Origin of the sequence: Chryseobacterium aahli, assembly GCF_022699665.1 — a bacterium.
Lineage (GTDB): Bacteria > Bacteroidota > Bacteroidia > Flavobacteriales > Weeksellaceae > Chryseobacterium > Chryseobacterium aahli.
This window is the reverse complement of sequence record NZ_JALDNB010000008.1, coordinates 57,672-254,378: the sequence shown is the minus strand read 5'-3', so window position 1 is coordinate 254,378 and position 196,707 is coordinate 57,672. Positions and strand designations below refer to the sequence as shown.

General features: G+C 34.4%; 184 protein-coding genes, 10 tRNA genes, 1 other RNA gene and 1 pseudogene (1 of these 196 cut by a window edge). 84 read left to right on the top strand and 112 right to left on the bottom strand.

From position 1 onward, the window contains the following. Positions 1–88: 88 nt before the first annotated feature. On the top strand, positions 89–235 hold the full coding sequence (locus MQX03_RS14210; RefSeq protein ID WP_242803852.1) for a hypothetical protein: 147 nt from the start codon (positions 89–91) through the stop codon (positions 233–235). Between the two features lie 460 nt (positions 236–695). Here the strand turns inward: MQX03_RS14210 and MQX03_RS14205 are convergent, their stop codons facing one another. Both MQX03_RS14205 and gcvH read right to left on the bottom strand, forming a co-directional pair. Next, positions 696–1,055 carry a VanZ family protein gene (locus tag MQX03_RS14205; protein ID WP_242803851.1) on the bottom strand — a complete coding sequence of 120 codons (360 nt, stop codon included), beginning with the start codon at positions 1,053–1,055 and terminating at the stop codon, positions 696–698. After that, positions 1,048–1,425 carry a glycine cleavage system protein GcvH gene (gene gcvH / locus MQX03_RS14200; RefSeq protein ID WP_129536042.1) on the bottom strand — a complete coding sequence of 126 codons (378 nt, stop codon included), beginning with the start codon at positions 1,423–1,425 and terminating at the stop codon, positions 1,048–1,050. The genes MQX03_RS14205 and gcvH overlap by 8 nt, the downstream gene beginning before the upstream one ends. Positions 1,426–1,645: 220 nt before the next feature. Here gcvH and MQX03_RS14195 point away from each other — a divergent pair, with 220 nt between their 5' ends. From MQX03_RS14195 to MQX03_RS14185, 3 genes are read left to right on the top strand one after another with little or no spacing between them, the layout of a single operon-like run. Next, the gene (locus MQX03_RS14195) at positions 1,646–2,317 is read left to right on the top strand and encodes a class I SAM-dependent DNA methyltransferase (protein WP_242803850.1); all 672 of its coding nucleotides are present in this window, start codon (positions 1,646–1,648) and stop codon (positions 2,315–2,317) included. Next, a complete protein-coding gene (locus MQX03_RS14190; protein WP_242803848.1) occupies positions 2,314–3,021 on the top strand; it encodes a VanW family protein in 708 nt (235 codons plus the stop codon). The genes MQX03_RS14195 and MQX03_RS14190 overlap by 4 nt, the downstream gene beginning before the upstream one ends. Beyond that, complete coding sequence (locus MQX03_RS14185; RefSeq protein ID WP_242803846.1) at positions 3,018–3,611, top strand: acyl carrier protein phosphodiesterase; 594 nt, start codon at positions 3,018–3,020, stop codon at positions 3,609–3,611. The genes MQX03_RS14190 and MQX03_RS14185 overlap by 4 nt, the downstream gene beginning before the upstream one ends. A 4-nt stretch (positions 3,612–3,615) precedes the next feature. Here MQX03_RS14185 and MQX03_RS14180 read toward each other — a convergent pair whose 3' ends face one another. The 3 genes from MQX03_RS14180 to MQX03_RS14170 are packed head-to-tail and all read right to left on the bottom strand — an operon-like array spanning position 3,616 to position 4,639. After that, a complete protein-coding gene (locus MQX03_RS14180) occupies positions 3,616–4,116 on the bottom strand; it encodes a DUF6702 family protein (RefSeq protein WP_242803844.1) in 501 nt (166 codons plus the stop codon). After that, positions 4,113–4,415 carry a hypothetical protein gene (locus MQX03_RS14175; RefSeq protein WP_242803843.1) on the bottom strand — a complete coding sequence of 101 codons (303 nt, stop codon included), beginning with the start codon at positions 4,413–4,415 and terminating at the stop codon, positions 4,113–4,115. Before MQX03_RS14175 ends, MQX03_RS14180 begins: the two co-directional genes overlap by 4 nt. Next, entirely contained in the window at positions 4,391–4,639 is a 249-nt protein-coding gene (locus MQX03_RS14170; protein WP_242803842.1) for a hypothetical protein, read from the bottom strand. The genes MQX03_RS14175 and MQX03_RS14170 overlap by 25 nt, the downstream gene beginning before the upstream one ends. 66 nt (positions 4,640–4,705) lie before the next feature. Between MQX03_RS14170 and MQX03_RS14165 the strand changes: the two genes are divergently transcribed. Then, the gene (locus MQX03_RS14165) at positions 4,706–5,284 is read left to right on the top strand and encodes a HupE/UreJ family protein (RefSeq protein WP_242803841.1); all 579 of its coding nucleotides are present in this window, start codon (positions 4,706–4,708) and stop codon (positions 5,282–5,284) included. Here MQX03_RS14165 and MQX03_RS14160 read toward each other — a convergent pair. Beyond that, positions 5,264–6,649, bottom strand: a complete 1,386-nt coding sequence (locus MQX03_RS14160; RefSeq protein WP_242803840.1) for an MFS transporter — start codon at positions 6,647–6,649, stop codon at positions 5,264–5,266. The two genes, MQX03_RS14165 and MQX03_RS14160, sit on opposite strands and share 21 nt — an antisense overlap. An 86-nt stretch (positions 6,650–6,735) precedes the next feature. Here MQX03_RS14160 and MQX03_RS14155 point away from each other — a divergent pair, with 86 nt between their 5' ends. The 7 genes from MQX03_RS14155 to MQX03_RS14125 all read left to right on the top strand — a co-directional run bounded on the left by MQX03_RS14155 (position 6,736) and on the right by MQX03_RS14125 (position 14,764). After that, positions 6,736–7,107 carry a winged helix-turn-helix transcriptional regulator gene (locus MQX03_RS14155; protein ID WP_242803839.1) on the top strand — a complete coding sequence of 124 codons (372 nt, stop codon included), beginning with the start codon at positions 6,736–6,738 and terminating at the stop codon, positions 7,105–7,107. A gap of 11 nt (positions 7,108–7,118) precedes the next feature. Further along, positions 7,119–9,497, top strand: coding sequence for a M1 family metallopeptidase (locus MQX03_RS14150; protein WP_242803838.1), 2,379 nt, complete (start codon positions 7,119–7,121; stop codon positions 9,495–9,497). Positions 9,498–9,547: 50 nt separating this feature from the next. After that, positions 9,548–10,438: a hypothetical protein gene (locus MQX03_RS14145; RefSeq protein ID WP_242803837.1), complete on the top strand. Its 891-nt coding sequence runs from the start codon at positions 9,548–9,550 to the stop codon at positions 10,436–10,438. 144 nt (positions 10,439–10,582) lie between these two features. Further along, positions 10,583–10,861: a co-chaperone GroES gene (locus tag MQX03_RS14140; protein ID WP_047444781.1), complete on the top strand. Its 279-nt coding sequence runs from the start codon at positions 10,583–10,585 to the stop codon at positions 10,859–10,861. A 108-nt stretch (positions 10,862–10,969) separates the two neighbouring features. Further along, positions 10,970–12,595: a chaperonin GroEL gene (gene groL / locus MQX03_RS14135; protein WP_056034555.1), complete on the top strand. Its 1,626-nt coding sequence runs from the start codon at positions 10,970–10,972 to the stop codon at positions 12,593–12,595. Between the two features lie 225 nt (positions 12,596–12,820). Then, positions 12,821–13,411 (top strand): DUF6624 domain-containing protein, encoded by a 591-nt coding sequence (locus MQX03_RS14130; protein WP_242803835.1) that lies wholly within the window; start codon positions 12,821–12,823, stop codon positions 13,409–13,411. 426 nt (positions 13,412–13,837) lie between these two features. Further along, a complete protein-coding gene (locus tag MQX03_RS14125; protein ID WP_242803833.1) occupies positions 13,838–14,764 on the top strand; it encodes a Kelch repeat-containing protein in 927 nt (308 codons plus the stop codon). 424 nt (positions 14,765–15,188) lie between these two features. On the opposite strand, the gene MQX03_RS14120 is transcribed toward MQX03_RS14125, so the two are convergent. Next, the gene (locus tag MQX03_RS14120) at positions 15,189–16,028 is read right to left on the bottom strand and encodes a winged helix-turn-helix domain-containing protein (RefSeq protein WP_242803832.1); all 840 of its coding nucleotides are present in this window, start codon (positions 16,026–16,028) and stop codon (positions 15,189–15,191) included. Between the two features lie 230 nt (positions 16,029–16,258). Here MQX03_RS14120 and MQX03_RS14115 point away from each other — a divergent pair, with 230 nt between their 5' ends. From MQX03_RS14115 to MQX03_RS14005, 23 genes are all read left to right on the top strand, one after another. Beyond that, the gene (locus MQX03_RS14115) at positions 16,259–16,798 is read left to right on the top strand and encodes a hypothetical protein (RefSeq protein WP_242803831.1); all 540 of its coding nucleotides are present in this window, start codon (positions 16,259–16,261) and stop codon (positions 16,796–16,798) included. Positions 16,799–16,972: 174 nt separating this feature from the next. Beyond that, positions 16,973–17,578, top strand: coding sequence for a Pr6Pr family membrane protein (locus MQX03_RS14110; protein ID WP_242803830.1), 606 nt, complete (start codon positions 16,973–16,975; stop codon positions 17,576–17,578). Positions 17,579–17,791: 213 nt separating this feature from the next. After that, positions 17,792–18,127 carry a hypothetical protein gene (locus MQX03_RS14105; protein ID WP_242803829.1) on the top strand — a complete coding sequence of 112 codons (336 nt, stop codon included), beginning with the start codon at positions 17,792–17,794 and terminating at the stop codon, positions 18,125–18,127. Further along, entirely contained in the window at positions 18,058–18,483 is a 426-nt protein-coding gene (arr, locus tag MQX03_RS14100) for an NAD(+)--rifampin ADP-ribosyltransferase (protein WP_242803828.1), read from the top strand. The genes MQX03_RS14105 and arr overlap by 70 nt, the downstream gene beginning before the upstream one ends. 326 nt (positions 18,484–18,809) lie before the next feature. Then, complete coding sequence (locus tag MQX03_RS14095) at positions 18,810–19,307, top strand: hypothetical protein (RefSeq protein ID WP_242803827.1); 498 nt, start codon at positions 18,810–18,812, stop codon at positions 19,305–19,307. Positions 19,308–19,751: 444 nt separating this feature from the next. Then, positions 19,752–20,882, top strand: coding sequence for a hypothetical protein (locus MQX03_RS14090; RefSeq protein ID WP_242803825.1), 1,131 nt, complete (start codon positions 19,752–19,754; stop codon positions 20,880–20,882). Positions 20,883–21,028: 146 nt separating this feature from the next. Continuing rightward, entirely contained in the window at positions 21,029–21,463 is a 435-nt protein-coding gene (locus MQX03_RS14085) for a hypothetical protein (protein WP_242803824.1), read from the top strand. A 101-nt stretch (positions 21,464–21,564) separates the two neighbouring features. Beyond that, positions 21,565–22,413, top strand: coding sequence for a metallophosphoesterase family protein (locus MQX03_RS14080; protein ID WP_242803823.1), 849 nt, complete (start codon positions 21,565–21,567; stop codon positions 22,411–22,413). A gap of 26 nt (positions 22,414–22,439) precedes the next feature. Continuing rightward, positions 22,440–22,787 (top strand): hypothetical protein, encoded by a 348-nt coding sequence (locus tag MQX03_RS14075; RefSeq protein WP_242803822.1) that lies wholly within the window; start codon positions 22,440–22,442, stop codon positions 22,785–22,787. A 40-nt stretch (positions 22,788–22,827) separates the two neighbouring features. After that, complete coding sequence (locus tag MQX03_RS14070; RefSeq protein WP_242803821.1) at positions 22,828–23,046, top strand: hypothetical protein; 219 nt, start codon at positions 22,828–22,830, stop codon at positions 23,044–23,046. A gap of 78 nt (positions 23,047–23,124) precedes the next feature. Continuing rightward, positions 23,125–23,340, top strand: a complete 216-nt coding sequence (locus tag MQX03_RS14065) for a hypothetical protein (protein WP_242803820.1) — start codon at positions 23,125–23,127, stop codon at positions 23,338–23,340. Between the two features lie 50 nt (positions 23,341–23,390). Next, positions 23,391–24,266 carry a hypothetical protein gene (locus MQX03_RS14060; RefSeq protein ID WP_242803819.1) on the top strand — a complete coding sequence of 292 codons (876 nt, stop codon included), beginning with the start codon at positions 23,391–23,393 and terminating at the stop codon, positions 24,264–24,266. Positions 24,267–24,293: 27 nt separating this feature from the next. Beyond that, on the top strand, positions 24,294–24,653 hold the full coding sequence (locus MQX03_RS14055; RefSeq protein WP_242803817.1) for a hypothetical protein: 360 nt from the start codon (positions 24,294–24,296) through the stop codon (positions 24,651–24,653). 78 nt (positions 24,654–24,731) lie between these two features. Next, on the top strand, positions 24,732–25,610 hold the full coding sequence (locus MQX03_RS14050; RefSeq protein WP_242803815.1) for a tetratricopeptide repeat protein: 879 nt from the start codon (positions 24,732–24,734) through the stop codon (positions 25,608–25,610). 75 nt (positions 25,611–25,685) lie between these two features. Continuing rightward, a complete protein-coding gene (locus tag MQX03_RS14045) occupies positions 25,686–26,237 on the top strand; it encodes a bifunctional (p)ppGpp synthetase/guanosine-3',5'-bis(diphosphate) 3'-pyrophosphohydrolase (protein WP_242803814.1) in 552 nt (183 codons plus the stop codon). Beyond that, entirely contained in the window at positions 26,234–26,641 is a 408-nt protein-coding gene (locus tag MQX03_RS14040) for a hypothetical protein (RefSeq protein ID WP_242803813.1), read from the top strand. Before MQX03_RS14045 ends, MQX03_RS14040 begins: the two co-directional genes overlap by 4 nt. 48 nt (positions 26,642–26,689) lie before the next feature. Further along, on the top strand, positions 26,690–27,244 hold the full coding sequence (locus MQX03_RS14035) for a hypothetical protein (protein ID WP_242803812.1): 555 nt from the start codon (positions 26,690–26,692) through the stop codon (positions 27,242–27,244). Positions 27,245–27,299: 55 nt separating this feature from the next. Further along, entirely contained in the window at positions 27,300–28,103 is an 804-nt protein-coding gene (locus tag MQX03_RS14030; RefSeq protein WP_242803811.1) for a DUF6892 domain-containing protein, read from the top strand. A gap of 203 nt (positions 28,104–28,306) precedes the next feature. Continuing rightward, the gene (locus MQX03_RS14025; RefSeq protein WP_242803810.1) at positions 28,307–29,020 is read left to right on the top strand and encodes a hypothetical protein; all 714 of its coding nucleotides are present in this window, start codon (positions 28,307–28,309) and stop codon (positions 29,018–29,020) included. A 30-nt stretch (positions 29,021–29,050) separates the two neighbouring features. Beyond that, the gene (locus MQX03_RS14020) at positions 29,051–30,088 is read left to right on the top strand and encodes an RNA ligase family protein (protein WP_242803809.1); all 1,038 of its coding nucleotides are present in this window, start codon (positions 29,051–29,053) and stop codon (positions 30,086–30,088) included. Between the two features lie 55 nt (positions 30,089–30,143). Continuing rightward, a complete protein-coding gene (locus MQX03_RS14015; protein WP_242803808.1) occupies positions 30,144–30,584 on the top strand; it encodes a DUF1801 domain-containing protein in 441 nt (146 codons plus the stop codon). Between the two features lie 227 nt (positions 30,585–30,811). Further along, positions 30,812–31,789: a T9SS type A sorting domain-containing protein gene (locus tag MQX03_RS14010; RefSeq protein WP_242803807.1), complete on the top strand. Its 978-nt coding sequence runs from the start codon at positions 30,812–30,814 to the stop codon at positions 31,787–31,789. A 144-nt stretch (positions 31,790–31,933) separates the two neighbouring features. Then, positions 31,934–32,698, top strand: a complete 765-nt coding sequence (locus MQX03_RS14005; protein WP_242803805.1) for a DUF3575 domain-containing protein — start codon at positions 31,934–31,936, stop codon at positions 32,696–32,698. Between the two features lie 49 nt (positions 32,699–32,747). Here MQX03_RS14005 and MQX03_RS14000 read toward each other — a convergent pair whose 3' ends face one another. Beyond that, entirely contained in the window at positions 32,748–32,960 is a 213-nt protein-coding gene (locus tag MQX03_RS14000) for a hypothetical protein (protein ID WP_129536016.1), read from the bottom strand. A 292-nt stretch (positions 32,961–33,252) separates the two neighbouring features. On the opposite strand from MQX03_RS14000, the gene MQX03_RS13995 reads away from it, so the two are divergent. Both MQX03_RS13995 and MQX03_RS13990 read left to right on the top strand, forming a co-directional pair. Then, positions 33,253–34,125 carry a CPBP family intramembrane glutamic endopeptidase gene (locus MQX03_RS13995; protein WP_242803804.1) on the top strand — a complete coding sequence of 291 codons (873 nt, stop codon included), beginning with the start codon at positions 33,253–33,255 and terminating at the stop codon, positions 34,123–34,125. Between the two features lie 109 nt (positions 34,126–34,234). Next, a complete protein-coding gene (locus MQX03_RS13990; protein ID WP_242803803.1) occupies positions 34,235–34,576 on the top strand; it encodes an FEKKY domain-containing protein in 342 nt (113 codons plus the stop codon). Positions 34,577–34,582: 6 nt separating this feature from the next. Here MQX03_RS13990 and MQX03_RS13985 read toward each other — a convergent pair whose 3' ends face one another. From MQX03_RS13985 to truA, 5 genes are all read right to left on the bottom strand, one after another. Continuing rightward, positions 34,583–36,334, bottom strand: coding sequence for an ABC transporter ATP-binding protein (locus MQX03_RS13985; RefSeq protein ID WP_242803802.1), 1,752 nt, complete (start codon positions 36,332–36,334; stop codon positions 34,583–34,585). Positions 36,335–36,465: 131 nt separating this feature from the next. Further along, entirely contained in the window at positions 36,466–37,236 is a 771-nt protein-coding gene (locus MQX03_RS13980; protein ID WP_242803801.1) for an alpha/beta hydrolase, read from the bottom strand. A gap of 376 nt (positions 37,237–37,612) precedes the next feature. Next, complete coding sequence (locus tag MQX03_RS13975) at positions 37,613–38,200, bottom strand: Crp/Fnr family transcriptional regulator (protein ID WP_242803800.1); 588 nt, start codon at positions 38,198–38,200, stop codon at positions 37,613–37,615. A gap of 17 nt (positions 38,201–38,217) precedes the next feature. Next, positions 38,218–38,544: a hypothetical protein gene (locus MQX03_RS13970; RefSeq protein WP_242803799.1), complete on the bottom strand. Its 327-nt coding sequence runs from the start codon at positions 38,542–38,544 to the stop codon at positions 38,218–38,220. Between the two features lies 1 nt (position 38,545). Next, complete coding sequence (truA, locus tag MQX03_RS13965) at positions 38,546–39,292, bottom strand: tRNA pseudouridine(38-40) synthase TruA (RefSeq protein WP_242803798.1); 747 nt, start codon at positions 39,290–39,292, stop codon at positions 38,546–38,548. Positions 39,293–39,495: 203 nt separating this feature from the next. Between truA and lpxK the strand changes: the two genes are divergently transcribed. The 4 genes from lpxK to MQX03_RS13945 all read left to right on the top strand — a co-directional run bounded on the left by lpxK (position 39,496) and on the right by MQX03_RS13945 (position 43,878). Then, on the top strand, positions 39,496–40,524 hold the full coding sequence (gene lpxK / locus MQX03_RS13960) for a tetraacyldisaccharide 4'-kinase (protein WP_242803797.1): 1,029 nt from the start codon (positions 39,496–39,498) through the stop codon (positions 40,522–40,524). Between the two features lie 142 nt (positions 40,525–40,666). After that, positions 40,667–41,182, top strand: a complete 516-nt coding sequence (locus tag MQX03_RS13955) for a TlpA family protein disulfide reductase (protein WP_242803795.1) — start codon at positions 40,667–40,669, stop codon at positions 41,180–41,182. An 86-nt stretch (positions 41,183–41,268) separates the two neighbouring features. After that, the gene (gene dinB / locus MQX03_RS13950; RefSeq protein WP_242803854.1) at positions 41,269–42,363 is read left to right on the top strand and encodes a DNA polymerase IV; all 1,095 of its coding nucleotides are present in this window, start codon (positions 41,269–41,271) and stop codon (positions 42,361–42,363) included. Between the two features lie 42 nt (positions 42,364–42,405). Next, positions 42,406–43,878, top strand: coding sequence for an alpha-amylase (locus MQX03_RS13945; protein WP_242803793.1), 1,473 nt, complete (start codon positions 42,406–42,408; stop codon positions 43,876–43,878). 98 nt (positions 43,879–43,976) lie between these two features. On the opposite strand, the gene MQX03_RS13940 is transcribed toward MQX03_RS13945, so the two are convergent. Continuing rightward, positions 43,977–45,299 (bottom strand): carboxylesterase family protein, encoded by a 1,323-nt coding sequence (locus MQX03_RS13940; protein WP_242803791.1) that lies wholly within the window; start codon positions 45,297–45,299, stop codon positions 43,977–43,979. A gap of 225 nt (positions 45,300–45,524) precedes the next feature. On the opposite strand from MQX03_RS13940, the gene MQX03_RS13935 reads away from it, so the two are divergent. Further along, a complete protein-coding gene (locus tag MQX03_RS13935) occupies positions 45,525–46,577 on the top strand; it encodes an NAD(P)-dependent alcohol dehydrogenase (protein WP_242803789.1) in 1,053 nt (350 codons plus the stop codon). 252 nt (positions 46,578–46,829) lie between these two features. On the opposite strand, the gene MQX03_RS13930 is transcribed toward MQX03_RS13935, so the two are convergent. After that, complete coding sequence (locus tag MQX03_RS13930; RefSeq protein WP_242803788.1) at positions 46,830–47,192, bottom strand: winged helix-turn-helix transcriptional regulator; 363 nt, start codon at positions 47,190–47,192, stop codon at positions 46,830–46,832. A gap of 93 nt (positions 47,193–47,285) precedes the next feature. Between MQX03_RS13930 and MQX03_RS13925 the strand changes: the two genes are divergently transcribed. After that, positions 47,286–48,170, top strand: a complete 885-nt coding sequence (locus MQX03_RS13925; RefSeq protein WP_242803787.1) for an SDR family oxidoreductase — start codon at positions 47,286–47,288, stop codon at positions 48,168–48,170. Positions 48,171–48,280: 110 nt separating this feature from the next. On the opposite strand, the gene MQX03_RS13920 is transcribed toward MQX03_RS13925, so the two are convergent. Further along, complete coding sequence (locus MQX03_RS13920; protein ID WP_242803786.1) at positions 48,281–49,558, bottom strand: alkaline phosphatase family protein; 1,278 nt, start codon at positions 49,556–49,558, stop codon at positions 48,281–48,283. Positions 49,559–49,643: 85 nt separating this feature from the next. Here MQX03_RS13920 and MQX03_RS13915 point away from each other — a divergent pair, with 85 nt between their 5' ends. After that, positions 49,644–50,066 carry a hypothetical protein gene (locus MQX03_RS13915; RefSeq protein ID WP_242803785.1) on the top strand — a complete coding sequence of 141 codons (423 nt, stop codon included), beginning with the start codon at positions 49,644–49,646 and terminating at the stop codon, positions 50,064–50,066. A 27-nt stretch (positions 50,067–50,093) separates the two neighbouring features. Here the strand turns inward: MQX03_RS13915 and MQX03_RS13910 are convergent, their stop codons facing one another. From MQX03_RS13910 to MQX03_RS20545, 7 genes and pseudogenes are all read right to left on the bottom strand, one after another. Continuing rightward, positions 50,094–50,882 carry a T9SS type A sorting domain-containing protein gene (locus tag MQX03_RS13910; RefSeq protein ID WP_242803784.1) on the bottom strand — a complete coding sequence of 263 codons (789 nt, stop codon included), beginning with the start codon at positions 50,880–50,882 and terminating at the stop codon, positions 50,094–50,096. A gap of 3 nt (positions 50,883–50,885) precedes the next feature. Further along, positions 50,886–51,413, bottom strand: coding sequence for an ankyrin repeat domain-containing protein (locus MQX03_RS13905; protein WP_242803783.1), 528 nt, complete (start codon positions 51,411–51,413; stop codon positions 50,886–50,888). Further along, the gene (locus MQX03_RS13900; protein ID WP_242803782.1) at positions 51,410–51,955 is read right to left on the bottom strand and encodes a YceI family protein; all 546 of its coding nucleotides are present in this window, start codon (positions 51,953–51,955) and stop codon (positions 51,410–51,412) included. The genes MQX03_RS13905 and MQX03_RS13900 overlap by 4 nt, the downstream gene beginning before the upstream one ends. Positions 51,956–51,968: 13 nt before the next feature. Next, positions 51,969–52,319, bottom strand: a complete 351-nt coding sequence (locus tag MQX03_RS13895) for a c-type cytochrome (RefSeq protein ID WP_242803780.1) — start codon at positions 52,317–52,319, stop codon at positions 51,969–51,971. Position 52,320: 1 nt separating this feature from the next. After that, positions 52,321–53,163, bottom strand: a complete 843-nt coding sequence (locus MQX03_RS13890; protein ID WP_242803778.1) for a DUF5777 family beta-barrel protein — start codon at positions 53,161–53,163, stop codon at positions 52,321–52,323. Between the two features lie 122 nt (positions 53,164–53,285). Next, entirely contained in the window at positions 53,286–53,936 is a 651-nt protein-coding gene (locus MQX03_RS13885) for a Crp/Fnr family transcriptional regulator (RefSeq protein ID WP_242803777.1), read from the bottom strand. Between the two features lie 316 nt (positions 53,937–54,252). After that, a pseudogene (locus tag MQX03_RS20545) lies at positions 54,253–54,360 on the bottom strand (DUF3467 domain-containing protein); the annotation flags it as partial. A 154-nt stretch (positions 54,361–54,514) separates the two neighbouring features. Between MQX03_RS20545 and MQX03_RS13880 the strand changes: the two are divergent. Continuing rightward, on the top strand, positions 54,515–55,342 hold the full coding sequence (locus tag MQX03_RS13880) for a hypothetical protein (protein ID WP_242803776.1): 828 nt from the start codon (positions 54,515–54,517) through the stop codon (positions 55,340–55,342). Positions 55,343–55,441: 99 nt separating this feature from the next. On the opposite strand, the gene MQX03_RS13875 is transcribed toward MQX03_RS13880, so the two are convergent. The 22 genes from MQX03_RS13875 to tuf form a co-directional block, all read right to left on the bottom strand. Further along, positions 55,442–55,750: a DUF3467 domain-containing protein gene (locus MQX03_RS13875; RefSeq protein WP_073291426.1), complete on the bottom strand. Its 309-nt coding sequence runs from the start codon at positions 55,748–55,750 to the stop codon at positions 55,442–55,444. Positions 55,751–55,833: 83 nt separating this feature from the next. Then, the gene (gene rpoC, locus MQX03_RS13870; protein WP_129535986.1) at positions 55,834–60,099 is read right to left on the bottom strand and encodes a DNA-directed RNA polymerase subunit beta'; all 4,266 of its coding nucleotides are present in this window, start codon (positions 60,097–60,099) and stop codon (positions 55,834–55,836) included. A gap of 112 nt (positions 60,100–60,211) precedes the next feature. Further along, complete coding sequence (gene rpoB, locus MQX03_RS13865) at positions 60,212–64,033, bottom strand: DNA-directed RNA polymerase subunit beta (protein WP_242803775.1); 3,822 nt, start codon at positions 64,031–64,033, stop codon at positions 60,212–60,214. Positions 64,034–64,767: 734 nt separating this feature from the next. Beyond that, positions 64,768–65,877: a fibrobacter succinogenes major paralogous domain-containing protein gene (locus MQX03_RS13860; RefSeq protein ID WP_242803774.1), complete on the bottom strand. Its 1,110-nt coding sequence runs from the start codon at positions 65,875–65,877 to the stop codon at positions 64,768–64,770. A 25-nt stretch (positions 65,878–65,902) separates the two neighbouring features. Then, positions 65,903–68,281: a DUF6923 family protein gene (locus MQX03_RS13855; protein ID WP_242803773.1), complete on the bottom strand. Its 2,379-nt coding sequence runs from the start codon at positions 68,279–68,281 to the stop codon at positions 65,903–65,905. Between the two features lie 66 nt (positions 68,282–68,347). After that, complete coding sequence (locus tag MQX03_RS13850; protein ID WP_242803772.1) at positions 68,348–68,998, bottom strand: hypothetical protein; 651 nt, start codon at positions 68,996–68,998, stop codon at positions 68,348–68,350. 706 nt (positions 68,999–69,704) lie between these two features. Further along, a complete protein-coding gene (locus tag MQX03_RS13845; protein ID WP_242803771.1) occupies positions 69,705–70,310 on the bottom strand; it encodes a hypothetical protein in 606 nt (201 codons plus the stop codon). A gap of 38 nt (positions 70,311–70,348) precedes the next feature. Beyond that, positions 70,349–73,525, bottom strand: a complete 3,177-nt coding sequence (locus tag MQX03_RS13840; RefSeq protein ID WP_242803770.1) for a thrombospondin type 3 repeat-containing protein — start codon at positions 73,523–73,525, stop codon at positions 70,349–70,351. A 93-nt stretch (positions 73,526–73,618) separates the two neighbouring features. After that, positions 73,619–74,302 (bottom strand): hypothetical protein, encoded by a 684-nt coding sequence (locus tag MQX03_RS13835; RefSeq protein WP_242803769.1) that lies wholly within the window; start codon positions 74,300–74,302, stop codon positions 73,619–73,621. Positions 74,303–74,496: 194 nt separating this feature from the next. After that, positions 74,497–75,258, bottom strand: a complete 762-nt coding sequence (locus tag MQX03_RS13830; RefSeq protein ID WP_242803768.1) for a hypothetical protein — start codon at positions 75,256–75,258, stop codon at positions 74,497–74,499. A 14-nt stretch (positions 75,259–75,272) separates the two neighbouring features. Beyond that, on the bottom strand, positions 75,273–76,055 hold the full coding sequence (locus MQX03_RS13825; protein WP_242803767.1) for a hypothetical protein: 783 nt from the start codon (positions 76,053–76,055) through the stop codon (positions 75,273–75,275). 56 nt (positions 76,056–76,111) lie between these two features. Next, positions 76,112–76,918: a hypothetical protein gene (locus MQX03_RS13820; protein WP_242803766.1), complete on the bottom strand. Its 807-nt coding sequence runs from the start codon at positions 76,916–76,918 to the stop codon at positions 76,112–76,114. 88 nt (positions 76,919–77,006) lie between these two features. Further along, positions 77,007–77,612: a hypothetical protein gene (locus tag MQX03_RS13815; protein WP_242803765.1), complete on the bottom strand. Its 606-nt coding sequence runs from the start codon at positions 77,610–77,612 to the stop codon at positions 77,007–77,009. Between the two features lie 440 nt (positions 77,613–78,052). Further along, on the bottom strand, positions 78,053–78,418 hold the full coding sequence (rplL, locus tag MQX03_RS13810) for a 50S ribosomal protein L7/L12 (protein ID WP_129535975.1): 366 nt from the start codon (positions 78,416–78,418) through the stop codon (positions 78,053–78,055). A gap of 46 nt (positions 78,419–78,464) precedes the next feature. Next, the gene (gene rplJ / locus MQX03_RS13805) at positions 78,465–79,079 is read right to left on the bottom strand and encodes a 50S ribosomal protein L10 (RefSeq protein WP_242803764.1); all 615 of its coding nucleotides are present in this window, start codon (positions 79,077–79,079) and stop codon (positions 78,465–78,467) included. 17 nt (positions 79,080–79,096) lie between these two features. Beyond that, a complete protein-coding gene (rplA, locus tag MQX03_RS13800) occupies positions 79,097–79,789 on the bottom strand; it encodes a 50S ribosomal protein L1 (protein WP_047444874.1) in 693 nt (230 codons plus the stop codon). Positions 79,790–79,800: 11 nt separating this feature from the next. Then, a complete protein-coding gene (gene rplK, locus MQX03_RS13795; protein WP_047444876.1) occupies positions 79,801–80,244 on the bottom strand; it encodes a 50S ribosomal protein L11 in 444 nt (147 codons plus the stop codon). Positions 80,245–80,467: 223 nt separating this feature from the next. Then, positions 80,468–81,604, bottom strand: coding sequence for a hypothetical protein (locus MQX03_RS13790; RefSeq protein WP_242803762.1), 1,137 nt, complete (start codon positions 81,602–81,604; stop codon positions 80,468–80,470). Positions 81,605–81,673: 69 nt separating this feature from the next. After that, positions 81,674–82,216 carry a transcription termination/antitermination protein NusG gene (gene nusG, locus MQX03_RS13785; RefSeq protein ID WP_242803760.1) on the bottom strand — a complete coding sequence of 181 codons (543 nt, stop codon included), beginning with the start codon at positions 82,214–82,216 and terminating at the stop codon, positions 81,674–81,676. 17 nt (positions 82,217–82,233) lie between these two features. Continuing rightward, on the bottom strand, positions 82,234–82,437 hold the full coding sequence (gene secE, locus MQX03_RS13780) for a preprotein translocase subunit SecE (protein WP_052187936.1): 204 nt from the start codon (positions 82,435–82,437) through the stop codon (positions 82,234–82,236). A gap of 13 nt (positions 82,438–82,450) precedes the next feature. Then, positions 82,451–82,521: transfer RNA gene (locus tag MQX03_RS13775), tRNA-Trp, on the bottom strand. A gap of 52 nt (positions 82,522–82,573) precedes the next feature. Then, positions 82,574–83,788 (bottom strand): elongation factor Tu, encoded by a 1,215-nt coding sequence (tuf, locus tag MQX03_RS13770; RefSeq protein ID WP_129535971.1) that lies wholly within the window; start codon positions 83,786–83,788, stop codon positions 82,574–82,576. 246 nt (positions 83,789–84,034) lie between these two features. On the opposite strand from tuf, the gene MQX03_RS13765 reads away from it, so the two are divergent. After that, complete coding sequence (locus tag MQX03_RS13765) at positions 84,035–85,540, top strand: DUF4394 domain-containing protein (protein ID WP_242803758.1); 1,506 nt, start codon at positions 84,035–84,037, stop codon at positions 85,538–85,540. 115 nt (positions 85,541–85,655) lie between these two features. On the opposite strand, the gene MQX03_RS13760 is transcribed toward MQX03_RS13765, so the two are convergent. From MQX03_RS13760 to MQX03_RS13720, 9 genes are all read right to left on the bottom strand, one after another. Continuing rightward, positions 85,656–88,754 (bottom strand): efflux RND transporter permease subunit, encoded by a 3,099-nt coding sequence (locus tag MQX03_RS13760; protein WP_242803756.1) that lies wholly within the window; start codon positions 88,752–88,754, stop codon positions 85,656–85,658. A gap of 232 nt (positions 88,755–88,986) precedes the next feature. Beyond that, the gene (locus MQX03_RS13755; RefSeq protein WP_242803754.1) at positions 88,987–90,069 is read right to left on the bottom strand and encodes an efflux RND transporter periplasmic adaptor subunit; all 1,083 of its coding nucleotides are present in this window, start codon (positions 90,067–90,069) and stop codon (positions 88,987–88,989) included. 106 nt (positions 90,070–90,175) lie between these two features. Beyond that, positions 90,176–91,417 (bottom strand): TolC family protein, encoded by a 1,242-nt coding sequence (locus MQX03_RS13750; protein WP_242803752.1) that lies wholly within the window; start codon positions 91,415–91,417, stop codon positions 90,176–90,178. Positions 91,418–91,739: 322 nt separating this feature from the next. Then, complete coding sequence (locus MQX03_RS13745; RefSeq protein ID WP_242803750.1) at positions 91,740–93,104, bottom strand: sensor histidine kinase; 1,365 nt, start codon at positions 93,102–93,104, stop codon at positions 91,740–91,742. Beyond that, complete coding sequence (locus MQX03_RS13740) at positions 93,105–93,785, bottom strand: response regulator transcription factor (RefSeq protein WP_242803748.1); 681 nt, start codon at positions 93,783–93,785, stop codon at positions 93,105–93,107. 651 nt (positions 93,786–94,436) lie between these two features. Continuing rightward, complete coding sequence (locus MQX03_RS13735; protein ID WP_242803746.1) at positions 94,437–95,834, bottom strand: McrC family protein; 1,398 nt, start codon at positions 95,832–95,834, stop codon at positions 94,437–94,439. Further along, positions 95,785–98,574, bottom strand: coding sequence for an AAA family ATPase (locus MQX03_RS13730; protein ID WP_242803744.1), 2,790 nt, complete (start codon positions 98,572–98,574; stop codon positions 95,785–95,787). Before MQX03_RS13730 ends, MQX03_RS13735 begins: the two co-directional genes overlap by 50 nt. 93 nt (positions 98,575–98,667) lie before the next feature. Beyond that, positions 98,668–101,526 carry a type I restriction endonuclease subunit R gene (locus MQX03_RS13725; RefSeq protein ID WP_242803742.1) on the bottom strand — a complete coding sequence of 953 codons (2,859 nt, stop codon included), beginning with the start codon at positions 101,524–101,526 and terminating at the stop codon, positions 98,668–98,670. Between the two features lie 105 nt (positions 101,527–101,631). Continuing rightward, a complete protein-coding gene (locus MQX03_RS13720) occupies positions 101,632–102,558 on the bottom strand; it encodes a tyrosine-type recombinase/integrase (protein WP_232706334.1) in 927 nt (308 codons plus the stop codon). A 117-nt stretch (positions 102,559–102,675) separates the two neighbouring features. Between MQX03_RS13720 and MQX03_RS13715 the strand changes: the two genes are divergently transcribed. Beyond that, entirely contained in the window at positions 102,676–103,884 is a 1,209-nt protein-coding gene (locus tag MQX03_RS13715) for a restriction endonuclease subunit S (protein WP_242803740.1), read from the top strand. 39 nt (positions 103,885–103,923) lie between these two features. Here MQX03_RS13715 and MQX03_RS13710 read toward each other — a convergent pair whose 3' ends face one another. The 6 genes from MQX03_RS13710 to MQX03_RS13685 all read right to left on the bottom strand — a co-directional run bounded on the left by MQX03_RS13710 (position 103,924) and on the right by MQX03_RS13685 (position 109,942). Next, positions 103,924–105,057 carry a restriction endonuclease subunit S gene (locus MQX03_RS13710; protein ID WP_242803739.1) on the bottom strand — a complete coding sequence of 378 codons (1,134 nt, stop codon included), beginning with the start codon at positions 105,055–105,057 and terminating at the stop codon, positions 103,924–103,926. Between the two features lie 58 nt (positions 105,058–105,115). Beyond that, the gene (locus MQX03_RS13705; RefSeq protein WP_242803738.1) at positions 105,116–106,684 is read right to left on the bottom strand and encodes a type I restriction-modification system subunit M; all 1,569 of its coding nucleotides are present in this window, start codon (positions 106,682–106,684) and stop codon (positions 105,116–105,118) included. A 178-nt stretch (positions 106,685–106,862) separates the two neighbouring features. Next, a complete protein-coding gene (locus MQX03_RS13700) occupies positions 106,863–107,195 on the bottom strand; it encodes a hypothetical protein (RefSeq protein WP_242803737.1) in 333 nt (110 codons plus the stop codon). 15 nt (positions 107,196–107,210) lie between these two features. Next, a complete protein-coding gene (locus tag MQX03_RS13695; RefSeq protein WP_242803736.1) occupies positions 107,211–107,471 on the bottom strand; it encodes a helix-turn-helix domain-containing protein in 261 nt (86 codons plus the stop codon). Between the two features lie 784 nt (positions 107,472–108,255). Beyond that, entirely contained in the window at positions 108,256–108,537 is a 282-nt protein-coding gene (locus MQX03_RS13690) for a helix-turn-helix domain-containing protein (RefSeq protein ID WP_242803735.1), read from the bottom strand. Between the two features lie 277 nt (positions 108,538–108,814). Beyond that, a complete protein-coding gene (locus MQX03_RS13685) occupies positions 108,815–109,942 on the bottom strand; it encodes a hypothetical protein (protein WP_242803734.1) in 1,128 nt (375 codons plus the stop codon). Between the two features lie 273 nt (positions 109,943–110,215). On the opposite strand from MQX03_RS13685, the gene MQX03_RS13680 reads away from it, so the two are divergent. Together MQX03_RS13680 and MQX03_RS13675 are read left to right on the top strand one after the other, a co-directional pair. Beyond that, positions 110,216–110,644: a MauE/DoxX family redox-associated membrane protein gene (locus tag MQX03_RS13680; RefSeq protein ID WP_242803731.1), complete on the top strand. Its 429-nt coding sequence runs from the start codon at positions 110,216–110,218 to the stop codon at positions 110,642–110,644. Positions 110,645–110,924: 280 nt separating this feature from the next. Then, on the top strand, positions 110,925–111,254 hold the full coding sequence (locus MQX03_RS13675; protein ID WP_242803729.1) for a hypothetical protein: 330 nt from the start codon (positions 110,925–110,927) through the stop codon (positions 111,252–111,254). Positions 111,255–111,313: 59 nt separating this feature from the next. On the opposite strand, the gene MQX03_RS13670 is transcribed toward MQX03_RS13675, so the two are convergent. The 12 genes from MQX03_RS13670 to rpsU form a co-directional block, all read right to left on the bottom strand. Continuing rightward, the gene (locus tag MQX03_RS13670) at positions 111,314–112,168 is read right to left on the bottom strand and encodes a RagB/SusD family nutrient uptake outer membrane protein (RefSeq protein WP_394801751.1); all 855 of its coding nucleotides are present in this window, start codon (positions 112,166–112,168) and stop codon (positions 111,314–111,316) included. A 296-nt stretch (positions 112,169–112,464) separates the two neighbouring features. Beyond that, positions 112,465–112,549 (bottom strand) — tRNA-Ser (locus MQX03_RS13665). 179 nt (positions 112,550–112,728) lie between these two features. Beyond that, positions 112,729–112,800: transfer RNA gene (locus MQX03_RS13660), tRNA-Thr, on the bottom strand. 40 nt (positions 112,801–112,840) lie between these two features. Beyond that, a tRNA-Gly gene (locus MQX03_RS13655) sits at positions 112,841–112,913 on the bottom strand. A gap of 85 nt (positions 112,914–112,998) precedes the next feature. Next, positions 112,999–113,079, bottom strand: a tRNA-Tyr gene (locus tag MQX03_RS13650). A gap of 19 nt (positions 113,080–113,098) precedes the next feature. Beyond that, positions 113,099–113,172, bottom strand: a tRNA-Thr gene (locus MQX03_RS13645). Between the two features lie 91 nt (positions 113,173–113,263). Further along, a tRNA-Gly gene (locus MQX03_RS13640) sits at positions 113,264–113,336 on the bottom strand. A gap of 86 nt (positions 113,337–113,422) precedes the next feature. Further along, positions 113,423–113,503: transfer RNA gene (locus tag MQX03_RS13635), tRNA-Tyr, on the bottom strand. A gap of 20 nt (positions 113,504–113,523) precedes the next feature. Further along, positions 113,524–113,597: transfer RNA gene (locus tag MQX03_RS13630), tRNA-Thr, on the bottom strand. Positions 113,598–113,705: 108 nt separating this feature from the next. Then, the gene (locus tag MQX03_RS13625) at positions 113,706–113,996 is read right to left on the bottom strand and encodes an HPF/RaiA family ribosome-associated protein (protein WP_129535964.1); all 291 of its coding nucleotides are present in this window, start codon (positions 113,994–113,996) and stop codon (positions 113,706–113,708) included. After that, positions 113,993–114,880: a tyrosine-type recombinase/integrase gene (locus MQX03_RS13620; protein ID WP_242803726.1), complete on the bottom strand. Its 888-nt coding sequence runs from the start codon at positions 114,878–114,880 to the stop codon at positions 113,993–113,995. The genes MQX03_RS13625 and MQX03_RS13620 overlap by 4 nt, the downstream gene beginning before the upstream one ends. A gap of 78 nt (positions 114,881–114,958) precedes the next feature. Next, on the bottom strand, positions 114,959–115,156 hold the full coding sequence (gene rpsU / locus MQX03_RS13615; protein WP_034723363.1) for a 30S ribosomal protein S21: 198 nt from the start codon (positions 115,154–115,156) through the stop codon (positions 114,959–114,961). Between the two features lie 159 nt (positions 115,157–115,315). On the opposite strand from rpsU, the gene ssrA reads away from it, so the two are divergent. The 7 genes from ssrA (at position 115,316) to pyk (ending at position 121,013) form a co-directional block, all read left to right on the top strand. Continuing rightward, positions 115,316–115,714, top strand: a transfer-messenger RNA (tmRNA) gene (gene ssrA / locus MQX03_RS13610). 127 nt (positions 115,715–115,841) lie between these two features. Further along, positions 115,842–116,012 carry a lmo0937 family membrane protein gene (locus tag MQX03_RS13605; RefSeq protein ID WP_129535961.1) on the top strand — a complete coding sequence of 57 codons (171 nt, stop codon included), beginning with the start codon at positions 115,842–115,844 and terminating at the stop codon, positions 116,010–116,012. An 821-nt stretch (positions 116,013–116,833) separates the two neighbouring features. Continuing rightward, on the top strand, positions 116,834–117,073 hold the full coding sequence (locus MQX03_RS13600) for an acyl carrier protein (protein WP_002976354.1): 240 nt from the start codon (positions 116,834–116,836) through the stop codon (positions 117,071–117,073). A gap of 31 nt (positions 117,074–117,104) precedes the next feature. Continuing rightward, positions 117,105–118,349, top strand: coding sequence for a beta-ketoacyl-ACP synthase II (gene fabF, locus MQX03_RS13595; RefSeq protein ID WP_129535960.1), 1,245 nt, complete (start codon positions 117,105–117,107; stop codon positions 118,347–118,349). Between the two features lie 10 nt (positions 118,350–118,359). Continuing rightward, positions 118,360–119,124 carry a ribonuclease III gene (gene rnc, locus MQX03_RS13590; RefSeq protein WP_129535959.1) on the top strand — a complete coding sequence of 255 codons (765 nt, stop codon included), beginning with the start codon at positions 118,360–118,362 and terminating at the stop codon, positions 119,122–119,124. Next, complete coding sequence (locus MQX03_RS13585; RefSeq protein ID WP_242803725.1) at positions 119,102–119,575, top strand: IPExxxVDY family protein; 474 nt, start codon at positions 119,102–119,104, stop codon at positions 119,573–119,575. Before rnc ends, MQX03_RS13585 begins: the two co-directional genes overlap by 23 nt. Next, positions 119,568–121,013: a pyruvate kinase gene (gene pyk, locus MQX03_RS13580; protein ID WP_129535957.1), complete on the top strand. Its 1,446-nt coding sequence runs from the start codon at positions 119,568–119,570 to the stop codon at positions 121,011–121,013. Before MQX03_RS13585 ends, pyk begins: the two co-directional genes overlap by 8 nt. A gap of 55 nt (positions 121,014–121,068) precedes the next feature. On the opposite strand, the gene MQX03_RS13575 is transcribed toward pyk, so the two are convergent. The 4 genes from MQX03_RS13575 to hutI form a co-directional block, all read right to left on the bottom strand. Further along, on the bottom strand, positions 121,069–122,361 hold the full coding sequence (locus MQX03_RS13575) for an aldehyde dehydrogenase family protein (RefSeq protein ID WP_242803724.1): 1,293 nt from the start codon (positions 122,359–122,361) through the stop codon (positions 121,069–121,071). A 128-nt stretch (positions 122,362–122,489) separates the two neighbouring features. Next, positions 122,490–123,404 (bottom strand): formimidoylglutamase, encoded by a 915-nt coding sequence (gene hutG, locus MQX03_RS13570; RefSeq protein ID WP_242803723.1) that lies wholly within the window; start codon positions 123,402–123,404, stop codon positions 122,490–122,492. Positions 123,405–123,418: 14 nt separating this feature from the next. After that, positions 123,419–124,519 carry a DUF695 domain-containing protein gene (locus tag MQX03_RS13565; protein WP_242803722.1) on the bottom strand — a complete coding sequence of 367 codons (1,101 nt, stop codon included), beginning with the start codon at positions 124,517–124,519 and terminating at the stop codon, positions 123,419–123,421. 1 nt (position 124,520) lies between these two features. Beyond that, a complete protein-coding gene (gene hutI / locus MQX03_RS13560) occupies positions 124,521–125,747 on the bottom strand; it encodes an imidazolonepropionase (protein WP_242803721.1) in 1,227 nt (408 codons plus the stop codon). A 209-nt stretch (positions 125,748–125,956) separates the two neighbouring features. On the opposite strand from hutI, the gene ruvB reads away from it, so the two are divergent. From ruvB to coaE, 4 genes are read left to right on the top strand one after another with little or no spacing between them, the layout of a single operon-like run. Continuing rightward, entirely contained in the window at positions 125,957–126,979 is a 1,023-nt protein-coding gene (gene ruvB / locus MQX03_RS13555) for a Holliday junction branch migration DNA helicase RuvB (protein ID WP_047444967.1), read from the top strand. Between the two features lies 1 nt (position 126,980). Then, on the top strand, positions 126,981–127,598 hold the full coding sequence (locus MQX03_RS13550) for an FMN-binding negative transcriptional regulator (protein ID WP_242803719.1): 618 nt from the start codon (positions 126,981–126,983) through the stop codon (positions 127,596–127,598). An 11-nt stretch (positions 127,599–127,609) separates the two neighbouring features. Beyond that, entirely contained in the window at positions 127,610–128,476 is an 867-nt protein-coding gene (locus MQX03_RS13545) for an MBL fold metallo-hydrolase (protein ID WP_242803718.1), read from the top strand. A gap of 2 nt (positions 128,477–128,478) precedes the next feature. Then, positions 128,479–129,108 (top strand): dephospho-CoA kinase, encoded by a 630-nt coding sequence (gene coaE / locus MQX03_RS13540; protein WP_242803716.1) that lies wholly within the window; start codon positions 128,479–128,481, stop codon positions 129,106–129,108. Between the two features lie 134 nt (positions 129,109–129,242). Here coaE and MQX03_RS13535 read toward each other — a convergent pair whose 3' ends face one another. The 12 genes from MQX03_RS13535 to lpxB all read right to left on the bottom strand — a co-directional run bounded on the left by MQX03_RS13535 (position 129,243) and on the right by lpxB (position 150,962). Beyond that, positions 129,243–133,907, bottom strand: a complete 4,665-nt coding sequence (locus MQX03_RS13535; RefSeq protein ID WP_242803714.1) for a fibronectin type III domain-containing protein — start codon at positions 133,905–133,907, stop codon at positions 129,243–129,245. 319 nt (positions 133,908–134,226) lie between these two features. Beyond that, a complete protein-coding gene (locus MQX03_RS13530; protein ID WP_242803712.1) occupies positions 134,227–137,250 on the bottom strand; it encodes a reprolysin-like metallopeptidase in 3,024 nt (1,007 codons plus the stop codon). Between the two features lie 172 nt (positions 137,251–137,422). Further along, positions 137,423–138,082: a DUF6048 family protein gene (locus tag MQX03_RS13525; protein ID WP_242803710.1), complete on the bottom strand. Its 660-nt coding sequence runs from the start codon at positions 138,080–138,082 to the stop codon at positions 137,423–137,425. Beyond that, positions 138,048–138,512, bottom strand: coding sequence for a hypothetical protein (locus MQX03_RS13520; protein ID WP_242803708.1), 465 nt, complete (start codon positions 138,510–138,512; stop codon positions 138,048–138,050). The genes MQX03_RS13525 and MQX03_RS13520 overlap by 35 nt, the downstream gene beginning before the upstream one ends. 5 nt (positions 138,513–138,517) lie before the next feature. After that, positions 138,518–140,992: a zinc-dependent metalloprotease gene (locus MQX03_RS13515; RefSeq protein ID WP_242803706.1), complete on the bottom strand. Its 2,475-nt coding sequence runs from the start codon at positions 140,990–140,992 to the stop codon at positions 138,518–138,520. Positions 140,993–141,029: 37 nt separating this feature from the next. Then, complete coding sequence (gene rlmD, locus MQX03_RS13510; protein ID WP_242803704.1) at positions 141,030–142,436, bottom strand: 23S rRNA (uracil(1939)-C(5))-methyltransferase RlmD; 1,407 nt, start codon at positions 142,434–142,436, stop codon at positions 141,030–141,032. A 235-nt stretch (positions 142,437–142,671) separates the two neighbouring features. Next, on the bottom strand, positions 142,672–144,216 hold the full coding sequence (locus MQX03_RS13505) for a TlpA family protein disulfide reductase (RefSeq protein WP_242803702.1): 1,545 nt from the start codon (positions 144,214–144,216) through the stop codon (positions 142,672–142,674). A 185-nt stretch (positions 144,217–144,401) separates the two neighbouring features. Beyond that, complete coding sequence (locus MQX03_RS13500; protein ID WP_229986082.1) at positions 144,402–145,169, bottom strand: succinate dehydrogenase/fumarate reductase iron-sulfur subunit; 768 nt, start codon at positions 145,167–145,169, stop codon at positions 144,402–144,404. A gap of 24 nt (positions 145,170–145,193) precedes the next feature. Then, positions 145,194–147,206 carry a fumarate reductase/succinate dehydrogenase flavoprotein subunit gene (locus MQX03_RS13495; protein ID WP_242803700.1) on the bottom strand — a complete coding sequence of 671 codons (2,013 nt, stop codon included), beginning with the start codon at positions 147,204–147,206 and terminating at the stop codon, positions 145,194–145,196. A 15-nt stretch (positions 147,207–147,221) separates the two neighbouring features. Beyond that, positions 147,222–147,884 (bottom strand): succinate dehydrogenase cytochrome b subunit, encoded by a 663-nt coding sequence (locus tag MQX03_RS13490; protein ID WP_129535942.1) that lies wholly within the window; start codon positions 147,882–147,884, stop codon positions 147,222–147,224. 144 nt (positions 147,885–148,028) lie between these two features. Beyond that, complete coding sequence (locus MQX03_RS13485; RefSeq protein WP_262916942.1) at positions 148,029–149,783, bottom strand: ComEC/Rec2 family competence protein; 1,755 nt, start codon at positions 149,781–149,783, stop codon at positions 148,029–148,031. A gap of 72 nt (positions 149,784–149,855) precedes the next feature. Further along, complete coding sequence (lpxB, locus tag MQX03_RS13480; RefSeq protein WP_242803698.1) at positions 149,856–150,962, bottom strand: lipid-A-disaccharide synthase; 1,107 nt, start codon at positions 150,960–150,962, stop codon at positions 149,856–149,858. Between the two features lie 102 nt (positions 150,963–151,064). On the opposite strand from lpxB, the gene MQX03_RS13475 reads away from it, so the two are divergent. Both MQX03_RS13475 and MQX03_RS13470 read left to right on the top strand, forming a co-directional pair. After that, complete coding sequence (locus MQX03_RS13475; RefSeq protein WP_242803697.1) at positions 151,065–151,574, top strand: DUF2480 family protein; 510 nt, start codon at positions 151,065–151,067, stop codon at positions 151,572–151,574. 121 nt (positions 151,575–151,695) lie between these two features. Further along, positions 151,696–152,355, top strand: a complete 660-nt coding sequence (locus MQX03_RS13470; protein WP_242803696.1) for a DUF937 domain-containing protein — start codon at positions 151,696–151,698, stop codon at positions 152,353–152,355. A gap of 54 nt (positions 152,356–152,409) precedes the next feature. On the opposite strand, the gene MQX03_RS13465 is transcribed toward MQX03_RS13470, so the two are convergent. Continuing rightward, on the bottom strand, positions 152,410–152,529 hold the full coding sequence (locus MQX03_RS13465) for a 30S ribosomal protein THX (protein WP_229986088.1): 120 nt from the start codon (positions 152,527–152,529) through the stop codon (positions 152,410–152,412). A gap of 88 nt (positions 152,530–152,617) precedes the next feature. Beyond that, positions 152,618–154,012 (bottom strand): MATE family efflux transporter, encoded by a 1,395-nt coding sequence (locus MQX03_RS13460; RefSeq protein ID WP_242803695.1) that lies wholly within the window; start codon positions 154,010–154,012, stop codon positions 152,618–152,620. 123 nt (positions 154,013–154,135) lie between these two features. On the opposite strand from MQX03_RS13460, the gene MQX03_RS13455 reads away from it, so the two are divergent. The 10 genes from MQX03_RS13455 (at position 154,136) to MQX03_RS13410 (ending at position 164,231) form a co-directional block, all read left to right on the top strand. Then, complete coding sequence (locus MQX03_RS13455; RefSeq protein ID WP_242803694.1) at positions 154,136–154,732, top strand: DUF2975 domain-containing protein; 597 nt, start codon at positions 154,136–154,138, stop codon at positions 154,730–154,732. Between the two features lie 3 nt (positions 154,733–154,735). After that, positions 154,736–154,942: a helix-turn-helix domain-containing protein gene (locus MQX03_RS13450; RefSeq protein WP_129535932.1), complete on the top strand. Its 207-nt coding sequence runs from the start codon at positions 154,736–154,738 to the stop codon at positions 154,940–154,942. A gap of 115 nt (positions 154,943–155,057) precedes the next feature. Then, positions 155,058–157,238 carry a S41 family peptidase gene (locus MQX03_RS13445; protein ID WP_242803693.1) on the top strand — a complete coding sequence of 727 codons (2,181 nt, stop codon included), beginning with the start codon at positions 155,058–155,060 and terminating at the stop codon, positions 157,236–157,238. Between the two features lie 51 nt (positions 157,239–157,289). Then, complete coding sequence (locus tag MQX03_RS13440) at positions 157,290–157,724, top strand: ankyrin repeat domain-containing protein (protein ID WP_242803691.1); 435 nt, start codon at positions 157,290–157,292, stop codon at positions 157,722–157,724. 168 nt (positions 157,725–157,892) lie between these two features. Continuing rightward, positions 157,893–159,647: an aspartate--tRNA ligase gene (gene aspS, locus MQX03_RS13435; protein WP_242803689.1), complete on the top strand. Its 1,755-nt coding sequence runs from the start codon at positions 157,893–157,895 to the stop codon at positions 159,645–159,647. Between the two features lie 48 nt (positions 159,648–159,695). Continuing rightward, a complete protein-coding gene (locus MQX03_RS13430; protein WP_242803688.1) occupies positions 159,696–160,241 on the top strand; it encodes a hypothetical protein in 546 nt (181 codons plus the stop codon). 69 nt (positions 160,242–160,310) lie between these two features. Further along, positions 160,311–161,096, top strand: coding sequence for a non-homologous end joining protein Ku (gene ku / locus MQX03_RS13425; RefSeq protein WP_242803686.1), 786 nt, complete (start codon positions 160,311–160,313; stop codon positions 161,094–161,096). A gap of 2 nt (positions 161,097–161,098) precedes the next feature. Next, positions 161,099–161,701 carry a DNA polymerase ligase N-terminal domain-containing protein gene (locus MQX03_RS13420; RefSeq protein ID WP_242803684.1) on the top strand — a complete coding sequence of 201 codons (603 nt, stop codon included), beginning with the start codon at positions 161,099–161,101 and terminating at the stop codon, positions 161,699–161,701. Positions 161,702–161,739: 38 nt separating this feature from the next. Then, positions 161,740–163,668 (top strand): DNA ligase D, encoded by a 1,929-nt coding sequence (ligD, locus tag MQX03_RS13415; protein WP_242803682.1) that lies wholly within the window; start codon positions 161,740–161,742, stop codon positions 163,666–163,668. Between the two features lie 29 nt (positions 163,669–163,697). After that, positions 163,698–164,231 carry a hypothetical protein gene (locus MQX03_RS13410; protein WP_242803680.1) on the top strand — a complete coding sequence of 178 codons (534 nt, stop codon included), beginning with the start codon at positions 163,698–163,700 and terminating at the stop codon, positions 164,229–164,231. On the opposite strand, the gene MQX03_RS13405 is transcribed toward MQX03_RS13410, so the two are convergent. The 4 genes from MQX03_RS13405 to nusB all read right to left on the bottom strand — a co-directional run bounded on the left by MQX03_RS13405 (position 164,232) and on the right by nusB (position 167,056). Then, positions 164,232–164,963, bottom strand: a complete 732-nt coding sequence (locus tag MQX03_RS13405; protein ID WP_242803679.1) for an SDR family NAD(P)-dependent oxidoreductase — start codon at positions 164,961–164,963, stop codon at positions 164,232–164,234. A 287-nt stretch (positions 164,964–165,250) separates the two neighbouring features. Next, positions 165,251–165,610 carry a preprotein translocase subunit YajC gene (gene yajC / locus MQX03_RS13400; RefSeq protein WP_242803678.1) on the bottom strand — a complete coding sequence of 120 codons (360 nt, stop codon included), beginning with the start codon at positions 165,608–165,610 and terminating at the stop codon, positions 165,251–165,253. 10 nt (positions 165,611–165,620) lie between these two features. Continuing rightward, positions 165,621–166,139: a DUF1573 domain-containing protein gene (locus MQX03_RS13395; protein WP_242803677.1), complete on the bottom strand. Its 519-nt coding sequence runs from the start codon at positions 166,137–166,139 to the stop codon at positions 165,621–165,623. Positions 166,140–166,150: 11 nt separating this feature from the next. Further along, complete coding sequence (gene nusB, locus MQX03_RS13390) at positions 166,151–167,056, bottom strand: transcription antitermination factor NusB (protein ID WP_129535919.1); 906 nt, start codon at positions 167,054–167,056, stop codon at positions 166,151–166,153. Between the two features lie 90 nt (positions 167,057–167,146). Here nusB and MQX03_RS13385 point away from each other — a divergent pair, with 90 nt between their 5' ends. Next, the gene (locus MQX03_RS13385) at positions 167,147–168,808 is read left to right on the top strand and encodes an ABC transporter ATP-binding protein (RefSeq protein ID WP_242803676.1); all 1,662 of its coding nucleotides are present in this window, start codon (positions 167,147–167,149) and stop codon (positions 168,806–168,808) included. A gap of 99 nt (positions 168,809–168,907) precedes the next feature. Then, positions 168,908–169,243 carry a DUF3276 family protein gene (locus MQX03_RS13380; RefSeq protein WP_029295477.1) on the top strand — a complete coding sequence of 112 codons (336 nt, stop codon included), beginning with the start codon at positions 168,908–168,910 and terminating at the stop codon, positions 169,241–169,243. Positions 169,244–169,342: 99 nt separating this feature from the next. Here MQX03_RS13380 and MQX03_RS13375 read toward each other — a convergent pair. The 10 genes from MQX03_RS13375 to MQX03_RS13330 all read right to left on the bottom strand — a co-directional run bounded on the left by MQX03_RS13375 (position 169,343) and on the right by MQX03_RS13330 (position 180,158). Continuing rightward, a tRNA-His gene (locus MQX03_RS13375) sits at positions 169,343–169,419 on the bottom strand. A gap of 37 nt (positions 169,420–169,456) precedes the next feature. Further along, positions 169,457–170,176 carry a bacillithiol biosynthesis deacetylase BshB1 gene (bshB1, locus tag MQX03_RS13370; RefSeq protein WP_242803675.1) on the bottom strand — a complete coding sequence of 240 codons (720 nt, stop codon included), beginning with the start codon at positions 170,174–170,176 and terminating at the stop codon, positions 169,457–169,459. A gap of 164 nt (positions 170,177–170,340) precedes the next feature. Next, positions 170,341–171,993, bottom strand: coding sequence for a tetratricopeptide repeat protein (locus MQX03_RS13365; protein ID WP_129535916.1), 1,653 nt, complete (start codon positions 171,991–171,993; stop codon positions 170,341–170,343). 91 nt (positions 171,994–172,084) lie between these two features. Further along, positions 172,085–172,957, bottom strand: coding sequence for a PstS family phosphate ABC transporter substrate-binding protein (locus MQX03_RS13360; protein WP_242803674.1), 873 nt, complete (start codon positions 172,955–172,957; stop codon positions 172,085–172,087). A gap of 260 nt (positions 172,958–173,217) precedes the next feature. After that, positions 173,218–174,060 (bottom strand): energy transducer TonB, encoded by an 843-nt coding sequence (locus tag MQX03_RS13355; protein WP_129535914.1) that lies wholly within the window; start codon positions 174,058–174,060, stop codon positions 173,218–173,220. 37 nt (positions 174,061–174,097) lie between these two features. Further along, positions 174,098–174,643: an ExbD/TolR family protein gene (locus tag MQX03_RS13350; RefSeq protein ID WP_129535913.1), complete on the bottom strand. Its 546-nt coding sequence runs from the start codon at positions 174,641–174,643 to the stop codon at positions 174,098–174,100. A 12-nt stretch (positions 174,644–174,655) separates the two neighbouring features. Further along, positions 174,656–175,264 (bottom strand): ExbD/TolR family protein, encoded by a 609-nt coding sequence (locus MQX03_RS13345; RefSeq protein WP_242803672.1) that lies wholly within the window; start codon positions 175,262–175,264, stop codon positions 174,656–174,658. A gap of 60 nt (positions 175,265–175,324) precedes the next feature. Continuing rightward, a complete protein-coding gene (locus MQX03_RS13340; RefSeq protein ID WP_129535911.1) occupies positions 175,325–176,188 on the bottom strand; it encodes a MotA/TolQ/ExbB proton channel family protein in 864 nt (287 codons plus the stop codon). A gap of 239 nt (positions 176,189–176,427) precedes the next feature. After that, positions 176,428–179,502, bottom strand: coding sequence for a leucine--tRNA ligase (locus tag MQX03_RS13335; RefSeq protein ID WP_242803671.1), 3,075 nt, complete (start codon positions 179,500–179,502; stop codon positions 176,428–176,430). Positions 179,503–179,684: 182 nt separating this feature from the next. After that, positions 179,685–180,158, bottom strand: a complete 474-nt coding sequence (locus MQX03_RS13330) for a lipocalin family protein (protein ID WP_242803670.1) — start codon at positions 180,156–180,158, stop codon at positions 179,685–179,687. A 146-nt stretch (positions 180,159–180,304) separates the two neighbouring features. Here MQX03_RS13330 and MQX03_RS13325 point away from each other — a divergent pair, with 146 nt between their 5' ends. Next, on the top strand, positions 180,305–181,057 hold the full coding sequence (locus MQX03_RS13325) for a glycosyltransferase family 2 protein (RefSeq protein WP_242803669.1): 753 nt from the start codon (positions 180,305–180,307) through the stop codon (positions 181,055–181,057). Next, complete coding sequence (locus MQX03_RS13320; protein WP_242803668.1) at positions 181,057–181,683, top strand: deoxyuridine 5'-triphosphate nucleotidohydrolase; 627 nt, start codon at positions 181,057–181,059, stop codon at positions 181,681–181,683. Before MQX03_RS13325 ends, MQX03_RS13320 begins: the two co-directional genes overlap by 1 nt. Here MQX03_RS13320 and MQX03_RS13315 read toward each other — a convergent pair. From MQX03_RS13315 to MQX03_RS13295, 5 genes are all read right to left on the bottom strand, one after another. Continuing rightward, positions 181,675–182,913: a 3-deoxy-D-manno-octulosonic acid transferase gene (locus MQX03_RS13315; protein ID WP_242803667.1), complete on the bottom strand. Its 1,239-nt coding sequence runs from the start codon at positions 182,911–182,913 to the stop codon at positions 181,675–181,677. The genes MQX03_RS13320 and MQX03_RS13315 overlap by 9 nt on opposite strands. Before the next feature lie 6 nt (positions 182,914–182,919). Beyond that, complete coding sequence (locus MQX03_RS13310) at positions 182,920–183,387, bottom strand: DUF1648 domain-containing protein (RefSeq protein ID WP_242803666.1); 468 nt, start codon at positions 183,385–183,387, stop codon at positions 182,920–182,922. 18 nt (positions 183,388–183,405) lie between these two features. Beyond that, on the bottom strand, positions 183,406–184,122 hold the full coding sequence (locus MQX03_RS13305; RefSeq protein WP_242803664.1) for a C40 family peptidase: 717 nt from the start codon (positions 184,120–184,122) through the stop codon (positions 183,406–183,408). Between the two features lie 59 nt (positions 184,123–184,181). Further along, positions 184,182–184,829 carry an O-methyltransferase gene (locus tag MQX03_RS13300; RefSeq protein ID WP_242803662.1) on the bottom strand — a complete coding sequence of 216 codons (648 nt, stop codon included), beginning with the start codon at positions 184,827–184,829 and terminating at the stop codon, positions 184,182–184,184. Positions 184,830–185,173: 344 nt separating this feature from the next. Beyond that, positions 185,174–186,007 (bottom strand): OmpA family protein, encoded by an 834-nt coding sequence (locus MQX03_RS13295; RefSeq protein ID WP_129535902.1) that lies wholly within the window; start codon positions 186,005–186,007, stop codon positions 185,174–185,176. Between the two features lie 86 nt (positions 186,008–186,093). Here MQX03_RS13295 and tilS point away from each other — a divergent pair, with 86 nt between their 5' ends. The 6 genes from tilS (at position 186,094) to MQX03_RS13265 (ending at position 192,374) form a co-directional block, all read left to right on the top strand. After that, the gene (gene tilS / locus MQX03_RS13290) at positions 186,094–187,410 is read left to right on the top strand and encodes a tRNA lysidine(34) synthetase TilS (RefSeq protein ID WP_242803661.1); all 1,317 of its coding nucleotides are present in this window, start codon (positions 186,094–186,096) and stop codon (positions 187,408–187,410) included. Position 187,411: 1 nt separating this feature from the next. Next, positions 187,412–189,475 carry a protein-disulfide reductase DsbD family protein gene (locus tag MQX03_RS13285; RefSeq protein ID WP_242803660.1) on the top strand — a complete coding sequence of 688 codons (2,064 nt, stop codon included), beginning with the start codon at positions 187,412–187,414 and terminating at the stop codon, positions 189,473–189,475. A 201-nt stretch (positions 189,476–189,676) separates the two neighbouring features. Beyond that, on the top strand, positions 189,677–190,192 hold the full coding sequence (locus MQX03_RS13280; RefSeq protein ID WP_242803659.1) for an ExbD/TolR family protein: 516 nt from the start codon (positions 189,677–189,679) through the stop codon (positions 190,190–190,192). Positions 190,193–190,256: 64 nt separating this feature from the next. Next, the gene (locus MQX03_RS13275) at positions 190,257–190,784 is read left to right on the top strand and encodes a hypothetical protein (RefSeq protein ID WP_242803658.1); all 528 of its coding nucleotides are present in this window, start codon (positions 190,257–190,259) and stop codon (positions 190,782–190,784) included. 9 nt (positions 190,785–190,793) lie between these two features. Then, the gene (locus tag MQX03_RS13270) at positions 190,794–191,576 is read left to right on the top strand and encodes an alpha/beta fold hydrolase (RefSeq protein WP_242803657.1); all 783 of its coding nucleotides are present in this window, start codon (positions 190,794–190,796) and stop codon (positions 191,574–191,576) included. After that, positions 191,577–192,374: a patatin-like phospholipase family protein gene (locus MQX03_RS13265; RefSeq protein ID WP_242803656.1), complete on the top strand. Its 798-nt coding sequence runs from the start codon at positions 191,577–191,579 to the stop codon at positions 192,372–192,374. A gap of 28 nt (positions 192,375–192,402) precedes the next feature. On the opposite strand, the gene MQX03_RS13260 is transcribed toward MQX03_RS13265, so the two are convergent. Further along, positions 192,403–193,407: a DHH family phosphoesterase gene (locus tag MQX03_RS13260; protein WP_242803655.1), complete on the bottom strand. Its 1,005-nt coding sequence runs from the start codon at positions 193,405–193,407 to the stop codon at positions 192,403–192,405. 199 nt (positions 193,408–193,606) lie between these two features. Between MQX03_RS13260 and rpmH the strand changes: the two genes are divergently transcribed. After that, entirely contained in the window at positions 193,607–193,765 is a 159-nt protein-coding gene (rpmH, locus tag MQX03_RS13255) for a 50S ribosomal protein L34 (RefSeq protein WP_034679005.1), read from the top strand. 156 nt (positions 193,766–193,921) lie between these two features. After that, positions 193,922–194,632 (top strand): cell division ATP-binding protein FtsE, encoded by a 711-nt coding sequence (locus MQX03_RS13250; RefSeq protein ID WP_229986139.1) that lies wholly within the window; start codon positions 193,922–193,924, stop codon positions 194,630–194,632. 1 nt (position 194,633) lies between these two features. On the opposite strand, the gene MQX03_RS13245 is transcribed toward MQX03_RS13250, so the two are convergent. Continuing rightward, positions 194,634–195,329: a tRNA1(Val) (adenine(37)-N6)-methyltransferase gene (locus MQX03_RS13245; protein ID WP_242803654.1), complete on the bottom strand. Its 696-nt coding sequence runs from the start codon at positions 195,327–195,329 to the stop codon at positions 194,634–194,636. Continuing rightward, positions 195,329–196,707, bottom strand: the 3' portion of a protein-coding gene (locus MQX03_RS13240) for a sensor histidine kinase (RefSeq protein WP_242803653.1). 76 nt of this gene lie beyond the right edge of the window; only the last 1,379 of its 1,455 coding nucleotides appear in the window; its start codon lies off the right edge, out of view — the gene reads right to left on this strand; the stop codon is at positions 195,329–195,331. Before MQX03_RS13240 ends, MQX03_RS13245 begins: the two co-directional genes overlap by 1 nt.

The following is a 196,707-nucleotide window of genomic DNA, read 5'->3' as shown; positions in this document are numbered from 1 at the left end:
GGATGGGGGGCGGGGTTTTGTGTTGGGAAGAGTTGATGTGTCGAGGGAGCGGAGCGGTCGGGAGGGGGTTGAAAGGTGGTGTGAATGTTTGAAAAAGACATGGGTTGAGCAGCAGGGAGGGATTATGGAAGGGAGGATCATTGGAGAAGGCAGGTTTGAGAGTGAATATGCTTTGGTTGATGTGGTTGTGGAATTTATATTAGGGTATCCGATTTTTGAAATGGCTTCCTATTAGCAATGTGATGTGCCGCTCCGATGGAGCTCATGATCTTTATTGTAAATTACACTACAAACAGGCCGCTCCTACGGAGCTCAAAATTTAATATTACTGAGCGTGATGTTGCAAACGTGACCCTCCTCCCTAAGGAGCTTATGATTGATTCGATATATTTACTCATTCGGTCTTATTGATAAAATCGTATCGGAATTTTTGTTGAGATATTGATCATGAGGTTTACTTGACAAAAAAAACATTTTACTTTAGAAATGCAATTTTTACTTTGGTGATTTTTGATACATGACCACTACCCTAGCCCCGATAAAAGCGACATCCTTTTTATGGGCTCCGCTGCTGTGCATCGGAGCCCATAAAAAGATACAGCGGTGAGCGGGAAAAAGCTACTAATGAAAATGAAGTATAACGGCGGTGTGATACATGAAAGATACCGAAGTCGTTGAAAGAATCTGTACTTTGATTAAAAATACCGTTTGATGAGTATCTTATATATATAGTATCCGATAAGGCAACCGATGGTGTCGGCAATGATGTCTAAAGTTTCCATGGATCTGCCGAAACCCATTTCTTCCTGAAGGATTTCTGTGAGGAAGGCGTAGATAAGGATGATCTGAAAAAAGTAAGAGAACTTGATTCTTGGGAAAGCCGCCATAAATGAGAAACCAAGCATTGCAAATATTCCTAAATGCAAAACTTTGTCAATTCCCTCGAACATAAAGAAATATTCGTGGTTTTCTACTCCCGGACGCAGGAGCATATAAGTAAGAAATGCCCAATAAATGGGCAGTATCTTTATAAATATGTTTGAAATCTTATCCAATTAGTGCCTGGTATTCTTCTGCAGAAAGCAATTCTGACTGATCTGCACCGTCAGCAATCTCCAATTTGATAATCCAACCGTTTCCGTAAGGTTCTGTGTTTAGTAATTCTGGCTGATCTTCTAACGCAGCATTGAACTCAATTACTTTACCAGAAATTGGCAAGAACAAATCTGAAACCGTTTTTACAGCTTCTACACTTCCGAAAACATCTCCTCCATTGATATCATCATCTACCGTATCTACATCTACATAAACGATATCGCCTAATTCTCCCTGCGCAAAGTCTGTAATACCAATTGTAGCAACATTACCTTCGATCTTTACCCATTCGTGATCTTTAGTGTACTTTAATTCTGATGGTGTGTTCATTTTAATTTTTTATTTAATATTGACAAATTTATTCAAAATACAGATATGCTCAAAGAAAATAAATAATTATTTAAAAAGCAGGCTAAAAGAGGGAGGTTTGGAACTTGAAAAGTTTTACATAGGCGACTTAAATTTAAGTTCTAATTATTTAAACACCGCTAATTTTAAATATTCTTTTTTACTAAATTCATCATTTAATACATAAAGGTAGAAGTTTAAAATGATCAAAAACCAAATCCATCAATATTATAACGACCTCGCAAAATCCTATGATGAAAACAGGTTTGAAAATTCTTATGGGAAGTATATTGATCAACAGGAAAGGTATTTTTTGAATTCATTTTTAAGAGATGATAAGTATTCAAACATTTTAGATTTAGGTTGTGGAACAGGAAGATTATTAAATTTCGCAACTCATGGTGTAGATTTCAGTCAGGAAATGCTGAATATTGCTCGGAAAAAATTTCCGAAGAAACAATTGAAGATCGGAGAGATTTCAAATATTCCTTTTGAAGAAAACTTTGACTGTATTTTCTGTTTTCATGTCATCATGCACCAGAACAAAACGGAAACGGAGAATTTTCTAAATGAATGTTATAAAAAAATAAATAATGATGGAATTTTGATTTTTGATTATCCAATTAAATCAAGAAGAAAAGCGACTTCTCCACAAGAAGATTGGCATGCGAATAATTCTTTTAAACCCAATGAAATTTTAGATTTAATAAAAACTAATTGGAAGATCATTGAAAGAAAAGGAGTTTTATTTTTTCCTATTCACAGAATTCCAAAGGCATTGAGGAAAATATTTCTACCTTTAGATATATTGATTTGTAAAACATTTCTAAAAAAGTGGGCATCGTATCAAATCGTAGTTCTGAAAAAACGATGAAACAGTTTATCAAAAACTCTCTTCCCTACTCATGGAAATTGCAGTATAGGTTATTGCAAAGGATTTTTCATGAACAGAAAAACGCTCACTTATATGCTAAAAATTATTTGAATGAAGATATTGGAGGTTATTCAGTAGAATTTAAGCAAGTAATCAGAAGAGGAGATTTCCACGAAAATAAAATTCATAACCTAAAAATCGTCTGTGAAAAAGTCAACAACTTAATCATTCAGCCGAATGAGGTTTTCTCTTTTTGGAAAGTAGTTGGCAAACCAAACAAAAAAAATAATTTCAAAGAAGGCAGAAATTTAATTAACAATGCTATTTCAGAGGATTTCGGTGGCGGAATCTGTCAGTTCTCATCGATTTTATATTATTCTGCGTTGCAATACGGATTGGAAATTATGGAAAGACATTCTCATTCGATTGACATTTACAAAGAAAACGAACGTTTTACCCCTTTAGGTTCAGATGCTACGGTCGTTTTTGGGTATAAAGATTTGCAGATAAAGAATAATTTCCTGTTTCCGGTACAATTCAAATGTTGGGTAAACGAAAATGAACTTCACCTCATCATTCGCTCTCAAAATGAAATCAAACTGAACACTATACATTTTAAATATCAGGAAATTGAAAACGGAGTTTGGGTAGAAACCTTAAATAATGACCAAACTTTATTTAAAAATTTCTATATTCGTTTATGAACTTTCTCGCCCACTCTTTTCTTACTTTCAATGACGGACAAATTGTCGGGCAGTTTCTCGAAGATTTCATCCGAAACAGAGACCGCTATTCTTTCCCGAAAGATATTCAGGATGGGATTACTCTCCATCGAGCAATTGATACATTTACAGATTCTCATCCGGCCATTCATGAAGCAAAAAAGGTTTTCAGTCCGCTTGTTAGGCTTTATGCAGGAGCTTTTGTCGATGTTTCTTTGGATTATTTTGTTGCCAATGATTTACAACTGAATTCCTTACAAGGCTGGAAAAACCATTCATTAAAAGTATATAGAGTTCTTCATGAGCATTACGAATTTTTACCGGATAATTTCAGGTACATGCTCACCAGAATGGAACAAGATAACTGGCTGTACAACTACCGCCACGATCAGAATATAAAATTCAGCATGAGAAATGTTTTGAATAAAGCTAAATATTTAGACAAAGATATTCCGGTATTTGAGGCTTTTTTAGACAATAAAGATATTCTGCAGAAATGCTATGATGATTTTTTTCCTGATCTTTTGGCTCATGCAAAAGCAGAAAATGATTTACTGCAACTTCGAAAATAAATTTTTAAAACTGTTGAAACAAATATCGATTCGGATACGTGAGTTTTTCACTTTTTCGGTTTCCATTGACGATGATGTGAACTAAATTAATTTGGTCATCAAATAAATTATACAAGAAGCTCACCGCAGCTTCTACTTTTTTAGGATTTTCCACTTTTTCAGATTCCAGATAAATATTGACTGATTCGCTGTCTTCTTCGTAACCGATGTAATTGATTTTTAAAAACTGATTATCTGTTTTGAGTTTAAAATATTCTGAGCTATAATTTTTTAAAGCCTCATTAATCTGAGCTTTGTATTTTGGATCATTAAAATGAAATGACTTTCCGTATTTCTTGCCAAGACCATTTTCTAAATCATCTAAGAAAAATCTTCCAGTAATCTCAAAAGTTTTTGATTTTGAATTATAATTTATTTCTACCGAACCGACGTGATAAGGATGTTTTGTTTCTGTAAAAGAGAAAAAAATAAATAGAATAGAGAAAAAGAAAAGTACTTTTTTCATTTTAGTAAATCGATAATTTTTTGTGGATTTTGTCTCATATCAAAGAATAGTAAGATGATAATTTTAGTTTCGTTTTCTTTTCTGAAAAACATTCTTACATGCTTTTTGCCTATTAAGACACTTCTTGTATTTCTTATTGATTTTTGAAACTGTTGATACTTTCCATCTCTCAATTGAGTCACAATATGTTCAACATCGTTGATGAAAACACCAATCTCTTTCTCAGTCCACACTTGCGAAAGAAACTCTAAAATACTTTCGTAAGAGCTATACGCTACTTTCGTAAATATAACTCGCATGCTTTTTTTCGGGCATTTTCAAAAAACTCTTCTGAAGAAATACAGTCTTCTTCTTTCACAGAGTCTGCATATTTCTCTATCTGTTCATAAACATGAGTAGGAACTCCCTCAATTATTTCGTACTCGCTTTCCACAGAAACCGATTTCACTCCTTTTATTTTTTCCAAAAGCTGTTTGATAAAAACAAAATCTTCAGAATTTTCCAACTCGATATTAACAATCATGATACTGAATTTTATACAAAGTTAAAATAAATTTTGTATCATCGCATTTCAAAAAATAATTGAATAATGCAGGACTTTTTATTTTATTTAAAACTCGGTTGGGAACATATTATTTCACTGGATGCGCTTGATCATCAGCTTTTTGTTTTAGCTTTAATTGCCGTATACACTTCAAAAGACTGGAAAAAAATCCTGATTCTTGTTACCGCATTTACCATCGGACATTCCATCACTTTGGCTTTAAGCATTCTCGATGTAGTAAGACTTCCTTCTAATTGGGTGGAATTTTTGATTCCGTTGACAATTGTTTTAACGGCTGCCGGAAATATTTTAATGAAAAACAAAAAACAATCGCAAAATAAAACCAATTATTACCTAGCTCTTTTCTTCGGACTCATTCACGGATTGGGATTTGCAAATACCGCAAGAGTGATGATTGCTAAAAGTCAGAGCATCGCCGTTCCGCTTTTAGGTTTTAATATTGGGTTGGAACTCGGACAAATTGTGATTGTGCTGGCCATTTTAATATTGCTTTTCATTCTTTTAAACCTTTTTAAAGTAAATAAAAAAGACTGGGTTTTATTTGTTTCTTCAGGCGTTTTTGCATTGGCCTTAAAAATGACCTTAGAGAGAATTCCTTTTTAATCTACTATCTGAAATTAAAAATATACTTATTGTAATCAACAGTAAAACAATCATTACTAAAGTTGCCATAAAATATCCGTCATCAAAACTAAAATAAATCCGTCCAACAAAACTCACTCCGAGTCCGATAGAAATCTGCTGAATTGTCAAATAAACTCCGCTCGCAAGCGAGGTAACTGAAACAGGCAATTTTCTCATTGCATTGGTAAACATAGACGGCAGCACGATTCCACATCCGATTCCGTAAAAGAATAGAACAACAGATATCATTAGTAAATTGATTGTTGGTGAATTGACCACATAAAGATGACCTACAAGTCCTAAAATCATTATGATTAGACCGAAGACAATAAATTTTTCCTGATATTTATTTAAAAATCTCACCGATAAAAGGGATGCTAAAACATAACCAATTCCCTGACACGCAAACAATAATCCTGTGGTTGTGGAACTCAGATAATGATGTTCTTCAAAAAAATTGGCATTGATGAAAAAATAAGAATCCTGAACCAAATAATAAGTAACCGCTGCTAAAAGCGCTACTTTAAAACTTGGATATAGAAAAGGTTTCATATTGATCAAAACCTCTTTTCCTTTTTTAAACTTTCTTTTCTGATTTAAGATAAAAAGAATCAAACCTGCAAAAGAAAAAAGGAGCAGCAAAATATTATTTGTCTTCCAACCTTCTTCGCCGCCGATTACAATTTCGTACATCAAAATAATAAGAAGAATAATCAATATCAATTGTGGGAAAATCTGTATGGATTCTTTTGCTTTAATTTCAACTTCCTTTAGAAATTTATTAGTCAAAATAATGACCAAAAGCGCAATCGGAATATTGATAAAGAAAACAAGCCGCCACGCATCAAAACTAAAATGAAGATCGGGAATGATACCGCCCAAAACCTGTCCTATGACCGAAGCGATTCCTGCAATCGCACCATAGATTCCCAAAGCTTTTACTCTTTCTTCTTCAACTTTAAAAACATTGGAAATCAAAGCAACCCCTTGCGGAACCATAAAAGCCGCCGAAATGCCCTGAAAAAGTCTGCTTATATTCAGTTCGAACGCTGAAGTCGATATTCCGCATAACAATGAGAACACCATAAAGCTAAACATGGAAGCTATAAAGGTCTTTTTATGACCAAATTTATTTCCAATTTTACTTCCGGTAATCAAAAAAGCACCATATCCGATAATATAAAACACAATAATAAACTGCGCCTCGGCAGAATTAGCCTGTAAAGAACTTCTTATTGACGGTATTGCAATATTGACAATAAAAAGATCCAGAACACATAAAAAAATCGACATCGAAATGACAATTAAACTCAACCACTTATTAAACTCTTGAAAATTTCTCATTTTTATTGATAATATTTTAACTTTACGACTTCAAAAGTAACAACATCAAAACCTGCAGTCAAGTAGGTAAAAAAAACATACTCAGTATGAATTTTAGTACTAATTCTGATAATGAACTCGTTAGCTGCACAGAAAATTTTCTTTTTCTGGCAAATAATTGCTACGCAGAACACACTTTGAAGATGATTAACGGAAAATGGAAGATTTCTCTGATTAAAATCATCGGTAACGAATGCCCAAAAAGATTCGGGGTTCTTAAAAGGGAATTAGATAATTTAGCACAGGGAACCTTAAGTACAATTTTAAAAGAATTGGAAAATGATGGTCTTATTCTGAGAACGGCTTACGCTGAAATTCCGCCGAGGGTAGAATACAAATTAACTGAAAAAGGCATTGCCTTTTTGCCAATTATACAATCAATGGAAGACTGGTGGCTGGCTTTTCCTGAAAACAATTAAAAATATTAGCTATGAAATTTAAAGTTGCTGCACTTTCAGTTCTATTTTATATTGGTGTTTCTGCCCAAAACATTCAAAACAATCCGGGAAGTAACCATGGGAACAGATTTGAACAGTTAGGAACTATTCTTCCTACACCAAACGTTTACAGAACGGCTTCAGGAGCTCCTGGGCAAGCATATTGGCAAAACAGAGCAGATTACGACATCACCGCATATCTCGACGAAGATAAAAGAAACTTAAAAGGTTCGGAAACGGTTACCTATCACAATAATTCGCCGGACGATTTAGATTATATTTGGTTACAGTTAGATGAGAACCAACAATCAACGGTCAAAAAAGCGGATTATCAGTTCTCTTCTACCCTGCCGAAATCTTTGAACGACCAGCAATTAAAGACGACAGATATTCCTGCAAAAGATAACGGGTATGGTGTTAATTTAGAAAAAGTAACCGATGCTTCAGGAAATCCTTTGAAATACACCGTCAACAAGACGATGATGCGTATTGATTTGCCTAAAGTTTTAAAGAAAGGCGAAAAATTCATCTTTAAAATAGATTGGAATTATAACATCCCGAACCGTACGAAAATGGGAGGCCGCGGCGGTTATGAAAATTTCGCAGAAGACGGAAATGATTTGTACACCATCACCCAATGGTTCCCAAGAATGTGTGTGTACAGCGATTTTCAGGGTTGGCAGAATCATCAGTTCACAGGAAGAGGTGAATTTGCTTTAGTTTTTGGGAATTATAAAGTCTCGATGAACGTTCCCGCTGATCATGTGATTGGAGGAACCGGAGAATGTAAAAACTACGAACAGGTTTTAACTCCTGAACAATTATCAAGATATAAGAAATCACAAACTTCGAATGAGCCTGTAGAAATTGTGACTTTGGATGAAGCTAAAAAAGCAGAGAAAAATCATTCGAAACAGAGAAAAACTTGGGTTTTTGAGGCAAAAGATGTCAGAGATTTTGCATGGACGGCTTCAAGAAAGTTTGTCTGGGATGCAATGGGCGTTACAATTCCTGAAAACAATAATAAAGTAATGGCGATGAGTTTCTACCCGAAGGAAGCTTATGGCTTGTACAGAAAATTCTCTACGAAAGCTGTTGCTCATACGATCAAAACCTATTCAGAATTCACGATTCCCTACCCTTATCCAGTAGCGCAGTCTGTGGAAGCTTCGAATGGAATGGAATATCCGATGATCTGTTTCAATTTTGGAAGAACAGAAAAAGACGGAACATATTCTGAAGGAATTAAAAACGGAATGATCGGGGTAATCATTCATGAAGTAGGACACAACTTTTTCCCGATGATCATCAACTCAGATGAAAGACAATGGAGCTGGATGGATGAAGGATTAAATACATTCACAGAATATTTAACGGAAGAAAAATGGGATAATAAATTCCCTTCAAAACGTGGTCCGGCATGGACGATTGTTGATTATATGAAACTTCCGAAAGATCAGCTGGAACCGATTATGAGTAATTCCGAAAACATTATTCAGTTTGGCCCGAATGCTTATTCTAAACCTGCAACAGGTCTGAATATTCTTCGTGAAACGATTATGGGAAGAGAGCTTTTCGATAAAGCATTTAAAACGTATTCAAAAAGATGGGCGTTCAAACATCCTGAGCCAGCAGATTTTTTCAGAACAATGGAAGATGCGAGCGGTGAAGATCTTGATTGGTTCTGGAGAGGCTGGTTCTACGGAACCGATCCTGTAGACATTGCGATTGATAAGGTTACGATTGCAACTCCCGACTTAACTGCGGTAAAACAAGCTGAGGAAACCAAATATAAAGTGGATAAACCTTTGCAAAACGAATTTGAAGATATTTCGAAAATCAGAAACAAAGAAGACAAAACCATTGCTTTTGAGGTAGAAAAAGATAAAGATTTACAGGATTTTTACTACCGTTATGACCGCGGTCAGGAAAAAGTAGATGCTGATAAAGAATATAGTATCAAAGCAGAAGGAAGCGAAGCTTTAGATAAAAAAGATCAGGATAAATTTAAAAATATCACAGCGTATCAAATCGATTTCATGAACAAAGGTGGTCTGGTAATGCCGATTATTTTAGAGTTTACTTTTGAAGACGGTTCAAAATTAAAAGATAAATCTTCAGCTCAAATCTGGAGACATAATGAAAAGAAAGTTTCGAAAACATTCTATTTTGATAAAAAATTAAAATCAATTCAGCTTGATCCGATGAGAGAAACAGCGGATATTGATACTTCAAATAATTTGTGGAGTAATGACGGAAGTTCTGCGACAAGCTCGAAATTTCAGTTATTTAAACAAAAACAAGACGGCGCGGTGAGAGGCGGTGCGAATGGAAAGGTTAATCCGATGCAGGCTGCGGGGAAGAAAAAGTAAATTCTGCAATTTCATTTTTAATCTTTAAAAACAAAAACTAACTCCTTTATATGAAAAAACTCAGTCTTCTTCTGTTGCTTTTTGCAGCAGCACAATCTTATTTTGCGCAATCGTTACAATTTTACACAGGTAAAAGAGATTTTCTACCCATCGAAATCTTGATGGAAGACGGAACGACCAAAACCGGATTTGCTCAGGACTTTATGCTTCCCGATGTTGCGACCTTTAACTACATTGGTAAAAGCTCAGAAAAAAGCGCCAATCTTAACAGAAAAGAGGTAAAATTTAAATCTTCAAAAACAGATGCAACGGTGCAGCCTATCCCTGTTTCGGATATTAAAAGTTTGATTTACACTAATGAAGATACTCAGGAAAAATTTCAATTAGACAAACGTATTGTGAAAGAAATAGACAGCAACTTGGAACTGGAATCCGAAGGAAGAGTGTTAATGTTGCCATTGATGGAAAAAGGAGAAATTAACCTTTACGGTTACCGAAGCATGTTTTGTAAAGCTGATTTTGGAGATAATTTTGCGTCAGGATCCAATGGAAATAATGATGACTGCCAACTGCAACATGTCATGATCTATCTCAGTAAACCGGGTGACACATTTGCCGTTGCACCGGTAGACTACAACAAGCTTACGCCTCTGGATTTATTTAATATGAAATCTCTGTACAAGAAATTTTATAAAGCATACGAAATTGTGGGCGCCGACTGCCCCGAGTTTTTAGCAAAGGTAGATGAAGCAAGAAAAAATGAATATTTCTCAAACAAAACCTACAAAGAAAATAAAAAGGCTACCGACGCAGAAAGAAAGGAAGAGATGAAAGGGAAAAAGGGAGCGGCAGCTGCTAAAATAAACATGAGATACAAAACTGAATTATACACCAATATGTATAAAAAATTACTGAAAGACTACGACAGCTCGTGCAAATAAATTCTGAGTTCACTTACAGCAAGTGAACTTTTTTTCTGCCAAAATTTCACATCTTTAAAAAAAATCTGCCAAAACTCTACTTATAGTCGCGTGGCACAGATTTGGAGATTTACGAGACAGAAATAATTTAAAAATAAAAATATTATGTCAGTAAACTTTAAACCCTTAGCAGACAGAGTGCTTATAGAGCCTATCGCTGCAGAAACTAAAACAGCTTCAGGTATTATCATCCCAGACACAGCGAAAGAAAAACCACAAGAAGGTACAGTAGTAGCAGTAGGTCCTGGTAAAGTAGACGAGCCTACCACTGTAAAAGTAGGAGATAAAGTTCTTTATGGAAAATATTCAGGTTCTGAATTAAAATTAGACGGAAAAGATTTCTTAATCGTAAAAGAGGGAGATTTACTTGGTGTAATTGGATAAGATTCCAGATACAAGACATCAGATTTCAGACTATTCAAATTAAATTCAAATTAAAAACAAGTGTTACATGTCTAACTTCTGACATCTAACATCTAATATCAAATCAAAATGGCAAAAGAAATAAAATTCGATATCGAGTCAAGAGACGCTCTAAAAAGAGGGGTTGATGCATTGGCTAATGCAGTAAAAGTAACTTTAGGACCAAAAGGTAGAAACGTAGTAATCGAAAAATCTTTCGGTGCACCTCACGTAACTAAAGATGGTGTTTCTGTAGCAAAAGAAATCGAACTAGAAGACAGAGTAGAAAACATGGGAGCGCAAATGGTAAAAGAAGTTGCTTCCAAAACCAATGATATTGCAGGAGATGGTACAACTACCGCTACTGTTTTGGCACAGGCTATCGTAAGAGAAGGTCTTAAAAATGTAGCTGCTGGTGCAAACCCAATGGACTTGAAAAGAGGAATCGACAAAGCAGTAACTGCTGTTGTTGCTAACCTAAAAGAGCAGTCTAAGCAAGTTGGTGATTCTACAGAAATGGTGAAGCAGGTTGCTTCGGTTTCTGCAAACAATGACGAAACAATCGGATCTTTGATCGCTGAAGCTTTCGGAAAAGTAGGTAAAGAAGGTGTAATCACTGTAGAAGAAGCAAAAGGTATTGATACAACAGTAGACGTTGTAGAAGGTATGCAGTTTGACAGAGGTTACCAGTCTCCATATTTTGTGACGAATCCTGAGAAAATGACGGTTGAATTGGAAAACCCTTACATTCTTTTAGTAGAGAAAAAAATCTCTTCAATGAAAGAATTACTTCCTGTTCTTGAGCCAATCGCACAAAGCGGAAAATCTTTATTGATTATCTCTGAAGAAGTGGAAGGTGAAGCTTTGGCAACTTTGGTAGTAAACAAATTAAGAGGTTCTCTTAAAATTGCTGCTGTAAAAGCTCCGGGATTTGGTGACAGAAGAAAAGCAATGTTGGAAGATATCGCTATCTTAACTGGTGGTCAGGTAATTTCTGAAGAGCAAGGTTTCACAATGGAAAACGTATCTCTTGATATGTTGGGAACTGCTGAAAAAGTATCGATCGACAAAGACAACACAACAATCGTAAACGGTGGTGGTGAAGAAAGCAAGATCAAAGGAAGAGTAAACCAGATCAAAGCTCAGATGGAAACTACGACTTCTGACTACGACAGAGAAAAACTACAGGAAAGATTGGCTAAATTAGCTGGTGGTGTTGCTGTATTGTACGTAGGTGCAGCTTCTGAAGTTGAAATGAAAGAGAAAAAAGACAGAGTTGACGATGCATTGAATGCTACGAGAGCAGCTGTTGAAGAAGGTATCGTTGCAGGTGGTGGTGTTGCTTTTGTAAGAGCAATCTCTGCTTTGGCAAATCTTGAAGGAATCAATGCTGACGAAACTACTGGTATCAAAATCGTAAAAAGAGCGATCGAAGAACCATTGAGACAAATCGTTGCTAACGCAGGAGGTGAAGGTTCTGTAATCGTAGCTAAAGTTGCTGAAGGCAGCGGAGACTTCGGATACAATGCTAAAACTGACGAGTATGTAAACATGCTTGAAGCAGGTATCATCGACCCTACGAAAGTGACAAGAGTTGCCCTTGAAAATGCAGCTTCAGTTTCTGGAATGCTGTTAACCACTGAGTGTGTGATCACTGAAATTAAGAGCGCAGAACCTGCTATGCCAATGGGAGGTGGAATGCCGGGAATGATGTAACGGTCAGCGAACGAGGCAATATAAAATTAAACCGTTCAGATTTTTCTGAGCGGTTTTTTTTGAAATTAGATTGTAAAGCAAAAAATATTTTTGATGATTTAATTTAATATCTTTGAAATAAATAAAGCGAAACAAACCTTCGCCAATCTACCTAATTTTGAGTGTATATGCGAAAGTTTGTTTCGCATATATACAAGTTATGTGTAATATAAACCAAAAATAGAAATGAAAATAAAAAAAATATTATTCAGCATATTAACCGCTCTTGTTTTAATCATATCAATATTCCTTTATATGAATAGAGATAAATTTGTCTATGTAGGTTCAGTAGATATTATTGAAGTCGATTGTAGCAAAAAACGACAAATCCTCAGCGAAGTTTTTGAAAGTGACCAAAGGATTAGAAAATCAAATGAACTCATCAAATACGCTAAAGAAGATCATAGGAATCAGGAATTAGTGATTAGCATTATTGAAAAGTGTGGTATGCCAACATTAAAGGAGGTGGGTCAAAAACAAATGGATGCAATCTGGTTGGGTCTGCAACATAGTACTAAAGAAATAAGAAAAAAGTATTTTCCACAAATAGAGAAAGCGGTTGAAAATGGAGACTTATCTAAAGGACAATACGCATTGATGAAAGATAGGATTTTAATGGACGAAGGAAAACCTCAAATATATGGTTCACAAATAGAAAATGGTAAATTGTATAAATTAGAAAATCCTGAAACTGTGAACGAAAGAAGAAAAGTAATGGGAATGGAACCAATAGAGGATTATTTAAAGAATTTCAATATTCAGTTCAATCCGAATTAAAATACTACACCCACAAACATAAACCCCTCATTGCAAATTCATTTTAATTGTTCGATTATTTAATTTCACTATTAAAATAATAAAAACAGCCTTCAACACTCATCATCGAGTATTGAAGGCTCGTTTTTGAGACTCAAAGACTCGACAATGTATTAAAAGACTCTTCAACGAGTATGAAAGACTGGTTTTTTTGATTATAAAATACTGGATGCCGAATGTAAAAGATGGGATGGTGAGTCTTTAAGAATAAAAACCGACTCTTTTACAGTGATTACCGACTATTAAAGAGTCGATTTTGAGTTTAAAAAGAAAAAAAAGATGACGGTTGTCCACTTGACTTTCTGGATTTCCAATCCGTGACTTTTCCCTATATTTAAAAACATAATTTTTTGCACAGAAAATCAATTAAACCAAACCTCAATGCCCTTGAAAACAAAATTATTACTCCTTTTACTTTTCGGTTTATGTTTAGCCAATGCACAAACCTTACATTTTAAACATCTTTCGGATATGTCTATTCGCAGAGGAGCGATAAGCAGTGCCATTGCAGGTGACAATATCTATGTGAGCAATGGTTACAAAGATGCGGATGGTTATGCAAATTTTATTGAGAAATACAATATTAAAGATAACCGCTGGAGTATCATCAACTCCAGTCTGGTTCCTAAAAGATTTGCCAATTCGGAGACTTACGATAATAAAATTTATATTTTTAACGGTTGGGGAAACAGCAATCTTGAAATTATAGACCTTGAAACGCATAAAAAAACGAAGGGAGCTGTTAACCGTGCCTACACAGGAAATGCCGGTTCTGCCATCCATAACGGAAAAATATACACGTTCGGCGGAAGTGGGCTCAACAATGCTGCAACTACTGTATTTTCTGATAGATTCCAATACTATGATATTGATTCAGATACATGGCATCCGTTACCAGATATGCCTAACGCCAGAGAAGCCAGGGGCAAAATTGTGAATGATAAGCTTTATGTCATTGGTGGTTTTAATGGTACCTCATCCCGCTTGGTCAATGTGTATGATCTCAAAAAAAATCTTTGGACTGATCAATATACGATGCCTGCTGCGATATCGGGTCACTCATTGGCGGTATCCGGTCATAAGATTTTTATTGCAGGCGGTTATAATAATCAAAATTTTCTGGCCTATTTTGATACAGAAACCAATAAGTTACATCGTTTATCATCCAATATGATTCCAAGACGACATGCTGCTGCGGAAATATATAACAATAAATTATACATCATGGGTGGAAGTACAGCATCTTCCACCAAATCAGCTATTAAGAGCATTCAGGTTGCAGATATTAGCGAAGAAGTGCTTTCTGCTAAATAAACCTCGATGTTGCAGATTTTTAATCTGTGACTTTATAGCTACAAAAGTCTTTTCCTAAATGTCATAAAAGCAAGAAACCACGAAAAACCTTTTCGATAAGACCCTCAATCATTTCAACATAAGTTTCAACTAATTCGTTGAAGGTGTCAACTTCTTCGCAAAGACAATCAGGCATTACGTTGAGACAATCAACCATTCAGAAGAGGCAATCAACCACTTCGAAGAGCCGATCAACCAGTTCGAAGAGGCAATCAAGTACTCCGAAGACGCAATCAACCATTCCGAAGAGACAATCAACCACTCCGAAGAGGCAATCAAGTACAATTCATTATATTTCACCACTTTACAGCCTTTTCAAACTTGGTGAATATCCAGAATATTATTGATATTGAGATCTGAAAACAATTAAAGCCAAATGTTTTTCTTAACCGCCAATTTCCAGCCTATACCCTTTTCCACGAATCACCACAATTTTAATATTCGGATCGATTTCCAGTTTTTTTCTGAGTTTTGAGATAAACATATCCAGACTTCGTCCTACAATGACACCGTCATCTTCCCAGATTTCTTTCTGCAGTCGGCTTCTTTCAATAATTTCGTTAGGAGAAGATGCGAAAATAAGCAATACACGACTTTCCGTTGCGGTAAGGTCTACTGTCTTATCATCAATGATGAGCTTTCTATTTTTAGAATCAAATAACACTGAGCCCAAAGTGAACAGATCAGTTTGCTGAGTTTCAGGTACAACTTGTCTTGACTTTACAGATTTAGATCTTAGAAAAACAAAACCGATCAATGCTAAAAATGACAGACCGCCAAAAAGGTAAACGCTCTTTGTTGTGTTGATTCCTGTTGGTTTGAATTTGATGTTGATCATGTAGCAAGCTTTGGGTTGTTTTCTTCCTATACAGGCTACAATATCATCTTTTTTACTCTTTGAAACCGAATATCCATAAGCCACGCTGGAGTTATGACAGTTCAAAACGTTAACAATATAATCACTCGCAAGCGGATCTTTCGCCAACACCCGTTTCGTAAGATTCACCAAAGAATCTGGCTGAAAAGTAAGTTCGTTCTCAAAGCTGATCTGGTATTCATTTTCTCCGATCTTTTTTACCGGAAGCACTCTTGATGTACGATCGCCTGACTGTAAAAGCAATTCATGTCCAATTCTGCGGAGTAGCACTTCTCTTTTGGCAAAATCAAAGTCGTTCTTATCCTCCGTGCTGAAAGCGGCACAGACTACAAAAATCAGTGAGAGCAAAATGATTGTAAAAAGGTATTTGCGCTTTCCTGAGAAGAGATTTTGACTAAGATGCATAGTGTCAAGTTATTATTTACAAAGTTTACAATTTTATTTACAATTCAAATCCTTAGATCCGAAAAATATCAAAGTATTTTCGTTGAGTCAACTTTGATAAACTATTATAAACAAAAGTAGGTCTTATCAGATCTGACTTATCAAAAGAATATTTAATTTAAAATTAAAAACTTATGAAAAAAGTAATTTTTGCGCTCATGCTACCATTGCTTGTAGTGAGCGGACTCGTATTCGCCAATCGTGAAATTAAGAATGAAACCAGTAAAAAGCCGATTCAAAAGCAACTGTCTCCTGCTGAAAAGAATGCCGAAATGAAAAAATGGGAAGCTACCCCTTCCGGTAAAAAGTTCAAAGAATGGGAAACATCTCCCCGAGGTAAAAAAGTGTATGCCGCCGAAGCTAAAATATGGAAGCACATTACAAATTATACCAATATGGAGGGAGTTGTCACCTCTCTTTCTCTTCCGCCGGGCTCTAGACTAGGTTTCGGAGTGATGGTCAGGATTAATGATGAAGATTACATTGTAACATTTGATGCAGAAAAATCTCAACTTGAGCAATTGCGCAGCCTGAAAGTGAAAGACAAAATAATTTTAAAAAGCCGTTATGTAGCGCATGCGCCGAAGTATTCTTATCCCATCATATCTTGCGAATATCTGGAACGAGATCGTAAAGTAATTTTTAAACGTATTCCTCGTAAAGGCGGTTGCTGAGTAAAATACTTGACTGATATACTATTAGCTAGATACCCTACTCCCGCACGATAAAATTGTGCGGTTTTTTTTTGTATTCACAGAAATTTATTCTCAAAATAATTCACTTAAAAATCAAAAGAAACATTTAATAATTATTAAATTTGAAATGCACCATTTAATAATCACCAGAATATGAACAATACAAAAATCCAGACAATTTCCGCTTCTCTATTGGCTTTAATGGCTTGGTTTTGCGTCATCCTACAATTTTATATTTCGTCGGATACCTTTACAAATGTAATCAGCTATTTTACCATCTTATGCAATTCTTTAATTGCAGTCAGCCTTTCTTTTTCTGCTTTATTGCCAAAAACCAAATTGGGAAAATTCTTTTCAGAACTATCAGTGAAAACCGCAATTGCACTGTATATCTTCATTGTGTTCGCAGTGTATAACACGGTTTTGCGAGGCATTTGGAAACCTACCGGATGGCAATTGTTCTTAGATAATATGCTTCATGTTGCCATTCCTATTTTGTATATTTTATACTGGATGTTTTTGGTCACAAAAAGTAAATTAAACTGGAAGAACGGATTTTACTGGCTCATATTTCCATTAATTTATCTGATCTACTCTCTCATTCGTGGCTCTGCGGTTGGCTGGTACCCTTATCCATTTTTGAATGTCGATAAATTAGGTTTTGGTCAGGTCATGATCAATATTTCACTCATGCTTATTGTATTTCTGGTAAGCGGATCTACATTAATTGCCATTAATAATAAATTTGAAAAAAAATAAACATGTTGTCCATTTTGTAAACGACTTCAACTTCAAGCTATTGATAATTAAAGTCTTTATATTTCGTTGTTAAATGGAATGCCATTGTCTATCTTAAAAAAGCATTTATTGTAGAAACTTTGTCGTTCCTTGCGATTTAAAAAAAATTATATAATCAGGTTAATTTAAAAACTGTGAGAATTAAAAATTAATTTAAACTTAAAAACTAATTAAATGCCTAATAAAGATTTAGAAAAGTACATCAAAGACATAGGAACTCCACGAGATTATTCAGAAAGCAAATATCTGGTTTATGTAGAATTGTACAAAGCAGAAAAAAAATTAAAGAAAATCATCTCGGAGCATTGCAAAGTTATATTGCTGACAAAGGCTCTGCGCTCAAAAACAAATCAAAACTGCTCAATTCCCAAATCGGTTTTCCCATTCAAAAACAAATTCCTAAGTTTACAAGTTCTTCCATCCTTAAAAACACTCCCACAATGGAAAACAAAAAAGACGAGCAGATTCTGGATAACGGCCCATTCTACCACGGAACAAAAGCCAATCTGAAAATCGGAGACTTGCTCACTGCCGGTTTCAAATCAAATTATTATCATGAAATCATCATGAATCACATTTATTTTACAGCTTTACAAGACGGCGCTGGGTTGGCTGCTGCATTAGCAAAAGGAGATGGTGATGACCGCATCTATATCGTAGAACCGACAGGCGCTTTTGAAAATGATCCAAACGTAACGGATAAAAAATTCCCAGGAAATCCCACCCGATCTTATCGCAGTACAGAGCCCGTAAAAATCGTTGGAGAAGTTACAGAATGGATTAAATTAACAGACGAAGAACTCCAAAACTGGAAGGAAAGAATTGCAAAGGTTCGAGGAAATCCAGATGCAGAAATCATCAATTAAAAGCCTCACTCCTCATTTAATTCGTCATTTAAATTCTCTCATATGTTGTAATGAAAGTAAGATTTGGGCTCATCATTATATTGCATTTACCCAAAGATGAAAAAATTAAATAAATGGTTTACAGATTTTTACATCAATTCTAAATCGATCTTGCGGATCTGCAATAAAGACGGCCAATATTTATCTTTCTATTAAAAATGACAAATCAATTAATTAAAAAATATTTTTGAATTAAAAATCTTGGGCACATATTACACCTATAAATTAGCTCAATGTGTAATTTTGCGCATTGGATTTAGGTTTAATAAGACACAAAAAACAAGACCATGAATTTTATAAAAAAATATTTCTCAAAATCAAAAAAGAAAATAAACGTCATTTTAACTTTACAACTTTCTGAACTTGATGTAAACATTTCTGAATTTGTAAATTTTAAAATTGTGGATTGTTCTGAAGTGCTTCAAAAAAACAATTATAATCCATTAAAAGATTCTAACCTGAAGATACTTGAATACATCTCTGAAGAGATTATTAATTCAGAAGATAATATTTTAATTTACAATGCCGGATTAAGTATTACGGACTTTGATATAATCTCTGAAATGTTAAAACCATATAAATTAACCATCGACAAAATTTTAATACCCAACGAAGCCAAACGAAACCAACAACTTGCTGAAGGAAAAGAAGCGTATAGAAATCATAATCGCTGGCTTCATTTTTATCCCGGAGAAATTGAGGATATGCATAACGAATTTGAACTGAAAATTAAAAACTTAAAAACAAAATATGAAAATACCGAAACGAAAGTATTGGAAATATAAAACAGAACGTTTAATATTTGTACTAATAGCATAACTACTAAAGTTATAAAAAGATTCTGCGATAAATTTAATTTCAAATTCTGAAGTTTATATTTCTTCACAGCATTTACCCCGTTGTCGCACGAATCCTTCGTGTGGCTTCATTAAAACAAAAACCGTTCATATTTTCTTAGCGGTTATTATATTTTTCAGCAATCCGCTTTGCAAAATCCCGATGTCTCAGGTTTGCAATTCGTGATTCAAAAATATAAAACCGTTTACTTGAGAGCAATTTTCACTTGTCATTTGCCCACAATTTAACGCTAATCTAATTGGAAAACACATCACGACTATTTCATTAATAGTAGAATTACCACCTATTTTAGTTTGTCTATTCAAAAAGTATATTCTATATTTGGAAAATTTTAAACAAAACAATAACAATTGAATTTTTAATTTATAACCATGAAAATTACTCGTTTATTTTTATTCTTATCATTACTTTTCTTCAGTTTTGGTAAGGCACAGCTTTCGGCATTTATCAATGGTAAAGAAGTAAAATCCGGCGCCACTATTTCTAAAGATGACTTAGAAACGTTACAGGTTAGCTTCAAAAAACCAAAAAATGTAATTCCTTATTCTGGTTATTCACACTTGTATGTAGAGTTTGCAGACAATACCAAAACCTATATCAATCATTGGGGTCTTCAAAAAGACGGCTATACTGCTATGGAAGATTTTCTTAAAAGCACACCTGCGACAAAGAAATTCACTGTTTTTGAAGGAAATGATTTTATAACCAAAGGAAATAATCTTGAATGGATTGTAAATGGAGCAAATGGAGTAGAAAAACAAAAAAGTATAAGAGTAGAAATAGGACTTTGGGTTAAGGAAGAAACGGGCTATAAACAATATGGACAAAAAGTTCAGTTATTAGAACCCATTTTTTTTAACGTACCTATCTGGGACACAAAAAACTTATACCTTCCTTACCTTGATGCCACTATAGATAAAACCAATATAAAACAAGATATTGATACAGACCAAACAGGTAGTACAGCTGATAGCCGCACCGAAGTGGGTTATGCAATGAATCTTAATCAAGTTACTTATCTTGTTTATACTTTTGAGAAAAGTTCACATCCAGGTTTAACAGTTGATGAAGTGGCTAAAGATTTTATTCATAAAGCTACCTATGATTCAAATGGAGGAAAAGTTAAAAAAAATCATGAATATGATTTTAGAAAATATGAATTACCTTGGGATAATATCTGTGATTTTTTCACTAGTCAAGGCATACAAAATGTGGCCTATTATATAGATAAATCTGTAAAATCTGTTGATTTAATGGGTTTGTATCAAGAAGTAGAATTTGGTAAAATGAAAGGCTATTCATTTCAGTCTGGTTTGTATAATTATGATAGCCGAGAAGGAAAATTAGACAAAGATGTAGGCCAGTTTAAAATCTATATCCTAAATCACCCTACCAATCCTGATCTAATATTGATGGTTTGTAACAAAGTCAGATGGAATAAAGCAACAGTACAAGATTTAGATACCATTATGCAAACTTTTATAAAAAGTATAAAGCAGTAAGTAATGAATCCCGGACTTCAAGTTCGGGATTTTTGTTTCTAAAGAATTATATGGCTACTGAAATCTGTTTTTTAATTTAATTGTTTTCGTTTATATTTGTTTGTCAACTTGTTTTTAACAAAAAATCTACTAACCGAAAATTTAAGATGAACTCAGAAAACAAAGAATTAACCAAACATTTAAAAGAAATTTATTCAAAACATTTTGATCAGAAATACCTTGACAAAAACCTTGAAATACCAAAAATTTATCTTGATTCTATTGGAAAAATATCTGTTAAAGATCTATATAAGTTGGGTTCTATACCAAATACTGAATGGGGAATAGATTTGTATGGAGATGAATTTTTAGAACGGAAAAATTCAAATACACTTACTAAAAAGGATAAAATATATTTAACAATCGGAGATTGGGGTTCTCATCATGACTTCCACATCAATTGCGACAGATCTTCTCCGGATTTTGGTAAAATATTCGATTACAATGATGCACATCCTTGGTGCGAATGGCATGAACCGGAAGGCGAATGGACAGATTTCAGAGAATTTTTGAAGGACGAATTTAAAATTGAATTAGAATAAGGAAATAGTTTTAGTTCATTTAATTTTAGTTATAATTTGGTTTTTTTTCCGAAACCCACCGAATATAAAACAGCACCAATTTTTAAATAAATGAACACAATATGAAAATCGCACTTTTTTCTGACATTCACGGTAAAATTCTGTTACCATTTAAATTAGTTGATTTATATCAGAAAGAGACAGGCCGCAAAATTGATTTCATCTTGCAATGTGGAGATATGGGGGCTTATCCAAACATCGAAAACCTTGACAAAGCAACGATAAAACATGCACAATACGACAGAGATGAGTTGGGATTTCATGACGATTTTATAACAATGAATCAAGAAATAAAGTCATTTTTAGATGGGCTTAATATCAATATGATCTGTGTCCGCGGGAACCATGAAGACCATGATTTTTTGGACGGCCTAGAAAAAGAAAACCCAGAGAAAAGCATCTTCCCTATTGATATTTATGAAAGAGTTTTTGTCTGCAAATCAGGTTTGGAACAAAAATTAGAAACAGATGATGAAGTTTTAAATTTTGTAGGAATCGGCAGAATCGGAGACCGAAAAGGCAGATCCGAAAAACGCTTTATCCAGGATTACGAAAGGAGGAAAATTAAAAAGCTGTTGAAAACAAAAAATACTTTTGATGTCTTAATCACCCATGACAAAGACGACAGCAGCCAAAGAGGTTATGGTATGGCTGAAATTAGAGAGGTGCTGGACAATGTGATTTTTCATTATCATTTTTACGGACATACAGGAGAACCTTATAAAGAAGAAACAGATTTTAACGGCATCACTCAATCCATCAAAATAAAAGAACTTGAATTTAACGAAAGTGGAATATTAGAAAAAGGCTGTATGATTATTCTGACAAAGGAAAACGGAGGATTAATCATTGAAATTATCGACCAAAAACTAACGAATAAAATGACTAAATTTAATTGGAAATCTCAGTAAACCAGCTGTAATTTAATCAGAAAGAAATGGAAGAACAACTTACACATCTTGTCGTGAATTGGATTGACGTAGACAATAATGTCATTCTAGTCGGAGCAACAGATAATGAAAGCTGGAAATGGGAGACAGATTTGGGAAATTCAGGAGCAGATGCTAAATCTATTGTTTGGGTAACCTTAACAAATAATGGTAAAGGCTATGTCGTTTCTGAACAAGTTCATTTTTTCTGTTTTCCTGGTGACCCTACCCGATCTCTTGCCATGTCGAACTTAATTGGTCTGTTTGAAATTGCCTGGACAATTAAAAATAAAAACATGGAAGGTGATAATGCCAGAGAAATGTTCTTCGGAAAAATTATTGATGGAACTATCTAAGGAAAAAATTCTCATTACATGAAAATTTAAAATCAAATCAATGGAAAGATTTTCAAATGATATACAAGCTCTGATGAATGCAGCTGAGATTGAAATAGAGAATTTTAATTTAAAGGATGGAGAAAAAACCATTGCTTATTTCTCTGAAACACCAACAATTAAAGGATTTCCTTATAAAATAATTTTAGTTGAAAGCTCTGATGGAATTATCTATTCAAGATTTAGACAATGGGATACAGTATACAACTTCACACAATGAACAAACGGAATCTACAATCTGGACAGACTGAGAATTATAATTGACAAAAAAACTCTTTCAGAAGCAGACACTGCAATTTTGAAAGAGCAGTTTTCGAAGTTAGAGCAGATAAAATTACCCGAATGCATACAAGATGAAAAAGCAATTATTCTAGACGGTTCCACGTGGAAATTCGGAGTCAATTTATCAAATAAAAACGTTGATTATACTTGGAAAGCAACAACAGAAGACATCAATTTATTTGTTCCTCTTATAGATTTGATGAGAAAAAAATACTTGGATAAAATCCTATAAAAACAAAAAATCTAATAAACCGAAAATTCTATAATTAAACAAAATATAAAATGAACGAAACAGAATGGGCAAATAGTTATTTTTTAAGATTAGAAGAAAAACTTAAAATTCTTAATACACATCCTTCAGTTGATAAAGTCATAAGTGTTCAATACAAAGGTTTAAATGATAACGAAATAGATCAGATTGAAGAAGAAATCACTTCAATGTTAAACGATGTAGTACAAACTATTATTGATGATTATGAATTTGAAGAAAATCATGAAGCTATAGATGAAATAGAATATGATTTTGATAAAAAATTTAAGTTTAATAATTATATAAGAGCATTTTACAAAATAAGTAACGGTTTAAATATTGTTTGGCATTCCAATCTACACTCCTCCGATCTGGAAAATATCGACAAAAAAAATGAAAATATTGAATCCTTCTTTTCAGCCACTCCTGGAGAAGACGAAAGAGCCAATTTTGAAGGTTTCTGTGCTCTGATTCCTCTTCAGGCATTCATTGATCCTTATAAATATTCTATCAAATCCGATTTCGATTATACTGGATATAATGAAGAATTAAGCAAAGAGGAAGGTTCAAAAATGTATTTTTTAGACTTTTTCAATTATTATAACGATGCAGCCGTAGTTTTGTCAAAAGATGATCCCAATCCTACAGTCATTTTGGGCGAAGATCATAGTGCATCTTATAATGATCTTACTTATTGTGACTTTGTTATTTACATGGAATTTTTACTGGCAACATTTTTCTCAGTGGAACATAGAAGCTCGGAGCTGAAATTCCCTAATGATAGAACGGAAACATTGCACAAATTTTTAAAAGAATTTGAAAAATCAGAAACCAAAAATTACACTGAAATCGTAGACTTTTTTGCTAATGAAAATATTAAGCCTGAAGACATTTTCAAAAGCCATTAAAAAATATAAGCTTATAAACAAATGTATATGAAAAACATTCAACTAATCGCTTTGGACAAGTACAATAGCTCTAAATATGAACTTATTGAAGACAGTATTTATAAAAATACAGAAGAAGACATTTATGTTTTTGCAATAAGTTTTGAACTAGAAGAAAACGAAGATTCTCAATATCCTCTCGAAGATATATTGGACAAATTTTATTTACACGTTTCCGACTTTATTGATGAAGATGCTTTTAATATCTCAAAAAATGTAAATCTTGAATTGGCTGGAGAATTATCAGATGTTGAGGATGCTATTCAATCAATTATCGGAAAAAGGGTTTATAATTCGGAGTATGTTGGAGATGATGGAATTACTCGTATAAAATTAATGATAGATTAAAAAAATTTAATAATATAGGTTTTTGTACTTCGATTTCCTACCGAATAAAAAGATCAAACCATTAGCAATAAAAAAAGAATGAAGTATAAATTTTTACTGATCACATTATTAAGCTATTTTTTAACTTTTGGACAAACAGCCACAGAATATTTTGAAAGTGGAAAATCAAAACAGGAACAAAGCGATTTTGAAGGAGCAATAAAAGAATATAGTAGAGCAATTGAAATTGACCCTACATTCTCTGAAGCTTATTACCTCCGCGCTTCTTTATTGTATGATGATGATAAATACAAAGAAGCTTCAGAAGATTTGAACAAATTAATTTCGTTAAAACCAGCCCCTATAGAATTCTATGTGGAAGCATTATTATTAAGAGCAAAAAGCTATCTTAAAATTAATAATAAAGAAAAAGCCTGTAAAGATTTTATTGAAGCACGCGAATTGGGTAAATCAGTAGATGAGAAGTATTTACAATTATGCGGATATAAAGAAAAGAAAGAGGAACGTATTTTTGTGAAAGTACCCGACACAAAAAAATGGAAAATAACTGATATCTCTTACAAAAACAATCAACATATAACTTTAATAGCTAATACTTTTGATACCATAAAAAAGCCTTCTGAATATTTAAGTTTAACTTCAAATATAGATGTGAAAAATGTTGACTTAATAAAGGCCATGGATGATTCATATAAAACAGCAAAAGGCAAATCAAAAGATGCTGAACTTAGCTTTATTGCAAAAGATTTACAAGCAAAAGAGCCATGGATCATGTATTTAATCCAAAATGGTATTAATGAAGAATACAATTGTAAAGTATCACAAGTCTGGTATCTTACTCAAGGTGAGAATTTTTTTCATTCATGTTTTATGTCTGTCAGGAATGATGCATTTACAGATGAGAAAAAGGAAGAAATGATAAAAATCTTTAAAACAGCTAAAATAATATACCCGTAAAAAACAGTTAACAAAGTAAACAAGACATAACGCAAAGCCATTTTTAATTGCGTATTATTATTAAAATTAAACCAAATGAATAACACTTATACAATCGACGATTTGCAGAATATTTGGCAAAAAGTAAGCATTCTACATAACGGACAAACCTACGGAGGACAAAGTAAAGATCAAAAAATTGAATACATCAATCATATCGGCAGCGTTGTATTTGAAATCATGAATGCTTCTAAAAACACTTCTGATTTTAACTTCGATCTTGCCATAAAATGTGCATTTTTACACGACACCATAGAAGATACCAGCTTCAGTATAGATGATCTTGAAAAAGAATATGGTAAAGAAGTGAAAGAAGGCGTTCTTGCATTGACAAAAAACACAAATCTTGAAAAGAAGCATCAAATGATTGATAGCTTAGAACGAATAAAAGCACAGCCAAAAGAAGTTTGGGCGGTTAAAATGGCAGACAGAATCTGTAATTTATATGTACCACCCTATTATTGGAACCAATCGAAGAAAGAAAAATATCTTGAAGAAGCAAAAATCATTCATGACTATTTAAAAGAAGGGAATGACTATTTAGCCAAAAGATTATCCGAAAAAATTGAGATTTATATAAATAAATGATTAAGATTGAAATACATACTCTTGCAGGACAACTTGATATTGAAATCAAGAAAAACGAAAGTTTTTATTCTCTTTTAATTATTTTATCCACATCACAATATTTTAATGAAAATGGTAGAGTTTGGAGTGAAAAAATAATGAAAACAGAAAAGCTTTTAGAAATTGTAAGTCTAATAAAGGATTGTCACAAAAAGCCATCTGTGCCCACAAGAATAACTATTAATGATGGAAGAGTAATAAAAATCAATTTAAATGATGATGAACCGCAAATTGTATTGAGCCTGATAGATATTAACGAAAATACAAATGAATTTGAATTAATACAAAACATTAAAGAATTCATAAACGAGGTAACAGGCAATGACGCTACGCTACAATATTATTTAGAACAATTTATGGACTAACTTCTTAAAATGATGTAAATATTATTACAAATACATTTTATCAACAATATGACTTATAACGAATTTTATAATAAAATCAATTACAGAAATAATACAGACAACAGAGATTTGGAAACTTATCTCTTGGCGTTACTAAAATTGGTTGAGCAAGAAAGAGAACAAACTTTAACAGCTGATTCTTTATTAAAACTTTTTCTGGACGCATTTAGTTCTGAGCCAAAAAAATTTGATGCTGAATGGCTAAAGATTGTAAAAGCACCTGACGAAAAAACTATATATAAAAAATTTACGAATAAGGCAGCAAGCTCTTCAGAAGATAAAAATGAAGTTGCAGGCGACATTGGAATTTATTATACGATTGCTGTTTTGCAATTTCAGATTGCGGAATTACATAAAATGAAAGGTAAGCAGCTGGATGATCCCGAGAAATATTTCGGAATTGATTCTGACACAGGAAACAGATGGTACAATTTTGATCCTAACTCTATTTTAGAATGTGGTATGAGGTGTTATATAGACCCTGATGATAATAATGATCAGGAATTTGAAGTAAGCTGGCAAACTTTGGGAGATTTATTAGAAATGGGCAGAATTTATGAATAATAAGAAAAATTGAATAATTATCTTATAGAAAATTAAATCACTCAAACACATTTATATGATAGAAGAAAACAACCAACAATCATTCATCATTAATGTTACAGAAGGCGGAATTGAAATTAATAATCAACATTTTGAATTTCCTTTAAACTTTTCAGACTTGAAAAATCAGTTTGGTGACTATTATGAACAATGGGGAGAAACAGACACCAATACTATTTATATGTGGCATGAATTGGGAATCAAAGTTTTTGTACCTAAAAATGAAGGCAACGCATTAACGCTGGCTATCAAAACTGCAGATATTCATGAAAATTTCTTACCCAAAAACAAGTTTAATGGAGATTTGAAAATCAACAATCAACATTATACAGATTTTTTCGCCATTACTGAAGCCGACCGAAGCTTTAAAGACATGGAAATGAAGAATGTGAAATTTTCATCCTGGCTTTCGGAAGATGAATTTAAAAACATTGAAGAAGTTTCAATATGGCAAAAAGTCAAAAAGAAAAGAACGATAATCAACACCGATAAATATAGACCTAACAAAATTTCAGAAGAAAAAATTAAATTTAGAGACTTCAATTTTAAATTGGCAATCATTGAAGAATTAATGTACACAAAAGAGCTTATAAAGCCAAATTTTGACATTTTTGAGTTTGTAGATTCTTACGAAAAAAGAGAAATAGATCTTGAAGAAGAAGGTTACCAACCGATTCCTGAAGCGATTGAATACTTTAAAAACTTAGAAATCGACAAGGTATTTGCCGAACAAATCACTAAAATATACCAAGACGGTGGAAATGACATTTACATGAATATCACACCTTATTGGGATGGCGAAGATGACACTTTTCAGTAACGATCCAAAAGTTTATGAAGAGCTTAAATCAAAAGGAATTGATGCGGTACCGTTATAAAAACTGTAAAGAGTATCTTTTTTATAAAATGATTTTTTAGATTTGATTGAAAGTTTTACTTTTTCTCTTAAGCTGAAAATACTGACACAAAATTAAAGAAAAAAAATAAACGACACTTATACTATTAAATGATTTGAAACAACTTATGAAAAATACATTATTATTTCTACTCACTCAAATCTTCTTCTCTTGTAATGGGCAAGGCAGTACCCCCCCCGAAACTACATACTCTCAGAAATTAGAGTATGGGCTCAAAGGTGCAGTGAAAGAAGTAACACAATATACCTGCACAGTAAAAGATGGCAAAATACCTACCGATAAATCTGCCAACGTCGGAAAATCTACGATGACTCTCGATAATCAAGGTAATCTTCTTGAAATAAATAGGTCATGGAATTTTGGAACACCTGACACCACGGCGAAATTTAAAAAGGAATATTCAGGCAAGGGAAAAAATATAACTGTCAAAGAAATATCAAGTTTACACGGAAATACTGAAGAAATCAACAATAAGTTTGTGTGGTCAGATAATTATAACTATTCAATTGTTTCTGAAAAAAGTCCCTACGTATATACTGTTACATTAGATAAAAATTACAGATTGATAAAGTATATTATCAAAAATGGGGATGAAATAGAATCGGTAGAAGAAATTGAAACTATATATCAAGATAACAAAATACATGAAATTAAGAGCAAAACAACTGAAAATATAGATGGCAAAATGACGGTAAGTTATCAAATACAGGTAATTCAGAGTTTTGACACATATGGAAATCCAACAGTTATTTATACTTATAGAGACATCAATAGACAAAATATAGCAGGTGTTCTTTATAAAGATTATACATACTATTAAGCCCTCATCATTAATATAAAAAACTAAACAATGAGTGAATTTTCTGGGTACGAGAAAATGCCCAACAACTTAAAAAAATTAGGTCTCAACGAAAATGATTTTTCCCAAATGGAAAAATTGAAATGGGTGGTTACAGAAAAAGTACATGGCGCCAACTTTAGTTTCGTATATGAAAATGGCAATCTTAAATTTGCTAAGAGAAAAGAATACCTCAACTGGACAGACGATTTTTTTGGTTTTCAATTGGTTGTAAGCAAATTAGAAGATAATATTTTGCGCCTTTTTGAACAGTTAAGCAATGAAATAACAGGAGAAAAATATATTGTGTATGGTGAATTGTTTGGAGGTAAATATCCTCATCCGGAAGTCGATTCTGTAAAAGATTTACACGCCATTCAAACCGGAGTATATTATACACCCAATATTGAATTTTGTGCTTTTGACATTGCTATTGAAACCAGTGGTTCATATTCTAAATATTATCTGGATTATGAAAGTTCAGTAGCATATTTTAATCAGTTTGGAATTTTCCATGCACAGCCATTATTGATTGGGAAATTTAATGAAGCCATGAACTTCAATATTAGAATGAACTCAACTGTTCCTAAAGAATTTAACCTTCCGGAATTAAACGACAATTTAATTGAAGGGGTTGTTATAAAGCCTTTCAATCAAACAGATAATAATTTATTTTCCAGACCAATCATTAAATTGAAAAACCCAGAATTTGACGAAGAAGAAAAATTTCATGAAGCTGAAAAATGGTCATTCATTCCTAATATCTCCTCAAAAACAGAAGATCTATCTTTTATCGTAGATGAATTGAGAAAATACGTAACTCAAAACAGATTAAAAAGTGCGATTTCCAAGATAGGTGAACTGGATATGAGCAATCAACTTCGAATTTCTGAAATTAAAACAGAGTTTTTAGAAGATGTAATAACCGATTTTAATGAAAATAACAACAATCTTTTAAATGATTTATCTTCTGACGAAAAAGAATGGGTTGTTGAAAGAATTAATTCTGAAATAAACAGAATAATAACTCCGGATCCCGCAGATTCTTAATGTAACAATAAAGCTTCAAACCTAATATTTGAGAGTCAAATCTTAAGAAAGTAAAATGGCAAAAACAAATAAAACCACAGAGACAGAAGCCAGCGTCACAGATTTTATCAATTCTTACGTCGAAAACGAACAGAAGATAGCAGACAGCTTTGAACTTATTAAACTGATGAGCGAATGGTCTGGCTTTGAACCGAAAATGTGGGGACCAACGATTATCGGATTTGGCAGTTATCACTACAAATATGCAAGCGGACATGAAGGCGATATGCCGCTCATCGGATTCTCACCACGCAAGGCAGAATTTTCACTCTACATCTACTCACCAACTGAAGAAAACATACATTTATTAGATGATTTTGGGAAATTTAAAATGGGCAAAGCCTGTATTTACGTCAAAAAATTGTCTGATATTAATATTGATGCATTAGAAAAAATCTGTAAAGCAACCATCGAATACATTAATGAACATCATGAATGTGCATTCCACCAAAAATAAAAACTAAAAAATAGCAATTACTCTACTGAGCAAAAAAGCATTATGAATACTGCTAAACACAATACAGAATCTCTTATGAAAATCACGTAACATTTCAATTATTTTGATAAAAAAACAACGGAAAAGTTTTTAAAATAAATCATCACATAATAAACACTCCAAAACCTTCATTATTAAATAAAAAAAACGATTTATTTTTTGATTATCTTTATAAGAAAAAAATAAACATGAAAACAACTCTATTCTTTTTAATGGCGTCAACAGCTGTATTATCGGCTCAAACCACGATAACCAAAGCATTCAATGATCCAATCTCTGGCGAAACAGTCAACAACTTTAATGTAAACGGAACCGTTGATAATTCTGCAACAGGAAATAACGCAACGTTCTCAAACGGAAGTTTGACACAGGGTTCAGCATCCGTTACCACCTACTCTACACCTACCCCAACTGAAATAACTACTTTCCCGGGAAGCACAATCAAAATGGTGAACGGTAGCAACACCGTATATTATAAAGCCACTGCTTCCAAATTAGAGATCACAGGATTGGTAACTCCGGACGCAACACTTAATTTCTCAACCGACAACGGAACATTTATCACCTATCCTGCACAATTTGGATATATAGATAATGATACAGCTGCAGGAATATTCACCTCACCATCTATATCCGGTACTTTCAGCGGAAATATTGCTATTACTGGTGACGCAGCTGGCACTTTAATTGTGGGTTCAAAAACGTACACCAATGTTTTAAGAATTAAGTCTGTTCAAACATTTAGTCTTAGTATTGGCTTTCCAATAGGAACAATTACAAACACTGCATATACTTATTACGATGCTACGCACAAATTTCCATTGCTAAGTACTACAACCGCAAATATTAACGTACCTATAGCGAGCATTAATCAAACTACCAATGTCGCTCAGGCTCTAAACGAAACATTTTTAGCGGTATCAGATTTTATAAAGAAAGATTCATTTAAAATTTATCCAAACCCTGCTCAGGATTTTATCGAGTTTAAAGGTGATATGTCAAATTATTCTAAAGCAAACATCTACAGCTTAGACGGGAAGCTCATTAAAACATCAGATTTAAAAGCCGGAAAAGTATCGGTTTCAGAATTACCTGCATCTTCTTACTTCATTGAAGTTTCAGGAAACAAAACACAATCCGAAAGCATAAAATTCATCAAAAAGTAATTATTATTAATTATTTTAAAATAAATTAAGCCGTTCTAAATTTTTAGAACGGTTTTTGATTTAGCTAAATTGTAATTTAATGTTCTTTTAAATTTCACAAAACCAAGTCGCATTTTATTTAACTTAAATCAAAAATCTTAAGCCATGAAAAAACTACTCATTCTCCTTCCACTTCTTATGATTTCGGGAGCCTATGCACAGGAAATAACTAGTTCAGAGGTAAAAACCGTTCCGGAAGATAAAATGAATATCATTAAAACCAATATCACCGGATATGCTTTCAGAAACATTAATCTTTCTTATGAGCGGTCAATCAATCGTTGGTTTGCGATCAATGTCGGTTTCGGAACAGTCGCAGAAGGTAAAGTACCGTTCATGAATGCTTTTTTGAGTGAAGAAGATGAAAAAGATTTTCAGAATTTAAAAATTAAAGCGACCAACTTTACCATCGAACCAAGATTCTACATCGGTGAAGGCTACGGAAAAGGATTTTACTTCGCTCCCTACTACCGCTACTCAAAAGTTTCAACCAATACATTTGATTATACTTATGACTATACCGCTTTCGGAACTACTCTACCAATTCCGCTGAAAGGTTTGGGAGATGCTAAAGGAAACAGTGGCGGACTGATGGTTGGTGCCCAGTTTTTTCTAAACAAACAGCATAGTTTTGTGCTAGACTTTTGGATTGCCGGTGCACATTATGGGTCAGGCAAAGGAGATTTTAGTTTAACGAGCGATATTTTTCTTACTCCGGAAATGCAGGCTGAGCTAAAGAGAGAGATTGAAAACCTAGATATTCCTTTTGTAGATTATACCGTAGAAACCAATTCAAATGGTGCAAGAATCAAAGTTGATGGTCCTTGGGCCGGTTTCAGAAGCGGATTTTCCTTGGGATACAGATTTTAATCAATCATCAAGATAAAAAATACCGTTCACAAATTGTGAACGGTATTTTTTATTTATAGGCATCTTTAAATTTTTCAATAAGATGATCGAGCGTGTGACGCTGCACATATACTGTTCTCACATCATCATATCGTGGGGATCTGTAAAAGACTTCATGGAAATCCATACTTCCATTTCCTACTTTTACCACTTTTTCAACATCAATGTTCAATTTCTTTAATTCTTCTTTTAAGACTTGAAATTCGTCTTGGATATTATTCATCTTTATATTTTGGTTTAAGTTAAAAAATCATCAACAATTATCAAACTAACCCCTATTAATTTCAACAGATGGTTAAATTTTTAATAAATTTAGTAATTTACTTTGAAATAACCATAGGGTTTTCGATAATTTTTACATTTATTCTAAATAACAAAAACTATACCTAACTGTATAGTTATTAATTTAAAGTGAATTCAATATGAACTAAATGTTAACAAACTTAATAATAAAGGGATTTTCTGTTGTAACAAAACCATAATTCTGAGCACTAATGATTAGGAAAATAATAAGCATGTATAACGCAAACACCAAGTCGATTCTTAATGACTTTTTTAATTTTTTAAAGAAACCCAACGATCAACAGATTCATCTTTCTATTAAAAATAGATTTTCTTTAATTTTTAAACTTTTAATTTTAGAATTATTATTTACTTTAATCATTGTTTTACCTATTAATTATCTGATTGATAAATTCATAACGATAAAAACTCCGAGTTTAGATTATCGTTTCAATACAATCTATGCAATCATTTTACTGATGGTTCTTATAGTTCCTTTTTTAGAAGAAATCATGTTCAGATCTGTTTTAAGGTATCATTCATTTTTTGCAAAGAAGATCAGCCGAGAAAAATGGAATCGATATTTTCCTTATCTGGTATACGCAATGAGTATTGCATTCGGTCTTGTACATGCCAGTAATTATTATAATGACTCCATAACATTTTATATTCTATCGCCACTAATACTTTTGAGTCAATTGTCTGGCGGATTTGTACTCAGCTATATTCGGGTGAGAATCAATTTTTATTACGGATTCATTTATCATGCTTCATGGAATTTGATGGCTGCTTTGATCATTCCTTCAATTCTACTCTTGTTTAGCAGCCCTATAGTAGATCATTCTAAAAACTACAGCTTAGAGATTAATGAGAAAATACTATTTCATCAAAATGAACTTCAATCAATTTCATTAGATATTAGAGATAATAAAGTATACAAGATTGATGTGGAACAGCTTTATCTTCAGGATATCGTCGATCAGATTTATGGTGAAGATAAATATTATGTTGATGAATATTTAATGGATATGGATTTCTCTTCTAAACAAGGGGTCACAAAAGAAGAATTTAAAAAGATTCTGGAAAAAGAATATGATATTGAATAAATTTTCGAGTCTAAATTTATTATGTTTTTAAGAAATATCTATTAAAAGTGATTTTTAAATTTAACTCTTAAAACAATTTGCAATCAAATAAGCAAATACATTTTAAGCCATGAAAATTCTAGTTTTGATTTTACTGACCGTTTCAGGTTCTATTTTTGCGCAAAAACACACACAGAATAAATCTGACAACATTAAAACAAGTACAGCAAAGAGCGAAAGGGTTTTACCTGATGAAAATTCTCCTCATTTTATGCAGTTTGGGATCATGTCAAGAAATCACGATGAATTCAGAAAAAAATATGGCATTTCAGTCATTTATCAGAACTGCGTCATCAGCCAATTTCAATCTCAGAAAGCCAAAGAAAACAACCAGCTTATCGCCAAATCTCTTACTGAAAAATATGGAGATACATGGCGAAAAGACCTCGGATTTATTCCTTACGGCTTATAATTTAAATTAAATCTTTTCCTCAACTTCAATTTCGTGTCTCAGCTGCGCTTTGTACAAGGTTGAATAATAACCGTTATTAGCGAGAAGTTCAAGATGCTTTCCTTCTTCAACGATTTTCCCATGATCCATCACGATGATTTTATCAGCTTTTTCGATAGTTGAAAGTCGGTGTGCGATAATGATTGAAGTTCTGTTTTTAGTAATTTTTTCAGTTGCTCTTTGAATCAGTTTTTCGCTTTCATGATCAATTGATGAAGTTGCTTCATCTAAAATCAGGATTTTGGGATCAGATAAATAAGCTCTTAAAAATGACAACAATTGTCTTTGTCCAAGTGAAATGGAAGAACCTCTTTCGCTCACCACATATTCATAACCGCCGGGAAGACTTTCGATAAAATCATCGACTTCAATTTCCTTTGCGCCGGCTTTTATTTTTTCTAAAGTCACGCTGTCATCTCCAAACGAAAGATTTTCAAAAATACTTCCGTGGAACAAGAAGACATCCTGCAAAACAACACCAATGTGACTTCTCAGATTATACAGTTCGTAATCTTTCAGTTCAACATCGTCAATATAAATTTCACCTGAATTAATATCGTATAACCTTGTAATCAGGCTGATAATTGTAGACTTACCCGCTCCGGTTGCCCCGACGATGGCTACAGTTTCTCCCGGATTTACTTTAAAATCAATTCCTTTTAAAACTTCCTGCTTGTCATCATAAGCGAAACGTACATCTTTGAATTCTATTTTTCCGTCGAAATGGTCTTTAGAAACCTTACCATCGTTTGGCATGGCATAATCTTCATCCATAATGCCTAAAACTCTTTCTGCGCCTACAATTCCACGCTGAATGTTGTTAAAACGATCTGCAATCTGTCGCAAAGGACGAATCAACATCGAAATAAACTGAATAAACGCAATCACAACTCCCGCACTGATGGTAATATAACCGCCGTAAAAAAGCACAAAACCAATGAAAAGTGAAGAGATTAATTCAACTACAGGAAAAAACAGTGAGAAGATGAAAACAGTTTTCAATAAAGCACTTTTTAAAGTAATATTGATATCATCAAACTTTTTAAATTCAGCCTGTTGTCTGTTAAAAACCTGTATAATCGGCATCCCGGCAAGTCTTTCCTGTACAAAAGAGTTCTGATTGGAAGTCCAGGTTCTTTCATCCCCAAAAGCTTTCTTCAGTCTTTTCTGGAAAAATCTTGTAATCACGACCATTAAAGGTAAGATTGCCAAAGAAATATAACTCAGATGTACATCCACCTGAAACATCATGAAGAGCACAAAAATAATTCTTAAAACATCTCCGAAAACCATTAAAAAACCATCTGTATAAACGGTAGCAATCGTTTCGACATCACCAACGGCACGTGTTACCAGCTGACCAATCGGGGTTTTATCAAAGAAAGCCGTTCTGAAATAAATCAGTTTATTATACAGCCTTTCACGAATATCTCTGATGACATTCTGCGATATATAATTGGAAAAATAAACCAAAAAGAAATTTAAAATCGTTTCCGCAAAAACCAACCCGACTAAGCCATAAATATGCTTCATCATCAAGGCTTTATCTTTCAGTTTCGTAATGTCATTATCCACAATCTGCATTGTAAGATAAGGTCTGTAAGTAGAAACGATCGATAATATGATAGAAATAATCAGGGTAAAAATAAACCAGGAACGAAACTTCATACCGATGAAGAAAAGCCTTTTTACAATTGCCCAGGTATCTTGTTTTTTCATTTATAGAATTGACGTAAAGAATTAATTTGAAAAATTCTCTGCAAAAATACGGCTTTAAAATTTTACAGCCTTTACAACTCTATCAAATAGTCATAGAAAATTTCTGATTCCTGTTATTGAGCAAATAAATATTAAGCCAGTTTTCTCAACCAGTTCAAAACATATTCTGCAACTTCTTCCCAACCCTTTTCTCCGGCAATAAAATGGCTTCTACCCTCAAATTCTTTAAAATCAACAATACTTTTCTCATCTTTGTAAGCATTGGCAATTTTTCTCGAAAATTCTGCAGGAAAAATATTGTCGTTGGAGCCTGCGATAAATAATAACGGTTCGTGAGGTTTGTTTAAATCTAATTTTGCTGAAGATTTGAAAAGCGGATCTCTTGCTAATTTTCTGCTTTCGGGAGCCGCAACAGTTTCGTACAATTTGTCGCTTTCTTCTTTAGAATAATTATTGAAGAAAGCTTTGTGATACCATTCTTTAGATCCCAAAAATGCAGAGTTTCCTTTGAAGAAATTCACAACAGGCCAGACAACTTTTACGGTAGAAAAAGGTGCCATTACATTTTTTGGTGGAGCACCGTCAATGCTTACACCAGCAACTGCTTTTCCCATATCAATCAGTTTTTGTACCATCAATCCACCAAATGAATGACCGATAACGATTGGTTTTTCAGGAAGGGTGTCGATGAATTTTACTAAATTTTGTACCGTGTCATCAAAGCCAACATTTTTCAGTTCTGAAGGAATGTTTTTCTTTAGATCAATTGGATTTCCGTCGTGTCCGGGATTTGACGGAGTGTGCACGGTGTAACCTTGTGCTTCAAAATAAGTTTTCCAATTTTTCCAGCTTGTATTGTTTACGAATAACCCGTGAATCAATACGATCGTTTTTGTTTTCATAATAAATATTGTTTTAAATTATGAGACAAAGTTGCGCAGATAAATTGAGGATAATTTTAACTTTGGTTAAAATCGTAACAGTAGGTTTAAATTTTATTTGAATATTATTTTTAACGCAAAGTGTGCAAAGTTTTTTTTAAAAATTATTGAAAATATTTTTCGTTCGCAAAGGCGTAAACTTAGCAAAGACCACAAAGACTTCATTATTCTGAAATTGTGAAAATTTTCACTTGATTCTTATTAATCGTCTTTTTTAGCATCGAATTGCAGCAGCCCGGCTTGAACGGAGCTCTTTTTGCCGGAGCAAAGCGGAGGCAAAAAAGCGGGAGTGGAAGACGGAAAAAGCTGCCCAAATAAAAAATCAGGAAGAAATAAATTACTTACCTGAAATTCTTTTTCTTATCCTGCTCAAAGACGGCCCCTGAATTCCTAAATAGGAGGAAATATGATACAGTGGAACATTGTTGAAAATATCAGGATGCTGCTTCATCAAATCTAAATACCGCTCTTCCGGAGATTTTAAAATAAATCCTTCGATTCTTGTCATCGTCACATTAAAAGCTTCCTGCGCCAGAAGTCTTCCAAATTTTTCCCACTGATGCGACTGCTGATACAATGAAATTAAATCTGTATAACGAATGTAAATAATGGTAGCATCGGTCAAGGCCTGCGTATGATAATCACAAGGAATCTGATTGATAAAACTTTTGAAAGAAACCACAAATCCGTTGGCTGAATAGAGAAAAACATTCTTTTCTTCCCCAGTTTTCTCATCAATCGTGTAAGAACGGAAAACACCATCAACAATAAATCCAAAATAGGTACAAACCGTCGCCCAAAGATTGTAAAACTCTCCTTTTTTGTATTCTTTTGGATGCCAAAAATCCTCAGATAATTTAAAATCTTCTTCCGAAAGACCGGCGAAATGATTGAGTGCAAAGGCAAGTTTTTCTATTTCGGTCATGGCAGGTTTATTTTTTATTATTCTTTAGTACCAATATCATTAATATCAGATTCTATCTTTGATTTATCCATCATTGTCCAGTGTTTAGATAGAAAACGATAAAGAGAAAAAACGACAAGAGTAGAAATTATCCATCCAAAAAAGCTAAACAATAATAGTGATGAAGCATCAGTTTTAACAAATCCAAAATTAGTAAAAAACTCAAAGCTAAAGATACAAATGTATTGAACTAGCAGAAAAACTGACATTCCTAAAAAACCGACTTTCCAATGCACTTTCTGATGACGTATAGCAAGCTTTTGAAAAAACCTAAAAACTGCTATTGCTATAACAAATGCTATCATTTTAATTATTTTCTATTTCAAATCCATACCCCACATCCACCAAATACAGTGCATGAGCTGGCGCAGAAACTCCTGCAGAATTTCGGTTTTTGTTTTCTATTACTTTTCTTACATCTTCCGGCTGTATCTTTCCTGAACCAACTTCAATCATTGTTCCTACGATGGCTCTTACCATATTTCTGAGGAAACGATTGGCAGAAACTGTGAATTTTAGTTCGCTTCCGTTTTGTTCCCATTCTGCTTTATACATTTTGCAGAGATTGGTTTTGTTGTCAGTGTGAAGCTTCGCAAAACTTGTAAAATCTTCATATTCAAAAAGAATTTTACAGGCTTCGTTCATTTTATTGACATCAATATTTCTTCTCCAAAGTTGCCATGCAGAATCCTGAGTAAAAGGATTTTTTTCTAATGAAATGTAATATTCATACGTTCTGAAAGTTGCATCAAAACGTGCATGAAAATCATCTTTAACTTTAAAAATTTTTTTAATTGAAATATTAGCCGGAAGAAAGCTATTGACTTTATGTAAAATCTGATCGCTTAAAACTTGCTCGGTTTCAAAATGCGCAAACATCTTTTTTGCATGAACGCCAGTATCGGTTCTTCCCGCTCCTACCGTCTTGATAGGTTCCCGCAAAATGGTGGAAAGTGCTTTTTCCAATTCTTCCTGCACAGAAATGTCATTGGGCTGAATCTGATAGCCAAAATAATTTTTACCGTTGTATGAAAATTCTATAAAATACCTCAATGCAATAGATGTTATATTGTAGATTTTGCCTTCAAACTTATTCGATTTTTTGAATTGCTTATTTTAAAAATCAGATTTAAAAACAATATTGCAAAAATAAATTAATTAAACAATAATTAAGAACCGATTTTTTAAAATAAATGTTGATAAATCATAGACATATTCTATAAAATAGGCTATAAAATTCTTATTTTTGTCGACGTATGAAAAGATGGTATCTCTATCCTTTTTCTTTGGGTTATCACATGGTGACGGGCATCCGAAACACAATGTATGATCTGGGAATATTTAAATCTACGAAATTCAAGACTCCGATTATCAATGTCGGCAATCTTTCTGTGGGCGGAAGCGGAAAATCGCCAATGGTGATGTATTTGGCTAAATCTTTATCTAAATATTACAGAACCGGTGTGCTTTCCCGTGGCTATGGAAGACTAACCAAAGGATATGATGTTACCAATTACGACAGCAACTACAAAACAGTAGGTGACGAGGCGATGCAGTTATTTGAACGTTTCAAAAACCGTTTTGTAATTGCAGTTTCTGAAGATCGTGTTCCCGGAGCAAAAAAGGTAATCGATGATATGGATCTTGATGTTCTGATCCTCGATGATGCCATGCAGCACAGAGCCATCAAAGCCGGATTTAATATTCTGATGACTGACTTTAATGACCCTTATTTTAAAGATCATCTTCTTCCAGCCGGAGATTTAAGAGAATCCAGAGCAGGAGCAAGCCGTGCAGATATTATTATGGTCAGCAAATGTCCAGATGAATTGACGGAAGAAACCAAACAATATTACATCTCAAGAATACGACCGGCTCATAATCAGAAAGTATTTTTCTCATCGATTGGATATGATGAAAACGTATATTCAAGAGAGAAAATGCTGCCGGATAATAATCTCAGTTATTATGACATTCTGCTTATCACAGGTATTGCCAACCCAAAACCCTTGCTAAATCATTTGTCTAAATTTTCTCAGAAAGTGAAACATCTCAAATTCAGAGACCACCACAATTTCTCTGATGCAGATATTAAAAACATTGTTGCAGAATACAAAAAACTGGGCGAGTACAAATTAATTCTGACTACTGAAAAAGATTATGTACGACTGAAAACTTTTGATTATCTGCGTGATATGGTTTATTACTGGCCAATTAATGTCGTTATTGATAAGAAAGAAGAATTTAATCAGATGATTCTGAATTATGTGAATAAAAAGCATTAAAACTAAATTCTAAAATCCGCAGCAACCGTTGCGGATTTTGTTTTGTTGAAAATAGAATTTCTCGATTTCTCAAATTTCTGTTAAATCATACAATTTCACACTAAAATTACGTTTCAATGTTTAGATTTGTAAAAAAAATAGAATGAAGCAGATCATGACATTTTTGATGTTGAGTATTTTTACTTTTGGATGTTCACAAAAAACTCCCGAAATTTCAAAAACTCAATTTTCAAAAGAAGCATTAAAACAAAAATTAGAAGATGAGAACGGAAACAAAATTACCGTTCAGGAAATATTAAATCAGCACAAAGGAAAAGTTTTGGTCATCGATTTTTGGGCCGGCTGGTGCAGAGATTGTCTTATCGCTTTACCAAAAGCCGAAGAATTGGAAAGAAATAATCCGAACATCGATTTCGTATTCTTTTCATTAGAAAGATCAAAAGAAAAATTCGACAGCAGTCTTGAAAGATTTAATATGAAAGAAAAAGAAAACTATTGGTTTTCTGTAGGCTGGAAAAATGATTTTAATAATTACGTTGACCTCAACTGGATTCCGAGATACATGGTCATTGATCAAAAATCTGAGATTGCAAAATACTACGCCATTTCTCCAGAAGATCCTGAAATTCAGACTACGATTGACAAACTTTTAAAGTAAGGTCGAAATTAAGGTTTAGCCTAAAAAACTATACAGCTTAAATATTAAACTTTAAACAGAAATAAATGAATCCATATCTTTGTGATATGGATTTTCCTTTTCCCCAACGCAAAATAATTCATGTCGATATGGATGCATTCTATGCTTCTGTGGAGCAGCATGACAATCCTGCACTTCGCGGAAAAGCCATTGCAGTTGGTGGCGGTCATCGAGGTGTCGTTTCTGCGGCAAGTTATGAAGCGAGAAAATATGGTGTGCGTTCTGCGATGACCAGTAAAACGGCAAAAGAAAAATGTCCGCATCTTATCTTTGTTCCGCCAAGATTCCCGAGGTATAAAGAGATTTCACGAATGATTCGTGAGATTTTTCATGAATATACTGATTTGGTAGAACCGCTTTCTTTAGATGAAGCCTATCTCGATGTCACCGAAAACAAAAAAGGAATAGAATCTGCCAACCAGATTGCCAAAGAAATCCGTGAGAAGATTTTTGAAAAAACAGGTTTGACAGCCTCTGCAGGAATTTCCGTTAATAAATTTTTAGCTAAAGTCGCATCCGACATCAATAAACCCAATGGACAAAAAACAATTCATCCCGAAAAAATAGAAAAATTCTTGGAAGAACTTCCTGTCGAAAAATTTTATGGTGTAGGAAAAGTTACTGCCAACAAAATGTTTAGTCTCGCAATTTACAAAGGCAAAGATTTAAAGAAAAGATCGCTGGAAGATTTAACGAGACTTTTCGGTAAGTCGGGAAAATATTATTATGATGTTGTACGTGGCATCCATCATTCTGAAGTGAAACCTCACAGAATTCAGAAGAGCGTTGCCGTGGAAAGAACGTTTTTTGAAGACCTTTCTGATGAACAGCAGATTGACGAAAAACTTGAAAGTCTGAGCGAAGAACTTCATCAGAGATTGACGAAAAACAATATCATGGGGAGATCTTTGACCTTAAAAATAAAATATAAAGATTTCTCACTATTCACAAGAAGCATCACAAAAGAAGAATATTTCAGCTCTCCTGAGCAATACTTTAAAACTTCAAAAAAACTTTGGGAGCTCCGTCCTTATGATAAAGCGGTACGATTATTGGGTCTGTCGTTATCTCATCTCAATACCGAAGAAAAAAAGCAGATTTCTGTTCAGCTTAAAATTCGTTTTGAGGAATTCGAAGATTAGCAATAATTTTCATTAAATTGATACTACCAAATACAATAAACTATGAACCAGACAATGATTCAATTTTTCCACTGGTACAGTAACGGAGACGGGGTGCTATGGAAACATGCCGAAAAAGAGGCAAAACATTTATCAGAATTAGGCATCACTTCAGTATGGTTTCCACCAGCTTATAAAGGTACAAACGGAGGATATTCTGTAGGATATGATGCGTATGATCTTTATGATCTGGGTGAATTTGACCAAAAAAACAGCATCCCTACAAAATACGGAACCAAACAGGATTACATCAACTCAATTAAGGCATTAAAAAAAGAAAACATACAAGTCATCGTTGACATTGTTTTAGGTCACAAAGCCGGCGGTGACGAGCTTGAAACCTTTAAAGCAGCAAAAGTAGACGAAAATAATCGTGAAAAAATCATTTCAGAGTTTTCAGATATTCAGTCGTACACAAAATTTACTTTTCCCGGAAGAGGCAAAAAATATTCGGAATTTGAGTGGAATTTCACCTGTTTCAGCGGCGTAGATTATGCTGAAGGAAAAGATTCTCACATCTACAAAATACAGTCTGAATACGGAAATGACTGGGAAGAAATGATCGATGATGAAAAAGGAAACTATGATTATCTAATGTTTAACGATGTTGAACACAGAAATCCTCACGTACGAGAAGAGCTGAATACTTGGGCAAAATGGTATTTTGACCAAACCGATTTTGACGGTGTAAGATTAGATGCCTTAAAACATATTTCTTTTGATTTTTATAAAGAATGGTTGACGATGTTGCGCACAAACTCCGGTAAAAACATTTTTGCGGTCGGAGAATACTGGGCTCCCGGACAACTGAATTTACTCCAAAAATATATTGAAGCAACTGAAGGCTGCATGAGTCTGTTTGACAGCTCGCTTCACAATAATTTCCATACAGCATCCAACGAAGGCGGTTCTTATGATTTGCGAAGAATTTTTGATGAGACACTAACGGCATCAGACCCTTTGCATTCTGTAAGCATTGTAGATAATCATGACACTCAACCTTTACAGGATTTGGAAGCACCTGTTGAAACCTGGTTTAAACCTTTGGCTTATGCCCTGATTTTGCTTAGAGAAAATGGATATCCATGTGTGTTTTATCCGGATTTGTATAGCGCAAGCTATAAAGATAATGACCGTGAAGGAAACGAGCAGGAAATATTTTTAGATAAAGTAGACGGTATCGAAGAGCTTTTGAAAGCCAGAAAAGAAAATGCCTACGGAATTCAGAGAGACTATTTTGAAGACGCCAATTGTCTAGGCTGGACTCGTGAAGGCGATGATGAACATCAAGGTTGCGCTGTTGTGTTGAGCAATAAAGACGCTTACGAAAAGCCAATGGAAATGGGTAAAAAATATATCGGTAAAACTTTTTATGATTTTCTTGGAAGATTTGAAGATAAGGTAACTATTGATGAAAACGGTTGGGGGAATTTCCCTGTACCTGCCGGAAATGTGAGTGTCTGGATTCCAGAATAGATTTTAAACACAAATGACACAGATTTTTGCACGAATTTCATAAATTTATTTTGTGCTATTTGTGAAAAACATTCGTATTATTTGCGTTTGATATTAAACTAAATCTTTCGGAGAACTAAAATCTCAGGTCTTTCAGAATTATTAGATATCCTACCGCTTTGGGCAAACTCTGCCCAAAGTTTTCTTAATTTTTTACCGTTTTCATCAATATATTTCCAAGGAATATTTTTTAAAATTCCTGCGTTTTTCCAGGCAGATTCATTTCCGAAAACGAAGGGAAGATCAACGGCGTGTGCTCCCATAAAATAATTTTCGGTCAGGCGTGGATGAATGCGGAATAAATATACATTTCCTCCGGCTTCAGCGTAATTTTCAACAAAATCATTTGCCGGTTTTCCGTAGATGATTTCTGTGGTCGTCCGGATTGCTTTATTGATGATTCTTTTGGGGAGATATTTATTTAAACTGTCTGAAGCTTTTAGGTAAAACGAAGTTTCTTCATCATTTAAGCCAATTAAAACATCGATATTTTTAGCATTTTGTTTCCATTTTTCTTCGACTTCACTTTCATTACACAAAGGTGGAAAACCATACTGAGTTCCAAATGGCATTGCAGCTTTCAAACCATATTTTATAAACGACGGGAGATTATTTTTGTAGTTTTCTATGATCTCTAAAACATCTGATTTTTCATCGAAACTTTTAGTATTATCTAAAAATTCTGCAGACATTTTACTTCTATTTTGCCTCAAACCTAAAGGCGCACTGTGAATAATGACTCTTTTAAATAAATTTCCAATTCCTTCAGATGCCATAAGATGAGCAATTGCATCACCTCCGGAAGACTGTCCGAAAAGTGTAATATTTTCTGCATCACCACCAAAACTCGGGATGTTTATTTTAATCCATTTCAAACCTTCGATGATATCGAACAATCCTAAATTAGCTGGTCTTTCTTTTGTTCCACCTAAAAATCCAAAGATTCCTAAGCGATATGAAACGGTGACAACAATTAAATTTTGTTCTTTCACCCAATCTGTAGGATCTGCGGTCGCTATATCTCCACAGCCAATTTCGTAAGAACCACCGTGAATCCATACGATAACTGGCAATTTTTCATTAAAATTTTCAGGACGTAAAACCGAGATAAATTGTGGCGACTCATCCACTTCAAAATCATCCAAATTGGTTTTGCCAATCATTTTCTCTAAAAGCGGACTGATGTTTTGCGGACAAACAGGAGTTTTTTCAGGAAAAAGAATTTCAGAATCTGATGGCTCTGCTGCAATTGGTTTTTTAAACCTTTCAGAATAAGCATAACGGATGTTTTTGGCTTTAATGATTCCGTCCTGTTTCAAGGCTAAAATTTCTCCAAATGGTGTATGAAAAGTATGCGTTTCAATATTCTGCTGAGATTTCATTAGTACAATGAATTTATATTTAAAAATATGATTGTTTAACTAAAAAAGCAACCTTTTTAATTATATTTTAACCTTGTTTTTATAAAAACGAATCATTGTAAAATTTACTTTAAATAAAAAAGATCAGCATCAGTAAAAATGGTATCTGATTCAGTAATATATATAAGTGATATTTCTTAAAAAGTCCCGATTTTTGCATAAAGAAGAATAACTTAAAATTAAAAAATGAACACATACTCAGTAAAAGCTTACGGTACGGAATCTAAGGAAGCCGACCTTAAAGAAATGAATATTGAAAGAAGAGAAGCCACACCAAAAGACGTAGAAATAGAGATTCTGTTTTGTGGTGTTTGTCACTCAGATCTTCACACGGCAAGAAACGATTGGGGCGGAACAAAATATCCTGCCGTTCCCGGACATGAGATTGTTGGGAGAATTACAAAAGTAGGAAGTGAAGTTTCTAAATTCAAAGTTGGAGATTTAGCAGGAGTTGGTTGTATCGTAGATTCTTGCGGAACATGTGAAAGCTGCAAACAAGATCTTGAACAATACTGCCAAACCGGCTTTGTAGGAACTTATAACGGTAAAGATGAGCATTTGGGAGGTCATACTTTCGGTGGATATTCTCAAAAAGTCGTTGTAGATGCTGATCACGTGTTAAGAATTCCAGAAAACTTAGATTTAGCTGCCGTTGCACCACTTCTTTGCGCCGGAATTACAACCTGGTCACCTTTGAAACATTGGAACGTGGGTCCAAATTCTAAAGTTGCGGTTGTAGGTTTAGGCGGTTTGGGACACATGGCAATTAAGCTTGCAAAAGGTTTGGGTGCTGAAGTTACTTTATTTTCAAGAACTCCGGGAAAATCTGAGGATGCAAAACAGTTGGGTGCAGATCACGTTGTCATTTCTACAGATAAAGAGCAGATGAAAGCTGTAGCAGGAAAATTTGATGTGATCATCGATACTGTCCCTTATGATCATGATGTGAATCCTTACATTTCGACATTAAATATTAACGGCACTCATGTTTTGGTCGGATATTTAGGTGGTCTGGAAAATATTATCAATACAGTTCCGATGATTATGGGAAGAAAATCTGTTGCAGGATCTGTCATCGGTGGTATTGCTGAAACTCAAGAGATGCTTGATTTCTGTGGAGAACACAACATCGTTTCTGAAATTGAAATCATCAAAATGCAGGAAATCAACGAAGCTTACGAAAGAATGCTGAAAAGCGACGTGAGGTATCGTTTTGTGATTGATATGCAGTCTCTGTAATTTTCAATTCTTATTTATAAACTAAGACTCTTCATTTTTTGGAGAGTCTTTTTTTGAAGAAAAGTATTTTTAGGTTTTGGCTAAAACGTAAATTGATTGACTTACATTTAAAAATGGTCTGAAGTCCATTCCTATTGATGATTATATGAGATACATTGATTAATTGAAGTGATTTCCAGAATGTATTTTTAATTACCCCGTCTTTTTGCTTTTGCAAAAATCCACCCCTTCAGAGAAGGGGAATTGTAATTCTTATAATTTATCTCTCTCCATTTCTTTGAATGCCCATTCTGCCATCGAATGAATGACAGGTATCAACCCTTTACCAGATTCGCTCAAATTGTAAGTAACGTGAGGCGGAACAATGGGTTTAGCAATTCTTATTACCAATCCATCGTTTTCCAATTGCTTTAAATGTTGAATCAGCATTTTTTCTGTTACTGCAGGAATGGCTCGTTTCAGTTCACTGTACCTTTTATCTCCGTTGGAAAGATGATACAAAATAATGGGTTTCCAGAATCCACCTATTTTTTCCATCACGTAGGTGACTGGACAAAGATCAAGTGCATATTTTTTATTCTGTTGAATGGTAGAACTTTCTTTAATGGCTGTCATATTACATACTTTAGGGTAAGTACTTGTATAAAAGTAAGTACAAATATACCTTTGTTCTCAGAAATAACAATAACAAAAAATAAATATTTACTTATGAAAATTATTATTACAGGTTCTCTAGGGAACGTCGCAAAACCATTAGCTCAGCAATTAATTACAGAAGGTCACGAAATCACTGTTGTCAGCAGTAACGAAACTAAGAAGAGCGAAATTGAATCTTTAGGAGCAAAAGCAGCGATCGGTTCGATTACTGACTTAGATTTCTTAATTAAAACTTTTGAAGGAGCAGATGCAGCATTTCTGATGACTCCTCCAAATATGGGCGGAATTAACATTATTGAAAACACAATCAGTGCAGGAAGAAATTATGCTGAGGCAATAAAGCAGACAGGCGTAAAAAGAATTGTTATGTTGAGCAGTATTGGTGTAGAATCTCCGGTAGATAATGGTCCAATTAAAGGACTATATTTTATTGAAAAGTTTTACAATGACTTAGAAAATACTTCTGTCACCTTTTTAAGAGCAGGATATTTTTACATTAATTTCTTCAATGATATTCCTTTGATTAAAAATGCGGGAATTATTGGAGCCAATTATCCTGAAAACACACAAGTTCCATTAGTTCATCCTACTGATATCGCCAAAGCTGCGGCTGAAGAATTAGTTAAAAATTTTGAAGGAAAAAATGTGAGATACATTGTGAGTGATGTTCGCTCGGCTTCAGATTTAACAAAAGCTTTTGGTAGCGCAATCGGAAAACCTGAACTTCCGTGGGTCGAATTTAAAGATGAAGAATCTCTCACCGGAATGATTCAGGCAGGTGTTCCACAGGAAATGGCTGAATTGTATACGGAAATGGGATTGGGAATAAGAACGGGTGTCGTTCAGAAAGATTTTATAGAGCATGGTTCTTATGTTGAGGGTGAGATTAAATTGGAGGAATTTGCAAAAGAGTTTGCTGATCTATTTAATTATTGATGTTTGAAAGCAGTATCGGCGGGCCAAAGGCCCGCCGATACTGCTTTTTTAATGTAATATATTTGATAGGATTTTATCCTATCCTTTGTTAGATCGTCCCGTTGGGACTTTTATTTTTTTAAAGTTACTTTTAATACTTTCAGCTTTCCATCGATTTTGTTTTCCAATTTTAAATCTAAAATCTCAGCGACCAACGGATAAACATTTACATTAGAAAATTCATTGATGATTAAATTATTTTTAAACTCAGATCCCCATGCAAAAAATGTAGCTTTCATTTCGGGAACCAATTTTGGATCATAGCCGTGTTTTCCTAAAGAGGTTTTCTGATCTTTTTCTAAAAATACTTTTGGAGCTTTCGGAATCAGAAGAATCTGCCCTATCCTATTGTATCGATCATCTCTCGTGGCAAAATGAAGATATTTAGGTAATTTTTTATCTAAATAAACTTCATAGTCATTTGTTTTATTAGTTTTCAATTCTTTAAAAACAGTTTTTACTTTTGTAGGATTTTTCACATACACTCTAAACAAAGTCTGGGAATTGTAAAAATCAAATCTTTTTTTATCAAAAAACATCTCAGGAATTTCTAAAGGATTTCCACCGTCAACCTGAATCATCCCATGATCTGAAACGAAAATGAAATTGACATTTTTTAAACCCAATTGATTTACTTTTTCCACTAAATTTCCAATTGCAACATCAACCAACTGAACTGCAGTTTTAGTTTCATTCGCTTCCGGACCAAAATGATGTCCTGCTCCGTCTACTTCAGGAAAATACATTGAAATAAAATGCGGTCTTTTATCTTCAGGTAATTTCAACCAATTGATGACTTTATCTACTTTTTCTAAAGGTGTAAATTTTTCGTGATAGGGATAATAATAGGTGGGTCTTTTTCTACCAGCTTCACTAGCAGAACCTACCCACTGCATGGATGCGCTGATCATTCCTTGTTTTTCAGCCAACGCCCAAAGTGGAGTTCCACCGTACCAGCTTCCGTCTTCCACGATTTCTTTTTTGTTCATGGCGTAATTCTTCTGCAATTTGTAGTCGTAAAAGAAATTATCAACCAAGCCATGATGAGCAGGATATAATCCGGTAATCAGACTCCAGTGATTCGGAAAAGTGATGCTCGGATAACTAGGAATCATCGCCTTAGCCTGAATTCCCTGACCTGAATATTTTAAAAGATTTTGGGCATTGTATTTTTTAGCATAATCAGATCTGAAACCGTCTGCGGAAATCATAATCACGTAAGGTTTTGACTGTGCTTCAGCATTGTTGAACCTATTGGGAATGATAATTTGTGCAGTATCGGCTATTCCTTTTTGAGCGTATATTGTCAGCGAAACAATCAGCATTAAAAATGCCAATATTTTTTTCATTATAAAGAATTTGTGCAAAGGTAATCTCCGAAAATTTCACAGAAAAGTTTCGCACGTTAAAAAAACATTAAGAGGATATTTTAGAATGAATTCAAACAAAAAACTTTTAACTTTAACTTCAAAGAAATTAAACGTGAAAATAATTACAATTTTATCTATCTTTCTTTTATTCCTAAGCTGTAATAAGGATAACAAAAAATATACTAACACAAGAGAAATGGATAATGATTGGATTAAAGATTCTTTAGGATGTTTAAATAAAAGAAATAATGATTATTCAGAAGATCTAATCAAAAAATATAATCTTACAAATTCAAATCTACCAGATTTTAAAATGATATTCGGAAAACCTAATATGATTGAAGAAGATAGTTCTACCACTGAAATTTTTACTTATTTCTTTAATTCATATTGTGATAATAATATTCAAAATAACTCAGATAAATGCTATGCAAGATTTTATTTTAGAAATAAAGTACTGATTGATAGAGATTATATATGCGAATAAAAAAAGCCACTTTTCAGTGGCTTCATTTTATTCTTTAATTAATTTTTCGAAGGTCAGGCTTCCATCTTTTAAAGTGATTTCAAAGTAATAACTTCCGGATTTAAGATCAGCAAGATTGATGTTGTCGCCTTCTAATTTTACTGATCTTACTTTTCTCCCTGTAGATTCGTAAATGTCGATAGATTTTATTTTATCAGCATTTTTGAAACTTACGGTTTCTTTTGCAGGATTTGGGTAAAGCTTTACTTTGTTTTTTTCTAAAGCATTCAATTCATCTACACCCAATACAGCCGTAAAAGAAGCAGTAGCATATCCTACGTTAGCGGTTCCACCATGTGGAGCAACTGTAGTAGTTGCGCTGGGAGGTCTTACACCAGCAATACTTATTGAATTGGTTGTTGCATAAGGAAGCTGAAAATCATTAGTATCAGAAGTCGTTAAGTTTCTGGTTAAAGTTACAGTTCTTATTCCTGCAACAACATTATCACTTACAATTGTCCAATCTTGTACAGTGTCAACAGGGGGTTGTTGCAATCCTGTAAAACTCCTATCTGTGAGCATTGGGGAGGTTACCGCAGAGTAAACTAATGCATCACCTGAAGACATACTGAAACCAGCATTTACACCAATTCCCAATCCAAACCATCTGTCTGAAGGACCTTTAAGCAAAAGAGTTACTTTAGAAGTTGTATTATCTAAAGTGAAATTTGCCATAACACCATTATTAGGAGATAATGTAATATCTCCGGTAGTTTTTTGTTGAGCAAAGTTCAAAAAACTGATTAATGAGAGTGAAAGAATTACAATTTTTTTCATATTTTATTTTTTTAGTTGGTTTATAAGTTCTTGATTTTTTGAAAATACAGCATATTCAAAAGCTGTTTTTCCTTCTTTATCTATTATACTTTTTTCTGCCTTATATTTTATAAGAAGTTTTACCATATCAACATTTCCTAATTTTACAGCAAAAATAAGAGGGGTTGTGCCTTGAGAATCTGCTTTATTAATATCAGATTTATTGTCTAATAATTTTTGAGCTAATTTCAAATCACCTTTGAATACTACTCCCATCAGCGCAGTACCCATTGGAGAATTGTAATTGATATCCTTTACACTATCTATAAGAAAATCAACTACTTCCATATTCCCACGATAACAGGCTAAAATAAGAGGAGAATACTTCTGCTCATTGATCTCATTGATGACATCGGGATTTTTCTTCATTAAAACTTTTAGTTCTTCAAGTGTACCACTTCTTGCGATATCAAAAACTGATTTTGCTTTTTCCTGAGCTGATATAAAAGATAAACTCAAGAAGAATACTGTAAATAAAATTAATTTTCTCATTGTTTTACAAGGGTATAATTGTATTCTACATTTACGTTTTCAGCTACTTTTTTCATCACCATTTTTGGAACAGTAACTTTAAAGTCTGCCGGTTTTGCGACAAAACCACCCTGCATATAGATTTTCCCGTCTTTCATGGACATAGTTGCAATTGAAGAAACTACTTTATCTACACCATGAAAATTCAGTGTTCCCTGAACCGTATACTTCTGTGGATTAGCATTTAATTTAGACTTATCAAAACCCTGAATTTTACCTTTGAAAGTTGTTTTCGGATATTTTGCGGTTTCAGCATAGCTTTCATTGAAATGTTCCTGCATCAGTTTTACCGTAAACTGAAAGTTTTTCACCACAGAAACCGATGCCATTTCGCCCGTATCAGCATTGAGAATTACAGTATTGCTATTATCCTGCGCAGATACATCTTCGAATAAAGGTACAGAAGCTTCAAACGTTACTTTTCCTGTTTTTGAGCTGTATTTTTGAGCCAAAACAAGATTACTGAACAATAACGAAAACATGATTAATACTACATTTTTCATATTCAATTCTTTTTTAATTTTCAATAAGACCATCAGCTTTCCATTTTACGAAAAGATTAATCTGATTTTGAGACAGAGAACCGCCCTGAGGCATTTTTAAAGGATCTCCATTGGGTCTTTGAATTCGGTTAATGATGTTGTCAATATTCGTTTTTACCTGATTATAATTTGTCAATGGCTGAAAAGAAGCTGATCCTCCAGCAGAATGACAAACTGTACAGTTGGCATCGATAATCGGTTTGATGTCGGTTTGATATCTTACAGTTTCTGCGATTGGCGTATTGTCAGAAATCTCTTCATAGGTTCTGCTTTCACAAGAGGTAATGAAAAGAATAAGACTGGTTATGTAAATTATTTTTTTCATTTTAAAATACTCTGTAAAGATTAAACCCAAAGAAAATCTGTCCTTTCTCCCACTTTCCGGTAGCGTTTGTCAGATAACCAATATCAGAATTCAGTTGAGAATTGCTGAACAACAGCTGAAAAACGTGACCTCCTGTTTCAATATCCATTCCTAATGATAATGGATTTTTATAGAAACTGTGATTGTCAAAATTCACAAAATACTCTGCATTGATCGAGATTCTTTTGGAAATCTTGTATCGTCCTCCTAATCCGGTTAAGAATTGATTGTTGTTTTCAATGCTCGGCTCATAAAGATTTTTATGAACATAAGACGGCGTCAGCTGTAAAGAAAAATTCTCATTAAACCTTCTGGAAATAAGAGCTTGTGTAAGATAAGAAAGCCGATCGCCAAACTTCAGATGCGGATAAGTTTCGGTATCCAAATCTGTGTTTAATGCCATTACATTATACCCTACAAGATCTACGGGTACGTCATCATTTTGTTTCAGAAGCTTGTATTTTGCTCCGAATTCAAAAGTTTTCATGTTGGTTTCCCTTGAAAGACTTAATGAAATTCCGTCTGTTACACCGTAAATTACTCCAAGCTTGGTAGAAGCATCATCCAGACCAAAAAAGTTTTTAAAACCCTCACTTACATCTCCAAAACGGTGCGCAATAACCACATACCACTCATTTTTTGCAGTGAGTTTGGTTGATTGTCCGGTAACGATTTGAAGTGCTTTGAAAGCCGGCGGCGAAGTTGAGTTGGTTGTTGAAATGGTGTCAATATCTTTCAGCAGATCTTCCTGTGAATAGGCAAGAACTGAAGAAATCATCGACAAAAATAATAGAGTTTTTGTCATATAATTTTAATTAAAATTGATACAACAAACTTATCGACTAAAATTTTTAAAAGTGTGTGACAAAAGTCACCGACGATATTGTTTTTATCAATCAGCTTTATAAAATCATTAAAACAAATTTATTAGAACTGGCTAACATTTTCAGGCTGCACTATTCTGATGCCCTGCTTACTTTGAGAAATCTCACCTTCGTTTTCAATTTTTTTCATCACTCTGCTTACCACTTCTCTTGACGTACCAAGATTGACAGCAATTTCCCGATGGGTAAGCTTGATGGGATTGTTACCAGTCAACAATATCTGTTGTTTTATATAGCTTAGGATTCTTTTATCGAGCTTGTGAAATACCGCTTCATTCACCATATTCATGACGTCAGAAAACCGTCTATCATATTCCTGATAAAATAATTTGTTTATTGCAGGAAACTGTAACAACCAATCATGCATTACAGAAACCGGAATCAATAAAACCTCAGAATCTTCTTCTGCAACTGCATAAATACGGCTTACATAATCAGAAAAAATAGAGGAAAATGTCATCATACAGCTATCGTTTTCTCTTACGTAATAGTAAATCAACTCTCTTCCGTCATTTAATGAAAATACTCTGATTGAACCTTTGATAAGAAACGGAACAAATTTATTCTTCTGCCCTTCACTGGCTAATTCAGTTTTAGCTTTTACATTGCTGATGATTCCATGCTTGTTGAGATCTTTTAAGAAATCAGCACCCAAAAATCCGAATTTGTTAATAATAAATTGATTCTTCAACATATATTTTATCTGAAACTTAAAACAAAGGTATAAAATTGAAATATTGTTAGTTACATTTATTTTTATCAATCTATTATTTTTAATCATTCTTAATAATTCACTTTTGGACTATGAAAATAAGTTTGATAACATGAAAATTTTAACTGAAAATGAAAGAAAGAGAATATTACGTCCTTGTAAAAAAGCGGAAGCCCTTCGATACAGCTCAGGATAAATTCCGGATGAAATTAGGCGCCCAAATAAATACTATGCATAAATTTTGTAAAAAAAATGCTGTAACTTTCGCTGGTGCATTCTTATATATTTTGAGAAAACCTTACGCTTGTACGTTGTTTCCACCTAAAACGAAAGGCTCAACTTTTTTGATTTCTCCGAACTGCTGCTCGTAGTTTATGGTGTTTTGCTGAAGAACCGCAATAACTCTAAATTTATTAAAAACAATCTTGCATTTAATTTAATTTATTAAATTATAAACACACATACTAACATTACATTGAATTATTTATTTTCGTTTATTTTATCACTATATAATGGGTTATTATTTATTTTTTATATATTTGATTTTAAATCAAAATATTATGAAAAAAACAATTGTACTTTTAGTAAGTGTATTACTCTTGTCTTGTAGCACATCAGAAACTGATATTTTACGTGATAATGAAACGAAACCAACAGGAAATTCTTCAAAAACTATTGATCCTCAACTGGCATATGAATCTCCGTATGATATTGCTGGGGTTGGTAAAGATGTCATTTATAAGTTTGAGCATTCCACTCCGTTTCAAATCAAAATTAAAGCTTATGTAGGCTTAGCTTATATTGATGATAGTAGTCCGCACTACCCTGATTATATGGGATTTAATTTGGATAGTGGTCAATATCCATTACTCTACCATTCAAATTTAAAATATGGCAATACAATTGCTTCAGACGAATTAATACTACCAATTGCTTCAAATGGTTTTGGTGTTGATTCTATGATAGGACATTTTCCAATTTCTGGTTTAGGACCAAATATCTTTCCTCAAAACATTGCTTTTAGCTTCAGCGCTTCCGGAGCTACTGCCGAAGAATTAGAATTACTTTACAAAGCCGGAAAAATATATTATATGAGATATGAAATACTTGATGCAGGTAATAATCCTGTTGCTAATGGTTATGTAAATTCTGGATTTCCATCAGGCATTGGATCATTTGGCACACTTCCTTCCAATTGGTCACATGTAGGATATGATACTAATTTTACCAGAGAGCTGATTTCAGAAAATAACTCAAAAGAAATTGTTGTAACAGATGATCTAACATCTTTTGGGTCTGTAATTCCTTTTAGTTACGGTGGCAATAATTATCAAGTAAAAATGTTTTCTGATCCAAATATTGTAGTTTTTGGAGTGTATCCGAATTAAAAGTCTCTTAGCTTTGCATAGCAAAGGAATTTTATAATATAAACCAAATAAAAATGCCCCAACTTTCGCTGGGGCATTCTTATATATTTTGAGAAAACCTTACGCTTGTACGTTGTTTCCACCTAATACGAAAGGCTCAACTTCTTTGATTTCTCCGAACTGCTGCTCGTAGTTTGTGATATTTTGCTGAAGAGCTGTAAGAACTCTTTTAGCGTGAAGTGGAGCAAGAATTACTCTTGAACGCACGTTCGCTTGCTGTACACCCGGCATAAGCTGGATGAAATCTACTACAAACTCTGATGGAGAATGGTTTACTAAAGCAAGGTTACAATAAACCCCTGAAGCTACCATTTCGTTTAGTTGAATGTTAATGTTGTTTGGATCTTGGTTTTGATTTTGGTTGTCCATTATTTTTGTTTATGTTTTATGTTTAAAAAATTCAAGGCTCAAAAATAAATTAAATCTTTGAACCTTGAACATTAAATTTTGAATTAATTTAAATCTTCGAATTCTTTTTTAGAACCTACGATTACATTCTGATACTCTTTAAGACCTGTACCTGCAGGAATTCTGTGTCCTACAATTACATTTTCTTTAAGACCATTCAAGGTATCTACTTTACCAGCTACTGCTGCTTCGTTTAGAACTTTAGTGGTCTCCTGGAATGATGCTGCAGACATGAACGACTTAGTCTGAAGAGCCGCTCTTGTAATCCCTTGCAATACCGGCGTTGCCGTTGCAGGAAGTGCTTCTCTTACTTCAACTAAAGCCTGATCTTCACGCTTCAACTTAGAGTTTTCGTCTCTTAGTTCTCTTGCAGTGATCATCTGTCCTGGCTTGAATTCTTTAGAATCACCAGCGTCTGTAACTACTTTAAGACCAAATACTCTGTTGTTTTCAATTAAGAAATCGTATTTGTGCTCTAGAGCAGCCTCAAGGAACTGAGTATCACCTCCGTCAACGATTGAAACTTTTGTCATCATCTGTCTTACGATGATTTCGAAATGCTTATCATCGATTTTCACCCCTTGTAGACGGTAAACTTCCTGAATTTCGTTTACTAAATATTCCTGAACCGCAGTTGGCCCTTTGATCTTCAAGATGTCGTCTGGAGTAACTGAACCGTCAGAAAGTGGCGAACCAGCTCTAACGAAGTCATTCTCCTGTACCAAGATCTGGTTTGATAATTTAACTAAATAAATTTTTCTCTCACCAGTTTTAGCCTCAACGATCAATTCACGGTTACCTCTCTTGATTTTTCCGTAAGAAACTACCCCATCGATCTCTGTAACAACCGCCGGGTTTGAAGGGTTTCTTGCTTCAAATAATTCTGTAACTCTCGGAAGACCTCCGGTGATATCCCCTGACTTAGCAGATTTTCTTGGGATCTTGATTAAGACTTTACCAGCCTTAATTTTTTCACCATCGTTTACCATTAAGTGGGCTCCTACCGGTAAGTTGTAACCTTTTTGCTCAACTCCTTTAGAATCTACCACCTTCAATGTAGGTACGGCTTTCTTATTTCTAGATTCAGAGATTACTTTCTCTTCAAATCCTGTTTGCTCATCAATCTCTAGTTGGAATGAAATACCTTGGATAATATCCTCGTATTCTACCTTACCGGCGTTTTCTGCAATGATTACCGCATTATACGGATCCCACTTAGCAATGATATCGCCTTTTTTCACTTTATCACCAGATTTAACTAGTAACTGAGAACCGTAAGGTACGTTAGCAATCATTAACGGTGTTCTGGTTTCGTTATCAGCAACCAATCTAAATTCTGTTGTACGAGATACTACTACTTCCGCAGTATTTCCGTTTTCGTCTTCAGAAGTAATTGTTCTTACCTCATCCAATTCAACGATACCGTCTCTTCTTGCAGAGATTGAAGGATTTTCTGATACGTTTGTAGATACACCCCCTTGGTGGAAGGTTCTCAACGTAAGCTGAGTTCCAGGTTCCCCAATTGATTGTGCAGCAATTACACCTACCGCTTCACCCATATGGATTTTCTTACCAGTTGCCAGGTTTCTACCATAACATTTAGCACAGATTCCTTTTTTGGTTTCACAAGTAAGTGGTGAACGTACTTCTACTGCTTCAATACCCATTTCCTCGATTCTTTTCGCTAAAGCTTCCTCAATAATCTGATCAGCAGTTGCTACTAATTCGTCGGTTTCTGGATCATAAATGTTATGAAGAGATACTCTACCTAAGATTCTTTCAGAAATTCTTTCAACGATTTCGTCATTTTTCTTCAGTGCAGTAACTTCAGTTCCTCTAAGAGTTCCACAATCTGCTTCAGTAATGATAACATCTTGTGCAACGTCTACCAATCTTCTCGTTAAGTAACCTGCATCGGCAGTCTTAAGAGCGGTATCCGCAAGACCCTTACGAGCACCGTGAGTAGAGATAAAGTATTCTAAGATAGAAAGACCTTCCTTAAAGTTTGCAAGAATCGGGTTTTCGATAATTTCCGCACCAGTAGAACCAGCTTTCTGCGGTTTTGCCATCAACCCTCTCATCCCTGATAACTGACGGATCTGTTCTTTAGAACCCCTCGCACCAGAATCAAGCATCATGTATACAGAATTGAATCCACCTTGGTCAACTTTCATTCTGCTCATGATCATTTCAGTTAATCCAGCGTTGGTGTTTGTCCAAACGTCGATTACTTGGTTATATCTTTCTGTATCTGTAATAAGACCCATGTTATAGTTGGCTCTAATTTCGTCTACAGTTTCAATAGATGTTGCGATCATTTTCTTTTTCTCAACAGGGACAACGATGTCACCTAATGAGAACGAAAGACCTCCTTTGAATGCATTTGAATAACCTAAGTCTTTCATTGCATCCAAGAACTTCACAGTGGTAGGGAAATCTGTATCAGCAAGTACTTTACCAATTACATTTCTTAATGATTTCTTTGTAAGAAGTTCATTAATATATCCTGACTGTTTAGGAACGATTTGGTTAAATAAGATTCTACCAACAGAAGTTTCAATCAATTTTGTAGTGATTACACCTTCTTCTTTTACTGGTAGTCTACATCTTACTTTAGCGTTCAATGAAACTCTACCTTCAGCATAAGCGATTTCCGCTTCTTCTGGAGAATAGAATGCAAGACCTTCTCCCAAAACTTTTTTCTCATCTGTAGAGCTTAATTCTTTGGTCATGAAATATAGACCAAGAACCATGTCCTGAGATGGTACCGTAATTGGAGAACCGTTTGCAGGGTTCAAGATATTCTGAGAACCTAACATCAATAACTGAGCTTCCAAAATTGCTTCAGGACCCAACGGTAAGTGTACCGCCATCTGGTCACCATCAAAATCGGCGTTGAATGCTGTCGTTACCAACGGGTGTAGCTGGATTGCCTTACCTTCGATCATCTTAGGTTGGAAAGCCTGAATACCCAGTCTGTGCAAAGTAGGTGCTCTGTTCAATAGAACAGGGTGACCTTTCATTACACCCTCTAAGATATCATATACTACTGGTTCTTTTCTGTCAATAATTCTCTTTGCAGATTTTACTGTTTTTACAATCCCTCTTTCAATTAGTTTTCTAATGATAAACGGTTTGTAAAGTTCAGCAGCCATATCTTTAGGAATACCACATTCGTGAAGCTGTAAGTTTGGACCTACAACAATTACCGAACGCGCAGAGTAATCTACCCTTTTCCCTAGTAAGTTCTGACGGAAACGACCTTGCTTACCTTTCAATGAATCTGAAAGTGATTTCAATGGTCTGTTTGATTCAGATTTTACTGCAGAAGATTTTCTTGTATTATCAAATAATGAATCTACAGATTCCTGAAGCATACGCTTCTCGTTTCTCAAGATTACTTCAGGAGCTTTGATCTCCAATAATCTCTTCAAACGGTTGTTTCTGATAATAACTCTTCTGTAAAGGTCATTTAAGTCAGAAGTTGCGAAACGTCCTCCATCCAATGGAACTAATGGTCTTAGTTCTGGTGGTATTACAGGAAGCACACGCATAATCATCCACTCTGGTCTGTTGATCATTCTAGTGTTAGCACCTCTCAATGCTTCTACAACGTTCAATCTTTTTAGAGCTTCAGTTCTTCTTTGCTTAGAACCTTCGTTGTGAGCTTTGTGTCTCAAATCGAAAGACAATGCATCAAGATCAATTCTTTTTAGCAATTCTTCAACAGCTTCCGCACCCATTTTAGCGAGGAATTTGTTTGGATCTGCATCATCAAGATATTGATTATCCGGAGGAAGAGTTTCCAAAACATCCAGATATTCTTCTTCTGTAAGGAATTCTTTCTCGTCAAAATCTGAACCATCTGCTTTCTTAGCGATACCCTGCTGAATAACAACATATCTCTCGTAATAGATGATCATATCTAATTTCTTAGAAGGAATACCTAAAAGGTAACCGATTTTGTTTGGTAAAGAACGGAAATACCAAATGTGCGCAATAGGAACAACCAAACCAATGTGTCCAATTCTTTCTCTACGTACTTTTTTCTCCGTAACCTCTACACCACAACGGTCACAAACGATCCCTTTGTAACGAATTCTCTTGTATTTACCACAAGCACATTCGTAATCTTTGATAGGACCGAAGATTTTCTCACAGAACAAACCGTCTCTTTCTGGTTTATGCGTTCTGTAGTTAATAGTTTCCGGCTTAAGAACTTCTCCTCTTGAGTCTTGTAAAATTGACTCAGGTGAAGCTAAACCGATGGTTATTTTATTAAATCTACTTGATTTATTTTTATTTGACATAATTTAATTTTTGATTAAAAGATTAAAAGATTGAAAGCTTCAAAATCACTTTCGCACTTATTATCTCTGAGTTTAATTAATTCTTTAATTTTTTTAACAATTAAATCTTAATTTACTCTTCCAATCTTACGTCTAATCCAAGACCTTGTAACTCGTGAAGTAATACGTTGAAAGATTCCGGAATACCTGGTTCAGGCATTGCTTCCCCTTTTGCAATCGCTTCATAAGTTTTTGCTCTACCAATCACGTCATCCGACTTCACAGTCAAGATTTCTCTCAAGATATTTGCAGCTCCAAATGCTTCAAGAGCCCAAACCTCCATCTCTCCGAATCTCTGACCACCAAACTGAGCTTTACCTCCTAATGGCTGCTGAGTAATCAATGAGTAAGGTCCGATAGAACGTGCGTGCATTTTGTCATCTACCATGTGCCCAAGTTTCAACATATAGATAATACCTACCGTTGCAGCTTGTGTAAATCTTTCTCCGGTACCACCATCATAAAGGTGAGTGTGACCGAATTTAGGAACTCCTGCTTTCTCAGTATACTCTGTAATCTGATCAAGAGTTGCCCCATCAAAGATTGGCGTAGCGAATGTCATACCCAATTTTTGACCAGCCCATCCAAGAACTGTTTCATAAATCTGTCCGATGTTCATACGAGAAGGTACCCCAAGTGGATTCAATACGATATCTACCGGTGTTCCGTCTTCCAAGAATGGCATATCTTCTTCACGAACGATTCTCGAAACGATCCCTTTGTTACCGTGACGACCTGCCATTTTATCTCCAACATTAAGTTTACGTTTTTTAGCGATATATACTTTAGCCAATTTCATGATACCTGCTGGAAGCTCATCTCCGATAGAAATTGCGAATTTCTCACGGTTTTTAACTCCTTGAATATCGTTGAATTTGATTTTGTAGTTGTGAATCAATTGTTTGATTAATTCATTTTTATCGTTGTCAACTGTCCAATCCGCACCGCTAACGTTTACGTAATCTTCTACTGAAGTCAACAATTTGTGAGTGAATTTCACCCCTTTACCGATAATTTCTTCATCTAAGTCATTCGTAACTCCCTGAGAAGTTTTACCGCTAACTAGAGTATTTAATTTTTCGATTAAAGTATTTCTCAACTCGTCAAACTTAGCCTTGTAAGTGTTTTCAATCTCTTCAAGCTTAAGTTTTTCTTCAGTTCTTTTCTTTTTATCTTTAATGTTTCTAGAGAACAATTTTTTGTTGATCACAACACCTCTTAATGAAGAATCCGCTTTTAATGAAGCATCTTTTACATCACCAGCTTTGTCACCAAAGATTGCTCTAAGAAGTTTCTCTTCAGGAGTAGGATCAGATTCACCTTTTGGAGTAATCTTACCGATCATAATATCTCCAGGCTTCACTTCAGCACCGATTCTGATCATACCGTTTTCGTCAAGATCTTTGGTAGCTTCTTCAGATACGTTTGGAATATCTGCTGTCAATTCTTCCATACCTAATTTAGTATCACGAACTTCAAGAGAATACTCATCCACGTGGATAGAAGTAAACCAGTCTTCACGTACAACTTTTTCGTTGATTACGATTGCATCCTCAAAGTTGTATCCTTTCCAAGGCATGAAGGCTACCACTAAGTTTCTACCAAGAGCCAATTCTCCGTTTTCGGTTGCATAACCGTCGCAAAGAACCTGACCTTTATGTACCGTTTCACCTACTCTTACGTTTGGTCTTAGGGTAATTGTCGTACTCTGGTTAGTTTTTCTGAACTTAGTCAGTTTATATGTTTTCGTAGCAGATTCGAATGATACTAAATCTTCGTCATCGCTTCTTTCATATTTAATAGTAATCTGATCAGCATCTACGTACTCTACAGTACCATTACCTTCAGCATTGATCAAGATTCTTGAATCTTTCGCAACTTGTTGTTCCAGACCTGTACCTACGATTGGAGCTTGTGGCTTCAACAAAGGAACTGCCTGACGCATCATGTTTGATCCCATCAACGCACGGTTTGCATCATCATGCTCCAAGAATGGAATTAATGAAGCTGAAATACCGGAAATCTGGTTTGGCGCAACGTCGATCAAATTAACCTGAGCAGGCTCAACTACAGGATAATCACCATCTAATCTGGCAATAATTCTGTCTGTTAAGAAAGCTCCGTTATCGTCTAACTCAACGTTTGCCTGAGCAATTACTTTATCTTCTTCGTCTTCAGCATTAAGATAAATAGGATCAGCATGTAAATCTACAGTGCTTCCTTCTACTTTTCTATATGGAGTTTCGATAAAACCTAAAGAATTGATTTTTGCATAGATACCCAAAGATGAGATCAAACCAATGTTTGGTCCCTCAGGAGTTTCGATAGGACAAATACGACCATAGTGAGTATGGTGAACGTCACGTACCTCGAAACCTGCTCTTTCTCTTGATAAACCACCAGGTCCCAGGGCAGAAAGTCTACGCTTATGCGTGATTTCTGATAGAGGATTGGTTTGGTCCATGAACTGAGAAAGCTGGTTGGTACCAAAGAATGAGTTAATAACTGATGTTAAAGTCTTCGCATTAACAAGGTCAAGTGGAGTAAAGATTTCGTTATCTCTAACGTTCATTCTTTCCTTAATCGTTCTTGCAATTCTCGAAAGACCTACACCGAACTGTCCTGCTAATTGCTCACCAACAGTTTTAATTCTTCTGTTTGATAAGTGGTCAATATCATCAACATCAGTTTTTGAGTTTACTAACTCAATTAGGTGTCTTACAATCGCAATGATATCTTCTTTTGTAAGAACTTCAGTTGTAGTTGGGATGTTTAGGCTTAACTTTTTGTTTAGTCTGTAACGTCCTACTTCACCCAATGAATATCTTTGCTCAGAGAAGAATAATTTTTCAATAATTCCTCTTGCAGTTTCTTCATCGGGTGGATCTGCATTTCTTAACTGACGATAAATATATTCAACCGCTTCTTTTTCTGAGTTGGTTGGATCTTTTTGTAAAGTATTCTGGATGATAGAGAATTCGTTTGAATTTTCTTTGTGAATCAGGATAGATTTCACACCAGCATCCAAAATAAGATCAATATGTTCTTTTTCAAGAATCGTTTCTCTATCTAGGATGATTTCGTTTCTTTCGATAGAAACAACTTCACCAGTGTCTTCGTCTACGAAATCTTCGAACCAAGTGTTCAATACTCTCGCAGCCAAAGTTCTGCCTTCTACTTTTTTAAGTGCAGCTTTAGAAACTTTCACTTCTTCTGCAAGGTCAAAGATCTGAAGAATATCTTTATCAGATTCGAAACCGATAGCTCTTAATAATGTAGTTAAAGGTAATTTTTTCTTACGGTCGATATATGCGTACATTACGCTGTTGATATCGGTAGTAAATTCCATCCAAGATCCTTTGAAAGGGATAATTCTTGAATAGTACAATTTTGTTCCGTTGGCGTGGTAAGTCTGTCCGAAGAATACACCCGGAGATCTGTGTAACTGAGTTACGATAACACGCTCTGCACCGTTAATGATAAATGAACCAGACGGAGTCATATAAGGAACCGGACCTAAATAAACATCCTGTACAACCGTCTGAAAATCTTCATGTTCAGGGTCTGTACAATATAGTTTAAGTCTAGCTTTTAGAGGAACGGAATACGTTAAACCTCTTTCCACACACTCATCGATTGAGTAACGTGGTGAATCTACCAAATAGTCTAAGAATTCCAAAACGAATTGGTTTCTAGAATCGGTAATTGGAAAGTTTTCTTGGAAGGTTTTGTGCAAACCTTCTTTCTTTCTGTCTTCAGGAAGTGTATCTAATTGGAAAAAATCTTTAAATGACTCTAACTGGATATCTAAGAAATCCGGAGTAATGATTTTTCCTTTCGCTGTAGAGAAATTAATTCTCTCATTTCCTTTAGTAATTGCGGTTGTTTTACTCATAAAACTTTTAAGAAAGGGTTAAAAAATATTTTGATTTTACAAAAAATATCAGAAAAAGACTAAAAGATAAAAGAGGTAAAATAAAAGACATTTGATGTTTGGCGCTATCAGAAGTGGTCTTTTGATCTTAATTCTATATTATAAACTCTAATTCTAACTGCAACGCTGGTATATCTTTTCACAGCGTAATGCAAAATATTTTTAAATTTTTATTTTGGACGAAAAAAATTACAATAGTCAATCAACAAGAAATCCCTTTCAAAATTATGAAAGAGTTGATTTACAATGTTTTACTGATGTATGTGTATTTATTAGCGCCAAAAGAACTGCAAATATACTAATTTTTAAGTGATTACACAAATTGAAGCATCATTCTATAGCTTTTGTAATTATAAAATTTTCTTAATTTTTTAAAAGAGTTGATATAGCAAATTAGCATAAAGTTTACCGTGTACAGAAAAAGTCATTATTTTTTAAATCAAAAAAAACCACCACCTTATAAACAAGGCAGTGGTTTTTAACCTTAAAGAAATTGATCTAACTTAAATAAAAAGTTAATTTTTTATACATCTTACTAATCCATCCTTCTACCTGATTTATAAATAAACATAAATTCTTCTCATCTCTGATATTTAGAATGCAAATAAAATAAAATCCGTCTCACAAAAATTTGTGAGACGGATTTCTTAAAATTTAAGTTAGCCTTTTAAGAATATTGGTGATTCGTAAAAGTTTTAGTTTTTTATACAACGAATAGAAAACCCATACGCTCGAAAAACACTGCCAGAAGTATTATTTGACGCATTGAAGATAGCATATGACGAATTGGTACCGGCTGTTGTGCTGGTCCAATAAACCCCAGTAGCACCTTCTTGAATCATTACTCCATTATTATAAGCTCTATAACCAGCCGTCGTTAATTTCAATGGGGAATTAAATGCACCTGCTGCATTTTGTGTGGCAAAAAGCGCTGATTCAGCTTGAAATTCAGCCAAAGTAGGAATACGGAAACCATTAGGACATGGATTATTAACTCCGCTTACACCCTGCCATAAATTGACATTCTGTGGTGAACGCCAATCCAGAGGAGTAGTAGAAGAGGTAATAAAATTTCCATTACCGGGAACATCTGTACTGCTTAATGTAGTACTTACCGGGGAAGTACGAATTTGATGAGCGTCAGTTAAACGTCCCCATTGGTATAAGTCACCATATGAAGCAGCATCTGTAGTACTTGTAGCCACCTGCGTTGCACCTAAATTACGATCCATCCATACTCTTCCGGTTCCCGTTGTTACAGTAGGAACATTTTCTCTACCCCAAAAAGACCAAACTGTTCCGTTATAAACAGCTAACACTTTATTGAAGTTATCATACACCATCATTCCGGGTGCAGGATTTATGATATTAAGATGCGGACTTGCAGCTGTAGGCAAAACCATAGCTTTGTCGGTATCTTCTAAAACCAATATCCCTGGCGCCGACGTTAAAGTTGTTCCAATTGCTGTTTTAGCAGAAGTATTTTCAGCTATCGAACTCGCTTGAATCAAGGCACCATCTACACCACCCTGCACTGTCGTACCATTTGTATTAACTGTAAGATCCTTCCAGCCTGATGCGTATTTTACCTTCACTTTTTTATCGGTAAGATCATAAACCAATGTACCGTTTACAGCACCAGTAACACTTCCTTCTGAAGTTACCCACGGTAAAACAATACCACGATTCCCAGGTCCGAAATCAAGTGAAACAGATGGTGAAGACACACTTTCTTTACCTATCGCTACTTGAGAATATACATTTCCTGACAAAAATGCCAGTATGATTAGAAATAAATATTTCATTATTAATTCTTTTTTTTATTAAACATTAATTAGACGGACACGTCGGTGTAGTAAAACAAGTCCAACCCGCCGGAGTACCCGTTGTGTTGACCTGAAGACAATCTGATGTAATATTGTACACCATCATTCCTTCTACAAGATTTGCCGCAGGAATTTGTGAAATCTGTAGTGCTGTCAGTCTGTTGACAACAAAACCTTTAGTTCTGGATTCCAAAACCGTCCAAGCTCCTTTTCTTACCATTGGCCAATTGCCAGATGCAGTACTACCTGCTCTTGCTAAAGAAGTAAAACCGTGATTTGTATTCAACACAGTTCCGCTTGTAATTCCTGGTCTGTAACATACCTCCTGAGTATCCGTATCAATTGCCGTATTATTAGTCAAATTAGAATCTGTACTATTTGCCGGCGCTGTAATGGTGACCGTATTCACAAGATCACCTGTGAAAGTGAACGGTATACTTACCGTTACCGTGTAAGTTACCGTAGCATTTACTGGCAGATTTACCACATCATTGATTGCTCCGGTCTGCGTTCCTGAAACAGAAGTTGTCGCACCTCCTGCAGCAACTGCAGTATAACTTACATTCGCAGCAAGAATACCTGCTGGCAAAGGATCTGAAACCGTTGCTCCCAAAACCCCAAAAGGCCCATTGTTGCGCGCTACAATTGTATATACTCTTGTAGAACCTGGTGCATAAGTTGTTGTATTGTCTGTCTTGGTTATTGCAAGATCAGCACTGAACGCAATCGGCGATGTCACACAATGCGCTCCGTCGTTAGAACCACTCGCAGGCGAACCTGAAATCAAAACCCTTTGTCCAGTAGTAAGATTGAATTGATAAAATCCACCAGCATTGTCCGATCCGTAGATCTCTCCTGTACTAGAACCAAACAACGCCCCAAAAGCAACAGTTCCTGGCGAAGGTCCAATGCCGGTAACAGTACCATTAGCAGGATTGATTGACATCAACCGCCCTGTATCATTACTAACAGTATATAAAAGACCGTTTGTAGTTCTAAAAGCAAGATCTGCCACAGTAATACTTGTCGATAATGTAATAGGCGTGGCTACTAAAGTTGTTACATTAATTCTGTACAAAATATTATTAGACCCTGACGCTTTTACATAATAGTTCCCTAAATTATCAACCTCACCCGAATTATATGCATCCGCAGGCAATCCTGTCACAGGACCTAAATTAACTGAACTTCCATCAGTATTAATAATCCATAAATTATTAGAAGCTATACTAGGCATTGCGTACATACGTCCATTCAACGGATGAATCCCTATTGCATTATAATCATCTGAAGCATCTCCAATAAGAGGATAAGCAAATGGATTACTTGACGTATCAACAGAATATAAACTATCAAACTGCGCAAGATATAATGCATTGGTACATCCAAATGAGCTTATAACTGTTACGCTGATATTTGCGGGTTGTGAAGTTGAAGGATTACTTACACCATCAAGAACAAAATTATCTTTAATTGTGTAAGGAATTGTAGCCGTACCTATGAAAGTAGGCAAAGGAGTAAATGTCACCACCCCCGTGGTGGTATTTACAGACCAAGTACCCTGATTAGGCACTACAACAGAGGTTTGATCATTAGCAAATCTTACTGTATTGGCAACTACAGATCCGTCAGGATCACTATCATTTGTGGATACATTAATTGTAACTGGAGTATTCTGATTTGTTGTAGCATTATCTGCAACAGCAATTGGCACAGCATTAACAGCATTTACTGTCACAGACACTTGTACTGTTTCATATGAATTACCACCACCCGCAGCAGCCGCATCGGCTCCTGGTCGTACTATCATTACGTGGGAAGTCTGAGTGGCAGTAAACCGCAATCTAGAAGTACCCCATGTATTTTGGGTTAAATTTCCTGCTGTTAAAGTCTGACCCGCTACCGATGCAAAAAACTGAGCATTGTATGTACCAGCATATTTTCCACCGTTCCCATTGTTACGGGTAACAGCTGTTAATGAATAAACAACTACCTCATAAGTTCTCCCTACCGTCAACCCTCCTATTGTTGTATTAACAGACTCTTCGAGAGCTGGTGGAGGACCTAAGTCTCGTAGAGACAGCCATGTTGTATGAGAATTAGGAGGAAGAGGCAATGTCAAATCATCGGTACTACTAGTTGTACTTGTCCAGTTTGCACCACCTCCGCTTGTTCCTGTTGTCGCTGCAATAGTTCTATTTGAAATATCGGGCGTACCTCCATTATTTGTCCAACCAATTGGTACACAAGAAGAACACGGAACAGCAACATTTCCAGCCTGCAATCCATTTGTAGGAGAAATAGTCTGTGCGAAAGCATGACAGGATATAAAAAATAGTAAAACAAATAAGTGTTTTCTAAAATATTTAAAATTGAAATTCATATAAAAATGTATTAGCTTTCTCATTTATATAAATGAGAAGTTTGTTAATAAAAAAATTAATTTATGTTAATAACCTAATACCGGTGGCGGTCTCACAGAAAAGACCTCAGAGAAACAAAAATCTAAAGATTTGTTATTGTAGTATATGTATTTTTGAGAATGTAGAAAATCTAAAGCCTGAGTAATTACATAAGCGTCTGCCGAAATATAGAATTTAGAAAAATCGTGAGTGCTTTGACTAGGTATTACATAGTTTTTTGCAATCGAGCTTGAAGAAAAAAACTGATCAGGAGACGGAGCACCATTGAAATCATGTTTAACAAAAACCTGAACTCTTTTTTCAAATTTTTCTACTTCTTTTTTTATTTGTTGTAAAGCTTCTTTTTGTCTTTTATTTTCAGCTATTTTTAACTGATTCTTAAGATCTTTCTTTTCTTCCTTTTGTGATTGTTTGGCAATTAATTTTAGAAGGTGTTCTTTGCCTTCATTTTCCTGATAAGAAACATAAGAGTTTTTCAGAATAATTTTATTGCTAAGAATCTGCTTATTAAAATTATCATCTGCTGAGTACAAATTTGCCCCATCTTTTAAAACAATGGTAGTCGGTGTAATTTGTTGCTGAGAATTAGCTTTTTGGGCGTAAACATTATTTATTAAAGAAAATAACAATATCAACAATAAAGCTGGAAAATAATTCAAACCTTTAATAAAGTTCAAATTTTTCGCAACCGTATTGTTATATAATAAAGTTTCTTGCAAGGATATTAGTTTACAGGTGCAAAAGTAAGCAATAAATCAACAAATATTGTATTAAATAGACATTAACAAACCGCATGTATGACATTAGATACTATTAGCGAAAAAAAACAGTATCATTAAAAACATCAACTGATTTTTTTAACAACAATGTAATACATAATTGATTTTTTACACTTATTTTTTTTTCAAAAAAACACACAATGATTTACACCTACACTTTCCGTCTGAATGGCTATAAAACCTCAAATTGATAAATATCATTAATATAAATACACCATTCAAAGACATTACATTAAAAAATTTCACATATCACATCATTCCGAACTAAATCACCAATAAAATACACTAAATACAAGCACCGGAATACCGCCGGCTAACTATATTAAATAAAGCAAAAAAACGCATAATGAAAAAAATCCGCAAGTATAATTATTATGAACGCAAAAGCAATTAATAACATACTATAATCCTATTAATTCATCATTAACAAAAGAATTCATTTATAATTTAAAATTGAAAGAGAAAAACCAGAAATCTGCATAGCCGATAGAAATTCTCAGGCAATTCAAATTCCGATTTTATGATTCAGGGAAAATAATTTAGAACAAAAAAAAGTTGCTCCATCACGAAGCAACTTAAAATATATATTTATTTTACTGTAAATCTATGGTTTCCAAAAAGACCAAACTTTACCATTAAAAACTGCCAATTGCTGTTTTACCGTATCATAAACCATTGTTCCAGGTTCAGGATTTGAGATATTCAGATGCGGGCTTGGCACTTTTGGGAGAATCATTGCTTTGTTAGCGTCTTCCAAAACCAAAATTCCCGGCACCGAAGTCGGTGTTCCGATGCTTGTTTTGGCTGTAGGGCTATCCACTAAAGCAACGCCGTTGAAAGTGTCCTGAAGTGTCGTGTCTACCACACCTTGGGTAGTGTTAATCGGTGCAGGAGCGCTTTCGTTTTTCGTGAGAGCCACCCAGCTTGTTGCCGCAGTTCCGTTTTTGTACTTCACGATAAAATCTGTGGTATCGTAGATGATTGTCCCTTCCACGGCAGCAGCTTTATCCATCGCAGCAGTTGTCCAGGGTAATACAAAACCTTTTCCCTGATTGATTACATAATCCCCAAATTCCAGAGAAATTGAAGGATTAGGGGTTCCTGCCGGAGCCGGTGAAGGCAAGGTGGTGAGTGATGATTTCCCGATTGCCACCTGAGCAGAGGCGGAAGCAGCGATGAAGAGAAATGCTATTTTTAATATATTTTTCATTTTTTTAAAATTTAAACTTAATTAAAATCTTAATTGAATTAATCCGGACAAGTCTGTGTACTGAAACAGCTCCAGATTGTACCATTATAGATTTTCAAACACTTTGATACGGTATCGTAAACCATCATTCCCTCTACATAATTAGCTGCAGGAATGGAAGCCAATGGTGGCGTGGTTGGTGTAGCTGTGTTAGAATCTGCATCTACGAATGCCATACGGTTGAGAACAAAACCTTTAGTTTTAGACTCTAAAACCGTCCATGCACTTTGTCTCACAACCGGCCAATCTGAAGTACCTGAATTTGCTCTGTTAAGTGAAGTAATTCCGTGTTTTACAGGGTTCGGATTTCCTACAACCACTACTTCAGGTTTGTAGCAATAACATCCTGAACTTATCAATGCGTTTTGCGAATCGCCGATTCCCTGACCAACATCTCCTCCGATATCAGCCGCTCCTCCAGAATTCACTTGAGTAGGAACACCATTAGCGTTCACACAGGTTCCGGAAGCACACAAGTTTTGATTGGCCGCTGTAGAACCTGTTCCCACACTAAGACCCGGTGCTGCATTCACCAACATATTCACAGTAACGTTCTCATCTCCTTCCATCGCATCTAAACAACCGTCGTTATCAGAATCAAGATCTAAATGATTAGGGATTCCGTCAGCATCAGTGTCACTGCTTGTACAACCAGATTGCTGCGCTACAAACGCCCAGATATTCATAAATAATCTGTCATTGTTAGAAGTAACAGTATTTCCTGCAGTAACGCCACCTAGACTTGTTAAGATATCAACATCAGCAATCATTAAATCATTATAAATTCCATCAAGATAGATAACTGGACGACCACTGTTATCCTGGGCAAATATTTGAGCAAAACACTGAGTACTTGGTATAAAATATGCCTGATAGCTACCCCCTTGACTAAATGAACTTACGGATCCAAAAGGTCCGCTAAAAACAGAACTAGTGCTGCCTAATGATGTTGGTACATCCGGATTGATATTACCTGCAGTAATTGCTGCCTCCCAAGCTACAGTCTGCCCCTGTGTGGATACAACAAAGTTTTTAGGAGAATCATCTGACCAATCTTTGATTGCTACAAATTCACTGCTGCTTAGATAAGAATTCTGAGCCGCGTCATCAATACCTCCCAAGAAAATGGCATTTAAATTTAAGCTTGTAATATACGCTTTGGTGATAGGATTCGTAGTCATGGGAACCAATACAATATTAGCATTCACAATTCCAGAAGGACCAAAATTAGCTGTATTAAGCAATTTTAAGGCCCCCGAGTTATTCATAAGGGCTCCATCGAATGTATATCCGTTATCACCATCAAGATCCCTCACATTGGGTATATATCCTATTCTTATAGTCTGCCCAGTGAGTACACAAGTATTCTCTTGTATATCCAGTATTCCATCATTATCATCATCCAAATCACAAATATTTGGAACCCCGTCATTATCACTATCCAAACATTCTGATATGGTACTGTTCTGAGATTGCCCAACAGACTGACCTGTTCCTGCAATGGTAGGAACTCCTGTAGTTGTTGCAGTACTACCTACTGTATTCCCTAAGTTTTGATTAGGAGTCTGCGTAGAAATGGTTCCCGTAGCAGTTACTAGATTGGCTGTGGTAAAAGCAGCGCCTCCTTCAATAGCATCGGTACAACCATCTCCGTCTGAATCTAGGTCTAAATTATTGGGAATTCCGTCACTATCAGTATCAGTACCACAGCTGAACCCTACCGATGGTGCTTCCGAAATATCGCCCCAACTATATCCAGAAGTCAGGGTAGATATTGTCCCTAAATTAGCTGCATTATTTGGATCTATTCGTATTAAATTTCCATTATTACTCCCTATTAAATCTCCATTAGCACCAAAAAATAATTGCGTTCCTGATGCTGAGGCTGTTGTTCCAACAGAAATCCAAGCTGATGAAGGAGTAGTTATGCTTAAGTTTAAACTGCTTAAGTCAAGTTTGTACAGAGCACCTGTACTGGCTATAAGATAAACCATCCCTGAAGAATTAATCGCAATATCTCCTAAATCTATTCCAGAAATAGGGTCAACAACTTTGGTAAGGGTACTCGCATTTCCGCTTGCATTAAACGTTACTCGCCACAATCCCTGACTTGTTGTTCCTGTGTCATCGTAAATAAAATAATCATTGTTATACATTGCGGCCCCTCCTGAAGCATCACCCAAACTTGATAAAAATCCTGAACCTACATTTACAACGGTATTGGTTGAAAACTGATAGGCAAAAAGACTTCCTTGCGCTATATTATTTGCAAATAACACTCTGTTTCTCGAAGCATCTGTTGTCATGTGATTGGCATCATTACCAGGGATAATATTTGTTGCTATAGTCGTAGGAGTATAAGTATTGCCTGTTAAACCTATTAAATTAGCCTGAGTAGCAGATATCGTTCTGATCCCAAATCCGGAATAGTTGTAAATTGCACCCCCACCACATTCAGCGGTGTCTAAGATACCATCGTTGTCATCGTCATCATCTATATAATCAGGAATACCATCCCCATCACTATCAACAGCTTCCTGCAATACTAAATCATCAAGAGCAAAATCATTTCCCGTGGTAGCTTTTGTAGTATTTTCCCAAGTCATATCTATTGAAGTAACTGACGAAGGAACCGTAAATTCATACTGAACATTTTTCCACGCATTCACATCCGCAACAACCATTCCCGAGGTATAAAATGATGTCGTATTGCCTTGTGGTGAAACCCTGAATGTGGCGTTTGTCCTATTTGCAGCAGTACCAGGAACGGTTCCTAATGTTGCAAAACGGTAATTTATTCTATATGTTTTCCCAGGCACTACAGTCATCGTTTTTTTGAAAAACACATTTTCTGAAGCTGGTATAGCGACCCCACCTTGTGTCCAAAACATAAGAAACCTACCACCTGATGCATCAGATGGCACCTGCGTAGTTCCTGCTACGATACCGCTAGCCGGTGTAGCCTCAAAAGCTCCGTTAATCTGACTATTTTGTGGCGGGTTGGCACTATTATTCCAATATCCTGTAACACCGTTATTGTAAGACGAACTGTAAGTAAGTCCGTTGAAATTCTCAGTCCAGACTGTTGTCCAATTCTGAGCTTTAAAAAAGTTAATTCCAAATGCACACAAAATCATTGTAGGCACAAGGACATACTTGAATATATTTTTTTTCATTTTAATTTTTTTTATATAAGAATTCAACATTTCAGGCCTTTACAAGAGAAATTATAAATAAACAATCCTCTTCTTAATACCTGATTAGAAAAATTATATAAAAAATGGTGGTGGCCTTACAGAAAAGATTTTAGAAAAACAGAAATCTAAAGGTGTGTTATTGCAATAAGTATATTCTTTAGGATATAAAAAATCTAAAGCCAGTTTAATTACATATTGATTTTCTGCACTATAAATTTTTGATAATTTATAGTGATGATAGCTCGGGACTACATAATCTGTGTTGACATGAGTAGATGAAATGAATTCTTCAGAAGACGGAAAAGTCTTTATTTTCTCTGATTCGAATTTTTCTTTTTGAGATTCATAATCAGAGATCTGCTTTTTTAGTTTTTTTAGCGCTTCTTTCTTCTTGTTTTTTTCAGCAATTTTTACCTGAGTTTTGAGATCTTTTTTTTCGGATTCAATACTTTTTTCTGAAGCAGCTACCAATATTACTTCATTGCCATTCTCACTTTCATAGAAAACCTCTGCATTTTTTAAGGAAATTTTGTCTGAATTTATTTGCCGATTAAAGTTGGCATCTGTAGAATAAATCGCAGCCCCATTTTTAAGAATAATCGCAGATTGAGTGGGATTCCCAATGCCTACTTGTGCATTCAATAAACTATTAAAAGAAAAAAATAACAAGACCCATAAACCGTAAAAATACCCAAAGCCTTTATTAAGGTTTGAATATTTTTTAGCACAGCTAAAGCTTGTTAGTTTCTTTTTCAATTATATCATTTGTTTGCGCAAATATAATCATTATATTTAACTAATCAATTGTTTCTTTGTCAATTACCTAAAAAACATCATTTAACATAATATTTAAATTTCACACAATAAAGAATAATAAATAAATATTTATTTAAAAAATAAATGCTGTCTCATTTCTGAAACAGCATTTATTAAATGTAATTGTAAAAAAATTATTGTATCGGTTCCAAAATCTTTAATACTGACGAAGTTCCTGCCATAGTAGGACTCAAAGTAGCAGGAGTAGCCTGAGCCTGCCCAATTGTCAAAACATTTCCTGTAACAACATTACGTTGAGCGCACGCAAATTTATAACTGTGTGTGCCTACAGATAAGTTTGATATTGATGCATTGAGTGTTAAAATTTTATAAGATCCTGATGCACCAGTAACGATACCGGTTCTTGCAAATTTCAATTTATCATCAATATATATTCCGCAACCAAATGATCCAGTTCCATTATTACCGGTAACCTGCGCTACTGTCTGAACAAAAATATTGACAGTATTTACATTCTTTCTTATCTGAAAAGCAGGTTCGCTTACTCCCGCAATTGTCACCCAATCAGTAGGCAGATTTTGATCTTCGCTGTAAGGAGATCCACTTCCATTAGCTCCTGTAAAGGTAGCACCAGTTGTAGTAGATTTCAGAGAAGACGAAGTGAGCACCAAACCATCCAAATAACCATTTGGCAAATCAAATTTTTTCCATACCGGATTGGCAGCTCCGTTCGCAGAGACAAGATCACCCACCGTTCCAGGATTTCCAACTACAGAATTCGTACCTCCTAAATTGATTTCATTATTGATATTTGTTGTTCCGTTGACATCAAGATTAGTTCGTGGGTTTACAGTTAAGACTCCAACATTTCCTGTCTGTGCAAAGAAGAAAATCGACTGCAACAGCAGAAATGTAAGTAAAATATCTTTTTTCATTTTAAATAAAGTGATTAAGGGTTATAAACAGTGACTGTATTACTAGAACTTGGTTTTTCGTAGGTTTCTACTACCAAAGAAGATTTGGTCATAAAATCATTCAAATTACCACCTGCAGGTATAGACTTGCCAATTCCCAATTGCCCCGTAAAACCATTGATATTTGCTCTCTTTTTACAAGCTACTTTTGCAGTATGACTTCCTACTGTTAAATTTGGCGCTGCTGCAACCAAATCGAAAGTATAAAAAGGGTATGTAGCAGCTCCGGGCTGGTTTAAGGTATATACCCTAATTCCTTTAAGTAAATTATCTACAAAAACACCACATGAAAAATCTGCAGCCCTATTTACATTCGTAGACTCTAGATGAGCAATTGTTTCAAATGTCAATATAGCTATATTTCCAGAATTATCAATTTGAAAAGTACGCTCTAACTCTGTAATCTCAGTACCGGCAAAACTAGTCAACGTTTGATCCAGTATATGCAATTGAGATCCTGCACCCGCCGAATTGGCTGCGAAAATAATTCCATTGATTGTTTCTTTAGCTTCATTATTGAAAATTGTATATAAAAAAGGATCAAAATCTGGTCTTCTTATCAACTTCCAAACCGGTGGATTATTTACACCCTGCGAGACCAATACCGTACCTACATCGCCCAGCAATCCGTTTACCGTATCGCTTCCTCCTAAATAAATTCTGTTTCTTACGCTGAGATTACCTTGCACATCCAGTCTGGCTCTAGGAGTTTCTGTGTTTATACCCACCTGATTTACAACTCCCTGTGAATATATCATACCATTAATGAATAATGATATAAAAAAAATTATATATTTTTTTGTCTGCATAATTTCTAATAAATTATTTTTACCTGTTCACTTACATCAAACTTAAGAATTGATCTCAGCATGAAATTATTGGTCACCTGTGTACCATTAGTAGTCGTTCTACCAATCGAAAAATGATATCCTGCAGCGCTGGAAGCAATTCTTCTACAAGCTACTCTTGCTGTATGACTGCCTGCCGACAAGTTATTTATTGTATAATTAAGCGTAAAAATTGATTGGTTTTTTTGACCTTTATTATTTATACCATTAATTTGATCTGCCCTGATTGCTCTTAATTGATCATCTATAAATATTCCGCATGTAAAACGTACGAACTGATCATTAATATTTCCAACATCAGACATTTCTAATCCTGTCTGAAATAAAAAATTTGTGCTGTTGACTGCATTTTTTACAGTAAAACCAGAAGCTAATCCTGGAATTTCAGTCCAAACAGGATTTGCAGAAGATATACTTTCGTTTATAGCACTAGTTGTAAAACCATCTCCTTCAGAAGTATCACCAAAGTTGATTCCTACTTCATCCGTAACCGCATTAGAATAAGTAATTCTGTATTCGTTCTGTTCAAAGAAACCAAGCTTAGACGTTTTCCATTGTGGAGCTACATCATCACCTTGCGAAACAAGAATCTGATTGCTTGTTCCCGGAGTGCCATCTGTTGTTTTAGTTCCTCCTATTCTAAGTTCGTTTCTAAGTGTAATATCTCCATTTACATCGAGTGTAGATTTTGGCGCAGTAGTATTAATACCTACTTGTGCGCTCATACTCATGCTAATAAATACCAAGGGTAGAAGCTTGAATATATTTTTCATATAAATTAATTTAAAAAAATAGTAAATAATAAATACTGCACTTCCTCTTAAAAGAAAGTGTACAAGTATTTTTGAACAATAAGTTACATTAAGAATAAATAGGAGGCGGCCTTACAGAGAAGACATTAGAAAAACAATCATCGAAAGATTTATTGTTATAATAAAAGAATTTTTGGGTATGCAGAAAGCCCAACGCTTTCTTGATTAAAAAAAAATCTAAAAAACATACTTGTTTACAAACATTCTGATTAGAAGGTTTGGGGGCAATATAATCTTTAGTATTAGACTTAGAACCGGAAAATTTATCTGAAGATTGTGGCGGGTAAAATTCTTTGTTTAAAGAAGATTTATTTTTTCTTTCGAATTTTTGAATTTCTAGTTTAACCTCTTCAAGAGTTATTTGCTTCTTTTTTTCTTGCGTCAATCTGACTTCTTCCGTAAGATCTTGTGCAGCTTGCTTATTCTTACTAGAAGAATTTTGTGCAGTTGAATGTGATTTTTCAAAACCTTCTTCTGATAAGGCAGCTTCTTTATATCTGAGCTTTTTGTTGAAGCTTTCATCTTTAGAAAATACAACTACATTTCGGTCTACAAAAATGAATGCTGTATCTGTGTGTTCTTCTTGTGAAGACTCTTGTGCATTTAAAAACTGAAACTGAAATAGGAAAATAATGAATCCAAGAAAACGCAGCAAAAATTTAAAACTTTCACCACTAAAGTTCTTAGAACTTCTGCATATATGTAACCCATCACTATTCAAAATACCTACTGTTTTGCAAAAATAGAAAAACTATGTGTTTTAGTTCAAAATCAATATGTTAAGAAATCCTAAAAATGATATATATCAACAATAGTAAATTTTACAGAAAAATTTATGTTATAAAATTTATCAACTGAAGAGTAAAAGAAGCGGTAAAAATTTAACCCTTTTGATATTTCCTAAAATGTTCCGTTAAGAATGGCTGGTAGCTAATCATCCATACAGCTCTAGTTTTCATCACCAAAAAATGCGATGATCTACAATCTATTTGCACATCAAAATTTTACGTAGTTGCTGTCGGTAAATTCCAGAAATAGTACAAAAAAAAAGCGATAAACTAAGTTTATCGCTTTCTTATATTTAAAAATTGAAAATTATTTCAATTCTACTTCAGCACCAGCTTCTTCTAATTGCTTCTTAAGAGCTTCAGCTTCGTCTTTAGAGATACCAGTTTTGATTGCAGCAGGAGCTCCATCTACGATATCTTTAGCTTCTTTAAGACCAGCACCAGTTAAATCTTTTACCAATTTAACGATAGCCAATTTAGAAGCACCAGCAGCTTTAAGAATTACATCGAATTCTGTTTTTTCTTCAGCAGCTTCAGCACCAGGACCAGCCATAACAACTGCAGCAGCAGCTGGCTCGATTCCGTACTCATCCTTAAGGATAGTAGCTAATTCATTTACGTCTTTTACTGTTAAGTTTACTAGCGTTTCAGCTAAATTTTTTAAATCTGACATTGTTGTAATGTTTTTGTTGATTATTTATTTAATTTTTTGAGAGTAATTATTCAGCAGCTGGAGTTTCCTCAGTGCTTTCTGCAGCAGGAGCTTCTGGAGCAGCCTCAGCAGGAGTTTCTTCTACAGCAGGAGTTTCTTCTACAGCAGGTGCAGCAGCTTCTTCAGCTTTAGCTTCTACCGTTTCAGATTTGTTTTGAAGAGCAGAAACAACTCTTTGAATTGGAGACTGAAGTAATCCGATGATTTCACCGATCATTTCTTCTCTAGACTTAATGCTTACTAAAGCATCTAGATTGTTGTCACCAACATAGAAAGTTTCTTGTACAAAAGCAGATTTTAAAGCCGGCTTCTCTTCTTTTTTTCTAAAGTCTTTGATTAATTTTGCAGGAGCGTTAGCTGTTTCAGCAATCATTAATGCAGTGTTCCCTTTGAAAGTTTCGAACATTTCAGAGTAATCTACTCCTTCAATCTGTTCCATTGCTTTTTGCAAAAGTGTGTTTTTCACAACTTTTACTTTGATATTTTGCTTGAAAGCTTGTCTTCTGAAGTCAGAAGATTTTGCAGCGTTCAAACCGTCTAGATCTGCTACATAAACTACTTTAGCATCCTGAAGCAAATCTTTGATCTCTTGTATTGCTACAACTTTTTGGTCTTTTGTCATTGTCTTAAGGATTATAATTAGTTAACAGATTTACTATCAATTGCAATACCCGGGCTCATTGTAGAAGACAAATAAATGCTCTTCACATAAGTACCTTTAGCAGCAGTTGGTTTCATTTTGATCAAAGTAGAGATTAATTCCTGAGCATTCTCCTTGATTTTAGCAGCATCGAAAGATACTTTACCAATACCAGCGTGGATAATACCGTATTTGTCTACTTTAAAGTCAATTTTACCAGCTTTTACCTCAGTTACTGCTTTACCAATTTCCATAGTTACAGTACCTGATTTTGGGTTAGGCATCAAACCTCTTGGTCCTAATACTCTACCCAAAGGTCCTAATTTACCCATAACAGCTGGCATAGTAACAATAACGTCAACATCTGTCCAACCATCTTTTATTTTTTGTAAATATTCGTCAAGACCTACATAATCAGCACCAGCTGCTTTAGCTTCAGCTTCTTTATCTGGAGTTACTAAAGCCAAAACTTTAACATCTTTACCAGTACCGTGAGGAAGAGATACTACACCTCTTACCATTTGGTTTGCTTTTCTTGGGTCTACACCCAATCTTACAGCGATATCTACAGAAGCATCAAACTTTGCAGTGTTTACTTCTTTTACAAGAGCAGCACCTTCTTCAAGGTTATAAATTCTTCCTTTTTCTACTTTGCTTAAAGCTTCCTTTTGCTTTTTAGTCAATTTTGCCATTTCTCTTAGTTTTAAGCGTTAGTTGGTTTAGTTCCTGTTACTCTTAATCCCATAGATCTAGCAGTACCTGCAACCATAGAAAGAGCTGAGTCCAAAGTAAAACAGTTAAGATCTGTCATTTTATCTTCAGCGATTTTTTGAACTTGCGCCCAAGATACAGCACCTACTTTGTTTCTGTTTGGTTCACCGGATCCTCCTTTGATTTTAGCTGCATCCATTAACTGAATTGCTGCAGGTGGAGTTTTAATAACGAATTCAAAAGATTTGTCTTCGTACACTGTAATAACTACAGGTAAAACTTGACCTGGCTTATCCTGAGTTCTTCCGTTAAATTGTTTACAAAACTCCATGATGTTCACACCTGCAGAACCTAATGCCGGACCAACTGGTGGAGATGGGTTTGCTGCTCCTCCTTTTACTTGGAGCTTAACCATTTTAAAGACTTTTTTAGCCATTGTTTGTTTTTTAAAAATTGAATAATTAATGAGTTTGGAAGCATTTATTATTCAGCAGGTTACCGCACTCACATAAAGTAAACCTACTTTTCGGACTGCAAAATTATGAAATATTTTTTAATTAGCAAATTAATTATTTGATTTTTAACAAGATAATTGAAATATTTTACATCCCCCATTTGAAACATAGTGATTCTCAGTAACGAAATAGAAAATAATTTTATTAAGAATGAAATTTGGAAAAATAATAATCTTTTACTTTTTTTAACGAAAGTCCTCTCCCATCATATTGTATATGGATGAAAAAAAAGATAAAAAAGAAGATGTTAACAACGAGAAATTTCTTAATAAAAACATTCTGATTAAATGAGATTTTATCATTACCTTCATTATCAGGCAATAAGGTTATCAAAACGATTAATAAGAGCATAGAATATATGTGATTCCAACGATACCAATCAATTCCCAAAAAATACAAAGGTGACACCCAGATAAAGCTTATGATAACAAACCTAAAAAAAGTATAAAATTTGTTTTTATAAAATATAAAGAGATAAAAAAGAAACATTAAAACTTCAATAATAAGCTCTAAAATGAATAGAGAATAGGAAATAATTTCTTTTTTAATTAATTCTATACCATCCCAAAAATTATAAATGAAAATATTGTTTCTTCCAAAAATCACACCTCGTTTGCCTATAATTTCTAAACTTTTCCCACAATTAATTTCTTTCCCGAAAAAAAATATAATCCCAACTGTAATAGTAGATAAAACGAAAAAAAGCATCCAAAAGGAATATTTCTTTTCTCTTGTTTTAAAAATGTGTATTGCAATAAAAAATGGCAAAAAGAAATAAAACATTTCATGGAGAAACAATCCTACACAGAATAAAACTATAAAGATTCTTTCTTTGAGAATGGTCATTCTACCCAATGCAAAATACGCTGCAAGCGTAAAGAGAACAATCTCTCTTTTCCCTGAATAAGACAAATTGATTGGGAAATACATAAAACATAGTGGAGAACATAGCAATACTAAAATATTCCAATCTATTTTCTTATCAATTAACAGCTTAAAATATGAATAAAAAATAAGAATATAAAAAATAACTTGAACAATAAAAACCTGAAAAGGTAGCGATATTCCGAATAGGTCTTGCAATGCAAAAAAAATACTACCGGTAAGACCTCTACGCTTAAAACCTCCATCTTGGTAATTGACCAGCCAGTCAGACATAGTCCATTCATGGATAGATAATGTTGCTTTTCCGTATAATTTTAATACTAGATAAAAAAAGATAATAATTAAAAAAAAGCAATACAATAAAAAAAGGTTATTTTTTTTCGTAAATAATATCACATTCTTAATTTTATAGAAAAAAGAGGATGCTTTTGAAAAGCATCCTCTTTTTATATTTATAATGTATTTTTATACTTTTTCGACTTGTGAAAAGCTTAGTTCCATTGGAGTTTTTCTTCCGAAGATTAAAACAGAAACTTCTACTTTCTTCTTGTCTTCCAAGATTTTCTCTACTGTACCGTTGAAACCATTGAATGGTCCATCAATTACTTTCACGTTTTCACCAACGATGAATGGCATTTCTGCATCTGAAGCAAATTCTGAAAGTTCATCCATTCTGCCAAGCATTCTGTTGACCTCAGATTTTCTCATTGGGACAGGATCTCCACCTTTGGTTAAACTCAAGAAAGAAATCACACCAGGAATGTTTTTGATCACGTGAGGAATCTCTCCCATCAACTCTGCTTCTACCATCAAATAACCAGGATAGTATGGTCTTTCTTTTGGTACTTTCTTCCCATTTCTAAGCTGAATAACCTTTTCCATAGGAATCACTACCTGAGTAACATACTGCTCAAACCCTAAACGCTTGATTTCTGTCTCAATATAGTTTTTCACTTTATTTTCCTGTCCGCTGATCGCTTTCAGCACATACCATTTCAATTCGCTCATTATGGGAAAATACTTTATTAGTTGAAGGTATTGATTAGTATTCCGATGATGTTGCTGATTGATTTTGAAAACAATTCATCAACGCCAAAGGTAAACAATGCCAAAATAACAGTTGCTACAGTAACAACAATAGTTGAAGACTGTAAGTCAGACCACTTTGGCCACTCTACTTTGTGTCTAAATTCGTGATAAGAACCTTTTAAAAATTCTACTAAGCTCATTATTTTCTTTTTGCACGGGCACAAGGATTCGAACCCTGATCAACGGTGTTGGAGACCGGTATCCTACCATTGGACGATGCCCGTAGATTAAAAGTTCCGTAAGTTTCCTTACGGAACTTTAATTATATTAAGATGATTAGTCTAAGATTTCAGTAACCTGACCTGAACCAACTGTTCTACCTCCTTCTCTGATTGCAAATCTAAGACCTACGTTAAGAGCGATTGGCTGTAACAATTCTACAGTGATCTCTAAGTTATCACCAGGCATTACCATTTCTACACCTTCTGGTAAGAAGATTTCACCTGTAACGTCAGTAGTTCTTACGTAGAACTGAGGACGGTATTTGTTGTGGAATGGAGTGTGACGTCCACCTTCTTCTTTAGAAAGGATATAAACTGAAGCTTTGAATTTCTTGTGAGGCTTCACAGAATCTTTCTTAGCGATAACCATACCTCTCTTGATGTCAGTTTTTTCAATACCTCTCAACAATAGACCTACGTTATCTCCAGCTTCTCCTCTATCTAGGATTTTTCTAAACATTTCAACTCCTGTAATAGTAGAAGTTAATTTCTCTTCACCCATACCGATGATATCTACAGGATCTCCTGTGTTGATAATACCAGCTTCGATTCTACCAGTTGCAACAGTACCTCTACCAGTAATAGAGAATACGTCTTCGATTGGCATCAAGAATGGCTTATCAGTATCTCTTGGTGGTTGCTCGATCCATTCGTCAACAGCATCCATTAATTGCTCAACAGATTTGAACCATTGGTCATCAGTCTTAGCACCTCCTTCTGCAGTAGCAGCTGTAAGAGCACCAAGTGCAGAACCTTGAATTACTGGAGAGTTATCTCCGTCGAAATCATAAGTAGACAATAAGTCTCTCAATTCCATTTCAACAAGCTCTAATAACTCAGCATCATCTACCATGTCAACTTTGTTCATGAAAACAACGATTCTAGGTACGTTTACCTGACGACATAGAAGAATATGCTCTCTAGTTTGAGGCATTGGTCCGTCTGTAGCAGCACATACAACGATAGCACCGTCCATCTGAGCAGCACCAGTTACCATGTTCTTTACGTAATCCGCGTGACCTGGACAGTCAACGTGAGCGTAATGTCTTTTTTCAGTTTCGTATTCGATGTGAGCAGTATTGATAGTAATACCTCTTTCTTTTTCTTCTGGAGCAGAGTCAATAGCAGAGAAATCTTTTTTCTCAGCAAGACCTTTGCTAGCCAATACAGCAGAAATAGCTGCAGTAAGTGTAGTTTTACCATGGTCAACGTGACCAATAGTACCAATGTTCAAGTGTGGTTTGTTACGATTAAACGTTTCCTTTGCCATGATATTAAATTATTTATTTTATTGTTTATTCAAATTTTCAGTGTGCAAATATAATGATTTTTTAAATACTAAAATCTTTTTGTTAAAAAAAAATAGTATTCAAACCAAAAAAAATGCAAACATCCATTTCCCTAAATTGGAATTGCAAATTTATAACAAAAAAATGAATTAAAAAAAACACTTTACAAATCCAAGTTTATTTTTCTCTCGTATATTTAGACGAAACTATCAATTAAAATAAATTTTATGAAAAAACTATTCAACATTTGTCTGGCTACATTTGCATTTGTCACGATCATCTCTTGCGATGATGACGATGACATGAGTACACCAGAAACACCTTCCGTTGCACCAGACGTTATGGTCTACGGTTTGAGTACCAACAACGATCTTTTAGCTTTTAATGCTAAAAACAGTAATGTAATGACTTCCACCAAGCCTATTACAGGACTTCCAACAGGAGAAAAATTATTAAGTATCGATTTCAGACCAGCTACAGGAGAACTTTATGCAGTATCCAATAACAGTAAATTGTATATCATTAATACAGCTACTGCAACAAGCAGAGTGGTAAGTACTACAGCATTTACTCCTGCTGTTTCGGGAACTATTGTTTCTATTGACTTCAATCCTACTGTTGACCGTATCAGATTGGTATCAAACACGGGACAAAATCTTCGTATCAATCCTGAAAACGGAGTTACGGCAGCTACTGATACAAGCATTGCAACTACTGCAGCAATTGCGGGTATTGCATATACCAATAGTAAATCTGGTGCTGCAACAACTACTTTATATGATCTTGATTTAACTTCAGGAAAATTATTTAAACAAGATCCACCTAACAATGGAACTTTGGTAGAAGTAGGAAGTTTAGGCTTTACATTCTCAGGTCAGGCAGCATTTGACATCAGCCCGGATAATACAAATGCATTAATGGCAGTTACAAGTGGAGGTCAAAATGCTTTGTACAGTGTAAACCTTACTACAGGAAAAGCTTCAAGCATCGGTACATTACCTCAAAAAATTGTTGACATCGCTATCCCGACTAATGCTGTTGCTTATGCAATTGATAACTCAAATGCGCTTCAGATTTTTGACCCTAATAAACCTGAACCAGTTACTAAAGCAATTACAGGACTACAAACCGGAGAAGGAATTCTTGGGATTGATTTTAGACCTTTAAACGGACAATTATATGCGTTAGGAAACTCAAGCAGAATTTATACTATTAATTTAGGTACTGGTGCGGCAACTCAAGTAGGTACTGGTACGTTAACTACTCTTCTTGTAGGAACTGAGTTTGGATTTGATTTTAATCCTACCGTTGATAAAATCAGAGTGGTGAGTAATAGCGGACAAAACTTAAGACTAGATCCTGTTACAGGAGCAGTTACAGCTGTTGATACCAATCTCACCCCTACACCGGTAGCTGTAAGTGCTGCAGCTTATACAAATAATTTTGCGGGAGCAACTGCCACAGAACTGTTTGTAATTGACCATAATACTGACAGATTATATCTTCAAAACCCACCAAATGGAGGTATCTTGGTTGATCGTGGTGCTTTAGGCATCAATATCACTCAAGCAAATGGTTTCGACATCGGAAGCATGAGCCAAAAAGCTTATTTATTAGCAACCGTTGGTACAGAAACAAAGCTTTACACAGTAAATACTGCAACCGGAGCTGCTGCTTCATTAGGTACTTATCCTAATCCTGTAAGAGGATTTACGGTAGGTTTAGGATTCTAAAAACAGACTTGATTTCATATAAAGAAGCCCGAAATAGATTATTCTATTCCGGGCTTCAACTTTATAAAGATAAATGAAAGAATGATTTTTTTTAATTTAAACTAATAGTTATAAGCTACAGGACTTCTGTTTTCTTGGTTTTATTAAATATCCAAAAGATAATCGGAAAGATTAATAAGGTTAAAAATGTTGCCGTAATTAATCCGCCGATGATTACAATCGCCAACGGTTTTTGCGATTCTGAACCAATACCTGTAGAAAGTGCCGCTGGTAAAAGCCCAATCGATGCCATTAATGCGGTCATGATTACTGGTCGCGTTCTGGATTTTACTCCGCTAAAAATAGCGTCATCTATTTTTAATCCGTCTTTTACGTTTTGATGAAATTCTGTAATGAGAATAACACCATTCTGAATACAGATTCCTAACAGTGCAATCATCCCGACTCCGGCAGAGATCCCGAAATTCATATTGGTTAAATGCAATGCGATAATTCCACCAATCAATGCAAAAGGTACGTTCGCTAACACCAACAAGGAATCTTTCATATTTCCGAAAAGGATGAATAAGAGGAAGAAAATTCCCAAAATACTGATCGGTACTACCTCCGTCAATCTCTTGGTCGCTCTTTGCTGGTTTTCAAACTGACCAGTCCAGCCTACAGAATATCCTTCAGGGATTTTAATTTTTGCGACTTCTTTCTGTGCATCGCCAATTGTTCCACCTAAATCACGGTCACGAATCGAGAATTTAATTCCGATATATCTTTTAATATCATCACGATAAATAAAGGCTGCACCGTTATCTTTTACAATTGTACTGATTTCTTTTAAAGGGATTTTTGCACCGTCCTGCGTAGGAACCATCAGTGAAGCAATATCTTTTTCGTCTTTTCTGTATTGTTCAGAATAACGGAGCCTGATTGGAAATTTTCTTTCGCCATCAAACATTTCAGAAGCCGTTTTTCCACCAAAAGCCATTTCCAAAACTGACTGTGCATCATCGGGCATCATACCGTAAGCAGCCATTTTGTCTCTGTCAAGCACCACGCTTACTTCTGGCTGACCTATATTTTTAATGATTCCTGCATCTTTTACACCTTCTACATCTTTAATTGATTTTAAAACCTCATCCGCCAATCGGTCAAGCGTCTGCAAATTATCACCATAAATTTTAATTCCATTTTCAGCTTTAAAACCCGCCACCGCTTCTGCCACGTTATCTGAGATCGGCTGAGAATAATTGAACGTAATTCCCTGATAATTTCTCAGTTTTTTATCAATTTCTTCTACGAGTTCTTCATAATTGATTTTTCGTTTCCACTCATCTTTTGGCTGAAGATTCACGGCAAACTGCACAAATCCGAAACCGTTGGGATCTGTTCCGTCATTACTTCGTCCGGTTTGTGCCAGAACATCGGTCACTTCCGGAACACTCATAATGTCTTTCTTCAAAATATCTGCAGTCTTCAATGATTCTTTTAAAGATGAACTCATCGGCATTTCTGCAGTAATCCATAGTGAACCTTCATTTAATTGAGGTAAAAATTCGGTTCCTAAAAATTTTCCTGAAAATAATGTGACTGCCATGAAAGATAACGCAACAATTAAACTGAGTTTTTTATGTTTAAATGTAAAACTGAAACCTTTCAACACAATTCTGTCCCAGAAATTCACAAATGGATTGTTCTTTTCCCTCACATTTTTATTTAAAAGTAGATGCGTAAGAACCGGAACCAATGTCAGCGTGAAAATCAATGCTCCAATCAATGCAAAACCAAGGGTAAATGCTAATGGAGAAAACATTTTCCCTTCAACCTTCTGAAATGAGAAAATTGGAATTAACGAAGTAATGATAATTAATTTTGAAAAGAAGATCGCTTTTCCTAAACCTGTTCCGGTCTGTTTAATCCATCCGGCTTTTGCCATTTTGTTAAATTTCTCAGGACCGTATTTCTTGGCTTTATGGTCGAGCATGACAAAGATTCCTTCGACCATGACGACGGCTCCATCAATGATAATTCCGAAATCGACTGCTCCAAGTGACAATAAGTTAGCACTCATGCCCGCCATTTTTAAACATAAAAACGCAAATAATAAGGATAAAGGAATGATGATGGAAACAATCAAAGTTGTACGCCAGTCTGCCATGAAAATTAAAACGATGACCGTTACTAGAATAATTCCTTCCAATAAATTGTGCATTACAGTTTCTGTAGTGAAATCCATCAGATTATCTCGGTCGTAAAAAGTGACCATTTTCACATCTTTCGGAAGAATCTTTTCGTTCAGCTCATTAATTTTAGCTTTTACACCCACCAAAACCTCTCGTGGATTTTCGCCTTTCCGCATCACCACGATTCCTTCTACGGTATCATCCTGCTTATTCAGACCGGCCTGCCCTACCCTTGGCAGTGAACTCTCGTGAACTTCCGCTACATTTTTTACCAAAACCGGATTTCCGCTTTCGTTTTGAATCGTGATGTTTCCAATATCTTCATTCGATTGTACCAAACCAATTCCACGAACAACGTAGGCTTGTCCGTTTTTCTCGATCACATCTCCGCCGACATTCAGATTGCTTTTTGTAACAGCTTCAAAAACCTGAGAAGGTGTCAGATTGTATTTATCTAAAGCTCTTGGGTCAATGCTCAGCTCAAACACTTTATCCTGACCACCGAAGACATTGATATCAGCAACTCCGGGAACGCCTCTCAGCGCACGGTCGATGACCCAGTTTTGCAAAGTCAGCAATTCTCTTGAATCTTTAGTTTTACTTTCCAAAGTATATCTGAAAATTTCTCCGGTCGGTCCGTATGGAGGCTGCACTTCCGGGTCAACCTCATCGGGAAGACTTACATTTCGAAGCTGATTGTTGACCTGATTTCTGGCAAACATATCGTCTACTCCATCGTCGAACAGAATTTTAACAATAGAGAGTCCAAACATCGTGGTACTTCTCACACTCGTTTTTTTCTGAACCGGACTCATCGCCAGCTCAATGGGTGTCGTGACAAATCGTTCCACTTCTTCGGCACTTCGGCCACTCCATTGGGTGATGATCACGATTTGTGTGTTGGTGACATCTGGAAAAGCTTCAATCGGCATATTTTTGAAACTGATAAAACCCGCAACCGCTAAAATCGCCACCCAAATAAACGTGAAAGCTTTATTTTTGAGTGAAAACGAAATGATATTTTTAATGAATTTATTCATAATAGAAATTAGATGTTAGCTTTAGATATTAGACTAATAACTAAATGTTTAATTTTGAAAAACTTTAACTAAGAAAATCGTTGAATAGATTTGAACCATTAAGGACTATTTAAGGAGTTAAGAGTTATTAAGGAATTGACAGGCGAATTCAAGAAGAAAGCATCCTTATAAAAATCTGTAGATTTTTCTTAATTAAACTTAACTTCTTAATCCAATCTTAATGGTTAAAAATTTAGTTTTTCAGTGACCGATAAATCAAAAGTTGGTTATTGGTGATTACATTTTCTCCTTCCGTCAGACCTTCTGAAATGTAAGTGACGTCACCGAGTTGTTTCAAGACTTTTATTTCTTTTACTTTTACATTAGTTCGGGATTTGAAAACCACCACAAAACTTCGGTCATCATCAAAGATTACCGCTTTTGACGGAACAGAAAGTGCTGAAGCGTTTTCAGATTTTGAAACTTTGATGGTCGCTTTACTCTCCGGAATCAATAATCCTTTGGCATTATCCAAAACCACTCTCGCCTGCATCGCATTGGTTTGCGGATCGATGATTTTAAATATTTTATCAATTTTTCCGTCAAAAACTTTATCCGGATATGACAACGTAGAAACCTGTGCAGTCATTCCTAAACTGATTTTATCAATATCAGATTCGTTGACATTCATGATTGCCCAGACGTTATTTGTATTGGCCACATCGAAAATATTTTCGCTTCGGTCACTTCTCAGCTGCATATCTTTATTGATATCTTTATGCACGATATATCCGTTGATCGGAGCAAGAACGCTGTATATATTTCCTTTTTTCACATTATAAACTGTACTTACTGCGGAAGATCTCTGCATTTGATCCTGTGCTTTCTGAACCTGACTTTTAGCTTCTAAAACATCTCTTTCGGTATTTAATTTTCCTTCGTACATTTCTTTGGCAACACGTAAATTGTTTTGAGCAACCAATAAATCGGTTTTAGCATCACTCACATCTTTCTGAACATCTGCCAACTCTGTACTTCTTATGGTTGCGAGAACCTGACCTTTCTTTACATAATCTCCCAATTCAACATTTACACTCATCACATTTCCGCCAACCAAAGGATAAACGTCGATGTAAGAGTTCCTGTCTGCAGATATTTTTCCGTAAAAATTGTAGGTGTCTTCTATGTTTTTGAATTCAGCTTTTGCAGTGGTGATCGATTCGAGCATCGTATTGCTCAGTTCAAAACCTTTAGGTGCGGCTTCTTTCGGTGTTTCTTTTTTCGAACAAGACGTTAAAAAAAGTGCAATAATTACAGGGATTATAAATTTCTTCATTTAGATTATTATTTTAAACGCAAAGAGCGCAAAGATTTTTTTTAATATCATGCTGTTTTAAGTTCGCTAAGGCGTTCCACTCAGCGAAGACAACAAAGGTTTATATTTAATAGAAGATTTTCGTTTGTACCAATTGATTGAGTTGTTCTGCGGATTGTATCAATTCATTTTTCATATCATAGATCTGAAGTGAAGTCTGACGGTAACTTTCCATGAAATCTGTAAAATCGATGAGATTGACGTTTCCGTTTCTGAAGTTTTTGAGAATTCCGTTGTAGACGAGGTCGAGATTATCAAGATCAGTCGATTTAATTTCGAGCAACTGTTCGTACTGGTTTTTCCACATTTGAAAAGCCGACTGCACTTTAGTCTCCAGATTTAGCTTTTGGAATTCTGCATTTCTCTGATTCTGCTGAATGGCAAAATTGGCTTTCTGCACATTTCCTTTATTCACTTTCCAAAGCGGTATGGGAATTCCAACTTTTAAATTGATTTCATTTCTAAAAGTTCCAGAAGCTTGATCGTATTCAGCACCCACATTCAGATCCGGAACATTAAGAGATTTTTGCCATTGTGCATAGAGTTTAGAGTTTTCAATCAGTTTTAAATTAAATAAATAATCTGCATTGTTTTCGATTGCTTTTCTTTTTAGATCAGATTCGTCTCCGAAAGGTTGTGCAGCAAGAATTTCTTTTGCTTCATCGTCTGAAATCTGAGGTTCTATATTTTCGGTAATTCCTGTAAAAACTTTTAAGTTTTGCTCAAATTCCAAAATGTCTTTATTGATTCTCAGCTTATCATTATTCAACTGAATGACGATACTTTGTAATCTCACTTCATCTTTCAGAGAAACATTTCCTTCTGCAGATTGTACTTTATAAGCTTTCAATAGATCATTTATATATCCCAATTGCTTATTGGTGTTCTCAAGCTTCAGTTTTTCATAATAAAGATTGTAGTAATTGGTGTGAAGCTGTGTTCTTAATTCAACTAGCAACTGCGTAAACTGAAGCTGCGCCAAATCTTTATTGGATTTTGCAAAAGCGACTTCGTTTTTCTTTTTCCCACCCATGTAAATCAGCTGTGTCACTTCAAAACCTTTGGCTTTACCGGCATCTAAAAATTTTCTGTCCTCAGGATTATACGCGTTGATGTAACCATTGATCTGCGGAAGTTCCCAGATTTTAGCCTGCAAGATATCCGCATCAGCTATGTTGATGTTGTACTGCTCGGCAAGAAGCTGAAGATTGTTTTGCTGAAAGGCATTTTCGCAATCCAAAAGCGACATTTGCTGTTGTGCTGTCATTATCGAAGAAATAACAACGAACAGTCCTGCAATTTTGTTCATTCTCTCAATTTTGATGACAAAAGTGAGGTTGCTCGATTAAAACGACCTTAAAGAAGGCTTAAAAAAAAATTAAATCTGTTTTGGGTGCGAACTTGAAACGTTTTTTTTAAACGTAAAAAAGATCAAAGGATTAAGGTTGTTTTCTAAAAGTCGAATACTTAAAAAAATTGGAAAAAATTAAAAACGCAACGTGAGACAAAGCTCTTTTTTAAATTCTATATTAAAATTTTTAAGATAAACAAAGCCGTTTCACTTAGCCAAGTAATACAATTTATTTCTGGGCAAGTATCTTGGCACTCTTAAATCTTAATCGTTAAAAATATTATTTATTAAAAGTAACACTAAACTTATTAGTATGTTCAGCAGGTGAATTGTATTTGATTTTTGCATTATGATATTCCAGAATTCTTTTGGCGATTCGAAGTCCGAGGCCAGAGCCTGTGATGTTTTGAGAATTATTTCCACGCATGAAGGCATCAAATAATTTGGGTTGCTCTTCCATGGAAATGGTATTTCCGGCTGATACAACGTCTACGATAAGTTGAGATTCATTTTCTGTGATTAAAACTTTCGCTTCAGAATCATCTGAATAAACCGCAGCATTTTTAAACAGATTAATAAAAACAATATTGAGAAGTGATTGTACACCTTTTATGGTCAGAAAAGCCTGTTCGGAAGTATTTTCAGAGATCAAAAAATCCATATTGAGATTGGGAAAACTTTTTTGAACACGCTCGAAAGATTCAAATATTACCTCATCAATCCGTACTTCCTCGTAAATCGTCTGAATATTTTCTTTATCGAATTTTGTGAGCAGTAAAAGAGAGTTCGTCAAATCTGAAAGTTGGTAGACATCTTTTAACATTTGTTTTAAAGCTGAAAGTGTTTCGGGAGAATGTTGTTCGAGTTTAATTAAATTTTCCAATTGGAAAGCCATTCTCGTTATCGGAGTCCGGATCTCGTGGGATGCACTTGCCGTAAAATCCTTCTGTGACTGGAAAACATCATTCAGACGAACAATCATCGTATTAAAAGACTTCGCAAGAATACTGATTTCATCATTCGACTGCTCTACAGGAATCTGTGTTGTCAGCTTGTGTGCGGTCACCTCAGAAATTTCTTTGTTCAAATCTTCCAGCGGCTGCAGAAATTTACCCATAAAATAATAGCTGAAAAACCCAATCAGAAGGGCGCAGGTGATGAAAGCAGTAATCAAAAGATACTTAAGATAGTCCAATTTGGATTGTCCGTTGGCATCAAATGCGCTGGTGAGAATGTAATAATTTTCTCCATTGATGTTTTTTAAAGCTGCGTAGACTTCAGGATAAGTATTTTCTTGATGCACTGCTTTTTTTTGATCAACTTCCTGCAGTAAATTCTTGTCCCAGGTTACTTTTCTGTCTTTTATGGTACTATAGATGAGTTCCTTTTTAGCATTAAAAATCAAAATCGTTTCATTCAACAAGACATTATCAGAATTTTCATTGAAGAAAATAGGAGCTTCCTCTACAAAATTTTTAGATTTAGAAATAAAGTTGGTCGTAAAATCTAAACGACGGACGAATCTTTCTTTAAACTCTTCCTTCCTGAAATCATTAAAAGAAACATAAATAATGATAAGAACAATACCAAAAAGTAATGAAAATGAAATGCTGAGTGTGAGCGCAATTTTCCTTTTTAAAGACATCTATAAAGGATTTAAATAATATCCGAAACCGGAACGCGTGTGAATCAATTTAACTTTATAATCTTTATCTAATTTTTTTCTTAAAAAATTGATGTAAACCTCAACGGTATTGGTGTTGGTATTGAAATTATGTTCCCAAACATTTTCTGTAATCTGCTGTTTTGAAACCGTTCTCCCTTGCGCTTCTGCCAGATAAGTTAATAGTTGAAATTCTTTTAAGGTCAAAGCGATTTCGTTCCCGGCTCTGAATACTTTTTGTTCGGTTTTATTGATTATTAAATCATCTACTCTGATGATGTCCTGGTCTACAGTATCAGACGGTACTTTTCTTCTTAGTAAAGAATTTATTCTCAACAATAATTCTTCAAACTGAAACGGTTTCACCAAATAATCGTCAGCTAATCTCGTGAAAGCATCTTTCTTATCCGAAAGATCTCCGTAAGCTGAAATGATAATGATCGGCGTATTTTTATCAAAAGATCTGATGGTTTGGCAGACATCCAATCCGTTGATCTTTGGAACATTGATGTCTAAAAGATACAGATCATAAGAATTATTTTTTATTTGGCGCAGAAAGGTTTCTCCGTCATAAATTCTGTCGGTGGCAAAACGGTTTGACTCTAAAAACTTACTCAATTCTGCAGAGAGAATGAGATCGTCTTCCAAAAGAAGAATATTCATCAAGGATATATTTACTACGAATTTAACGAAAAAAATAATGAGCTTGAGAATTGAAAGATTAGAGAAAACTTTTAAATAAGTAAAATGTTAAAAGAAAGACTTAGTTTAGAGCTATTGATTTGAATGTTTTTAGTTTTTCAATTATGATTAATTAAAATAATATTAAACTTTTAAAGTTTGTCAAAATCAGATTAAAAACAAAAAAACCTCAGATATTTCTATCTAAGGTTTTCATTGATTGGTTTCCCGATTTGCGGAGAGAGAGGGTTTTTGTAACTTCTTCTCGTCCTTTTATTGATAAGCATTTCGCTGTAGCATCTTGTGAAAGGCCTTAAATAGGGCATTTGCAAAAAGTGGTAAAATCCAATATAAAAATTTTACATAGTAAAAGTAGAAATTTTTGTTCGGATTTGCAAGTAAAGATTGGTAAATTTTGAACACTTTTTTTGAAATTCTTCTTTAAATTATATGCTCTTTTTTCTTAGGATATTTCTTAGCTAAAATATTTTTAAGAAAAAATCTTAAAAAAGAAAAATTAAAACCTTTCTATAAATGAGCGTGGCTTTGTGTCAAGGTTTTTTATTTTTGTGTTACTACTTTTGACTTGTCTTCTGAGATTCTTTGACCGTAATCAAAACAATCATTTTTACATTATTTAATTGGTAAATAGATTCCCATCTTATAAATATTTTGATAAACTTTTATTTCTGAAATCTTTAATTCAGAATCTTTATTTAGAGTTGGATAGACAATTAAACAATCAATAATATCTGAATCATTGACTTTATCAAAAAAATAATCATAAACCCTTTTTAAACGTGCGTACCCTGCAACCTGTCTCATATCCTGATGCTCCTTGCTGTTTTCATAATGCAGCTTATATTTTGCATCTATAATAACTGGTATTTCTTTTCTTTTCTCAGAATTATTGTAAAAGCCAATAAAATCTACTTCGTTCCCAAATGTTCGCCAATGATATTTAATTTTATCAAACCTTGGATTTTCAATTAGTTTTTTAAAGGCGTAGAGTTCAAAAAGCCTACTCATATCAATCCAGTAAGGAGGTGTTTCTTTCTTTGTTTGATTTGATTTTGTAATAGAATAAGAAAAATTTTTCAAAATTAACTCGCCTATTTGTATAGCTTCTTTATACTGTTTATAGAATGTATTATGCTTGATTCCTTTAATTTCTCTAATATCTTCAAGTGATGTGATAAGTTCATATGCAGAAGAAATATAATTTATACTATTCCGAATTTCTGAATGTACTGATGATAATAAATTTTCATTTGCTGAAATATATTTTTTCACAAATTCCAAAACTTTCTTTAAAAACCTATTTTCAATACTATTATATCCAAATTCCTGATATTTGCAACTGGTATAGGTTAATCTATTTTTAAGAATATTTTGCTTTATTGTCTGCGGAATTAAGATCTTACCTTTTATTCTGCTATTAAGATTTTCTTCAACTGTATAATAAGATTTCTTTAATCCTTTTTTTACAATAGTTTTCATCAAGTGAATAAACTGAATAATTAAAAAAGGAGATAAGTAATCATTATCTAGATGACTCACTTCTATCTTAGGAGCATCCCAGTCAATATCTAAAAGTTCTGAAATTTCTTTGGTTGCATCAGGAAGCTTTACAATTTCAGTTAGCATTTTTAGCACATCCACTTCTGGCAAAGCTTTCACTTCTTCTTCAGATTCCATTTTCACTTCAGAAGTATGATCTATATTTTCATCATCTAATTGATTCTGAATTTTTTCTAGAAGTTTAGAGTTTACTTTTGGGGATACAAAAATATGATGATGAGGAGAAATTGATCCGATTCCAATGTAATAATTAGCTTTTAGAATGCATTTTTTGACCTCCTCATCTATTATGTTTTCATAATGAAAGATAGAATAAGCATTATTTTTCTTAAAATATAAATCCTCTTTTATTTCAAGAAGTTCTTCACTATGGCTCCAATGTTCATAAAGCTTGATAAGTTTAGACGAAACGCTGTTCAATTTCTTTGATTTTTGCGGTTGCTGATTCATTGAAAACTCCGTCCTTAAGATATTCATTAAGAATAGGAATTATCTCATACTTCATTTTCATTTTGAAATAGTTATCTTTTTCTTCTAATGAAACCTTTTTCTTTTCTGCTATAAAATAGCTATGACCCAAAGCCACGTCTTTTGCATAAAAATCATTTGAAAGAAAATCAGAATTTTTTGCATTTTCAAAGTTGATAGCATCATTTTCTCCAACTTTAATAAACAATTTTGCAACTTCAACGAAATCAGTGGTATTGAAAAATATGTCGGTATTATCTTGCAATTTTTCAGGTAACACATCCACAAAAGCAAATCTTCTTCTGATGGCATAATCTATATGTCCTACGCTTCGGTCTGCGGTGTTCATTGTTCCTATAATATAAAGATTTGGTGGGAGAATTAATTTTTGAGAACCATCTACTTCATACATACTTTCTACTTTTTCTCCACGATATTCTAAAGCGTAAATCAATTCGCCTAAAACAGAAGAAAGATTAGCTCTGTTAATTTCATCTATAATCAGAACATAATTTTTAGCTTCTATTTTTACAGTTTCTTTCTCATAGGTATATTGATCAAAAAATAATTTCAATAGCGCATTGTAATAAGTGTATCTATAATGAGCGTGTATAAATTTCTCTTTATCAAGTTGCTTACTTGACAGTTCTAATTCATTTAGAAGAACAGCCTTTATTAATTTTTTAAATTCAATAAATTTTAAATAACCAGGAGTTTTCCACTTTTCAGCATATTTAAAGTGTGAATCTGTGACTTCAAAAATTGTTATATCACCAGAAAGCTTAATCTGATCTTCTGGTAATCTTGCATCAATCTCATTTTTAAACAAATCAAATTTCTCATCAATCCAAGCTTCCAAATTTGCTTTAGGAGAACCACTTGTACTCGCTTTAAAATTTGCCAAAGCTTCTTTTGCAAATAATCCTAGCGTTTTATTTACATTCTTATATTCTATCTTTTCACCTTTAGATTCGGCAACTATACCTCGAACAAAGTCTTCATATGTGTAGCTTGGATGAAATTGAATGAGTTTTAATTGATTATCTTCTGAATCTCCATTTATATTATTTAAATGAAATATATCTTTTAGTTTATCTATTGCATAATTTGCAGCAGCTCTATTCTGCGAATTTAAGCCTGTTCCTAAAGGAAAGTCAGTAGGATTTTCAATACATTTCAATAATGTTTCAAATGTGACAGTATCAATTTCTTTTCTTGTTTCGCTTGAAAGCTTCATAGAATTGTTATCCTTATCTATAACTTTATAAGAAGTTTTATTATTAGAACTTAATAAAATATCATTAATTTTAAATAACGATGTTAAATCATTTATACTGATTTTGTTATTCGATACTTTTCTAAGATTATCTGTAATAATTTTTTTTCCTAAGTCCTTAGCCAATTTAGTTTTACCGGTTCCAGGAGGACCCTGTAAGATTATTTGCTTCTTATATTTTAATAAATTTACTATAGGGTTATCTTGTACTTTTATAGTTGTATTTTCCATAATTGAAAGTAGATGTTCATAATATTTTTTACCATCATTCAAGCCTGATGCATAGGTTGTAATATCAGTTAAGGTCTTCATTACTAAAGTATGATCAACGTTCCAATTTCCACTTAATTTCCATTGCATTCTTCTACAATGTTTATAGTCATCTCTATCATCATCAAAATAGTAATCAGACATAACCTCACCAAATCCTAAAAGCTCATATCTTCCTTTCTTTACAATAATAATATCGCCAATGCTTGCTGAGTTTGCAAACTCAAAATTTGCAATAGCATCATTATTTCTATTGGTATCACTTTTATAAGTCGAAAGTAACTTCGTTTGAATATCATTTTTAGTTTGATACTGCACCAAATCTCCTATCTCATCCCACCCAAGAGCCATAATTTGCTCAGAATAAAATTCATCCCATTTATACGCTTTTTCACCAGGAGAATATATCCAATACTTTTTGTTATCGTTGCTAATTGGTTTTAATACATCATCTAATAAATTCTGATATTCAGATAAGTTTATCACTTCTTTTTTAAGGAAATCTACTATTGCTTTCTGTGAAACTTCATCATAAATACTATTTACATTATTAATTATTACTTTAATTAATGTTCCATAGTAGCTTCCAAAATTTAACGTCCTATTATCTTCAGGAAAGGTTCTATAAAATTCACATATTGAATCATAATCATTTTCAATTTTAAGAATATGCTTACTAACTTTTTGCCAAAAAGGGTAATAAACAGGATACAAATCTGGGCTTTGGCAATGTTTTACAACAGAAAAAATGTGAGCTCTAAAATTATTCAGATTCCTGTTTAATGTCAACGTAAAATTCTTTAAAGTAGAAGTGGATTTGATAGTATTAAATAAAGTAACCAGTTGTAATTGGCTGTCATCTTCCAATATAGTGTCTTGCTTAAAATTATTTATACGGTCAGCTACTTTTACAACCGAATTGACTTTAGAAACGAAGGTACTTAGTTTTGAAATATCATCTTGTGTAAATTCATTTTCAGATTTCAAAATATCAATAACGTATCTAAAATCTTCTTGATTTTTATTGTCAGAAAATTTATCTAACTTATTTGCAATAGGAACTAACCAATTTTTCTGTTGTTCATTATTATATACTTTAGTGAAAATATCAGAATATTGCTCAATTATTTCTTTAAAAGATTTGTTATACGGTATTAGAAATTCTTGTATGGTCATTTATTGGTTAAGTTTTTTTATATAGAATCATTTTATTCAGCAAAAATACTTTTTACATCACATCATAAATTACGGAAAACCGTAAAATTAAAGCTACGAAGCCACTCCATCAATAAATACCTCAACAAAATCCTGAACTTTTTGGATAATCCTTTTTCCAATATTATTTCGTTCCGTAAGTTTTGGTTTTATTTCTAAAAGTTTTAGAGCATCGCTCATTTTAGGTATTTTAGAAGTGAAAAGAAAGCTGTCAATCGTTTCTTGGAATTTTTCTTTATTCAGAGATTCTTCTTCTGCAATTTTCTCAAAAGCATCAGTTCTTTCTTTATTCCAGAAATTATCAAATTCATCACTTACAGCATCGCCGTCCGGAATATGTGGCAAGTTCTCGTCTATGAATTTTTCAATTAATTCTTTTTTGCTTCTTAATTGGGCGTCGCCGGATAGGATTTCACGAATTTCTTTTATTTTTGCTTCTCGTTTAATTCCTTTTATATCTGCAATATTTGCTAATAGTGAAAGTATATAGCTCACATTGATTTCATCACGGTGGATGAGCTCTAACTCAAAATCAACATCATCTAAAATGCTGACTTTGTCACCACCTTCTTTCTTTCCCTTAATTCCAGTCCAGATATCAAGATATTTACTTTTATATCCATCAAATTCAAATTCTGTCATCTCCAATTGGTCAAAATCAAAATCTGTGAAGGATTTTAAGACATTCAGAATACGCATCAATTCACGGAAAGCTGTAACAAATTCAAACTTTTCCTGTTCGGTTTGATAAGCATCTACACTTTGAATTTCGGGTGCAACCAGTTTTAGTTTTTCTAAAGAATTTTTGAAAAGTTCAATATAATCTTCAATGGGTTGGATTATAATTTCCTGTATGGCTTCTTTATTAGAAAATAAAGTCACGGCATCATCTGTTGCGGATTTCAGATTTCGGAAACAGACAATATTGCCCTGTGATTTTTTCTCTCCGATAATTCTGTTGGTTCTTGAAAATGCCTGAATCAATCCGTGGTATTTCAGGTTTTTATCTACAAATAAAGTATTAAGTTGTGGACTATCAAATCCTGTCAAAAACATATTGACTACAATAATCAAATCAACTTCTTTGTTTCTGACTCTTTTCGCAATATCGTTGTAATAATTATAAAAAGTCTGGCTGTCTTTCGTAGAAAAATTTGTTCCGAACATTTCGTTGTAATGACCAATATATCGATCTAAAACAGTTCTGCTATGTGAATCACCATATTTTGCAGGTGGCTCCGCAACCATCGACAAAACATCTTCTTCCTGATAATTTCCGTCTGCATCATTATTCTCTTCATTAGTTCCATAACTGAAGATGGTTGCAATTTTCAGATTGTGTTTTCCCTCTTCTTTTTTCTTTTGAAAGAGGTCATAATATTTCTGCAAAACATCTATGCTACTGACGCAGAACATTGCATTGAATGTTTTCTGATGGGTTTTTCTATCGTGTTCCGTAATGATGTAATCGGTGATTTTCTCCAGACGCTTTGGACTTGCTAATAACTCTTGAGTATCAATAGCTTCAACTTCCATATCTATGTACGTATTACTACCTTCTTTTTCTTTGTATCTGCCAACGTATTCGACTGAGAATTTTAGAACATTTTCATCTCTGATAGCATCTGTAATTACATATTTATGAAGACATTCTTTGAAAAGCATATTGGTAGTTGCAGCAATTCCATCTATTTTACCAACTGAATTAACTTCTGAAATTGGCGTTCCAGTAAAGCCAATCATCTGTGCTTTTTGGAAATATTTCTTAATATTTTGATGTGTTTCCCCGAACTGACTTCTGTGGCATTCATCAAAAATGAAAACTACTTTTTTATCTTTTAGTCTATCTATTTTTTTACCGTGTTTTTCTTTGGTAATGGCGGTATTCAGCTTTTGTAAAGTTGTTACAATGAGTTTTGTATTGTCAGAAAGTTGCTTTACAAGATGTGCTGTATTTTCTGTAGCATCTACGCTGTCTTTTTCAAAAGCATCAAATTCTTTTTGCGTCTGATAATCCAAATCTTTCCTGTCTACCACGAAAACAACTTTCTCCACTTTAGGAATTTCTTTCAAAATCTGACTTGCTTTGAAAGAAGTTAATGTTTTCCCGGAACCTGTCGTATGCCAAATAAATCCATTGTTATCGGTATTTCTAACCCTTTCAACAATTTTTTCTACCGCATAATATTGGTATGGTCGAAGAACCATTAAAATTTTATACGTTTGATTCAGAACGATATATTTCGTAATCATCTTGGCAATGTGACAAGGCTCCAAAAATGCCTGTGCAAAATCTTCAAGTTGTGTAATATTATTATTGTGCTCGTCTGACCAGAAGAAGGTCTGTTTGAAACTCTGTTTTGCGTTATTGGAGTAATACTTTGTATTGACGCCATTACTGATAACAAACAACTGAACGTAGTTGAATAAACCTTTTCCAGCATTAAATGACTGATGATGATAACGGTTGATTTGATTGAAAGCCTCTTTCATTTCCAAACCACGACGTTTTAGCTCTATCTGAACTAAAGGCAAACCGTTGATTAAAATCGTGACATCATAACGGTTTTTGTACTCTCCTTCCTGAGCAATTTGATTTGTGACTTGGAATTGATTCTGACACCAGCTTTCCTGATTGATGAATTCTATCCACTCGGACGTCCCATTATCCTTTGTAAATTGAAATCTATCTCGTAATACTTTAGCTTTTTCAAAAACATTTCCTTTTGCAAGATGATTTAAAATCTTCTCAAATTCTTTATTGGAAAATTGTTTTTTATTATGAATTTCGAGCTGGGTTTTTAGGTTGATAATCAAATCTGCTTCATTGCAAATCCTGACTGGCTTATGACCTAACTGCTGTAATTGTTCTACTAATTTCTGTTCAAGAATATATTCGGGTTGGCTGGACATTCTGTGTTTACGAATTTTATGGTTAAAAAACATTGTCAGAGTTTGAAACTCTGACAATGTTGTTAATAGTTTTATCAAATCTAACAAAAAATATCATAACTAAAACTATTTAAGTGCTTTAAACATTTGATCTATTGCTTTTTTCTTCTGTTCCAGATTTGGATGGACATAAAGATTCAATGTTGTACTGATATTGGAATGTCCCAATAGTACACTCACAGTTTTATAATCACATTTGCTTTCAATACATCGGGTTGCAAAACTATGACGCAATCCGTGGAATTTAATTTCCGGGATTTCCAGTTGTTTCATCAGATTTTTATAATAGCTCCGGTAAGTTCTTGGCTCAGTTGGTTTGGCATCATTTGTTAAAACAAAAAACAAAGGATTCACAATTTTTTTAAAAGGCTTCAACATTCGCAAAAGATCTCTGCTCATTGGAACTTCACGTATTGAGTTCTTGGTTTTTGGTGTATCGAGAAGCAATTCTGTTCTTCTTTTGCCATCTTCAATAATGTAGATTCGCTGAATGGTTTTTCTAATGTTGATGATGCCATTATCGGTATCTATATCCTCCCAAGTGAGTGCGCAGATTTCGCCAATCCGCATTCCAGAACAAAGACAAATATAAACCCCCAGATTCCGGAATGTAAAATGCTCTTGAATATAATTCATCACTTTTTTCTGATGAGTTCTGGTCAGAACTTCAATACTTTGATTTTCCCTAACGGTTGGATATTGAATATCGAATGGCGTATACTGAATCCATTTATATTTTGCCCCAAATTTCATTACCATTTTCAAAACGATAAGAACATCTTTTATGCTTTTCTGGCTCAATCCCTGTTCCAGTTTTTGAAAAACAAATTGCTGAACTTCCTCTTCTTCTATACTACTAACTTCCGCAAACTTGGGTAACAAATGGTTTTCCAGCAAAAGCACGTAAGCCGAAAAGCTAGACTTTTTCACATAAAGTTGTTTGTCTTTTTTCCATAGTTCCACGATTTGAGCAAATGTTTTTTGTGTCGTCATAATTTTCTTTTTGATTTTAAATTATTATTAAAAATCAAAAAGGTATGAATAAAGGATTTGAGAAGAAAATTCTGTTAAATTTATAATTGAAAATCATTAATCTTTGAGTTTCCAAATTTGCGATTTCCGGGGTTTGATTTAGAAAAAAATTCTTATAAAAAATACATTTTTAAAGATATTTTCCTTTTTTCAACGGGTAAAAATATTAAACAAAATGAAGCATCTCCTGAATTTGAAACTTTTTGTGTCAGATATGGGGAGTTATACCATATGTATAATGAGGTTATTACAGAAGTGTTTAATAAAACTAACCTTGATAAATCTGAATTGCATTTTAGTCAAGGAGATGAGATTTTGCTTCCTTCAGCAGGTGAAGACCCTCTTGATATTGGATTAGCCTCAGCTCTAACAGTTGCGAACGTAGCTATAGGTCGCACAATAAATATATTAAAACCGATAAATTCTGATGTTTATTCTCAGATCTACGTATCCTATTACATCAATCATAAATTAAGAAGGAAAATTTCCAATTTAGCCAAAGGCTCAAGTATTAGTAATGTATATAATTCGGATTTAAAAACATTAGAAATAATACTTCCTAATCTTGATGAGCAAAAAAGAACATCAAATTTTTTATTATTGCTTAACGATAGAATTTCAACCCAAAAGAAAATAATTGATAATTTAGTGTATTTAATGTTAGGTTTTCGTGAGAAGATCTTTTCTAATAAAATTAGATTTAAAGATGAAGATGGAAATGATTTCGTTGATTGGGAAACATTAAATTTAGGAACTGTTTTAATTAAAAATTCCAATAAAAATAAGGACTTAAAATATCTAAATGTTCAAAGTGTTAGTAATAAATATGGTTTCATAAATCAGGATGAGGTTTTCCAAGATAGACGAGTTGCAAGTGTGAACACCTCAAATTATTATGTTATTGAAAAAGGACATTTTGCTTATAACCCGTCAAGAATTGACGTTGGTTCTTTAGCCTATAAATCTGACGATAGCGTGTCAATAATCAGTCCTTTATATATAAGCTTTAAAGCCGATAACAATTTGCTAAATGATGATTTTTTATTAATTTGGTTTTTTACTTTAGAATTTAATTTTCAAATGAGTAATTCTTTTGAAGGTAGTGTGAGAAATACATTAAGTTATGAAAGTTTAAGTAAAATGAAAATTAAATTTCCCTCCATTAAGGAACAAACTAAAATCGCTAACTTTCTATCATCCATTGGTGACAAAATTAGATTAGAGAAAGAAATTTTACAAAAATTAGAACTTCAAAAAAAGTATTTACTCGTTAATTTGTTTGTGTAAAACGGAAACTTTTCAAGGTTTTAAATCTTGAAAAACTAATTATATAAAAAGATTTGCCAAAAGGTATTTTTTTTGGGTTTCGTATTGCGCTAAAATTTTCTTTTCTGTTTCGATTTTTTCATCAATGGATGATAGGAAATTTGCAATTTGGGTCTGTTCTTCAAAATCATTTGACACTAAAAGATTTAAATTTTTTAAATCCTTTAGTTGGATATTAGGAAGACCTGAACCCACTCGAAGATTCATAATTTTTGATTCATTATATTTAAGTAAATGATAAAAGTATTTTTTAGAAGCATTCTTATTTACGATGATTTTATAGCAATGCCCACCTAACCAAAATTTTGTACTCATAAAATTTATGTATCCACAAGAATTACCACCTTCACTTATAGTAATTGTATTTTCTTCAGAGTTAAATTTCTCAGTAAAACCCGAAAAACTTATTCCGCCATTTAAACAAGGATATGAACCAGCATCATTTAAATCATCTTTATTTAATTGTTCACCCTTTTTTATTTCAAATAAATCTCTAATTTTTTTTATTTCCCAATTAGAAAAATCAATTTCATTTACAGTTCGGAATTTTAATTTTTGAGAAAATATTTTCTCACGTGAAGATTTAATTAAAGATTTTAGTTCCTTTAATATTTTCTTTTGGGTTGAAATTCTATCATCTATAAGAGATAATAAAAATGCAATTTTTTCTTGCTCTTCAAGGGAATCTGTGATTATTGATTCAACCTCTAATAAATTTTGTACAGATAATCCAGGTTGAGCCATACCAGTAGCATACTGATTTAAATTTAGATATTTTAACAAATAAAATAACCAAGTGGAATGTACTTTATATTTAGGAGTTACAACAACTGCGTGCTCGGTTGCGTAAAATTTATCAAATACTCTTGTTACATTTCCACAAAGTGCTCCTTGCCTGCCAATTAAAGAGTATTCTCCCTCATAATTATATGAATAAGTAAATCCTCTTAATCCATTTGCTCCATAACAAGGATATAATTTGTTATCTGTTTCTTTTAAAATCTCAGAAGCGCTAACAAATTTTCCAGCTTGCATTTTACATATATCTCCCAATTTATTCACTTCCCATTCCACTGCAAACCCCGGAAATCGCAAATTTGGAAAATTTCTGATACTTTTATTTTTTTCTGTCATCTTGATAATTTATTGTTACTGCTATAAAAATTAAGGATATTCTAAAGTCAAAAAAAAATTAACTTACTAATCCCAATTCTTTTAAATAAACTTCAATTTGACTGTCGAGTTCCACACGTTTGGCTTCCAAAACTTTGATTTCTGCCATTACCGCTTGGATGTCGATTTCTTCTTCCTCTTCAAAAGTATCGACATAGCGAGGGATATTCAGGTTGTAATCATTGTCTGCAATTTCCTGCAAAGTAGCGAGATGAGAGAATTTCTCTTCCGTTTTTCTCTCTTGATACATATCAACAATTTTATTGATATGTTTTGGAAGCAGTACATTTTGATTTTTTTGTTTTTCAAATTCTTTGCTTGCATCCACAAACAAAACATCTTCATCTTGCTCTCTGCATTTTTTAAAAACCAGTATACAGGTTGGAATGCTTGTACCAAAGAAAATATTGGCAGGTAAACCGATTACAGCATCAAGATAATTTTTCTCTTTAATCAGATATTTACGAATAACCAATTCCGCTGCACCACGGAACAAAACACCGTGAGGCATTACAACTGCCATAATTCCGTTCTCATCCAAATGATGAATCATATGCTGAATAAAAGCAAAATCTGCTTTGGAAGCTGGAGCTAATTTTCCATATTGTGAGAAACGCTCGTCTAATAATAAAAGTTCATTGCTACTCCAATTCGCAGAAAAGGGCGGATTAGCAACAATAGCATCAAAAGTTTTATCAAGGTGTTGGGGTTTCTCAAGCGTATCTTCTTGCTTGATATCGAAATTACTGTAATTGACACCGTGTAGAATCATATTCATTCGAGCCAAGTTATAAGTAGTTCGGTTCATTTCCTGACCATAGAAATCACTTACTTTTGCTTCACGGGCAACACGAAGGAGCAAAGAGCCACTTCCGCAAGTCGGATCGTAAACGGATTTTAATTGAGATTTTCTGCTGGTAACGATTCTAGCCAGAATGGTAGAAACTTGTTGAGGCGTGTAGAATTCCCCTGCTTTCTTACCTGCACCACTGGCAAATTGTGAAATCAGATATTCATAAGCGTCGCCTAGAACATCGGCATTGGTATCAGAAAGATTGAAATCAATATCATCCAGATGATACAACACTTTGGAAATAAGAGTATTTTTCTCGTCTTCAGTTTTTCCTAATTTGGAAGATGTTAAATCCAAATCTTCAAAAAGATTATCAAAATCGTCTTCACTATCAGTACCTAAAGTAGATTGTTCTATATTAGTAAGAATTTTTGAAAGTTCTGCAAGGATAAAATTAGATTTTCCTTCCTCTTTTTGATGACCTTTTTTAGCAATATTACTAAAAAGTTCTGATGGTTTTAAGAAATATCCTAAATCTTCAACAACCTCTTCATAAATTGCTTGAACGATTTCTTTTCCTCCTTCAGTATTTTCATCAACATCATTATAGTCGATGTCTTCTCCAGAATCTAATAAAATTTTGTTGGCTGTAAAATGAATCTTTTCAGAAAGATATTTATAGAAAATAAATCCTAAAATATAATCCCGAAATTCGTCGGCGTCCATTTTCCCTCTTAAAGTATTGGCAATATTCCAAAGTTGCTGTTGCAACTGACGTCTTTGTTCTTCTGACATTTAGTATCATTAATGTTAATCCTCAAAGATAAAAAATGTTAGATGCATACAATGCTAAAATAGCTAAAAATAATAAAATTGATATTGAAAAATAATTGTCATAATGCATATTATAGTCCATAAAATGTCGCCAGATAACGTCTGCTATTAACTAGCACTTGGGAAATTCAGAAGAAATTTAATTTTTGATTCTTATTTGCTTAAGAGTGGGCTTCAACTCCCCCGCAAAATCCAGCATAAAAACCTGACTTCCTGCGAACGGATTGTAAGATGGCTGATAATCAATATAGCCTGAAGAATGAAGATTCTTCAGGCATTTGTGATAGGTGGCTTTTGAGTGGATTTTACTGATCCGCATCACTTCGTCCCGTGAAATACTGACCGGATTTCGGAAACGGTTGAAATTCCAGAATTGGAATAATGCTAAGTATAGGCTGATGTGTGTAGGATTAAGTGTACTATCCTGAGCCACCTTTTCATAGAAGCCTGTAAGATGTTTTATGTAATTCATTTTGTCAATAATAAATTATCCTTTGCCATTTAACATTTTCTCGATGTCTTTGTAATTGTAGTATAATGTACCTCCGACACGGGTATAAGATAAATTTCCATTGACACGGAGATTCTGTAATGTTCCGGTAGAAATTTTCAGAAGTTCTTTGACCTCTGATGAGCGCAGCCATAATTTCTGCTCTGAAATTTTGATATTAAAAAGATTTTTAATGTCTTCAAGCAATTCGGTTTTGAACTCCTGAAGGTCTTCTTTGGTAACAAGGTTTACTCTCATAGTTTTTTCATTTTTGTTTTTGATAAAATTTCTTTTGCAAAATTGGAACATCAAAATCGTTAAAACAATAGTGTTGAAGGGAGTTGGATTGAATAAGAACAATCTGGAATAATTTGGAAATACGTGGAGATTAAAAAAGAATAAATAAGAATAATTTGGAATCTTTAAACCAATTTTAAGAAAAACAAAAAAACAAGTTCCGCAGTTTTTTTCCCTTTTTGCAAAAAAAGGCAAGAGAGTCTTTGGGTATCAAACTTGAAAAGTTTGTATATACAAAGACACATCTTGCCGTTAAAATCAACGAATGTTATTTCAGAGCTCTAAAAAAAAGAAACAAAATCATAATTATTATGTAATTAACTGAAAACCAATATCTATTTTTTGTAAATCTGTTTTGGAAGTTGGTATATGATGAAAATAACACCTAGCCTCTTTTTACGCAGGTTGATCTTGTATTATTTTACACACGTCAGCCAAGAACCTGTGTCTAATTTACGCAGGTCAATCGAATACCTGTATCTCTTTTAATCAGGTTGCTATTGTGCAGGAAAAATTCTCAACCTATATCTCTTTTACGCAGGTTGATTGAGTACCTGTATCTATTTTACATATCTATAAATTTTTAAAAGGTCTGCTGTTGTTGTGAAAACTTTGTTGGAATGTGGGAAACTCCGAGGGAAAAAGCCAGGATGAGTTTTCCATATTTCAATAAATGCACTGTTTTTTTACATTGCAAAATATAATTTGGGACATACAAAAGAGTAACGCTCTCTTTATTTAGAAATCAATTCTCATCGATTTCCTTCATTCTATTCTTTATAAAATCTATAGGTCTTATTCCGTTGATTTCTAGAAAGTGTGTTGAGAATAACTGTCGACTGGACATTCCGCATTCGTGAGCCAAATTTTCAATATTATACTTCAGATACAGGTCATTTTCCAAAAGAAGAGCGGTAATGTATTTGATTCGTAAAACCTTTAGATACTGCGTGAAAGAAACATTCAGATGTTCATTCAGTACATAAGATAGTTGGGAGTGTGTTCTGCCAAACATTTTTGCAACCATTGGTAAGGTCAGGTTTTTGTCAAGAAATCGTTTGTCTTCTTCAAACTTTTTGAGTTTTTCTTTAATATCTTCAATGATTTCGGGACTGTGTGTTTTTTTCTTTTCAGAAGTTTTTTTGTTCGCAATTAGAAAAGAATGATACTTCCTGAACTTTTTCCATATTTTAATAAATTTTCCAAGAAATTTATTTTCTCTATTACGCAGCCTGATTATTAAAAAAAATAAAAGAACAATTATAACTGGCGTAGCAATTAGAAAGTAAAAATCATTATGCAGTTTATTCTCCCATATTTGTTTTTCTTCTAGTAATCTTTCCGTAGATTTTTGAAGACAACATTGCAAAATCAACATTCAAGGTTGAATTCGTTAGTAAAAACTGGTCACTATAATACAGTCGCTTACCCAAACTACTGTTCTCTGTTGCATCCGTAATGAGGTACTTATAACTTGACCGGATCTCGGGAGTAGTAAATTGAACCTTGTTAATCATAGAGTCCACTTTATTCAGATAAACCAGTGATTCTACTCTGTTTCCTTTGAGCCAATATAGTTTCCCTAAGTAAAAATAAACAGCGGTTAATGAGTTATAATCCTGATTATTGACCAAAATATCGCGTGAAAGTTCCAAATGTTTAAGTGCTTCATCTGTATTCCCTTTTCTTAAAAGTTGTACACCTTTCCCTTTTTGAAAGTAGCCATATTCAAGTAAATGCTCATTGATGTTTTTCAATTTTTGTAACCCTATGCTAATCAATGAATCTTCCTTGTTGTATAAACGAAGATTTTCATAACAATTACTCAAGCGGTAAATGCTATTAAAATAGCCTGACTCATTATTCAACCTTATGTTCGGGTGAAGGTTTTCTTTCATATGTTCCTCAAAATACTTCGTAGTATTTCTAAAGTGAACTGCAGCTTCTTCGTAGTAGCCCAAATAACTTTTTACCATCCCGAGATGATAGTCTATTTTATTTATCAGATAATCGTTGCTTGAATTCCGAGAAAATTGATAAGCCCTAAGGTATTGCTCCAAAGCATACTTATATTGTCTCTTGTTATAATAGTAAATAATGCCTTTTCCGAGGTATGCTCTGGAAATAATATCACGGTCACCAGATTTGAATGCCACCACGATAGCACTGTCGGCATAAGACAATTTGCGGTTGATGTCTTCGGTGTAGTATATGGCATCTTCATAACCTATAATCTGCTTTTTCCAATTATTTTCTTTTTTTGCTTTTTCTATATACTTATTCACAAAAACCATTGCCCTTGAATCGTTTTCAGGGTAGTTTTCATACAAGTCTGAAATCGTCTTGTATGATAAGCTTTGTAATTCCTGGGCATTTAAAAAAAAGAAGAACAAATTAAAAATCAAAAGTGAAATCTTATGATGATAATGCATAACATTATGATATATTCAAATTTACCGGAAAAATCTATTACAAAATGTATTTGAACAAGCTTCGAGTTCGGCTCCATTCCTAATAAATCTATAAATAATTAATTTTCAATTAGTTAAAAATAAATATAGTGGGAAGGATGTATATTTCATTACATAGAAAACATATTTCTTTCCCGCTATTGTTTTTCTCAACCTCACAGTCAGTGTAATTTAGATGTAAGAATTCCAAGTGAATCAATCATCAAAGCAATTTTAAATAAATCATAAAATATTATGACAAAAGTCAAAACAAGAGTCGTAGAATTCATCAGCTATTTCTTTATACTGTTGTTTTGTTATGCCAGCATCAGTAAAATAATGGATTTTGAAAATTTTCAGATTCAGATTTCGGAATCACTTTTATTAAGTGCATATGCTGAATTCTTACCCTTTGCAATTATTATTCTGGAATTGATCATTGCAGGATTATTGTGTTATCGGAAGACCAGAAATACAGGATTGATTGGAAGTTTTGTTTTGATGCTGATTTTCACTGGATACATTTTTTACATAATTCAAACCTCTGAAAATCTTCCTTGTTCCTGTGGAGGAATTTTAGAGAAAATGAGTTGGACTCAGCATCTGATTTTTAACATTGGATGTGTCGTTCTTTCTGTTATCGCTTTAGGTTTAAATCTAAGATACAGCAGGCCTGCTGAATAAGTATGTTACCGTAATTACTTACGGACAATTATGATTGGAATTTGTTATTAAAGTTTAACCTTAGAATTAGACGGTCGAAAGCTGTCTAACAATCCGAAACTCTAAAATGAATTTATTAACAACAATTTGTTTGAGAATATGTAGAATAGGATATTTTGGTACGACAAGATTCGTTAATCTATGGGTATAACTAATTATTTCACCTAATCAATCGTACTTCTCAGGCAGGTTTCTAAAGTTTTTATGGTAATCTTTTTTGATATATAAAAAGACCAATAAAATGAGATTCAACCAATTTTTGAAAATCAATGCAGTAGCTATTGCTGCTGTTATGTTTACAGGCGCAATGATGTCGTTTAAAATAGCTGAGAAAAAAGAAAAAGCTGTAGCACAGACTTTTTACTATATTAGTAACGACATGACAGCCAATGCATTCCGAGATGTTTCGCATTGGAGCACATCAACGATCCCGACAGATTGTTCACCTGAAGAACCGGTAAGACCTTGTAAGGTAACCGTTCCTGATGGCAGTTCACTGAGTGCTGTTTTAGGTTCTAAGACCAACAGTGAAGTTTTAGCGATATCAGAAGGTTATAGACCTGAGCCTTAATCGTGTGATTTAGCTAATAATTTGGGGTGGAAATTTCCACCCCATTTTTATTTATTAACTTACCTCGGATTCTGAGGCATTCCCGTCATTTTTATAATATCTTCAGGAATGGCTATCGCATAACGAAGATCATTGGGTGGCAATATATAAGTTGTTCCATTTACGATTCTTTCCAGAGAAATTCCTGCGCCGTCACGGTTATACCTTTTCAAATCTGACCATCGCAAACCACGAAACAATAATTCCTTTCTTCTTTCCTTTAAAATAATATCCAACGCTTGACTCTGTGAATTAGCTGTCATCGGAATATACGTTCCTGTTTTCCAACGTGTTTTTAATAACTCATTTAAGGTTTGCATAGCTTTCGTTATATCGTTAAGCCGGGCGTAACTTTCAGCTACATTAAGATAGATTTCATCTGTTGCTAAACAAGTCATTCTCGTAGCACCTCCTGAATAGTTTCCTTTAAATAGTATTTGCTGTGTTGTATTAAATCTAAAATAAATGCTCTTTCTCAAATCATTATTGTCATAAGTGTTATACAATGATTGCGAAATTTTAGCCATAGAACTAGACAAAAACTGTGAATATACCATAGAAGAATGAAGGAGCACTTCAATATTCATTGATTTTATCGGATAAGAATCGGAAGGATTCAAGGTGTTGAAGTCTATTAATTTATCATTGATGGAAAGAGTTTGCTTCCCATATTCCAAGGCATTTTGATAATCTCCCATAAACAAATATGCTCTGGAAAGATAGCCTAATGCGGTTGCTTTTGATGGTCGAATCAGTGCAATTTGTGCATCAGTCAATAACGTAACCGCTTCTTTTAGATCACTAATAATCTGACTATAAGTTTCTTTTAGGGATGATCTTTTGGAAGGAATATTCATATCCGGATCTAATCTCAGTGGTAATCCCAGATCTGTATAAAAGATTGAATGTTTTGTTCATGATGTGGTAACTTTAATTGTTTAATAATTTAGTTTTTGTTACCACTTTTTGCAAGATATACAATAGTTAGACTGCCTATTGGTCAGGTTTCCCTGAGTTTTTCGTGACCTATTTTCCAATTTTCACAATGGATCACTAAAAAGGTCATAAAAATCGTGACCTATTTTGATTTTTTTTGATTCTAGCGCAAAACAAAAAACGCTGTAAACATTGATGTTTACAGCGTTTTAGCTTATTTTAGTTTCTCAACCAGCGGAGAGAGAGGGATTCGAACCCCCGGACCTGTTACAGTCAATAGTTTTCAAGACTATCGCAATCGACCACTCTGCCATCTCTCCATTAACTCCGATTATTATCGTTGTTTTTGGTGGTGCAAATATAAAACGTTTTTTTGAATCTCCAAAATATATTTTTAAAATTTACAATAAATATTTTTTTGATGCTTTTGTGAATTCATGAGATCCTAAAGATGAAATTTTAAGCAAAAAAAATCCCGAAGAAATCGGGACAAAAAGTGAGCCAACTACGGGACTTGAACCCGTGACCTCTTCCTTACCAAGGAAGCACTCTACCGCTGAGCTAAGTCGGCCTGAAACAAAAAATCACACCAGAAGCGTGATTTTTGAATGAGCGGAAGACGAGGGTCGAACTCGCGACATTCAGCTTGGAAGGCTGACGCTCTACCAACTGAGCTACTTCCGCAATTTTGTTTCCAAAACTATTGGTAAACGCTGTGCAAATTTAGGGTAACCCCTTTAAATCTGCAAGTTTTTTCTAATATAAAATGTGGGGAGAGCAGGATTCGAACCTGCGAAGCCGAAGCAACTGAGTTACAGTCAGTCCCATTTAGCCACTCTGGAATCTCCCCAGATATTTTATATTAAATGAGCCTCCAGAGGGACTCGAACCCACGACCTGCTGATTACAAATCAGCTGCTCTAGCCAACTGAGCTATGGAGGCAATTTAATAAAAACTGAAAGCTATCAGAGAAACTCTACTCTGTGCTGCATCAGCAGTTAAAAAAAATCACGCCTAATGCGGTGTGAAATTGAGCGAAAGACGAGGGTCGAACTCGCGACATTCAGCTTGGAAGGCTGACGCTCTACCAACTGAGCTACTTTCGCAATTTTGTTTCCAAAATTATTGGTTAACGGTTTGCAAATCTAACAAAAATTCTTGAAACTTGCAAGCTTTTTTTTAATATAAAATGTGGGGAGAGCAGGATTCGAACCTGCGAAGCCGAAGCAACTGAGTTACAGTCAGTCCCATTTAGCCACTCTGGAATCTCCCCAGATATTTTATATTAAATTGAGCCTCCAGAGGGACTCGAACCCACGACCTGCTGATTACAAATCAGCTGCTCTAGCCAGCTGAGCTACGGAGGCAAAATAAAAAAAGATTTCAAAAAACGATTGTTCCTTTTTGCGAGTGCAAATATAGAACAGATTTTTTGAAATCTCAAACTTTTTTAGAAACTTTTTTTAATTTATTTTCTATGCTAATTCTTTTTTCTTGATTAACAGTTTCTTAGCTGCGTCTACACATTGGTCTAAACTTTCTTCAAAACTCGTACTTGTCTTTTTCACGACGATATCTTCACCCGGAACTACCAAAATAAGCTCTGTTGTCTTATTGGATTTGTCTGAATTGTTTTCTACTTTCAAGAACACTTTGCATTCCTGAAGCTTGTCGTAAAACGTATTAAGCTTGCTTACTTTTTTGTCAACGTGCGACTCTAGTGGTTCGTGTGGAGTTAAGCCGATTGCTTGTACTGAAATCTTCATAATTCTTCTTTTTTAACAGCTCTTGGATGAGCTTGATTAAACACTTTTTTCAACTGTTCTATATTGGCATTCGTGTACACCTGAGTGCTTGCAAGACTAGAATGCCCTAATATTTCTTTTACTTTAGATATCTCTGCCCCATTATCCAAAACATGCGTAGCAAAGCTATGTCTTAAGATGTGCGGACTTCTTTTTTCCTTCGAAGTAACAAGACTAAGGTACTTATTAACCACTACATAAACAAATTTTTCTGTCAGTTTTTTTCCCTTTTTGTTGACAAAGAAATATTGTTTAAAATCTTCATGAGGTTTTCTGATTTCCAAATAGCCTTTGAGTAGTTTTGCTAAGTCAGGTGAAATAGGAACATAACGTTCTTTATTTCCTTTACCTAAAATTTTCAATTGTTCGCCTTCTAAATTTACACTCTCAAATATTAAGCCACAAAGCTCAGCCTTTCTGATTCCTGTCTGATACAAAACCTCAACGATGCATTTTTCTAAAATATCGTCAACATTGACTAGAATCTTATCCTGAAGCACCTCCATTTCCTCCATAGACATGGGAATTTGCTTCTCTGCATAAAATTTAAGGGAAGTAACCGTTTCTACAGGAGAAACTTCAATTTCGCCTAATCTTAAAAGAAAAAGGTAAAAACTGCGGAGCGAAGACAATTTACGATTGATACTTCTCTTTGAAATATCATTTTCACTAAGTTCAACGATAAAATTTCTGATAGTTTTTTTATTAGCCTTGACAATATTTTCTGAACCTTCCGTTTTAAGATAAAAAGAAAAAAAATCGTCAAGATCCTTACGGTAACTTGTAATGGTATGAGGCGAATACCTCTTTTCGAGCTGTAGATAGTCTAAAAACTTCTCTCGCATAATGTATATATAAAACAAAAATCACTCCTCAAATATAACTATTTAAGAAGTGATTTAGTATGTGTTTAAGAAAATCTCTTAAGCTTGTTCTTCCTTGCTTAATCCTCTTTGCTTATAAGCTGCTTTCAGCCTAGATTGTCTAAGAGTTACAGAAGGCTTAATAAAAGCTTGTCTAGATCTTAATTGACGAACTGTACCAGTTTTATCAAATTTTCTCTTGTATTTTTTAAGTGCTCTATCGATGGATTCACCATCCTTTACAGGTATTATTAACATAATTTACATCTCATTTTGGATTGCAAAAATATAACTTTTTTCTTGATTAGCAAATTATTTGTCTATAAAATTGATATTAATTCTGAAATTTCTAAACACAACTTTTTAATATGAATTGAATTTAAACAAAATATTGTATCTTTGCCTCTACGTAAACATGGGGTTGACTGGTTTCGACAGCAAGATCAATGGGTAAGTAAGCATGCAGAGAACCGTAGTGCGATCTCTTTAATCCCTTGCTACAAACTTTTAACTGGCAACGAAGAGTTCGCTCTTGCAGCTTAATCCGAATAAAGTAAGATTCAAGCGCTTTCCCGAAGATAGTAAGGAAGCAAGATGTCTCACAAATGCTCTATTCTGCGGCGTTTGATTCTGAGATATAGTAATGCAGAAATAAGGTTTTGGGAGCTTTGACCAAGACTCGAAAACTTCAGAAGCTAAGGTTTAAGTTGGGTGTTTGCTCTCTGCTTAGGCACGAAAATCAATAGTAAAATAAGCATGTAGAAATCTTATGTATTGCTTGTTTGGACGAGGGTTCGAATCCCTCCAACTCCACTTTTAAGATTTAAAAGAACTCAAGTTTTGAGTTCTTTTTTTTAATTTACATATACCACAAATTACCATCTACCACCAAAAAGGCACAGTATATGCTAATACTAAAACATAACACCCAAAAAATTTTATTATGAGAAGTTTACTATGGTTAGTCGCAGTCATTTGTATTATCGTTTGGCTTTTAGGTATATTGAATGTCGTACCAGGAATCGGAACTAGTTCTTTAGTACATATATTATTGGTAATTGCAGTTATAGTAGTGCTTTACAATATTATCAGTGGAAGAAAACCACTTGATTAAAAATCTAAACTAAAACTATTTAAAGAAAAAAAACACCAACAAAATTTGTTGGTGTTTTTCTTTGAAAGTAAAAATCAAAATTCATTTTAACACCTTCGTTCTTAATAAGACAACCAAGAATACATGATACCTTATCAATGCATAGATTGAAGAATTGAAAACATTTTTTTCGTTTGCTTTTACTAAATCCAGAAAGGACAACTAGGTGATAAAGCCAATAAACCTGAATTGATGGGTTTATTAGTACAATTATCTACTTTATCCATATTACCTGCAACGAAAGGTACCGTCCAGAATCTGTAAATTCACACATTTAGATAAGTTGAATCAAGAATCTATCTACAAATACTTGAAAGTTCATCCCAAACCTTTCGTGTAATATCTATCTGGTTGACAAAGTCCAGAAATTCACTTTTAAATAATTTACAGTTTTACATCTTCTAAAATAATAGAATTCTGGCTTGACGCATCTTTGTTAAATACAATTCCTATAATTAAGAATCAACATATTGCAATACGCTCTTAAACCTCGCATCTTTTTTAAAGCTTTAGCCGTTTCAGGATGTTATTAAGCGCTCAAAAATTCACTTTTAATGCAATTTTAATAAAAATTTAAACTAAAAAGTTTTGAGAATTAAAAAAATAAAACATCAAAACAAACAATCAGATTTAATTTAAAATCTAAACACCTGAAAACTAAAATACTAAAGTCTGAGACAATAAAATAAGCGGTATTGGTCGACAAAAAAGACTAAAAAAATGTTTTATCGTAAAGAATTTTATATATTTGCACAATCTAACAATTAAAAAAATAATTTACTATGTCAGACATTGCATCAAGAGTAAAAGCTATCATCGCTGATAAGCTTGACGTTGAAGAAACAGAGGTAACTCCAGAGGCTAGCTTCACAAATGATTTAGGAGCTGACTCTTTGGATACCGTTGAGTTAATCATGGAATTTGAAAAAGAATTTAACATTCAGATCCCTGATGACCAAGCAGAAAAAATTACTACTGTAGGGCACGCTATTGCTTACATTGAAGAAGTAGTAAATAAATAATATTCTTCAACAAAGAAAATTTACAAAGTTTATGGAATTAAAAAGAGTAGTTGTAACCGGTTTTGGCGCCTTAACACCCATCGGTAATAATGCGAATGAATACTGGGAAAGCCTGTTAAAAGGTGAGAGCGGAGCCGCTCCGACGACTCTTTTTGATGCCACAAACTTTAAAACAAGGTTTGCTTGCGAGGTGAAAAACTTCGATCCGCTGGATCATTTCGACAAGAAAGACGCCAAAAAGATGGATCGTAACACCCAACTTGGTATGGTAGCTGCCCGTGAGGCAGTTGCTCATTCAAGGATTATGGAAGACAATGTAGACAAACACAGAGTCGGAGTTATCTGGGGTTCTGGAATTGGCGGTTTAGAAACTTTTGAAACTGAAGTTTTAGGGTGGGCAAACACTGATATTCCGAGATTCAACCCTTTTTTTATTCCTAAAATGATTGCGGACATTACACCGGGACATATTTCAATAGAATATGGTTTCCATGGTCCCAATTACACTACTGTTTCTGCTTGTGCTTCATCTGCAAATGCATTGATTGATTCTAAAATGCTGATCCAATTAGGAAAAGCAGACGTTATTGTTTGCGGAGGCTCTGAAGCTGCCGTTACAGCAAGTGGCGTTGGTGGTTTCAATGCGATGATGGCACTTTCTACAAGAAATGACGATCCTAAAACAGCTTCAAGACCTTTTGACAAAGACAGAGATGGTTTTGTATTGGGTGAGGGTGCAGGAGCAATCATTCTTGAAGAATATGAACACGCTGTAAAGCGTGGTGCAACGATATATGCAGAATTATTAGGTGGCGGTATGAGTGCAGATGCACATCACATGACGGCACCACATCCTGAAGGTTTGGGAGCTTATTTAGTAATGAAAAATTGTCTGGAAGATGCAGGATTAACTGCTGATGAAGTAGACCACATCAATATGCATGGTACATCTACTCCATTAGGAGATCAGGCAGAATCTAGTGCAATTTCTAAATTATTTGGTGAGCACGCTTACAATATTCAGATTAATTCTACAAAATCAATGACAGGTCACCTTCTGGGTGCTGCCGGAGTTATTGAAGCTATTGCTGCTTTGGGAGCTATTATTCATGGTATTGTTCCTCCTACAATCAATCACTTTACGGATGATGAAAAAATCGACAGCCGATTAGATTTCACATTCAATAAAGCGGTGAAAAAAGATGTGAAAGTAGCGATGAGTAACACTTTCGGGTTTGGTGGGCACAACGCTTGCGTTCTATTCAAGAAAATCTAATTATTACTGAATGGAGTTACAGAAATACTTTTCTAAATTCCTTCTCAAACAAAGAAAAAAAGTATTAACGGAAAGAGATTATTTCCTGAGCATTGAGCTTAATAAAATTTTAGGCACACCCGTTCAGAATATCAACTTTTACCGCGAAGCTTTTTCTATTAAAAGTTCTTCTAAAAATCAAGACAGTAACTACGAAAGACTTGAGTTTTTGGGAGATTCTGTTTTGGGTACAATTGTTTCATGTCATTTGTTCAGCACTTACCCTAAAGGTAACGAAGGATATATGACGCAGATGAAATCTAAAATTGTAAATAGGAAGAATCTGAATAAATTAGGAGAAGATTTAAAACTTACCGATCTTTTACAAAAAAACAACAATTCTGCTGCTTTAGGAGAGAATATTTCAGGAAATCTCTTTGAAGCTTTGGTGGGAGCTGTTTACCTTGATTTTCAATATGATACCTGCAAAAGAATTGTATTGGAGCGACTTCTTACGCCGTCAGAAATCAACAAGCTTGAAAACAAAATCGTAAGCTATAAAGGTCTTCTGCTGGAATGGAGTCAAAAGAAAAAGGTCAACATCAAGTACGAAACCTGTGAAGAAATTCAGGTGAACAAGAGTATTGTTTTCCGCTGTCACGTGTGGTTAGGTGATGAAAAAATCGCCAACGCTACCGAAACTTCCAAAAAGAAAGCTGAAGAAAAATCAGCACAGAGAGCATTTTATATTTTAAATAAAAAAGAAAATATACTTGGAAATCCAAAAACTGTATGATCTTGACGATATAGAATTTGAAGATATTACCATTGGTTTGGTAAGATTAGCTAAAAATATACCCGATCATGAGTTTTTTTTCAAAATAAATCAAGGGAACGATTTGAAATTTTCAAGAATTAAAGATCTTATTTTTCATGGCGTTTACTATGATTATTATTTTCCAAGATATGAAGCATACCACAAGTTTACAAAGACCTGCTTCACTTTTATTTCTAATAAATCTTCAGATAGTAAACAAAAAAAGTTACAAACTGAACTCTTCTCAGAAGAAGAAAACATTAAATTTTTATTAAATAATCAGACAGAAGTAGAATATATTCTGCATAGTCCGGAACAATTCACTGATTTTTCCGTAATTTTGCTGCCTGAAAATCTTGTGTTTCCAATTCAAGATTACAATTTGAGTTCTGAGGATGAACTCTATCAAATAATACAGTATTATGAATAAGTATTTAAAGAAGACAAAAATTATCGCAACGCTTGGACCCGCTTCCTCATCAAAGGAAGTAATGTTAGGATTGATGAAAGCTGGTGTTGACGTATTTAGAATAAATTTTTCACACGCAGATTACGATTTAGTTCGTTCTAATATTCAAACCATTAGAGAGCTTAATAAAGAATACGGATATTCTGTAGGTATTCTGGCCGATTTACAAGGACCAAAACTTAGAGTTGGTGTTGTAAAAGAAGGTTCTTACTTAAATCCTGGTGATGTTTTAACATTTACCAACGAAAAGATTGAAGGAGATTCTACCAAAGTATATATGACGTATCAGCAATTTCCTCAAGATGTGAATGTTGGTGAAAGAATCTTGATTGACGATGGAAAATTGGTTTTAGAAGTTCTTGAAACGAATAAAATTGATACTGTAAAAGCTAAAACGATTCAGGGTGGACCTTTGAGTTCTAAAAAAGGAGTTAACCTTCCAAATACTAATGTTTCTCTTCCTGCATTGACAGAAAAGGATATTTTGGATGCCAATTTCATGTTGGATATGGAAGTTGACTGGATTGCACTTTCTTTTGTACGTCACGCACAAGATATCATCGATTTGAAAGAATTGATGTCTAAGCACCCGAACGGTAAATTTAAAACACCAATCATCGCTAAAATTGAAAAGCCTGAAGGTGTAAAAAATATTGATCAAATCTTATTGGAATGCGACGGATTAATGGTTGCCCGTGGAGATCTTGGTGTAGAAGTTCCGATGGAAGAAGTTCCTGCTATTCAGAAAACTTTGGTTGAGAAAGCTAGATTCTATTCTAAGCCGGTAATTATCGCTACACAAATGATGGAAACGATGATCAACAGTTTAACACCAACAAGAGCTGAAGTAAATGACGTTGCCAACTCAGTATTGGATGGAGCTGATGCAGTAATGCTTTCTGGTGAGACTTCTGTAGGTAGATATCCTATTCAGGTAGTTGAAAATATGGCGAAAATTGTTCAGAATATTGAGCAGACTAATTTTTACCAACATAAAAATGAGCCGATTGAAAAAGACTTCAACTGTATCGATGAGAGATTTATCACAAACAGAGTATGTCTTGCTGCAGTAAGAATTGCAAAGAGTACCAACGTTTCTGCAATTGTTACTTTAACGAATTCAGGATATACAGCATTTCAGATTTCTGCTCACAGACCCAATTCTCACATCATTGTTTACAGTGCCAACAAGCGTGTAATCACGATGTTGAACTTACTTTGGGGAGTTCGTGCTTATCATTATGATATGCATAAATCCACAGATGAAACAATTATTCAGGTAAATATGCTGACACACAATCACGGTTATATTGAAACCGGAGATTTTGTAATCAACATCAACGCTACTCCATCTTATGAAGGCGGAAAAACGAATACTTTGAGATTAACAACAGTTTAATCTTTTTGATATAAATAAAAAAACTCTCGAAAAAATCGAGAGTTTTTTTATGCTATTATTTTCCTAAAATAGTCTTCGCCGTCACAAACTCTTTTAAAGCCAATAAAGAAAGCTCCGTTCCATATCCTGAAGACTTTGTACCTCCGAACGGAAAACGTGGATCAGAACTCGTCATTCTGTTGATATTCACCGTTCCTGATTCCAATTCATTGATAAAAAATTGCTGACGATCCAAATTTTTAGTCCAGACTGAATTTGAAAGTCCAAAAGGAATATTGTTTGCCATATCCAGAGCTTCATCATCGTTCTGAGCAATCATGATCATTCCCAAAGGACCAAATAATTCTTCCTGCAAAATAGGATTGCCTTCTTTCACACTGATTAATCCCGGGTTAAATTCTGTATCAGAAATTCTTTCCAAAGGAATAAGCGCTTCTGCCCCATTATCTAAAGCCTTCTGATATTGTTTTTCTAAATCATCTGCCAAATCCGGTCTTGCCATTCCTCCTAATTTAGTTTCTTTATTCATCGGATCGGCAGGCACATATTTTTTGTACTCTTCTATAAATTTAGGTAAGAAATCATATTCAACATCTTTCTGAATGATAAATCTTTTTGCCGCAACACAAGTCTGTCCACAGTTTTGAAGTCTTGCCAAAGCACCTACTTTTGCGGCTTCATCTAAATCCGCATCATCCAAAACGATAAAAGCATCACTTCCACCCAATTCAAGCAAAGATTTTTTGATTTTCTGCCCGGCAATTGATGCGACTTCGGCACCTGCTTTTTCGCTTCCGGTAAGACTTACACCTTTAATTATCGGATGTTCAAGAATTTCTTTTACTTCTTTGTGCCCAACTTCTAAATTCTGAAAAACACCTTCAGGAAAACCAGCTTCCAAAAATATTTTTTCAATCGCATTTCCACTTCCGAAACATATTGAAGCATGTTTCAAAACAACAGTATTTCCGGCTAAGATTGCAGGCGTTGCGAATCTTAAAACCTGCCAGAAAGGAAAATTCCAAGGCATTACGCCAAGAATAACACCTTTCGGAACATAATGAATTTCAGAAATTTTATATTCAGATTCTATTTTTTCGGTTTGTAAAACATTGTCAGCCTCTGCATAATAATTCATCATCAACGCACATTTTTCTACTTCTGAGATAGATTGCGAAATGGGTTTATTCATTTCTTTGGTAATGATGGTGCCGAATTCTTCTGACTTTGCTTTAAATAATTCTGCAGCTTTTGCAATAAGTTTTTGTCTGTCTGCAAAAGTTACTTTTTTCCACTCTGTAAAAGCTTTGTCTGCTTTTATGAGTTTACTTTCGATTGATTGTTCCATGTTGTAATTTCATTTAAAAAATTCAAAAATGAATTTTCTGCTTTTGGATAAAGCATGAGTAAGGCAACAAAATATGTTCCTTCGTTATATTTAAAAAAATGATAATCTCTATTGACTTAATTTGTCTTTTAGATCATCAGCCATTCATTCACCAAGCTTGCTGCTAACCTTGCTGTTCGTTCCTGAATATCATATTGAGGATTAACTTCAGCAACATCTAATGCTACCAGTTTTTCACTCCTTAGAATATGCTTATAAAAATGCATAAATGCTGCATCCGTAAACAATCCGTTGTAAGCTGCAGCTGAAACTCCGGGAGCGATTGCGGCATTGAAAACATCCATGCAAATCGTAAGATAAACCACATCCACAGACTCTATCAACTCAGTAATACGTTCGTAAACCGAAGGAAGATTTTCAAAAAACAGCTCGTCTGCCAAAATATATTTCATCCCAAACTGATGAGCAGTATCAAACAATTTTAAAGTATTTGAATTTCTCTGAATCCCAATATGCAGCGTATGATTGTTTTCTTCCTGAGCAATTTGCCAAAATCCGGTTCCGGAACTTGCTCCAACTCCATCTTCTGGTTTTCTGTTGTCAAAATGAGCATCGATATTGATGATTCCAATTTTTTTATCCGGAAAAGCATTTCTAATTCCTGAGTAATGGGCAAAAGTGACTTCATGGCCACCACCCAATACAAGAGACTTCGCACCTTTCGCCAAAACCTGAGCAACATTTTCTGCAAGAGCATTTTGAGCTTTTTCTAAATCTCCATCTTCGCAAGTAATATTTCCAAAATCAAGCATCGAAAAATCCGGCAAGATCACAGGGAAATTAGCCATGTTTTTTCTAATAATGTCCGGTGCATCTTTCGCTCCTACTCTGCCTTTATTTCTTTTAACACCTTCATCTACTGCAAAACCATGTAAAACGAAATCATTAGTTATAATAAGATCATGATTTTCTGCTTCCTGCACACGCTGAAAAAGTCTGTGAAACAATGGTTCTTCTCCGTCTAATCTTCCTTGCCAGATCATAATTTTATCTAATTTTAATTGATATTATAGCGTTCGAAACTTTGCCAGTATTTGTCTTTATAAATTTCAAGTGACATTTTATATTCGGGGTTGTCTTTGATAATTTTTTGAAGAATCTTAGATACAGACCTGAAATCTTTACTTGCAAAATAAATTTCTCTTACCCCATCTGCACTTTCTCTTCCAATGTAAAGATTTCCTTCCTCATTTTTCAGATTCTGAAAAGCCGTTTCTTCTATGGTATTTAATTTCTCGTAGTCTTCGTTTTCTGGAAGCCCGTTATTTTCTTCTCCATTGTAGTGAATTTTTAAAACAGAAATCCATGGGTAAGATGCCTTAGCATCATATTTTAATGAAGTTGTATTAATTGTAGCAATCAATGGCAATCCGTTATTTAAGACTGCTTCGAGAACTGTGTAAGCATCTTCTTCACTGAAATCTTTTACGTTTTTATATTTTTCCGTAAATTCTCTTTCTCGCCACTGCAAGTAATCTTTCAGTTTCGTGATTGGGATGAGTTCATTTTTGACTTCATCTTTTCCAATGACGTTAAAAGTATCGATCTGCGTTGCAAAATTTAATTCACCTAAAAAATTATCCAAAAAGATGCAGACTCCTGTTACTGCAGAATCTTTATTATCGGCGTTCAAATGATCGTAAACGAATGTGATGTCAATCTCGTCTGGATAACCATCGATTTCATTTGCGTAAAAGTGAATGTTTTCTGTATTGAATTCAAGACCTTCCATACGAATGCCGCTGTCTAAATTCATCTCAGGTTTTAAAGCCGTAAACTTCCAATGATTTGCTGTTGGTGCAGCAGCAATGATTTCTTCTGCAAAAACTATATTTTTAATTTCTCCTTCTGCAGTAATGATCAATTCTACGGTTTCATCGTCGCTCATCCCTGCAAGAAAGTAAAAACCTTCATTGATCTTGCGCAGTTGCGATGACATCAAATCAAAAAAGTCAGTTTCAATATGAGTACGGTTTTTCACAATCGCATGAAACTCTTTTTCTTTCGTTAAAAACCAATTCCAGAAATCCTGATAGGTTTGAATTTCAACATCCACATTTTCTTCTTTTTTTCCGAAAACTTTATCAAATATTCCCATCTTATTTTACTTTTGTGCCATCAATAAAAACACTTTCAGCTTTTAAACTTCCCTGATTGTACAATACATTCTGGAAATTATCTGTTTTATAAGTTACAAAATCTGCTTTCATATCTTTTTCCAACCTGCCTCTGTCTTTTAAACCTAATGCAAAGGCTGAACGGAAAGTCATTCCCGCCAAAACTTCAGCGGTAGTTAGCTTTTCATACGTTGCTAAAATTGATGCCTGAGTAATTAAATTCCCCATCGGTGCAGAACCCGGATTCCAGTCACTAGCTATTGCCAAAATTGCGCCAGCATCCAATAATTTTCTTGCTGGTGTAAACTTTTCTCCCAAACCTAAACTTGCGCCGGGCAAAGCAGTTGCAACGGTATCTGACTGAGCTAAAAATTCAATATCTTCATCAATGGTCGCTTCTAAATGATCTGCAGATTGTGCACCCACTTCGACAGCAATTCTTGAACTACCAGGTGTAAATTGATCTGCATGAACCGTAATTTGAAAACCTAAGTCTTTAGTTTTAAGCAAAAAATCTTTGCTTTCTTCAGGTTGAAATGCTGATTTCTCAATAAAAATATCTACTCTATTGGCAAGGTTTTCTGCTTTTACTTTTGGTAAAATTTCAGCTAAAATATAATCTAAATATGCTTTATTGTCTCCCTCAAAATCTCTCGGTTTTAAATGTGCAGACAAACAAGTCGGAACTAATGTTGCTTTAGTTTGAGTTTGTGCTTTTTTAATGATTCGAAGCATTTTTAATTCGTTTTCTACATCCAAACCATAACCACTTTTTACTTCAATCGTGGTGATCCCTAGAGAAATTAAAATATCAATTCTTTCTAATAAAGTTTTCAACAATTCTTCTTCGGAAGCATTTCTGGTATGCAGTACAGAACTCCAGATTCCGCCGCCACTTTCAGCAATTTCTAAATATGTTTTCCCGGCATTTCGCATGGCAAAATCATTGGCACGGTTTCCTCCAAAACAAATATGGGTGTGAGAATCTACCAAAGCCGGAAGAGCGATTTGTTCGCCTTCAATTGCGTCAATCTCTATATTTTGATTTTCTAATTTTAGAGTTTCAAAATCTCCAACTTTTTGAATTTTGTGATCATCTACTAAAATTCCGGCATCAACAATAACTTCAAGTTGCTCGTCTGAAAGTTTTCCTCTTAAGGGAATATTGGCAAGTGTTACAACCTGCTTGAAAGGTCCAATTAATTTCATTAAATTAAGGTTAAGTTTGAGGTTGAGGCCAAAACCGCAACGCTGAAATTTTCTCTCTCAAAATTACTTAAAATATATCAATTTGTTAAATCGTGTGTCTTCAGACTTGTAGCCTTAATGTAAACCTTAAACTCCGTCTTAAATTTTCCTCAATCTCAGTCTCAGCCTAAACCTAAATTTGCTATCTTTGAGGTAAATGAAATGAATTAATGCCAGATTTTTTACATCCTGATAAGGAAAATTATTCCGATGACGAACTCGTACAGGAAGAAAAAATTCGTCCGCAGAGTTTTAAAGATTTTGCCGGACAAAGAAAAACATTAGAGAATCTTGAAGTTTTTGTGGCTGCCGCAAAGAATCGTGGGGGTGCGTTGGATCATGTCCTTCTTCACGGTCCGCCAGGTTTGGGAAAAACAACTTTATCCAATATTATTGCCAACGAATTGGGAGTAAACTGTAAAATTACTTCGGGTCCTGTATTGGATAAACCGGGAAGTCTTGCAGGATTACTTACCAATTTAGAGGAAAATGATGTTCTTTTTATTGATGAAATTCACAGGCTATCACCGATTGTAGAAGAATATCTTTATTCTGCCATGGAAGATTATAAGATTGACATCATGCTGGAAACCGGTCCGAATGCAAGAAGCGTTCAGATTAGCTTAAATCCCTTTACATTAGTGGGTGCTACAACCAGAAGTGGAATGTTGACAAAACCGATGTTGGCGAGATTCGGGATTCAGAGCAGATTAGAATATTATTCAATTGAATTACTTTCAACTATTATTATCAGAAGTGCCCGTGTTTTGGGTGTGACCATTTATGAAGATGCCGCAATTGAGATCGCAAGAAGAAGCCGAGGTACACCAAGAATTGCCAATGCATTGTTGAGAAGAGTTCGTGATTTTGCAGAAATAAAAGGAAACGGAGAAATTGAAATCAACATTACAACATATGCTTTGAATTCTTTAAATGTTGATGAATTTGGTTTAGATGAAATGGATAATAAAATCATGCGTGTGATGATTGAAAATTTCAAAGGAAAACCTGTAGGAATTTCTGCATTAGCAACATCCATCGCTGAAAACCCAGAAACTTTGGAAGAAGTGTATGAACCGTTTTTAATTCAGGAAGGATTTATCATCAGAACGCCAAGAGGACGTGAAGTGACGGAAAAAGCATACCGACATTTGAATATTGCGATACCGAGAAATCCGGGAGAATTATTTTAATATGTTTATACCTAAAATATACCGAAGTGAAGATGATCATTTGATGAAAGAAATCATCAGAAAGAATGCTTTTGCTTTACTGATCTCGTCGGAAAATAAAATCAGAGCAACACATTCTATGATGATGCTCAATGAAGATAACCCAGAGGAAATATACATTGAAACACATATTTCAAGAGCTAATCCACAAGCCAAAATACTGGAGGATGGCGACGAAGTTTTATGTGATTTTTTAGGAGCACACACTTATATTTCAAGCAGCTGGTATGATCATTTGAATGTTTCTACTTGGAATTATGAAGCTGTTCAGGTTTATAGAAAAATCAAACTTATGAATCACGAAGAACTTTATAATCATCTTGAAAAACTTACTTCAAAATACGAGCAATCTCAAAAATGCCCGGTATTCGTAAAAGATATGGGTAAAGAATTTGTAGAAAAAGAAATGAAAGGTGCTTTTGGTATTAAAATCTTTCCTACTGAAATTTATATTAATCAAAAGCTGTCTCAGAACAGGAAAGAATCAGATTATCAAAATATTATTTCTAATCTGGAAAATTCCGGCAATGAAAACAGCAGAAAAATTGCCGACAAAATGAAATCAATACAAATTAAATAACAATATACTATATGAAACTATATCCTATCCAATGTGGAAAATTCAAGCTCGACGGCGGAGCCATGTTTGGAGTCGTCCCGAAAAGTCAGTGGGAAAAAACCAATCCGGCAGACGAAAGAAATTTAATTGAATTAGGAACTCGTTCTTTACTCATTGAAGATGGCAAAAAGCTTATTCTGGTAGACTGCGGCCTCGGCAACAAGCAAGATGACAAATTCTTCGGCCACTACTCTCTTTGGGGCGATGACAGTTTAGATAAAAATTTAAAGAAATATGGTTTTGTAAAAGAAGACATTACCGACGTATTTTTTACACACTTACATTTTGACCATTGCGGTGGTGCCATCGAATGGAATGATGATAAAACAGGCTACAGACCTGCCTTTAAAAATGCTCAGTTCTGGACGAATGAAAATCATTGGCAATGGGCAACAGAGCCAAATGCAAGAGAAAAGGCAAGCTTTTTAAAGGAAAACATTTTACCTATTCAGGAAAGCGGGCAGCTTGGGTTTTTACCTCTTCCGGTTAACGGAAATTACGGTTTCTCACCAGACCTTAAAATGGATGTTATCTTTGTGGATGGTCATACCGAAAAACAAATGCTACCGGTGATTCAATATCAGGAAAAAACCATTGTTTTTGCAGCCGATTTAATTCCTACTGCAGGACATATTCCACAAGTTTATGTGATGGGTTATGATACAAGACCATTATTGACCATTGAAGAGAAAGCAAAGTTTTTGAAGCAATGTGTAGATAATGACTATTTATTATTCTTTGAGCATGATGCTCATAACGAATTGGCCAGCCTTAAAATGACTGAAAAAGGAGTGCGTTTAGATGAAACATTTAGTTTTAATGAAGTTTTTGGTTATTAATTATGGAAGAATTACTTGCAGAAACTCAAAAAGCAGAGCCTGATTCTGCCTCGAAAATAATAGGTCTTACCGGTGGAATTGGTTCCGGTAAAACAACAGTAGCTCAGTACATAGAAGACTGCGGTTTTCCGGTTTATTATTCTGATGACAGAGCCAAAACAATTGTGAACGACAACGAAGTTGTAAAGAATAAAATCAAAGAACTTCTGGGTGCAGATTCTTATGATGAAAATAACATTTACAATAGGAAATTCGTTGCCGGAAAAGTTTTTAATGATGAAGAGTTGTTACTTCAATTGAATGGAATTATTCATCCCGCAGTACGTTTAGATTTTGAAGAATGGGTACGCAAGCAAACCAAATATCTGGTTTTTAAAGAAACCGCTTTGTTGTTTGAATTAAAGCTTAATCTTCAATGCTACAAATCTCTTTTGGTAACCGCAGAAGACAATATAAGACTTAAAAGAGTGATGGATAGAGACTCCAAAACCTACCGTGAAGTGGAAACCGTAATGAATAATCAAATGCCTGAAAAGGACAAGATAAAATTAGCTGATTACGTTATTTACAACAATACCAATCTGGATGATTTAAAAGAGCAGACTGAAAGAATTATTTTTGAAATTGAATAATTGCAATTAGCACAATGAAAATAAAAACCGTTGAATTATCAGCGGTTTTTTTATGCATAATTATCTAAGTTATCACAAAAAAATAAGCTCTCATTTCTGAGAGCTTATTCTGTATTTAGAATTTATTATTTAAATTATTCTTTAATAAATTTCTTCTGAGCAGTACCCTGAGCGTCTTCTATGTCGATAACATAAACTCCGTTGATCAATTTGCTTACATCAATCTTATTGTTTAAGATTAATCCGCTTGATACCACTTGTCCTGCAGCACTGTAAATTTTATAATTCGCTTTTTTGCTAATATTTTTTACATTTAAAACAGTGCTTACCGGATTCGGATAAATTAAAATTTCCGTTTGGTTAATAGCATTTGCAACACCTTGCTTAGAAATTCTCACTGTATAATCTTCAACTTCACCATTTTGGAAGTTTAAACAGTTTACCGGAATTCCATCTTTTGACATTGCTACCCTCATTCTTACATATTTGTAATCTGTCATACTTACAAATGCATCAGCTGGTACACTGAATGTTGCAGATACTGAAGGATTAATGTTTGGTCCATCAGCCATGATTCTTTCATTTAAATCGAAAGATCCATTTCTGTTGAAGTCAATCCAAACAGCTACCCCTGTTGGAGAAGCCCCCACTGTTTTGTCAACTGTAATCTGATTACCTGTTGATCCTTGAATTAATTCAATATACTTCGCAGGAATTGCAGTAAAGTCAGAATAAGTATCTCCAGTAAGATCTTCATTGACCATTTCTGGCTTACCTGTTGGCTTAACAGTAACTTTATTAATAAAGTATTCTGATGGTGTCGTAGCAGTCATCTGGCAGTAAACTACAGTAGGGGTTGTAAAGTAGTAAGGAGGGGTAAAGTTACCCGGAGTTCCACTACATACATTTGCAACCTGCATTTCGTACTTAGTTAATTCTAATAATCCAGTTAATGTATAAGTATTTGTATTAACATTAATAGTCGTCCAACTTGGAATTCCTACTTTTCTGTATTTTAAGATATAACTTCCTGTCGCTCCTGCACCTGTAAAGGCATCCCATACTACTTCAGCACTTGTAGGTGTCAATGTAGTAATTGTCAATCCTGGAGGAGGTATTTCACAAACTCTTACCGTAGTAAATACCTGAGGGTTTGACCATGGGTTTTCAATAGTTGCTGCATTACATTTGCTTCTAACTTGTACTTCATAAGTTGTGAATGAAGTTAAATTTGGAAGTGTATAGCTATTTAATGGTGGTTGAGGTGTTCCACCTGTAGGAGTGAACCAACCAGGAGTACCAACAACTCTCCATCTTAATTCATAAGAAGCTGCTAAAACAAGCGGATTCCATGTTACTAAAGCTGATGTAGCAGTAATGTTAGAAATTACAACATTTGGAGGTGTAGGGTCACATTTAGTTGTAAACTCATTATGTGAATACAAACCTATATTACCATTACAAACCGCTGCAACTTCTACTTCGTAAAGAGTTACAGGAGATAAGGTACCAGCAAAAGTATAAGATTGTGTAACTCCCGGAATCGCCGGCACGTTTATAGGACCTGCGGTTGGTAACCATTGTGTAGTTCCTACTGGTCTGTATCTTATAACATAGTCTGCCCCACCTGTATCTTGCGGCCAAGTAATTGTAGCTGAATTATGAGTAATTGAAGCTGCTGTTACCGTAACAACAGGTTTAACATTGCTACAAACTTTAATATTGATATTATCAACAGCTGCAGGAGGTTGTGTTCCTCCGCCAGTATCATTTCTCCACTCAAATACCAAACGCATTACCTGACCTGCATATGCTGCTAAGTTTAAGTTAGCATTTGAATAAGTCTGCCAAGTTGCACCTTGCTGATTATACTGGCCAATTTGAACTCTATTTGTGCCAGCAGCAATCTGAGTACCAGCTACAGGCATTAAACTTGATGGCACTAACCATACTCTCAAATAATCAAATGAACTTTCACCTTGAGCTTTCCAGTCAAAAGAGAATGATGCAATAGTAGTTCCCGCAGGAATAGCAATATCTCTATATGCATGTGAAACAACAACAGCTGGTGTAGTGGTATTGTAAGCATTGGTTACTCCATTATCATTAGAAATATAAATAGAGTTAGCCGCATTACCTGTAGCTGAACCATAATGCCATCTGTTTACCTGAGCTCCGTTAATAAAACCGAAATCATTAGGGCCTGTAAAAGGTTGAATGTATGGTAAATTAGCCGGTATCTGTGTGGTTGAGAATGATGGCCCTGGAATCCAAAGGCTATGATCTGTAGCAGAACATCTTGCTTTAACCCACCAATAATAAGTTGTATTTGGAACCAGCGTTGGTACTAAATTAACAGTTGTAGCAGTTGTAGTACCAGTAGGAGCAGTTGCTTGCGTAGGTGGCGTATTGGTTGTGCTTATGTAATATGCATAACCTTGCGCTGGAACAGGTGTTGTACCCGTCCAGCTGATTGTAGCACCGTTTGCTACAACTCCTGCCACAGCTAAAGCTGTAGGTACTTTACACGTTGGAATTAATAAATTAATATTATCAACTGCAGCAGGAGGTTGAGTTCCTCCACCTGTGTCATTTCTCCATTCAAATACCAAACGCATTGTAGCTCCTGCGTAAGCAGTTAAGTTCACGTTTGTATTGATATAATTCTGCCATGTAGCTTGTTGATTAAACTGACCAATCTGCACTCTTCCTGTAGCAGCAGTAATTTGTGTTCCGGCTACAGGCTGATAAGATGCTGGTACCAACCAAACTCTTAAATAATCCCAAGTAGTTCCTTCTCCAAAAGCTCTCCAATCAAAAGTAAGAATAGCTGGTGAAGCAGCAGTAGTTCCAGCAGGAACAGCTAAATCTCTATATGCATGTGATACATTTATTGCAGAAGTACTTGTAGAGTAAGTATTCGTAACGCCATTATCATTTGAAATATAAATTGCGTTTGCAGGGTTACCCGCTGCAGTTCCATAGTACCATTTATTTTCTTGGTTACCATTTACAAATCCAAAGTCATTTGGTCCTGTAAAGTTTTGACTGTATGGTAACGTTCCTGGTATTTGAGTCGTTGTAAATGTAGGACCTGTCATCCATAAACTACTATCTGTTGCAGAACAAACAGACTTAACCCACCAATAATAAGTTGTATTTGGAACCAAAGTCGGCGCCAAGTTAACTGAGGTTCCTGTTGTAGTTCCTGTAGGTATAGTAGCAGTAGTCGGAGGGGTACTGCTAGTACTTACATAGTAAGCATACCCTATGCCTGGCGCAGGAACTGTAGCTGTCCAGCTTATTGTTGCACCATTTGCCACCACTGTTGCTAAAGTTAAAGCTGTAGGAACTTTGCAAGTAGGGATTTGAAGATTAATATTATCAATCGCAGCAGGAGTTTGTGCTCCTCCACCTGTATCATTTCTCCATTCAAACACTAAACGCATTGATGATCCGGCATACGGTGCCAAATTTATAGCTGCATTAAGATAGTTTTGCCAAGTACTTTGCTGATTAAACTGTCCAAGTTGGACTCTATTAGCTCCAGCGGCAATCTGTGTACCAGCAGTTGGTGTAAATGATGATGGTACTATCCATACTCTAAAATAATCCCACTGTGTGGTTGTTCCCTCTCCAACTGCTTTCCAATCAAATGAAAGAATAGCCGGTGAAGTAGCAGGAGTACCCGCTGGGATAGCGAAGTCTCTGTATGCATGTGATACATTCGTGGTAGAAGGACTTGTATTATAAGTGTTTGAAACCCCATTATCGTTCGAAATATAAATTGCATTTGCAGGGTTTCCGGCAGCAGTACCATAATGCCATTTATTATCCTGAGTACCGTTAACAAAACCAAAATCATTTGGTCCAGTAAATGGTTGAGTATATGGTAAAATAGCAGGGATCTGAGTTGTTGTAAACGTTGGCCCCGCTACCCAAAGACTACTATCAGTTGGTGAGCACACTGATTTAACCCACCAATAATACGTTGTATTTGGCGTCAAAGTTGGAGCCAAGTTTACTGATGTTCCAGTGGTCGTTGCGGTAGGAATAGTTCCAGCATTTGGAGGCGTATTTGTTGTTGTCAAATAATACGCAAAGCCATTTCCAGGAGCTGGAGTTGGTGAATTCCAGCTTAAAACAGCTCCATCCTGTCCTACACCGTTTACAGCTACGTTTGAAGGTACAACACATGTTGGAATCAAGAAATTGATATTATCCACTGCCGCCCCCGGGTTTGTTCCGAAAATACCATCATTCTTCCATTGAAAAATTAACTTTACAGTACTTCCTGCAAATGATGTCAAGTTGACATTGGTATTAGTGTAAGTTTGCCAAGTCGTTTGCATTTCAAAATCAGCTCCTAACTGAATAATAGTAGCCGACGGAGCCATTTCTGTACCTGCAACTGGTGTAAATGTAGAAGGTGCAAGATATACTCTCATCCTGTCCCAGGTAGAATCATTTCCATAGGCTCTCCAATCAAAAGCTAAAGTAGCTATTGTTGTTCCCGCTGGAATAGTAAATTCTCGGTAAGCAAAAGTAGTACTCGAAACAGTGTTCGTATAATTATTAGTCACACCATTATCATTGGAGACATAAATTGAACCTCCTGTATTACCTGCAGCAGTTCCATAAACCCATGGACTAACCTGAGTTCCGTTAACAAACGTAAAGTCATTTGCTGCAGTAAAATCTTGGTTATAAGGCAACGTTGCCTGAGCATAAGCTTTGGATATAAAGACCAAACTCATCAAACCAAGAAGAAGTACTAAAAAAATAGAAATTTTCTTCATCTTATTAAAAATTTAAATAGATTAGAACACAAAAATTATACATAAGTAAATTAATTAGTGTAGTGATGTAATTGTTTTGTAAAGATTCCTCGTTTTAAGAATTAAATGTTCTGTAAATCGAGAGAACATGAAAGAAGTAGATTTTTGCTCCATAGACACGATAATTTTATATTAGATACAAATCTAATCATTTTTTGTTATTCGTTGATATGTTTAATACTTTTTTTTATCACAACTGCATTCAAATTTAACTTATGATTACATAATAAAAAAAATCCTCAGGAAAACCTGAGGATTTATTAAGTTATAAGATACTTTATTATTTCTTGATGAATTTAGAATTGAAGCTTTCTTTTCCTTTATCGTCAATAGTAATCACATAAGTACCTTTGATTAATGAAGAAACATTAATTTTCCCAGCATTAATATTTCCATTACCTACAAGCTGACCTGCAGCACTATATATTTTATAAGTGGCTTTATCAGAAACTTTGGTAACATTTAAAATATCACTTACCGGGTTAGGATAAATTTGAATACCGTTGTTTGTATGGGCTGTTTCGCTTGTACTTAAAGGAGACGCAACTAATACATTGTAATCTTCAGTTTCTCCAAAATCAAAATTAATACCACAAGCAAATTGAGAAGGAATAGTAAGACCATCATTGTCAACGCCTGCATAAATATACACCACTCTCATTCTCAACGGTTGGTTTTCTACAGCAGTAGAAGGCACTGCTACAGAGGATGTATATTGAGTTAAAATAGCAGCAGATACCGGAGCATCTAATACCTTTTCAGAATCTTCAAATGTTCCGTTCCTATTCCAGTCTATCCACACAGCAGCAGCATCATATGTATCTGCGGATCCAACACTAACTGTTAAAGTATAAGGAGCTGCTCCTTTAACTAAATTAATTTGCAATGAGGGATTTGTAGTATAATTCGTATACGTAGAGGGTCCAGAAGCATTATTTACATTCGCCAATGAAACGTTTGTGATACGTTCATATGCCGCACTTCCTGTAGAAGAATTACAATAGGTAACTGTAGAAAAAGTAGTTACTGTAAAGTTTACAGATGTAGAATATGTACCTGTAGTACCAGAACATACCGCAGCTACCTGCGCTTCGTAAGCTCCAGCCGTTAAACCATTAACATTGATTGCTGAACCTGATGTAGAAACTTCTGTCCAAGTAACATCAGTCGTTTTCTTATAACGTACTATATATGTTGTGTTAGTTCCCGAATAAGGAGTCCAGTAGATTGAAGCCCCACCTAATGAAGGAATTACGGTAAGACCAGAAGGTGCTGTACTGCTACAAGGTGATAATGTAGTAAGGGCAACACTTCCGATAGCATAGAATACGTTTCCTATAGAAGAAACTCTCATTTTAACAGTACTTCCATTCAATGAAGTTGGGAATGTAAAGCTTTCAGAACCATCATTGGGTGTAGAAGCAGAAAGTACTGCCCAAGTAGTACCATTATCTGTCGTATAATCAATCTTAACATTTGCTACATTGTAAGGTGCTGCTGTAGTATTGGCAACTGCCCATGAAATTGACGTTGGAGATCCGTTCGCTTCTGCTACTGTTGTAGTTACCTTAAATGGACCATTATCTCCTACAATAATTGTCTGTTCTGCAAACTGAGTTTGCTGTTGAAGAGGATTTGGGTTATTATCTCTTACAGTAACACTGAATTTAGTTGTTCTCGCTACTGTAGAAACAGACTCCCATTGATTATTAGAATTATTTAAGACACCATTCAATACAGAAGTTAGTTTAGGAAAATATCTTGTAGGGCTTGTAGTTGGTGTTAAAGATCTAAATGATGCACCTGTCGAAGTATTACCTAAATTATTATTATTTATAACAACGCCAGCAGGATCCATTTCTTCCCACGTATATGTTAAAGGATCATTCTCTGGGTCTGTAGCCGAAGCCGTAAGTACAAATGCCGTTCCTTTAGGAATATTGAAGGTAGGTAAAGCCGTAATTACAGGAGGGTTGTTGGTAATTGTAGTTTCAACATCACATGTTTTACTAATTAGATTTGCCTGAACCTGTTTAATATTAACTGCATGAAAATAAGCATTCGAATTTGGTTGAACATCAGTATTTGGGCCTGTAATACCAGCATATCCCATAATAGTAGAGCCAGAGCCAGGTTCCATTTGCGCCCCGCCTCCTTGTATTTCATGAGAAAAAGAATGGGTTGCACTCAGTTGATGACCCATTTCATGAGCAACGAAGTCTATATCAAAAGTATCTCCAGATGGCGGTGCTGAGAGACTAGGATTTATACTCCCTGTAAGAGGGGACGTAATCGCAGCTCCTTTTCCTAATGGTACTGCCGTAGTAGGATTCACACATATACAACCTATACAACCAGCGTTTCCTCCTCCTCCAGATGCGCCAAAAAGGTGTCCGATATCATAGCTGCCATTCCCTGCAGCATTAGTTATTTCTGTTTGGAGAGCCTGATTCCAACTACTTGGTGGTTGATTTGCATTCGTTACTGTATCATACGGATCCTGAGTAGGATCTAGATAAATTAATTGTGGATAATTCTGAAGATTTAAATGCAGTGCAAAATCTTTTTCAAAAACAAAATTCACCCTAGTTAATGTTGCATTTATCTGAGCAAGCGAACCCGCTAGTGTACCACCAAAGAACTGACTATACTCTCCTGTAACAGACATTACCAAACGCATCGTTCTGTATTTCTTGTCTGATAACTTTGAAAAATTTGTTGGTTGATTGTAAAATGATTTTCCTTGTTGATACAATTGTTCCATCTGTTGTTTTGCCTGTGGGCTTTCTTCACTAGAACATACAAAACCCTCTTTACTTTTATTAGTTTTCAAATGAACAGCATATACAGTTTTATCAGCATTTTGCGCATCTATAAACTCATAAGTTCCACTCTTCATGATCATCGACTGGAAATCATTAGGAGCAACGGAAAATCGTAGAGATTTTGAGGGATCATCAATTCCTATGCCTACATAAGAGCCTAATTGATATTGATCAGCCAATTCCTTTACAACCACAGGAAAACTATAGACAGCAAACCTTTCTATTTTTCCATTTGAAGTAGGTAATAGGATTTCAACCGGTTTTGCGTTGGCTCCAGTTTCCTGAGCATTCTTAAGCTGAGATTGCAATAAACCTAAGTCTAATTTGTAGTAATCCCCATCTCTAATAGATGCCGATTTCACTACAAATCCTGAACCCCTTTTTTTATTCTCTACATTTTTGAAGGAAGTCTGTGTCCATTGCGCAAACACTGTACTTCCCACTAGAATAACCATTAAGGTAGTAAGTAATTTTTTCATAAAATTAATTTAATAATAATTTTTTCCAAATGTAACTAATTTACGTAGTAAAACATCAATTATAACTATTTTTTTCCTACTATTCTCTAAAAACATATCGTGAATGTATAAAATAGATATAAAATTAAAAAATTATCTATTTTAATTTTTGACAAATATTGATTATTATGAATCAGAATTTATACGCAATACTCCAGGCAAAACTCATATTAAATTTAGAAGAGCTTCTGCCAAAGCCGGGAACAATCATTGGAACAACTTCGTCTTGCTTTGAAGTCACCATCAGATATCTCGGTTGCATATTGACGTCAATGAAAAAATTAGAATTAAATAACTGAACTCTTCCCCCTATCGTTCCTTCTAACCAGAAAGATGATTGGGAAGATGCAGGCATTGAAACTGAAGAACTGCTTCCTCCAAAACCTCTAATAGGGATTGCAAAGTATTCCTGAGTGTAAAATGAACCTCCTATTTTTGCTCCGCCATAGAAACCGTTGAATTCATTTTCGGGATCTCTGGCCAACATATAAAAACCACCTACTTTAAAAAATGGTCCATTAGCAGTTGCATCGTAACCATTTTTCTGATAGATATTTTTTTCAAAACCAGCTTCTACGATTGCATGGATGTTGCCTTTTATTTTTGATGAAATAAATCCCTGAAACAATTGTCTGTCTGAAAAAAATGAAACTCCGGTGTTCAAAACATCTACCCCAACCATGAAGTTGGGTTCGTATTTCCATTTTTCTTTTTCGGCTTCCTTTTTTTCCTGCGCAGAAAAAAGCAGTCCCAACAGACTAAAAAACGAGGTAAAGATTAGTTTTGTCTTCATTTTCAATAAAGTTTTGTCCGGATTCTAGTTTTATGACAGGGGTTGCTTTTAATAATTGACCGCTTACGTTTTCATAATTTAATTTGGCTCCACAGCCAGGTGAAACGTAAATTGATTTGGTAGTGTAACTCACCCGTACTTTTGATGAATCACCTTTTTTAGTCCTTTTTACATACAAATCGGTGAATGGAGAATCGTCAACACGAAGAGGAACTAAGATAGAATCTGTATTTCTGCTCCATCCCAAATCCACCGTTCTTGCTCCGTAGTCAACATAGATTTTCAGAGAATCTAGCGTTGTGATTTTATCGCCATTTTTAAACATGATTTTCATTCTTGGCGTACCTTCACCGCTTTCACAGATGTCGTCGTCTCCACCACAGGAAATCATGATGACAGATAATATAAGGAATGACAGTAATCTTTTCATTTTAATTATTTTGGATCTAAAGCCTTTTCAATACGGAAAACCAAATCTTCGTAATGGTATTTATTCACCAGGTCTGAACTTGATTTTGCAGAAAGGTCTTTTTTAATGGTATTTAAATTCCCTCTTACCAATGCAGAAACATCTGATTTGTCTGAAGCTCTATTATCAACGAGTTTTATTAATGAATCGATATAATTTCTCTGAAGATTTCTTCTGTAAATATCTACATTATCATTTTTAAGAATTGAAGTATTTAAATCTGAAAGCAATTCAATCACAGAATAGGTGCTAGATTCTACAGCTTCCATTTGATACATATTCTGAAGAACCATCGGGCTTAAAATTCTTCCCAAAACGCCATTTTGAATTTCTTCAATTGTTTTCACAGGAGTTTTTCCGGTTTTCTCGAAAATATCTTTTTTAATCAGCCATTGTGGTGTAGTGAAAATGTTTTCATCTAAAAATTTCATGGCTTCTTTCTGATCTTTTTTAGCAACAACTTCATACACTGCTCCAGACTGTTCTGCCGTTTTCGGAGTTTCCATCTGTCCGCCAACGTATTTTGAAACGTGGCCTAAGTATCTTCTGAACTGGCTTGTCACCTGATCATACATCATATCAAGGTTTGCGTAATCTTCGTTTGGAGTTTTCGTCCAATTTTCTAAATTATCAACAATTCTCTGAAGGTTTTTAATTCCATAAGTACTTGCAATCATTGCATTGTCACCAACTTGTTCACTTTGTGATCTCGGATCTAAAGGATTTGTTTCTGTTCCGAACCACAATCTTTCGTTTTTCAGATTTTTAATTACCCATTTATTCAGATATTCTTTTTCTGCATCCGGAGTTTTAAATTGATTGAATCTTTTGTATCCCCACTCGATTGCCCAATCATCATAATCACCGATTCTTGGGAAAATTCCTGCATCGCCGATATTATCTTCCGGTTGTGCAACATAATTAAATCTTGCATAATCCATAATCGAAGGCGTGTGACCGTTCTTTTCCAACCATTTTTTATCTCTTAACTTTTCAACAGGAACAGTTGAGCTTGAACCATAGTTATGTCTCAAACCTAACGTGTGACCAACTTCGTGAGAAGAAACAAACCGAATCAATTCTCCCATCAGTTTTTCATCAAACTCCATTTTTCTTGCTCTTGGATCATTTGGTGATGCCTGTACGAAATACCAATTTCTTAACAACAACATAACATTATGATACCAGTTAATGTGACTTTCTAAAATCTCTCCGGTTCTCGGATCGGCAATTGAAGGTCCTGAAGCATTTGGCACATCGGAAGGTTTATAAACAATCGCTGAAAATCTAGCATCTTCAAGACTCCATTCTGTATCTATTTTCGGATCCGGAACTTTTGCTACAATAGCATTTTTGAATCCTGCTTTTTCAAAAGCTTTTTGCCAGTCATTGACTCCTTGCATTAAATAAGGAACCCATTTTTTCGGAGTTGCAGGATCGATGTAGAATACAATCGGTTTTGATGGCTCTACCAATTCTCCTTTATTATATTTATCTACATCCTGTGGTTTTGGTTCAAGACGCCATCTTTTAACCAGAGAAATCTTTTTTACACCTTGAGGGTCAAGATCGAAATCTGTATAACCAACGGTAAAATACCCTACTCTTGGGTCAAAATATCTCGACTGCATTTTGTTTTCCGGAAGAAGTACAAACGAAGAATTAATTTCAACAGTATAATTTCCGCTGATCTTCGGCGTAGGTCTTCCCGGAATTGCTGGAGTTACAGGTGCTCCCAGAGTTCTTGCGAAAGTTTTTGTAGTATTAATTTCAATATTGGTCGGGAAAGATTTAACAAAATTTACAAATGACATGTCTTTCTGAAAAACGCCTACTCTGTAATTATCTTTAGACCAAACTGAAAATGATGTCAATTCATTATCAGAATTTAAAACATCTGTAACTTCAATTACAGACGAATTTTTCTTGATACCATACGCTTTTACATCAAAAGATTTAATGATAGACTGTACATTGTTTCTCGTCACCGAATTATACATCTGTGACGTAGAATCTTTCGAATAATCAACGTGAGAAATTGAACGCAACAAGATTTTATCTTTCGGCCCCTTCTCAAAAGCGATTACCTGCTGACCAATCTGATCTCCAGCATAACCAGAAGTTCCGGAACGCATTCCTGCAGCTGCTTTTGTTAATCTGGTAACCAATAGAAATTCCTTCTTCAACATCGAATCTGGAATTTCAAAGTAATATTTGTCGTCAACTTTATGAACTGTAAAAACTCCCTGATCAGAAACCGCTTTATCGGTGATAATTTCTTTAAATGGTTTAATCAGGCTTTTCTTTTTATCGTCTTTTTTTACTTTTGCAGTATCTGTTTTCGCAACAGCAGAATCTTTAGGCTTTTCCTGAGAAAATAAATTCTGTTGGCAGAATACCAAAGCTGCTAATAAGAAGAATGTTTTACCGTTTTTTATCATATCAATATCTGATTTGTCTATTCAAATTTAAAAATAATTATTTCTTAACCAACAGTGCAATGTTCTCAACATGATGTGTTTGCGGGAACATATCCACCGGTAAAATTTTCACCAAAGTGTAATGATCTTTCATTAAAGCTAAATCTCTTGCCTGAGTTGCCGAATTACAGCTTACGTAAACCACTTTTTCAGGAGCTAACTTTAGGATTTGTTCAACCACTTTTTGATGCATTCCATCTCTTGGCGGATCGGTAATCAAAACATCTGCTTTCGGGTGATTTTCTAAAAACTCGTCATTGAAGACATTTTTCATATCTCCACAGTAGAAAGTTGTGTTCGTCAAACCATTCAATTCGGCATGCTCGATGGCCGCGTCAATGGCTTCCTGTACAGACTCAATTCCGATAACGTGTTTAGCATTTCTGGCAACATATTGTGCAATCGTTCCTGTTCCTGTATATAAATCGTAAACCACTTCATCACCTTTTAAGTCGGCAAATTCAAGTGTTTTTCTGTATAATTCTAAAGCCTGTTTATAATTGGTTTGAAAGAAAGATTTCGGACCGATTTTGAATTTTAATCCATCCATTTCTTCCATTAAAAATCCTTCACCAAAATAAATTTCTACATTTAAATCGTAAATAGAATCATTCTGCTTTGGATTAATAGCATAAACCAACGTTTTGATCTGTGGGAATTGTTCTAGTAAATAATCGAAAAGTTTTGTACGGTTTGCTTTTTCTTCTCTGTACAGTTGAAACAAGACCATCCATTCCCCTTTTGAGTTTTGTCTCATCATCAAAGTTCTTAGAAAACCTTTCTGCTCTCTGACATCGAAAAAGTCTAAGCCGTTCTCAATTCCGAAATTTCTTACGGCCAAACGAATCGCGTTTGACGGATCTTCCTGCAACCAGCATTCTTTTAAGTCTAAAATCTTGCTCCACATTCCCGGAATATGGAAACCAAGCGCATCTCTGCTCCCATAGTTTTCTTCAGAACTGATTTCGTACTGAGTCAGCCATCTTGCATTAGAGAAAGAAAACTCCATCTTATTTCTGTAGAAATACTGCTCTTCTGCACCTAAAATACGGACGGTTTCGAAATCATCAATTCCACCGATTCTTTTGATATTATTGTAAACTTCTTCTTGTTTAAAGTCAAGCTGCTTTTCGTAGCTCATATTCTGCCATTTGCAACCTCCACAAGTTCCGAAATGAATACATTTTGGTTCAACTCTGAATGGTGACTTCTCAACAATTTCTTTTACTTCAGCCTCAAAATATTTTGATTTTGATTTCTTCACTCTTGCATTCACCACATCTCCGGGAATTGCTCCGGAAACCAATACGGTTTTCCCTTCTTCAGTTTTTCCTATGGCAACACCTTTTGCGCCTGCGGCAAACAATTTTATATTTTCAAGAATTACATCTTTCTTCTTTCTCATATCAATTTCTATCGCTACGGATCTAACTTTCTATTTCTATCCCCGTAAATTTTCTATTTTTTCTATATAAAGGCTTAAGCAAGCAGCTTTCATTATTAGCTTATCATTCAAAGTTTAAAATTTAGCTTTAAATGTTTGAGCTATTGACCGATTAGCTTTTTGTTTTCGCTTTGCAAAAATACAATAAAAAAAACCTTATCCGAAGACAAGGTTTTTTTCTATTGTGTAAGTTTTATTATTTTGTCTGAGCCGGTTGCTGAGGAGCTTCCTGAACTGGAGGAGCAGCCTGAGCTGACGGATCCATATTCATTTGAGGCATCATCTGCTGTTGAGGAGCAACCTTTGGTGCAGAAAGACCTGTTTCTTTATCTAAGATCGTAATCAAATCCTGATCACCTAAGTTAACAAAAGATCTGCTTGCGATTTTACCGTTTTTATCTACTACGATGAAGTTTGGCAATTTAAATCCGTAAACTCCATATTTTTTAGCGATGTCAGAATTAAGACCACCTTCAGCATAAACATTTGTTCCCTGAATTCCTTTCATCATTGAATTGCTTGTTTTTGTAAACTGATCTTTTGTATCATCAACATTTACGAAAACGAAATTCATTTTAGATTTATAGAAATTCACCACTTCTTTCAATACCGGGATTGTACCTTCTGCGATGTAAGGATTCCAAGATGCATAGAAAACCAATACGTAAGGCTTCCCTTTGTTCTCGCTCAATTTGTAAGCTGAACCGTCTGCTTTTACTAATGAAGCTTCCGGAGCATCATCACCAATTTTGAATCCGTTGATGGTAAACTGCATTTTTTTAACATCTGCTTTTACACCAGCATCTTTGATATCTTCTTCGATAATTTTTTTGATTTTATCAGTCGTAGCAGCAGGAGTTTGTGGGTGAATATCAGACTGAGCCATTACGAATGCCAACAAATAATCTTTAGTAATCTGAGAAACTTCTTTCTGAGACTTCAAGAAATCATTAAACAATTCTGTAGTGGTGATATCTGTTTTTCCTTTGCTTTTTGCTTCAGCAAATTTTTGGAAACCAGGGCTCATTTTAGTTAAAAGATACTGTCTGTAGAAAGGGCTTGTTTTCACCATTTCGTCACTGTTGTCTTTTAATTTATTTTCATAATCTGTAAATACTTTCCCCATTTTGAAAGAAGGATTTCCAGACATTTGCTTTTTAGTCATTTCATAATTTACCAATAAATTAAGAATAGCCACCTTCGCATCTGTTTTTTTCCATTCAACCACTTCTTTACCAGGGTTGAATTTCTTTACGTTCTCTTCGATATTTTTGTTGATATCAGCTTCGATTTTCTGCATAGCCTTTACGTACTTTGCTTCATCACCAGCTAATAATTCCTGAATATTTAAACCCTGACCATAAGTAGAAAGGAATTTCTGACTTGCCTGGTAAAAGTCATTATCATTTTTAGCATCACCTGTTACGACATACTCATTAGGGAAAGTAGCTGCACTTCCGGAGATGTTCACCGTTTGTCCGCCTTTAAGGAAGATTAGGTTTTGCTTGCCTGCATAGTTGATAACGTACATTCCGTTTTTGGGAGCTTCAAAAGTTCCTGCGAAATTTCCGTCTTTATCTAAGCCCATATTGATCAATGGCAAAGTAGCAACACCAGAAGCCTCTACAAATTCTACTCTTTCTAATGGAGAGCTTCCTGCGATTTTTCCTTTTACTTCAACTTTTTTTGAACAAGACATTGCAAATATTGCAATGACAAATAACAAAAGATATTTTTTCATTTTTGATTTTAAATAATTTAGCAAAAGTAAGTTTTTCGATAAACTTACTGCTATCTAATAATTGATTTTATGAAAGATTTAACTAAAAATTTCGCCTTCATTGAAGAAGACGAAATTTTAAATATATTTTTAAAATTTCGCCTTCATTGAAGAAGACGAAATTTTAAATATATTTTTAAAACAGATTAACCTCTGTCCGCCATCGCAGCCATGTACTCTCTGTTCATTCTTGCGATATTCTCAAGAGAAATACCTTTAGGACATTCTACTTCACAAGCTCCTGTATTTGAGCAATTCCCGAATCCTTCTTCATCCATCGCTTTCACCATGTTCAGAACTCTTCGCTTAGCTTCTACTCTACCTTGAGGTAAAAGTGCATACTGAGAAACTTTAGCTCCGACAAACAACATCGCTGAACCGTTTTTACAAGTCGCTACACAAGCTCCACAACCGATACAAGCTGCTGCATCCATTGCTTTGTCTGCATCCTCTTTAGGAATAGGAATTGCATTCGCATCCAAAGTGTTTCCTGAAGTGTTTACCGAGATAAATCCACCTGCAGCCATTACTCTGTCGAATGCGCTTCTGTCTACCATTAAATCTTTGATAACAGGGAACGCAGCACTTCTCCAAGGTTCGATAACGATTGTTTCACCGTCTTTGAACATTCTCATGTGAAGCTGACACGTTGTAATACCAGTATCTGGACCGTGAGCTCTACCATTGATGTAAAGAGAACACATACCACAGATTCCTTCACGACAGTCGTGATCAAAAGCGATTGGTTCTTTTCCTTCGTTGATTAAGTTCTCGTTCAGAATGTCTAACATTTCTAAGAAAGAAGAATCTGTAGAAACATCTGATATTTTATAGGTCTCAAACTGACCTTTAGTTTTTGTATTTTTTTGTCTCCAAATTTTCAGCGTAAGATGAAGGCCTTTTTTTGCACTCATAATTTTATATTTATAGGTTGGAGATTATTTGTAACTTCTCGCTTTAACTTCGATGTTGTCATAGATAAGATCTTCTTTATGCAGAACTTCTTGCTTAATATCATCACCCTGATATTCCCAAGCTCCTACATATTTGAAGTTGACGTCATCTCTTTCTGCTTCACCTTCAGGAGTAGAATGATCTTCTCTGAAATGCCCACCACAAGATTCGTTTCTGTGTAATGCATCGATAGCCATTAACTGTCCTAATTCGATAAAATCTGCAACTCTGAACGCTTTTTCAAGCTCGGTGTTCATCCCTTCAGTTTCACCCATTACTTTCACGTCTTTCCAGAAATCTTTTTTTACCTGATCAATTTCTGCAATAGCTTCTCTTAAACCTTCAGGAGTTCTTCCCATTCCAACTTTATTCCACATAATGTGTCCTAACCTTTTGTGGAAATGATCTACTGAATGTGTTCCCTTATTATTAACAAAGAAGTTTACTTTGTCTTTAATTTCTTTTTCAGCTTCGTCAAACTCGGCAGAATTCGTAGGAATCTCTCCTGTTCTAATGTCTGCAGAAAGATAATCTGCAATGGTGTATGGAAGAACGAAATATCCGTCTGCCAAACCTTGCATCAATGCAGAAGCTCCCAATCTGTTTGCTCCGTGATCTGAGAAGTTGGCTTCACCAATTACGAAACATCCAGGAATTGTAGATTGTAAGTTATAATCAACCCAAACACCACCCATTGTGTAGTGAACGGCAGGATAAATCTTCATTGGAGTTTTGTAAGGATCATCAGCCGTGATTTTTTCATACATCACGAATAAGTTACCATACTTCTCTTCAATCCAAGCTTTCCCAAGGTCGTATATCTGTTGATCTGTAGGATTTTGAATATTTTTTTCGATAGCGGTTTCTTTACCTTTTTTGATAATCTCTGTAGAGAAATCTAAGTAAACACCTTCTTTAGTTTCGTTATTTTCGATTCCGAAACCAGCATCACATCTTTCTTTACCCGCTCTTGACGCAACATCACGAGGCACCAAGTTTCCGAATGCAGGATATCTTCTTTCAAGATAGTAATCTCTATCTTCTTCTTTAATATTTTCAGGTCTTAATTTACCTTCTCTGATTGCAACTGAATCTTCAATTTTCTTAGGAACCCAGATTCTTCCGGAGTTTCTAAGTGATTCAGACATCAAAGTCAGTTTAGACTGCTGTGTTCCGTGAACCGGAATACATGTCGGGTGGATTTGCACATAACAAGGGTTTGCGAAGTACGCTCCTTTTTTGTGAATCTTCCAAGCTGCAGAAACGTTTGAACCCATTGCATTGGTAGAAAGGAAATATACGTTTCCATAACCTCCTGATGCAATTACAACAGCGTGAGCAGAATGTCTTTCGATTTCACCAGTTACCAAGTTTCTTGCGATAATTCCTCTTGCTTTTCCGTCTACGATTACTAATTCAAGCATTTCGTGACGGTTGTACATTTTTACTCTTCCTTTTCCGATCTGACGGCTTAATGAAGAATATGCACCTAATAATAACTGCTGACCAGTTTGTCCTTTTGCGTAGAAAGTTCTTTTAACCTGAACCCCACCAAATGAACGGTTATCTAATTGACCGCCGTAATCTCTACCAAACGGAACTCCTTGAGAAACACATTGGTCGATAATATTTGCAGAAACTTCAGCTAATCTGTAAACGTTTGCTTCTCTTGCTCTATAGTCACCACCTTTGATGGTATCGTAGAACAATCTGTATGTAGAGTCACCATCACCTTGATAATTTTTAGCGGCGTTGATACCACCTTGTGCAGCAATAGAGTGCGCTCTTCTTGGTGAATCCTGATAACAAAATGCTTTCACATTATATCCCTGCTCAGCCAAAGTAGCTGCTGCAGAACCTCCTGCTAAACCTGTACCTACAACAATAATATCAATTTTATCACGGTTGTTAGGCGCAACAAGGTTCATATGGTCTTTATGATTTTTCCATTTATCCTTAAGTGGACCAGCTGGAATTCTAGAATCTAATTTACTCATATTAGTATATTGAAATTATTGAGTTACGTAATGAAAAACTGCGATGAAAATAAACCCAAGCGGAATAAGGATAGAATACCAATTTCCAAAAGCCTTTATTACCGGTGTATATTTTGGATGTCTTGCTCCAATTGACTGGAAAGAAGACTGAAATCCGTGTGCTAGGTGTAAACCAAGCAATCCGAAAGCGACTACATAAAGAATCACTCTCCAAAGATCATGAAACTTGTGGTGAAGTTCAGCATAATACCTAGTTTCATCCGGTGTATTTGCCTGAATGTACTTGTAATTCATTTCAGGAAAATAAAAATCATAAAAATGCAATACCAAGAAAGCCAAAATCACAGCACCAGAAATAATCATATTCCTAGACATCCATGTAGAGTTAGCAGAACCTTTGTTATCGGCGTATTTTACAGGACGTGCCTTGTTATTTCTTATTTCTAAGATGAATCCCATTGCAAAATGGAATATTACCGCAAACATCAAAATAGGTTGCATCAGGAACTGAACCGCCGGATTGTACCCCATAAAATGAGAAGCTGAGTTGAAAACATCTTCACTAAAAACAGATGTCATATTAGTGGATAAATGCATCAACAAAAAGATCAGCAAAAACATTGCTGAAAGCGCCATCGCATATTTCCTTCCTATCGAAGAACTTGTTAAACCTGCCATATTGAGTTTAAATTTGATTTTCCACAAAATTAAGGAATGTTAACAAAACTAAAAAGTGAGAAATCTCACTATTAGGCAGTTTGTAATCTTTCTAAATAACTATGGAATATATTGAAAATGCGAGAAAAATTTAAAAAATCGATATTATTTTAAATTATAAACTTGGTTATTAAAAACCACTTTTTCTGATAAAGCAGGAAGTTGTTTAATCTTAAAATTTTTCACCCTTCGAGAAGACACGTAAGGATTAATAATATATTGCCGAATTTTCTTTTCGTCATCCCAGTATTGAATCCAAAAACAGGCTGCATTTCCTTTTTTAACTGAAACGACATTACTTTTTCTATATTGATGAACCAAAATTTCTTCTTTTTGATTCTCATAAATTGTAAACGAAATTCTCAAAATAAAAAAGAAGAAAATTGCCAAAGAAAATTGCGCAAATCTTTTAGCATTAAATTTAACAATCACGAATCTCAAAAGATAAATGACAATAAAAAGTATGGCAACCTCAACGAAATTCATTGAGATGTTTTCAAAAAACAAAGATTCAAAATCAGCAAACCAATGAATTATTTTTAACAGTAAATCGATGATGAAATTGTAACCCGAATTTATAATACCGAAATCTAATCCCAAAGCCATCAAACCTGTCATTAAAAACGAAAGAATGATAATTATCTCCGAGAATGGAACGATGAAAAAATTAGCAACAATTGAAATAAAAGAAAATTGATGAAAGTAGTACAAAACCAATGGCAGGGTTACCAATTGAGCAGAAATCGAAATAGAAACCGTGTTGAAAATGATCTTTTTGAAATAATTATCTTGCCTTGGCAAATATTTTAAAATCGGCTGATTGAGCCAGAAAATCCCGAAAACTGCCAGAAAACTCAACTGAAATCCAACATCAAAAAACTGCTGCGTATCAATCATCAAAATAATGAAAGCAGATAAAGCCAAAGAATGTAATAAATCAGGTTTTCGCTGAACCAATACATAGACAAAATACACCGTAAGCATAATACAAGAACGTATTACCGAGCTCCCAAAACCGATAAACAAAGCAAAAAACCAAATGAAAGCCAAACTTAAAATGATTACAGATTTTCGGAATCTTAACGGCAAAATTTTCATTAAAACAAAATAGAGCATCCCGAAAATAACAACAACATGAGTCCCGGAAATCGCAAGAAAATGCACCAATCCCGAACGGTTAAAATCCTGCAAAGTTTCCGAATCAATCTCTGTGCGATCCGCCAGAATAATTCCTTTTAAAAATTCCTGACTTTTCGGCGACATTTCAGAATGATTAATTTCCTTTAAAACTTCCAGTCTTTTCTGACTGATTTTTTCACCAAAAGACAAATCATTTCTTATTACTGAACTTACCTCATCATTAATATAACATTGATAAAAAATGTTTTTCCGATGAAGATATTTTGCATAATCAAACTGAAAATCATATTGCGGAGATTGAGGTAGGCTTACATAAGCTTCAGCTTTATAATAATGCTCGAAATCAAGCTCTTTACTCTCTTTTTGAATTAACACAACCGAATTAAAAGTTTCTTTTCCAATCTGTACAATTGCTTCGTATTTTTTATTTTTTTCTGTTGAATTTAATTTTTTAGAAATCTTAAAAACAATGTTTTCATTTGATTTAAATGAAACTTGAGAAGCGTTTTGAAAATTTAAATAATGTAAACAGATTCCCAATCCGAAAAAGAATAACCCAAGTAATATTGAATTGAATTTCGAGATAAAAAATGATTTGATGAATGTAGAAATCGTAATCAAGAAGCAGAAAATTGCAACAGTAAGAATGAAATTTTGTTTAAGAGAAAAATAATCCTGAAATAAAATTCCAAGAATAAAGCAGCAAACTAATATTAGCAATGGCTGTCGGTTCAATTTTCATCAATTTGTACTACTAAAGTAATAAAAAAATGAAAATCTTTCGTAAAAAGTTTATTTAATTTTCAGAATAATATCTGCAGCATTATCGCTTGCACCTTTACCCCCAAGCTTTGTACGTAAAGTTTCGTACTCTTTGAGCATCAAATTCCTTGATTCGCCTTCAAGAATTAATTTTAATTGCTCAACAAGACTTTTAGTATTTAATTCACTTTGAATCAATTCTTTAACCACTTCTTTATCCATAATTAGATTGACGAGCGAAATATATTTGATATGCTTCACCAATCTTTTTGCAATCGCATAAGAAACCTTGCTTCCACGGTAGCAAACAACTTCCGGAACATTTAATAATGCCGTCTCAAGAGTCGCTGTTCCAGAGGTTACCAATGCAGCTTTAGAACATCTTAACAAATCATAGGTTCTGTTGGACACAAAATGCACATTTCCGTCCACATATTTCTGATAAAAATCCTTTTCAAGACTTGGAGCTCCCGCGATAACGAACTGATAATCTTTAAAATAAGGGCGTACCGAAAGCATAATCTCCAACATCTTTTCAACTTCCTGCTTTCTGGAACCTGGAAGCAATGCGATAATTTCTTTTTCGTTTAAGTTATTTTCTTTTTTAAAATATTCAATATCAATATCTTGCAGTGTCGAAATTGCATCAAGCAAAGGATGTCCTACAAAATGAGATTTTACGTTATGTTTATGATAAAAATCTTCTTCAAAAGGAAGAATAACCATCATCTCATCTACATATTTTTTGATGGTTTCTACTCTACCTTCCTTCCATGCCCAAAGTTGAGGCGAAATATAATAAACCACTTTAATCCCAAGTTCTTTAGCAAACTTTGCGATTCTTAAATTGAAACCCGGATAATCAACTAAAATCAAAACCTCTGGAATATTATTTTTAATATCGGCTTTACAGAATTTAATATTATTTAAAATTGTTTTTAAATTCATTGCAACCTCAAGAAACCCCATGAAAGCGAGATCACGATAATGTTTTACCAAAGTTCCACCTTGTTTTTCCATCAAATCACCTCCCCAAAACCTGAATTCTGCGTTGGGATCTTTTTTCTTTAAGGATTTCATTAAATTACTTCCGTGCAAATCTCCGGAAGCTTCACCTGCAATGATATAGTATTTCATGAACGATAATTGATAAATGATTTTATCTATTGAAACAACAGTTTCAAACATCAAAATTCAAATAATAATTGAGTAAATTTGCTTCAAAGATAATGATAAAAAATGTCAGAAGAATTTGAAATAAAAAATAAAGTTGCGTCTAGCGGATTGGTGAATTTTGACCTTACAGATTTGGTTCCGAAAGGCATCAGAAAAGGAATTGATTTGAAAGATTTTCTTTTCATGGAAATGATTTTGAAGGAAAAGGACTTCCGTGAAAAAGTGGCAGCTATCAATCCTGAAGAGTACAAAGATCAATATGTTTACATCTACAATTCTGCAGATGCAATTGTTCCGCTTTGGGCATATTTTCTTATTACTGCAAAATTAACCGATGTTACAAAAAAGATAATTTTCGGAAATAAAGAAGATCTGGAAGTTCTTTTGATGCATAATGCAATTCAAACACATGATTTTGATGATTTGAAAGACAAAAGAGTTTTGGTAAAAGGCTGTTCTGATAAAGAAATTCCTGAAAATGCTTATATAGAATTAGTTGAGCAATTGAAGCCGATTGTAAAATCATTGATGTTTGGGGAAGCATGTTCAAACGTTCCTATTTTTAAAAATTAACACTCAATATCAAATAGTTACAGAATAATTTCAGAATTAAATAAAAAATATATCATAATCATTTGTGGTATATTTTTTTTTGATAACTTTGATATTCTAACAAATAAAATAAACACAAACAATGAGTCTAATTGACCTTTTGACAGGAAACACAGGAAATCAGGTTGCAGAGCAGGCCGAGAACAAATTCGGTATCAGCAAGAACCAGATTATTGCACTTCTGGCAGTGGCTACCCCACTTGTAATTTCTTACCTTAGAAATAAATCTCAGGATGCGAAAGAAGCAGAAGCTTTGAACAATGCTTTAGATAAAGACCATGACGGAAGTATTTTAGATGATACATCTCAACTTGACAACAGACAAGACGAAGGTGGATCTATTCTTTCTCACGTTTTCGGAAATCAAAAAAACAATGTAGAAAACCAATTATCTCAGAATACCGGAATTTCTATTGACAAAATCGGACCCATTTTGGCGATGCTTGCTCCAGTAATCATGGGTTACATAGGGAAAGAAAAGCAACAGAATAATGTGGGAGCCGGTGGCCTTGGTGATCTTCTTGGAGGAATTTTGGGAGGTGCTCAAAATCAGGCTCAGCAGCAACAATCTAGTCCTTTGAATGATATTTTGGGAAGTGTTTTAGGCGGCGGACAATCACAATCTTCAGGAAATCCTTTGAATGATATTTTAGGAAGTGTACTCGGAGGCGGTGGACAACAGCAAAAACAGCAACAAGGTGGGTTGGGAGATCTACTTGGAGGACTTTTCGGAGGAAAATAAGCTCATTTTAAACATAAAAAAATGACCGGAGATTATTCTTCGGTCATTTTTATTTTAGTCTTTTGACTTTTCAGCAGCTGCTGGATAAGCTTTTGAAGCTTTTCTAGGTCTTTTCTTTCCGTAGCTTCCTAAGATGATTTTCCCTTTTCTTGACTTTCTGTCTCCTTTTCCCATAATATTATAATTTGTTATTCTTCACAAGTTACACATTAACAACAAGAAGTCAAAAGATTTTGCAGTTAAATATATTATAATAAATAAGTTACACTTTCACATTCTTCCATTTTCCTTTTTTAAATAAAATAAAAGCAATGATTGTTATCAATGTTTCTGCCACAGGAATTGAAATAAAAACTCCTTTCGGACCCATTTCAAAATATTTTGACAACACATAAGCCAAAGGAATCTGAAACATCCAAAATCCGAAAAAATTGAGCCAAGTTGGTGTCCACGTATCTCCTGCTCCATTGAAAGCATTAATGGTTACCATTCCTATTCCATAAAACACAAAACCGATACTCATTATGTGTAATGCATTTTTAGCATAATTTTTTATTTCAATCTGCTCAGTGAAAAAACCAACAAGGAAATCGCCAAGAATTAAAAACAGCAAACTCACCAAAAGCATGAAAATAACATTGTACTTTACGGTTTTCATGACAGACTGTTCTGCACGGATCATTTCACCCGCACCCATATTTTGTCCGACTAAAGTTGAAGCCGCATTACTTAATCCCCAGGCAGGAAGCATAAAGAACATCATTAATCTAAGTGCTGTCTGATAACCTGCAGAAGCATCTTCACCTCCGGTTGTTGCGACCAATTTTGCAAGAAAAATCCAGCTACATGAGGCGATAACAAACTGAAATATTCCGGGCATGGCAATTTTTATGATGGACATGATTAATTTAAAATCAGGTTTAAAATAAATTGTTTTGATTCTCACCAAAGAATCAGCAATAAAAATATGATACAACTGATAAAGAACGCCTGTACTTCTTCCGATAGTTGTTGCAACCGCAGCTCCAGTTAATCCCATTGCAGGAATCGGACCTAAGCCTCTTATCAAAATCGGACAAAAAATAATGTTAGCAATATTGGCAATCCACAAACTTTTCATGGCGATGGCAGCATTTCCTGCACCTCTGAAAATTCCGTTGATTAAAAATAACAGCATGATAATCACGCTGCTTCCCATCATAATTCTTGTAAAATCTTTTCCGTATGCTGCAGCATCCGGTTTTGAACCCATCAAAATCAAGATTTCTTCTGCATATACCACTCCCAATATACTCAAAACAGAAGTCACAACAAACGAAACTGAAATCACTTGCGCCGCGCTTCTAGATGCTTGTTCAGGATTTTTTTCGCCGATTCTTCTTGCCACAACTGCAGTCGCAGCCATACTCATTCCGATAGCTATGGAATAAATTATGGTCAACACAGATTCTGTAAGACCAACGGTTTGTATGGCAAAACCACTTTCTTTGAGATGACCTACAAAATAAAGGTCAACCAGAGCAAAGACAGATTCCATTGCCATTTCCAGCATCATCGGAATTGCTAAAAGAAGAACAGCACTTCTGATACTGATTTTGGTATAATCGGTTTCTTCTTCGCTAAATGCTTTTTTCAGAAAATTTAAATATTTTTTCATCTTAAAATTAATCGCCTTAAAAATACGATTTCAATAAACTCAATTATAAATAAATAATTTTAATAATTAATTATCGTAAAACAATAAATATTTATAAATTTGCAATAATAAAATATTAAAACAATGAAAATCATCGGAAAAAATTCTCTTTCTCAATACATCAGCTATTTCCTTTTTGTATTGTTTATTATTCTGACAGCTCAATTTATTTACGAGCAAATTGGCTATGTCACATCTTACTATAATTTTAAAACCAATAATTCGATGCTATCAGATTTCTATATCATCGGAAATGATGTTGGATGGGCAAAAAACCACTACACCGCGAAATTTGATGATTTGATGAAGTTCAAATTTTATGTTCCCTTTACTACTCAGAATTTGATAACAGGTATTTTTAGTCTCACTACCTACATCAGCAATACCGTGAGAGGTATTTTTATGATTGCTTTTTTTTACAGCAGTTATAATATTTTCAAAGAAATCAGCAACGAAAAAGTGTTTAATTTAAAAGCTATTCTCTGGCTGAAAAGGTTTGGCTTGCTCAATATTCTGTATACAGTTGCAATGATCGTTATAAGCATTTTCCGCGTCAACGATTTTGGCAGTACAGCATTTTCTGCCATTCCTTTCTTGTTCTTCGGAGTTCTCATTTTATTCATTGTAGAATTCTTTAAAAAAGGCTATAACTTACAATCAGAAAACGATTTAACAATATAAACCATGCCAATCATAATCAACGTAGACGTCATGTTGGCGAAAAGAAAAATGCAGTCTCAGGAACTTGCAGAGAAAATAGGAATTACACAAGCCAATCTTTCCATTTTAAAAACGGGGAAGGCAAAAGCCTTGAAATTATCGACATTAGAAGCAATCTGTAAAATTCTCGATTGTCAACCCGGCGATCTTTTGGAATACGTAAAAGATTAAAATTCTTCAACAGTTTACTTTTAAATTCAATTGATAAAACTACAAGTATCTTAAAAATTTGCATAAACTACACTTTTAAAAAATCATTCACTCCCTTCAAATAAAATCTTCAATTATGAAAAAATATTTAATTTCAGCCTTATTAATGTTAGGTTTAAATTCTTTTGCACAGCAAAAAATTGAAAATCTAAATTTTGAAAATTTTGAAAATGATCTTCCTTCTCAATGGACAACATTTGGAGGCAGCACTGCAAAAATATTAGCAGATGCAAAAGAAAAACAAGAAGGAAAAACTTCGGTTTTATTTGATGCAAAAGAAAATTTAGGATTTAAAGCATTAATGTACACACTTCCGGAAAACTATGCTGGAAAAAAAATCACACTCTCCGGTTATATCAAAACAGAAAATATTTCTGACGGATTTGCTGGTCTTTGGCTAAGAATAGATCCTGAGATTGCTTTTGACAACATGGAAAAAGTAGGTTTGAAAGGAACAAATAACTGGAAAAAATATGAAGTAACGCTTGATATGTCTCCAGAAAATACCAAAAAGATAGTTTTCGGTGCTTTACTTTCTGGCACAGGAAAAATGTGGGTTGACAATCTAAAAATCATGATTGACGGAAAAGATATTAAAGATGCTAAAATTTTCGAGAAAAAATTAACCAAAATTGATCTGGACAAAGAGTTTGATCTCGGCTCAAAAATTTCAAATATAAATCTTGATAAAGAAAATGTAGATTACCTTACAAAATTAGGACTTATTTGGGGCTATCTTAAATACTATCATCCAAGTGTTGCAGAAGGAAATCACAATTGGGATTATGAGCTTTTCAGAATATACGAAAAGACAAAAGGGGTTGCATTTAACCAAAGGGACGAAATTATCCTTCAATGGATCAAAAATTTAGGCAAATACCAAATTGCAAAAAATTCTGAGCCGGAAAATATAAAATTTAAACCCGATCTAAACTGGATTACTAATTCAGGTTTTTCAAAAGAACTTTCTGAAGAACTTTTAAAATTAAAAGAAGCGAAAAGACCACAAGCAAACTATTATGTAGATTTTTTCAGGCAAGTAGGAAATCCCGATTTTAAAAATGAAAATCCTTATCAAAAGATGAATTATCCTGATGAAGGTTTCCGCCTGCTTTCGCTTTATAGATATTGGAATATGATTCAGTATTATTTTCCATATAAAAATCTCATTGAAGAAGATTGGAAAAATGTTTTAAAGGAATTTATTCCCAAATTTATCAATGCAAAAAACGAAACAGAATACGCCTTAGCTTCCCTTGAAATAATCACAAGAATACGAGATACACACGCAGATATCACAAATTACAACAAAGGGATTCATCATTTTTTCGGGACAAGATATACCGCTCTACAGTTAACTTTTGCAGAAAACAAAGCTGTCGTCAATGATTTCTATAATGAAAACTTTGCCAAAGAAGCCGGAATTCAGAAAGGCGATGTCATTACAGAAATTAATGGTGTAAAAACGGAAGATTTTGTAAATAATTTACTCAAGTATATTCCAGGTTCCAATTATCCTACTCAATTGAGAGATGTTGCTGGAAATTTATTGAGAAGTAATAACGAAAACATTAAGATAAAGTTGACAAGAAATGGTAAAACAGAAGAAAAAACAATTAAAACATACACAGGTCCTGAGCTAAAATATACAAGAGAGAGAAAAGAATTTTTCAAAATGCTCGACAATAATGTTGCTTATTTTTATATGGGAAGTGTAAAAGGCGATGAACTTCCGGCTGTCTTTGAAAAAATAAAAGACACAAAGGGTTTGGTCATTGATTTTAGAAGCTATCCATCAGATTTTGTTACCGTAAAAATGGGGAAACTATTAAAACCTGAGACAACAGAATTTGTTAAGTTTTCAAATACAAACAATACTCAACCTGGGCTTTTTACTTTTACAAAAAGTTTGGAAATTCCCGGATCCGGTAAAAATTCTTACCAAGGAAAAATTGCCATACTCATCAATGAAACTACTCAGAGTAGTGCCGAATATCATACAATGGCATTCAGAACAGGTCCAAGCTCAAAAGTTTTTGGCTCACAAACGGCAGGAGCAGACGGTAATGTTTCAGAATTCGTTCTGCCTGGAAATATTTCAACGATGATTACTGGAATTGGAGTTTATTATCCCGACGGAAAAGAAACCCAAAGAATAGGAATTATTCCTGATGTGGAAGTAAAACCTACCATAGCCGGAATTAAAAATAATAAGGACGAAGTTTTGGAAAAAGCAATGAATTGGATTAATAATTAAATGTATCAAAAAAAATATTTAGATTTGTATATTAATAAAAAAATAAATTTTATGAAAAAGATTATATCGGCTACTTTGCTTCTTGCAATCTCAATTTTCGCAAACGGATTATTTGCACAGCAAATCTCCAAAGACCAAATGAAAATCTTCCAAACTGATAATCTTCAGGAATTTAAAACAGCATTTACGCAACAAGAATACAATAAATGTTTCAATATCAAAGATAGATCTTATGATCTTCTTTCTCTTGCTGTAAGAAATGAAAGAAAAAATAATTTTGCCTTTTTAATCAATAACACGACAGATGTCAACAGAGTATGTGGCAACAATACTCCTTTGATAGTTGCTGCGACTTACGGAAGAATAGATATGGCAAAAGCACTACTGAAAAAAGGTGCAAGCAAATCTGTTAAAAATTCTAACGGAGAAACGGCTAAGGATATTGCTATAAAAAACAACCATCCAGAACTTGCAAAGATTTTGTAATACAGTACAAATTATATAATTTAAAACTTCCTTCGGGGAGTTTTTTTGTTTATAAACCCTGCAAAAATATTATCTTTGCACACGGAAATTTCAAACTTCCGAGTTCATTGGTTTGAGTATCAGACTCAAACCAATGAACTTTAAATTCAAAACTTTAAACAAATAAGTATGTTTCGATCGCACACAAACGGAGAATTATCTCTGAAAAATCTTAATGAAGAAGTTACACTTTCAGGATGGGTACAAACCATTCGTGATAAAGGATTTATGATTTGGATAGATCTTCGAGATCGTTACGGAATTACTCAGTTGGTTTTCGACCAAGACCGTTCTTCAGTAGAATTGATGGAAAATGCTAAAAAACTGGGACGTGAATTTGTAATTCAGGTTACGGGAAAAGTAATCGAAAGAGTAAGCAAAAACCCAAATATTCCAACTGGAGAAATTGAAATTTTAGTTGAAAAATTAGAAGTTCTTAATGAATCTCAACTTCCGCCTTTCACTATTGAAGATGAAACGGATGGTGGTGAAGAATTAAGAATGAAATACCGTTACCTGGATATCAGAAGAGCTCCGGTAAGAGATAAACTGATCTTCCGTCACAAAATGGCGCAGAAAGTGAGAAATTATCTTTCAGACGAAGGATTTATTGAAGTTGAAACCCCGGTTTTAATCAAATCTACTCCGGAAGGAGCGAGAGACTTCGTTGTACCGAGCAGAATGAATCCGGGACAATTTTACGCATTACCACAATCTCCACAGACTTTCAAACAACTGTTAATGGTTGGCGGAATGGATAAATATTTCCAGATCGTGAAATGTTTCCGTGATGAGGATTTAAGAGCCGACAGACAGCCGGAATTCACACAAATCGATTGCGAAATGGCATTCGTAGAGCAGGAAGACGTGATGAATGTTTTTGAAGGAATGACGAAAACGTTGATCAAAGACATTACAGGTCAGGAATTCGGAGCGTTCCCAAGAATGACATTCGCAGATGCGATGCAGAAATATGGAAATGACAAACCGGACATCCGTTTCGGAATGGAATTCGTAGAATTGAACGATTTAGTAAAAGGAAAAGATTTTAAAATATTTGATGACGCAGAATTGGTTGTCGGTATCAATGTTGAAGGGTGTGCAGATTATACAAGAAAGCAAATCGACGAGCTTGTTGATTGGGTTAAAAGACCACAAATTGGGGCTTCAGGAATGGTTTGGGCTAAATTCCAGAATGATGGTGTAAAAACTTCTTCTGTGAATAAATTCTACAACGAAGAAGATTTAGCGAAAATCATCGAAAAATTCGGAGCGAAAGAAGGCGATTTAATGTTAATTCTTTCCGGAAACGAGTACAAAGTAAGAACTCAACTTTCAGCTTTGAGAATGGAGCTTGGAAATCGTTTAGGATTAAGAAAAGGCGACGTTTTCGCACCACTTTGGGTTGTTGACTTCCCGTTATTGGAGTTTGACGAAGAAAGCGGACGTTACCATGCCATGCACCACCCATTCACCTCTCCAAAGCCGGAAGATATCCATTTATTGGAAACAGATCCGGGAAAAGCTAGAGCCAATGCTTACGATATGGTATTGAATGGAAACGAAATTGGCGGTGGCTCGATCAGAATTTTTGATAAAGATCTTCAGTCAAGAATGTTTGACTTATTAGGATTCTCAAAAGAAGAAGCAGAAGCTCAGTTCGGATTCTTAATGAACGCCTTCAAATATGGTGCTCCGCCTCACGGTGGTTTGGCCTTTGGGTTTGACCGTTTGGTAGCAATTCTTGACGGAAACGAAGTGATCAGAGATTATATCGCTTTCCCTAAGAATAATTCAGGACGTGATGTGATGATCGATGCTCCTGCTGCGATTGCTGATGAACAGCTCGATGAATTGGAATTGAAATTAAATTTAAAAGCATAAATTAGAAGCGGAGATTTTTTCTCCGCTTTTTTTATTTAAATTAAAAACATGACTGACGAAATTCTAACTTACAACACTCCAAATTCTGAGAAAATTCTGAGAAAAATAAATCAATATGAGTTCAAACGACAATGGAAAAATAATCTCACAAAAAATAATAAAAACCTTTATTGGGGAATAATATTTATTGTGTTTGGAATTATTGCTATACTTTTGGAAGAATATATTTTTTCAGGTTTCTTTTTTGGATTTTCTTTAGCCTCAATTTCATCATTTTGTAGTTATCTATCTCAATACAAAAAGTATAAAAAAACTTTTTACGAAAAATTAAATCGTGAAATTTCCAGTCTTGAATTAAATTCAAAAGACGTTATTTGGGAGTTTACTCCCACTTATTTTTCTTTCAAAAACTACAAATCAGAATTTAAATTCTTGTGGAGCGAAATTACCTATTGCATTCTTGATGATGAATATCTCTACATTACTGCGTCATCTTTTATGAATTTTATTTTAGATAAAGCTAATATTGATAAAGAAAACCTTAATGAAACCATACAATTTCTTGAAAACAAATCTAAATTTATAGAAATTTAATAAATACCACAGCCACAGAATAATTTTCCCACGGCACAATCATTGCAAGTTTTACAGAAAAGAAAGACAATGAAAGCAATTTGGAACGGTGCCATTGGTTTTGGCTTAGTCAATATTCCTGTGAAGATTTATTCTGCGACAGAAACCAGCAAACTGGATCTTGATATGCTGGATAAATCTGATTTTTCTAATATTAAATTCAAAAGAGTCAACGAAAAAACGGGCAAGGAAGTTAAGTGGGCAAACATCGTAAAAGGTTTTCTGATCGACGATAAATACGTTGTTTTGGAAGATGAAGATTACGAAGCCGCAAGTCCGGAAAAGACAAAAATATTAAGCATCGAACATTTTGTAAAAGAAGCGGAAGTGGATTCTGTCTATTTCGAAACTCCCTATTTTCTCGAGCCGCAAAAGAATGGTGAAAATGCATACAGACTTTTAATTAAAGCTTTGCAGCAAACTAAAATGGTAGGTATCGGGACGTTTGTTCTCCGAGACAGTGAAGCGATTGGGATGATTCGTCCTTACAATGATGATGTTTTGGTTTTAAACCGATTGAGATTCGATCAGGAAATAAGAGATTATAAACAACTGAAAATCCCTGTTAAAAAAGCACCGAAGCCAGCCGAACTGAAGATGGCGAAAAATCTGATTGAGCAGCTTTCAGAACCTTTTGATCCTAAATTTTACAAGAATACTTATTCTCAGGAACTCCTTAAAATCATTAAGAAAAAAGCGAAAGGAAAATCTGTCAAGCTGAAAAAATCTGAGCCTGCAAAACAGGGTAAAGTAATCGATTTAATGGCACAACTGAAAGCCAGTTTACAAACTTCGAAATCTAAAAATGCTTCCTAATCATGGCACTTAAAGATTACAACGATAAACGAAAGTTCGATAAAACTACCGAACCCAAGGGAAAAACAAAGAAAAGTGAAGACAAACCAATTTTTGTGATCCAAAGACATGCAGCATCAAGACTTCATTACGATTTTCGGATGGAGATGGATGGTGTCTTAAAGAGTTGGGCGGTACCGAAAGGTCCATCTTTAAACCCTGAAGATAAACGTTTGGCAATGATGGTAGAAGATCATCCGTATGATTACAAAGATTTTGAAGGAAATATTCCCGAAGGAAACTACGGAGCCGGACAAGTTGAAATATGGGACAGCGGAACTTACGAACCGTTGGATGATACAAGTAAACTTTCAGATGAAAAAGAATTACTGAAGGAACTGAAAGACGGTTCATTAAAATTTATTCTACACGGTAAAAAATTAAAAGGAGAATTTGCTTTAGTGAAAATGAAAAATACTGAAAACAATGTATGGCTTTTAATAAAGCACAAAGATAAATTTGCTAAAGAACAGTATGATGCTGAAGAAAACGTTTCGCAGAAATCTTTAGTTTCAAAATTTATAGAGGAAAAAAAAAGCCTAAAAAGCAACAAAAAGAAATCATAAAATCAGATACAATATCACAATTTAAACGTTACAACTCTTTGGGTGATGAGAAAAAACTCGAAAATTTCATCAAACCAATGTTGGCAAAACTTTCTGAAAATGCTTTTGATGACAAAGACTGGATTTTTGAAATTAAATGGGACGGTTACCGCGCTGTAGCAGATCTCAGCAAAAAACAACCTTTATTTTATTCCCGAAACGGAATTTCTTTTTTATCTAAATTCAATTCCATTACCGGAGATTTTAGTCAGCAAAAACACAAGATGATTTTGGATGGCGAAATTGTGGCTTACGACGAAAACGTAAAACCAAGTTTTCAACTTTTGCAGCAAATTGGCGACAATGCGGATTTGGCTTTAACGTATCAGGTTTTTGACCTTTTGTGGCTCAACGGTCATTCTACCGAAGAACTCCCATTAATTCAGCGAAAAGAGCTTTTAAAAGAAGCTTTAATAGAAACTGATCTGATTAAATTCTGCGATCACGTTCCTGAAAAGGGAATCGAGTTTTTTAATCAAATGAAAAAAATGCAGCTGGAGGGCATGATTGCTAAGAAAGCCGACAGCATTTACACCGAAAATTCCCGAAGCACAGACTGGCTCAAAATAAAATTCACCAACACTGAAGAAGCGATTATCTGCGGCTTTACACAACCAAAAGGATCACGACAAGGTTTTGGAGCTTTGATTTTAGGAAAATATATCGATGGAAAACTGACCTATTCCGGACATACCGGAACGGGTTTTAATAATGAATTGCTGAATCAGGTTCATCAGCGGTTGAAAAAACTGGTGGTAAAATCGTCACCATTTGAAACCGTTCCCAAAACCAATATGCCGGTGACATGGACGAAACCGGAATTGGTTTGTGAAATTAAATTTTCTGAAATCACAAAAGACGGAATGTTCAGACATCCAGTATTTGTGGCGATCCGTGAAGATAAAGAGGCGAAAGAAATTAGTGAATCAATTAAAAAATCTGCTCCGAAAACTTCAAAATCCAAAAGTATGACTACTAAAAAAACATCAGAAAATATAGAAGATGAAAACGAAAAAGACAGTGAAATTATGCTGAACCGACACAAAATAAAACTGACCAATCAGGATAAAATTTATTTTCCGAAGGATAAAATCAGCAAAGGCAATGTGGTGGATTATTATCAGTCGGTGGCGGAATATATTTTACCGCATCTGAAAAACCGGCCGCTTTCTCTCAACCGTTTTCCAAGTGGTATCGATCATTCCGGATTTTATCAGAAAGACGCAGGAGATTCTTTTCCGGATTGGATAAAAACAACCAAAGTACATTCTGAATCTACAGACAAATACATTGATTATGCTATTTGCAATGACAAAGCGACTTTAGCTTATCTGAATAATTTGGGTTGCATTGATTTTAATCCGTGGAACTCTTCCCTTCCCAATCTCGAACATCCAGATTATCTGGTTTTAGATCTCGATCCTTCGAAAAAAAATACTTTTGACCATGTGATTGAAACCGCTCAGCAGGTGAAGGAAATTTTAGATTTAATTAAAATAAAAGGTTATTGCAAGACTTCGGGTAGTACGGGAATTCACATTTACATTCCGATGGGTGGGGCCTATGATTATGATCAGGTGAAAGATTTTGCTCATATTCTGATGAAGCAGGTCAACGAAAGACTTCCGAAAATTACAACTTTGGAACGCAGTCTTCAGAAACGGGATGATAAAAAAATCTATCTCGATTATCTTCAAAACCGACAGGGACAAACTTTAGCGAGCGTTTACAGTCTCAGACCCAAGGAAGGTGCCGCTGTTTCCATGCCGATTGAATGGGTAGAATTAAAAAAAGGATTGAAACCAACTGACTTCAATATTGAGAATGCTTTATCAAGAATTAAGGCAAAAGAAGATTTATTTAAACCCGTTTGGGGGAAAGGAATTGATATGATGAAGGCACTGGAATTGTTGCAGGATTTTGAGTAAATCAATATTTTTACAAAAACTAAATGTGCGTGGAAAGTTCTTTACAGGTCTTCATCAATTTTGATGAAAAAATTACAAAAAGACAACTCGAAAAATACTATTTCTATTCTTGGAAAAAGAAATTACCTACTTTATTAAAGAATTTTTTCTTTATAGTAATATTTTTAAGTATAGTTGATAGTATTTTCAAAAGCGATAGAAGCAGAATCGACTTTTTCAAGTTTCTCATGATTTTTCTGGTTGTTTTTGGCATTCTCTATCTATTTATTTTCCTCTTTAATAAATCAAACTACAGTTCTAAAATAAACAAACACATATCTGAACTGAAGGAATATAATCCTATTTCAGAGTTGTATTTTGATGAATGTTCTTTCTATATTAGAAGTGAGCAGTTTGATATAAGAAGTATCTGGAAACATGTGTCATACGAGGTTTCCGGGAAAACTCTCTATATTACAGTTCAGATGGGTACTCCATTTATCTATATTGTAAATAATGAAGAGACTGACCAATATCAAAATATCTTAGATTTTTTGAAGAAAAAAGCTAATTCAAAAAAGTAATCACGGCAACTTCGCCACCAAGCCCTCCGGTAGAATTTTTAAAATAAAATAAATCAGTTTCCATTTAAAATTGGGAACGATGGTAAAAGAATTTCCTGCATTCACAATATGTTTTGCCACATAATCAGGCTCCATTAAAAGATTTTTGTTGAGTTCCAAACCTGCGTTGATTTTCGTATTGATGTAGCCACTGACCAAAACATTCACTTTTATATCTCTAGTAGCTAATTCTTGTCTTAAACCCGCCAAATAAGTCGTGAAAGCCGCTTTCGTGCTTCCATAAACGAAATTACTTTTCCTTCCTCTTACTCCGGAAAGTGACGACAGCCCGATAATTCTTTCTAAATTTTTATTAGATAAATCCATTGCTACAATATTCAGAATAGAAACGCCGCCTATATAATTGACTTGCATCATTTGCTGAGTTCCTTTAAAATCTTTTAAAGCATCAGCGTTTTCAATTAAAAAACCTGCAGCGTAAACAACTATATGAGGTTTTATGGAAAGTTCGTCATAAAATTTTTGGTGTGAATCAAAATCTGCTGCATCGAAATATAAAACAGAAACCTTTGAAAACAAATTGTTTTTACTAACAAAATTTTCAAGAGAATCTATGTTTCTTGAAGCTGCAACGATTGCAAAACCTTTTTCAACATATTGCAAAATACATTGTTTGGCAACATCGGAATTGGCGCCGAGAATGAGAACGGTTTTAGCTGTGTTTTGATTCATGAGGCAAAGATATTTTTTAAAGATTAGTTGGGCAAATCGTTGCGTTGCTTAAACACAAAGTGCACGAATGTTTTTGCACGAATGACCACAAATTTTATTATCAGAACTTTGGATCTTTTTACAGACTGTAAAAAGAATCGGCGCGGGGGGCCGTGGTGACCCCCCCCCAAGGGCATAATTATTTAAAAATAAAAATTTTTTTGTTTTTTTTTACATAATTAAAATTTTCGGGGGGGTGTTCCTTTTGCACCCCGCGCCGATTCGCAATATTATTTAAAACTGAAAGATTATTTCTTTTCAGTTTCTATAACTTCTTTTTTGTCAACTGTTGTTGTAGCTTTATCCCCAAATCTGTTAGCAGTAAATTCTCTTGAAATGGCAGCTTTCTCAAATTTTAATTTTCCGGAAAGTGTTTCGATGACAACTCCGTCATCGTGAATCTGAGCAATTCTTCCGTGAAGACCAGAAGTAAGCACCACTCTGCTTCCCACTTTAAGCTCTTCCTGAAATTTTTTCTCTTGCTTCTGTTTTTTCATCTGAGGTCTGATCATCAGGAAATAAAACCCAACAAACATTACCCCCATCATGATAAGCATCATTGGAGAAGATCCTCCTGCCGGTGCTGCCTGTAAAAATATTGTCAACATAGTAGTTTAATTAAGGTTGAATGTTCGCATTGAACGTTAGTTTGATAGGCGATTTTTCTACGTTTGCAAAAACGTCTGCATACTTTTGAACCGCACCGTCAAAACTTGTCGAATCAAAGCTTAGAGTGATTTTTCCTTTTTGACCAGGTAAAATTGGTTCTTTCGTAAACTCAGGAGCAGTACATCCACATCCAGGCTTAACTTCAGAAATAACCAAAGGATTTTTTCCTGTATTGGTAATTTCATATACGTGGTTTACTTTATCTCCTTTTTTAATTTTTCCAAAATCATAATTGCTTTGAGATAAAGCGATTGTCGTTAAAGGTTGGTTTGATACCGGAGCAGCAACCGGAGTACCAGTCACAGCTGTTGTAGGTGCCGTTGCTGACAATGAATCGCCAGGCAAAGTTTTTAAAGAATCTGATGTTGCAGTTTCTGAATTTTGAACTTCTTTATTTCCTTCTTTTTTACAAGAAACCAAACCGAAGCCTATTACTGATAAAGCGATAATTGATAACGTCTTTTTCATTTTTATTTTTTTTAAATTCTATTTAAGTCTTTACAATATTTATCTAAAATTCCATTGATAAATATATTAGATCGGTCTGTCGCAAATACTTTAGCGATCTCGATATATTCATTAATAATAACTCTTGAAGGAGTAAGAGGAAAGTGATCAAGCTCAGAGATAGCAATAGTAAGAATCACTTTATCCATCAAACCTACTCTATCCAAATCCCAGTTTTCCAATCTCTCAGAAAGCTTCTTCTCGTTGCCTTCCCAATTGTTTAGTGTATCTCTTAATAATTTTCCAGCGAAGTTTTTATCTTCTTCATCTTTAATCATTTTGATTAACGTACGGCTATCTTCATTTTCTTTGATAAAACCAATCGTCTTTTGAACCATTGAGTTTGCAATATGAATATCATCCGACCACGAAAGTTCTCTGTCCCCTACATAATCATGAAAATCTTCGTTTTCAGCAATATATCTTAAAAATAGCTTACCGATAAACTTTTGATCTTCTTCGAAAGAATATTCATCAACCTTCATGAAATCCTGGTAACGCTTTCCTGAGGTCATTCTCTGGAAAGTTCTTACCAAAAAATCATCATGCAAATCCCATTTCAAATCTTGGTGCTGACCAGAAAAGAAAAGTCTTTCAGGGTTTTCTTCCAACTTAATCAATACTTGATTATTGATGAATTTTTGATTTGGGTTGATATCAGAATCGGTTTTAATGTACTTATTCTTACCGATTTCCATTTGATTTTCTGCGAGACCTTTAAGGGCTACCAAAAAATTGAGTTCCAACACATAAAGATTATAGATTTTCTCTATACTCGAGAACATGTTTTTTTCTAAAACATCAAATTTAATTGGATTTTGGTAGTATGAATACACGTTTTCTACTACTTTCTCACGGATTTGTCTTCTTCCTAACATTCAAAGAGCTTTTTATGGGTGCAAAGATATGAAATTTAAAGTTTATGAAATTCTTAGTCTCTATCAATTTTCGTAATTTTGCGAAAGTTTATGAAAGCACTGAAAACTCTGAACCCTTACTTTTGGAAGCACAAAATATTATTGTTTTGGGGGTTACTCTTCATCATCGCCAGCAACTTTTTTAATATTTATAAAGTACAGTTTGTAGGAAAATCTGTTGATGAGCTGACCAAACAAGGGAATTTAGGCTTTAACAAGCAGGTTTTAATTTACGTTGCCATCATTGTGGGCTGCTCACTTTTAACCGGATTTTTCACTTTTATGATGAGACAGACGATTATTGTTGCATCAAGAAGAATTGAATATGAGCTTAAAAATAAAATCTACAGACATTATCAGGAATTATCCTTAACAGATTATAAAACCACGACAACAGGAGATTTAATGAATCGTCTGAGTGAAGATGTTGTGGCGGTAAGAATGTACCTCGGGCCAGGCGTGATGTATGTTGTGAACTTATTAATTTTGTTGACAATCACCTGCATTTACATGTTAAAGACTGATGTTTCAATGACGGTCTGGACTTTATTTCCACTTCCTATTCTTTCTTATATCATTTTTAAAGTAAGTTCGATTATTAATAAAAAATCGAAAATCATGCAGAAAAGCCAGTCTGCGATATCAACTTTTGTACAGGATAGTTTTTCAGGAATCCGTGTGGTTAAATTTTTCGCTAAAGAAAATTACATTAAAAAAAACTACGGAGCCAAGGTTACCGATTATCAGGATAAAGCTTTAGACTTAGCAAAAACAGAAGCGTATTTCTTTACCATTATTTTATTTGTCATCGGATTATTAAATGTTGCGATTATACTGATTGGCGGACAAAAATATATTGCAGGCGAACTGAGCGTTGGTAAGATTGCAGATTTCTTCATGTACATCAACATCTTAATCTGGCCATTTTCTATGGTTGGCTGGGTAACTTCTGTCAATCAGAGAGCCGAAGCTTCCATGCAGAGAATTAATGAATTTTTAGATAAAAAATCGGATGTCATTAATAAGAATTTTGAAAATCAGCCAATTAAAGGAAATATAGAATTTAGAAATGTGTCTTATGTTTATCCAAATACTGGTATTAAAGCTTTAGATAATTTAAGTTTTAAAATTGATGCAGGACAATCTTTAGCGATTATGGGTAAAACCGGAAGCGGAAAATCTACGATTGCTCTTCTTCTCTGCAGATTAATAGATCCGACAGAAGGAGAAATTCTGATTGACGGGAAAAATCTTAAAGACCATAATCTCGATAACTATAGAGATTTCATTGGTTACATTCCGCAGGAAAGTTATTTATTTTCAGATTCTATTGAACATAACATCGGTTTCTCAATCGACAATCCTTCTCATGAAAGAGTGGTTGAATATTCTAAAATTGCTGACGTTCACAAAAATATTGTAGAATTCAAGGAAGGCTACAAAACGATGGTTGGAGAACGCGGAGTGATGCTTTCAGGAGGTCAAAAGCAGAGAATTTGTATTGCCAGAGCTCTCATAAAAGACCCAAACATCATTATTTTTGACGATTCACTATCTGCTTTAGATACAGAAACTGAACAGAATATCTTAGAAAACATAGATACTAAAATTCACAATGCAACTTCTATAATTATCACACACAGAGAGTCTAGCGCTCAACGTGCAGATAAAATCATTAATCTTACCGAAATTACCAATTCTGTAACCGCTTAGCCTATTTATTCACAAATGTTAAATAAATCATAAAAAAAATTTTGTGATTAAAAGAAATATTTTATATTTGTTCTTAACAAGATTAAAAAATATCTAATAATGAGTGAATACAAGGAACGCCATGAGAATGAAATTTTCACGAAGGTGTTAAAAGCAGGAAGAAGAACGTATTTCTTTGATGTGCGCGAGACGAAAGCAGGAGATTATTATCTTACAATTACCGAAAGTAAAAAGAATTTCGGAGAGAATGGAGAGGCTACATTCGAGAAGCATAAAATTTACCTTTACAAGGAAGATTTTAAGAGTTTCCAGGAAATGTTTAATGAATCTACAGATTTTATCATTAATGAAAAAGGAGAAGATGTAATCTCTGAAAAACATGATAAAGATTTCAAAAGCAGAACTTACACTATAGATTCTGACGACGAAGTTTAAAACAAGCAACCCAAACCAAGTATATAAAAACACAGGCATCTTTTCAGATGCTTTTTTTTGGTATAAAAAAACACATTTTCAAAAGAAAATGTGTTTATGTGGGGTGAATGAGGGGTCTCGAACCCCCGACCTCCGGAACCACAATCCGGCGCTCTAACCAACTGAGCTACAATCACCGTTTTTGGTGGTGCAAATATAGGAAAGATTTTTTAATTACCAAACAATTCCATCAAAATTTTTCAACGCCATTAACTTCTCAGACGTAAATCCCTCAGCATAAGTCACTCCGGAAAGCCTTCCTAAATCCTGAGCTCTGTAGGTAAGACTCTCATAAAAATCTTTTGAAGTAATAGGTGTTTCCGGTTCTGTAGATCTTGGATCGTAAAATTGTGTTTTGAATGCCATACACGCTTCCAATTTCTTATCTAAATGCTCTGATATATCAATGACAAATTCAGGCTTGATATCTTTCCACTGAATATAATGAAAAATCTGTTTTGGTCGCCATACGTCTTGGTTTTCCCCATCAATATTTGTCTCAATCTTTCTTAAACCAGATAAAAAGCACGCATCCGATACTAATTTCGCCGCTTTTGCGTGATCCGGATGTCTGTCATCAATTGCGTTGGCCAAAACGATTTCCGGGCGGTATTTACGGATCATTTTCACGATGCTTAATTGGTATTCTTCTGAGTTGACCAAAAAGCCATCTTTCATTCCTAAATTCTCTCTGGCAGAAACTCCTAGAATCTTTGCAGATTCAGTCGCTTCTTCATGTCTTATCTCATCAGTTCCGCGAGTTCCCAGTTCACCTCTCGTAAGGTCAACAATGACGCATGTTTTTCCTTCAGAAATTAATTTAGCGACAGTTCCGCCACAACCTAACTCAACATCATCCGGGTGTGCGCCAAATGCAAGTATATCTGTTTTCATCTATTCTTTTTATTTTAATTTGTCAGATGGAACGTCCTATAAATTTCCTCATATTTTATAATTTTAATCCTGAACGTTTCATACTTTCAAATATAAGATTTAAAATAAAAACTTCCCAAACTTGAGGAATGGGAAGTTTTAATAGGTATAATTTAAAATTTAAATTATTTATTGATTTCTGTATTTAATTTCACAGCATCCTGATAACTTGGATCTAACTGTAAAGACTTAGCAACATAATCTTTTGCTTTTGCTGCATCAGAATCTTTAGATAAGTAAGCAACGGCAAAGTACGCATACGCTAAAGTCTGCTTGTTAGCTTCTACCTCTGCAGGTTTTACTGTCGCAATATATTTTTCGTAAGCAATTTTTGCTGCATCATTATTTGTTGCTTGTTGATAAGCATAACCTAAACTGTAGTAAGCAGGAGCCCAATCTGGTAAAATTGCACTCATTTTTTGCCAAGTTGCAATCGCACCATTCCAGTTTTTAACATCTTGGTAAGCTGTTGCTAATTTGTACAATGCGTCAGAATCTTGAGCGTTTGCTGCAACTTGTTTTTTCAATGCTTCAATCTGTGGATTTGTAGGACCAGCGTCTACAGAAGCCTGAGATGCTGTACCTCCACCACTGATTTTTGCCAACTCCATATCCCACTTCATTGTTTCGTCTTTAGCTGCTTTTGCAATCGCAATTTTTTGCTGAGATTCTGCTGTTAATGCTGCTTTTTTAGCCGCATCAGTTTCAGTTTTAGCCAAACCTGCAGCAATTAAACCTTGTAATCCTTGATCAGCAGGCTGAACTCTAGATTTTTCCGCTTGAGACACGAAAGTATCCATATTTTGTTTTGCTTCTGCGTATTGTCCGTCTGCATAGTTTACATAAGCTCTCAATTTGAATTTGATAGGATCTGTAATTTTATCAAAAATCTTATCTAATATCAATTTTGAATTTGCATAATCTTCATTGGTGAAATACAATTTTGCAATCTCCAATTGAGTGTAAGGATCTTCATCAGCATATTTTGTATAGTTAATCAAATCCTGAGTTGCTTTTGCATTTTCCTGATATTTGATATTGTATGCAGCTAGAGCTTTGTAAGCCGGAGCATAAGTTGCATCAGTAGAAATTGCCTTCTCAATACTTGTTTTAGCTTGTTGCCACTGTTGAGCAGCCATCCAAAGTGTTCCAATTCTTGTATAAACAGAAGCCTTGTTTTTAGCTAAAGGTAGCGCTTTGTCATAAGCTGACATTGCATCACCAGGAATTCTCTTCAATCTGTAAGCATCACCTAAGGTGTAATAATAGTTAGCAGGAACTTCTTTTTTAGCAGCTCTTTCAATTGCTTTATTCAAGAATTGAATTGCTAAATCAGGTGAGTTGTTTTTTTCAAATAACGTTAAAGCTTCTGCAGCTCTGAAAAGAACTTCAGCATCTTTCTCTCTTGAGTCAGTTACTATTTTCTGAATTTCAGCGATAGCACTTTTATCACCTTTACCAAGTTTAACCGTAGCTAAACCTAATTTATTTAAATAGCTTTTGCTGTCTGCAGCAAGACCTTTATTAAAACTTTCAGTAGCCTGAGCAAAATCTGGCTCTGACTGTCTTAAAAATGTATTTCCTAAATAGAAATAGTTTTCAGCTTTCGGTTCTTTGGCAATCATCTGTGTGAAATTTGTTTTTGCCTGAGCAAATTTATCACTGTCGATGCTATTGATACCATCCTGTAACGTTTGTGCAATCGCAAAATTGCTAAAAAATACAACCGCCGCTCCAAAAGCAACTTTCTTTACATTCATAATCATTATATCTTTCATTATATATTTTCTAAATTGAATTATAATTTACACACAATTTTCAGACCAAAATAAATGAATTAAATTGGTATTCAGATGAATTTAATATTATTTAACGCATCTGAACTTCTCGTGGATAAATATTATATGGCTGTAAGCCCTCTTTTTGAACGATTTTTTGTCCTAAATGGGTGCAAGAATATCTTATAAAACCATTGGCAATGTTAAAATTACCCTCATTTGTTAAGAAATACAAAACTCTTGTAAAAGGATACTTCATCTCACGCATTCCTTCAAAATCTGCAGAATATGTTTTTCCATTACTAACCACAGGCAAAACTTTTATGAGCTCTCTTAATTTTTCTGCATTTTTATCATAAGGTCTGCTGATTGTATTTAGACCAACCACACCTATTTTATCAGGATATTTATTAAGCTCCTCAATCACATTTGCACTTCCAGGAATGATAGAATATTTCAAATCTTTAGGAAGCTTTTTTAATTTTTGTGCTACAAAATTCAAGTTACTAGAATTAGCTCCGTCAAATATAAAATTCTTCTCTTCTGATTGCATTCCTTGAACGATTTCTTCCATGGTAATGCTTGTCTTTTCAGAATTTTTTGGAACTACAAATACTACTGCATCAGCAGCGAATTTTGCAGGTATAAACTTTAAATCTACTTGTTCTTCGTAAGCCTTTTTTTCTTCCGGAGACAAATCCTTAGACATTACAGCAATCTTTACTTTATTATTTAAAAGATCTAAAAACCCAAGGTCTTCTTTCTTTGTAACAACTTTTATTTTGCTTTCAGGATAACTGATCATATACCCTTCAGCTAGTGCTTCTGTCACACTTTTGAATGATTCGTCAGTAAGAATAGTCATCTCACCATTGTTATATGACAGAGACTTTTCGCCTTTCTTTGAGCAGCTTACAATTGTTGCTAACAAAAAAAGAAGTATAATTTTAATACTATTCTTCATCTGCTGTATTTTTTAAATTTAAAAATCCCCTCCAAATTCTGAAAATTCCGTATAAAATAATTGCTATACCGAACACTAAAATCATTGTAGGATCAAAACTGGCAAAAGATGCTTTATAAAAAATAATGATGAGCCCTAAGACTATATAACAAAATCCCGTTACTAAGGATAAATATTTGAAAACCATATAACAAAAGTATTAAAAAAAATAAAAAGAGAAGCATAAGCTTCTCTTTTTTAATAATATTTAAAGATAAATATTATCCTTCAAAATTCATTGTTAAAGGTAATCTGAATCTGTAACGAACAGATTGACCATTGATTTTTGCAGGAGTCCATTTATTTTTAATTGACTTAATTGTTCTAACAGCTTCAGAATTAAAATCTGCATTTTTACCGTTAGCTTTTACATCTGTAATTGTTCCGTCTCTTTCTACTACGAAAGTTACTTCAGCTTTTACAGTTCCTTCATCACCATTCATTGCTGAACCGTCGAAGTTACCAGATACTTTATTTCTAAATGCATTGATACCTCCAGGGAATTCTGCAGTTTGCTCTACCTCGCTGTATACTTGCGTATCACTTACCTGAGGCTTAACTTCAGCTGTTGAAGCTTTAGTCCCTGTAGATGGTGGCGGCGGCGGTGGCGTATAAGCCGGAGCTTTCACACCTTCTTGGGCTGTAACACCAGTAGTTGTTTCTAATTGCTTAGAAATTGGCGGTGGTGGAGTTTCAATTTTTGGAGCTTTCACCGGTTCTGGAACCACATTCTGAATAATTTCAATCTTCTCCTCCTCTTTTGGTGGAGGTGGTGGAGGTGGTTCTTCTTCCTTAGGCTGCTCTATAATTTTATCTTCCTGAATAATATCAACCAAATCTGCCTTCACTTCTACTTGCTCTTCAGCAGCGAGGTTTTTGATGGTTAAATAAATAAGAGGAGATAAAGCAATCAATAAAAATATAGATGTTCCAATGATAAAAGATTTTGTCAGTAATCTAGGATACTGCGATCTGATATCATAAGCTCCATAATTTTTATTTCTATTTTCAAATACAATCTCGTCTAATGTAAGATTTTGACTGTAAGCATTTTCATCTGCCATTGTAATATAAATTTAATGGTTAATTACTTTGTAGTAATTATTTGTTGCCAACTCTTTTATCATAAATAGCTTTTTCCCAAGGCTTCAAATCGGTAACACCGTATCTTTCGCTTTTAGTAATAGCCATCTCGTCAAGAATGTCTACAAAGTTCTTATATACTGCATCGTCAGTTGGCTTGATAATTACTGTGAATTTTTCTTTATCTGCTGCTCCTGCTTTTGCTTGCTCTATAATCTTTCTGATACCTTCTCTATCAAAAGATGTTTCAGTTAAATTTTGGTCAGTTAAAGATGTATTATCTTGCTGATGCCAAAAAATTCTGTTGTCTTTCCCTAATAATAAAGAGATTGAATTAGAAAGTTTAATTTCTGTCTGTGGAGGAATTGGATCGTTTGGTTTTGGTTTACCAGGAAGACCTAAATCCATCACATTTGGTTTACTAAACGTTGATGTAAACATAAAGAACATCAATAGTAAGAAATTCAAATCAACCATCGGAGTCATATCGACCCTAGGGTTATTTTTCTTGGAACGTACCTTGCCGCCTTTGCCGCCTTTCTCTTGTACCTGTACTTCTGCCATTTCTATTCCTTATTATTCGTTAGGTTTACCTTCTTGTGACGTTATCAACCAAAATTTAAGAAAATCAATATCTCTTAAACCCTCAAATAAACTTTTAACTTTTGGATATTCTGTAGTAACGTCACCCTTAATCGCTAATTTGTATTCAGGATTAACGCTTAAACTTTGCTCTACCCAGTCTACTAACTGTTTATTTGTACTGTCCATAGGAATTCCTTTTGGACTTTTAAAATTCTTCTGCTCATCCTCAGACAATGAAAGATAGCTTCTAAGTTGGTTCATAGGAACCCCAATTGTCTGAACTCTCTGAAATGCAGCTTTCTGGTTGTTGTCAAAAGTAACACCGTACTTTTGTCCCATTTTATCCAAAAGCTCTAATCTTTCTGTTGCATTCTCTACCGGCTGGAAATAAAATTTCCCGTCTGGTGTAGCATTAATAGTCATTAAACTAGCATCAGGAAGTAATTTTTCTGAGATTGAAGATGGCGGTTTGATTTGCTCCACATCAGGCTTTTTGAACTGAGTGGTCATAATAAAGAATGTAAGTAGTAGGAACGTAACGTCGCACATCGCGGTCATATCCGTAACTACCCCATGTCTTTTTGGTTTTATTCTCGCCATTATTATTATCTAATTAAATTATAAACTTCTTTTTGTGTAAAACACAGATTCACTTAATTCTTAGTGAAATTCTGCAAAAGACTGCTGGATGCTCATTGCGATCTCGTCGATCTTATAAGTCAATCCGTCAATTTTAGAAGTAAAGAAGTTATAAAGGATAATCGCTACAGCTGAAGTACCAATACCTAATGCAGTGTTGATCAATGCTTCAGAAATACCAATTGATAATGCAGCAGCATCAGGTGTACCACCACTAGCTCCTAAAGCGAAGAACGCTCTAATCATACCAATTACAGTACCTAATAGTGCTACCAATGTTGCAACTGTACCTAAAGTAGAAAGAATCATCATGTTTTTTTCTAACATTGGCATCTCAAGAGTAGTAGCCTCTTCGATAGCTTTGTTTAGAGCAATCATTTTTTGTTCTTTGTTTAAAGTAGTATCGTGAGCCAACGCTTTGTAAGTCGTCAAACCTTCTTTTACTACATTTCCTACAGAACCTTGTTGTCTGTCGCACTCTTCTAGAGCTTCGTCAACTTTGTTCTGGTTTAGCAAACTTCTAACTTTTACAACGAAGTTGTCTACATTTCCTGCACCTGAAGCTTTGTTTAAAACAAAATATCTTTCAAATGAGAAAACGATTACAGTAATCATGAATGTAACAAGCAATGGTACAATTACACCTCCCATGTAAATCATTCCCATGAACCCTTCTGGATGAAGATCTTTACCTTCTACATCAGAAAAAGCTACTGAACCTCCTCCTAATCTAGGATCAGCTTTAAAATTACCTGGGCTACCCAATACGAATAACCAAATACAAATCCCCAATACCAATAGGATAGGAATAATTACAGCTGGATTTAAACCTCCTGCCTTTCTAGCAACTACTTGCTCATCATTTTTTGAAACATTCATTTCCATATTTAACTAAATTATATTGTTTAAAAATTTTAAAGTTGTAAAATAAAGGCAAAATTACTTAAAATGCAATAGTCTTAAATAAACATTTTGTCTTTTTTTGATAACGAAAAATTAATACGATTCCGATATTGTAATTATATCCAAAATTATTAATGATTTTTATCACTTTTTGTAATTACATTAAAAAATCAAAAAATTTAACGCTCTAATTTTTTGAAATTACCAATGTTAAATTTATTTTAAATTACAATATTTACTATCTTTTTATGTACTACAATGATTTTTTTAGGAGTTTTCCCCTCTAAAATCTCTTTCAATTTGTCATTTTGAAGCACTAAAACCTCAACATCTGCTGCAGAAAGCTGAGCCGAAAGAGAAATTTTAAATTTCATCTTACCATTTACGCTTATCGGATAATTAATTTCGTCTTCAACCAAATATTCCTCATTCAAAATAGGGAATGTTTCAAACTCTATCGAATCTTTATGACCAAGCAAATTCCATACCTCTTCACAGATATGTGGGGCGTAAGGGGAAATTATAACGGCTAAAGGTTCTAATATATTGCGTTTGTTGCATTTTAATTTCTGTAACTCGTTGACAGCAATCATAAATGAAGAAACTGACGTATTGAAAGAAAAATTTTCAATATCATAAACCACCTTCTTTATTAAGGTATGCAGAATTTTATATTCCGCTTTTGTAGGTTCTTCTTCAGAAACTTCAAAAACATCTTCGTTGAAATACAAATTCCAGAATTTTTTCAGGAAACCGTACACTCCACTCAGACCTTGCGTGTTCCAAGGCTTGGATTGTTCTAATGGCCCTAAGAACATTTCATATAATCTCAACCCGTCTGCTCCATATTCTTCACAGATGTCATCAGGATTTACCACATTGTATTTTGATTTAGACATTTTTTCTACTTCACGACCTGTGATGTATTTTTCTCCCTCTATATCATTATCTTTAGTTAGGATTTCACCAGATTCACTAATTAATACTGCATCATTAAATTCTTCTCTCCATTTTCTAAATTCTGAAACATTTAATTCATCGGATGTTCCTTTTAATAGTGATATATCAATATGGATTGGTGTTAATGTTTTTCTGATTCTATCAATCTCGAAATCATCATAATCAATAGAAATGAAGTTTTCCTTTATTAGCTTTTCTTTAATATAAGATTTTATTATATCCTCGTCAAATGTTCCTTTTTTCCAAACAACCTGTCCTTCAGTTGTTAATAAATCTTTTAATTGATTATATGACAAATAGATATTTTTGACTTCATACTCCTTATTTTTCTCAAAATATCCCGTATATTTTAATTCTCCATTAATTTCTTTAAAAAGTTTTATAGTAAAGGTAAAGAATGCTCGATACACAAAAGCACTCATCCCCAAAATCATCCCCTGGTTGATCAACTTCTGGAAAGGCTCATCCTGATTAATATATCCTCTGTCTTTTAAGAACATATTCCAGAAACGAGAATATAATAAGTGACCGGTTGCGTGCTCGCTACCTCCGATGTATAAATCGACCTGTCCCCAATAATCTGAAAGTTCTTTTTTAGCAAAAACCTCATCATTATTCGGATCCATATATCTAAGGAAATACCATGAGCTTCCCGCCCAACCCGGCATTGTAGATAATTCTAATGGAAATACCGTTTTGTCATCAATTAAATCTGTAGCTACCACTTTTTGATTCGCTTCATCCCAGGCAAACGTTTTTGCGTTTCCTAATGGCGGATCTCCGTCTTCTGTCGGCAAATATTTTTCAACTTCAGGAAGTTCCAAAGGCAATGCAGAATTTGGCAATGTGTAAGGCATTCCTTCCTTATAATATATAGGAACCGGCTCACCCCAATAACGCTGTCTTGAGAAAATAGCATCACGCTGTCTGTAGTTCGTTGTTCCGTGACCGATTCCTTTGTTTTCTATCTCAGCAATTATTTTTGATTTTGCATCATTATAATTTAATCCGTTTAAGAAATCAGAATTTACACAGACAGAATCTTTAGAGTCAAAAGATTTTTCCTGAATATCTTCTTCAGTTTCTACAACTTTTATAATTTCTAAATTAAATTTCTTTGCGAATCTGTGATCACGTTCGTCATGTGCAGGTACAGCCATTACAGCTCCCGTTCCGTAACCCATCAAAACGTAATCTGAAATATAGATCGGCATCTTTTTTCCGCTAAACGGATTAACTGCATACGTTCCGGTGAAAGCACCGCTCACGTTTTTCACGTCTGCCATTCTATCACGCTCGGTTTTCTTTGAAGTTTCTTCTATATAAGTATCTACTTCAACTTTTTGTTCTGCAGTCGTAATATTTTCAACCAAAGGATTTTCCGGAGCCAATACCATAAAGGTCGCACCAAAAATAGTATCAGGTCTTGTCGTGAAAACTTCGATAATTTCTTCGTGATTTTCTACCTCAAATTTTACTTGAGCTCCCTGAGATTTCCCAATCCAGTATTCTTGGGAATCTTTCAAGGGTTGTGGCCAGTCCAGAGTTTTTAATCCTTGCAATAATCTTTCAGAATACGCAGAAATTCTCATGCTCCACTGCATCATTTTCTTTTGAAAAACAGGGAAGCCTCCTCTTTCAGATTTCCCGTCTTTAATTTCATCGTTGGCTAAAACGGTTCCTAAAGCCGGGCACCAGTTTACAGTAGTTTCTGCACGGAAAGACAGACGATAATTTAATAAAATATCTTCTTTATCAATTTCAGAAGCATTTTTCCATTCTTCTGAAGTGAAATTTAATTCGTCGTTTTGATTGGCATTAAGACCTTCAGTTCCTTTTTCTTCAAAATGTCTTATCAAAGTATCGATAGATTCTGCCTGATCAGTATCTTTATTATACCACGAATGAAACAGCTGAATAAAAATCCATTGTGTCCATTTATAATAGGAAGCGTCAGAAGTTCTCACTTCCCTACTCCAGTCAAATGAAAAACCAATTTTTCTTAACTGCTCTTCGTATCGTGTGATATTCTGTTCTGTAGTCACCGCAGGATGCTGCCCAGTTTGAATGGCATATTGCTCAGCCGGAAGCCCGAAAGAATCGTAGCCAACAGGATGCAAAACATTAAAACCTTGGTGTCTTTTATATCTCGCATAAATATCTGACGCAATATATCCCAACGGATGACCTACGTGAAGCCCGGCTCCCGATGGATACGGAAACATATCGAGTACATAAAATTTAGGTTTATCTGTTTTATCGGAAGTTTTGTAAGTTTGATTGTCCTCCCAGTATTTCTGCCACTTTTTTTCTATCTGCTGATGATCGTAAAACACGTTATTATAATGATATTTGTTGTTAGACTTTGATGAAATTTTAGATTTAATTTAAATCAAGATTCACAAATTTAATGATTTTAAAAGAATTGGTTATTTAATTTTAAACTAATTGAACGTTGCCCTAAACAAAAAATCTCATCCGGAGATGAGATTTATATAGATTATTATTAATTTAAATACTAAGGAGCTACTCTTTTGAAAGTACGTGTTGTAGTTTTATACACAGTAGGATCGGTATTATCCACAAACTTGATATTCATTGTTTCAGCATTCAGATCAACAACCTGACCTTTTTCAGAAACTATAGTTCCCTGATATTTTATTTCGAAGTTTTTATCAGATTTTGTATAAATGTAAGAAAAATTACGTTGATTAATCGTACTACAAACCAAAGGATTACCCGCCTCGTCCTTGTCAGTTCTTTTACCAGAAGAATTTTCACTAAAAACCCATGTAGATTGCTGCTGACAAGCAGTGTAAGTAATCTGGTCAGAAAACCCGACACCGTCAAGGTCAACCTCAGTTCTTACTTCTGCTACAGGCTTCCATGTTCCCACGATTGGAAACTCCTGCACAGTTTCTTCGTCATCTTTACATGCGGTAGTAGCTACCATTAATGATAAACCTGCAAACAATAATGCTAATTTCTTCATAGATCAAATTTTTCAAGGCATAAAATTATGATTTTTTATTAAAAATCAATCATTTTTTTTGAATTTTGGAATCATAATTTACATTTTCTTAAAAATACCGCTTTTAAAGACCATTTCCAAAGCCTTATATTTGCAAAAAATACTGAATGCCTGAAGTTTCCATCATCACGCCTTGCTATAATTCTTCAAAGTTTTTGGAAGAAACAATCACTTCTGTAAAAAATCAGACTTTTAAAGATTGGGAATGGCTGATTACTGATGACAAATCTTCCGATAATTCTGTGGAAATTATTCAAAAACTTAGCGACCCGAGAATAAAACTTACAGTTGCCGAAAAAAACGGAGGCGCCGGACACGCTAGAAATATTTCTTTAAAAAATGCAACCGGAAGATTTATTACTTTTTTGGACGCGGATGATTTTTGGGAACCCAATTTTTTGGAAGAAATGATTGGATTTATGAAGAAAGAAAATGCAGAAATCGCCTACTCCAATTATGCAAGATGTGATGAAAATTTAGTCCCGAAAATTGAGAATTTTAAAGCGGATAAAGAAGTGACTTTTGAAAATTTACTCAAGACTTGCCGCCTGTCTTTACTTTCATCAATGTACGATTCTAAAAGAGTTGGTGTGGAATATTTTCCGGAAGGAAGTAAACGTGAAGACCATGTGATGTGGCTGAATTTATTAAAGAAAATCCCCATCGGAAAACCACTTCCAAAGACCTTGGCAAAGTACAGAATGCATGCGATGAGTGTTTCCAGAAAAAAACAGAACATTGTGAAAGATCAATATTTAGTCTACAAAGATTTTATGAATTTTTCTACGGTGAAATCTTTATATTACACCGCCAATTGGGCAATCAATGGATTTTTGAAATACTCTAAAATATTTAATTAATGGAATATTCTAAAGAATTTAAAGCTGCACTAAGCAATTTTTCGGCAATAGAAAAAGACCGACTGATTTTCCGTTTGCTGAAAAAGGATAAATTACTCTCAAAGAAACTTTATTTTGAACTGATAGATACGGAAACCACCGATCAGAAAAGAAGTCAGATGGAAGAGCAAATCGAGGAAAGAGTTCTTCTTGCATCAAAATACATCGGAAATCCCAAATATTTTTTGGTTCTTATCAGAAAAATAAGCGCCGAAATTACAGAGCATGTGAAAATAACAACTGATAAATTCGGAGATATAGCTCTGCAGTTATTTTTGGTTAATCAAATTTTAGAAAACAACGACAAACTCAATCATCAAAGGTTTGATAATATCTACAAGCTTTATATTTATCTGATCAATAAACTTTTGAAAGCCATTATTTCGATTAAAAAATTGGACGAAGATTATTGGATGGAACTGAATGAAATTTTAGAAAGTATAGAATCAAAAATTCACGAGAACAGATATTTTGAAAAACTCTGCATCAATAATAGTTTTGATTTTAATTGGCTGAACATTGAAAAAATCCCAGACCACTTAGATTTAATGGTAAAGGATATCAAAAGCCAGGGCTTTCTAAAGTGACAGAATTTTCTTTAGAATTAATTCTGAAGAATTAGGTTGTTCAGCAACAAATTTTCCTGCGTTTTCTGACATACTTTTCAGTTCTTCTTCATTATTTAAAAGATAAAGAACAAATTCTGCAGCTTCATTTTCATGCTCGAAAGATTTTCCACCTTCAGCTTTAATTAAATCATCCGCTTCTGGATTTTTCTTGTAGTGATTTCCAAAAACTACAGAAATCCCAAAAGTTGCCGCTTCAAGAATATTATGCAATCCCGAATTGTGAAAACCGCCACCAACAACTGCAATATCTGCATACGAGTACAGTTTTGAAAGCAAACCAATACTGTCGATGATTAAAGTTGGAGTGTTGGAGTGTTGGAGTGTTGGAGCGTTTTTTAAATCGCTATAAAGAATTGCGTTTGGGAATATTTCTTTTAAATTTTCTACTCTTTTTAAATCATGGGGAGCGATGATTAATTTTACATCTTGATTTTTTTCTGAAATCATTTTCGCCAGTTTCTCTTCCGCCTGCCACGAACTTCCGAAAACGATTGCTTTTTTATCATCAATAAATTCTTTGATAAAATCAACATGATTATCACGATTTTTCAAATGCTTTACTCTGTCAAATCGTGTATCGCCAGTCACTGAAGCGTTCTGCAAACCGATACTTTTAGCCAAAAGATAAGACTGTTTTGTCTGGTGAAAAAACCAATCGACATTCTTTTTCAATTGCTTTACAAACCACTTTCCATACGAGGTGAAGAATGATTGACTTTCATAAAATAATGCGGAAATCACAAATGTTTTTACATTCCTATTTTTCAGTTCCTGCAACAGATTATACCAATAGTCATATTTCACCGTAAAAAATAGTTCAACATTCATCTGAGCAAGAAATTCTTTTACATTTTGCTTTGTGTCAAATGGTAGATAACAAATAACATCAGCCATATTTTTTTTCTTAACAACATTCTCTAGCCCCGACGGAGAAAAGAAAGTCACTAAAATTTTGTAATGAGGAAATTCATCCTTAAGCTTTTCTAATACAGGTAAACCCTGTTCGTATTCACCCAAACTCGCAGCATGCATCCAAATTATTTTATCTTTTTTCGAAAATGCAGATTCGATGATATTCAGAGATTGTTTTCTTCCTTCAACGCCTTTTTTAGTTTTATCATTAAACAATGAGAAAACTTTCATTCCGAAAATGAGAAGGTGGATAAAAAGATTATAAAGGAAAGCCATATTTAATTATTTAAACTGAGCCGTAATGATAAAAACTACAATTAAACTACCAATAATAGAAAGCAACATCGTTGAAAAAGGAACTTTTGCTTTTGCATCTTCATCATAAGTATATCTGAATGTAAAATCCTGATTGTTTAAAAAAATTAAACAAATTAAAAGAAGCAACCATCTTATAAAAAAATTCATGATAAAGAACTGCACATCTCTGTTTTCATCGGTAATCTCAACAGGAAAATTGGCAGTTTCCGGAGAACGTATCAAAAAGAAAATGCCTATGTAAAATATAATGCTTAGAATCGGAGTAAAGAATGCATACTTTTTATTTCCGAAATTATCTGGTTTTCCTTCAACATCGAAATGTGTAGGAATTCTTTGAGGTAATGCTTTGTAATTTTTTATTGTAAACCACCACAAGAAAATAACCAATCCGAGATTGAGTAAATCAAATACTATAAATAATGCATCTACCATTGAAGAATTTATTTGAATTTATAAAACGCTTTTTATCACTCTCAGTTTGTGCGTGTGTTTATTCATTTCTTTATTGAAAATTCCGGTAGAATCCAACGTGTCGATTCTCACTTTTCCTGATGCGTGAATAATTTTCTGATTTTCAAGCATAATTCCAACGTGAATAATTTTGCCTTCAGAATTTTCGAAATATGCTAAGTCGCCGGGCTGGCTTTCTTCCACAAAACTTAAAACATCACCAACTTCTGCCTGCTGATAAGTATCTCTGGGCATTTTCACGTTATGAATTTTATACACCAATTGTACAAAACCTGAACAATCTACTGCAAAGAAACTTTTTCCGCCCCATAAATACGGAACATTCAGGAATTCTTTTGCTGTCAGAGCAATACTTTCACGCAAGTCATGACTCCTACGAGACGCAACGGCAGGATATTCTACCTCAGAACCCATTGAAAGCAAAGTGCGGCCGTCATTGGTCATGATCGATGCAAAATCTTCAGTAATTAACGTTACTTTTCTGTTTGCTAAATATTCGTCGGTTACATGTTTGATTTGTTTGGTATCCATCCAGCCTTCATAGCCGTCGTAGTGCATTTTTATTTTGGTCCAGTTTTTATTCACTTCCAAGATATCCGCACTTTCGCCAAACAATATTTCAGTAACAATTTCGGCTCTGTCAGAATTTTCTGCACGCACCGGCGCCACTGTTACCACACAAATTCCTTTATCCATTTATTTAAGTTTTAGGTTAAGTTTTAGGCTGATTATTATTAGCCTAACCTTTGCCTGAATTATTTCCTGCGAAGCAGATTTACTCCGTCACGCAAAGGTAAAATAAGATTTTCAAAATCTTCATCTTTCGCCGCCAAATCATTGAGTTCTTTGATGACTTGTGTAGATTTCTGTTTCGGGTTTTCCTTTAATACTTTTCCGTACCAAAGCACATTGTCAAACATCACGACAGAGCCTGATTTTGTTTTTGGTTTAATTAATCTGAAATATTCTGCGTAATTTTCTTTGTCAGCATCAATGAAAACCAGATCAAAAATCTCATCGGTTTCCTTTAAAAACTCTTTCGCATCCTGAAGTTTAAAATGAATCTGACTAGAAAATTCGCTTTCAGCAAAGTATTTTTTTGGTAAATAAGCTAAATCCTCATTCACATCTAAAGTCGTTAGCTTTCCTTCTTTTGACAAACCTTCTGCCATGCAAAGTGCAGCATATCCCGTGAAAGTTCCTATTTCTAATATATTTTTCGGTTGTAAAATTTTTGAAATAATGGTTAACAATCTTCCCTGCTGATATCCTGAAATCATGTGAGGCTGAGTTGTCTTCTGAAAAGTTTCTCTTCTCAGTTTTCTCAGAATTTCAGGTTCTGCAGAAGCATGATTCTCCAGATATCTGTCCATCTCAGCATTTTCTTCTTCAAAAAAGCTCATATTGATAATTTTTACGATTCAAATTTACCTAAATATAAACAATTTTTTTGAAATGTTAAAATCAAAAAATCCGTATAAATACGGATGCTTGGTAACAGTTTATCGTGTTAGATTTGCACGAGCAAGAAATCTTGCACATGATGGTGAAAAAAGATTTATTGAAAACGGAGGTAAAAACAAGTCGATGAAACAAACTGGATCCTTCAGACAAAAAACAATTCCTAAGAAGAGGACGCAATTCCCTTTTAAAAGCCATCTTCTTTAAACTTAAAAAGGATGTTGTTGTCTAACAAAAAAATCCCGATAAAAATTTATCGGGATTTTTTTTGCTATTTTGAAAGCAATTATTTCTTAGGAGTAATATCCATCAGTTTCATAAATTCATCAAGCTTAGGCATAATGATGATTTCCGTTCTTCTGTTTTCAGATCTTCCAGAAACACTCATGTTTGTCGCTTTCGGATTGTATTCTGAACGCCCACCTGCTGTAATTCTTGCAGGATCAACACCAAACTGGCTTTGCAACACTTTTGCAATTGAAGTTCCTCTTAGAGCAGAAAGATCCCAGTTATCTCTAGGTAGATTTGTAGAGCTTAATGGAGAATTATCTGTATTACCCTCAATCAGTACAGAATATTTGTCGTAATCGTTGATCACCTTAGCTACTTTCCCAAGAACTTCCTGAGCTGCTGGAAGCACGTTGTAATCTCCTACTTTATATAACATTTTATCTGAAAGTGAAATCATTACAACTCCTTTCAAAACTTTTACCTGAACATCATCGTCAGTCACGTTATCCAAGGATCTCTTCAACTTGTTTGACAAAGCTAAATTTAAACTGTCATTTTTCGCATTTGAAGAAATAAGCTGCTTGATATACATATTAGAAGAATTAATTTCTCCCACCAATTTATCAATGTTTGCAGAGCTTTTTCCTGTATTTGAAAGACATGCATCCAAAGATGATTTCAGAGCATCATGCTGACTTTTTAATAAATTATTTTCAGCGGTCAACGTAGAATTTTGACCTTTCAGGTCCTGAATTTCTCTTTGTCTTTCACCGATATTTTCAATACACTGTTTGTAGTTGCCGCTCAATGCGTCATACTGCTTTTTACTTACACAAGATGTTGCACCCAACGCCATTGCAGAAACTGCTAAAATTTTAAAAATCTTCATAAATAATCTTTTTTAGACGAGCCAAATTTAGGAAAATTCATTTTAATTATATGGTTTATCTTTGTACAAAAGAAATTCTGAGCCTCATGCTGGAAAAATCAACCTTCAAAAAACAACTCGAAAATCTCATTTCATTTCCCGAAAATCAACGCTATCTTTTAGCAGTTAGCGGAGGTGCAGATTCCATGGTTTTAGCATATGTTTTCAATGTTTTAGGTTTAAATTTCGAAATTGCGCATGTGAATTACAAACTTCGTGGAGAAGATTCAGATGCGGATCAAAAAGTGGTCGAAGATTTCTGTTTTAAAAATGATATTAAATTTCATTTATATGAAGCTTCCGAAGAAGACAACAAGCCTGAAAATTCAATTCAACTTTGGGCGAGAGAACTTCGCTATGCTTTTTTTAAACAGATTCAGGAAAAAGAAAATTTGGAGTTTTTAGTGACGGCACACCATCTGAATGATCAGCTTGAAACTTTCATCATTAATTTATCTAAAGCTTCCGGAATTAAAGGTTTGAGTGGAATTCCTGCGAATGACAACAAAATCCTCCGGCCGCTTTTGCATTTTTCTAAGGATGAAATTTACGATTTCGCCAAAGAACATAAGATTGAATACCGCGAAGATCTTTCCAACAAAAAAAGTAATTATTTAAGGAATAAAATCAGAAATGAGATTGTTCCGAAACTTTTGGAAGCGAATGATCATTTTCTAGAGAACTTTAAAAAATCTTTATCTTATTTAAATCAAACCAAAGATTTTGTTCATCAACAAATTGCAGAAATTGAAAACAGAATTACTATTCCTAACAAGAAACATAAAATTTTAGATAGAGAAAAACTGAATCTTGAAAGTGATTTTGTGAAATTTGAAATTTTAAAAAAACATGGTTTTGAAAAGGAAGAAGAAATAAAAAAAATCTTTAAATCTGAAACAGGAAGCGCATTTTTCTCAAAAGACTTTCAACTCGTTATCAACCGAAATGAATTGATTTTAAATCAATTAAATCAAGAAAAAGAAAATACAGAAGAAATTATTTTAACCCAAGCGTTTGATTTGAATCAAAACAGGGTTGAAGTCAACATTTCAGATGAAATTTCGACTATTGAAGAAATCAATAAAACTTTTAAATGGGAATTCGATGCTGAAAAAATCACGTTTCCACTAAAGCTTCGCAGAAAAGAGGAAGGAGACGTTTTTTATCCGATTGGTTTTTCGGGAAAAAAGAAAGTTTCGAAGTTTTTTAAGGACGAAAAATTGTCTATTTTAGCCAAGCAAAAAATCTGGCTTCTGACAGACGGAAACAATAGTGTTTTGGGCATTATTCCTTTCAGGCAAGATAGACGCTACGCAAAAGATGAGAGAACGAAAAGTATTCTCACAATTTTTAATGAAAAGTAAAATGAAATTCAAAAACTGGTTTTTACTCATTCTCCTGTTCTTATTCACGGGAATCAATGCACAAATCAAGAATCCTGTAAAATTCAAATTCACGGTCAACGAACTGGGCAACAACCAATACGAAGCCGTACTAAATGCGACTTTAGAAAGTGGTTGGCATATCTATTCAAGAGACATTCCTGAAGATACCGGAATCCCGACAGAATATGTTGTATCAGGGAAAAATATAGAACTGATCGGTAAATTTCAGGAAGTTGGAAAGAAGCACGAAGAATTTTCTGAGGCTTTCGGCGGAACGATTATTTACTATTCCAATTCTGCAGGTTTTAAGCAGAAATTCAAATTAAAAGACGGCACAAAACCAAGTGAAGTTGTCGCTGAAATCACCTATCAGACTTGTGACGACAGAGTTTGTCTTGCTCCGAATACTTTAGAATTCAATCAGAAAATTACGCCAAAAGGAGTTTCAGAAGACGCCGTTGCGCCCACAGAAGAAGTAAAAGATTCTGTAAAAACAACCGAAACTGTGGTTGAAAATCCTGCTAAAGGAGAAATCACGGTTACAGAAACTTCAAAACTTGACCCAAAACAACTGAAAATAGCATCGATAGATTTCAAAAAACCTTTGACAGATTGCGGAACCAAAACGATTGAAGCGTCTGAAAACTATTGGACCTATTTGTTCTTAGGTTTCATTGGCGGATTGATCGCGTTGCTTACCCCATGCGTTTTCCCGATGATTCCTTTAACAGTTTCATTCTTTACCAAAGGAAATAAAAACAAAGCAAAAGGGAAAAGAGACGCCTTGATTTATGGGTTTTTCATTCTGATTATTTTTGTTTTATTAAGTCTTCCATTCCATTTAATTGACGGAATTGCAGGAAATGTTTTTAATGAAATTTCTACAAGCGTTTGGCTGAATGTGGTGTTCTTTATCATCTTTATTTTCTTCGCAGGAAGTTTCTTTGGATACTACGATATCACTTTACCAAGCTCAATTGCCAACAAATCTTCAAAAGCTGAAGAAGCAGGAGGAATTATCGGAATTTTCTTCATGGCTTTGACTTTAGTGATTGTCTCATTCTCTTGTACAGGTCCTATTTTGGGAAGTTTATTGGGAAGTGCCGTGACAGGTTCTACCAACGTTCCGATGTTGCTGACGTTTGCTTTGGCAGGTTTCGGATTTGCGTGGGCAATCGTTTTCGGACTTTTAGCATTATTCCCGCAGGCTTTACAAAGTCTTCCAAAATCTGGAGGATGGATGAATACAGTGAAAGTCGTTTTAGGTTTTGTAGAATTGGCTTTAGCTTTAAAATTCTTATCAAAAGCAGATTTAGTTTCAAAAACATTCTTAATTAAAAGAGAACTTTTCATTGCAATCTGGATCGTGATTGCGATAGGTTTAGCATTATATTTATTCGGGTTAATCAGATTTCCGCATGACGATAAGAAGCCGAAAATTTCGATTACCCGAAAAATTCTGGGAGCTCTCGGAATTGGTTTTGTTATTTATTTAATTCAGGGATTAGTTCCTGCAGAAAGACCGAAACTTCAATTATTAAGCGGAATTTTACCTCCGTTGAATGTAAGTTATTTCCACAACGAAAAAGACGGAATTCTGGGAATGAAGCCCGAACATGATTTCTTTAACGCTATTGAATTAGCTAAAAAAGAGAACAAACCAATTTTAATTGACTTCACAGGCTACGGTTGTGAAAACTGTAGAAAAATGGAAGAATTCGTCTGGAGCGAACCGGATATCTTACCGATTCTTCAGAACGACATTGTGCTTGCTTCTCTTTATGTAGATGACAAAGAAGAACTTCCTGAAGATCAAAAAACCAAGATTGATCTTGGTGAAGGTCAGGTAAAGAAAGTAAAAACAATTGGTGACCGATGGAGTTTATTTCAGCAGGTAAACTTTAATAATAATTCTCAGCCACATTATGTTTTGATAACGCCTGACGGCAAAGTAATCAACACGCCGGTTTCCGGATATATGCCGAAAGAAGATTTCAAAAAATTCTTAGAGTGCGGAGTTAATTATTTTAAGAATAATAAATAAGACCTAAACATTATAGATTTCAGCCTTATCAATTGATTTTGATAAGGCTTTTTTAATAAAAACCTACAACAAGTATTAAATCAAAAGATAATTTTAATAATTTAACATCAAAACAAAAATTTAGGTATAAACTTTGCATAGATTTCTGAAAATTACGAGATAATCTTTATCACATTTTCTTTAACATTAAAAAGTACAATCATGGCTGAAATCATTGCACAAGAAAAATCAGGAGGCAGACAAAAAAAGAAAAACGTTAAAATCGATATGACTCCGATGGTCGATTTAAATTTTTTACTATTAATGTTTTTCATGTTTACATCAAGCTTTTCAAAACCTAACGTGATGGATTTGGGATTACCTGGAAAGGGTGATCATACTCCCACAACTCAGATTGGCGATAAAAATCAAATCACTTTCATCATTGGAGAAAACAACCGAGTCTTTTATCATCAAAGCAATGCAAAAGATCTTACAGAAGCCGGTTTAAAAGAAACAGACTATAATGGCGTGAATGTTTCAAAGATCATTTCTAATGCGTACGAAAAAGCTCCCGAAAAAGCAATCTTCACCATCATTGTAAAACCTACAGACGAATCGAATTACAAAAACTTTGTAGACATCATGGATAATATTTCGATTTCGAAAAAAGACCGATACGGAATAAGCGATATCAAACCCTGGGAAAAGAAAGTTTACGAAAACGTAATAAAATAATACCTGAGAGCATTTTTATAATGCTCTTTTTTTATTTAAATTTGAGAATATAATTTATGTATTGATGAAAAAAACCTTAATCATAGCCATTGCAGGAATTCTCACTTTTTCATGTTCGAAAAAAGAATCTCAAAAAACTCCTGAAAAATCTGACAGCACTAAAATCACTGATTCCATCAATGCTGAAAGAACAAAAATCAATGACAGCATCAAAGCTTTAAACAGCAAAAACCGTTTCAGAGATTTCAGCGGAAGTCACAAATTCGTTTATCAGAATGACAGTTCACCCAAATATTCAGGGTCGGTAAACTTCACAAAAATTGAGGGTGAAAGAGATAATTACAACGTATCTGGAAACATAAAGTCGGGTAAAAATTCGGTTAGCCTAAAGGGTTTTGTACAGGTTGTCACTGCTAAACACATGAATTTCACCGGAGAAATCACTCAAAGCATTTCTGATAACGATAACGGAAAACCATACACCAGAAAAGGTACGAAAACGTTTATGTCTAAAGATGGCGGAAAAACCTACCGACTTCAGGATATGGTAAATGGTTCGGGTTTTGTAGATTACATTGATATTCATTTTTAAATCTACACTATGCTCAACTTCGAAAAGAAAGGAAACGGAAAGGAAACATTGGTTCTGCTGCACGGTTTTATGGAAAACCTAAGCATCTGGAATGACATGGAATCTCATCTCTCTAAAGATTTCACCTTGTTAAAAATCGATCTTCCCGGTCATGGAAAGTCTGATATCTTAGCTGAAGTTCACACCATGGAACTGATGGCTGACGAAGTGAAAAAGGTAGTTGATAATCAAAATTTAGAAAAATTTCATCTTCTAGGTCATTCGATGGGCGGTTACACCTCATTAACTTTTGCTGAAAAATTTCCCGAAAATCTGAAAAGTTTAACCTTATTTTTTTCAACCTATTTCGCAGATGACGAGGAAAAGAAAGAACAGCGTATAAAGAGCTACAGAATCATCAAAGATGCCTTTCCGCATTATGCGAGAGCAGGAATTCCGAATTTATTCAATCAAAATGAGAGAGATGTTCTGGAAGGAAAAATAGAAATTGCTTTGGAAACTGCCCTTTCAACCAATAATCTTGGAGCTTTAGCCTGTGTAAAAGGCATGGTGGCAAGAACCAATAAAAAGCACATTCTTGAAAGTTTGGAAGCAAAAATTTTAGTCATTGCCGGAAAGCATGACAACGCTGTAAAAACCGACAAAACCATCAACAACCTTCCAGATAGAACCAATATAAAATCATACATTGTCGATTGCGGACATAATGGTCATTGGGAAAAACCGAGCATCTGTGCAGAAATTATCAATACAGAACTACTTCATCATCTTCCGAAAAAATTTCTTCTGTAAATGGGATTATTCTCTTTCAAAAAAAAGCAACCGGTTATCGGTCTGACTTTATCGGGAGGCGGAATGCGTGGAATTGCTCATATTGCCGTCTTAAAGGCCTTGGAAGAATATGATCTGAAACCTCATATTATTTCGGGAACCAGTGCCGGATCTATCGTTGCAGCGTTCTACTCTATCGGAACTTCTCCCGACGAGATGATGGAAATCGTGAAGAAAACAACTTTTTTCTCACGTTCTTATTTAAAACTTTCCAAAAACGGAATTTTCAGTTCAAAATTTATCATGAAATTACTGATGGATCATTTTCCTGAAGATGATTTTAAAGTTTTAAAAATCCCTGTATATGTTGCAGCTACAGAAATGACCCATGGGATTGTAGATTTCTTTTCAGAAGGAGAATTATTCAGACCGCTTTTAGCGTCATCGAGCGTTCCTTTTGTATTGCCTCCCGTAAGAATGGGCGAAAAAATTTATGTGGATGGCGGAGTTTTAGACAATTTGCCTATAGAACCGATTATTGATAAATGCGATTTTCTAATTGCTTCACACGTCAACTCTATAAGCTACGACAGTCTTGAAAACATGAGTTTAATGAAAGAATTTGACCGAATTTTACATTTAGCAATCGCTAAATCTGTTTATTCTAAGGCTAAATCCTGCGACATATTTTTAGACCCTCCAAAAATGACCAAGTTCAGTTTATTCAATAAAAAATTCCTGGACGATATGTTTTCTGAGGTTTATGAATATACGTGTATTGAGCTTGAGAAAAAAGGATATACGAAGTTGAAGTTATAAGTTTTGAGTTATTAATTATGGGTTAATACTACAAATTCTCATCAACTAATCTCTTTTTAAACGTCTCAATGGTATCTGCCAAAGATTCCATAGATTTTCCTCCGGCCGCATTGATGTGACCGCCACCGCTGAAATATTTTCTTGAGAATTGATTAACATCTACATCATCTTTACTTCTGAAAGAAATTTTAATAAAATCTTCATACAGATCTTCCATAAAGAAGGCAGACATTCTCACGCCGACGATACTCAATCCGTAATTTACAAAACCTTCCGTATCACCTTTCTGGAAACCATACTCCTGAAGTTCTTTTCTTGTTAAAGATAAAACAGCTACTCTACCATCATTTACCACTTCAATTCGCCCTAAAACAAGCGCCAATAAATGTAAACGCGAAACAGTGTTGGTATCCCATGTATTTGAAGTAATCACTGAAGGGTCGGCACCTTTTTCAATCAAATTAGCCACAATTCTATGCGTCGCCGCACTCGTAGATCGGAAACGGAAACCTCCTGTATCCGTCATAATTCCGGTGTACAGACATTCTGCAATTTCTTTATTGACTAAATCTTCATCATCCATCGCTTCTATAAAATGATAAATCATCTGGCAGGTTGCAGGAATAACGGTATCTGAATACACAAAATCAAAATCTTCCGGCTGCTGGTGATGATCAATAAGAATCTTTTTTGCTTTCGCTCTCATCAGCCAATCACCCAAAAGCCCGATTCTTGCAGGAGAATTGAAATCTAAACAGAAAATCACATCTGCATCATTGATCAAATCAAAAGCTACTTTTCTCTTGTATTCTCCGATGATGTTTTTCTTTGCTTCGGGCATCCATTTCAGGAATTTTGGGAAGTCGTTTGGTGTTATAACTTCCGCTTCAATACCTTTGGCACGTAGATAATGTTTAAGGCCTAAACTTGAACCAATGGCATCACCATCCGGATTATAATGGGTAAGAATTACGATTTTATTTTCCGGGATAAGTAATTGATTGATTTCTAAAAGTTCGGCAGGTGTAAACATTTTCTTTAAATTTGAGTTTTCAAAGATAAAGTTTTTAGATGGATCAATCTTTAAAAAGTGAAAATACCTCTACTCATGTCATATTTAAAGACATCGCATTTTCATTAAAATAATTTAAGATTATATTTGCACTTAATAAAAATATACATATATTTGCAACCTGAAAATTAATAGATAATTACGACTAAAATATATAGTAATGAGTAAAAGAACGTTCCAGCCATCAGAAAGAAAGAAAAGAAACAAACACGGTTTCAGAGAGAGAATGTCTACGCCAAACGGAAGAAGAGTTTTGGCAGCAAGAAGAGCTAAAGGCAGAAAAAGCCTTACAGTGAGTTCTGCAAGAGCTAAGAGATAATTCTTAACTTACAATATACAGATTATGCTTGAAAATAAGTTTTTTCAAGCATTTTTTGTTGTTAAATTTTCCTAAATTTTAGGTTTATAAAGCTTCTTTTTTCTATTTTTAAAATCTGAAAAAACTTTTTGGAAAAAGCCTCTAAAAATCGAATTTATGCCACATACAAATATATCCGGAGACAATATCATCAACCTACAACACGCAAAAATTACACAGAAAAATTTTACCGTGCTTACTGATGTTAATTTAAACATCAAGAAAGGCAGATTCTGCTATCTAATCGGGAAAACCGGTTCCGGAAAAAGCTCACTTCTCAAAACTTTATACGGGCACATTCCTTTGGTTGCTGGCGTTGGCGAAGTGGTAGGCTTTGATTTGGCTAAATTAAAAGCTTCTGACGTTCCGAATTTGAGAAGAAAATTAGGAATCGTTTTCCAAGATTTTCAATTACTTTCTGACAGAACCGTTGAGAAGAACCTGAAATTCGTTTTGGAAGCTACCGGATGGAAAGATAAGCCAAAAATGGACGAACGCATCAATGAAGTACTTTCCAGCGTAAATATGAAAGGAAAGAAACACAAAATGCCGCATGAACTTTCTGGAGGTGAACAGCAACGTATCGCCATCGCAAGAGCTCTATTGAATCATCCTGATTTGATTTTGGCCGATGAGCCGACAGGAAATCTTGATCCTGAAACTTCGAACGAAATCATGACTTTACTGAAGCAGGTTGCCGCTGAAAACGGAGCTGCAGTTGTAATGGCAACACATGATTATCACATGATTCAGAACTTCCCTGGAGAAGCTATCAGATGTGAAGACGGTAAAGTTTCTGTGCTTGATACAGCGGAATTATTTGAATAAATTATTCTTTATAAACATGAAACTCTTTGGTGAGTTCAAGATATTGGTCCGAGTATTTTCTCGGACTTTTTTCTATGATAAAATCAGATTCTTCCAGACATTTTTCAATTTGAGAAAATTCTAAGACTAATCTTTTTATTTTTGAATTTTCTATTCCGTAAATGTTGATTTTTCGGTTCAGAAACAATTGATTTTCTTTCGCAATTTCAATAAAATAAACACCAACTTCAAAAGGAATAATGACAGAAAAAATCCCGTTTTCTGAAAGTAATTTTGATGATTGTGAAATCAGTTGTTGGAAATTCAATTCAACCGTTTGCCTTGCGAGAATATCTTTACCAGAAGAATTCTTTTCAAAATAAGGCGGATTTGATACAATTAAATCAAACTTTTGATCAGTTTCAAAAGTTTTAAAATCCTGAAGACTATTTTTTAATCTTAAATAAAATGGAGAGTCTTTAAAATTGAGTTTCGTGAGATTTACGGCTTCTTCATTGATATCAATACCTAAAAAATTTGCATTTAAATTTCTTTGAGCCAGCATTAAAGAAATCAAACCAGTTCCCGTCCCAATCTCCAGAACATTTTTAGCAAAATGAATATTCGCAAAAGCACCCAACAAAACACCATCCGTCCCCACACGGAAAACGTCAGCTGACTGTTGAATTTCAAACTGTTTAAATTTAAAAGGCTTCACTAAAGATTTGTAGGTAATGTAATAATGAATGTAGAGCCCTTACCAACTTCAGATTTAACTGTAATTTGACCTTTGTAATCTTCCACCATTTTTCTAACCATAGATAAACCTAGACCCATTCCGCTGTTTTTTGAAGTAAAATTGGGTTCAAAAATTCTTTCGTACATGTTTTCAGCAATTCCAATCCCGTTATCCTGAACTGAGATTATAACTTTTCTTTGGTGTTGCTCAATATCTACATTTACCAGAAGATTACGATCATCACTTTGTGCTTGTTTTGCATTGGTAACAAGATTGGTAATGATTCTGGAAAGATAAATCCTGTCCATATTAATCATGATATTGCTTTTATTGGAATGCACAAATATCTGATCATCGTTGAAAACCCTTAGAATATCATCAATTTCTGTATTCAGATTGATGACTTCATTATTTTTTTCGGGAAGTTTAGCAAATTCAGAGAATGCAGAAGCAACGGTAGCGATCAAGTCAATCTGATCAACCATTGTTTTGCTTAATTTTTTAACCTTTTCACTTACATCAGGATCATTGGGATCAAATTTTCTTTCAAAATTTTGAATGGTCAGTTTCATCGGTGTCAAAGGATTTTTCACCTCGTGTGCAACCTGTTTTGCCATTTCGCGCCACGCTTCTTCAGACGCTTTAAAACGAAGACGCTCTTTTTGATCCTGAATCTGAAGAATCATCCTGTTATATGCTCTTGCCAACGCATTGAGCTCGTCATTTTTATAATATTTAATAGGACGCATTTCGTTTTCAAAAAGCGTAATTCGGGTGATCATATCCGAAAATTTGGTAATATTTTTTGCAAGATTGGTAGAAGTCACCCAGCTCAGCCAAATACTGAATGCAATCAGTAAAATATCGACTATCAAAATATAAATAACATACTTATGAAGAACATCAAGATAAGCAGATTCATTGTGGTACAAAGGAATATAGATAATCCCAATCGGTTCCCACATATTATTTTTCAGCAATAAATAAGACGATGTAAAAACAGCATCTTTTGACTCATCTACCTCCCGAAAATCATATCTCGCTTCCGTAGAAAGAAGTTTATTCACAATATTAATCGGAATCTTCTTCTTATCAACTAAATTTCCGTCCCTACTGGAAAGTAAGTAGTTTCCTTTTAAATCATAAATAATAATATCGTGTTGATTGATGTCTGCAATTTCAAAAATTTTGTTCTTTAAAACCACAGGAAGGTCTTCTGTACGCACCGTCGACTGACTGACTGCATAATCCAAATACCTCATCACCGCATTGGTCTTCTCCTGCATATCGATTTTACTTTGCTGCAGAGAATTATTCCTCAAAACAAAGTAGGGCACCAATGAAGAAGCAGCAACAC

Coding starts and splice junctions, on each gene's coding strand:
- gcvH (WP_129536042.1), bottom strand. CDS start 1,425: ATGAACACACCATCAGAATTAAAGTACACTAAAGATCACGAATGGGTA.
- MQX03_RS14195 (WP_242803850.1), top strand. CDS start 1,646: ATGATCAAAAACCAAATCCATCAATATTATAACGACCTCGCAAAATCC.
- MQX03_RS14190 (WP_242803848.1), top strand. CDS start 2,314: ATGAAACAGTTTATCAAAAACTCTCTTCCCTACTCATGGAAATTGCAG.
- MQX03_RS14185 (WP_242803846.1), top strand. CDS start 3,018: ATGAACTTTCTCGCCCACTCTTTTCTTACTTTCAATGACGGACAAATT.
- MQX03_RS14180 (WP_242803844.1), bottom strand. CDS start 4,116: ATGAAAAAAGTACTTTTCTTTTTCTCTATTCTATTTATTTTTTTCTCT.
- MQX03_RS14175 (WP_242803843.1), bottom strand. CDS start 4,415: ATGCGAGTTATATTTACGAAAGTAGCGTATAGCTCTTACGAAAGTATT.
- MQX03_RS14170 (WP_242803842.1), bottom strand. CDS start 4,639: ATGATTGTTAATATCGAGTTGGAAAATTCTGAAGATTTTGTTTTTATC.
- MQX03_RS14165 (WP_242803841.1), top strand. CDS start 4,706: ATGCAGGACTTTTTATTTTATTTAAAACTCGGTTGGGAACATATTATT.
- MQX03_RS14160 (WP_242803840.1), bottom strand. CDS start 6,649: ATGAGAAATTTTCAAGAGTTTAATAAGTGGTTGAGTTTAATTGTCATT.
- MQX03_RS14155 (WP_242803839.1), top strand. CDS start 6,736: ATGAATTTTAGTACTAATTCTGATAATGAACTCGTTAGCTGCACAGAA.
- MQX03_RS14150 (WP_242803838.1), top strand. CDS start 7,119: ATGAAATTTAAAGTTGCTGCACTTTCAGTTCTATTTTATATTGGTGTT.
- MQX03_RS14145 (WP_242803837.1), top strand. CDS start 9,548: ATGAAAAAACTCAGTCTTCTTCTGTTGCTTTTTGCAGCAGCACAATCT.
- MQX03_RS14140 (WP_047444781.1), top strand. CDS start 10,583: ATGTCAGTAAACTTTAAACCCTTAGCAGACAGAGTGCTTATAGAGCCT.
- groL (WP_056034555.1), top strand. CDS start 10,970: ATGGCAAAAGAAATAAAATTCGATATCGAGTCAAGAGACGCTCTAAAA.
- MQX03_RS14130 (WP_242803835.1), top strand. CDS start 12,821: ATGAAAATAAAAAAAATATTATTCAGCATATTAACCGCTCTTGTTTTA.
- MQX03_RS14115 (WP_242803831.1), top strand. CDS start 16,259: ATGAAAAAAGTAATTTTTGCGCTCATGCTACCATTGCTTGTAGTGAGC.
- MQX03_RS14110 (WP_242803830.1), top strand. CDS start 16,973: ATGAACAATACAAAAATCCAGACAATTTCCGCTTCTCTATTGGCTTTA.
- MQX03_RS14105 (WP_242803829.1), top strand. CDS start 17,792: ATGCCTAATAAAGATTTAGAAAAGTACATCAAAGACATAGGAACTCCA.
- arr (WP_242803828.1), top strand. CDS start 18,058: ATGGAAAACAAAAAAGACGAGCAGATTCTGGATAACGGCCCATTCTAC.
- MQX03_RS14095 (WP_242803827.1), top strand. CDS start 18,810: ATGAATTTTATAAAAAAATATTTCTCAAAATCAAAAAAGAAAATAAAC.
- MQX03_RS14090 (WP_242803825.1), top strand. CDS start 19,752: ATGAAAATTACTCGTTTATTTTTATTCTTATCATTACTTTTCTTCAGT.
- MQX03_RS14085 (WP_242803824.1), top strand. CDS start 21,029: ATGAACTCAGAAAACAAAGAATTAACCAAACATTTAAAAGAAATTTAT.
- MQX03_RS14080 (WP_242803823.1), top strand. CDS start 21,565: ATGAAAATCGCACTTTTTTCTGACATTCACGGTAAAATTCTGTTACCA.
- MQX03_RS14075 (WP_242803822.1), top strand. CDS start 22,440: ATGGAAGAACAACTTACACATCTTGTCGTGAATTGGATTGACGTAGAC.
- MQX03_RS14070 (WP_242803821.1), top strand. CDS start 22,828: ATGGAAAGATTTTCAAATGATATACAAGCTCTGATGAATGCAGCTGAG.
- MQX03_RS14060 (WP_242803819.1), top strand. CDS start 23,391: ATGAACGAAACAGAATGGGCAAATAGTTATTTTTTAAGATTAGAAGAA.
- MQX03_RS14055 (WP_242803817.1), top strand. CDS start 24,294: ATGAAAAACATTCAACTAATCGCTTTGGACAAGTACAATAGCTCTAAA.
- MQX03_RS14050 (WP_242803815.1), top strand. CDS start 24,732: ATGAAGTATAAATTTTTACTGATCACATTATTAAGCTATTTTTTAACT.
- MQX03_RS14045 (WP_242803814.1), top strand. CDS start 25,686: ATGAATAACACTTATACAATCGACGATTTGCAGAATATTTGGCAAAAA.
- MQX03_RS14040 (WP_242803813.1), top strand. CDS start 26,234: ATGATTAAGATTGAAATACATACTCTTGCAGGACAACTTGATATTGAA.
- MQX03_RS14035 (WP_242803812.1), top strand. CDS start 26,690: ATGACTTATAACGAATTTTATAATAAAATCAATTACAGAAATAATACA.
- MQX03_RS14030 (WP_242803811.1), top strand. CDS start 27,300: ATGATAGAAGAAAACAACCAACAATCATTCATCATTAATGTTACAGAA.
- MQX03_RS14025 (WP_242803810.1), top strand. CDS start 28,307: ATGAAAAATACATTATTATTTCTACTCACTCAAATCTTCTTCTCTTGT.
- MQX03_RS14020 (WP_242803809.1), top strand. CDS start 29,051: ATGAGTGAATTTTCTGGGTACGAGAAAATGCCCAACAACTTAAAAAAA.
- MQX03_RS14015 (WP_242803808.1), top strand. CDS start 30,144: ATGGCAAAAACAAATAAAACCACAGAGACAGAAGCCAGCGTCACAGAT.
- MQX03_RS14010 (WP_242803807.1), top strand. CDS start 30,812: ATGAAAACAACTCTATTCTTTTTAATGGCGTCAACAGCTGTATTATCG.
- MQX03_RS14005 (WP_242803805.1), top strand. CDS start 31,934: ATGAAAAAACTACTCATTCTCCTTCCACTTCTTATGATTTCGGGAGCC.
- MQX03_RS14000 (WP_129536016.1), bottom strand. CDS start 32,960: ATGAATAATATCCAAGACGAATTTCAAGTCTTAAAAGAAGAATTAAAG.
- MQX03_RS13995 (WP_242803804.1), top strand. CDS start 33,253: ATGTATAACGCAAACACCAAGTCGATTCTTAATGACTTTTTTAATTTT.
- MQX03_RS13990 (WP_242803803.1), top strand. CDS start 34,235: ATGAAAATTCTAGTTTTGATTTTACTGACCGTTTCAGGTTCTATTTTT.
- MQX03_RS13985 (WP_242803802.1), bottom strand. CDS start 36,334: ATGAAAAAACAAGATACCTGGGCAATTGTAAAAAGGCTTTTCTTCATC.
- MQX03_RS13980 (WP_242803801.1), bottom strand. CDS start 37,236: ATGAAAACAAAAACGATCGTATTGATTCACGGGTTATTCGTAAACAAT.
- MQX03_RS13975 (WP_242803800.1), bottom strand. CDS start 38,200: ATGACCGAAATAGAAAAACTTGCCTTTGCACTCAATCATTTCGCCGGT.
- MQX03_RS13970 (WP_242803799.1), bottom strand. CDS start 38,544: ATGATAGCATTTGTTATAGCAATAGCAGTTTTTAGGTTTTTTCAAAAG.
- lpxK (WP_242803797.1), top strand. CDS start 39,496: ATGAAAAGATGGTATCTCTATCCTTTTTCTTTGGGTTATCACATGGTG.
- MQX03_RS13955 (WP_242803795.1), top strand. CDS start 40,667: ATGAAGCAGATCATGACATTTTTGATGTTGAGTATTTTTACTTTTGGA.
- dinB (WP_242803854.1), top strand. CDS start 41,269: ATGGATTTTCCTTTTCCCCAACGCAAAATAATTCATGTCGATATGGAT.
- MQX03_RS13945 (WP_242803793.1), top strand. CDS start 42,406: ATGAACCAGACAATGATTCAATTTTTCCACTGGTACAGTAACGGAGAC.
- MQX03_RS13940 (WP_242803791.1), bottom strand. CDS start 45,299: ATGAAATCTCAGCAGAATATTGAAACGCATACTTTTCATACACCATTT.
- MQX03_RS13935 (WP_242803789.1), top strand. CDS start 45,525: ATGAACACATACTCAGTAAAAGCTTACGGTACGGAATCTAAGGAAGCC.
- MQX03_RS13930 (WP_242803788.1), bottom strand. CDS start 47,192: ATGACAGCCATTAAAGAAAGTTCTACCATTCAACAGAATAAAAAATAT.
- MQX03_RS13925 (WP_242803787.1), top strand. CDS start 47,286: ATGAAAATTATTATTACAGGTTCTCTAGGGAACGTCGCAAAACCATTA.
- MQX03_RS13920 (WP_242803786.1), bottom strand. CDS start 49,558: ATGAAAAAAATATTGGCATTTTTAATGCTGATTGTTTCGCTGACAATA.
- MQX03_RS13915 (WP_242803785.1), top strand. CDS start 49,644: ATGAATTCAAACAAAAAACTTTTAACTTTAACTTCAAAGAAATTAAAC.
- MQX03_RS13910 (WP_242803784.1), bottom strand. CDS start 50,882: ATGAAAAAAATTGTAATTCTTTCACTCTCATTAATCAGTTTTTTGAAC.
- MQX03_RS13905 (WP_242803783.1), bottom strand. CDS start 51,413: ATGAGAAAATTAATTTTATTTACAGTATTCTTCTTGAGTTTATCTTTT.
- MQX03_RS13900 (WP_242803782.1), bottom strand. CDS start 51,955: ATGAAAAATGTAGTATTAATCATGTTTTCGTTATTGTTCAGTAATCTT.
- MQX03_RS13895 (WP_242803780.1), bottom strand. CDS start 52,319: ATGAAAAAAATAATTTACATAACCAGTCTTATTCTTTTCATTACCTCT.
- MQX03_RS13890 (WP_242803778.1), bottom strand. CDS start 53,163: ATGACAAAAACTCTATTATTTTTGTCGATGATTTCTTCAGTTCTTGCC.
- MQX03_RS13885 (WP_242803777.1), bottom strand. CDS start 53,936: ATGTTGAAGAATCAATTTATTATTAACAAATTCGGATTTTTGGGTGCT.
- MQX03_RS13880 (WP_242803776.1), top strand. CDS start 54,515: ATGAAAAAAACAATTGTACTTTTAGTAAGTGTATTACTCTTGTCTTGT.
- MQX03_RS13875 (WP_073291426.1), bottom strand. CDS start 55,750: ATGGACAACCAAAATCAAAACCAAGATCCAAACAACATTAACATTCAA.
- rpoC (WP_129535986.1), bottom strand. CDS start 60,099: ATGTCAAATAAAAATAAATCAAGTAGATTTAATAAAATAACCATCGGT.
- rpoB (WP_242803775.1), bottom strand. CDS start 64,033: ATGAGTAAAACAACCGCAATTACTAAAGGAAATGAGAGAATTAATTTC.
- MQX03_RS13860 (WP_242803774.1), bottom strand. CDS start 65,877: ATGAAATATTTATTTCTAATCATACTGGCATTTTTGTCAGGAAATGTA.
- MQX03_RS13855 (WP_242803773.1), bottom strand. CDS start 68,281: ATGAATTTCAATTTTAAATATTTTAGAAAACACTTATTTGTTTTACTA.
- MQX03_RS13845 (WP_242803771.1), bottom strand. CDS start 70,310: ATGAAAAATATATTAAAAATAGCATTTCTCTTCATCGCTGCTTCCGCC.
- MQX03_RS13840 (WP_242803770.1), bottom strand. CDS start 73,525: ATGAAAAAAAATATATTCAAGTATGTCCTTGTGCCTACAATGATTTTG.
- MQX03_RS13830 (WP_242803768.1), bottom strand. CDS start 75,258: ATGAAAAAAGATATTTTACTTACATTTCTGCTGTTGCAGTCGATTTTC.
- MQX03_RS13825 (WP_242803767.1), bottom strand. CDS start 76,055: ATGATATATTCACAGGGAGTTGTAAATCAGGTGGGTATAAACACAGAA.
- MQX03_RS13820 (WP_242803766.1), bottom strand. CDS start 76,918: ATGAAAAATATATTCAAGCTTCTACCCTTGGTATTTATTAGCATGAGT.
- rplL (WP_129535975.1), bottom strand. CDS start 78,418: ATGTCAGATTTAAAAAATTTAGCTGAAACGCTAGTAAACTTAACAGTA.
- rplJ (WP_242803764.1), bottom strand. CDS start 79,079: ATGACAAAAGACCAAAAAGTTGTAGCAATACAAGAGATCAAAGATTTG.
- rplA (WP_047444874.1), bottom strand. CDS start 79,789: ATGGCAAAATTGACTAAAAAGCAAAAGGAAGCTTTAAGCAAAGTAGAA.
- rplK (WP_047444876.1), bottom strand. CDS start 80,244: ATGGCTAAAAAAGTCTTTAAAATGGTTAAGCTCCAAGTAAAAGGAGGA.
- nusG (WP_242803760.1), bottom strand. CDS start 82,216: ATGAGCGAATTGAAATGGTATGTGCTGAAAGCGATCAGCGGACAGGAA.
- secE (WP_052187936.1), bottom strand. CDS start 82,437: ATGAGCTTAGTAGAATTTTTAAAAGGTTCTTATCACGAATTTAGACAC.
- tuf (WP_129535971.1), bottom strand. CDS start 83,788: ATGGCAAAGGAAACGTTTAATCGTAACAAACCACACTTGAACATTGGT.
- MQX03_RS13765 (WP_242803758.1), top strand. CDS start 84,035: ATGAAAAAACTATTCAACATTTGTCTGGCTACATTTGCATTTGTCACG.
- MQX03_RS13760 (WP_242803756.1), bottom strand. CDS start 88,754: ATGAATAAATTCATTAAAAATATCATTTCGTTTTCACTCAAAAATAAA.
- MQX03_RS13755 (WP_242803754.1), bottom strand. CDS start 90,069: ATGAAGAAATTTATAATCCCTGTAATTATTGCACTTTTTTTAACGTCT.
- MQX03_RS13750 (WP_242803752.1), bottom strand. CDS start 91,417: ATGAACAAAATTGCAGGACTGTTCGTTGTTATTTCTTCGATAATGACA.
- MQX03_RS13745 (WP_242803750.1), bottom strand. CDS start 93,104: ATGTCTTTAAAAAGGAAAATTGCGCTCACACTCAGCATTTCATTTTCA.
- MQX03_RS13740 (WP_242803748.1), bottom strand. CDS start 93,785: ATGAATATTCTTCTTTTGGAAGACGATCTCATTCTCTCTGCAGAATTG.
- MQX03_RS13735 (WP_242803746.1), bottom strand. CDS start 95,834: ATGAATCAGCAACCGCAAAAATCAAAGAAATTGAACAGCGTTTCGTCT.
- MQX03_RS13730 (WP_242803744.1), bottom strand. CDS start 98,574: ATGACCATACAAGAATTTCTAATACCGTATAACAAATCTTTTAAAGAA.
- MQX03_RS13725 (WP_242803742.1), bottom strand. CDS start 101,526: ATGTCCAGCCAACCCGAATATATTCTTGAACAGAAATTAGTAGAACAA.
- MQX03_RS13720 (WP_232706334.1), bottom strand. CDS start 102,558: ATGACGACACAAAAAACATTTGCTCAAATCGTGGAACTATGGAAAAAA.
- MQX03_RS13710 (WP_242803739.1), bottom strand. CDS start 105,057: ATGACAGAAAAAAATAAAAGTATCAGAAATTTTCCAAATTTGCGATTT.
- MQX03_RS13705 (WP_242803738.1), bottom strand. CDS start 106,684: ATGTCAGAAGAACAAAGACGTCAGTTGCAACAGCAACTTTGGAATATT.
- MQX03_RS13700 (WP_242803737.1), bottom strand. CDS start 107,195: ATGAATTACATAAAACATCTTACAGGCTTCTATGAAAAGGTGGCTCAG.
- MQX03_RS13695 (WP_242803736.1), bottom strand. CDS start 107,471: ATGAGAGTAAACCTTGTTACCAAAGAAGACCTTCAGGAGTTCAAAACC.
- MQX03_RS13690 (WP_242803735.1), bottom strand. CDS start 108,537: ATGGTTGCAAAAATGTTTGGCAGAACACACTCCCAACTATCTTATGTA.
- MQX03_RS13685 (WP_242803734.1), bottom strand. CDS start 109,942: ATGCATTATCATCATAAGATTTCACTTTTGATTTTTAATTTGTTCTTC.
- MQX03_RS13680 (WP_242803731.1), top strand. CDS start 110,216: ATGACAAAAGTCAAAACAAGAGTCGTAGAATTCATCAGCTATTTCTTT.
- MQX03_RS13675 (WP_242803729.1), top strand. CDS start 110,925: ATGAGATTCAACCAATTTTTGAAAATCAATGCAGTAGCTATTGCTGCT.
- MQX03_RS13625 (WP_129535964.1), bottom strand. CDS start 113,996: ATGAAGATTTCAGTACAAGCAATCGGCTTAACTCCACACGAACCACTA.
- MQX03_RS13620 (WP_242803726.1), bottom strand. CDS start 114,880: ATGCGAGAGAAGTTTTTAGACTATCTACAGCTCGAAAAGAGGTATTCG.
- rpsU (WP_034723363.1), bottom strand. CDS start 115,156: ATGTTAATAATACCTGTAAAGGATGGTGAATCCATCGATAGAGCACTT.
- MQX03_RS13605 (WP_129535961.1), top strand. CDS start 115,842: ATGAGAAGTTTACTATGGTTAGTCGCAGTCATTTGTATTATCGTTTGG.
- MQX03_RS13600 (WP_002976354.1), top strand. CDS start 116,834: ATGTCAGACATTGCATCAAGAGTAAAAGCTATCATCGCTGATAAGCTT.
- fabF (WP_129535960.1), top strand. CDS start 117,105: ATGGAATTAAAAAGAGTAGTTGTAACCGGTTTTGGCGCCTTAACACCC.
- rnc (WP_129535959.1), top strand. CDS start 118,360: ATGGAGTTACAGAAATACTTTTCTAAATTCCTTCTCAAACAAAGAAAA.
- pyk (WP_129535957.1), top strand. CDS start 119,568: ATGAATAAGTATTTAAAGAAGACAAAAATTATCGCAACGCTTGGACCC.
- MQX03_RS13575 (WP_242803724.1), bottom strand. CDS start 122,361: ATGGAACAATCAATCGAAAGTAAACTCATAAAAGCAGACAAAGCTTTT.
- hutG (WP_242803723.1), bottom strand. CDS start 123,404: ATGATCTGGCAAGGAAGATTAGACGGAGAAGAACCATTGTTTCACAGA.
- MQX03_RS13565 (WP_242803722.1), bottom strand. CDS start 124,519: ATGGGAATATTTGATAAAGTTTTCGGAAAAAAAGAAGAAAATGTGGAT.
- hutI (WP_242803721.1), bottom strand. CDS start 125,747: ATGAAATTAATTGGACCTTTCAAGCAGGTTGTAACACTTGCCAATATT.
- ruvB (WP_047444967.1), top strand. CDS start 125,957: ATGCCAGATTTTTTACATCCTGATAAGGAAAATTATTCCGATGACGAA.
- MQX03_RS13550 (WP_242803719.1), top strand. CDS start 126,981: ATGTTTATACCTAAAATATACCGAAGTGAAGATGATCATTTGATGAAA.
- MQX03_RS13545 (WP_242803718.1), top strand. CDS start 127,610: ATGAAACTATATCCTATCCAATGTGGAAAATTCAAGCTCGACGGCGGA.
- coaE (WP_242803716.1), top strand. CDS start 128,479: ATGGAAGAATTACTTGCAGAAACTCAAAAAGCAGAGCCTGATTCTGCC.
- MQX03_RS13535 (WP_242803714.1), bottom strand. CDS start 133,907: ATGAAGAAAATTTCTATTTTTTTAGTACTTCTTCTTGGTTTGATGAGT.
- MQX03_RS13530 (WP_242803712.1), bottom strand. CDS start 137,250: ATGAAAAAATTACTTACTACCTTAATGGTTATTCTAGTGGGAAGTACA.
- MQX03_RS13525 (WP_242803710.1), bottom strand. CDS start 138,082: ATGAAGACAAAACTAATCTTTACCTCGTTTTTTAGTCTGTTGGGACTG.
- MQX03_RS13520 (WP_242803708.1), bottom strand. CDS start 138,512: ATGAAAAGATTACTGTCATTCCTTATATTATCTGTCATCATGATTTCC.
- MQX03_RS13515 (WP_242803706.1), bottom strand. CDS start 140,992: ATGATAAAAAACGGTAAAACATTCTTCTTATTAGCAGCTTTGGTATTC.
- rlmD (WP_242803704.1), bottom strand. CDS start 142,436: ATGAGAAAGAAGAAAGATGTAATTCTTGAAAATATAAAATTGTTTGCC.
- MQX03_RS13505 (WP_242803702.1), bottom strand. CDS start 144,216: ATGAAAAAATATCTTTTGTTATTTGTCATTGCAATATTTGCAATGTCT.
- MQX03_RS13500 (WP_229986082.1), bottom strand. CDS start 145,169: ATGAGTGCAAAAAAAGGCCTTCATCTTACGCTGAAAATTTGGAGACAA.
- MQX03_RS13495 (WP_242803700.1), bottom strand. CDS start 147,206: ATGAGTAAATTAGATTCTAGAATTCCAGCTGGTCCACTTAAGGATAAA.
- MQX03_RS13490 (WP_129535942.1), bottom strand. CDS start 147,884: ATGGCAGGTTTAACAAGTTCTTCGATAGGAAGGAAATATGCGATGGCG.
- lpxB (WP_242803698.1), bottom strand. CDS start 150,962: ATGAAATACTATATCATTGCAGGTGAAGCTTCCGGAGATTTGCACGGA.
- MQX03_RS13475 (WP_242803697.1), top strand. CDS start 151,065: ATGTCAGAAGAATTTGAAATAAAAAATAAAGTTGCGTCTAGCGGATTG.
- MQX03_RS13470 (WP_242803696.1), top strand. CDS start 151,696: ATGAGTCTAATTGACCTTTTGACAGGAAACACAGGAAATCAGGTTGCA.
- MQX03_RS13465 (WP_229986088.1), bottom strand. CDS start 152,529: ATGGGAAAAGGAGACAGAAAGTCAAGAAAAGGGAAAATCATCTTAGGA.
- MQX03_RS13460 (WP_242803695.1), bottom strand. CDS start 154,012: ATGAAAAAATATTTAAATTTTCTGAAAAAAGCATTTAGCGAAGAAGAA.
- MQX03_RS13455 (WP_242803694.1), top strand. CDS start 154,136: ATGAAAATCATCGGAAAAAATTCTCTTTCTCAATACATCAGCTATTTC.
- MQX03_RS13450 (WP_129535932.1), top strand. CDS start 154,736: ATGCCAATCATAATCAACGTAGACGTCATGTTGGCGAAAAGAAAAATG.
- MQX03_RS13445 (WP_242803693.1), top strand. CDS start 155,058: ATGAAAAAATATTTAATTTCAGCCTTATTAATGTTAGGTTTAAATTCT.
- MQX03_RS13440 (WP_242803691.1), top strand. CDS start 157,290: ATGAAAAAGATTATATCGGCTACTTTGCTTCTTGCAATCTCAATTTTC.
- aspS (WP_242803689.1), top strand. CDS start 157,893: ATGTTTCGATCGCACACAAACGGAGAATTATCTCTGAAAAATCTTAAT.
- MQX03_RS13430 (WP_242803688.1), top strand. CDS start 159,696: ATGACTGACGAAATTCTAACTTACAACACTCCAAATTCTGAGAAAATT.
- ku (WP_242803686.1), top strand. CDS start 160,311: ATGAAAGCAATTTGGAACGGTGCCATTGGTTTTGGCTTAGTCAATATT.
- MQX03_RS13420 (WP_242803684.1), top strand. CDS start 161,099: ATGGCACTTAAAGATTACAACGATAAACGAAAGTTCGATAAAACTACC.
- MQX03_RS13405 (WP_242803679.1), bottom strand. CDS start 164,963: ATGAATCAAAACACAGCTAAAACCGTTCTCATTCTCGGCGCCAATTCC.
- yajC (WP_242803678.1), bottom strand. CDS start 165,610: ATGTTGACAATATTTTTACAGGCAGCACCGGCAGGAGGATCTTCTCCA.
- MQX03_RS13395 (WP_242803677.1), bottom strand. CDS start 166,139: ATGAAAAAGACGTTATCAATTATCGCTTTATCAGTAATAGGCTTCGGT.
- nusB (WP_129535919.1), bottom strand. CDS start 167,056: ATGTTAGGAAGAAGACAAATCCGTGAGAAAGTAGTAGAAAACGTGTAT.
- MQX03_RS13385 (WP_242803676.1), top strand. CDS start 167,147: ATGAAAGCACTGAAAACTCTGAACCCTTACTTTTGGAAGCACAAAATA.
- MQX03_RS13380 (WP_029295477.1), top strand. CDS start 168,908: ATGAGTGAATACAAGGAACGCCATGAGAATGAAATTTTCACGAAGGTG.
- bshB1 (WP_242803675.1), bottom strand. CDS start 170,176: ATGAAAACAGATATACTTGCATTTGGCGCACACCCGGATGATGTTGAG.
- MQX03_RS13365 (WP_129535916.1), bottom strand. CDS start 171,993: ATGAAAGATATAATGATTATGAATGTAAAGAAAGTTGCTTTTGGAGCG.
- MQX03_RS13360 (WP_242803674.1), bottom strand. CDS start 172,957: ATGAAGAATAGTATTAAAATTATACTTCTTTTTTTGTTAGCAACAATT.
- MQX03_RS13355 (WP_129535914.1), bottom strand. CDS start 174,060: ATGGCAGATGAAAATGCTTACAGTCAAAATCTTACATTAGACGAGATT.
- MQX03_RS13350 (WP_129535913.1), bottom strand. CDS start 174,643: ATGGCAGAAGTACAGGTACAAGAGAAAGGCGGCAAAGGCGGCAAGGTA.
- MQX03_RS13345 (WP_242803672.1), bottom strand. CDS start 175,264: ATGGCGAGAATAAAACCAAAAAGACATGGGGTAGTTACGGATATGACC.
- MQX03_RS13340 (WP_129535911.1), bottom strand. CDS start 176,188: ATGGAAATGAATGTTTCAAAAAATGATGAGCAAGTAGTTGCTAGAAAG.
- MQX03_RS13330 (WP_242803670.1), bottom strand. CDS start 180,158: ATGAAGAAATTAGCATTATTGTTTGCAGGTTTATCATTAATGGTAGCT.
- MQX03_RS13325 (WP_242803669.1), top strand. CDS start 180,305: ATGCCTGAAGTTTCCATCATCACGCCTTGCTATAATTCTTCAAAGTTT.
- MQX03_RS13320 (WP_242803668.1), top strand. CDS start 181,057: ATGGAATATTCTAAAGAATTTAAAGCTGCACTAAGCAATTTTTCGGCA.
- MQX03_RS13315 (WP_242803667.1), bottom strand. CDS start 182,913: ATGGCTTTCCTTTATAATCTTTTTATCCACCTTCTCATTTTCGGAATG.
- MQX03_RS13310 (WP_242803666.1), bottom strand. CDS start 183,387: ATGGTAGATGCATTATTTATAGTATTTGATTTACTCAATCTCGGATTG.
- MQX03_RS13305 (WP_242803664.1), bottom strand. CDS start 184,122: ATGGATAAAGGAATTTGTGTGGTAACAGTGGCGCCGGTGCGTGCAGAA.
- MQX03_RS13300 (WP_242803662.1), bottom strand. CDS start 184,829: ATGAGCTTTTTTGAAGAAGAAAATGCTGAGATGGACAGATATCTGGAG.
- MQX03_RS13295 (WP_129535902.1), bottom strand. CDS start 186,007: ATGAAGATTTTTAAAATTTTAGCAGTTTCTGCAATGGCGTTGGGTGCA.
- tilS (WP_242803661.1), top strand. CDS start 186,094: ATGCTGGAAAAATCAACCTTCAAAAAACAACTCGAAAATCTCATTTCA.
- MQX03_RS13285 (WP_242803660.1), top strand. CDS start 187,412: ATGAAATTCAAAAACTGGTTTTTACTCATTCTCCTGTTCTTATTCACG.
- MQX03_RS13280 (WP_242803659.1), top strand. CDS start 189,677: ATGGCTGAAATCATTGCACAAGAAAAATCAGGAGGCAGACAAAAAAAG.
- MQX03_RS13275 (WP_242803658.1), top strand. CDS start 190,257: ATGAAAAAAACCTTAATCATAGCCATTGCAGGAATTCTCACTTTTTCA.
- MQX03_RS13270 (WP_242803657.1), top strand. CDS start 190,794: ATGCTCAACTTCGAAAAGAAAGGAAACGGAAAGGAAACATTGGTTCTG.
- MQX03_RS13265 (WP_242803656.1), top strand. CDS start 191,577: ATGGGATTATTCTCTTTCAAAAAAAAGCAACCGGTTATCGGTCTGACT.
- MQX03_RS13260 (WP_242803655.1), bottom strand. CDS start 193,407: ATGTTTACACCTGCCGAACTTTTAGAAATCAATCAATTACTTATCCCG.
- rpmH (WP_034679005.1), top strand. CDS start 193,607: ATGAGTAAAAGAACGTTCCAGCCATCAGAAAGAAAGAAAAGAAACAAA.
- MQX03_RS13250 (WP_229986139.1), top strand. CDS start 193,922: ATGCCACATACAAATATATCCGGAGACAATATCATCAACCTACAACAC.